Genomic DNA, 197,677 nt, shown 5'->3' with positions numbered 1-197,677 from the left:
ACGATGTGGGAAGGCTCAGACAGCTAGGAGGTTGGCTTAGAAGCAGCCATCCTTTAAAGAAAGCGTAATAGCTCACTAGTCGAGTCGGCCTGCGCGGAAGATATAACGGGGCTAAATCAGGTACCGAAGCTACGGGTTCATCCTCTGGATGAGCGGTAGAGGAGCGTCGTGTAAGCCAATGAAGGTGGATTGAGAAGTCTGCTGGAGGTATCACGAGTGCGAATGCTGACATGAGTAACGATAAGGGGAGTGAAAAACTCCCCCGCCGGAAGACCAAGGTTTTCTGTTCTACGTTAATCGGAGCAGAGTGAGTCGGCCCCTAAGGCGAGGCGGAANTCCTGATTAAGTGGGAAACGATGTGGGAAGGCTCAGACAGCTAGGAGGTTGGCTTAGAAGCAGCCATCCTTTAAAGAAAGCGTAATAGCTCACTAGTCGAGTCGGCCTGCGCGGAAGATATAACGGGGCTAAATCAGGTACCGAAGCTACGGGTTCATCCTTATGGATGAGCGGTAGAGGAGCGTCGTGTAAGCCAATGAAGGTGGATTGAGAAGTCTGCTGGAGGTATCACGAGTGCGAATGCTGACATGAGTAACGATAAGGGGAGTGAAAAACTCCCCCGCCGGAAGACCAAGGTTTTCTGTTCTACGTTAATCGGAGCAGAGTGAGTCGGCCCCTAAGGCGAGGCGGAAACGCGTAGTCGATGGGAAACGGGTTAATATTCCCGTACCGGATGTGGTTGCGATGGGGGGACGAAGAAGGCTAGGTGAGCCAGGCGTTGGTTGTCCTGGTGAAAGCATGTAGGCCGAGGAATCAGGCAAATCCGGTTCCTCTGAGGTCGAGATGCGAGACGAACTGACCACGGTCAGGAAGTCATCGATGCCACGCTTCCAGGAAAAGCCTCTAAGCTTCAGATCACATGCGACCGTACCCCAAACCGACACAGGTGGTCAGGTAGAGAATACCAAGGCGCTTGAGAGAACTCGGGTGAAGGAACTAGGCAAAATGGCACCGTAACTTCGGGAGAAGGTGCACCGGTTCGAGTGAAGGACTTGCTCCGTAAGCTCTTACCGGTCGAAGATACCAGGTGGCTGCAACTGTTTATTAAAAACACAGCACTCTGCAAACGCGCAAGCGGACGTATAGGGTGTGACGCCTGCCCGGTGCCGGAAGGTTAATTGATGGGGTTAGGATTCGTCCGAAGCTCTTGATCGAAGCCCCGGTAAACGGCGGCCGTAACTATAACGGTCCTAAGGTAGCGAAATTCCTTGTCGGGTAAGTTCCGACCTGCACGAATGGCGTAATGATGGCCACGCTGTCTCCACCCGAGACTCAGTGAAATTGAAATCGCAGTGAAGATGCTGTGTACCCGCGGCTAGACGGAAAGACCCCGTGAACCTTTACTATAGCTTTACACTGGATGCTGATGTTGTCTGTGTAGGATAGCTGGGAGGCTTTGAAACCGCGTCGCCAGATGCGGTGGAGCCAACCTTGAAATACCAGCCTGACATCATTGGCGTTCTAACTCAGGTCCGTTATCCGGATCGAGGACAGTGTATGGTGGGTAGTTTGACTGGGGCGGTCTCCTCCTAAAGAGTAACGGAGGAGCACGAAGGTACCCTCAGCACGGTTGGAAATCGTGCATTGAGTGCAAGAGCATAAGGGTGCTTGACTGCGAGACAGACACGTCGAGCAGGTACGAAAGTAGGTTCTAGTGNGACTCAGTGAAATTGAAATCGCAGTGAAGATGCTGTGTACCCGCGGCTAGACGGAAAGACCCCGTGAACCTTTACTATAGCTTTACACTGGATGCTGATGTTGTCTGTGTAGGATAGCTGGGAGGCTTTGAAACCACGTCGCCAGATGCGGTGGAGCCAACCTTGAAATACCAGCCTGACATCATTGGCGTTCTAACTCTGGTCCGTCATCCGGATCGAGGACAGTGTATGGTGGGTAGTTTGACTGGGGCGGTCTCCTCCTAAAGAGTAACGGAGGAGCACGAAGGTACCCTCAGCACGGTTGGAAATCGTGCATTGAGTGCAAGAGCATAAGGGTGCTTGACTGCGAGACAGACACGTCGAGCAGGTACGAAAGTAGGTTCTAGTGATCCGGTGGTTCTGTATGGAAGGGCCATCGCTCAACGGATAAAAGGTACTCCGGGGATAACAGGCTGATACCGCCCAAGAGTTCACATCGACGGCGGTGTTTGGCACCTCGATGTCGGCTCATCACATCCTGGGGCTGAAGTCGGTCCCAAGGGTATGGCTGTTCGCCATTTAAAGTGGTACGCGAGCTGGGTTTAGAACGTCGTGAGACAGTTCGGTCCCTATCTGCCGTGGGCGTCGGAAGTTTGAGAAGAGCTGCTCCTAGTACGAGAGGACCGGAGTGGACGAACCTCTGGTGTTCGGGTTGTCATGCCAATGGCATTGCCCGGTAGCTACGTTCGGACGGGATAACCGCTGAAAGCATCTAAGCGGGAAGCCCCCTTCAAGATGAGACTTCCCTGAGGCCTTGCGCCTCCTGAAGGGCCCTTGAAGACTACAAGGTTGATAGGCTGGGTGTGGAAGCACAGCAATGTGTTGAGCTAACCAGTACTAATTGCCCGTGAGGCTTGACCATATAACACCCAAGGGGTTTGCGCAGGCAAACCGCCGGGATTGCGACAGGATCGACGACATATCGGTCAGCATGATTCATATTGCGAGTCGCGAGGTCACAAGCCTCGAGACTCAGGCACCGCAAGGTGCCACCGTTTCGCCTGACGACCATAGCGAGCGTGAACCACCCGATCCCATGCCGAACTCGGAAGTGAAACCGCTTAGCGCCGATGGTAGTGTGGAGTTTCTCCATGTGAGAGTAGGTCATCGTCAGGCACTTATACTGAACCGCCCCTGCAGCCCAGCTGCAGGGGCGGTTCTCTTTGTGCGCGGAAAAAGTGATGCTCAGGAAAAGTCGTGCTCGGAGAAGTTGCCCAGAAAGTCCTGCATGCGAAATAGCTGTGGACGAAAGAAAAGCTCCGCGTGAGCAACGTGCATATGACACAAGAAGGCCCCTGTCGAAATCTCGACAGGGGCCTTTTGTCTTCGGGGCCTTTTATCTTCAGAGCCAGTGAAGTTTCAGCGCGCCATCACATCAGGGCGAGACTTCGTAGAGCTCGATGGGCGTACCGTCAGGGTCTGCCAGGAAGGTGAAGCGGGCGCCGGTGTATTCATCGACACGTATCGGCTCTGGCGTGGCGCCACGGGCGATCAGCAGCTCGACACAGGTGTCGATGTCCTCGGTTGCCAGCGCCAGGTGACGCAGCCCACAGGCTTCCGGATAGCTTGGGCGCTCAGGCGGTGACGGGAAGGAGAACAGCTCCAGCTGGATACCGCCCGGCAAGCGCAGGTCGAGCTTGTAGCTGTCGCGGGCTTCACGATAGGCCTCGTGGATCACCTGCGCATCCATGACCTCGAGATAGAAGCGCCTGGCGCGTGGGTAATCAGCGGTGATGAGTGCCACGTGATGCACTCGCGTCAAAGGCAGGCGCGCTGTCGAAGTGGCACTTGATGCCATGGTGGGACGTTCCGTTGTCATATGGTTGCTCCTGCTGAGAGTCTTCGGTGGCGAATGCCCGAGTGACATCCTGATGAAAGAAGGCGCCCAGGGGCGCCTTCTTTCATTGAACCCATCACGGGTCATGCTGTGCGCTATCTCAACGACACAGGGTTTCCAGGGCTTCGATCAGGCTGTCCATCTCGGCATCGGTACCGATGCTGATGCGCAGATGGTCGCGTAGCGCATCGGTGTTGAAGTGGCGCACCAGGATGCCCTGCTCGCGAAGGCCGATGAACAGCTTGCCGGCATCATGGGTCGGGTGAGTCGCCAGCACGAAGTTGGTCTGTGACGGCAGGATCTCGAAGCCCAATGCGGCCATGCGATCGCGCGTCTGCTCACGGGTAGTGATGACGCGTGTGCGGCACTCATCGAAATAGGCGGGATCACTGAGCGCGGCGACGCCGACCTGCTCGGCCAGACGATCGATGGGGTAGGAATTGAAGGAGTCCTTCACGCGCTCCAGGCCCTCGATCAGCTCCCGCGAGGCCACGGCATAGCCAAGGCGAATGCCCGCCAGGCTGCGCGACTTCGAGAAAGTGCCCGACACGACCAGATTCGGATACTGATGAATCAGCGGGATGGCGCTTTCCCCCCCGAAGTCCACGTAAGCCTCATCCACCAGCACCACGCTCTGCGGGTTGCGCTCCAGCAGCGCGGCAATCGCCTTGCGGCCATGGCCATGCCCTGTCGGGGCATTGGGGTTGGCGAAGATGATGCCACCGTTGTCATTGCCGAAGGCTTCGAGATCGACTTCCCAGTTGTCGGTCAGCGCGATGCTGCGTGATTCGATGCCATACATGCGGCAGTAGACAGGATAGAAGCTGTAGCTGATGGAGGGCAGCAGCAGCGGCTTGTCCTGACGGAAGAAGGCCTGGAAGGCCAGCGCCAGCACCTCGTCGGAGCCATTGCCGACGAAGACTTCCTCTGCGGCCACATGGAAGGTCTCGGCCAGGGCGGCGCGCAGCGAGCTGGAACTCGGGTCCGGGTAGCGACGCAGGTCAGAGGCATTGAACTCGCGCAGCGTCTGTTCCACGGCCGGGGCCGGCGGGTAGGGGTTTTCATTGGTGTTCAGCTTGATCAGCTGCTCACGCGGTTGTTCGCCGGGGACGTAGGGGGTCAGGTCGTGGACCTGTGGGCTCCAGTACTTGCTCATGATTTCTCGCCGCTGGTGACAGTGCATGACCCGTGTCATGGATAGGTTTCATGTTGCCCGCTGGATCGTCGCGGTACAAGCATCGGCAGGCTATCGCATGAGTCGCGAGGATGCCGCGTGGCGCGACCTGGCGCATTGTTGCCATCCCAGCATTATTCTCATGCACCGCGTGCGCTTGAAGCATCGGCTGGCGCACCGCATGTCACTGGCATGCCCGCCCGGTTCGCCCGAAGCGGCGGCTGGCGAAAGAACAGAGACTCAAGGAGCACCGATGACTGCCAACACCAAGGCCCCGTACGCCGACACCCTGCTTGATCCGGTCACGCTCGGTGACCTGACCCTGCCCAATCGTATCCTGATGGCGCCACTGACCCGAGCGCGCACCCCGGACAGCATTCCCGGTGAGCTTCAGGAGGTCTACTACGGACAGCGTGCCGGCGCCGGCCTGATCATCAGCGAGGCGACCAACATCTCGCCGACCGCGCGTGGTTACGTCTACACGCCGGGTATCTGGACGGATGAGCAGGAAGCCGGCTGGAAGGGCGTCGTCGAGGCAGTGCACGCCAAGGGCGGACGCATGGCGCTTCAGCTGTGGCATGTCGGGCGTGTCTCGCACGAGATGGTGCAGCCGGATGGCCAGCCACCGGTCGCGCCCAGCGCCCTGCGTGGTGAAGGCGCCCAGTGCTTCGTCGAGTTCGAGGATGGCAGCAGTGGTCGCCACCCCACCAGCACGCCGCGTGCGCTGGAGACGGAGGAAATCCCCCAGCTGGTCGAGGACTATCGTCAGGCTGCCGTGCGCGCCAAGCGTGCCGGCTTCGACATGATCGAGGTGCATGCCGCCAACGCCTATCTGCTCAACCAGTTCATGGCGACCGGCACCAACCAGCGCACCGACCAGTACGGTGGTTCGGTCGAGAATCGTGCGCGCCTGACACTGGAAGTCGTCGATGCCGTCGCCGAGGTCTTCGGGCCGGAGCGCACCGGCATTCGTCTGACGCCCTTCATCGAGATCTTCGGTCTCACCGATGACGAGCCGGAAGAGATGGCCTTCTACATGGCAGACCAGCTCTCCAGACGTGGCATTGCCTACGTGCACGTCAACGAGCCGGACTGGGCCGGCGGCGACGTCAAGTTCACCGATGACTTCCGCCGCGCACTGCGGGAGCGCGTCAAGGGCGCGCTGATCTTCTGCGGTCATTACGATGGGGAGCGTGCGGCACGCATCATCGACGAGGGCATTGCGGATGCCGTCGCCATCGGGCGCCCCTACATCGCCAATCCGGACCTGGTCGAACGCCTGCGTCTGGATGCGCCGCTCAACGAGCAGGATCCTGATACCTTCTACGGTGGCGGTGCCGAGGGCTACACCGATTATCCCTTCCTCGACAACGGGCATGATCGCCGTGGCTGAGGCCGACATGATTTAGCGAATGGCGTTCGATAAACGCCATCGGGGGTGGCCTCACGGGGCTGATACCCGCTATTCTTGAGCGTGGAAGCTCGTGAGCGGTCCGTCTGTCGAGGCAGTCGGGCCGCTCGCCGTCGATAGCGCTGACGCTGCTATCGAATCATCGCCTTAAGGAGGATTCAATGCAGATCAGGACTCTGATGGTGGGAGCCGCGCTGATGGTCGGTCTCGCCGGGTGCGCATCAACGGCCCAGACGACGGATGGTGCCGCTGCCAATGACGCCACCGAGACAGCCAGCGAGCAGGTTGCCGTCTACAAGGGCACCCTGCCGTGTCGTCGTTGCACGGGCATTGACCTCGATGTGCGTCTCAAGGGAGCGGAAGATGCTGCCCCGGAAGCGCGTACCTTCAGTCTCGATGCCACCTATCGCGATCATCCGCAGCAGCCCGCGCCGGAGCACTACGAGGGGCAGTGGGATGTGCTGTCAGGTACGGTGACCGACCCGAATGCCACCGTCTATGAGCTGACGCCGAATGGCGAGGGCCAGACCTACTACTTCCTGCGCCTGGACCCCCAGACGCTGGAACTGGTCGACCCGCAGAAGCGCCGCTTCCAGAACGGCGAGACACTGCGTCTCAAGCGCGAGTGATGCCACCGCGTGTCATGCACGCGTGAGGTGACAGCAAGGCGGCGCAAGCCGCCTTGCTTGTGTCTGGCATCCGTGTCGGATGTTCGCATCGAGCGCCCCTGCCTGGTGCCATCGGGCGATGCGGGGCATGGGTGCCATGCCGGGCGACGTGGTCCGAAATCATTACTCCCTGACAGGATGGTCTGATGGCGAAAGCAAAGAGCGCCTTCGTATGTACCGAGTGCGGTAGCGAATTCTCGAAGTGGCAGGGGCAGTGCAGCGGCTGTCGCGAGTGGAATACCCTGCAGGAGATTCGGGTCGGTGCCACGGTATTGCCGGGGGCTGCGCCGGCTGCCGGGGGCATCAGCACTGGCGGGGCGTCACGCGGCGCCACCAGCGCCAGAGGCGGCTATGCCGGCACGCTGAGTGACAACGTGACGGATCTGTCCAACGTCTCGCTGGCCGAAGTGCCGCGCTTCTCCTCGACCTTCGGTGAGTTTGATCGCGTGCTTGGCGGCGGTCTGGTGCCTGGCTCCGCCGTATTGCTCGGCGGGCACCCCGGTGCCGGCAAGTCGACGCTGCTGCTGCAGACCGCCTGCAAGCTGGCACAGCACAAGCGTTCGCTCTACGTCACCGGTGAAGAGTCGCTGTCGCAGGTAGCCATGCGTGCCCATCGACTGCAGCTCCCGACCCAGGGACTCAAGATGCTGGCCGAGACCAGTGTCGAGACGATTCTGGCCACCGCCGAGCGCGAGAAGCCGGAAGTGCTGATCATCGATTCCATCCAGACCATGCATCTGGAGGATCTGTCCTCCGCGCCGGGGGGCGTCTCGCAGGTGCGTGAGTCCGCCGCGGCGTTGACGCGTTTCGCCAAGCGGACCAACACCGTATTGCTGCTGGTCGGGCACGTGACCAAGGATGGCTCGCTGGCCGGCCCCAAGGTACTGGAGCACATGATCGATGCCTCCCTGTTGCTGGAAGGGGACGGTGATTCGCGCTTTCGCACCCTGCGCGGACAGAAGAACCGCTTCGGCGCGGTCAATGAGCTGGGCGTGTTCGCCATGGTCGAGCTTGGCCTGAAGGAGGTGAAGAACCCCAGTGCGATCTTCCTGTCACGCAGCGAGGAGCAATCCTCCGGCAGCCTGGTGATGGTGGTCTGGGAAGGGACTCGGCCGATCCTGATCGAGGTCCAGGCGTTGCTGGATGATTCGCCGCTGGGCAATCCCCGGCGCGTCGCGGTCGGTCTGGATGGCAACCGACTCTCGATGTTGCTGGCCGTGCTCAACAAGCACGGCGGTCTGTTCACCGGCGATCAGGATGTCTTCCTGAACGTGGTGGGTGGGGTCAAGGTGCTCGAGACCAGCGCCGACCTCGCGGTGCTGTGTGCAGTGGTATCCAGTCTGCAGAACCGCCCGCTGCCGCGTGAACTGGTGGTGTTCGGTGAGGTCGGCCTGTCCGGCGAGATCCGTCCGGTGCCCAGTGGGCAGGAGCGCATCGTCGAGGCCGCCAAGCATGGCTTCACGCGCGCCATCGTGCCCAAGGGCAATGCCCCCAAGAATCCGCCCAAGGGCATGACGATCGTCGCGGTCGACAAGTTGTCCCAGGCGCTGGAAGCCCTGTGATGGCTGCCGGCAGCTGCCACGCGCAAGCCTTCCGGTGACATTCCGCCTGAAACGCACAAGGCCAGCCTCGCGGCTGGCCTTGTGCATATGGGATTGCCACTGGGCGTGATGTCAGTCCTGGCTGTCAGCCTGACGGGCGGCGTGAGCGCAGGCCTTTAGGCGTGCGACCAGCTGTTCGACGCCACGCTCGCGCATCAGCGCCTCGTTGCGCGCCGGCACCTCTTCCACATCCCCCGAATAGGCATTGATCGCCGCCTCGACCGAGCTTTCCCGCAGCAGGTGCAGCATCGGGAAGGGCGAGCGGTTGGTGTAGTTCGCGGCGTCGTCTTCCTCGGTATCCTCGAAGACATAGTCCGGATGGAAGCTGGCCAGCTGATAGATGCCCTCATAACCCTGCATCTCGAGCAGTGCCTCAGCGTAATCCAGCAGCTCCAGATAGGCATCGAAGTCGCGGAAGCCATCCTTGAAGATCACCAGGGTGGTTTCGGCATCGCGATTGGCATCGAGGTTGAGGAGTTCATCGCCGAGTGCCTGCAGGCAACGCTCGAGTCCCGCGCCGGGGATGACGGCGTACTGGACGCTGTTGCGCGCCACTTCACGTGCCGCGAACGGGCATAGATTGTCCGCGATGATGTGCGTCTCGACCCACTGGCGGGTGGTCTCGATGGCCTCGGCCTCACTGACCTCAAGTGCAGGCGTATAGCCGGCCGACGGGGTGGAAGAGGTGGTGTCAGCAGGCGTAGCGTCGGTGGTCATGGCGTCAGGGTCCGCAGCGGTGTCAGGAGGGTGCATTGTCACTGCTCATGCCGGCCATGGCCAGTCCAGATTGGCAGCGCGCCACGATTGTCGCCGGTATCGCTACCGACAAAGGGAGCCCCGGGCCGGCGCGTACGGTTCGCTGACACGCTGTTTCATCAGCGTATTCAGGGATAGACTTGCCGGGGCCGGACGTCGCCACGCCCGGCCCCGGCATCGTTTCTTCACGGAGGCGATGACCCCTCCCGCAGCCCACGTACCTTCATGGAGGCACTTCTTGCCCGCTGACAATCCACCGCCACGCCAGCCTGCCGATGATGCCTCTGCCACGTCGAGTGCCACGGCATACCGCCTGTCACGCCTGCTGCCGTTTCTGGGCTGGATGCGCCAGCTGTCGCCGAGAGATGCGCGAGCGGACCTGATCGCCGGGCTGAGCGGTGCGGTGCTGGTACTGCCTCAGGGGGTGGCCTACGCGCTGATCGCGGGGTTGCCTCCGGCACATGGACTCTATGCCGCCATCGTGGTCGCGATCATCGCCGGACTCTTCGGCTGCTCGCGTCATATGGTCAGCGGGCCGGCCGCCGCCATCTCGATGGTGGTCTTCGGTACCGTCTCGACCCTGGCCACCCCCGGCAGTCCGGAATACCTGCCGCTGGTGCTGGCGCTGACCTGCATGGTCGGCATCATCCAGCTCGCACTCGGGCTGCTGCGCATGGGGGCGCTGGTCAATCTGATCTCGCATACCGTGGTGATCGGCTTCACCGCCGGTGCCGGCGTATTGATCGCCACCAGTCAGCTCAAGCATCTGTTCGGTATCGCGCTGGGAGATGCCTCGAGCTTCCTCGGCACCTGGTGGGCATTGCTTGGGCACCTGGAAGACACCTCGTGGGCGACCCTGATCACCGGCCTCAGTACGCTCGCCAGTGCCTTGCTGGTGCGGCGGGTGAATCGCAGACTGCCGTGGATGCTGGTCGCGATGGCCGTCGGTTGCGGGGTTGCGGCATTGCTGGGTGGCAGCGAGGCAGGCATCCCGATGGTGGGGGCCCTCTCCGGCAGCCTGCCGCCGTTTTCTCTGCCGCCACTGGGGTTTGACACCCTGCGCTCGCTGGGCGGTGCGGCCTTTGCGCTGGCGGTTCTCGGCTTGATCGAGGCGGTCTCCATCGCCCGCGCCATCGGGGTACGCTCGCATCAGCGCATCGATGGCAATCAGGAGTTCATCGGCCAGGGGCTGTCGAATCTGGTCGGCAGCTTCTTCTCGTGCTTCGCCGGCTCCGGCTCCTTCACCCGTTCAGGGGCCAACTACGATGCCGGCGCCCGCACGCCGCTGTCGGTGATGATCGCGGCTCTGATCGTGCTGGCGGTGCTGTTGCTGGTGCCGAATGTCACGGCCTGGCTGCCATTGCCCGCCATGGCGGGCCTGATCATGGTGATCGCCGCCAACCTGATCGAATTCAGTCATATCCGTCAGATTCTCACCGTCAGCCGCGAGGAAGCGGTGGTGCTGGTGATCACCTTCCTCGCCACGCTGCTGCTGCCGCTTGAGTTCGCCATCTTCGCCGGCGTGCTGGTGTCGCTGGTGCTGTATCTGAATCGCACCTCGCGTCCACGCCTGGTGGAAATGGCACCGGACCCCGAACACCCGGAGCTGGGCGTGCGCAATGCCGAGCGCTACCAGCTGACCCAATGCCGTGAGGTCGTCATCCTGCGAGTGGATGGCTCGCTGTTCTTCGGCGCGGTGGACCACGTCCAGCGCAAGCTGGCGCGCTATACCGGCAAGCACGTCATCCTGCTCGGCACCGGCTGCAACTTCATCGACATCGCGGGGGCCGAGATGCTCGAGATCGAGCAGCGCCGCCTACAGGATGCCGGCGGCAGCCTAAGCATGTGCGGCTTCCGACGCTACGCGCTGGAAGTGATGGAGCGCGGAGGCTTCCTTGAGCGCATGGGGGATGAGCACTACTTTCATACTGCCGAGGCGGCCATTGCCGCGCTGCGCGAGGCAGTGTCCGAGGCGCATCGGCCACACGACGGTGAGCCGGCCGCATGTGCGTCCTGCCCGCTGTTCGGCCCTGACAGCATCGGCCCGAGCCAGGGCATTCGCCTGACGCCGCCGCTGGCCTGAGCGGGTGGTGCGGCAGCTGACAGGGCGAGAGTTGGCGGCACGCGAGACGGCAAGGCTGGGGGCCATGTCGTGCATGCGATAGAATGCCAGCCATCGATGTGCCGGGTGCGAGTCGCCGGCCATTGCCTCATTTCAGTTTTCCAGTCGAGAGATGCCCATGAGTTTGCCCACCGTGGCGGCCAGCTGCGATCTGATTCGCGATGGCCGCCCGCTGATCGATGTGCGTGCACCGATCGAATTTGCGGCCGGCTCCCTGCCGGGGGCCGTCAACCTTCCGCTGATGGATGACGAGGAACGTCACCGGGTCGGTCTGCAGTACAAGCAGGTCGGCCCGGAGTCGGCGGTGCATCTGGGTCATCAGCTGGTCAGTGGCGGGATCAAGCGCGCCAGGATTCGTGCCTGGGTCGAGCACGTCGAGCGCCATCCCGAGGCGGTTCTCTACTGCTTCCGGGGCGGCATGCGCTCTCAGCTCAGCCAGCAATGGTTGAAGGAGGCAGGCATCGAGCGCCCGCGGATCGCCGGGGGCTGGAAGGCCATGCGTCAGCAGCTTTGCCAGCATATCGATGAGCGCGTCGAGCAGGCCCCGATGCTGCTGATCGGGGGCCTGACCGGCTGCGCCAAGACCGAGCTGATCCATGCGCTCGACAATGGTATCGACCTGGAAGGCTGCGCGCGCCACAAGGGCTCGGCCTTCGGCCGTCACCCCTTCCCGGCACCGAGCCAGATCGACTTCGAGCATCGCATCAGCGCCGAGATGCTGTCACTGGCCGCGGACGCGCCCACCGTCATGGAAGATGAGTCGCGCTTCATCGGCAGCGTCAACATTCCGCTGCAGGCATGGCGCGCGATGGAGGCTGCCCCGCTGGTGAGAGTCGAGATGCCACTGGACTGGCGACTGGTGCAGATTCAGAAGGATTACATCGAAGGGCTGTGGGCCACCTACAGCGGGCACTATGGTGACTTCCTTGGCTGGGCACTGCTGCAGCGTCAGCTGCGTCAGGCGTTGCTGCGTCTACGCAAGCGGTTGGGCAGTGCACGTCTGGCGCGCCTGATCCGCATGCAGGACATCGCCTTCCGTGAACACAAGCGCGGCAATCCCACTGCCCATGAAGGCTGGCTGGCCCCGCTGCTCAGCGAATACTACGACCCCATGTACCGTTTTCAGCTCGAGAAGCACGAGCGTACCTTCCTGCATGTCGGCGACTGGGACAATACGCTCGCCTTCGTGCGTGACTGGAGCGCCACGCATCGCTGGCAGCGCTGAGTCGTCGTAGGGCCCCAGCGCCGCCCGGGAGCGCCTCAGGCGTCGAGCCAGTCCACCAGCAGGCGGTCCAGCAGGGCGGCCTGCCGATCAAAGCGCTTCGGGTCTTCCAGCAGCGTGTCTTCTGACTGCACTCCGCGTCCCTCATTCGGGGCGGGGTGATGCCGGAGACGGTCACGCGTTGCGCCGGCATCCAGATGGGGATGGAAGTTGAGCGCCAGCACTCGGCCAGCATCCCAGCTGAATCCGGCGATCGGGGTATGCTCACCGCTGGCCAGCAGCTCGCAATCCTCCGGCAGGCCACAGATCTCCTCATGCCACAGCAGCGTCTCGAATTCGGCGGGCAGTCCCACGGGACACTCGTCACTGCGCGTGAGCGTGGCCCAGCGACGCTGCGGCACCACGGCCGGAGACACGATGGCGCCGAGTTGCTCGGCGATGAGGCGCGCGCCCAGCCCGATGCCCAGTACGGGGCGGTTGCTGTTGAGCGCGCGGCGAATCAGCTTGCGCTGCAGGCGCAGTGGCTGTGATTGGGCGCTCTCGGCACCTGACAATGGCTGAGGGCCATCCAGGATCACCAGCGCCTGGAAATCGTCGATGCCGGGGAGCGTCTCGCCATCCAGCGGGAAGCTGGTGTTGTAGCTGTGGCCCATGCCGACAAGCCAGTCGCTCAGGCGTACGGAGTCCTGCCAGCCTTGTGATCGTGGCAGGGCATCAGTCGCTGAGTGAGGCGCTGCGTCGGGGATAAGGCCTTGATGTATGAAGTAAAGGTGCATGGCGTCATCATGCGTCAGCCATCTGGCAGCGTAAAGACCCGAGGTCTGCGCTCGTGTGCCCCTGATGCCCGCCATTGCGCAGCGCGCAGGTGGAGGTATCGTGCTGGATGAGCTTGATCACAAACAGGGGGGAGCGTGATGCGTGCTGAACTGCTCGAGCAGATATACACCGTGGTGGCGCAGATTCCGGCAGGGCGAATCACGACCTACGGGCGAATCGCCAGCATGACCGATGGCGCCACCGCACGCATGGTCGGTTCGGCCATGCGCCATCTGCCGGATGGCCATCAATTGCCCTGGCATCGGGTGATCAATGCCTCGCTCAAGGTCACCGACCACGGTGGCGCGGTGCGTCAGCGGGAGAAACTGCGCAGCGAAGGCGTGCTGTTCGATGCTGTCGGCCGCGTGCCCAGAGAATGTCTGTGGCCGTGAATCTCGCCGCGGCAAAGTCTCGTTCGTCAGACCGCCTGAGTGCGCTACCCTAACGCATGTCCCATGCCATCTGTGGCGGGCTGTCGGCTGGCGGGTTTCCCCCTCCCGACATGTGTCCCGCCTCTTTGAAAAGTGAAGTGAGAAGAGAGCCGTCATGACTCAGCCTGTTCCCGGTTTCCGCGCGCGTCTGGAAGCGCTGGCCCCCGTTCGCCGTACCGCCTTCATGGCAACGCTGACCGAGCGACTCCTGCCCAATGCCGGCTTCTACGCCGAGGCCAATGGCACCGCCAGCGCGCTGGAGACCACGCGCGAGTTGCGCAAGCTGCTGGACCTCGTCTGGGAGCAGCTGCGCGTTCGCGATGCCAAGATCGATTTCTCGCTGCAGGCCGAGAAGGTCACGGTCTTCGAGCCCGACGAGCATGACGACAGCTTCGGTGCGCGCCGTGCACTGGAAGCCGTCATGGCGCTGACCGCCTGCATCGATGTGCTGATCAGTGAGGAGCCGGAAGCCGCGCTCAAGGTCAGTCGCCTGTCCGCCGATGGCGTTCGCGCGCTGATCGACCTGCAGGCCGGTGAGGGCATCGAGCAGGAAGCGCTGGAAGCCATGATTCGCGAGCATCCGCTGATGGTCGATGAGCGCGACTTCCAGGACGCCGTGCTGGAGAGTGTCGAGGCTCCGCGTCTTGAGCGTGATGACTGGCGAGCGCTCAAGCGGCTGGGGCGTAATGAGGATGTCAGCAATCTGGGGCTATCCTTGCAGGAATGAGCCCCCGGAAGACCGGGTGAGCAAGCCTGCCCGGCTGACACTGGCAGCCAGGCCATTCCCTTGGAGAGACAGATGGGCAAGACGAGTCAGATGCTTTCCCGCACAGGCGTTGATCCCTTGAATGGCCTGATCCTCGCGCATCTCGAGTCAATGCAGCAGCATCTGGCGCAGGCGACGCTCACCGCGCAGGAGGTCCATGCGCTGCGCGTCGACTGCAAGCAGCTGCGGGGCTGGTGGCAACTGCGACGTGAGTCACTGGGCAAGGCGGCGGTGAGTGAGCATCAGGCGCGTCCGCGCGCCATCGCCAGGGCATTGGCCGGCCCGCGTGAGGCGCGCATGCTGCGCAAGACCCATGCGCGCGCCTATGCCTGGGTGGATGAGCGTAGCCAGCGTCTGCTGGATGCGCTGCGTCCGGGGCTGATCAGTGCCGCATTGAGCGAGTCGGTGGCGGAGCTGGATCACGCACCTCTGAAACGGCTGCTGAGCGACGAGGTGGCCGCCTGGCAGGCCGCTCCGCTGACGGGGGAGGAGCTCACGGCCGGATTGGAATTCAGTCGTCACCGCCTCCACAAGCTGGCGGCTCGGGTGATCAGCGAGCGGGAGATCGAGACGTCCCACCGGCTGCGCAAGTGGATCAAGTACCGCAGGTTCCAGCTGGCACTGGCGCATGCGGCGCTGGGGGAGACGGCAGGGCGTGAACTCGAGTCACCGAGTCGTGGGCGTCGTCGTGAGCCGGAATTGCTCGACAAGGCAGCATCCCGTCTGGGCAATCAGCATGACCTTGCCGAGCTGGCGCTGTGGGTCGGCGAGCGGGTGATGCTGCCCGCCGCCGAGAAGCATCTGGTGGGTGATATTCTGCGACTTGCCGACCAGCGACTCGAGCAGGCGCTCACACCACTGGCGAAGCTGGGCTACGCCTGAGCGCAGTCGTCGCCTGACCTGCGGGTAATGTCTCTGAAGGCACGAACGCCGCCATTCCCTGAGGAGTGGCGGCGTTCGTGTATCTACCTGACGCGAAGGAGATCGCTCAGAGGCGCATCTCGATGCCGCGCTCGGCCATGTAGGCCTTGGCTTGCGGGATGGTGTACTCGGCGAAGTGGAAGATGCTGGCGGCCAGCACCGCATCCGCCCCGCCCTCGAGCACGCCGTCCACCAGATGGTCGAGAGTCCCGACCCCACCGGAGGCGATCACCGGCACGCTGACGGCGTCGGAGATGGCGCGTGTCACGCCGAGATCGAAGCCGGCCTTGGTGCCATCGCGGTCCATGCTGGTCAGCAGTAATTCACCGGCGCCCAGCTCGACCATCTTCTTCGCCCACTCGACAGCGTCGAGCCCGGTTGGCTTGCGCCCGCCGTGGGTGAAGATTTCCCAGCGCGGAGTCTCGCCCTCTTCGCTGACGCGCTTGGCGTCGATGGCGACCACGATGCACTGGCTGCCGAAGCGGTCCGCCGCTTCACGCACGAAGTCCGGATTGAATACGGCAGCGGTGTTGATCGAGACCTTGTCCGCGCCGGCATTCAGCATGGTGCGGATGTCCTCGCAGGTACGGATGCCACCACCGACCGTCAGCGGGATGAACACCTCACCGGCGATGCGCGACACCATGTCGACCGTGGTGCCACGGTTGTCGACGCTGGCGGTGATGTCGAGGAAGGTGATCTCGTCGGCGCCTTGCTCGTTGTAACGCTTGGCGACCTCGACCGGATCACCGGCATCGCGGATGCCGACGAAGTTGACTCCCTTCACGACGCGACCGGCGTCGACGTCCAGACACGGGATGATGCGTTTGGCGAGTGCCATGATCGCTCCCCTCAGGCCGTGCGGCCGGTGATGGCGTCGGACAGCGCCTGTGCTTCGGCGATATCCAGGCTGCCTTCATAGATGGCGCGACCGGTGATGGCGCCGAGGATGCCCTGATCGGCCACTTCGGCCAGGCCACGGATGTCGTCCAGGTTGGTCACGCCGCCGGAGGCGATCACCGGGATGCCGCCTTCGCGGGCCAGCGCCACGGTGGCTTCGATGTTGACGCCCTGCATCATGCCGTCGCGGGCGATGTCGGTGTAGACGATGGAGGACACGCCGTCATTGGCGAAACGCTTGGCAAGCTCGGTCGCCTTGATGGTGGAGACCTCGGCCCAGCCATCGGTGGCCACGAAGCCGTCACGCGCATCGAGACCGACGATGATGCGGCCCGGGAAGGCGCGGCACATCTCGGCGACGAAGGCCGGTTCCTTCACGGCCTTGGTGCCGATGATGACCTGACCGACGCCGGCTTCCAGATAGTGCTCGATGGTCGCGGCATCCCGGATGCCACCGCCGATCTGGATCGGCAGCTCCGGGTAGGCGCGGGCGATGCGTGTCACCGCGTCACCATTGACCGGCTTGCCTTCGAAGGCACCGTTGAGATCGACCAGATGCAGGCGGCGACCACCGGCCTCGACCCAGCGCGCGGCCATGGCCAGCGGGTCATCGCCGTAGTTGGTGGAGTCTTCCATGCGGCCTTGCTTCAGGCGTACGCACTGACCGTCCTTGAGATCGATCGCGGGGATTACCAGCATGTCGGGTGTCCTCTCGGCGTGTCTTGGCACGCCTGAATTGTCGTCGGTATATCGAAGGCGGATGAATCGGTGCCCGACTCGCAAGGCAGGCACCGACGGTCACGCAGGTGAGCCCTCAGGGCTGCCAGCGGACGAAATTCTCGAGCAGCTTGAGGCCGGCGGCCGCACTCTTCTCCGGGTGGAACTGCACCGCGAACAGGCTGCCCTCACCGATGGCGACGTGCGCCTCGGCACCGGCGTAGTGAGTCGCGCCGAAGACCTGTGAGCGCTCGGCAGCCGAGACATAGAAGCTGTGCACGAAGTAGAAGCGCGAGTTGTCCTCGATGCCTTCCCACAGCGCATGGCCCTGGGTGTGGGCGACGTGGTTCCAGCCCATGTGCGGCACCTTGAGACGCTGGCCGTGTTCGTCCAGCTGCTGGTCATCAAAGCGCTTCACATCGCCCTTGAAGTAGGCGAGGCAATCGATGCCACCGTTCTCTTCACTGCGCTCCATCAGCATTTGCTGACCGACACACACGCCCAGCAGCGGCTTGCTGTGGTTGCTCAGCAGTTCGCCGACCAGCCCGCGCAGTTCGGCGCGCTCAAGCTCGCCCATGCAATCGCGGATGGCGCCCTGACCGGGCAGCACCACGCGGGTCGCACCACGGATGGCGCGCGGGTCACTGGTGATCACGACATTCTCGTCAGCCACATGCTCAAGTGCCTTGGCGACGGAGTGCAGGTTGCCCATGCCATAGTCGATGACGGCAATCGTCATGTCTTTCTCCCGCAGGCCGGAGGGGACTCCGGCATTGGATGTTCATGCAGAGGAAGTGCCACCCGGTGCCCGGCAAGCGGCAATGGCTGGCGACACATCCTCTGGCCGCGCGTCACGACGCTTACAGCGAGCCCTTGGTGGAGGCGATGCGGCCTCCCATGCGCTCGTCCTCTTCCACCGCCATGCGCACGGCACGGCCGAAGGCCTTGAAGATGGTCTCCGCCTGGTGGTGGGCATTGAAGCCCTTGAGGTTGTCGATGTGCAGCGTGGCGCCGGCATGGTTGACGAAGCCCTGGAAGAATTCCCAGAACAGCTGCGTATCGAAACGCCCGATGTTGCCGCGCGTGAACTCGCACTGCATGAACAGGCCCGGGCGACCGGAGAAGTCGATCACCACGCGCGACAGGGCTTCGTCCAGCGGCACGTAGGCATGGCCGTAGCGGCGGATGCCGGCCTTGTTGCCGAGCGCCTGCGCGAAGGCCTGGCCGAGAGTGATGCCGATGTCCTCGACGGTGTGGTGGTCGTCGATGTGCAGATCACCGTCGCAGTCGACGTCGATGTCGATCACGCCGTGACGGGCGATCTGGTCCATCATGTGTTCGAGGAAGGGCACGCCGGTGTTGGCGCTCAGCTTGCCTTCGCCGTCCAGATTGATGCGAACCCGAATCTTGGTTTCCGAGGTGTTGCGATGAACCTCGGCGATACGCTCTGCCATGATGTCTCTCCAGCGGTCGGTGACCTCACCGCGGCTTCGGGGCTGATGAGGTCTGGCGCAGTCTGGGGCCTGGGTGTGAGAGGCGTATGTCCAGTCCGGCCGGGAAGTGCGCATCATGTGGTTGTTGTCATGTGATGTCGCAAGTGAAAGCGTGATCCAGTGACGTTGTCGAGGTTGCGGGTCACTGATCGATGGCAGACGCGTCGTCCTTGCCTGCCCAGCCCGTCATTATAGAGAAAGGACAACGGCATCCGCTACAATGGCGGGCATTCATATCGCGGGCGAGGATCTCACCATGCCGGTCACTCTTCAGATGATCGATCACGCACGCTGGCAGGCCGATGAGCAAGTGCGCATCGACCTGTCACGCATCTATCACGAAGCCCCCGGTGAACGCCTGCCACTCGCGCCGGATGAGTTCATTCAGGCCAGCCTGGAGACCGGTCATCGCTTCTGCACCGCCTTCTTCAATGATCGCCATATCGGCGCCCTGCTGTGCGAGGACGATGGAAGGGCATGGCGCATCCGTCATTGCTGCGTGCGCAAGAGTACCCGGCGACGCGGGGTGGGAACGCGCTTGATGGCATTGATGTCGCTGGAAGCGGCGGCGCGCGAGCGCCTGCTGGTCGTGCCGGATCAAGGATTGACGCTGGCTGACGAGCTTCTGCTGTCGCGGCTCGGTTACGTGAAGGATGCCGAGCAGCAAGGCTTCGTGCTGGCCCAGACAGATAGCGAAAGCTGACGGCTGGACCGGCGTGGCAGGAACTGATGACGCCGGGGCCTGTCCACCGCAGGTGAACGTTGACGCTGGCGTCTGGTATCGGGCGCACGTTCGCGCCCTCAGGTGCGACAATCGGGATCATTCACACGTGCCGGGCAATGCCTTCAGGAGCGAAGGCAGCCCGGACATCTCATCGTGTCAAAGGGAGGACGCAGATGAAAGCACTGTTCAGGGCCTTGCTGGCCATCGTCGGAGTACTGGCGCTGGTCGTGGTGGCGGGGGTGATCTATGTCACCACCTTCCTCGACCCGAATGATCTCAAGCCGCGTCTGGTCAAGGCGGTCAAGGACCAGGCGGGGCTGGAGCTGGCCCTGAACGGTCCGCTGGACTGGTCGTTCTACCCGCGTCTGGGCGTCAGTGTCGAGGACGCCCAGACCTGGCTGCCGGAGCAGGCTCACGACCAGACACCCTTCGCCTCCTTCAAGCGTGCCGAGGTCGGGGTGTCCTTCGCGCCCTTGCTGAGCGGTGAGGTGGAGGTCGAGGGCGTGTTCCTCGATGGCCTGAAACTGGACCTCAAGCGAGACGCTGACGGGCGAGGCAACTGGGAGAGTCTGTTGCAGCATGCTGCCGATGCCGCCGAGAGCGGTGCGGCGGACAAGGCCCTGCCTCCCGCCAAGAGTGCCGGTGTCGCCATGGCCGATGAGACGCAGGGAGATGCCGGTGTCAGCGATGGCGCTGAAGGCATGGCCGTCAATCTCGATATCGCCTCGATTCAGGTCACCAATGGGCAGATCACCTACCAGGATGCTGCCAGCGGTCTCGACATGACGCTCAATGAGCTGGCATTGAGCTCCAGCAACGTCAGCCCGACCAAGGCGTTCCCGGTGGAGCTGTCCTTCGTGGCGGAGGGACGTGAGCCTGAGCTGCGCAGCACCATCAATCTGGACGGCAAGGTGGCGCTGGACCTTCAGAACGGTCGCCATGTCCTGACCGGCATCAGCCTGGATACCGCCACCAGCATGCCGTCGTTGAGCGAGCAGTCCCAGCAGCTGGCGCTGGAGATCGATACCCTGACACTGGATACCGAGCAGCAGCGCTATCGCATCGAGGGTGGGGAGCTGGATGCCTCGCTCAACGAACCGTCGCTGGGAGAGAAGGCGCTGCCGGTGAAGGCGACCTTCGGGGCGGAAGCGGATCTTGCCGAAGGCACCGCGACGCTCTCCGATCTGCTGCTGACCTCGGGCAGTGACCTGCGTCTCAGCGGGGCGCTCAAGGCCAGTGACATCACGGGCGAGGCGCTGAGCTACAGCGGGCAGTTCAAGCTGGCCCCGCTGTCGCCCAAGGCGTGGATGACGCGGGTCGGCATGCAGGCACCGCAGACGGCACGCGGCGATGCACTGACCTCGCTGGCATTCTCCAGCCCGCTCAAGGGCGATCTGTCACAGGTACAGCTGACCAACCTGGTGATGGCGCTGGATGACACCACCATCAACGGACGTCTCGGCTCCTCCTTCGATGCCTCGCAGATCACCTTTGATCTGGATGTCGATGCGCTGAATCTGGATGACTACCTCCCGCCGCAGACCAGCGAGAAGACCGCAAGTCTCGGTACGGGGGTGACGGCAGGACTGGTGGCGCCGGCCTACGCGGCTGACGGCGATGCAGAGGTGTTGCCGGTGGAGCTGCTCAGAACTCTCGGGCTCAAGGGCCAGCTGGACATCGCGAACCTCACGGCATCCGGGCTCGAGATGCGCAAGGTGTCCGCCAAGCTGTCCGGCCAGCCGGGACTGCAGCAGCTCGATAGCCTGACGGCCAGTCTGTACGGCGGTAGCCTGGCAGCCAGTGCCCGCATCGACAGTCGCAAGACACCGCTGACCATGAGCTTCGGCGAGAAGTTGACCAATCTAGATATCGCGCCATTCCTCAAGGCGCTGGCGCCTGAGCAGGATGACATCCTGCGTGGCCGTCTGACCCTCAATGGCGACTACACCACCAGCACCAATCAACTCGACAGCATGAAGCGCAACCTGAATGGTTCGGGTGACTTCGAGATCCGCAATGGCGAGATACTCGACGTCAACGTGTCCGAGAAGATGTGCACCACGGTGGCGACGCTGAGTGGCAAGACGTCCTCGCGTGACTGGGCGGCGAATACCCCGCTGGAACGCGCACAGGGCAGCTTCAAGGTCACCAATGGCGTGATCAGCAATCAGGATCTGGCACTGGCGATCCCGGGTATCGCGCTGGATGGCAAGGGGCAGCTCAACCTGCCGACCGAAGCCTTTGACTACAACGTGGCGGCGCGCTTCATCGAAGGAACGGATGACGCTGCCTGTGAGGTCAATCCGCGTCTGGTCAAGTTGCGTTTCCCGGTGCAGTGTCAGGGCAATCTGAGCGGTGAGCCGGGCGAATGGTGCGGCTTTGACCAGAAGGGCTTCCAGACGGCCGCCGCGGAACTGGCCAAGGATGAAGCCAAGCGCAAGGCGGGCGAGAAGGTCAGCGAGAAGCTGGATGAGAAGCTCGATGAAGACACGCGCAAGAAGATCGATGACAAGCTGGGCGAAGGCGCCAGCGACAAGCTGAAGGGCGCGATTCAGGGGCTGTTCAACTGATCACGCGCTCCTAGCACAGCAAGACCGGCACGCCAGTCCCTCGGGGCTGGCGTGCTGCCGTTGGAGCCCAGACCATGGCGCGCCATGGTACGAGTCACGAGTAGAGGAAGTCTTGATGGCGGTACCTGACACTGCGGCCACGCCTGACGTGGCGGCGTCTGATACCCACGCCCCGCCAGGCGTGGCAAGCATTGCGCTGAGCCCGGAGGAATTCCAGGCCCGCGTGTTCGACTGGTTCGATGAGCATGGCCGCAAGCACCTGCCCTGGCAGGAGAACACCACCCCGTATCGTGTGTGGGTCTCGGAGATCATGCTCCAGCAGACCCAGGTCGCGACGGTGCTGCCGTACTACGCCCGCTTCATGGAGCGCTTCCCGGATGTCGCGGCGCTGGCGGCGGCGGAGATCGATGAGGTGCTGCACCTGTGGACGGGGCTTGGCTACTACGCCCGGGCGCGCAATCTGCACAAGGCCGCTCAACAGGTGGTCGCTGAGCATGGCGGCACCTTCCCGGTCGAGAGTGTCGAGGCACTGTCGGCCTTGCCAGGTATCGGGCGCTCGACCGCCGGGGCGATCATCAGCATCAGCACCGGACAACGGGCGCCGATTCTCGATGGCAACGTCAAGCGCGTGCTGGCTCGCCTGCATGCCGTGGAAGGCTGGCCGGGTCGGCCGGCCGTGGAGCGCAAGCTGTGGGCATTGGCGGAGCGCTATACCCCGCAGATGCGGCTGGCGGACTGGACCCAGGCGATGATGGATCTCGGGGCCACCCTGTGCACGCGCGGCAGCAAGCCGGATTGTACGCGCTGTCCCTTCGAGGAAGTCTGTGTGGCGCATGCACGCGGCGAGGAAAAGCGCTTCCCCGAGAGCAAGCCCAAGAAGGCTATTCCGACACGTCAGACGCTGATGCTGCTGGTCAGTGACGAGACGGGCCGGATTCTGCTCGAACGACGCCCACCGACGGGCATCTGGGGCGGCCTGTGGGCGCCGCCGCTGGTCGAGGACCGCGAGGCCGCGCGGGAGTGGGTCGCCCGTGAAGCGCGAGGCGCGCATCTGGAGGCGCCGCTGGACAGTTTCGAGCATGTCTTCAGCCACTTCCGGCTGACCATCACGCCGCAGCCGGTCCAGCTGGGAGCGGCGGAACTGACGCCGTCGGCGGAGGATGGCGTCAACGAACACGGAGCAGACCGTCGTTTCGTCGACCCCGCCGCGCCGGATGCCGTGGGCCTGCCGGCACCGGTCAAGGCGCTGCTGGCACGCTGCACGGATGATCTGTTCGGGCTGTGAGCGAGTCGCTCTCATCGACAGGCCTCGGACGCCTGGGGGAAACCCGCTCAAGCGTGCGAGAATGAGGCAATCGATTGAGCGTCTGGCGAAGGCTCGGCGCTCAACCGCACTGACATCCAGTTCTCTTACGGAGTTACCCATGCGCACCGTACATTGCCGCAAGTATGACCAGGACCTGCCGGGTCTCGACTTTCCGCCGCTGCCGGGCGAGAAGGGCCAGGATATCTGGGCCAACGTCTCGAAGCAGGCATGGGAAGAATGGCAGGCGCTGCAGACACGCCTGATAAACGAGAAGCACCTCAACATGATGGATGCCGACAGCCGTCGCTATCTGATGGAGCAGATGGAGCGTTTCTTCCGCAACGAAGAGACCGATCAGGCCGAAGGTTTCGTCCCGACTGACGCCGCCGCCAAGGGCGAAGCGCAGGGCGGACAGGGCTACGAAGTCTGACGAGACGGCGAGGGCGATGGAAGACGAATAACGACGCCAAATTCTTGATAAGCAAGGGTTGACGTCGGGAAAGGTTTTCTATTTAATACGTCCTCGTTGGCAAGGGCCAGATAGCTCAGTTGGTAGAGCAGGGGATTGAAAATCCCCGTGTCGGCGGTTCGATTCCGTCTCTGGCCACCAAGTGTTGGGGTATAGCCAAGTGGTAAGGCACCGGTTTTTGGTATCGGCATTCCCAGGTTCGAGTCCTGGTACCCCAGCCAGCTGACATGCAGTAACGTAGTAAGAAGACTCATATCATGAGTTCTTTGTGCCGGCTTAGCTCAGTTGGTAGAGCAACTGACTTGTAATCAGTAGGTCGAGGGTTCGACTCCTTTAGCCGGCACCATCTTCAGGCTTCTGTAGATGAACGAAGAACGCAGGATATCGAAGTCGCCCAGGCGGCTTTTTTTGTGTCTTCCGGTCGGCCAGATAGCTCAGTTGGTAGAGCAGGGGATTGAAAATCCCCGTGTCGGCGGTTCGATTCCGTCTCTGGCCACCAAATTGGGGTATAGCCAAGTGGTAAGGCACCGGTTTTTGGTATCGGCATTCCCAGGTTCGAGTCCTGGTACCCCAGCCAATTCTGGCTAGCGGATGAAGTCGCAGGATGAATTCGGCAGCCAACAGAAAAGCCACCCTCCGAGGTGGCTTTTTTGCGTCTGGCGTCTGCTCGCCTTGCGTCTTTCGGCGCTCAATGCGCGGCAGATGAGCCGGGGTGATGGGCCTGCCAGCTGAGGCGTTTGCGATAGATGGTCGATGGGGCGATTTCCAGAATGGCAGCGGCACGCGGAATGCTGCCATCGCATGCCGCTATCACCGTCTCGATGGCATCCCGCTCCACCATCCACAGCGGGCGCTGCCAGAGGCCCTGGTTCTCGGCGCCGGGTGGTGCGTGCTCGAGTCTCTCGTGTGAGCCGCCGTGTGCTGGCAGGTCCAGCATGGCGGCCGTGAGACTCTCGCCCTCGTGGAGGATGATGGCGCGGCGCAGGGTGTTTTCCAGCTCGCGCACGTTGCCCGGCCAATCGTGGGCCAGCAGCGCCTGCTCCGCGCAGGCGCTCAGGCTGGTGAAATGCTTGCCTTCGTGGCTGGCCATGCGACTCAGCAAGCCGTTGGCGATCTCGAGAATGTCACTTCCGCGCTCGCGCAGGGGCGGCACCTTGAGCGGGATGACGTGCAGGCGGTAGAAGAGGTCTTCGCGGAAGCGATGGGTCTCCACCAGCTGACGCGGGTCCTGATGCGTGGCGCAGACGATACGGCAGTTGACCTCGACCGTGCGTGTCGCGCCCACGGGCATCACCTGGCCGGTCTGCAGAAAGCGCAACAGCTTGCTCTGCAGTGGCAAGGGCAGTTCGGCGATCTCATCCAGGAACAGCGTCCCGCCATCCGCTGCCACGGCCAGGCCCTGCTGGGCACTGACGGCACCGGTAAAGGCGCCACGCACATGCCCGAACAGCTGTGATTCCAATAGCTCCGCCGGGATGGCAGCACAGTTGACGGCGATGAATGGGCCTTCGCGTACCGGGCTGTGGCGGTGGATGGCAGTGGCGCATAGCTCCTTGCCGCTGCCGCTTTCGCCGGTGATGAAGATGGGGGCGTCCGAATGGGCGACCTGTATGAGGGTGCGATAGAGGGTCTGCATGGACGATGAGCCTCCGATGAACCCCTCAAAACCGTTAGGCCGGCCTGTCGGTAGAGACTTCACCCGTGCGGGGGAGTCGACAGTCAGATTCAACGCAGTGGTGATCGGCGTAGCCTGATGGTGAGCCTTCAGTGCGGTCATGAGTGATGTTCCCTTGCTGCTGGACCCCTGTCAGCAGCTCGTAGAGCATCGCTGCAGGAGCATAATTGTCGGGCTGCTTCTGGTGACAGCCTCTCGGAAGGACACACGCTTCCCAAGCGTTGAGTCTTCGTCGTGCGGGTTGTTGCGCGTCCTTTTCCAAGCTTACTCAAACGTGAGAGATGATCATGGCGGCTTTTAGTGGGTTTTTTCCGCTGCGCGCGAGGGTCAGATATCTCATCCCGCCCGTTGGCATGATGACCAACTCTCTCCTCACGTTTGACACGTGAGTCTGATGTTCTCAAGTGCCCTGCCTGGGCCGTCTCGCCTTGCCCGGGCGGGGCATCATGGGGCTTCGTCCTCTTCATCATCCGCATTGTTGTGGGTGATGGTGAAATCCGTTGACGACGTCTGCGAGCTGCCATCGGCGGACTGGTCCGCCGTGCTGTCGATGGTGCCGGTAGAGCCGTCACTCAGGGTCTGTTCAATCTGCTGCCAGTTGCCGATCGAGGTACTGCTGCCGGTATTGAGCGTGTATGCGCCGATATTGGTCTCGGACCCTTCCCCCAGGCTGCCGGCCTTCTTGCTCTCGTAGAGGATCAGGGCGGTTTCTGCACTGCGCGCCGGGAAGTCGTAGGGGAAGGGGCCCATCAACGAGTTGGCGCTGGCGCTACCGGCCAGCAGGAATCCCGCGCCCACGACTCCCAGGCTGATACGTGTGAAAGCATTCATGTCTTGCTCCTTTCGATCTGTGAAAGATGCAGTGTCTGATGCGTGAGACGTCTGATGTCAGCAGGTGCTGAAACACACGCGGGTTGCCCCGCGTGTGTTGATCAGGCTGTCGCTGGATTATTGCGGGCCGACATTGATGGAGACGTTGTTGCCCACTGAGGTCGCAGCATTGTTGATGACCGGGCCCTCGAAGCTGCCCACTGGAGGCAAGCCGAGCATGACATTGGTCACTGAAGCCGTGGAGGTCACATCGGCAAGGCTGAACTGGGTGTTGTCGGCAATCAGCGCGGTATCAAGACCAGTTGTGTCCTGGGTGACCGACAGGTTGTTGCCTACCGAGGTCGCGGCATTATCCACACTCAGGTTGAGGATGTTGTCCACAGTGGCCACTGAGTCGATGTTCGCTTTCTGGAAATAGCCCCCTGCCAGGAATTGCTCGTTATGCAGATTGACCATGGCATCGCTCTCGATGGAGGCATTGTTGCCGACTGAGGTCGCCGCATTTTCCAGGCTTTCCAGACGTGTGATATCAGCATTCACGACGGGGTCGGTGGTGGTGGTAGTGATATAGCCAATGGCCCCTGCGCCTGCGCCTGCGATGGCACCGGCACCGGCATTTGCACTAGAGCCAAACCAGCCGCCATAGGAGCTGGCCCCTGCACCTGCGGCTGCTCCTGCAGCTGCGCCCACGCCAATCCCGACTTCGGTGGTGGTTTCACCGGGGCCAGAGCCGTAACTGATGTCACTGACGACGGCTTCCGAGCTGACATCCCCGATCTGCTTCTGGAAGTTCTCCACCATCACCAGGCCGCCCGGATCTTCGATCGTCGGATCGATATGGGCTCCCACCTTGATGTGCGTGTCAACGTGGCCATGCCATTTCCAATGGACATTGTCGAAGGCTTGCGCCTGACTTGCCATCATCACACCACTTACGAGACCGATGGCGACTGCGAGCTTATTATAGGTAGTCATTGTCATGTTCCTCATGAATGTTGACTTATTGTGCTGCGCTGGATGCTGCCGATGTTTCTGTTGCAGGTGCCTCTGTTGCGGGTGCTTCTCTCAACGGTGTTGCGACTGCTTCGGTACTGCCTGATGCCGTATTGGCTGCGGCCACTTGCTGCGTGTTGCCGTATTTCGCTGCAACATGCTGTCCCGGGTGAAGTTCACATTCCTGCCCCGCAGGTACAGGAAGTCCCAGGCCTTCAGTCAGGAGTTGGTAGGCGCCCATCTCCACGACTGATCTCACGCCCAGCTGCAGTGGTTCATTGCGCACTGCGCCGGAATCAAACTCGACCAGCTGATTGCCGAAGAAGCGATAGATGCCGGCTTCGACTTCGTAACCCACCACCTGCTTCTGCAGGCTGGTGACATAGACGGTGCGGAAGGTGCGGATGTCGACCATGCGCAGGTCCAGACCCACATTGATGACGGCGGTCCGCAATCCGGCCCCGATTCCGCTGACGAACAGGCGAGTGCCACCACTGGAAATGTTGTAATTGAGCTCAGTGAGGGCACCGAGAACCACGAAGTGCGAGGGGAGGACGGCCAGCTTGCGTGGTGCATAGGCCATGGCCTTGTTCTCGTAAAGTTGCTGCTCGGCCAGCGGGACGCGAACATCAAGACGCTCTGTCAGGTGAACCTTGCGAGTCTTGTAGAGCGCGCTGATCAACATTTCCGAGACACCCTGAGTGACGGCGGCGCTTTCGGTTACTGTCGAATAGCTGCGTTGCCCTGTCTTGTCAGTGATCTGCCCGACGGCGATGACTGGCAGGTTTGTCGCGCCTGAAATACGGCTCAATGAGGCAAGACATTCACTGTAAGGCGTATTGTTTGAGGTGACTGGCGGCCCGACGACTGGCTCGACATTATCGAATTTCGGCTCGACTGCGGCGCAGCCCCCCAGCACTGTGGCCATGCAAGCGGCCAGACAAATCCGTGGCTTGAACATGCTGGAAGTTCCCCTGGTGTGACGCATTGTCCTGCGCCGTTCTTGTACTCTGATATGTGTCTATCAGTTGTGATGCCGTGACTTTACAGGGGCATTAAGTGTGCCAACTAAATTCACAATAGTTCACAACAACTTACGCTTATTGTCTGGTGATCATTCGCGATGCGATTTGCAAAAGGCGAAGCGTATTGGGGGGAATTGTCAGAAGGCCATGACAAGGGATGAGGCGATATATGAGTCATGATGTCTTTCATGCATGAGGCGCGTGGCCACCGCGTGAATGATGAAATGATCTATCGGGGTGACTGAAGAATCTTGTCATCCGTGAGACACAGGAGGTCTCATGTTTTCGCGAGAACGGTGATGGCGGGGGTAGTGCGCGATTGAATGGTCTTTTAACGAACTCGGGGATCAGGCGTCTGTGATTAATTCATGATTCATGGGGTTGAAGTCTGTGTCATGGCCCATAGGTGGGACAGTGCGGCCAAGCCGCAGGAATAGAACGCCGGATTCCTCTTTCCTCAATGCAAGCCATTGATGCCTTAAGGAGAGCAAGATGACAGCTTCACGCCACATGACCTCGTACAACGCCACCGCTGCGCTTTCGTCCAAGCAGCGCCACCACCACGAGATGGACGGCAGCAACGCCAGCGATGGCGCAGAGTCCTCCAATCAGCGTCTGGGTGTTCGTCAGGTCGATGCCGATCGCGATCAGGCGCCGGAAGCCTATCTGGACAAGTCAGGCAGCGACCGAGGCTCCTCCCACTCGCGCGACGCCTACCCGACGCGTCTGAGCCAGCCACCGCAGCACCTGTGGCAGAAGCGCCGCGAGCCCGTCGTGCACTCGCGCGCCGATGAGGGGCCGCTGGGGGCTGAGCAACTCAAGCGGTTCGAGCGCGATGGCTTCCTGTTCGAGCCGGAATTCCTGGCCCCGGAAGAAGTCGAGACGCTGAAGGCCGAACTGGCTGCGCTGCTGGAGCAGGAAGATCTCCAGGGCCGTGATTTCACCATCACCGAGCCCAAGAGCCGCGAGATCCGCTCCATCTTCGCCGTGCACTTCCTGTCGGAGCGCTTCCGCCAGCTTGCCGAAGACCCGCGCCTGATGGATCGCGCGCGCCAGATTCTGGGTGGCGATGTCTATGTCCACCAGTCGCGCATCAACTACAAGCCGGGCTTCGAGGGCAAGGGCTTCAACTGGCATTCGGACTTCGAGACCTGGCACGCCGAGGATGGCATGCCGGAAATGCGTGCGGTCAGCGCCTCGATCATCCTGAATGACAATCACCACTTCAACGGCCCGCTGATGCTGATCCCCGGCTCGCACGAAGTCTTCGTGCACTGCCTGGGTGAGACGCCGGAAGACAATCACAAGTCTTCGCTGCAGGCACAGGAAGTCGGTGTGCCCTCGCGCGAAGCGCTGCGAGAGCTGGTCGCCCAGCGTGGCATCGAGGCGCCCACCGGTGCCGCGGGTGGTCTGCTGATGTTTGACTGCAACACCTTGCATGGCTCCAACGCCAACATGTCGCCGGACCCGCGCAGCAACGCCTTCTTCGTCTACAACCGCGTCGACAATGCCATGCAGGCGCCGTTCGCGGCCTCTCGTCCGCGCCCTGAATTTCTGGCCCACCGTGCCGATGGTGGCTGGGATGAACTGGAAAAATGAGCCGCGCGTGACAGATCGCCAGCGTGAGCAAGCGAAAGGAAAGACCGAAAGGCTGAGCAAGCCAGTGGACTGAACTGCACAACCCGGGGTTGCGTTCAGGCGGCGAAATCTCGGACGTTGGTGTGGTAGTGGCAAACCGGCGGGGCGGCGTAAGATTGAGACATCTCTCATCGATCATCTCTCATTGATCATCCATCACGCCCCGACAGGAGTTCTGCATGCCGCTTGCTCAGCGTTTTACCCCACGTTTCAGCGATGGTCGTGTCTTTGCCCATGATCTCGGCAAGGTGGTGTGCGTGGGGCGCAATTATGCTGCCCACGCCGCGGAGCTCGGCAATGAAGTGCCCAGCGAGCCGTTGCTGTTCATCAAGCCCGCCACCAGCGTGGTGCCCATGGACAAGCCGCTGCCGCTCTCGAAGCGTCGTGGCCAGTACCATTACGAGGCCGAGCTTGCGCTGCTGATCGGCAAGCCACTGTGCGAGGCGAGTGAAGACGAGGCGCTGGAGGCATTGGCCGGCATGGGGCTGGCGCTGGATCTCACCCTGCGTGAGCGTCAGAGCAAGCTCAAGGCCAAGGGCCAGCCGTGGGAACTGGCCAAGGCCTTTGACGGCAGCTGTCCTCTGTCCTCCTTCGTGGCGCTGGAAGGCCCGCGCTGGCGTGATGGCGAAGGCGCACTGCATGATGTCGATTTCCAGGCACTGCAGTATCGTTTCGCCATCGACGGCGAGCAGCGTCAGCAGGCGGATACCCGTCTGATGCTGTTCCCTGTCGCGCGGCTGCTCAGCGAGATCAGCCACAGCTTCACGCTGCTGCCCGGCGACGTGGTACTGACCGGCACGCCGGAAGGGGTTGGCGAGCTGAATCCGGATCAGGCGCTGGCACTGACGCTGGATGCCCCGGATGGCAGCGGCGAGCTGTTGCGTGTCGAGACACGCACGCGCGGCGTGGCATGACGACTGGGGCTGACTGGGGCTGAGACAGCCCTGAGCGAGTAGCCAGCAGCCCTGAGCGAGTTCACAACAGCCCTGAGCGAGTTGAAAACAGCCCTGAGCGGGTTAAAAAAAAGCCCCTGCCGGGATTCCGGCAGGGGCTTTTGCTGTCTGGGCTGCTGCTTTCCGGGCTCGAACCTCTGAAGCAGAGATCGGCTCAATGACGGAAGGGCTCAGCTCTCCAGGTAGGTATATCCTTCCAGACCTGCCTTCAGGTCCTCGAGCAGGTCTGCCTGTTCCAGCGCGTTCAGATTGGATGACTTGAGCTGACGCGCGAGGCGGGCCGCCAGCTGATCCGGGTCGAAGTTCACGTAGCGCAGCACCTGCGCCACGCTATCGCCCTGGATGGCATGGGAAAGCTGCCATTGGCCCTCGTCGTCGAGGCTGGCATCCACGGAATCGGTATCGCCGAACAGATTGTGCAGATCGCCGAGGATCTCCTGATAGGCGCCGACCATGAAGAAGCCGAGCAGCTTCTCTTCCTCGGCATGCCATTCCGGCAGCGGCAGGGTGGCGTCCAGGCCCTGGTCATCCACATAGGTGTCGATGCGGCCATCACTGTCGCAGGTGATGTCCTGAATCACGCCACGCCGGGTCGGCGCGCGGTCGAGACCGGTCAGCGGCAGGATCGGGAAGATCTGCTCGATGCCCCAGATGTCCGGCAGTGACTGGAACAGCGAGAAATTGACGAACAGCTTGTCGGCCAGCTTCTCGTTGAGCTCATCGAGCACCGCGCGGTGCGAACGCTGGCGCGCATCGAGGCGCCCGGCGAGACTGCGACACACGTTGGTGTAGATGGCCTCGGCCTCGGCACGGATGGCGATGCTCGCCAGCCCCATCACGAAGCGCTCCTGCACCTGATGCTGGGCATGCACCACGGCGTGGTAGATCTCCACCAGCTCACGTGGCTCGAGCGCACCTTCCAGACGCGCGGCTTGTGTCCACAGCGCGGCGATCTGCAGATCATCCTCACGTGGCGTGGGCAGCGGCAGGTCGACACGCTCCTCGCCGATCACGTCCGTCACCAGCACGGCGTGGTGAGCGGTCAGGGCACGACCGGATTCTGAGATGATGTGCGGATGCGGCAGATCATGCGCCTCGCACACCGCGTGGAACGCCCCGACCACATAGTCGGCGTATTCACGCATCGAGTAGTTGAGCGAGCAGGCGCTTTCCGAGCGCGTGCCTTCGTAGTCCACGCCCAGGCCACCGCCGACATCGACGATTTCCACGCCGGCACCGGCTTCATGCAGCCCCTGATAGAAGCGCGCGCACTCGGCCAGGCCGCGCTGGATGTCGCTGATGTCCGCGATCTGCGAGCCGAGGTGGAAGTGGACCAGCTTGAGGCAGTCCAGCGCATCCACTTCGCGCAGACGCTCGACCAGCGCGACGATCTGGCTCGCCGTCAGTCCGAATTTCGACTTCTCGCCGCCGGTGTTCTGCCAGTTGCCCTTGCCGATGGTGGCCAGGCGCGCGCGCAGACCGATGCGCGGCCGCACGCCGAGACGTTCAGCCTCTTCCAGTACCAGTTCCAGCTCGCTGGCCTTCTCGACCACCAGGTGCACGCGATGGCCGAGCTTCTCGCCCATCAGCGCCAGACGCACGTACTCGCGGTCCTTGTAGCCGTTGCAGACGATGACCGACGGGCCATTGTCCGACAGTGCCAGCACGGCGAGCAGTTCCGGCTTGCTGCCCGCTTCCAGGCCGACACGCCCGCGCGAGCGTTCGCTGGTCGCCAGCAGTTCCTCGACCACGCGACGCTGCTGGTTGACCTTGATCGGATAGACGGCGGTGTAGCTGGCGCCATAGCCGCGTGAGCTGATGGCGGCATCGAAGGCGGCGCACAGCTGCTCGACACGGTCATGCAGGATATCGGCGAAGCGGATCAGCAGCGGCAGTCGCAGGCCCTGGGTGCGGGCCTTGTCGATCAGCGAGATCAGCGGCAGCGCAGGCGTACCCGGTTCGCCATGGGGGCGCACCAGCGTCAGGCCATCCTGGCCCACGTCGAAATAGCCGCTGCCCCACTGGTCAATGTTGTAGGTGCGGCGTGCTTCGGCTGCAAAGGAGGTCATCGCGGTCTCCGGAGATGGACGGCGTGAAGGCAAGCCCGGCGGTGCTCAGCGGTGTGGGCAGCGTCGGAGAAGACAATGGCGCCCGCACGGATGCGGGCGCTCAGGGGGCGCATTATGCCTGCTGGGGAGGCGCAGGCAATCGCTTTGCCACTTGCGTGGGCATTCAGGCCGGCTGGGTGGCGTCGGGCAGCGGCAGGGCGCCTTCCTCGATGCGCCGGCCCAGCAGCTGGCGATACTGTGCCGGGTCCTTCGGCGTCAGGCTGTGAGCGGGCGGGTCCACGTAGACCACCAGCAGGCGTGACAGCCAGTAGCGCAGCGCGGTCATGCGCAGCATGCTCGGCCACAGGCGGCGTTCGTCAGCGTTCATCGGGCGCTCGGCCAGATAGGCGCTGAGCAGGGCGTCATAACGCGCCTGATCCAGTCGGCCATCGTCATTGGAGCACCAGTCATTGACCAGAATCGACAGATCGAAGATCAGGTCGCCGGTGCAGCCATTGTAGAAGTCGATGATGCCGCCGAGGCGATCGCCGTCAAACAGGGTGTTGTCGCGGAACAGATCCCCGTGCAGCGCGCCCTGTGGCAGGTCGACGCCACTGAAGACGTCTTCGCAGACATCGATCTCGTCGGCCATCAGCGCCTGGTCTTCCGGGCTCAGATAGGCCAGCACCTTGTGGTGCATCGGCTTGATCCAATGCAGGTCACGGGTGTTGGGGCGCTGGCCGGTGAAGTGCTGCGAGACGGCGTGCATGCGTCCCAGCGCCGCGCCGATCTCGCGGCACTGGGCGACATTGGGCGAGACGGGCCACTTGCCCGGCATGCGCGGGAACAGCAACGCCGGCTTGCCTGCCAGTGTCTTGAGCGCCTGACCTTCGCGGTCATGCAGCGGGCCGGGCACCGGCAGCTGGTGGCCGGCGAGGAAGTCGAGCAGCTCGACGAAGAAGGGCAGTTCCTCATGCTCGCCCTGCTCGAACAGGGTCAGCACCATCTCGCGGCGGTCGGTGGTGACGAAGAAGGTCGAGTTTTCGGTGCCGTGGGCGACATCTTCCAGCGATGTCAGCGTGCCTGCATCGTACTCTGCCAGAAATTCTGCGACCTGAGCCTCGCTCAGGGGGGTAAAGACTGCCATGGGTGACTCTTCTCGCCGAAATGTGTCCGCCCCATCAGTGGCGCGCCGCTGACGCGGCGGCAGTGCGCTGACAGGAGTTGTTGTCGGTAGGCAGGAGGGAGACCGCCATGCCCGGACCGAGCGCAAGGGATGCGTCCGGTCCGGGCATGATGCCCGTCACTGCCGGGTCAGATGCCGCGTGACCCGCAATGCCGAGCTTATCACTTTTTCCGCGCCCAGCCGGGCACCTTGAGCTGACTGGCCTGCGACACGCTGGAACGGGTGAAGTTGCCGTTGCCATCACTGTCGAGCAGGAAGAAGGGCGTGCCCCCCTTGGGGATGATCTCGATGGCGTACAGATGGCCATTGACGCGGTATTCGCGCAGCTGGCGGTCATCCTGCTGACGGCTGGTGACCTGTGGCTTGGGGGCATCACTCTCGGCCACGGCCAGCGGGGCGCCCAGCGCGGTGATGACCAGCAGCAGAGCACTCGCCAGCAGCGTGGGCAGGCGCAGCGTCGGGTGCGGAGCAATCGAAGCAGTCGTGCGCATGGCATTCCTCCTTTAACACGTGAGCCTTCATCGCAGGGAGACTGGCGACAAGGCCCCGTACACAAAAGTCCTGAGCGCAAAGATTCTGTGCGCAAGCGTGCGGAGGGCAAGCGAATCGGCGATGGCCAGAAACCTTGCCTGATGGGCGCAGTCTACGACTCTTGTCAGCCGCGTGCACGATTTCACTGCCCCCGGGAGCTGCCCGAAAGCCGGGGCGTGACTGTGCCTCGCCGCAGCCCTTGCGTATCATGACAGCCATTGATGCCGAGAGAGTTTCGGCCCCGACTCTGCTTGCCCCAAGCTCACCCTTCAGCCTACGGATGCGACTGCTCATGGCCGCCACGCCGATCGTTCTCGTCGATGGATCTTCCTACCTCTATCGTGCCTTTCATGCCCTGCCGCCGCTGACCACCTCCAAGGGCCTGCCCACCGGCGCGGTGAAGGGCGTGATCAACATGCTCAAGAGCCTGATCCGCCAGTATCCGGACAGCCCCATGGCGGTGGTGTTCGACGCCAAGGGCAAGACCTTCCGTGATGACATGTACCCCGAGTACAAGGCCCAGCGTCCGCCGATGCCCGATGACCTGCGCCTGCAGGTCGAGCCGCTGCATGCCTGCGTACGCGCGCTGGGTCTGCCGCTATTGTGCGTGGAAGGTGTCGAGGCCGATGACGTCATCGGCACTCTTGCGCGACTGGCCACCGAGGCCGGGCGTGACGCCGTCATCTCCACCGGCGACAAGGACATGGCCCAGCTGGTAAACGAGCACATCACGCTGGTCAACACCATGAAGAACGAGACGCTGGACGTGGACGGCGTCACCGAGAAGTTCGGCATTCCGCCCAATCTGATCATCGACTTCCTCGCGCTGATGGGCGACAAGGTCGACAACATTCCCGGCGTGCCGGGTGTGGGCGAGAAGACCGCGCTGGGCCTGCTGCAGGGCATGGGCGGCGGTCTCGACACCATCTACGGTGACCTCGATCGCATCAAGACGCTCAGCTTCCGCGGCGCCAAGACGCTGGCCAAGAAGATGGAAGCGCACCGCGAGGATGCCTATCTCTCCTATCGTCTCGCCACCATCAAGCTGGACTGCGAGCTGGAGCATGGCCTGGAGGACCTCGCGATCGCCGCGCCGGATACCGCCGCGCTGGTCGAGCTCTACAAGGAGATGGAGTTCCGCGCCTGGCTGAAGGAGCTGCTGGAAGGCGGTGACATGGCCGCCACCCCGCACGCCGACGAGAAGGACAGCGGTGTCGCCGGCAGTGATCTGTTCGGCGACAGCATCGCGCCGGTCGCGGACAAGGCCTCCGGCAAGGGCAAGACCGCCGCTGCACCGACGCCTGAGCTGGATGGGGCGGGTGACGAGGACGAGATGCCCGAGGCGCTGCCGCCGCGTGAGGAGCGCAACTACCGCGCCATCACCGAGCAGGCCGAGCTGGACGCGTGGCTGGAGCGCGTGCGCAACGCCACCTCGCTGTGCTTCGACCTCGAGACCACCAGCCTCAACTACATGGAAGCCGAGATCGTCGGCATCGGCATGGCGCTGGAGGTCGGCGAGGCCGTCTACATCCCCGTCGCCCACAGCTATCTGGATGCCCCCGCGCAGCTGGACCGCAAGGCCGTGCTGGAGGCGCTGACGCCGATTCTCGCCGATGGTGCCATCACCAAGATCGGCCAGAACCTCAAGTACGACATCGAGGTGCTGGCGCGCTATGACATCGCGGTGGCCGGTCCGCTGGCCGACACCATGCTGATGTCCTACGTGCTCAACTCCACCGCGACCCGTCACGACATGGACTCGCTGGCGCTCAAGTACCTGGGCGAGAGCACCATCAGCTTCACCGACATCGCCGGCAAGGGCGCCAAGCAGCTGACGTTTGACCAGATCGCGCTGGAAGAGGCGATGCCCTACGCCTGTGAGGATGTCGACATCACCCTGCGCCTCGCCGCGCTGCTGATGCCGCGCATCGAGAAACTGGGGCGTCTGGGCGAGGTGCTGCGTGATTACGAATACCCGCTGATTCCGGTGCTGGCGCGCATCGAGCGCAACGGCGTCGCGATCGACCCCGAGCGCCTGCACGCCCAGACGCGTGAGCTGACCGAGCAGATCCACGACATCGAGAAGCAGGCCTTCGAGCTGGCGGGCCGCGAGTTCAACCTCTCCTCGCCCAAGCAGCTGGGTGAGATCCTCTTCGAGGAGCAGAAGCTGCCGGTCAAGAAGAAGACTCCCAAGGGCGCGCCGTCCACCGCCGAAGCCGTGCTTGAGGAGCTGGCGCTGGACTACCCGCTGCCCAAGCTGATCATGCGCCATCGCGGCATGACCAAGCTCAAGAGCACCTACACCGACAAGCTGCCGCAGCTGGTCAACCCGACCACGCGCCGCCTGCACACCAGCTACCATCAGGCCGTCACCGCCACCGGGCGTCTGTCGTCTTCCGATCCGAACCTGCAGAACATCCCGGTGCGCAGCGAGGAGGGCCGTCGCATTCGTCAGGCCTTCATTGCACGCCCCGGCTATCGCATCGTCGCGGCGGATTACTCGCAGATCGAGCTGCGCATCATGGCGCACCTCTCCGGTGACAAGGGGTTGCTCTCGGCCTTCGCCGACAACCGTGATGTGCACGCCGCCACCGCCGCGGAAGTCTTCGGTACCGAGGAATCGCGTGTCAGCAGTGACCAGCGTCGCAGCGCCAAGGCCATCAACTTCGGGCTGATCTACGGCATGTCCGCCTGGGGCCTCTCGCGTCAGCTGGATATCGACCCCGGCCAGGCCAAGACCTACATCGAACGCTACTTCGAGCGCTATCCGGGCGTCGCCACCTACATGGAAGACACTCGCCACCTCGCCGCCGAGCAGGGCTACGTCGAGACCATCTTCGGCCGTCGTCTCTACCTGCCGGAAATCGGCTCGCGCAATCATGCGCGTCGCAGTGCTGCCGAACGCACCGCCATCAACGCCCCGATGCAAGGCAGCGCCGCCGACATCATCAAGCGCGCCATGATCGACGTGGACGCCTGGCTGGCGGGCAATGACGGTGACAAGGCGTACGACGCCATGATGGTCATGCAGGTACACGATGAACTCGTCTTCGAAGTCGCCGAAGCACAGGTCGAAGACTTCATGAAAGACGTTGCGCAGCGCATGCAGAACGCCGCCTCCCTCGATGTCCCTCTGCTCGTCGAAGTCGAGCAAGGCGACAACTGGGAAGAAGCGCATTAATGCGACGGACTTTTTAAGCAATAACAAAAACCCCGCCGAGGCGGGGTTTTTGTTATTAACTTTGACAGTTATCCTTATCAGGGCAAAGATCTAGGAGCTAGCTTTTACACAGGGAAGAAGAAAAATGAGCTTAATAGAACGTTTCCAGCCATTAGTCCGTCGTGCACGTGATGAAAGTTCTCACATTACGACCGAAGAGGCCACCAAGACGGCGTTAATATTACCCATGTTGCAGATCTTGGGGTATGACGTTTTTAATCCTCGCGAGGTCATTCCAGAGTATATTGCCGATATAGGGAAGAAAAAGGGAGAGAAGGTTGATTATGCCATCATGAAAGATGGCGAGATATCCGTGTTAATTGAGTGCAAGCCCTTGGGTATGAATCTTGACCAAGCCCACTTCACCCAGCTTTATCGTTATTTCAGTGTGACGCCTGCGCGCTTTGGTGTACTCACGAATGGTGTGGAGTATCGCTTCTTCTCGGACTTGGATGACAGGAATAAGCTTGACGATCAGCCTTTCTTCCGTTTCGATCTGCTAGATCACAACGACCGTGATTTAGAAGAGTTGAAAAAATTCAGTAAAAGTGATTTTGAAGTTGATAATATTCTTGGCTCTGCAAGCCAGCTTAAGTATATCTCGCTTATACAAGAAGAGTTTGCTTCTCTCATTACCGACGTGCCTGAAGACTTTGTGAAATTTATTGTGTCGCGTGTCTACGAAGGGCGCATGACTCAAAGTGTGGTGAGTGAGTTCAAGCCAACCGTTTATGATGCAATTCAACAGTTTATTCGTGAGCAGGTGGATACTCGACTCAAGAAAGCGCTTAACTCCAGTGACTTGTCAGTTAGCGACGTTATGAGAAGTGATCCTGTTGAAAAAGAGGTAGAGCCAGAAGATGGCATTGAAACCACGCAAGAAGAAATTGACGCCTATAATATTGTAAGAGCTTTGGTTTGCGCCAAGGTTGATATTGAGCGTGTTGTCATGCGTGATACTAAAAGCTATTGCGGTATTTTGCTTGATGATAATAACCGCAAGCCTATTTGTCGCCTGCGCTTTAATGGTAAAAGCATCAAAAGAGTCGAGTTTTTTGATGATGACGCCGATCGAGTAGAGATCAAAGACGTTAAGGACATTTTCTTGTTCAAGGAACGCTTGTTGAACACTATTGATAAATATATCCAGTAAATAGTGTTGGCTGATAAGGAAACCCCGCTCCGGCGGGGTTTCCTTGTTTTTGGGGCGAGTGTCATCTGGCAAGTTCTAGTTCTACATGGAATGGTCCACAGCTAGATCGCGAGTATAAGCAACCACCGCATGTGCTGACCTAGGGAACTCCTACGACCACTGGCTACGTTGATCCTTGGCGGCGGTAGGCCGATGCTGTGGGTGGTGTCCGGTTTTCCGGACGCTGGCCGCGGAATGGCGCGGCACACAACAATCAGATCCGGCGGGTGTGGTGGCAGAGGGATACGGCTACCCACGATGACCGGACACGCCAAGGGAGAGTCGGTGATGGCTCAGCAGATGCCAGTGTCAGGCGCGGTGGGCGGGGAGAAGATGGCTGCCCCGCTGCGCAACGATTCACCTGCCACCTCGATTCATGTCGAGCGGGCGCGTCGCGAGTTGCTGCGAGCCGCGATGGATGCGGTGGAGGAGTGGGTGGTGGTGGTGGATGCCCAGGGCGGTATCCAGTTTCTGAACGCGCCCTATGCCGAGTTTCTCGGGGTGGAGGCCAGCGAGGTGCTGGGGCGCGATGTCAGCGAGGTGATCGAGAACACCCGCATGCATGAGGTGCTGGAAAGCGGACGCGCGGAGCTGGCCCAGCTGCAGTTGATTCGTGGCCACCACATGATTGCCCACCGTTACCCCATCTTCCGCGATGGCGGGCTGATCGGCGCCATCGGCTCGGTGCTCTATCACGACACCTGGGAATGGCGGCAGGTGAATGCTCAGGTCCAGGCGCTGGAAGCGGAGGTGGACTACTACCGTCAGGCGCTGGAAACCCCCAATGGCGCGCGCTGGCAGCTGAGTGACATCATCGGGGATTCGCCCGCCATGCGGGAGCTGGCCAGCAAGGTACGCAAGATCGCCCCCGGCGGCGCCTCGGTATTGATCCGGGGCGAGTCCGGTACCGGCAAGGAGCTGTATGCCCATGCGCTGCACCGCAGCTCGGCGCGCGCCAAGGGGCCCTTCATCAAGCTCAACTGCGCGGCGATTCCCGAAGCGTTGCTGGAGGCGGAGCTGTTCGGCTATGAGGAAGGCGCGTTCACCGGCGCGAGGCGAGGCGGCAAGCCCGGCAAGTTCCAGCTCGCGGATGGCGGCACGCTGTTTCTCGATGAGGTCGGTGACATGCCGCTGGCGATGCAGGCCAAGTTGCTGCGCGTGCTGCAGGACCGCGAGGTCGAGGCGGTCGGCGCGACACGACTGGTCACCGTCGATGTACGAGTCATCGCCGCTACGCACCGCCCGCTGGAGGCGCTGGTCGAGAGCGGGGAATTCCGCGAAGACCTCTTCTATCGCATCAACGTGGTGCCACTGCAGGTGCCGCCGCTGCGCGAGCGCCGTGACGACCTGCCGACCCTGGCCACGCATCTGCTGTCACGTCTGGCGCGTCGTAGTGGCCGTCGTCCGCCGATACTCTCCGAGACCGCGTTGGAGCGCCTGTGTGCCCATCACTGGCCCGGCAACGTGCGCGAGCTGGAAAACGTCCTCGAAGCGGCCTTCTATCTGGGCGGCAGCCATATCCAGCCGACCGATCTGCCGGATGCCATCGGTGCCCGGCATGGCGATGCGCGGCATGGCGATGCCCGCCGGACTGAATTATCCACACCCCCCTCGGATTCAGACGTGCTTGCTGCTTCCGACACGCCACTGGCAACCGGCTCGCTGCGGGAGGCGATGGCGCAGACCGAGCGACGCCTGATTGAGGCCGCCCTGTCTGCCGCCAATGGCAATCGCACCCGCGCCGCCCGTCAGCTCGGCATCGCCAAGTCCTCGCTCTACGAGAAGCTCAACCGTCATGGCCTGTTGGCCGAAACGCCCTGATCGAGAGTGGTTTCACCTTCCCGCCACAGACGAGGGGTCAAAGCGTCCGGAAACTCGGTCAATGACCGGAATTCCGGACGCTTTGCGTGTCTCGCCACCCCACGCCGTGCCTACCCGCATGGGGTCTGCATTCCACTATCGGCATATTCGACTGGAGTCGTAGACCGAATGCATGTCAGCGCGCGACCTTGGTCGCAGCCTTGGCGACCCGCGTGTCCGACTTTCCGGACACTGCCGAGCATGGATGGCGGCATCGAGGACATCGTGCGGCTACTCGTGCGCGATTGGCTCTCGTAGCTCTCTGAAATCATTGGAATTGTTGTGGCGTGGTCAGGCGCTTGCGTTGTCAATGGGTAAGTTGACGTAAGCGTCAGCTTGTTGCGTGCCTTAACGCCAGAAAGCATCGAGCCGTACGACCAGCCAGTACAACAACAAATCAGGGAGCCGTGCCATGTTGCATCACGCCACGCCGCGTCACACGACGCCGACTCGTCGCCTGCGCCTCGGAGCCGCCATCGCGGCGGCCGTCGCCACCACCACCTTGATGGCCGCCGCACCTGCTCAGGCGGAAGGGCCGAAGCAGCTCGACGTCGCCAGTACCTTCTCGACCAAGAACTTCCTGGGCGCCGGGGCCGTGCGTCTGTCCGAGGAACTCAAGAGCGCCACCGGCGGTGAAGTCGGTCTGCGCGTGCACGAGCCGGGCGATCTGGTGCCGGCCTTCGAAGTCTTCAACTCCGTCTCTTCCGGCGCGATCCAGGCCGGTTGGGACTGGATGGGCTACTGGGCCGGCACGGTGCCGATCACCAACCTCTACGGGGCGCTGCCGTTCGGCCCGAGCCCGGAAGCCTTCATGTCATGGATGTGGGCCGGTGAGGGCACCGAGCTGATCCAGGCCGCCTATGACCCCTACGGCGTGAAGGTGCTGCCGTGCTTCATCTCCCCGCAGGAGACGGGCGGCTGGTACAACAAGGAAATCAACTCGCCGGATGACTTCAAGGGCCTGTCGATGCGCATCTCGGGCCTCGGCGCCAAGGTGCTCAACAAGCTGGGCGCCTCCACCCAGCTGGTACCGGGCAGCGAGATCTATCTCGCGCTGGAGCGTGGCCGTGTCGATGCCACCGAGTTCTCGGTGCCGCAGGTCGATCAGGCGATGGGCTTCAATGAAGTCGCCAAGTACTACTACTTCCCGGGTTGGCACCAGAGCGCCAGCTGGTTCTCGCTGTTGATCAACCAGCAGGTGTGGGACAGCTACAGTGATCAGCGCAAGGCGCAGTTCCAGACCGCCTGCCGCGCGACCCTGCAATGGGCGATGGGCGAAGCGCCGCCGGCTCAGGTACGTGCGATCCATGAGCTCGAAGCCAAGGGTGTCGAGGTCAAGCGCTTCCCGGAACAGGTGATGACCGCGCTGCAGAAGGCATGGGGGGAAGTGCTGGAAGAAGAGAAGCAGACCAATCCTGACTTCGCCAAGGCCTATGATTCGCTGATGAAGCATGCCGCACTGATCGACGAATGGTACGAGCTGCAGGCCATGCCGCAGCCGATGGCCATGAAGCAGGCCGGTGACGCTGAGGAGGGTAGCGCCCAATGACCGACCCCCGCCTTGCGCCCTGGCGGGCACAGGGCGGGGCGGTGTGTGACGCCCTGGGCCGACCGCTGGTCGGCCTGGGGCTATGGGTGGGTCGCCTGACCAGCTGGTTGGGTCTGGCGATCATCCTGGCCGTGCTCACCACCGTCACGCTCAACGCCCTGGGCATCAATGAAATCGCCAACTGGGGGTCGCCTGACGTGCTGCTGTTCGGCACCGCGATCACCATCAATTCCGTCACCGAGCTTCAATGGCATCTGTTCGGCCTGCTGACGCTGTTCGGTGGCACCTATGCCTTGCACAGCGACACGCATGTGCGGGTCGATCTGTTCTACCAGCGCCTCTCGCCGCGTGGGCGCGCCGTGGTCGATATCCTCGGCCACCTCATCATGCTGATTCCCTTCTGCCTGCTGATCGCCTGGCTGTCCAAGCACTTCGTCACCATGTCCTACATGTCCGGCGAGAAGTCCAACTACGGCGGGCTGGTGGACCGGTATCTGATCAAGGCGATGCTGCCGACGGGACTGGTGTTTCTCGCCCTCGGCGCACTCGGGCAGATCTTCGAGAATCTGGCCTGCCTGTTCGACCCGGCGCGCACTCCTGAGCGCCTGAAGGACCACGAGATTGCCAGTCTTGCCGGCCTTGCACCTCAGGCAGGCAAGACGCAGGACACCGCTGCACACGAGACGGCCGGCACGACGGCACCCAAGGATCAAGCAGACGGGAGCCATGACGATGCTCGCTGAATACGCCTTGCCCATCACCATGGTGGTGGCACTTCTGATCGGTATCTTCTCCGGCTACCCGGTAGCCTTCCTGCTCGGCGGGCTGGGTATCCTGTTCGCCTTCATCGGTGACATTCCGCTGCCGTTTCTCGGCACCGTCGGCTCGCGCATCTTCGGCGGGGTGATCGAGAACTGGCTGCTGATCGCGATTCCGCTGTTCGTGTTCATGGGACTGATGCTGGAAAGCTCCGGGGTGGCGCGCAATCTGCTGATGACGTTGCAGCGCCTGTTCGGTCGCGTGCATGGCGGTCTTGCCGTCTCGGTGGCGCTGCTGGGCGTGGTGATGGCGGCCAGTACCGGCATCATCGGTGCCTCGGTGGTCATGCTGGGGCTGCTGGCGCTGCCGGTGATGCTGGGGCAGGGCTACAAGGCCGAGATGGCCTGTGGCGTGATCGCGGCCTCCGGCACCCTGGGCATCCTGATTCCGCCCTCGATCATGCTGGTGCTGATGGGCTCCATCCTGCAGATCTCGGTGGGGGCGCTGTTCAAGGCGGCGCTGATTCCGGGGCTGATGCTCGGCGCGCTCTACGTGGCCTACCTGCTGATCACCGCCAAGCTGCGTCCGGACTGGGCACCGCTGCCGGACCAGTCGCTGCTCGGCACCGACAAGACGCCGCTGCCGCTGGCGCTGCTGCGGGATCTGCTCGGCCCGATGGTGCTGATCGTCGCGGTGCTGGGCTCGATCATGACCGGTATCGCCACGCCCACCGAGGCTGCGGCCATCGGCGCGGGCGGCAGTCTGCTGCTGGCGCTGGTGATGGGCGGGCTGTCCTTCGACACCCTGCGCAACACGCTGCGCGATACCTCGCGGACCAGCGCGATGATCCTGTTCGTCGTCATCGGCGCGACCTGCTTCTCGGTGGTCTTCAAGCGCCTGGGCGGCGACTATCTGATCGAGGATGTCATCACCGGCACCGGCCTGGGTCCCTACGGCCTGCTGTTGCTGCTGATGGGACTGATCTTCGTGCTCGGCTTCTTCCTGGAGTGGATCGAGATCAGCTTCGTGGTGCTGCCGCTGGTGGCGCCGGTGGTCGAGGCGCTGGACTTCGGGCTCGGGCTTTCCGGCCAGGGGCTGCTGGTATGGTTCGCGATTCTGGTCGCCATCAATCTGCAGACGAGTTTCCTGACCCCCCCCTTCGGCTACGCATTGTTCTATCTCAAGGGCATCACCGCCGGGCAGGTGTCCATCGGCACCATCTATCGCTCGATTCTGCCCTTCGTCGGCCTGCAGCTGGCGGGGTTGATCCTGTGCATGCTGTTCCCCGCGCTGGTGCTGTGGTTGCCGGGGCTGATGCCCTGAGTGCGGGCAGGGGGCGGGCAGGGTGTGGGCAGAGTGCGGGCGTGACATCGGCACCGTGCCACCGCCACGCCGGGGGAGGGGGCAGCAGCGCGAGGGGCATCACAGGGAGGTGATGTGCCACAGATCCGCCGTGATCGGCAGAGCGATCCATCAGGGAGAATGAGATGCTGCCACGACGCAGGGTATTGATTGCGGGGCAGGGGGAATGGCTGGAAGCCATGGCGCGCACCTTCCTGGAGGATGGTGCCATCATCGCCCTGATGAGCACCGCGCAGACGGATCTCGAGCGCGTGCTGGACGCGCTGGGCGGCGAGCAGTCGGATCGCTTCGGTCAGGTGGTGGGCGAGGGCTGTTTCGAGGTGCTGGTGGCGCGTCTCGGCCGTCTCGACGTGCTGGTCTGCATGCCGCCGCAGGCCGTGGCCGGGCAGTCGCTGGAGGCGTGTCTGGTCGCGCAGGTCGCCGGGCCCGGCGCCTTGCTCAAGGCGGCCTGTGCACGCATGTTGCGCCACGGTGGACGCCTGCTGGCCGTCGCGCCGCCGCTGTCCTCGCCGCTGCCCTCGCAGGAGCATCATGGCACTGCCATGGCGCAGGCGGCGCTGGGTGAGTTGATCCAGCGCCTCGCGCTGCGTGCCCCCGACAGGGTGCGTGCCAATCTGCTGTGTCCCGAGGGCAGCCGACCGGACGCCGTGGCGGAGTGCGCGCGCTTCCTGGCCGGTGGTGCCGGTCGCGCGCTCAACGGTCAGGTCCTGCACCTGACCGACTGATGTCGAATGGGGGCTCCCGGCCCTCGTTCTCTTGTCGTACCCCCGGCGCACGATGGCTGCCGGGCCTGCCTGGCATTCCTTCCCAAGCCTTGCCGATTCGTTTCCGCGGATGCGCCGCGTACGCTGGTCCGACATATGGCCAATTTCATCAAATCTATGTCCAATTTCCTCAAACCACTTCGACGGTAGGGGCTTAAGGTAGAAGAGATTCCAGTCGGACCCGCCCCCGAGAGCAGGCACCTGCCAGGGAAAACAAGCGTGCCGCTCCCCAGCCGTGGAGAACATCGAGTGCCCAGCGCCCCCCTTTCCGTCTGCCTGACAGACTCCGGACGACAACTGCAGCTGAGCCACCCCGAGGGTGATCTGACCCTCGAGGCGCTCTGGCTGCGCGAGCGGAGTCCTGATGACGCGACTCTCGATTCCCTGACCGGTCAGCGCCTGATCGAGGCGGCGGATCTGCCGCTGGAGCTGCGCCTGAGCGAGGCGCAGCTCGACGGCGATACGCTGTCGCTGGCCTTCAGCGACGGCCACGCGGTGAGTGTCTCGTCATCGGTCCTGCTGGCGGAGTGTCGCGCGCCACAGGCCTACCAGGGCATGACGTTCTGGCAGGGGAGTCTCGCCCAGCTGCCCGAGGCTGACTTCGCGGCAGCACTGGACGATGACGCGGCCTTGCTGGACATGCTCGAGCAGTTGCAGCGCTTCGGCTTCGTGCGGGTCAGTGGCGTGCCGGACACGGAGGACGGCATGCAGGGGCTGATCCATCGCATCGGGCCGCTGCGACGCACCAACTGGGGCGGCATCGCCGACGTGAAATCCGTCGCCAACGCCTATGACCTCACGATGACCCAGCGCGGGCTGGAGCCGCATACCGACAACCCCTATCGCGATCCGATTCCCGGCTATATCTGGCTGCACTGCCTGCGCAATGCCGCCCAGGGGGGTGACAGCACGCTGGTGGACGGGTTCAGCGCGGCGGAGCATCTGCGTCGTGAAGACCCCGAGGCCTTTGCCTGCTTAACCGAGGTCAGCCCCGGATTCCGCTATCACGATGCCACCACGCGGCTGGAGAGCGAAGGCCCCTTGATCGAGCTGGATAGTCGGGGGCAGGTGGCCCGTGTGCGCTTCTCCAATCGTACCGAGCGGGTGCCGGCGTTGCCGAGCGCGACCCTGCGCCGTTACTACGCGGCCCGTCAGGCGTTCTACCGCCTGATTGCCGGTGACGACTTCACGCTGCATCTCAAGCTGGCGCCGGGCCAGATGCTGATCATGGACAACTACCGGCTGTTCCATGGTCGCAGTGCCTTCCAGCTGGAAGGCGGCATCCGCCACATGCGTCAGGGCTATGTGGATCGCGACTCCACGGCCAGCCGCCGCCTGCTGCTGGCCGACCAGCTTGCCGATCAGCTCAGCGGTCAGCCGGACAACCGGGAGGAGGCCACCGCATGAGTCAGCAAGATACCGTCCCGATGACCCAGGCGCGCTTTCGCAGCTTCGCGGAAAGCACGCATGCCGAATGGGCGCTGATCGATGCGCACTTCCGGGAGTATCAGTCCGATGCCTGTCGGCGCGTGATTGCCCACCTGGGCCGCCTCCAGGGAGATCACCATGGCTATCCGGTGGATCGCTACGAGCACTGCCTGCAGACGGCGACCCGCGCCTTGCGTGCCGGCGCCGATGAGGAGATGGTGGTCTGCGCGCTGTTGCACGACATCGGCGATGATCTCGCACCGGCCAATCATGCCGAGATCGCCGCCGGTATCCTCGAACCGTTCATCGATCCGCTCAATGTCTGGATGATTCGCCATCACGAGCTGTTCCAGGGCTATCACTACCGGGAATACTTCGGCCAGGACCGCCATGCACGTGATGCCTACGCCCACCACCCTGCCTATGAGCGCACCGTGCGCTTCTGTGACGAGTGGGACCAGACCAGCTTCGATCCCGAATACGACACCCTGCCGCTTGCGCATTTCCTCCCGATGCTTGCGCGCGTGATGGGGCGTGAGCCCTTTGGCGGCCTGCCGAAACTGGTGGCAGCGCCATCGGCTGCAGTCGCGCAAGGCATGCAAGACCCCGCTTGACACTCCCTATAACAAGGCCCGGCGCGACCGGTGCTGACAAGGAACGACAAGATGAAGCGACCCCTGACCTGCCTGACCTCTTCCCCGTTGCGCGGCACCCGCCGCGGACTTCTCACGCTCGGTGCACTGCTGCTCAGTACGGCGCCGCTGGCGGCTTCTGCCCAGGACACGGACGACGCCTTGACGCTCATCGTGCCGCCCTGGCCCGGTGTCAGCGTCAAGAGCGAGATCGTCGCCCAGATTCTCGCCCCCATGGGCTATGACGTGGAGCGGCAGGAAGTCAGCTCCACCGTCGGTTACAACACGCTGACCACCGGCGATAGTGATGCCTTCCTCGCCGGCTGGCTGCCGGCCCAGAAGGACAGCTACGACGCGGCCATGGCGGCCGGCGCTATCACGGATCTCGGCAACAACGTCACCGGTGCCCGGATGGGCTTCGCGGTGCCGGGCTATGTCTATGACGCGGGTATCCACAGCGCGGCGGATCTGGCCGCCCACGCCGATGAATTCGATGAGACCATCTACTCCATCGAAAGCGGCTCCACCATCAGCGACATGCTCAACGGCGCCATCGACGACGATGTCTATGGGCTGGGTGACTGGGATGCGATGGAATCCTCGACGCCGGGGATGCTCAGTGAAGTGCGCGCCGCCGAGCGCGAGCAACGCTGGATCGCCTTCTACGGCTGGACGCCGCACTGGATGGTGCCGGAATTCGACACCCATATCCTGGAAGACCCGGAATCGGTCTTCGGCCCTGACAACGGCGCCAGTGATGTCAAGACCGTCGTGCGGACCGCCTACGCCGAGGCCAATCCCAACCTGACGCGCTTTCTCGATCAGCTGGTCTTCAGTTCCGATGAGCAGAGCGCCTTCATCCTCGACTACAGCCTGAACGAGCGTGACCTCGATGAGGTGGCGCACGACTGGCTCGTCGCCCACCCGGAGCGTCTGGCGGAGTTTCTTGCCGGCGTGACGACCCGCGATGGCGAAGATGCCGTCGCTGCCGTGAACGCCAGCCTGCAAGACTGACGTAGCCTCCCTACCGCGATGACGGCATGGGGCGAGAGCTGACAGATTCCTGCCCCGTGTGGCATTGCTGCGTCGCCTCAAGGCTTGCATTTCGTGCTGATAGTGCCTGCCGCACCCGTCCGTGGTGTGGGGAGTCGTTATGTGGAACGCCTATTGCTATACAACTGTATCAATTGTTGTTCGCGCTACCGCTGATGTCGCGACGGGTCGCGGCAGATCGCGGCAGGGCAAGCACCATCTGGCCATCGGTCGCTTCGGTCAGGCAGTCGCGCAGCGCATCAAAGTAGTGCGTCATGCCGATCCCCGCTGCACGGTGCCCCATCCCAAGCCAGCCACAGCCACCCACTTGTGAGTCGCTCATGACTATCTCGCCCTCGAACGTATCTCCCATGACCCGCTCGATGAAAGCAGACAGCAACGGCATCTCTCAGCCTCAGGAAGTCTGCCTTGAAGGCAGGGCAGGGCCCTCGCGATCCTCATCGAATCGGGTCATCGTCGAAGCCAGCAACATCGTCAAGCACTACGGTGATCTGGCAGTGCTGCATGACGTGTCATTGCGCGTGACGGAAGGCAGTGTCACCACCATCATCGGCGCCAGTGGCTCCGGCAAGAGTACCTTGCTGCGCTGCATGAATCTGTTGGAACGCCCCAACAGGGGGGAGCTGTCGATCGCCGATGAGCATCTACGTTTCGATCGCGACAGCCGTGGTGGCCTCATCGGGCTGGATCGTCGTCAGATCCAGCGCCTGCGCTCCAAGGTCACCATGGTCTTCCAGCAGTTCAATCTGTGGCCGCACCTGACCGTGCTCGGCAACGTCACCGAAGCGCCGATGCGCGTGAAAGGCAAGTCTCGGCGTGAGGCGACTCGCATCGCGGAACATTACCTGGAGCGGGTCGGCATGCTGGAGCGCGCCGACAGCTATCCGGCGTTTCTCTCCGGGGGGCAGCAGCAGCGAGTCGCGATCGCGCGTGCGCTGGCAATGGAACCGCGTGTCCTGCTCTTTGATGAGCCGACATCCGCTCTGGACCCGGAGCGGGTCAGTGAAGTGCTCAGTGTCATCCGCAGTCTCGCCGATGAAGGACGCACCATGCTGATGGTGACCCACGAAATGGCCTTCGCCAGAGAAGTGTCCGACCAGATCGTTTTCCTCGATGAAGGCCGAGTCGGGGTGGCAGGCAGTCCGGCGGAGGTCTTCGAGCAGACCCGCCATGAACGCTGCCGACGCTTCATCGCACCGGCAGCTTGAGGAGGCCTCCACTGAATTGCCCCGGCATGGACTTCCCCACCATGCCGCTGATGGAACCACAACAATTGCCAGGAGATGGCCTGATGACCTTGATGAACGATGCTGGATTCGCTGCCAAGATACCTTCACTGACCGCGCGTGGAACGCGTTCTGCCTCGACTTCCATATCTGCGCTGCGCAAGCTGGCCGGTGCACTGATGATGGGGGGACTGGCACTGGGTGGCCTGACGCTTGGCGCCGCCCAGGTGCACGCCGCCGACACTCTCAAGGTCGGGATCTCCGCCGAACCTTACCCGCCCTTTACCTATACCTCCGCCAGCGGCGAGTGGACCGGCTTCGAGGTCGAGCTGGCCAACGCGATCTGTGACGCCATGCAACGTGAGTGCGAGATTACCCCCACAGGCTGGAGCGGCATCATTCCTTCGCTGAAGGCCGGGCGTATCGACATGATCATGAATTCGATGACCATCACCAATGCTCGCGAGAAGGTTATCGACTTCAGCATTCCCTATTACCATTCATCGGGTGCCTATGTGGCCGCCAGCGACCTGGATATCGATATTCCAGAAGGCCTGGATGGCATGGTTCTCGGTGCCCAGGCGGCGACCACCCACGCCAACTTCGCGCGCCGGGCATTGAGGGACAGCGGTGTCCAGGTGCGCCTCTATGACCAGCAGGAGCAGGCCAACAGTGACCTGTTTTCCGGTCGGGTGGATGTGATTCTGGCAGACGAGATCGCCATGAATGCGCTGATCAAGCGCGAGGAGGCACACGGCTTCGAGATCAAGGCGACCACGCCGCAGCACCCGGCCTATGGCGAGGGGGTCGGCATCGGGATTCGCAAGGAAGAGGGGGCGCTGAAGGCGGCGATCGATGATGCCATCCAGAAGGTCTACGCGGACGGTACCTGCACGGCGCTGTCGAACAAGTACTTCGATACCGACGTCTGCCTGGGCTGATCACGAGCGTGCTGGCCCGATGGCTGGTGTCGTCTGGCCAGCACGCTTCCCGTAGTGCCTTCCTCCTATTCACCTGATACGACAAGGCTTCTGATCATGTCCCAGTTTGCCCAAGAAGGGCTTGCCGATTGGGCCGGCCCTATCCTGTCCGGTGCCGTCACCACCTTGCAGATCGCCTTTGCTGCCTATGCCATCGGGTTGCTGCTGGGGTTGGTCGGCGCAGCGGCAAGACTCAGCCCATGGGCGGTGCTGCGGGCGCTTGCCACCAGCTACTCGACCGCCGTTCGCGCGGTGCCGGAACTGCTGCTGATCATCCTGCTGTATTACGGTGGCTCCCAGGCACTCACTGCGCTCATGAACGCGCTGGGTGTCGCGGGCCAGATCGAGATCAGTGGCTTCGTCACTGCCGTCGGCGTGCTGGCCTTCGTCCAGGGGGCCTACATGACCGAGGTCTTCCGGGGCGCCATTCTGGCCATTCCCAAGGGCCAGCTCGAGGCCGCCGATGCCTATGGCTTTTCTCCGCTGGCACGGTTTCGCCATATCACGCTGCCCGGCATGCTGCCCAATGCACTGCCCGGCATGTCAAACCTGTGGCTGATTCTGATCAAGGACACGGCGTTGATCAGTGTCATTGGCTTCAGTGAGCTGTTCTTCACCGTGCAACAGGCGGCGGCCAGCACGCGCGACTACTTCCTGTTCTACAGCGTGGCAGGACTTCTGTATCTGCTGATGACGCTGACCTCGAGCCTCGCGTTCGGCCGGCTGGAGCGCTACGTGCGCCGTGGCGAGCCCGTCATTTCTGCCCAGGAGGCGTGATATGGACTTCAGCTGGTTGTCGGACCCCTACTATCAGGAATCATTGTGGCGGGGGTTGTTCAATACCCTGTTGTTGCTGGTGGTGTCGGCCGTGCTGGGTTTCACGCTGGCGGTCGGCATGGCATTGGCGCGCATCAAGGGCCCCAGGCCCCTCGCTTGGCTAGCCAATGGCGTGACCATCGTGATGCGAGGCACGCCCCTGCTGGTGCAGTTGTTCTTCTTCTATTACGGCATCGGTCGGCTGCTGGAAGGCATCCCCGGCATTCGCGAGAGCCTGTTCTGGGGCGTTCTGCGTGACCCGTTCTTCTACGCCACCCTGACCTTCACCCTCTCGGTGGGCGCCTATACCGGCGAAGTCCTGCGCGGTGCGCTGCTCAGCGTGCCACCGGGTGAGCGGGAAGCGGGGCGTGCCTTCGGCATGAGGCCCTTCCAGGTCTTCACTCGCCTGTGGTTGCCGCGTGCCATCCAGCTATGCCTGCCGACCCTGACCGGCGAGATGATCCTGCTGCTCAAGTCGGTGCCGCTGGTCTCGACGATCGCGATGATGGACCTGCTGCAGGTCGCCAACATCATTCGTGACGAGAACTTCCTCACCTACGAGCCGCTGCTGTTCATCGGTGCCATCTACCTCGTGCTGACCATCGTGCTGACCCTGTGTCTGCGTCAGGTGGAACTCAACTTCCCCGGTGTGCGCGCCCAGGCACGCAATGGCGGGTGGTTATCACGACTGCGTCCGGCAGGTTCCGTGTAATGATGTGAGACATCGCGTATTACCTGACAGGCTGCCCTGACACTCCACACCAACGACAACAGCCCCACCCTCGAGTGTCGAGAGTGGGGCTGTTGTCATTGGTGCGTCAGTCGACTGTCACCGTTCACGACAGCGCTCAGGCGTCAGGCATCAGGCATCAGACAAGCTCAGTAATAGACGGCCTTCTTTTCTTCACGATCCACCATCACGGACAGCACATCGGGGCGGGCGTAATGCCCCACCGGATCGAAATCCAGCTTGCTGCGGATCAACGTATCGCGCGCAAGTGTGGCATGCAGGATGGTACGCTCATTGAAGACAGGGCCTGCGATGATCTCGCCGAGTGGTCCGAGAATCACGCTGCCGCCGCGCATCAGGACATGTTCCGGCGAGTCACCGAGTACGCAGTTGTAGTCATCTCCGAAGTCGCCACGTGTCAGGTACTGGCAGGCACTCAGGACATAGCAGCGGCCTTCCAGCGCGATGTGCTGCATGGAAGACAGCCAGGTATCGCGGTCATCAGCCGTCGGTGCGCAGTAGATCTCCACTCCCTGCCCATACATCGTCTGGCGCAGTGCCGGCATGTAATTTTCCCAGCAGATCACCGCGCCGACCTTGGCCAGTGAGCTATCCACGGCATCCAATGTCGAGCCGTCTCCGAAGCCCCAGATGAGACGCTCCGAGCCCGTGGGCATGAGCTTGCGACGCTTGCCGACAATTCCTGCCTGCGGATCGATGAACACCACGCTGCAATACAGGGTCGAGCCATCGCGTTCGATGATGCCCATGACGATGAAGACGCCATGTTCGCGGGCTGATTCTTCAATGCTGCGCAGTTCCGGTCCGTCGATTTCCACGGCGCCTTCAAAATAGCGTCGAAAGTCTTCACGTCCTTCCGGGAGCCGCGTGCCTACCGGGGCGCCGAATGTCAGCCCCTTGGGATAGGTACCCAGAAACGCCTCTGGAAATACCACCAGCTCGGCCTCTCCCTGCGCAGCTTCCTCTATGAGACGGCATGCCTTGAGGGCTGTCTTCTCGGCATCGAATGGCACGCTGCTGTCCTGGATCACTGCAACTTTTACGTTGTCTTGCATGAGAGTCACCTATGAATTGGAGATAAAGGACGCCATGAGAATTCAGCGCGAAGGTTGAGTGCTTGAGGGAACAGGCGTGTCGCAGTTGTCGCGCATGTATTCATCGAACATGTCATGGAATTCATGCTGTGATCGTTCACAGACCGGAGCTGACAGACGACTGACGACCATCATCACGACAAGGTTGACGATGAAGCCTGAGATACTGGGGCCGATGACGATATCCAGTTGCAAGATGGCCAGGATCGCCATCACCGCAGTCCCCGAGAGCAGCCCTGCAAAGGCACCGGCTTCCGTGATTCGACGGAAATGCAGCATGCCGAGTGCGGAAGGCACCAGTTGCAGACCGAGACCGAAGCCGAGCGAAGCGATGGGCACCAGATAGCCTGCACCACTGGGCAACATGGCCAGCAGGAAGACTAGTACGGTCAATGACGCCACGACTACACGCGTGATGAGCGTGATGCGCTGACTGCTCAGCGGCTCCTTGGTGAAGCTGTTGACGATGTCTTCCGCCACGATACTGGCCGATGATAGTAGCTGGCTGTTGATGGTCGAGATGGCGGCGGCCAGGATGCCGGCAACCACGAAGGCGCCCAGCAGTGGCAGATGCTCGTTGAAGATCAAGGGAAGAATGGTGTCGCTGCTGCTGGCATCGAGGCCCGGAGCCACTCCGGGGATCACGGCCGCCAGACCCACGAGCAGCGGAATGATCGCCATCATCCAGGAATTCCAGAACGGGGTGGCCATGGCGACCTTGCCGAGTACCTCTGCGGAGGAGGCGGAATAGAACTTCTGCCACATGTGCGGCAATACCCAGGCACCGAAGCCAAGTCCCAGCCAGAGTTCCAACATTTTCAATGGCTTGCCGGAATTGACCAGCAGCTCTGGTTGAATTTCGGCCACGGCTGCGAACATCTGACTGCCGCCGGCAAGATTCATCACATAGATGGCAGTGAAGATGAGAATCGAGGCAAAGAAGATACCCATGAAGGAGTCCGTCCAGGCGGTGCCCTTGAAGCCGGCCCACAGCACGATCACACCGACCATGATGGATGTGACGGTCACACCGACCACATAGGGAATGGCTCCCCCTGACAGGGCATCCAGTGCCTTGGCGCCTCCGATGACCTGGATCAGCATGACAGGCACCAGAGCCGTGATGCCGGTGACGGCCACGGCGATCTTCAGGCGCTTGCTGCGGTAGTAACGCTCGACCATCTGTCCGGGAGTGATGAAGCCGAAGCGCTTGCCAGCCAGCCAGATGCGGGTGCCGAACATCCAGATGAAGATACCGTGGAAGATGGTCCAGACGGCAAAGCCGACGAACCAGATGCCTTCGCGATAGTAGGAACCGAAGGCCCCGAGCAATGTCCAGGTGGAGAAATAGGTTGCGCCCATGGAGAGCACCAGCACCAGAGTGCCCATGCCTCTCCCGCCGATGACGAAATCCTCGGAAGTCGTGGATTGCGTATTGTTGGCACTGCGTTTGGCGAATAGCGAAATCAGGATGAAGACACTGATGAAGGCGACAAGTACAGCAATCGTGACGGTGTTATTCATGTGAATGCTCCTCCACGATGGGCCTTGCTTTCAGTGCATTCATCAAGGGCTTGAAATACAGGGGATATAGCGAAATGACGCAGAGTGTGAGCACCGCATTGCATACCAGCGTCAGTGCCAGCGGCTGGGGAATTCCCCAAATCAATTTCGAGGAGTTGAATATTCCAATATAAGGAAGCCATGTCAGTAATAGACAGAGAGCGACCACCCACCATACGAACTTTCTTATATTTCTTATGCTCATCATGTTTCCTTGCATATGACATGCAGGTCAGGATCGTTATTTATCGTGATGAAATCTTCCGGGAGATGTCCTGTTCAGAGTAAACGCGACTCCCTGTATGGGAAATTAGAATCTTGAGCACGCCGCGTTGACGTAAAGTACACACCTGACAACGTTCTGAACGTCAGAAGTGCGCTTAAATGGTGCTGACCAACCGCCCCTCGATCAGGAGGCTCCCATTCAGATACTCACTTATCGTTATTTCCTGGCTGTCGCGGAAACCGGGTCAGTTCGTCAGGCGGCGCATGAGCTGCATGTCAGTCCGTCGGCCATCAGTCGCCAGATACAGAACCTGGAACATAGCTTTCAGACGGCTCTCTTCGATCGTCGTTCTTCGGGCATGTTCCTGACGGAAGAGGGGCGCATCCTGGAAGCTCACATGCGCAATACCCTGAGAGAGATGGACCTTGCGAAGTCGAAGATTCAGGAAATCCATGGTCTGATGGCGGGGACCGTGCGCTTCGCCACCATAGAGGGGGTGATGAGAACCTGGCTGTCGCCGGCCATCGCCCGTTTCCAGCGACAGCATGAACAGGTCACCTTCTCCGGTACCGTCACGGGAAGTCCGGCGGTCTATGACCAGCTGAGTTCGGACGCGGTGGATATCGGAGTTGCCATGGAAGTGGATCTGCCTGCCGATATTGAGGTCATCGAGCGTTACCCGACGCATTTCATTGCTGTCGCGCGGCCCGACCATCCACTGGCCGGGTGCGATTCGATCACCCTGGAAGCGCTGGTGGGGTGCTCGCTTGCGATGCTGAACGGGAGTTTTCTTACGCGACAACTGGTCAATGCAGCCTCCGTCAGGATCGGCAAGACGTTCAGAGTCATCTTTGAAATGGACAATATCGAGATGCTGAAGCTGCATGTCCTGGCCAATGGAGGCATGACGATATTGCCAAGTTACGCGATCAGTCAGGTGGAGCTGAGTCGCGGCGACCTGGTCGCCATTCCGATGCAGGGTACCGCCTGCCTGGCGTGTTCCACGGTATTGTGCAAACGCCGTGATCGGCGGATGACCCATGCAGCCAGGGCCTTTGTCGAGACGCTTTGTACTGTTCCCATGACGACGCATCCATAACCTCATCGGCGGGGCTGGGTCATCACGTCAGGGGCCCAGTGTTCAGGCCCCGAAACCCGCGATGAAGACGCGCACGCAGCGCCTGACGTGTGGTCGCAGGCTTTCCGGGTCGGCCGGTTCGGGGAAGCTGCCCAGCAGGGCATCGACATGCAGCGGGTTGAGCAGCATGCCGGTCAGCAGGTTGGCGGCGGCCAGCGGTTCCTGCCCGAGGCCGGAGCCTGGCAAGTGGCCCTCCGCCACCTGTCGTGACAGGTAGCCAGCCAGCCGCTGGCGCGTCAGCTTGGGGCCATTGTCGAGGAAGAGCTTGCCGAGCTGCGGGTTGCGGCCGCTCTCGAAGGCGAGGCCACGAAACAGCCGGATCAGCTGTGGCTCGAGGGCCAGTGTCAGCATCGCCATCCCGAAGTGTTCCAGGGCCTCGTCGACGCGACGTGCCTCATTGACCTCGTGATCCATCACCGACCATACCGACTGTGCTTCCTGCTGCATCACGGCGAGGAACAGCCCCTCCTTGTTGCCGAAATTCCGATAAAGCGTCGTCAGTGATCCGCCGGCCTCCCGTGCGATCTCGTTGATGCTGGTCGCGGCGTAGCCATTTTGCAGGAAGTGTTCTCTGGCGACTTCCCGCTGGCGTCTGAGGCGGGCTTCCCCGCGCGGCGAGGTGCGGGATGTGGCGGTGTCCGGAGCACTCTGCGAGGAAGGGGAGTCCGTCATGTCTGTGTCCTCTGGTGAAAGGGGCCGACTGACGCCGTCAGGGTTGCGATATTGCGAACGAGGCACGCTGTCGGTTGACGCTGTCGGGGGTGGCTCAATGAAGTGTAGTATTCATTACACTTAGTGGCGGTGCAAGATGGCAGTCCCGAGCGCAGGCGTTGCGTCATCGAGGCCGGCCACCGTCAGACGGTTTCCCTGCCTGGCACTGACAGGCAGCAACAGAGAGTCGCCGTATGAACAAGGCAGGCAAGGGCGCAGTGGCGCTCCTCGTGGTGGCGGGCGTGATCGTGGGTGGCGTGATGGGAGTCGAGTGGTGGCAGGTCGGGCGCTTCATGCAGGAGACCGACAATGCCTATGTGCGGACCGACAGCGTGCCGGTACGTTCCGAGATCACCGCGCGCGTGACGCGCATGCTGGTGCATGACAACCAGCCGGTGAAGAAAGGGCAGTTGCTGGTTCAGCTGGACGATGGGGATGCCAGGGCCAACCTGGATCAGGCGAGCGCCGCACTCGACAAGGCGCGCACCGGGGAAGTACAGGCCGAGCGTCAGCTGGATCTGCAGAGCGCGAAGATCGATGAGGCCAAGGCGGCCCTGGCCTCGGCCAAGGCCGAGCGCGATCAGGCCGCGCTGCATCTCAAGCGCTCAAGGAGTCTTGAGAGCCGCAGCTATGCCTCGCGGCAGTCCCTTGAAGATGATCAGGTGACCCTGCGCACCGCCGAGGCCAGCGTGGCGCAGCAGCAGGCGTCGCTGGTCTCCGCGCGTCAGCAACTCGAGGTCTACAAGGCACAGCTGGACTCGGCCCGCGCCGAAGTGGTGTCAGCGGCGGCGGATCTCGCCTACGCGCGCCACCAGCTGGAGAAGACCTCGATTCGTGCGCCCCAGAACGGCGTGGTCGGCAATCGCAGTGTCGAGGTCGGCACCATGGCCAGCGCCTCGCTGACCCTGATGCAGCTGGTGCCGGTGGAAAGCGCCTACGTGGTGGCCAACTACAAGGAAACCCAGACAGAGCGCATGCGTGTCGGGCAGCCGGTCCACCTTGAGGTGGATGCCTATCCGGACATCGAGTTCGAGGGGGTGGTGGACAGCCTCGCGCCGGCGACCGGCACCGAGTTCAGCCTGCTGCCGACGGACAATGCCACCGGCAACTTCAACAAGATCGTCCAGCGCGTGCCGGTGCGTATCCGCCTGACCGGCCCGGAAGCGGCATTGCCACGCCTGCGGGCGGGGCTGTCGGTCGTGCCGTCCATCGACACCCGCGAGCTGCCGGAGACCGGCACCTATGCGGCCAGTGTCACCGCGCCTGTCACTGCGGCTGTCACCGCGCCAGTCATGGCACCTGATAGCGTGCAGGTCGCCTCCGATGTCGCGGCCACCGCCGAACACGGAGCGCAGTGAGCATGGCCGAGGCAACCGCAGCCCCGGCAGGGGCTGCCAGTGACATGCCGTCGCGCCGTCAGCAGATCGGCTTCATCGCGGCGGTGTTCGGCATGTTCATGGCGATCCTGGATATCCAGATCGTCGCTAGCTCGCTCAATGAGATCCAGGCGGGCCTGGCGGCCAGTCCCGAGCAGGTCTCCTGGATCCAGACCAGCTATCTGATCGCCGAGATCGTGATGATTCCGCTCTCGGGCATGCTGGCGCGCATCTTCTCGACCCGCGTGGTACTGACCGTCTCGGCGCTGGGGTTCACGCTGGCGAGTCTGGGCTGTGCATTGTCCACCTCGCTTGAGGCGCTGATCGTGCTGCGTGCGGTCCAGGGCTTCATGGGCGGGGCGATGATTCCGCTGACCCAGGCCGTGAGCTTCTCGATCTTCCCGCGACGCAAGATGGGCACCATTCAGGCGGTGATCGGCCTGGTGGCGACCATGGCGCCGTCCATCGGTCCCACCGTCGGTGGCTATCTGACCGAGTATTTCAGCTGGCACTGGCTGTTTCTGGCCAATCTGCTGCCGGGCATCCTCGTGGCCAGTCTGGTGTGGCGCAATCTGGAGATCGACAGCGGTGATCGCGGATTGCTCAAGCGTCTGGACACGCTGGGACTGTCGTTGATGGCGGTGTTTCTCGGCAGCCTCGAATACGTGCTGGAGGAGGGGCCGGGAGATGACTGGTTCGCCAGCACCCCCATCCTGCTGTGGGCCATCGTCTGTGCGCTGAGCTGCGTGGGCTTCTTCTGGCGCGTGCTGAGTGCTGACAACCCCATCGTGGATCTGCGCGTGTTCAAGAATCGCAACTTCGCGCTCGGCGCGCTGGTCGGCTTCTGGCTGGGCGTGGTGCTCTACGGGCTGGTCTATCTGGTGCCGCTGTTCCTCGGCAGCGTGCGTGGCTTCTCGAGCCTGCAGATCGGCGAGGTGATGTTCGTGGCGGGCGTGGCGATGTTCCTGATGGCACCGCTGTCGGGCAAGCTCTCCGATCTCATCGATCTGCGCCTGATGATGTTCATCGGTCTGGTGCTGACCGGTGTCGGCACCGGCATGAATGCCCATCTGACATCGGGCTCGGGCTACAACGAGTTCTTCTGGCCGCAGGTCATCCGTGGCGTGGGCCAGATTCTGGTGCTGCTGTCGGTGTCACGCCTGGCGATGGGACGACTGGCACCCCACGAACTGGGCAACGGCAGTGGCCTGTTCAACGTGATGCGCAACCTGGGCGGTGCGGTGGGTCTGGCGCTGATCGATACCGTGCGCGACTGGCGGGAGGACTACCACTGGAACCAGCTGATCGGCTCCATCGACCAGAGCCGCCAGGTGGTGATCGACCAGCTGGCCAGCTATCAGGTGACCTTCTCGGGCCTGACCGACCCTTGGCAGGCGGGCGTCGCGATGATCGCGCAGCGCATCAGTCTTCAGGCCGAGGTGCTGGCCTTCGACAATATCTTCCTGTGGCTGGGCGCGGTCTATGTGGTGGGCAGTGTCGTGGTGATCGCCTTCCGTCGCCCGGAGAGCGAGGGCAGTGACGAAGGCGGCGCTCACTAGCGTGGCGTCCCGTGGCGTCACCGCCGCCCCGGCCAACCAAAAGACCCGCCTTGATGGCGGGTCTTGTCGTTTCAGCCTTCGGGTGACAGCGTCTCACCAGCCCCAGAACATCAGGTACCAGACCCCCAGCGCGGGCAGGCAGGCCAATGCGACGCTTGTCGTGCCGACCAGTCGCGCGGCGTTGCCGGCGAGCCGTCCACCGTTGCGCTGCTCGCCGTTGCGCTGCTCGCCATTGTGTTGCTCGCCATTGTACTGCTCGCCAGTAATGCGCCAGGCCAGTCGCAGGCCCCACAGGCAGGCCAGTGCCAGCAGCACGGCGCGAAGATCATTGGCCCAGGTGAGGTTGATGCCGTCACCGCGCAGCAGCGTCATGGTGGTGGCGGAGAGGCCGAGGAACACGCCGAGCCCGCCCAGCGGAATCAGGCTCAGCGAGAGATGCCACAGGCGTGACAGCGTCGCCTTGCCCCCCATCAGCCAGTTGCCAAGCAAGAGCGGCAGGCTGGTGAGTGCGCCCAGCAGACCGCCGCCCACCACGATCCACAGCGTGATCAGACTGCCATCGAGCAGATTGAAGACATCGTTGTGCTCGGGGTAGTTGGTCAGGATCCAGGTGGGCAGGGTGGTGGTCAGCGGCCACATCAGATCATGCTCGATCAGCCAGACGGCCAGCTGCTGCTTGAGCGCGACGAACCACGGGCTGGCGCTCCAGCTGAAGGCGCCGATGGCGATGCCGAGCAGGCCGAACACCAGCACCGAGTAGTGGGTGAAACGCACCGGCTGCGGCGGTTCGACCAGCTCCACGCCCGGCGACCGCCATTCCAGCTGCATCGCGTCCTTGTAGCCACTGCAGCGCCCGCAGACATGGCAGTCGCCGGCACTGTCGAGCTGCTTGAGCGGAATCAATGGCGCGCAGTCAGGCGCATGCGTACGCACGGCATTGCCCTGGCGCACGGCGCGGTTGTGGGCGTTCCAGCGCGCCTGGTCGGTACGGAAGTGGGTCGGCGAGAGGCGCGCCAGCAGATTGAAGACGCCATTCACCGGGCATAGCTGACGGCACCAGACGCGTGTGCCCTTGCCGTAGATCAGCCCGACCACGATCGCCGCCACCGTCGAGCCGCCCAGTACCACCAGCGCGCCCAGCGGGTACTGATAGACGCTGGCCAGCTGACCGTAGAGCGTGGTGCCCAGGAAGGCCACGAAGGGCCAGCCTCCCCAGCGCATCCAGCCCGGAATCGGCCGGCCGAGCCCGATGCGGCTGGCGGCCTCCGTCAGGGTGCCCTCGGGGCAGAAGACCCCGCACCACACCCGGCCCATCAGCACCATGCTGATCAGCACGAAGGGCCACCACAGCCCCCAGAACACGAATTCGGCGAACACCGTCAGATTGGTGAGGATGTGCGCTTGATAGTCGGGCAGCGGCAGCAATGCCGGCGCCACCAGCAGGAAGGCATAGATGCCCACCACCAGCCACTGGATAAGCTGGATCAGGCCGCGCCGCTGTTGCATCGCCTGGCCGAAACGCGCGATACGCGTGGCTCGGGAGGCGCCGGCTCCGGCGTCACTGGCGATGATGTCCGCCCGTGCGTCGGGGCGTGCGGAGTGTGTACTGCAATGGGCCATGAACGCTTCCTCTTCTCTCACTGGGCAGTGCGCGGGACGGGCATCAGCTGCGCGCGCGGGCGGTGAGCTGCTTGCGCTGATCCTTGCGCTCCACCTTGCGCTGGCGCTTCATCAGAGTGATGACGATGACCCAGTAGAGGGCATAGCCCAGCACCATGGTGGTGGCGGGCCAGGCGCGATAGCCGGCGAAGGTCGCCAGCAGGCCACCGAGACCGCTGCCATCATCGAGCAGCCAGCTGGAATCCCACAGCGGGTCGAGACCGGCCGGCAGATAGCCCAGGCCGATGAGCTGCTCAAGCCCTGACATCAACAATGACGCGGCCAGCAGCAGCAGCAGGACTTCCGTGACGCGGAAGAACAGCTTCCAGGAGAACAGGCGCGAACCCAGCTGCAGGGCCATGAAGGTCGCCACTGCCAGCGCGAAACCGATGAAGGCCGCGAGAGAGAAGCTGCCGATGCCACCGGACTGCAGGCTGGCGGCGCCCATGCCGTAGAGGAAGACGACGGTTTCCGCACCTTCACGTGCCACGGCGATGGCGACCAGTACCGCGACCCCCCAGTAGCTGCCGGAGGAGACGGCCTCGGCCAGGCCGCTCTCGAGTTCTGCCTTGAGAGTCCGGCCCTTGGTCCGCATCCAGAGCACCATCTGGGTGATCAGCAGGCAGGCGATCAATACCAGCGCCGCCTGGAAGACTTCCTGGGCGGTGCCGGTCAGCCAGGTGTTGGCGCCCATCAGGGCCGCGCCCATCAGTCCGGCCAGCACCAGACCGGCAACGACCCCACCCCACAGGTAGCGCAGCCCGGCGCGCGTGCCCGACTGCACCAGCCAGGCATGCATGATGCCGATGACGAGAATGGCTTCGACGCTTTCGCGCCAGACGATAAACAGAACCTGATCAAACATGGCGGGACTCTCGGGGACAGCGGGCAGGGTGAGGAATCGGCAATGCCGTTCGTGCCCTGACAGGGAAGAGGTGGCAGGCGCGGCAGGGGACGAGGCAAGTGACGGCGGACATGTGCCTGTGCCTCAGTCTTCTGCGACGACCTTGCCGCGGGCATCCGGCAGGTGGAAGTCATCGAAGTAGTCGTAGCTGCCGGCACGCAAGGGGTGGATCACCACGAAGGATTTCACGCCCGGGGCCAGCACCTTCTCCTTGCGCAGCGAATTGCTCTCGAATTCGGCGGGCGTGTTGCCCGCGTTGTGCAGCTGGATGACGAATTTCTCGCCGGACTTGACCTTGAGCACCTCGGGACTGAGCTTGCCGTTGGTGAGCGTCAGGTCATAGGACGGCATGTCGCTGGCCAGCGTCACGCGCGGCAGCAGTGCCGCCAGCAGCAGAGCGAGGGTCGGCAGCAGCGCAGCGACGGACTGCCGGGCAGATCGACGACGAGGAAGGCGCATGATGGGCTCCGGGATAGTGGGGTAGGCACTCGGCAGAGGCACGAGGGAGGGTCATTCGGACGTGGCACTCGCGGGCGCCAGGTGCCAGGGATGGAGGGTTGCCGGCAGAGCGACCAATGGCCGCGAGCGCTTTTCAGCACAGGCGGCCATTGGAGACAGCGGGCGGACATGCCGGCGGATACGAGATGGCGCCGTCATGTCCGCCACGTGCAGAGGCTGGTGCTCAGTAGCCGCCTTTCTTGCCGACACCGGCATACACGAAGTCGTAATCGGTGGTGATGGTGTCCGGCCACTCGGCGACACCGGTTTCCTTGTCGATGTGACGCGGCATGTCCGGGTGCTGGATGTCGAAGGTCAGGTGGTACTTGCCCGGGCCATCCAGCTTGACGTTCTTGCCATAGTGGGTGCCGTCGTTGGCGATCATCGGCACCAGATCGCCTTCGATCGGGGTATCACTGCCCTGCTTGGTCAGGGTGTAGTGAATGCCCAGATAGGGAATCCAGTCGCCCGGCGCGAAGCCGTTGTCGTTTTCCATCAGTGCGTGGATATCGGCTTCCAGATGGATGTCGGCCTGATTGGCCGGCAGCTTGCCGGCCGGGGCCATCACCACTGGCTGCAGATAGACGGCCGCGATTTCCATGCCGCCTTCCTTGACCGGAGTGCCGATCGGGTATTCCAGTGCCGAGGCCTGGCCCGCCACGAACGGTGCCGCCAGGCTCAGGGCGAGCAGGGCAGGCTTGAGCGCGCGGGGCAGAGTAGTGGTGACGAAATGACGCTGTGGCATCGGGGATGGCTCGCAATAATGGGAAGTGGAGCTTCATTATCCTGATAGGCATAAATATAACCATTCTCATTCTTGCGCCGCCTGCGTTGCCTATCTTGCAACGGGGTGTTTTTAAATATGAGATATTACTTAAATAAAAGGACGTTGAGAGAGAGGGCTGCCCGGCGTGACTGGCCCCTGGCCTCCCGTCATGGGGATTCCAGCACCATGTCTGGTCTGCCACGTCACCATGCGGCATGCTGCGCGCCATGATGACGATTTCTTCACGTTACCCCGCCCCATTGGACCCTCCCGCCGTCGATGCCTGGTGCCGGACACTGCATGAGCGCCTGCTCGCGCGGCATCAGCGCGCCTGTCTGTGGATCAGCGGCGGAGAGGGCACGGCCAGCGATCCCTGCGCTGCTGCGCTGGCGATCTGTGATCTGTGGCCAGCGCGTGAGCCTGCTCCGCTGTGGCTGGGCGCCGGGGAGGCGATCACGACGCCGGGCGGGACACACGTGCGCTCGCTGGCGATGGCCAAGGCTGCCACTCAGCTGGGCGGCGAGCAGGCATTGGTCGTCTTCGATGCCGCACATCCACAGAGTGGTCTTGATCCCGATGCCTTCGGGGCCGTGGCCGGCACTCTGATGGCGGGAGGACTGCTGGTGCTGGTGACGCCTGCCGCCTGGGCCGACGCCGAGCCAGCGCCAGCGCCGGATGGCGATTACGCGCGTCTGGCGCACTGGCCGTTCGCGCGTGAGCAGCTTGCGGCGCGCTATCTGGCGCGGCTGGCACGGCGTCTCCAGGCGGATGCCAGCGTACTGCACTGGCCGCAGGGCGAACCGTTACCGACGCTGCCACCCGCCGGGGAGGCAGCGACCCGTGTCGGTGAGGTCACGGACCCTGATTGCCTGACGTCAGATCAGGCCGAGGTGGTGGCCGCGCTGGCGGCGCTCCGCCCGAACCAGCCGGTGGTGATCAGTGCCGATCGTGGCCGCGGCAAGAGTGCCGCGCTGGGCATCGCCGCGGCACGCTGTCTGGCAGCGGGGGAAAGTGTCTGGCTGACGGCGCCACGGCCGGCGGCGGTGGCCGCGGTCTTCGCGCGTCTGGCAGCGCTGCTGCCGCGGGGGTGCCGCGAGGGCAATGCCTTTCGGCTTTGCGTGCCGGCAGCGCACCCCGCGCAAGCCCGGCGGACAGCTGATGGAGCGGAGCTTGCGAGCGAGCTGCGTTTCCTGGCACCGGACGTCATCACCGCCGCCCGCCTCGCCTGCCTGGAGGGGCCGCTGCCGCGCTTGTTCGTCGATGAAGCGGCCGCCATCCCCACCCCGTTGCTCAAGGCGTCTCTGGCGCATTTTCCGCGCATCGCCTTCGCCACCACCGTCCATGGCTATGAAGGTACCGGGCGAGGTTTCCAGCTGCGTTTCCGCCAGCATCTCGAGCGTCAATGCCCCGGCTGGCAGGCGCTTGAGATGACCACGCCTGTCCGCTGGGCGTCCGGTGATCCGCTGGAGGCGCTGATCGATGATCTGTTGTTGCTCTCGGCACCGCCATCAACGCTGGCGCCGGTCATGGAGGATCGCAGCGATGCCGAGCAATGGCTGGCCGGCAGTGAGGTCGTCGTGCTGGATCGGGACGCTTTGGCACGCGATGAAGCGATGCTGGAGTCGCTGTTCGGCCTGCTGGTGCAGGCGCATTACCGCACCACGCCGGCGGACCTGCGGCAGCTGCTGGATACCCCGGGGCTCAGGCTGCTGGCGATTCGCCATCAGGAGACCGCCAGTGGCAAGCCGGCATGGCTGGGCGTCGTGGCGGCCGTCGAGGAGGGCGGGTTTCCTGCACCGCTGGCAGAGGATATCTGGCGAGGTCAGCGGCGGCCGCGCGGGCATCTGCTGGCGCAGTCTCTGGCGGCGCATGCCGGTCATCAGGCGGCCGCCGAGACGCGCTGGTGGCGGATTCTGCGCATCGCGATACATCCCGCACTGTGGCGGCGTGGGCAGGGGGCGCGCTTGCTCAATGCGCTGGAGCAGCAGGCACGGCTGGCGGGTGTCACTCGTCTCGGCACCAGTTTCGGGGCCGAGGCGGGGCTGGTGGCCTTCTGGCTGTCCCAGGGCTTCATGCCACTGCGCATGGGGCTCAAGCGGGATGCGGCCAGTGGCGAGCATGCGGTGATGATGGGCAAGGCGACGGGGGAGTCATGCGATGGCGCAGGCGAGGCCTCGCCGAGAGATACCTTGCTCGAGGCGCTGCATCAGGACTTTCAGCATCTGCTGCCGAGCCTGCTGGCGCATGAGCTGGCCGGGCTGCCTGACGTGCTGGCATCGCGGCTCGCCCTGGGCGGTCAACCGGCTCAGGGCTGTCAACCGGCTCAGGGCTGTCAACCGGCTCAGGGCTGTCAACCGGCTCAAGGCTGGCCGCAACGACTCGACTGGTATCGGCGCGGTGGCGGAGGTCTTGCCCTGGTGCGGCCGTGGCTGCAGGCCGCGCTGAAAGCCCACGGCTCCCCGGATGAGCAGTGCGTCGGCTCATCCGGACTGGATGAGGCCGCGCGTCACGGACTCGCACTGGCCCTGGCCGGCCAGGATGCACCAGCCTTCATCGACTGGGCCCAGCGTCAGGGCATCGTGGGGCGCAAGGCGCGTGATCGCTGGTGTCGTGCGGCGGCAGGGCGTCTCGTCGATGCGCACGGTGCCCTGCCTGGCGGCGATCCTTGATCAGAGGCCGGGGATGCCGATCGGTCCCGGCATGTCGGGAATCGGCGAGCAGCCGCTCAGCATCAGCAGGCCAGCAGTGGCGGAAAGGACGGATAACAGCAGAAGTCGGCGGGGCATGAGGGCTCCGGTTGTCAGGGGCTGGAAGTGCACAGCGTGGCCGTGTCGAGAGATCTCATCCTTGCATATTCGCAGTCACTGATCGACAGGCACCGACAACCACTAGCCATGGCCGTGGACGGTTCCGTATGCTCGGGGATGACAAGAACAGGAAACTTCGCCATGAATGAGCATATCGACACGTTGGAACCCGCCATTGTCTGGCGTCATTTTCGTACCCTGTGCAATATCCCGCGCCCTTCCGGGCATGAAGCGGCACTGGTTGAGCATCTGATTGAGTGGGCGCAGTCGCGCGGCCTCGCGCATGACCGCGATGATTTCGGCAACCTGCGTCTGCGCAAGGCGGCCACCCCCGGCCATGAGAGCGCTCCGGGGATCGTGTTGCAGGGGCATCTCGACATGGTGGCCCAGGCGGCCAGCGACTCCCGCCATGACTTCACCCGTGATGCGCTCGAGACCTATCTCGAGGATGGCTGGCTCAAGGCGCGCGGCACGACGCTGGGCGCCGACAATGGCCTCGGCGTCGCCGCGGCGCTGGCGGTGCTGGAAGACGAGACGCTGGTGCATGGTCCGCTGGAGGCGTTGTTCACCTTCGAGGAAGAAACCTCGATGGGCGGCGCATTGAATCTGGCCGAAGGCTGGCTGGAAGGGCGCTATCTGCTCAATCTGGACTCGGAGGACCGTGGCCAGGTCTATATCGGTTGCGCTGGCGGTGCGGACATCAATGTCGCGCACGAATTCGCCACGTCCTCGCTGAAGGATGCCGAGGCGGAGCTTGAGCTCACCATCGGCGGGCTGGTCGGAGGACATTCCGGGCTCGACATCCATCGTGGGCGCGGCAATGCCAACCGCCTGATGTCACGGGCACTGGTGGCGCTGGCGGAATTCTCGCCGCGTCTGGTCAGCTGGTCTGGCGGTACGCTGCGCAATGCACTGCCACGCGAGGCGACCGTCGGCGTGGTTCTGTTCGATGAGCGTGTCGCGGCAGCCCGCCAGCGTCTGGCGGAATTCGAGGCGCAGATTCGCGATGAGCTACGTGACACGGACCCGGACGTCACCCTCAGCGTGACGCGCGGCAATGCCGAGAGTGCCCTGTCCGTCGAGGATACCCAGCGGCTTGTCGCCGTACTGGATGCCGCGCCCTATGGCGTGGAGCGCATGAGTGCAGCCGTGGAAGGCGTGGTGGAAACCTCCAACAACCTCGGCGTGGTCCAGCTGCGTGAGGGGAGTTTCCATCTCTGCGCCCTGGTGCGCTCGCTGCGTGATGATGCGGTCTCCATGATGGAGCAGCGCATCCGCGGGCTGTTCGGCCTGTTGGGGGCGCACACTCAGGCCGAGAATGCCTACCCGGGTTGGCAGCCGCAGCCTGAGGCGGAGCTTTTGGCGCGATTCTGCCGCCTGCACGAGCGCGTCACCGGCCGCGCGCCGGAGATCAAGGTCATCCATGCCGGACTGGAATGCGGCATCCTGGGGGCCAAGTATCCCCAGCTCGAGATGATTTCCTTCGGCCCCTTGATTCGCGGTGCGCACTCACCCAGCGAGCGCGTCGAGGTCGACTCGGTCGGGGAATTCTGGCAGGTGCTCAAGGGACTGATCACGACGCTTGCCGAGCCGCGCGACGCCTGATCCGGGCCGATTGACTCCCCACGACACCGCCCCCGCAGGTAGCCTGCGGGGGCGGTGTCGTATCTGGGCATCAGGCTCTCGTTGAGCTTCCTGCGGTGGCGCTGGCTGGGCACTTCGAGAGTGCGTCAGCTCAGTGGATATTGATGCGTATCGCCGGGAAGCCGATGCTCACGCCATCGTGACGGCGGCGCAGGTCATGGCGGCGCGAATCGTATTGTCGATACTGATGAGGCGCGTAGCGCTCATGTTGGTAGTAGCGGCGCTGGGGAATGCGGTGACGCGTGTCGTGGCGAGAGTGATGGCGCTCCACCCGCGGCTCGTCGAACATCCTCAGATGGCGGCGCTTGATCGCCTCATGGCGGCTTTGCGGCGTGCTGTGACGCTCGATGGTCTGTCGGCCGTGATGCTGCTGACCCTGTGAGCGATGACGATCATCCGCGGCAACGACACCGGGGATGGCAAGGCTCAGCATGAGTCCCAGGCTCAGCAGGACTGGTGCCATTGTGATGGTGTGCATGGGGTGGTCTCCCGTGTTGTCGGATAGTCACCCTTCTTGATCCCTGTTCACACGATACCGTGTCGCGGACACTTTGACGAACAGCGTTCTCTGATGTGTCGACGTCTCCCTGAGTCCATGTCGTGATCTTCTGGCCTTCATGCTCTATGGCGCTCAAGGTAAGTGCTTGCTCGCAAATGCTTTTCCCTCGATGAGCGTCAGTCTGCGGTGCAGAGCGCAAAAAAAACGCCCCTGCCGCGGGGGCAGGGGCGTTTTCGGGTGCTGTCGTCGGGGACGAGATCAGGCGTGTTGATGCTGATGCTTGCCCTCGGCGAGCTCCTCGAGCAGCTTGGCATTGAAGGCATCGAGGTCATCCGGCTTGCGGCTGGTGACCAGCGCGCTGTCACACACGACGTCGCTGTCCTGCCACTCGGCACCGGCGTTTCGCAGGTCCTGGGCGACGGAGGGGAAGGAGGTCATCTTGCGGCCTTCGACCACCCCGGCGTTGATCAGGATCCACGGCGCGTGACAGATGGCGGCCACCGGCTTGTGGGCCTGGAAGAAGCTGCGCACGAAGTTGAGTGCGGTCTCGTCCTGGCGCAGGGTATCGGGATTGAACAGGCCGCCCGGTAGCACCAGGCCATGATAGTCGTGTTCGCTGGCATCGCTGAGCGAGGTGTCGACCTGGTAGGTCTCGCCCCAGTCGGTTTCGGCCCAGGCACGAATACCGTCTTTCTCCGGCGAGACGATGTGTACCTCGACGCCCGCCTCCTGCAGTGCGGCGCGCGGCACCGCAAGCTCGGACTCCTCGAAGCCATGGGTCGCGAGAATGGCCACGCGCTTACCTTGCAGTTGTTGACGTGTCTGCTGATCGGTCTGCTGTGTCATGCAAATCTCCTTTCCGTGCTTCGGCTCTTGCGAGCGTGTTGGGCAGAGAAGGGAAAAATTCTGCTCTCAGCATGCGTTACTCACTGAGGTGAGCGCCCCACGTTGATGCAGCGAATTCCCGTCCTTTCGTGCCCTGACACTCAAGACATGGATGCGCGATACTGACTTTCAAGGGGGTGACCCCACTGCGTTTTCACCGGCCATGGAGTGCCCGATGCCTCTGCTTTCTGAATCCTCCGCCGTGATGTGGTTGCTGGTCGGCGTGCTGTTGATGCTGTCGTTGATCCTGGGGTTGGGCTGGCGGCGAACCCGCGAGCAGCTTCACGCTCTCGAAGAGAGCAGTGACGAAACCCGGCAGGCGTTGCAGCAGACGCTTGAAGAGGCGCGGGATCTACAGCAACAGGCCGAGCAGCGGGCGGCCCTGGTCGAGCAGCGTGCCGCACTGGATGGGCAGCAGGCGGAGCAGCAGCAACGCCATCTGAGCCAGTCGCTGGAGGAGGCGCGCCAGGCGCGCGATGCGCTGACGGAACAGCTCGCCACGCTGCGCGAATCGCTGCAGGGGCGGCTTGATGAACAGTCGCGTGCGCTGAGTGAACAGCAGACGCTGGCACGCAGCCTGACCCGCCAGCAGGAAGTGCTGGAGGCCCAGCTGCTGGAGCGCGAGGAGCGTCTCGAGACATTGACCGAGCGCTACGCCGAGCTGCGCGAGACGCATGCCTCGCTGGTCACGCGTCAGCGTCAGGAGGCCACTCATCACGCCGAGCAGCTGGCACTGCTCAACGACTCCCGCGAACGCCTGAGTCAGGAATTCGAGCAGCTGGCAGGCAAGGTGTTCGAGGAGCGCCAGCAGCGTTTCACCGCCGCCAGTGGTGCCCAGCTCGAACAGTTGCTCAAGCCGTTTCGCGAGCAGGTCGGGGACTTTCGTCAGCGCCTCGAGCAGCTGCATGGCGAGGAGGTACGCGAACGCACCAGCCTCAAGAGTCAGCTCGATCAGCTGGCGGGACTCAATCGCCAGATCACCGAGGAAGCGGCCAATCTGTCACGTGCGCTCAAGGGCGACAGCAAGATGCAGGGCAACTGGGGCGAGATGATTCTGGAGACCGTGCTCGAGCGCTCCGGCCTGCGAGAGGGGATCGAGTTCAAGCGCGAGGTGTCGTTCAGCGGTGAAGGCGGGCGCCAGCGCCCGGATGCCATCGTCTACCTGCCGGACAACAAGCATCTGATCATCGATGCCAAGGTCTCGTTGAGCGCCTACACCGACTACGTCAATGCCGCGGATGAGACGGCGCGGGCGCGAGCCCTGAGGGCGCATCTGACCTCGGTGCGCGGCCACGTCACGGGACTGGCGCGGCGCAACTATCCCGCCATCGAGGGGCTGGGGTCACCGGATTTCGTGTTCCTTTTCCTGCCGATGGAGCCCGCCTTCGCGCTGGCCTTCGAGCATGACGACAGCCTGTTCCAGGACGCCTTCACCCAGGGCGTGGTGATGGTGACGCCGACCACCTTGCTGGCCAGTCTGCGCACCGTGGCCAGTCTGTGGAGTCTGGAGCGCCAGAACGACAATGCGCGCGTGATCGGTGAGCGTGCCGGGGCGCTGCTCGACAAGTTCCGCGGACTTGCCGAATCCCTCGAGGAGCTTGGCAGCCAGCTGGGCCGTACCCGCGAGGCGCACGATACCGCCATGAAGCGTCTGGCCAGCGGGCGCGGCAACCTGATCAGTCGTGCCGAGGAGCTGCTGGAGCTCGGTGCGCGCATGAAGAAGCCGTTGCCCGAGACCCTGGTGCGTCAATCCCGTGACTCCCTGCATCACCAGGGGCCGGTCTCTGGCCCGACATCGCAGTCCGATGCTGCTATTGAATCTGATCCTGAGACTGAGACTGAGACTGAGACTGAGCCTGAGCCTGCCTCTGGCTCGACGGCGGACAAGGCTCAAGGTGCCACGCTATCGCGCTGGGAACATCTGGAGCGCAAGTGGCAAGGGGACACCCCGTGAACCGGCACATCTCGCTCATTGCCGGCTGACACTCGGTGGCATGCCATCTCTCGTATTCCCTGTTCTTTCTCGACGGCCCTCCAGCAGGGCCGTTTTTCTTGAGATGCAGGGTCAACGCAAGCTCGGACTATCGTGTTCTGACGCGGCGAGGAAGGAAATATCGTGAGTGATGCAAAAAATTCGACATCTTCTGCATCCGTTCTCCGGACCTCCCCGTAAGTTGGTTTGAGCCTGCGGTAATGGGGCGAAAATGACAAATGAACAACTTTCAGCTCATGAATGAGCGTTTTCTCAGGAGATGTGCCCATGTCTACCAAGTCCAACAAGTCCGCCAAGACCGCTTTCGCCCTGGCTTCCGCCCTCGGTACCGCCGTAGCGCTGTCTGCCGCCGTGGTCTCCATTCCGGCGCATGCCGCAGGCATGGAAAAGTGCTATGGCGTGTCGCTGGCCGGTGAGAATGACTGCGCTGCAGGCCCGGGCACCTCCTGTGCCGGCACTTCGACCGTCGATTATCAGGGCAATGCCTGGAAGCTGGTCCCGGAAGGCACCTGCACCTCCATCGAAACGCCCACTGGCACCGGCAGCCTGGAAGAGATCAAGTAAGCATCACGCCTCGGGTCTCCCCCGAACCTGACGTCCGGTGGGCGGGTGTCTCACCCCTCCGCCGGACGCTCGCAGAATCGAGAGGTCGTCATGCACGAGTCATCCCCCACCTCCCGCAGCCCGGATTTCGGTACGGCCTTGCCGTCGTTCGATGACATGGCCACGGGAATCAGCCTCAAGGCGCAGCATGTCAGGGAGCTGATGTCATCACGGCCGGCGCTGGGGTTCCTCGAGATTCATGCCGAGAACTACATGGGCGCAGGCGGAGCCCCCCATGCGCGGCTGGATGCGCTGCAGGAGTATCCGCTGTCGATCCATGGTGTCGGCCTGTCGCTGGCATCGGATCGTCCGCTGGAGGCCGCGCATCTGGCGCGCCTTCGAGCGCTCTGCGAGCGTCACCCGCCTACCAGTGTGTCAGAGCATCTGGCCTGGGCCGGCCATAGCGGCCACTTCTACAACGACCTGCTGCCGGTGCCATTGACCGACGCGATGCTGGCACGGGTCAGCGATAACCTGATGCGGCTGCAGGACTGCCTGGGCCGCCAGGTATTGATCGAGAATCCCGCACACTATCTGCGCTTTGATGCGCAGGCTCTGGGCGCGGAGTTGATTCCCGAGACGAATTTCCTGACCCGACTGGTCGAGCGCAGCGGCTGTGGACTGTTGATCGACGTCAACAATGTCTTCGTCTCGGCGCACAACATCGGTGTCGATCCTGCGGCATGGCTTGAGTCGATCCCGGCCGCGGCCGTCGGCGAGATCCATCTGGCGGGTCATGTCGTCGATGAGCGCGAAGGCCTGCTGATCGACAATCACGGTGCGCCGGTCTGCGAGGCGGTATGGGCCCTGTATGCCGGCTTCATCCAGCGAGTCGGGCCGCGCCCGACCCTGATCGAGTGGGATACCCAGGTGCCGGCGCTGGAGGTGTTGCTGGGGCAGACGGCTCGGGCCGAGCAGATTCTGCAGAGCGCCTTGGTTCAGCAGGGCTCTCGGGTTCCGCAGACCTCTGGCCCTCAGGTGGAGAGTCCGCGATGAGCACGCCAACGGCCCCCATGACTGACCATGATCTTCTCGCCTGGCAGCGGGCCTTCATCACGGCGCTTGAGCAGCCTGACCGTCATCTGCCGGGCATCGAGGCGGCACATCAGGGGCGTCTTGACGTCTATCGCAACAATGTCTGGGCCAGCCTGGTCTCCGCGCTGCAGGACGCCTATCCCGTGACGCGTCAGGTCGTGGGCGAGCGCTTCTTCGCGGCGCTGGCGCATGATCACTCACGCCGTCACCTGCCGGAATCGCCCTTGATGATGGAGTACGGGGCGGGGCTTGCCGAGACCTTGCACACGACTCTGACGACGCTGGTCGAGCATCGACAGGCATCGGCCGCTCAGCTGCCGTTCTACGCGGTGGATCTGGCGCGGTTCGAGGCCGCGCGTCTCACGGCCTATCACGCCGCCGACGCTGAAGTGCTGGCACCGGCCAGGCTGGCGCAGCTGTCACCCGAGGCGGTGATGGCGTTGACCTTCCTGCCTCATCCCGCGGCAGGTCTGCTGCGCCTGGAGCATGCGATCTTCGAAGTCTGGCAACGCCACCAGCATGAGGGAGCCAGCCTTGAAGGCCTGGATGTCGCGCGGCCCGAGAACCTGCTGATCACCCGTCCGGTCCTGGAGGTTCAGGTGACGGTGCTGTCAGAGGCGGCTGCCTGGTTGCTCGACCTGCTGTTGGCGGGTGAATCGCTCGCGGATGCGGCCGCCATGCTGGCGGATGTCCATCCCGAGCAGGACCTGGGGCAGCTGCTGGCCCCTCTGCTGGCAAGTGGCGTGTTTCTCGCGCCGGACTAGTGTCGCCCATGATCTTTCGTCCATGCCAGTCTCCTGCCGACCTACCCGGGCCGAGCTGGCGCATCCCCTTTTTCTCGCGCACTGGCGCATCCTTGAGGAGGCCTCATCATGAGCCTTGAGTCATCTACGACGCCCGCGGTCCGTACCGGTGTGGCGGGGCAAGTCCTGAACGTGTTCGTCTGGCTGGAAAATCTGCGCATGGATGCCGTGCTGATCCTGATGCGCATCGTCATTGGCGCCGTGTTCTTCATGTCAGCGCAGACCAAGGTCGACGGCTTCGCGCTCAAGGAAAGCACCTTCTTCCTGTTCGAGTACGAATACGCGTTGCCGCTGGTCCCGCCGGTACTGGCCGCCTATCTGGCCACGATTGCCGAGCATCTCTTCCCGCTGATGCTGTGGCTGGGCCTGGGCTCCCGCCTTGCCGCGCTGGGTCTGGCCGGCATGACATTGACCATTCAGCTGTTCGTCTACCCGGAAGCCTGGGTAACCCACGGTCTGTGGCTGTCCAGTCTGCTGGTACTGGTGCTGCAGGGCCCGGGGCGTCTATCACTGGATCACCTGATTCGCTCACGTATCGCCTGATCTTGCCTGCTGGCCATAACGCAAGACGGAGACCTCAGGGTCTCCGTCTTGCGTTGTGCGTATCGTGGGTCGTCGTGGGTCAGACAGGCTCTTCGGCGCGCTGATGCTCGATCTCGGCACGTACCATCTCGACACTTGCGGCATCGATGTAGTCATTGGCGTGTGCATGATGCGCCATGTCGAGGCTGTCGGTGCTCAACAGCATGTCGCAGCCCAGTGCGGAGAGCTCCTCGCCCAGCGTGGCCAGCTCTGCCTTGCGCGATTCGGAGTCACCGATCTGGCGAATGTAGATGGCGCAGATGCGGCCCGGGTAACGGCGCACGACATCGGCATAGACCTCCGGATCATGCTGACCGCTGTCTCCGATGAGCAGGAACTGCATCTCGTCATACAGGTCGAGCATCTTCTCGATCAGCGCCTGCTTGTGGTCTTCCGAGCGCTTGGGCAGAGGGCGCTGCAGCGTCAGTCCCCATTCGCGCAGGAACAGGATGGGGCCGACCGGGATGCGGTTGTGCTGGAAGAACACCTCCAGCATCTCATAGATGCTCCAGGGGCCGCGTGAGACGTAGAGCAGCGGGCGACTCTGCTGACCGTCGCTGCCCTCGTGGAGCGCCTGATAGAGCGCGGCGACTCCCGGGAAGGCAGTGCGTCGCTCGGCGGATTCGATGAACAGCCGATAGAGCATCTTGAGCTTGTTGGCGACACCGGTGTACATCACGGTGTCGTCGATATCGCTGATCACGCCCAGCCGGGTGCTGGCCGGTGGCAGGTAGACCTGGGCCTCGCCCTCGACAGCGGCCTGCTTCGGCGGCCGGGCGGTGATCCGTGCCGTCTGCCATTGGCCTTGATCTGCCAAGGGCGACAGCAGAGGCAGGTGGACGCTGAAGTAGCCATCGCGGTCGGTGACGACGGTGGTCTGGTTGCCGCCAAGGCTGACGTCCACCTCCACGCCGCCCTTGCCCCAGCGCAGCAGACGGCGGCCGACATCCATCAGGTCGCGCCCGGCCCCGGGCGCCAGCTGACTGCGCGAGCCGGGCTGCTGGAAGATGCGGCCCATCAGAAAGGCTTCATTGTGTGAGCCATAGCCACGATAGGCATGGATGACGCAACCATCCTTGCCCTGGGCATGGCGCATGGGCTTGGCAGCCACATGCAGCAACTTGCGTAGCAGACGTGTCAGCGGCAGTGACATGCAACCCTCCTGGTATGACGCCTGATCAACCTGCCTGATTGGCAGCCACCCTGCGTGTCGCGTGATGATGCGCTTCCGAGCATGGTCCTGCGCCTCTTGCTCAAGTGCTTCTCGGGCTCAAGTGCTTCTCGGGCTCAAGTTCTTCTCGGGCTCAAGTTCTTCTCGGGCTCAAGTTCTTCTCGGGCTCAAGTCCTTCTCGAGCTCAAGTTCTTCTCGAGTCTGCCCCTCGAATGGTGTCCGACCCACGAAAACGCCGCCTTCCGGACACCGCGCAAGCACGGGACAGAAGGCGGCGTTCACGGCCTGCCGATCACGCTGGCGGCAGTGTCAGACACGCGATGGTGTCTTGGTCAGAATCACTCGCCCAGGTAGGCGGACAGCATCCAGACCGTCTTTTCCTGCTCGCGGATGTAGTCGCCGACCAGCGAGGCAGTCCCTTCATCGTCGGCATCGGAGGCGACGGAGAGGATTTCACGCTGCAGCTCGATCAGGGACTTGTAGCCGGTGAGCAGACCCTTGACGCAAGCGGTGCCATCGCTGACATGGGTGTCTTCCTTGATGGTCGCCACGCGAGCGTAATCGCTGTAGGCGTGCATCGGCTCGTGACCCAGGGTCAGGATGCGCTCGGCGATCTCGTCGACCTTGGTCAGCAGGTCGGTGTAGGTTTCCTCGAACTTCACGTGCAGCTCGAAGAACTGGTTGCCCTTCACGTTCCAGTGATAGCCACGCGCGTTCATGTAGAAGGTCTGGTAGTTGGCCAGCAGCACATTGAGGTGCTCCGCCAGCTGGGTTGCGCTGGAAGTATGCAGGCCAATGGCATTGGTATCGGTGGACATGAAGACTCTCCTTGAGAATGGGCGACGTGAAATGTGGTTGGAATACGTGGTGAGGCAGGGCGCGGGCACTGAGGACAAGCAGGCGATATCCCTTACCTTCGAGTGCCTCAGGTTCATGAAGCCAAGTCCATGGCACCAGGCCCGAGCAACCGGGTCGATGACACCAGTGTAGAGGGTGACGGTGCCGTGCAGTAACGAATTCGCTGCATCGTCGTGATCGTCTGGTGCTATGACGTGTTCCGGTGCGAATGATCGGATGACTGAGCCATCCAGTGCCTCACGATGAATCCGTGATCAAGCGTCTTTCTGGTACATGCGGCTCAGGATGACGCTTTTCAAGGTGGCACGGCAAGGTAGCACGCGGTTCATTGCCGGGGCATGACCGTGAGAAACGCAAAGGCCCCGCACGGGGCGGGGCCTTTGCGACAGCCAGACCAGCAGCTGTCATCACTTCAGCAACGCTCAGGCGTCAGTTGCGCGCCATGTGCAAGAAGTGCATGTGCTTCTCGTACTGATCCAGTACATCACCGATGACCTGCTCCTTGGTGTAGCCCATCAGGTCATAGGTCTGGCCGCCTTCGCGCAGGAAGACCTCGGCCCGGTACTGGCGCTCCACGTCACTGGTGCCCTTGCGCTTGACGTTGCGCAGCGCGAAGGCCGGTGCCGCATACTCGCGGACACGTACGCCATAGATGAAGTCGATCTCGTCGCCATGGCTGACCTGCAGATAGCTGCGGTCATCTTCGTCGTTGACGCGCACATCCAGTCCCTGTGCCTCGAACTCCTTGGCGACATCCGACAGCGCCGGCGTCACGACATCCGACAGATACTGCTCGACATTCTTCTGCTGCGGCGTCTCGACCAGGGTCTGGACGCGCTTCTGCCAGCTGCGTGCACCACCGGCGGTATGCCCCGGCGTGTTGCTGAGATGCTGCATGGAGCGCTGCTTGACGCCTTCAAGACGCAGTGCCTTGAGCAGGCCGTAGCAGACGAACATCAGGATGATGGCGAAGGGCAGAGCAGAGGCCAGCGAGGCGGTCTGCAGTGCGCCGAGACCCCCGGCCATCAGCAGCGCCACGGCCACGAAACCTTCGGACACGGCCCAGAAGATGCGCTGCCAGACCGGAGATTCATCGCCTTCCTTCGAGGTCAGCATGTCGATGACCAACGAGCCGGAGTCGGAGGAGGTGACGAAGAAGGTCACCACCAGCACCGTGGCCAGCAGGGAGGTCACGCTACCGAACGGGAACAGTTCCAGGAACTTGAACAGTGCCACGGAGGCATCCGCGGAGACGGCTTCGGCCAGATTGCCAGCGGCGTCGGTCATCAACAGGTGCAGTGCACTGTCGCCGAAGAAGGTCAGCCACATGAAGGTGAAGCCCATCGGCACGAACAGCACGCCATAGACGAATTCACGGATGGTACGACCACGCGAGACGCGTGCGATGAACATGCCGACGAACGGGGACCACGCGATCCACCAGCCCCAGTAGAACAGGGTCCAGCCACCCAGCCACTCGGACGGGCCGTCTTCCGGGATGTAGGCGAACATGTTGAAGGTCTTGTCGACCACTTCGCTGAGGTAGCCACCGATGTTCTGGATCAGGGTCTGCAGCAGGAAGATGGTCGGGCCAACGCACAGCACGAACAGCATCAATGCCAGCGCAAGACCGAGGTTCAGCTCGGAGAGACGACGGATGCCGCCGTCCAGCCCCATGACCACGGAGATGGTCGCCAGGCCGGTGATGATGGCGATCAGGATGACCTGGGTGGTCAGGCTGTTGTCGATATCGAACAGATAATGCAGACCGGAGCTGACCTGCAGCACCCCCAGACCCAGCGAGGTGGCCACCCCGAACATGGTGCCGAAGACGGCGAAGATGTCGACGGCATGACCGATCGGGCCGTGGATGCGCTTGCCGATCAGCGGGTACAGCGCGGAGCTGATGCGCAGCGGCAGGTTGTGGCGGAAGCTGAAGTAGGCCAGCGCCAGTGCCACGACGGCATAGACGCCCCAGGCGTGGATGCCCCAATGGAAGAAGGTGGTCTTCATGGCCTCGCGAGCGGCTTCCACGGTACCGGCATCGCCCACGGGCGGTGCGGTGAAGTGGAAGACCGGCTCGGCGACACCATAGAACATCAGGCCGATACCCATGCCCGCGGAAAACAGCATCGCGAACCAGGAGCCGTAGCTGAAGTCCGGCTCGGAGTGGTCCGGCCCCAGCTTGATGTCACCGGATTTCGAGAAGGCGAGCCCCAGCGTGAAGACCACGAACAGCCCCATGGCCAGCAGGTAGAACCAGCCGACGGTATCGATGATCCAGGTCTGGACGTGGCCGAAGACCACGTTCGCCGTCTCGGGCATGGATACGGTGAAGATCACGAACGCCAGTATCACCACGGCGGAGCCGAAGAAGACTGGTGGATTGATCTTCGCGACCGTAGGTTGGTCGGCATTTTCTGACATAAATTTCTCTCCCTGATTGCCTGTTCGACGATAATGGTAACTTATTGAACCTGTGGCGTCGTGAGTTGTCCGCGCCATATCGTTTCCATGTGTAACCGATGATGAGGCCATGGAAATGCGATGGGGACGAAAGCGCTCCGGCACGCTGATGCCTTGGCGCATCGCGGGTCAGGCGTCGTGCCAGCCGGTACTGGCCGTCGCCCGGGAACATGCATGAGGTAGGCGTTGGCGTGGTGGCGAGCTAAGATGAGACCGTCTGCATTCAGGCCCCTTTACTGCTTGATACTATAGTTATGCACAAATCCTACAAGGCTTAAGTGTCAGTCTAGTGGCTTTGCGCCATCTCGCGGATGAAAATCGTGATGGATCGCCAAGTCAGATGGCTGACCGGAGACGTTCGCATGTTCTCTCGACTTCCCTTAGCTCCCTCTCGGACCGAGGCAAGCGCTCGAACGCCGCAGGCCGGAGCGGTGTCTCGCACGGGGCTGCTCATCTCGGGCCTGCTGCTGTTGAGCGGCTGTTCCACGCTGACGAGTCAGGACCCGCTATCTGCCCATGACAGCGAAGCGCTGCCTGCGGCCTGCATCTTCCCGCGTCAGGGCGATGCCGATCAGTGGCTGCGCGCCGCCGCCGAGGTCGTGGAGGCCCGTGGCTACAAGGTGCGCGAAAGTGAGCTGTCGCTGGGCCTGGTGACCGGGGAGCGCAAGGTCGACCAACCGGGGCTCGGGGCCATCGAGGGGCCCTTCGGCTCTCGCATCGGGTTCTCGGTGGGCTACGGCGTGGCCGCCGGGCGTGGCATCGGTGTCGGGGTGGGCAATGACGTCTATCGGGACGACCCGATCAGCTTCGAGCGCATCTCGCTGGTGGCACCGGACGAGCGAGTGCGCGTGATCCGTGATGAGCAGGTCATCAATCAGGGCGGGTATGTCATCGATGCTCGACCACAGAATCTCAGCGAGAGCTGTCAACAGATCGAACGTCAGCTGGAAGCCGCGCTGGCGGGCCGTGATCCTCGAGAGGTGCGCTGATGAATCCTTCCCTTCCTCGCTGCCTGCGTCTGGTGGCCTGTCTCGCCCTGCTGTCGCTGGGCGGCTGCATGACACAGCCGACCCATGCGCCGGACTCCCGTACCGCGGTGATCGCGCCCGACAGCGGCACGCTGACCTCCCGGCAGGTCTTCGTCACGCTGATGACCACGCTTGCGGAGCGCGGCTTCATCATCGAGCGGGCAGACCCGGATCTCGAGCGGCTGGATGCCAGCTACGCCGCCAGACCACCGCTGACTCTCGACGCCTGGGTGAGTGAGGTGAACGGCCAGATTCGTCTGAGCGTGACGGGTGACAGCAATGGCGCCGAGATCGCGCCGGGGCGACTCGACAACCTGCTGGTGGACGTGGCCGTGGCGCTGAACGCACGTACCGTGCCGGTGATCGGCACGCCATGATCGCCAGCACCCCATGACATCGCGCCATGCCCCGGGGCGCGGTCGGGCATCTTCCGATCGCTTGCGCCCGGAGGGATTGAGTCTGCACCGACGACGGCGCCTGGCCTGGCTGGCACTGGGCGCCAGCCTGTTGGCCGGCGTACTGGTGCTGTTCGCGCTCTGGCAGTGGGAGTTCGCCCGCAGCGAGCGTGAGGCACGCCAGCATGCGGCCACTCGGCTGCACTTCTATGCCAGCACCCTCAATGCGGAGTTGTCGCGCTTTCAGTGGCTGCCCGCCATGCTGGCGCGACAACCGCGCGTGCGTGCTGCCTTCGATGACACGGCCGATGTCGCCGAGTCCGGCAATCGTCTCGACTGGCACCTGCAGCGTGTGGCCCGGGAATCCGGCGCCGCCGCGATCTTCCTGACGGATGCCTCCGGCGTGACGCTGGCCGCGAGCAACTTCGATGAATCCGACAGCTTCGTGGGCCATCGTTACGCCTACCGGCCCTATTTCCTGGATGCGATGGCGGGCGGGCGCGGGGAATTCTTTGCGGTGGGCAATACCACGGGGCGCCCCGGCTACTTCGTATCCGCGCCCGTGGCGGGGGCGGGCGGCCAGCCGCTGGGCGTGCTGGTGGTCAAGGTCTCGCTGGAGGCGCTGGAGGATACCTGGCGCCAGGCCGGCGAAACGGTACTGCTGGCCGATGCCAATCGTGTCGTGCTGCTGGCCTCACGGCGGAGCTGGAAATACCGCACCCTCGAACCTCTCGCGCCCGCCGCTCTCGACGACATCCGGGCGCAGCAGCAATTCCGCGGGGCGCCGCTCTCCCCGCTGGCGCGCTCGCTGGAAGACGGCAGTCTGGTGCTGGGGGCGGGAGAGGCGTCTTCCCGCTCCTCGACTTCCGTCGGCCAGCGCTATCTGGATGAGTCGCTGTTCAGTGGTCCGCTGGCCTGGCAGCTGCACTTTCTGATGCCGCTGCGGCCTCTCTATATACAGGCGCGCAACACCATGCTGGCCGGGCTGGCGGTACTGCTGGGGCTGGGCATGCTGGCGCTGTGGATGCGCGAGCGTCAGGCGCGCCTGCGGCTCATCCGGCGTGAGGCGGTGGTCATGCGTGAGATCAACGAGCGTCTCGAGGAGCGTGTCGCCGAGCGCTCCCGCGAGCTTGAGGCCACCCGTGACGAGCTGGTGCAGGCGGGCAAGCTGGCGGCGTTGGGCACCATGGCTGCCGGCATTGCCCATGAACTCAATCAGCCGCTGGTCGGCATTCGCACCTATGCCGCCAGTGGCGGGAAGTTGCTGGCGCGTGGCGTGTCTCAGGCGACGACCCGCCCGGAGCTGCTGCCACGTGCCGCCGAAGCGGCGAGCGGCAATTTCACGCGTATCGCGGCACTGGCCGAGCGTCTGGGCGACATGATCCGCCAGTTGCGGGTGTTCGTGCGGCCGGCCAGTCAGCAGCCGCCAGCGCCGCTGGCACTGGTGCCTCGCATCGAGTACGCCCTGGAACTGCTCGATGAGCGGTGCGAGCTTCTGGGGCTCGTGATCGAGCGGCAGGGACTGATGCCAGAGGTGCGGGTGATGGGAGAGCAGGCGCGCCTCGAGCAGCTGCTCACCAATCTGATCCGCAATGCCGTGGATGCGCTGGAGGGTCAGCAGCGCGATGGCACCCTGGACGGGGGCGCCCGTATCCGGCTGAGCTGGCAGGCCTGGCCTGAGGTTGCCTGGCTCGAGGGGCGGCCCGGCGGTTGCCTGCGCATCGAGGACAATGGCCCCGGGATCGACCCGGCATTGCGGGCCACCCTGTTCGACCCCTTCACCACCACCCGCGAAGTGGGTGACGGCATGGGCATGGGGCTCTTTCTGAGCTATGGCATGGCACGTGACCTGGGCGGTGTCCTGCGGCTTTCGGACGATGCCCCGCCGGGTGCGCTGGGCGGTGCCAACTTCGAACTGTGGCTGTGCACGCCCCCTGATGACGCGGGCAGCCCGACACCCACTCGACTGACCCCGGAGGCACCTGACCATGAGTGATGCTGCCTTCGAGACGGGCGATGAGCGCCTGACTCAGGATCATGAGCTGACCCGCGAGGCGCCCATCTGGCTGGTGGACGACGACCCGGCCGTGCGGGAATCGCTGTCTCAGTGGCTGGAACTTGCGGACCTCAACCTGCGCTGCTTCCCGCGGGCCGAGGCCTTGCTGGAAGCGCTGGCCGCCGGCGAGCCGGTCAGTGTGGTGATCAGTGACATTCGCATGCCGGGCATGGATGGGCTGACGCTGCTGTCACGGCTCACGCTCGAGGCGCCGGAGCTGCCGGTGCTGATGATGACAGGGCATGGCGATGTGGCCACTGCGGTCTCGGCCATGCAGGGCGGAGCGCGCGATTTCATCGAGAAACCCTTTGACCCGGAAGCGCTCGAGCTCAAGCTGCGTCAGGCGCTGGCAGGCCGGCGGCTGAGCGATGAGAACCAGCGGCTGCGTCGTCGCCTGAGCGTGCGGGGGCTTGCCGGTCTGCTACGTGGTGAAAGCGCGAAGATACGTCAGTTGCGCGAGCAGATACTGGAGCTCAAGGGGCATCCGGCACGCGTCTGGATCACGGGGGAGTCGGGCAGCGGGCGGACCACCACGGCGCTGGCACTCGCCGAGCATGCGCCGGCGGAGGGAGAGGCCCAGCGCGTCGGCACATCGCCGGCCTCCGCGTTGCTGGCGAAGGTCGAATGTCGTGCTCTGGTCGGTATGGCGTCGAGCGGCGCGGTATTGTCCGAGGCGATTGATGAGGCTCTTCAGGCCGCTCCCGAGATGAATACCCTGTTGCTGCATGGCGTCGACGTCCTGAGCCGTGAGCAGTGGCAGTGGCTGGACGCCTGGCTGAACGCTCAGCCCGAGGGCGGACGTCGCGCGCCGCGGGTGGTCTTCAGCGCCGAGTGCAGTGTCCAGGCCTTGGTGGCCTCCGGCACGCTGGGGCTGACGCGGGGGCATGCGCTGGCGGAGATCGAGCTGGTCACGCCGTCACTGCGTGAGCGGCGCGAGGATATCCCGTTGTTGATGGCGCATTTCAGCCGCCAGGCCGCCGACGTTCATCAGGTTCCTGACCTGCCCTTCGTCCGGGGCGAGCTGACGACCCTCATGGCGGCCGACTGGCCCGGAAATCTTGCCCAGCTGCGTCAGCTGGCCAGCCAGCGAACCGTGCTGGGTGAACAGGGGCAGGAGCCGCCGGCGACCGGGCAGGAAGCGGGAGAGGAGGACCCGGACGGGCTTGCCGCGCAGGTGGCGTTGTTCGAGGCGACGCTGATTCGAGCGGCCCTGACACGTGCCCGAGGCAACATTGCCCAGGTGCTGGAGGAACTGGCCCTGCCGCGCCGGACGCTCAACCTCAAGATGCACAAGTACGGACTGCGGCGTGATGACTTTCGTCATGGTGCGGACGGGGCATCGGAATGAGCGCCTGCTCGGGAATCAAATTGACGGTCTGGCGTCGAAGGGGTGGTTCGTGACCCCGAATGTTATAAGGTAACGACGATGTGCCACGCCTGGCATTCGCTTTTCTTCGTATTCGCCTTTCCGGAGTGTCTGCATGCCCCTTGCTGTTGATCATCGCGATGATGCGCGATCGTTTCCGCGCGCCTGGCGTCGTTGCCTGCGCTTGCTGACGGGGGCGTGGGTCGGCATGTTGGCCATCGCGTCGTTGATGGTCAGTCAACCGGCGCTTGCCCATCCCCATGGCTGGGTGGATCTGCGCGTGACCCTGCGCCTGGATGATCAGGGGCGGGCGGTGGCATTGCGTCAGTACTGGTTGCTGGACCCCTTCTATAGCCTGACGCTGCGGCAGGAGCTGGCCGCCCTGCAGGACGATACCAGCATGGAGCAGCGCCTGGATGCGCTGGGCAGCGAGATCCTCGCCAATCTTTCCCAGTTCGATTATTACACCCATGTTCAGCGTGACGGAGCGCCGGTGGCGCTGGGAGAGGCGACACGCCAGACCACCTGGCTCAAGGGGGAGCGCGTCGCCTTCCAGATGGAACTGCCTCTGGCCGAACCCGTGCCGATGGCCGGCCATACGCTCAGTTATCGTATCTATGATCCCACCTATTACATCGAGATCCTGCATGACCCGGACGCGATCGCCGTCCAGGAAGGGCTGGTGATCAAGGGGCTGTCCTCGCAGCAGGTGCCGATGGACTGTACGGCGAAGATCGCCAAGGCAGACCCGGATCCCCAGAAGGTCGCCGAGGCCTCGATGCTGGATATCAATGCCACCGCGCCGATGGATCTTGGCCAGTATTTCGCCGATGTCGGCAGTGTCCATTGTGAGGCGTCTCGATGAGCGATGAGCACAAGGACACCTCCGGGCTTGGGGATGTCAAAAGCCTCAAGGGCATGCGTGATGGCCTGCTCAAGCCGGCCTCTTCGCGAGGGCGACGCCTGGCCGGGTGGCTGGCCCTCGGATTCGGATTGATCGTGCTGGGCATGGCCCTGTGGCCGAGCCTGGTACAGGCCTGGGGTGAGGCGCTGGGCTGGATCTTCGCTGAACAATCGCGTTTTCAGCGCTCGCTTGGGCGCGCCATGAGCGAGCTTGCCGCGCACCCCGGCACTCCCTGGGCGTTGATCGGGCTGTCCTTCACTTACGGAGTGCTGCATGCGGCGGGCCCCGGCCATGGCAAGGTGGTGATCAGTACGCTGTTGGCCAGCCAGCCCATCGCGCGGCGACGTGCGCTATGGCTCTCGCTGCTGGCGGCCTTGCTGCAGGGCGTGAGTGCGCTGGTGCTGGTGGGGCTGGGGGCGGGACTGCTCGACTGGGCCGGGCGTGAGGTGCTCGGGCAGGTCGAGAAGGTCACTCTGCTCAGCCATGTCGGCGTACTGGCGTTGGGCCTGCTGCTGCTGTGGCGTGCCGCGCGTGCGTTGTGGCGGGCACTCAGGGCGCCCGCCACCATTGGCATGGAAGAGAGCGTGACGACACAGGAAGCGCCAGCGATGCAGGAGCTGGCGTTCGAGCCGTCGCATGGTCGCGACCACTCTCACGGCCACGATCATTCACACGGGCATGACTGCGGTTGCGGCCATGCGCATGGCGTGACGGCGGAGCAGGCCAGCGGCGACTGGCGCACCATGGGCATGGCGGTGCTGGCGATCGGCCTGCGGCCGTGTTCCGGCGCGATTCTGGTATTGCTGGCCGCGCTGGCGCTGAATCTGGTCGGCAGCGGGGTACTGGCGGTGCTGGCGATGTCACTGGGCACCGCGCTGACGGTGGGCAGCGTGGCGATGGCCACGCTGCTGATGAAGGCCAGCGGGCGTCTGGCGGCGGGCACGGCGCGTCTGACCGGCAAGCGCGAAGCGGGCGGAGCGCTTCGCCAGTGGCCGTGGGCCGCGGTGATCGGGCTGCTCGGCGGGATCGTCATCAGCGTGTTCGGGGCCTTGCTGGTCGCCAGCAGTCTCAAGGCGCTGGACTCTCCCACCGGACGCGGTGCCTCGCCGTTCGGGCGCGCGGCGCAGAGCGCGCCGTCCCCGCTGCGTGCCGCTCCCGCCGCGTCTCTGGTGGCTCCGCGCCCCGCCGTCGAGACACCAGAAGCAGGCACATGACAGGTGCCTGGCGATCCAGTGTCCGGCACTCGGCGTCCGAGTGATGTCATGCTGACTGGCTTTCCTTCCCATCACGACAACGGGGCCCGCTGGGCCCCGTTGTCGTTGGCGCCTGAACAGGGCGCTAGAAGGAATAGGTCGGCAGCTCGGCGATCTTCATGCGTAGCGTGTCAATCAGCGTGGTGAGCGCTTCATTGTCATAGGCCTTCGGGCGTCCCACTCCCCAGACCGGCCCGGGCCAGGTGGCATCATCGCTGCTGCGGGCGATCACGTGTACATGCAGCTGTGACACGACATTGCCCAGGGTGCCGATATTGAGCTTTTCGCCGTCACTGAGCTGCATCAACAGCTCGCCGAGCAGGGTGGTCTCGTGCCACAGCTGGTGCTGGGAATGGCTGTCCAGCTCATAGACTTCGCGAATGTCCGCACGGCGTGGCACCAGCATCAACCAGGGATAGCGCGCATCGTTCATGAGGCGCACGCTGCACAATGCCAGATCGGCCACGAAGTGAGTGTCTGCCTCCAGCTGCGGGTGCAGGGTGAAATCATTCATTGTCGTTCCTCGTCGTCGCGGGGCTGGCGCGCCCGAATGGCCTCGGCTGGTCTGCCGGTCCGTCTGCCGGCGGGGCCGTCACGGGTGTCCCCAGGCCGGGTGTCTGAATGTCTCCAGTGTGACCAGATCGGCAGAATCCTGCCACTTTTCGGTTTGCGCCATGCCGGCCGGCCGTTGGCGCAATGCCCCCATCGCCAAATACCGCCCCTGCTCGACACTTGCTAGTCTTCACTCAAGGCTGGGCAGTATGACCTGACCTTCGCTGTCCCGTCCGCTATCGCCACGTCTCGCCTATTCCAACAATAAGGGTTCGCCTGCGTTCCGGCAGGCCCGCCAAGGAGTCATTCCATGCAAAAGCGCCAGTTCCTCAAGACCGGCCTCGGTCTCGCCATCGCTGCCTCTCTGGGCCTCAGTGCCGCAGCCCAGGCGGAAGGCAAGTACATCATGGGTACCGCGACCACCGGCGGTACCTTCTATCCCGTCGGCGTGGCGCTTTCCACGCTGATCAAGGTCAAGCTCGAGCCGACCGCCGGCATCTCGGTGTCCGCGATCTCCTCCGCCGGCTCCGGCGAGAACCTCAAGCTGATGGAAGAGAACCAGGCCCAGTTCGGCATCATCCAGGGCCTCTATGGTGCCTGGGCATGGAATGGCACTCCGCCGGTCAACAAGGCGCACAAGGACCTGCGCAGCATCTCGATGCTGTGGCAGAACGTCGAGCACTTCGTGGCACGCAACGATGAGGTCAAGACCGGCACCATCGAGGACATGACCAACTTCTATGGCAAGAGCTTCTCCATCGGCAAGAAGAACTCCGGCACCGAGGGCTCGGGTCGCTTCATTCTCGAGCAGCTGGGCATCGATGCCGACAAGATGAATCTGGCCTACATGGGCTATGGCCCGAGTGCCGACGCGATGCAGAACGGCAACATCGATGGCATGAACATTCCGGCAGGCGCACCGGCTTCCGCCGTGACGCGTGCCTACGCCAACCTCGGTGACGAGATCACCACGCTGGACTTCACCGAAGAGCAGCTGGCCAAGGTCAATTCCCAGTTCGAGCTGTGGACACCGTATGAAATCGCCGCTGGCACCTATCCGGGCCAGGACAAGGCGATCAACACCATCGCCCAGCCGAACATCCTCGTGGTACGTGATGACGTCTCCGAAGAAGACGTCTACCAGATCACCAAGACCATGTACGAGAACCTGCCGTTCTTGAACAACATCCACCCGGCCACCAAGGCCATGGCACTCGACAAGGCCATCGCGGGTCTGCCGCTGCCGCTGCACCCGGGTGCCGTGCGTTACTTCAAGGAGCAGGGCATCGAGATCCCTGAGCGTCTGATCGCCGACTGACCCACCCCTGAGTCCGCTCCATCGCTGCCCTCATCGCGCGCCCATGGCCGCGGTGAGGGCTGTGCAGTCCAACAAGACAGTGCCGGTCCGGCGTCATGCTGCGCCTTCGTTTCGCAAGGCAGCCTCTGCCAGGCCAAAGCCTGCCCATGCATCACTGATGTCACCGACGTCATTGATGAAGCAAGTCCGCATTTCCTCGCAAGCCCGGGCGCAGGTTGACGCCACACGTCGCCGCCGCGCCATCGCTGTCTGATCCCGTCTTGAGGCACCGCCATGCATGATTCCCGCTCGCCAGAGCCCTCTCGTCCCACTGAAGCCGTGCCGGATGCGCCGGACCTGTCCGGTGTGCGCGATGAATCCGTCGAAGCCGCGCCATGGCGCATGGAACTGCCCTGGCTAGGGCGGGCCGTGTTCGTGATTTCCATCGTCATCTGTCTGGCGCATCTGTACTTCAACACCATCTCGACCCTGTCGGAGCTGTGGGTGAGCGCGTTGCACTTCGGGCTGTTCGGCCTGCTATGCGCGCTGACCATCCCGATGCTGACGCCGTCCAGTGATGGTGCCAAGCGCTGGGTGCTGGGTGTGGATGTCATGCTGGGGCTGGCGGCACTGGGTTGCGGTCTCTATCTGATCGGCTTCGAGGATGCGCTCTATGATCGTGGGGTCGTGTTCTCCACCGCGGACTGGGTGGTCTCCATCGTCGCGGTGGGGCTGATTCTCGAGTTCGCGCGGCGCACCACCGGCTGGTTCATCCCGGTGCTGTGTCTGATCGCGCTGACCTATGTGGCCTGGTGGGGCAAGTATGTCGGTGGCGTGTTCAACTTCCCGGGCCTGACCTGGGAGACGGTGCTGTTCAGAAGCTTCATCGGCGGCGAAGGGATGCTGGGCTCCATCGCGCGCATTTCCTGGTCCTACGTGTTCATGTTCATCCTGTTCGGCGCCTTCCTGGTCAAGTCCGGCGCGGGTGACTTCATCATCGATCTGGCGCGCTGCGCGGCGGGTCGCTTCAAGGGTGGCCCGGGCTTCGTGGCCGTGTTCGCCTCCGGCCTGATGGGCTCGGTCTCCGGCTCCAGTGTCGCCAACACCGTCTCCACCGGCGTGATCACGATCCCGCTGATGCGGCGTGCCGGCTTCCCGGCGCGCTTCGCGGCAGGCGTGGAGGCCGCCGCCTCCACCGGTGGCCAGCTGATGCCGCCGGTGATGGGCGCGGGCGCCTTCATCATGGCGTCCTATACCCAGGTGCCGTACCTGACCATCGTCGGCGTGGCCGCCTTGCCGGCGCTGCTCTACTTCCTGTCTGTCGCCATGTTCGTGCGCATCGAGGCCAAGCGCTCCGACGCCACGGCGCTGGATGACCCGCAGGGCCCGCGCCTCAAGGACGTGCTCAAGGATGGCTGGCACTATCTGGCACCGCTGTTCGTGCTGGTCGGTGCACTGATCTACGGCTTCACGCCGACCTACGCCGCCGGCATCGCGATCCTGTCCGTCATCGCGGCCTCGTGGCTGTCGAAGAACCCGATGAAGCTCGGCGACATCATCGAGGCGATGCTGGCCGGGGTGCGCAACATGACCACCACGGCGATCCTGCTGATCACCGTCGGGCTGATCGTCAATGTCGTCTCCACCACGGGGATCGGCAACACCTTCTCGCTGATGATCACCGACTGGGCGGGTGGCAGCCTGCTGATCACCATCATCCTGGTCGCGCTGGCGTCCTTGATCCTGGGCATGGGGCTGCCGGTGACGGCGTCCTATATCGTGCTGGGCACGCTGTCCGCCCCGGCGCTCTACAACCTGATCGCGCACTCCCAGCTGGTGGATCTGCTGGCGGCGGGCAACCTGCCGGAGCAGGCCAAGGCCATCTTCATGCTGGCGGCACCTGACAAGCTGGACCTGCTGGGCGCGCCGATGAGCATGGACGCCGCACGTGAACTGCTGGCGCTGGTGCCGGATACCTTCCAGAGCCAGCTGTATGAGCAGGCGCTGTCGCCGCACGTGCTGACCATGGCACTGGTGAGTGCCCACATGATCATCTTCTGGCTGTCCCAGGACTCCAACGTCACGCCGCCGGTCTGCCTGACCGCCTTCGCGGCTGCCGCCATCGCCAAGACACCGCCGATGAAGACAGGCCTGATGGCGTGGAAGATCGCCAAGGGGCTCTACATCGTGCCGCTGCTGTTCGCCTGGAGTCCGCTGATCTCCGGTGACATCGGTGAGATGCTGACGGTCTTCGTATTCGCGCTGTTCGGGATCTACGCTATCGTGGCGGGCATGGAAGGCTATCTGGAGCACGAACTGCCCTGGTGGCTGCGTCTGGCGATGTTCCCGCTGGGAGCGCTGATGCTGTGGCCGCATGGTCAGCTGACCTATGATATTGCCGGGCTGGCCATCTTCCTGGGCGTGCTGACCTACAGCGTGCGCCAGAGTGGCCGTCAGGAAGCCCTGGCTTCCTGAGTTCCGGCAGGTTCCGGCAGACGTGCCTGAATCCTGCATGACGTGACGCAATGCATCACCCACGATGCCCGGCATCCCTGCCTTCGCGAGGTTCCTGCGAGGAGGGTGTGTCGGGCATCGCGCGCTCTGAATGACGAGGTGGGTGCAGCGCGTCCCCCTTTTACGGCAAGACAAGGAATGTCGGCATGACAAGTGATGTGGCAGGGCTGGCAGGCGGCCTTGATCTGATCAGCGTGGTGGCGCTGATCGCGCTGGGTGGCGTGGCCGGTTTCATCAATGTGCTCTCGGCGGGTGGTTCGATGCTGACGCTGCCCTTGTTGATGTTTCTCGGCCTGCCCCCCGCACAGGCCAATGCCACCAACCGCGTGGCGATCGCGTTGCAGAGTGCGACTGCCACCAGCACCTTCCTCAAGGCGGGGGCGCACAACATGGGGGTGGCCTGGCGACTGGCCGTGCCTGCCGTGCTGGGCGCGATGCTGGGGGCCTGGCTGGCGACCCGGATCAGTGCTGAGGCCTTCGAGGGTGTACTGATCGTGGTGATGGTGGTGTGCTCGATCATGATGCTGCTGCCGACGCCGCGCATCGACACCCGTGAGCTGACGCCGGAACGCATCACTCCCATCGTGCTGCTGGCGATGTTCGGCATCGGTCTCTATGGTGGCTTCATTCAGGTGGGCGTCGGCGTGCTGTTCATCGTGGTGCTCTACCGGTTGCTCAAGATCGATCTGACCCAGGTCAACGTCTTCAAGGTCTTCATCGTGTTGATGTATACCCTGCCGGCGCTGGCGGTCTTCGTGTTCGATGGTCAGGTGCGCTGGGCCTATGGCCTGGTACTGGCGGTCGGCAACATGAGCGGCGCCTTCCTCGGTGCGCGGGTCAACATGAGTCCTGCCGGTGCGCGTTGGGTCAAGTGGCTGACGGTGGCGGTGATCTTCCTCATCGTGCTCAAGCTGGTGCTGACCTGATGCTGATTTGAGGCATGACACGGAGTAAGCTCGGGTCATTGCCGACATGGCGCCACCTTCGTGGCGCGGTGTCACCCAACTTTCATGACGACGCCGTGCGGGCAGGGCGTCGCTTCTTTCTCATTGTTCAGGAGTCTTCCCACATGCAGGCCATGGTCATCGAGCAATACGGCGCCCCGGATGTGTTCGTCGAGCGCGAGCTGGACACGCCGACCCCGGCACGAGGTCAGGTGCGCATCAAGGTATCCGCCTCCAGCGTCAATCCCATCGAGACCAAGCTGCGCAGTGGCCTGGTCAAGTCGCACCCCGACTTCCCGGCCATCCTCAATGGCGATGTCGCGGGGGTGATCGACGCCGTCGGCGAGGGCGTGACGGATTTCTCGGTCGGCGATGAAGTGCTGGGCTGCGCCGGTGGCGTGAAGGGCTGGCAGGGCGCACTGGCGGATTACATGATCGCTGACACCCGTGTGATCGTGAAACGCCCGAGCCTGGCGGCGTTGACCCTGGAAGAATGCGCGGCCTTGCCGCTGGTGTTCCTGACGGCCTGGACGGCGCTGGTCTCGCGCGGTCAGATCAAGGAAGGCGAGCACGTGCTGATCCACGCCGGTACCGGAGGGGTCGGTCATGTCGCGGTGCAGATCGCCAAGTATCTCGGCGCACATGTCACCACCACCGTGTCCAGCGAGGCCAAGGCCGATCTGGCGCGTCAGCTGGGCGCCGACGAGATCATCAACTATCGCGAGGAAGCGGTCAGTGACTACGTGGCACGCCTGACCTCCGGGCGTGGCTTCGATCTCGTCTTCGACACCGTCGGTGGTGACAATCTGGATCGCTCCATCGAGGCCACGGCGATCTCCGGTCGGCTGTGCTCCATCAACACCCGCTCGACCCACGACCTGACCCAGCTGCACGCCAAGAACCTGTCGCTGCACGTCATCTTCCGCTCGGTGCCGCTGCTGACCGGTATCGGCATGGATGAGCAGCCGGAGCTGCTCAACGCCCTGAGCGAGATGCTGGAGGCCGGGGCGGTTCGCCCGCTGCTGGACGAGCATCAGTTCAGCTTCCGCGATATCGCCAAGGCACATGAATTGATCGAATCCGGCGAGGCACTGGGCAAGATTCTGCTGGTGAATCGCTGAGAATTGGCACTTTCCAGTGTCAAGAAGGTCAGAGTGGCAGAGACGATTGATCAGGAATGCATGACATGCGAGTGACTCGCTTGATGATGGCCGCCTTGCTGGTGGCCAGCGTGGCCCTGACGGGCTGCAACACGGTGGCCGGCTTTGGCAAGGATCTTGAACACCTGGGTGGCAAGATCGACAACGCAGCCAGCTGAGCCTGACGGCCTGATCGACACCTTGCGTGCGATCAGGCACTTGAGAGAGGAATACCCATGCGACGCTTCATGATGATGACCGGTACGGCTCTGCTGTTCGGCCTGATGCTGGGAGGCTGCAACACCGTGGAAGGCTTCGGGGAAGATCTTGAGCATCTGGGGGGCTCCATCGAGGAGTCGGCCAGCTGAGCGAGTGAGGTAGCAGCGGATTCAGGCAATGAACGAAACATGAATTTCTCCCTTGAAACCCCGCAGGGTGGCCCAAGGTAATGGGTATCAGCGCAGCCATGACGCGTTGAATGGCAGGATCCATGATATCCATCACCACAAGGAGCATGACCATGTCCCGTACCATTGCACTGCTGTTCGCCTCTTTCTTCACTGTGGCGGCACTCTCCGGCTGCAACACCGTTGACGGTGCCGGCCAGGATGTCGAACACGCAGGTGAAGCCGTTCAGGACGCTGCCCAGTAAGCAGGTCGCCAGACACGCCGCTTCACTGTCAGCATGAGACGTGAGGCATGAGGCGCGATGCAATAGCGGCCCTGCGCCGATGATGACGCCCGGTGATTTCCGCCGGGCGTCGTCGTGTCCGGCCTTCCGTCGTCGCGTGCATCTGCTCTGCGTGACATTCACTTTCTCTACTCTCCCCCTCGCAAGGACCCCGTCATGGATCATCGGCAGTTGGGCTTTCTGGTCGCGCTGGCCAATGAACGCCATTTCGGACGGGCGGCGCGAGTCTGCCATGTCACCCAGCCGACGCTCTCGGCGCGTCTCAAGCAGCTCGAGGAGGAGCTGGGCACGGCGCTGATTCTCAGAGGGCATCGTTTCGAAGGCTTCACGCCGGAGGGGGAGCGGGTGCTGACGCATGCGCGGCGCATCATCGCCGAGCTGGATGAGCTCAAGGGAGATCTGTCACCCGAGGCCGTGCTGACCGGTCGGCTGACGCTGGGTGTCGTGCCGTCCGCGCTGGCGGCGGTGGGGGAATTCCTGCCGCGTCTGCGTGAGGCCTTTCCCCAGCTCTCCCTGCGCATGCGGGAGCTGTCCACCTCCTCGCTGGCTCAGGGGCTGGAGGATGGTGAGCTGGATCTCGCGGTCGGCTATCCGGCGGCCCCCGCCATGAGCGGCTTCGCCTGCCGACCGCTCTATCAGGAGCATTCGGCGCTGATTGCCAGTCAGGCGCATTTCCTGCTGCCCGAGACACCCGCATGGGAGTGTCTGCGGGAGTATCCGCTGGTGCTGCTGACGCCGGAGATGCAGCAGCGACGCCGGCTCAATCAGCAACTGGCTCAGCTGAACCATCAGCCGTCGCCGTTGCTGGAAGCCAATTCCATCGCGGCGCTGGGCGTGATGCTGGAGGCGGGCCTGGGGGTGAGCGTGCTGGCGGAATACCTTGCCGACTCGCGTCTCGGTACGGGGCTGGTGGCGCGACGCCTGCCCGGGGAGGGCGAGACGGTGGGGCTGCTGTGGCGTAGCGGCCAACAGCATAGCCGTCGGCTGAATGCCGTGCTGGAGCTGTTGCGCTCGCTCCCTCGGTCGGCAGACGTGGACGGATGATGGAGGGGGCAACGCAAGACACCCCGTGAAAACGGGGTGTCTTGATCAGTCTTCAGCCACGCACGAGGTGGGGGTCAGCCCTTGTCGGCGTCCTGCGTCTGCGCCTTGAGCGCGGCCAGACGAGCCGCTTCGCGCTGACGCTGCTTGGCGTCACGACGCGCCTGCATCTGGGCGAGCGCGTCCTTGCCCAGGTGCGCCTCACCCCGTTGCTCGGCGAGACGAATCTGATTCTCGCGCTCGGCAAAGCGTGCCTTCTGGGCATCGCTGAGCTTGTCGTAGCAGCGCGGGCAGCTGACACCCTTCTGGTACTTGTCGCTCTGCTTGTCCGCTTGCGTGATCGGCAGACGGCAGGCGTGACATTGGTCAAACTGACCGGGGCGCAACTTGTGGTCGACGGTGACACGGTCATCGAACACGAAACATTCGCCCTGCCACAGCGTCTCTTCCTGGGGCACCTCTTCCAGATACTTCAGAATGCCGCCCTTGAGGTGATAGACCTCCTCAAACCCCTGCTCCTTCAGATAGGCGGTGGATTTCTCGCAGCGAATGCCTCCGGTGCAGAACATCGCCACCTTGCGGTGCTGCTGCGGGTCCAGCTCACGGGAGACATAGTCCGGGAAATCACGGAAAGCGGCCGTGTTCGGGTTGACGGCACCCTTGAAGGTCCCCACTTCCACTTCATAGTCGTTGCGGGTGTCGATCAGCAGCACGTCAGGGTCGGAGATCAGCGCGTTCCAGTCCTTCGGTTCCACGTAGGTGCCGACGGTATGGCGCGGGTCGATCCCTTCCACGCCCATGGTGACGATCTCGCGCTTGAGCTTGACCTTGGCTCGCAGGAAGGGGGACTGCTCTGCCAGAGACTGCTTGGTGTCCAGTTCCGCCAGGCGCGGGTCTGCCATCAGCCAGGCCAGCAGGGCATCGATGCCGGCGCGAGAGCCGGAGACGGTGCCATTGATGCCTTCGCGTGCCAGCAGCAGGGTGCCGCGGATGCCATGCTCGTCCATCACTGCCAGCAGCGGTTCGCGCAGCGACTCGAAGTCCTCGAGGGTGACGAACTTGTAGAGTGCGCAGACGACATGCTGCGGCGCCAGCGGGCTGGGACGAGCGGTGTCGGCAGCCGGTGCGACGGTCGTGGGGGTATCGGTCATGCAGGAGTCCTCATGCGGGCCGGAACGTAAATCCGGAGCAGGATGATCAGAAGGGAAGGCGTGCGACAGCGCGTGAGTGCCGCGTCGTCCAGGCGAGCCTTCGTGGTTTGGCGGCATATTTTACGTGACTCGCGCACGAATTTCCTGCGCGGGATCAAGGGGTCGCCTCATGCTGGCAATTTCATTGATGGTGTCTATCAAGGTACGGGCGAGTTCAATTGGTGAGCGATCGATGATGACGCTATCGTATCGCCATGACGGCTTGCGTACATTCGCGAATCTGCACAGTGATGTCGCGCACAACGGGGTGTCGGAATGAGTGATTCACTCTATCAAGCAGCGACCGAGGGACTGCGTTATCAGGATGCGCGTGAGCGGCCCTTGCGAGAGCTGGATGGGCCCTCCGAGCTACCCGTGAGTCTGGTGCTCAATGAGATCCCGATGGGCACGCTGCTGGCGAGCCCCGAGGCGCTGGAGCCACTGGCGCTGGGGCACGCCTTCACCGCAGGCTGGATCACGCGGCGTGAGGAGGTCACCGCCATCCATCTCTCGCGGCTGCGCCATGGGCTGGCGGTGCGTCTGGACGTCAGCGAGTCGCTGGCGCGCAAGGCCGAGCACCATCAGCGGCGCGAGAGCAGCGTGTCCAGCTGTGGCGCCTGCGGCGTGCAGGATGAGGCCGAGCTGATGGCTGGCCTGACACGCCTGCCGCCACGGGCAGCGCTCTCACCTGAGGCGTTGATGCGTGGGCTGGAGCGCCTGGAGCGCGCGACACGGCGCGGCATGCACCTGGCGCTGGGGCTGGACGCCGAGGGCGGCCTGATCTCGCAGGGGGCCGATATCGGTCGCCACAATGCGCTGGACCGCGTGATCGGCATGAGTCTCGACAGCGGCGTCTGGCCCGAGGCACTGCTGGTCTCCAGTCGCTGCAGTCTGGAGCTGGTCCAGAAGACCATCCGTGCCCGCATTCCGACGCTTGCCACCCTTGCCGTGCCTTCACGCCTGGCGGTGGAGACCGCGCGGGCCTGTGATCTCAACCTGATCTGTGCCCATCGCGGGCGTCGACTCGAGCTGCTCAGTGGGCAGGCCGACTGACGGCCCCTGGCGCGTACTCACGCCTGTCTGATCCTTTCCCGCCTTCCCCTTTTGCCTGTGGACCCTGACATGACTGATATTGCCGCCCCCGAGACGCCTGAGCACGCATCGGCTCGCCTGCCACGTGAGGATGAGAGGATGACGCGCCATCCCCGCATCGCTGCCTACTCCGGTCCGGCGGGCGGCTGGGGGGCGCTCAAGAGCGTCGGTCAGCATGTCAGCCACTCCAGGGCGCCATGGAAGAGCGTGCGCTCCCTGCTCAAGGCCAATCAGGACAAGGGCTTTGACTGCCCCGGCTGCGCCTGGGGCGATCCGGAGCACGGCTCCTCCTTCGAATTCTGCGAGAACGGCGCCAAGGCAGTGGCCTGGGAAGTGACCGCCAAGCGTGTCACGCCAAGCTTCTTCGCTCAGCACACCGTCACGGAGCTGCTGGGCTGGGACGACTTCATGCTCGAGGATCAGGGCCGCCTGACCGAGCCGATGCGCTATGACGCGGCCAGTGACCGCTATGAACCGATCAGCTGGGAGGCGGCCTTCGCGATCATCGCCGAGCACCTCGATGCGCTGACGTCACCGGATGAGGCGCTGTTCTATACCTCCGGACGCGCCAGCAACGAGGCGGCCTATCTGTATCAGCTGTTCGTGCGTCTGTTCGGCACCAACAACTTCCCCGACTGCTCCAACATGTGTCATGAGGCCAGTGGCGTCGGCATGAAGGCGAGTCTCGGTGTCGGCAAGGGCACGGTACTGCTGGAGGATTTCGAGCACGCGGATGCCATCTTCGTGTTCGGTCAGAACCCCGGCACCAACCATCCCCGCATGCTGGGGGATCTGCGACGTGCCTCTCGACGTGGGGCGCGCATCGTCAGCTTCAATCCGTTGCGTGAACGGGGGCTGGAGCGCTTCGCCGACCCGCAGTCGCCGCTGGAGATGATGACCCTCTCCAGTCAGCCCATCAGCCATCGTTATTACCAGCCGCGGATGGGGGGTGACATGGCGGCGGTGCGTGGTATGGCCAAGGCACTCTTCGCCATGGAGGCGCGCGGCGAATTCACGCGCGCTGCTTCCTTCATCGAGCACCACACGCGGGGAGCGACGGCCTGGCAGGACGTGGTCGAGGCGACGGACTGGGCCACGCTCGAGGATCAGTCCGGGCTGACCCGTACGCAGCTCGAGGAGGCCGCGATGATCTTCGCCGGGGCCGACAATGTCATCTGCACCTGGGCGATGGGCATCACGCAACATCTGCACGCCGTGGACAGCGTCCGGGAGATCGTCAATCTGCTGTTGCTCGGGGGCCATTTCGGGCGTCCCGGTGCCGGTGCCTGCCCCGTTCGCGGACATTCCAATGTCCAGGGTGACCGCACCATGGGCATCGACGAGAAGGCGCCGGCCGCGTTGATCGATGCACTCGAAGCCCGCTATGGCGTGAGCATGCCGCGTGGCCAGGGCTTCAACACCGTGGAGAGTCTGGCGGCGCTGGAACAGGGCAGGGCGAAGACCTTCATCGCGCTGGGCGGCAACTTCACGCGCGCCACGCCGGACAGCGAGCGCACCGAGGCGGCCATGCGCAACCTCAAGCTCAACGTCCAGATCAGCACCAAGCTCAACCGCAGTCATCTGGTGATCGGCAAGACGACGCAAGCGCTGATTCTGCCGTGTCTGGGGCGCAGCGAGATCGACCGCTCCGCACAGGTGGCCTCCCAGCACATTAGCGTCGAGGACTCGATGTCGATGGTGCACTCAAGCGCTGGCATCAAGGCGCCGGCCAGTGACGAGCTGCGCTCGGAACCCGGCATCATCGCGGGTATCGCGCGCGCCACGCTTGCCCGGGTGCTGCCACGGCGCGGCGTGAGTGACCCGGTCAACTGGGAGGCGCTGAGCGAGAACTATGATCTCATCCGCGACGAGATCGCGGCGGTGATTCCCGGCTTTGCCGATTTCAATGCCCGTCTGGCCCACAAGCGCGGTTTCCATCTCGCCAATCCGGTGCGTGAGCTGCGCTTCCCCACCACCAGTGGCCAAGCGCAGTTCTCGGCGGCGGCGCTGCCGGGGTCCGTGCTGCATCAGCAGCTCGCGCGTCGGGAAGGCTGGTTGACCCTGCAGACCATGCGTAGCCATGACCAGTACAACACCACCGTCTATGGCTACAACGACCGCTATCGTGGCGTGTCGGGTCAGCGTCGAGTGGTCTTCATCAATGCGCAGGACCTTGCCCGCCTGGGGCTGGCCGATGGTGACTGGGTCGACATGGTCGGTGAGCCGCGCCCGGATGGCAGTGAGCGGCGTGCGCCTCAGTTCAAGCTGGTGGAATACGATATCCCGGCCGGTTGCATCGGTGCCTATTATCCGGAAACCAATGTGCTGGTCGCATTGGAAAGCCATGGCAGCGATACCGGCACACCTGCCTCCAAGGCGGTCCCCGTGCGGCTGGAGCGCAGTTCACGCATCGCCTGACGGTGCGAGGCGCCAGCAGCAGGATGCAAGCATCACCACATTGCCGCGTGGCGAGGAGACTCGTCGCGCGGCAGTCGTGTGTCTAGAATATTCCCGTACGCCGAGCCCGCTTCGCTCGGCGTACGTCCTTTCCCGTCTTCAGTGCCGGCTCATCCATCGTTCAAGAGAGTGATCCATGCAATATCTGCACACCATGCTGCGTATCCGTGATGTCGACGCTTCACTGCATTTCTTCCGTGACCTGCTCGGCATGGTCGAGATCTCGCGCAAGGATTCCGAGAAGGGCCGCTTCACGCTGATCTTCCTGGCAGCCCCGCAGGATGCCGAACGTGCCCGTGAGATGCAGGCGCCGATGCTGGAGCTGACGCACAACTGGGATCCGGAAGACTATGAAGGCGGGCGCAACTTCGGTCATCTGGCCTATCGTGTCGAGGACATCTACGCCACCTGTCAGCATCTGATGGACAATGGCGTGACCCTCAATCGCCCACCGCGTGACGGCCACATGGCGTTCGTGAAGAGCCCGGATGGCATCTCGCTGGAGTTGCTGCAGGCCGGCGAACCCCTTGCGCCGCAGGAACCGTGGGTCTCGATGGCCAATACCGGCAGCTGGTAACGCTCATGCCGGGGTCGCGATGCCCGACGGCGCGCAGGCGCGGGCAAGCGTCGCACAATGGTGACGCAATGTCGGTGCGGGGCTGGCGGAACCGGTATTTGGGCTTATGCTGTGATCAGAACGATAATGCTCGCCGCATGAGACATGACACGTCATGCGGTGGCTTTCTGGTGTTGTGCAGGGCTACCCCTGCCGTCCAGACAGGTGCAGGCTCCATGACACTCCCCCTGTCGCGCGCTGGCCGTGTCCGTGTCATGAGAGTTTCGCCCACGTGATGACTGCCGAATGGCAAGGACTGCCTGATGTTGAGTGTTGCTCGTGCCTGGTTGCGTCAAGAACCGCGTCTGCTCGCTGTCGAGCATCGCCGTTTCTATCATGCCTATCTGTGGGTCTATCTGATGGTGCTGGGCCTTTATGTGGCCTGGCTGCCTGTCTTCATGGTGCTCAAGGCACCACGCCTGGCGTTCGCCAGCGGCATCATGGTGCTGGTGGGGCTGCTGGGGGTGCTGTTGCATCGTCAGCATCACATGCTGATGGCTCTGGTGCTGGTACTGGGCAGTCTGACGTTGATGACCTGGCTTGCCTCCTACTGCTTCGGCAATGCCGCCGGCTACGAGTATTACTTCTTCATCGTGATGGCCGGTATCCATCTTGCTCCCCTGTCAGGCAAGGTGCGTGTCATCAGCACGCTGTCTCTCTTCGTCGCTGCAGTGCTGTCGCTGATGGTGGCCTCTCAGCATGTTTCCGATGGCTTCATCCCTGTCTGGATCATGCAGTCATTCAACCTGTTTGCCGTCTTCATGCTGATGGTCACCTTCCTGTGGCGCATGCTGGCACTCACCGAACACTTCGAACGCCAGTACCGCCAGGATGCCAGTCGCGATGAGCTGACCGGGCTGTTCAATCGGCGCCAGGCCCTGCGCCAGGCGGAAAAATGGTGGCAGGACGCCGTGCCCTGCTCGGTATTGATGATGGATGTGGATCACTTCAAGAAGATCAATGATCTGCGGGGGCATGCGGCAGGTGATGAGGCCCTGAGACAGATCGGGCGCCTGCTCAATGCCACACTGCGCCAGGGGGATAGAGCAGGGCGTATCGGTGGTGAGGAGTTTCTGGTGCTGTTGCCGCGCAGCGGGCGCGGCGAGGCGATTTCCGTGGCGGGACGGATACGTTCCCTGCTGGCCAGCTCGCCGCCACAGTTTGCGGGAAGCGCCGTGCCGGTCACCGTCTCGATAGGGGTCGCCGTCAGTCATGAGTGTGAATCACTGGATGACCTGCTGCAGCTGGCGGATCGTCGCCTGTACCACGCCAAACATCAGGGGCGCGACCGGGTGGTAGCGGGGGGGGAGCGGCAGCAGGAAAGGGAAGGCGAGTCAAGCAGCCTCTTGGCTGCCCCTGAGACGGCGCGCCAGGGGGGGCAGGGTGAGCCCCCGGCAGAACATGGGCACTTTGCCGACAGGACACTCGTGGGGTGATTCGAGGCTGTCTTGCGCTCTCGAGTCGCTCTTCAGTTCTCGAGCGTGTGCCGGCCAAGGCCTGACAGGCAGCGCTCGATGGCTCTCGCCAGACGGCGCGCCACGGGCGTACACAGCACCCAGGGCAGAATGATCAGTGCAATGCTGAGCGAGCCCAGATAGACATCACTGAACCAATGGGCACCCACCATGATGCGTGGGGCACTCAATATCACCACGAATGCCAGACTCCACAGCGCGATGCGTCGTGGGGCGAAGGCCCACATGTAACCGGCGAAGACCATCAGCATCAAGCCGTGATCCCCCGGGAAGCTGTTCGAGGCCGAGTCCTTGGTCTTGAAGGACACCAGGTCGGAGAGATGCTGTGCATGCTGGAAGACGCGAGTCGGACTGGCATGGCCGTAGCTGATGGCGCGCAGCACGAACAGCGAGATGATACCGGCGGTCAGCAACATGGTGATGCCGAGGCTGGTCCAGCGCCGGTAGCGGTCGGGGCGCGAATCCTCAAGCATCGCCCAGCAGAACAGGACACCCATCAGGCCGAAGGCCGCCGCATCGAAGAACCGCGTGTTGAGAAGCCCCAGCAGGGTATCCCAGTGCGGATTGAGTGGCGAGATGAGGTGATTGAATGCCCAGAATACCCGGCCGTCCAGATCGGGCCAGAAATCCAGTGCCGGTACCCACCAGCTGATCAGCAAGGCGAATCCTGTGGCATTGAGTGCCAGTAGTCGTCTGGTCAGCATCTCCGTCCCTCCTGGTGCAGATGGTGCGAGGTATCATCAAGCATCAGCAAGCGATCCCTATCGCTGCCTTCACGGCGTATGGTAATTTCAAAGGCTCTTCAAGAAACACTGTTTTCGAATGTTCCAGGAGAGAAGCATCGTTGCGTCAGACGCGATCTGGCGGGCTATCGTCTCGCAAGCCAGTCGGCCTGTCGGGACCGGGATGGCGCAGGGCATCAAGGGGCTTGTGGTTTGCGCGACGGGTCTGCATGCTCGCGCCCGATCGTTTCATCAATGCCTGACATCGAGGCAGGCTCATCACGGGGGATCTCTTCATGAGCGTCATCTTGCGCCGTCTATCACTTGCCACTTCGCTGGCGATCGCGACTTCCCTGCTGGCCGGCTGCGCGGTCAGTCACTCAGGCGCGACGGACGCCGGGCAGGGCGGCGGGAGCGGTGCCGGCAGTGCGAGCCCTGCGCTGGTCGGTACCCCCTGGAGCTTCTCGAAGACCGAGGAGACCGGTGAGGCGCCCAATTTCCTGTTGCAGGCCCCGACACCGGAGCAGCTGGCGGATGAAGAGGATGACCGCCTGCGTCTGGTGGGCAGCAATGGCTGCAATCGTCTGATGGGGCCGGTGGTACTGGATGAGTCTCGCCAGACCCTGGAGATCGGCCCGCTGGCCTCGACCATGAAGATGTGCCCCAATCCGGAGCAGTCCAATGCCTTCAATCGCATGCTGGAGGAGGTGGCTCGCTATCAGATCGTCGGCAGTGGCGAGAGCGCTCGCCTGCGGGTGATGGATGACACCGGCTACCTGCTGGCGACCTTCATGCCTGTCGCGTCCAGCGACGACTGAGCGCCAGCGACGACTGAGCGCCTGCGACGACTGAGCGCCTGCGACGACTCCCGTGACATGCCCGGAATGAAGAAAGCCCCCGGCACCTTTCGGTGCCGGGGGCTTTTGCCTGCGATCAAGACGAGTGTGGCTTACAGCGCTTCGATCTTGGCGCGCTGACTTTCCAGCAGTGCAAGCTCCGCCTGGGCATCGGCCAGCTTGGCGCGCTCCTTCTCGACCACATCGGCCGGTGCGCGACCGACGAACTTCTCGTTGCCGAGCTTGTTCTCGAGACCGGTGATGACCTTCTGCTGCTTCTCGTGTTCCTTGTCGATGCGCTTGAGCTCGGCATCCTTGTCGATCAGGCCTGCCATCGGCACCAGCACTTCCAGCTCACCGACGCGCTGGATGGCGGACATCGGCGCTTCATCGCCCGCCGCCAGGAAGGTGATGCTTTCCAGACGGGCCAGCTTGGACAGGAACAGACGATTGGCTTCCAGACGCTCGGCGTCGCCGTCGGCCCCGTTCTGCAGGTAGACCTCCAGCGGCTTGCCCGGGGACAGGTTCAGCTCGTTGCGGATATTGCGCACCGCGATGATGATGCCCTTGAGCCACTCGATGTCACGGATGGCCTGCTCATCGATCCGCTCGGCGTCGGCCTGCGGCCACGCCTGGCTCATGATGCTCTCGCCTTCCACCGGCTTGCCGGCGTGAGGCGCGATGCGCTGCCAGATCTCCTCGGAAATGAACGGCATCATCGGGTGGATCAGGCGCAGGATGGTCTCGAGCGCGCGCACCAGGGTGCGACGCGTGCCGCGCTTGGCTTCCGCGCTGGCGTTCTCGTCCCACAACACCGGCTTGGACAGCTCCAGATACCAGTCGCAGTACTCGTTCCAGATGAACTCATAGAGCGCCTGGGAGGCGTGGTCGAAGCGGAACTCTTCCAGCGCGCGGGTGACCTGCTGCTCGGTCTGCTGCAGGCGCGCGATGATCCAGCGATCGGCCAGTGACAGCTCGACGGCTTCGCCGTTGACGCCGCAATCCTGGTCCTCGGCATTCATCAGCACGTAGCGCGCCGCGTTCCACAGCTTGTTGCAGAAGTTGCGATAGCCGTCGAGACGGCCCATGTCGAACTTCACGTCACGCCCGGTGGAAGCCAGTGACAGCAGGGTGTAGCGCAGCGCATCGGTACCGTGCGGCTCGATGCCCTCCGGGAACTCGTTGCGCGTGGCCTTGGCGATCGCCTTGGCCTTCTTGGGCTGCATCATGTTGCCGGTACGCTTCTCGACCAGCTCATCCAGGCCGATGCCGTCGATCAGGTCGATGGGGTCGAGCACGTTGCCCTTGGACTTGGACATCTTCTGGCCGAGGCTGTCACGCACCAGACCATGCACGTAGACCTTGCGGAACGGCACTTCACCCTTGAACTTCAGGGTGAACATGATCATCCGCGCCACCCAGAAGAAGATGATGTCGAAGCCGGTGACCAGCACGTCGGTGGAGTGGAAGGTCTTGAGTTCTTCGGTGTCCGCCGGCCAGCCGAGGGTGCCGAAGGTCCACAGCGCAGAGCTGAACCAGGTGTCGAGGACGTCTTCGTCCTGACGCAGTTCGATGTCGGCACCCAGCTGGTTCTCGGCGCGGACTTCTTCCTCGTTGCGGCCGACATAGACGTTGCCGTCGTTGTCATACCAGGCCGGAATGCGGTGGCCCCACCACAGCTGACGCGAGATGCACCAATCCTGCAGGTCACGCATCCACGCGAAGTACATGTTCTCGTAGTTCTTGGGCACGAACTCGATGTCGCCGTTCTCGACCGCCTCGATGGCCGGGCGTGCCAGCTCCTCGACGGCCACGAACCACTGGTCCGTCAGCAGCGGCTCGATGACGTCGCCGGAGCGGTCACCGTGGGGCAGGGTGTTGTTGATGGTCTCGACCTGCTCCAGCAGACCCAGCGCGTCCATGTCGGCGACCAGCTTCTCGCGCGCGACGAAGCGATCCAGTCCGGCGTAGGCGGCCGGCAGGCTGGCATCTTCCTGGGGCTGCGGACGTCCCTGCAGGTCGTAGATCTCGGCGCGCTCCAGGATGGTGGCATCCTGGCTCATCACGTTGATCAGCAGATGGCCCTGACGCTTGCCGACTTCGTAGTCATTGAAGTCGTGTGCCGGAGTGATCTTGACGCAACCGGAGCCCTTTTCCATGTCGGCGTGTTCATCGGCGACGATGGGGATGCGACGGCCGACCAGCGGCAGTTCGATGAACTTGCCGACCAGGCTTTCGTAGCGCTCATCCTTGGGATTGACGGCCACGCCGGTGTCACCCAACAGGGTTTCCGGGCGCGTGGTGGCAACCACGACGTAGTCCTTGCCATCGGCGGTCTTGACGCCATCGGCGAGCGGATAGCGGAAGTGCCAGAAGCTGCCTTGCTGATCACGGTTCTCGACTTCGAGATCGGAGATCGCGGTGTGCAGGGTCGGGTCCCAGTTGACCAGACGCTTGCCACGGTAGATGAGGTCTTCCTTGTGCAGGCGCACGAAGACTTCCTGCACGGCCTTGTAGAAGCCATCGTCCATGGTGAAGCGCTCGCGGCTCCAGTCGATGCTGGTGCCCATGCGACGCAGCTGACGCGTGATGTTGCCGCCGGACTCTTCCTTCCACTCCCAGATCTTGTCGGTGAAGGCTTCGCGACCCAGATCATGACGCGTCTTGCCTTCTTCGGCGGCGACCTTGCGCTCCACCAGCATCTGCGTGGCGATGCCGGCGTGGTCGGTGCCTACCTGCCACAGGGTGTTGCGACCCTGCATGCGACGCCAGCGCACCAAGGTGTCCATGATGGAATCCTGGAAGGCATGGCCCATGTGCAGGGAGCCGGTGACGTTGGGCGGCGGGATGACCAGTGAGAAGCTCTCGCCCTGGCCTGACGGCGCAAAGCGATTCTCGGATTCCCAGCGCTCGTACCAGCGCGTCTCGATGGCGTTCGGTTGGTAGGTCTTGTCCATGGGTCTGCAAATGATCCGGTTGGGCGGGACGTCCCGCGCCGGCTCAGTGAGCGGGGCAGCGCAGGCAGAAAATGGGCTCGATTATAGCGCCGCTGATGTCAGGCGTCATTCGGTCTTGGCGTGCAGGCTCTTGTGGCCCTCGCCAAGGGGACGGTTTCACAAAGCAGGCAACATCCACGCAATGATGCCGTATCCTGTCGCAACCTGCTGACGCCGAGGTGCCTCGCCTCGGAGTCTCCCTCCTGATCCTGCTCGCGGAGCCGCAATGTCCAAGCCTCGCCCCACGGATGGTGCACCTCGTCCGACCCGTCGCTGGGTCTGGCATGAACTGCTGCGTCATGCCCTGGTGCCACTGCTGGTGATGGAGGTGGCACTGCTGGGCGGTTATCTGGGCTTGCACTGGCTGGTCGCGCAGCAGCAGGAAGCGACCCGTGAAGACCTGATCCGTACCCAGCTTGAGCAGCTGAGCCGTTATGAGGCGGAGCATGCCGGCATGGTGGTGGAGGATTGGCGCAGGGAAGTGCAGCAGCTGGCACACTCGGCACTCCGTGAGATGGATGCTCCCATCGCGCCGGGCGAGCGTGTCCGAGAGATGGCGCGTCATGTCTTCAGTGAGGATGGCACCCTTTACGTGGCCGAGGATGACGGGGAGGCCGGCTCCTATTATTCGTCGCTGGCCCCCAGTTATCTGCAGGACTACGGCAAGGTGGCACGGCTGTCGCGGCTGGATACGGTCATGCAGGACATGCTCGAGATCCGTCCCGAGCTGCGTCAGGCGTGGTTCTCCAGCTACGACGGCTATTTCCGTATCAAGCCGTGGATCGACACCCACGGCATCTTCACCCCCGGGGTGGATCTCACCAGCTACGGCTTCTATTACCTGGCCGATGATCGCAACAATCCCACGCGTGAGCCGGTCGTGACGCCGGCCTATCAGGACCCCGTCGGGGGAGGCTGGCTGATCTCGACCCTGATGCCGGTGCATCGTGGGGACTTTCTTGAGGGGGTCGTCGGTATCGATGTCACGCTCGATGCGCTGGCGAAGCATCTCGAGAGCACGCGACTTCCCTGGAACGCCTATCTGGTGCTGGTGAGTGGCAACAGCGTACTGGCCATGCCCGAGGCCGGTCAGAAGGATTTCGGGGTGCATGTCACTCCGCGGATCGAGCCGACCCCGTTGACGCATGATCGCTTCCTGGAAACGGCACGTGATCAGAGCAAGTCGCCGGAGATGGTGCGCCTGCTGCATGGTATCGATGATGCTCCCCATGGCATGCGCAAGATACCGCTGCTCGCCGGTGAGCGGCTGGTGGCGTGGTATCCGGTGGCGGGTACGGACTGGCGGCTGCTGGCCGTGGTGGACCCGCAGCAGGTGGAAAGCGGCATCCAGCACTGGAATACGCGTTTCAATCAGTTGGGTTACGTGATGCTGGTCGGCCTGATCGCCTTCTTCCTGGTCCTGCTGGTGGTGATGCGCTGGCGGGCGGAGTCCATGGCCACCACGCTTTCCGAAGCCCTGGAACGCTTGAGTGACATGGCGCTGCGCATCGGTCGCGGACAGCCGGTGGTGCGTCAGCGTTTTGCCTTGCAAGAGCTTGACCAGGCGGGGGAAGCCCTGCGGGAAGCCGCATTGCGGCGTGATCAGATCGAGCTCGAACGCGCCGAGGATGCCCGGCATGTCGAGATGGTGATGGCGGCCTCCGGTGATGCGACCTGGCGGTATGACTTCGAGCGTGATGATCTCCACTTCCACGAGAACTTCTTCCTGATGATGGGACTCCCCATCCAGGCCAGCATGCATCTGGCCGATCTCGATGCCATGACTCACCCGGAGGATCTGGCGGGGATGCTGGAATCCCGCTGGCGCGTGTTGCATGGCGACAGCTGGGCCGAGGCGCGTGACGTGCGTTACCGCCATGCCGACGGCAGCTGGGTGTGGATGCAGGTGCGAGGTCAGGTGACCCGCCGCGATGGTGACGGACGACCGCTGCGTGCCACGGGGGTGGTGCTGGACATCCAGCGTCACAAGCAGACGCTGCAGGTGCTGGAAGCGGCACGTGACAGCGCCACCGAGGCAAGTCAGTCCAAGTCGCGGTTCTTCTCGAGCTTCAGTCACGAGATCCGCACGCCCCTCAATGCCATCCTGGGCTTCACTGACCTGCTGGCGGACGAATCGTCCCTGACGCGCGAACAGCGTCGCTATGTGGATGAAGCGGGCCACGCGGCAAGCCAGCTCTCGGCGCTGATCGAGGACGTGCTGCAGATGTCGAGCCTTGAAGCGGGAGAACTGCCCCTCGATTGCCAGCCTCTGTCGATCGGCCAGCACCTGATTCGCCTCGTCAGTCAGTACCAGCCGCGGCTGGACCAGGCGGAACTGACGCTGTCACTGGCGCTGGAAGAGGCGTCGCTGTGGCTGAATGCCGATCGCCGTCGTCTGGACCAGATTCTCGGCAACCTGATGGGGAATGCCATCAAGTACAACCGCGCGGGCGGCTGGATACGTCTCGCTCTCGGACGCGGTATCGACTCCCACGGCCAAGAGATGGCCTGGGTGGATGTCGAGGATGGTGGCTTCGGGTTTGACCCGAATCAGGCGGCTCAGCTGTTCCAGCCTTTCTCGCGTCTGGGCCGTGAGGATTCGGGAATCGAGGGCACGGGCCTCGGGCTTGCGCTGTCGCGGGAGCTGGCGCGGCGGATGCAGGGGGAGATCACCGCGCAGAGCGTACTGGGCGAGGGGGCCTGTTTCCGGGTATGGCTGCCGTTGGCGGATGTCAGTGCCCATGAACGGGTCGTGAAGGCGGCATGGTCGGCAGATCAGGCGCTGCCAGTGGCGTGTCGCTGGCTGGTGATCAGCACGCGCGCGGAGGACAGACTGCGCCTGGAAGTGATCGGCAGCCATGTCGCCAATCTGGACATCATCACTGCCAGCAGCGCGGCTCAGGCCTTGCGCCTGGTGCGTGATGTCAGCCCCTGCATGGTCATCTTCGGAGACGTCGCCGACATGAGCGTGGCGTCGCTGTTCAGCGAGATCCAGCGTCTGCCGCGTGAGGCGCCGTTGTGGGCTGTGCGTATCGGCGAGCGAACGGGTGCGGAAGCCGATGGCCTGCCGCCGGAATTCTTTGCGGTGGGGGAGAGTCCCCCCGGCATGCTGGACGTCGAGCACTGGATCGAGTGGCTGATCGTGCGTTTTCGCGAGTTTCTCGAGGCTCGGGAGCAAGACGAGGAACGCGAGCGCTGAGTCGGCTGACAGCACCACCGGCACCTGCCGGCGTCAGCTCACGCCCTTGAGCTGATGCGAACGCACCGCATAGCCGCGTGACTTGTAGGTACGCCAGCATTCGCGCTTGGTGACCAGCACATCCTGATGCTGGTTGATGATCTCGGCGACGCGCTCGAAACGCGAGAACCACTCGGGGATCTCGGGGTGCAGGTTGAGCAGTGCCTCGATGCCCGGTGCCGGCGCGTCCTGCCAACCGATGGTCACGGGCGGACGTGGCACGTCATCGGCGTGTTCTGCCTCGCGCGCCGCGAGATCCAGATCGATATCCAGCGCATGGGGTACGAAGCTCTCGGGGCGGAACTGCCACAGGTGCTCATCGAACTGACGCGCCATCGCCTCATCCTCGACATGCACGTGCAGGCGGAACCCCTTGGCATGGATGGTCTCGGCCAGACGGCAGGCGAATTCCAGCCGGGCTTCCAGCGTGGTATCGGGCAGGATGTAGAAGTCGATCTGGGTCATGGGCACCGCTCGTGGCAAGAGTTCGCGAGCGCTCAGGATACCGCACTCGCCACGTGGCTTCGATGCAGGAGGGACTCGGTACGCATCGGAAAGCGCGATATCTTCGCGTCTGCAAACATGAAGGCCCGCCTCTTGCGGGGCGGGCCTTCATGTTGTCGTCTGGCATGGGCCACAGGGCTTACGCCAGGCGGGTCATCCAGCCACGCGTGTCTTCGGCGCGACCGTATTGCAGGTCCAGCAGCTGGCGACGCAGACGCATGGCCACGTCGCCGGCATTGGCGGTCAGATCCAGACGCGCGTCTTCGCTGACCAGCTCGCCCACCGGGGTGATGACGGCGGCGGTACCGCAGGCGAACACCTCGGTGATCTCACCGGAGGCGATACCTTCGCGCCACTCGTCGATGCTGACCGGGCGCTCTTCCGGCGTCAGGCCGAGATCACCCGCCATGGTCAGGATGGAGTCACGGGTGACACCTTCCAGAATGGTGCCGGTCAGACGCGGCGTGACCAGACGACCATCCTTGAAGACGAAGAACAGGTTCATGCCACCCAGTTCCTCGACCCACTTGTTCTCGGCGGCATCCAGGAAGACGACCTGATCGCAGCCATTGGCGGTAGCTTCGCTCTGGGCCGCCAGGGAACCGGCATAGTTGCCGCCACACTTGGCAAAACCGGTGCCACCGGCCGCCGCACGGTTGTAATGCGAGGACAGCCAGATGGAGACGGGCTTGATGCCACCCTTGAAGTAGGCGGCCACCGGCGAGGCGATCACGTAGTAATCGACTTCACGCGACGGACGCACACCGAGGAAGGCTTCGCTGGCGATCATGAACGGGCGCAGGTAGAGGCTGCACTCATCGCTGGCGCTGGCGGGGGTCGGTACCCAGGCGCTGTCCTGGGCGAGCAGGGCCTTGAGCGAGCCGACGAAGTCCTCGTCGGACAGCTCCGGCAGTGCCAGGCGGCGGGCGGAGTTGCGGAAGCGTGCCGCGTTCTTCTCGGGGCGGAAGGTCCACACCGAGCCGTCTTCATGACGATAGGCCTTGATGCCTTCGAAGATTTCCTGGGCGTAGTGCAGTACCGAGGCGGCGGGGTCGAGGCTCAGCGGGCCATAGGGGCGGACTTCATGGCCGTGCCAGCCGCCATCGGCGGTCCAGCGGACGTGTGCCATGTGGTCGCTGAAGTGACGGCCGAAGCCGGGATTGGCCAGGATGGTGTCGCGAATGGCAGCATCCGCCGGTTGCGTGGACGCGCGGACGTCGAAGCCTTTGGTCACGTGGGTGTCTCCGTAGCAGCGAGACCCCCGGCGCGAAACGCCGGGGGTCGAATCATTTTTATAGGACCTCTGGGGTCAGCGGTGCCGAGTGGCGTGCCGACCCGCGTGTCTCAACGCTAGCACGCCATCGAGAGCATGCGAAGCCTCAGAGCGTCTCTTCCTGGGCGGCATTGAGTTCCGCTTCGCGATCCAGCAGATACTGGGTCAGCAGGCCCACCGGGCGGCCGCTGGCACCTTTCTGCTTGCCGGACTGCCAGGCGGTGCCGGCGATGTCCAGGTGCGCCCACGGGAAGGTGTCCGCGAAGCGGGACAGGAAGCAACCTGCGGTGATCATGCCGGCTTCACGGCCACCGATGTTGGCGATGTCGGCGAAGTTGGAATCCAGCTGTGCCTGATACTCGTCCCACAACGGCATGTGCCATGCGCGGTCCCAGGCTTCTTCCCCGGCATCCAGCAGATCCAGCGCCAGGTCATCATCGTTGGAGATCAGGCCGGTGGCGTGATTGCCCAGCGCGATGACGCAGGCGCCGGTCAGGGTGGCGATGTCGACGACGCTGGCCGGCTCGAAGCGCTCGGCGTACGTCAGGGCGTCGCACAGCACCAGGCGGCCTTCGGCGTCGGTGTTGAGGACTTCGACGGTCAGGCCCTTCAGGGTCTTGATGATGTCGCCCGGCTTGGTGGCACGGCCGTCCGGCATGTTCTCGGCGCTGGCCACGATGGCGACCACGTTGAGCTTGGGCTTGAGTGCCAGCACGGTGCGCATGGTGCCGAAGACGCTCGCCGCGCCGCCCATGTCGTACTTCATCTCGTCCATGCCGGCGCCCGGCTTCAGCGAGATGCCACCGGTATCGAAGGTGATGCCCTTGCCGACCAGCACGTGCGGTGCCTCGTTCTCGTCTTCCGCGCCGCGGTATTCCATCACGATCAGACGGCTCGGCTCTTCACTGCCACGGCCGACCGAGAGCAGTGACAGGGCGCCAAGCTTCTCGAGTTCTTCCTCACCCAGCACGGTCACCTTCAGTGCGCCTTCGGAAGTGCTGCCCAGTTGCTCGGCACGCTCGCCCAGATAGGTCGGGGTGCAGATGTTGCCCGGCAGATTGCCCAGGGTGCGGGCTTCGTTGACCCCTTCGCCGATGGCCGCGCCAATACGCATACCCGCTTCCAGTTCTTCCTGCTGACTCTTGTCGGCACTTACCACGCTCAGACGGGTCAGAGAGGCAGGCTCGCCCGGCTGACTCTTCATCTCGGTGAAACGGTAGGCGTTGCGCAGCGCGCTCTCGGCGATCATGCGTGCCTTCCATGCGGCGTCGCGCAGCTCGATATCGAGGCCGACTCCCGCGAAGGCGGCGTCTTCCACCGGCAGCTTGAGCAGTGCCGCCATGGCGGCGTCCAGTCCGCGCTTGTAGCGGCTCTCGTCGAGTTTCTCGGCCTTGCCGAACCCGGCCAGCAGCAGGCGCTGTGCGCCGAGCCCCGGGGCGAAAGGCAGCAGCAGGGTGTTGCCCAGCTCGGCCTTGAAGTCGCCGCGTTCGATCAGCTGGGAAATCAGCTTCTCGCTGGCGTCGTCCAGACGTGCCGCGGCGCCTTCGAGTTCGCCTTCAATGACGGGAACCACCAGGCAGGCGGTCTCTAGCTGGGCCGGATTGACAGTGACAACAGGAAATTCCATGACAACTCCACGCGGGCGAGTAAGGGATACGAAAATGAGGATAGCGTCATACCGAAGCGGGTCGGGCGTGTCGCGATATCCGGGGTCAGGCATCCAGGTCCGGCAGGGGCGGATGTGAAGAGGCTCTGCCGTCCATCGGTGTCTGACCGAGCATGACCTTTGAATGGGGACACTGGCCGCTGATGGCAAGCATCTCCCGGTGCCGTCCATCATGCGGAAGATCATGTGTCTGTCGCAAGGCATGGCCGCGACAAGGCTGCATGCTTTCTGGATAATGCTCGAGCATGCCCTTGCGGGGCTCGGCACGCCCAGTGTCATCGACACTCGATCGCACCGAGCCGAGGCGCAAGCGCAGGCCGGATGCCCAGTGTACGCAAAGGCGGTTCGGCATGCATGAGGGATGGTGCATCTTCATGTGTCCCGTATCGTGTCTTCACCGGCTATCATCGTTCTGGTCAACACGCTCGATTGCGAGTGGGAAACAGGAGTTTCATTTGATCATCTTCCGCTACCTGACACGCGAGATTCTCACCACCATGGCCGCGGTGGCCGGGGTGTTGATGCTTGTCATCATGGGCAGCCGATTCATCCGCTATTTCAGTGACGCGGCAGAGGGGGACTTCCCGGCCTCGATTCTCGGCAGCCTGATGCTCTATCACCTGCCGGGGTTCTTCGAGCTGCTGCTGCCGCTGTCCTTCTTCCTGGCCGTGCTGCTGGCCTTCGGTCAGCTGTACATGAACAGTGAGATCACCGTGCTGGTGGCCTGTGGTGTCGGCCCGGAGCGTCTGCTGCGCGTCACCTTGCTGCCGGCACTGCTGATCACGGCGCTGGTGGCGGCCTGCAGCCTCTACCTGACGCCGGCTGGCGCGCTGAAGAACGAGATGTTGCTGGAGCTTCAGAAGCAGAAGACCGACTTCTCGGTGCTGGGCGCGGGACGTTTTCAGCAAATCGGCGATCGCACCGTCTATGCCGAGAGCATGAGTGACGACAACAGCGAACTGAAGCACGTCTTCATCGCCGAGCGTGGCAATGACGGGGCCACCCGCCGCGATGACAGCGAACCGAGTCAGTCGGTGGTGCGCGCCGAGCGCGCCTTCCAGGACGTCAGCGAGGAGACCGGCAGTCGCTATCTGGTGCTGGCGGATGGCTCACGCTACGCGGTGGAGCCGGGCAAGTCGGCTTCACAGCGACTGGGCTTCGAGCGTTATGCGGTGCGGGTCAGCGAGGGGCAGAGCGAGGCAAGCCTCAAGGATGACATCGAACTCGTCTCCACCCGAGAGTTGTTGGCCACGCAGACGCCCGAAGCCCAGGCCCAGCTGCAATGGCGTATCTCTCTGCCGTTGATGGTGCCGATCCTGATGCTGATCGGTCTGCCACTGGCGCGCGTCAATCCGCGCCAGGGCCGCTTCGCGCGTCTGTTGCCGGCCATCTTCGTGCATATCACCTACCTCAGCTTGCTGATCGCGGCTCAGAATGCCGTCGCGTCCGGCAAGTATCCGGCCGCGATCGGCCTGTGGCCCATTCACGGCGTCTATCTGGCGCTTGGCCTCTGGCTGAGCTGGCGCGACAACCGCGGAGGTGGCCGCTGATGCTGCTTGATCGTCTCGACCGTTACATCGCGCGCAACGTGCTGCTGGCCATGCTGGTGGTACAGGTACTGATCCTCGGGCTTGACCTGATGATCACCTATATCAATGACCTGGGCGATGTCGAGGGGGATTACGGTGCCCTTGAGGTCTTGCTCTACCTGTTGATGAGGCTACCGTCACGTTTCTACGAATTCGTGCCGGTAGGGGTGCTGCTGGGGGCCTTGATCGGCCTGGGCAGCATGGCATCCAGCAATGAACTGACCATCATGCGTGCGGCGGGCCGCTCCTTGACGCGCATCCTGTGGGGCGTGATGAAGCCGCTCGGGTTGGTGATCGCCATCACCATGGCCGTGGGTGAGTACGTGGCGCCTGTCACCGAGATGCAGGCCGATGCCTGGCGCGCCGAGAAGCAGCAGGGGGCGGGTGCCGTCTATGCCGAAGGCGGTGGCTGGCAGCGTGAGGGCAACAACTTCTATCGCTTCGGTTCGATCCGCAGTGATGATGTGGTGCTCAACGTGACCCGCTATCAATTCGATGATGATCAGGAGCTCAAACAGGCCATGTACGCCCGGCGTGCTGTCTGGGAGGACGACCATTGGACGCTGGAGGCGGTGGAAACCACGGTCTTCGAGCGTGAAGGCGGCGAGGTGGCCTCCACGCGTGTCGAGCAGCAGGACTCACGCCAGTGGGATACCCGATTGACGCCGGACCTGCTCAAGCTGGTGATCACCGAACCCAAGCAGCAATCCGCCTCTGATCTGTGGCGCTACGCCAGCTATCTGAAGGGGCAGGGTCTGTCCGCCAACCAGCCATTGCTGTACTTCTGGCAGAAGATCCTGCAACCGCTGACGCTGGCAGCGCTGGTGCTGGTGGCAGCGTCCTTCGTGTTCGGGCCGTTGCGCACCGTGGCAGCCGGGACGCGCGTGTTCTACGGGATCATCGTCGGTCTGCTGTTCAAATACCTGCAGGACCTGTTGGCGCCGGCCTCGGTGGTCTTCGGGTTCGCGCCCATCTGGGCAGTACTGGCCCCCACGATCGCCTGTTACGTGATCGGCCTGCTGCTGATTCGTCGCAGTGGCTAGGGCACGGTGCCCGGTGGCCCGGCGCTGCTTCGCGCAGCAGGGCGTGCGCCCTGCCGGGCTGATGCGGCGTCTGGGCGGATTGGTGTATGACACCTTTCTGGTAGTGGCGCTGTTGATCGTGCTGGGGTTCGTGGGGGTGGCCGCGAATGGCGGAGAGGCCAATCAGTCGCCATTGTTCCGCTCGCTTCTGCTGGTGGCGGTGTTCGCCTTCTTTGCCTACTTCTGGAGTCGAAGTGGCATGACGTTGGGCATGCAGGCCTGGCGGCTGAGGCTGCAGACGCCGGAAGGCTGCGCACCGACACTGCCTCAGTGTCTGCTGCGTTTTCTGGTTGCCGGTCTCTCGCTGGGATGCGGTGGACTGGGGTATCTCTGGCAGCTATGGGACCCTGAACACCGCAGCTGGCACGACATCGCCTCAGGCACGCGCGTGGTGGTGGTGCCGAGGCCCAGCCGAGAGTGACGGCCCGGTAGGCGCCGCCCTTGCGGGTGTCGTGCAAGGGCGGCGTGCAGGAATCGCCGTGAAAGGCATGCCGAATGCCGGAAAACACAACGCCCCGCCAGTCATCGACTGGCGGGGCGTTGTGTCTGTCAGGGGGGCAGGACGTGAATCAGACGCCCAGCAGGCCATCGAGGCGCGTGATGATGCGGTCGACCGTGGCGCGCGACACGACCAGGCTGTCTTCCTGTGCTGCGGTTTCCGGCAGCTCACGTGGCAGGTCGAGTACCGCGTTGCCCATGCCCTCGAAGCGCACGCCATCACGATAGCGCACGAAGGGCAGCTGGCCGATGGGGCGCTGACCGTCGTGGTCGAGGCGGGCCAGGCGTGTGAAGGCACTGACCGTGTCCAGCACCGGTGCGCTGGTCAGCGGCAGGTGGGTCAGGCGCCATGCCAGCCAGTCGTCCACTTCGACGGCTTCGTCACGCAGGGTGGCGAACCAGTGACGTGCCTGATCCAGGCGATAGCGGGCACGGCCCTGCTTGTCCAGCCACAGGACGTCGGCGCTGGCCTGACGCGGACTTTCCAGCTCGCCGGGCAGGTACAGCCAGGCCTCGGTGAGGCGATGCAGCGCACCCGGCAGTGGCTCATCGAGGGTACGCTCGTTGAGCGAGTCCAGTGCAGCATTCAGGTCGCCCTGTTCGGCACTGCTTTCACTGTTGGCGTAACCGACGTTGTAGCGCCAGACACGATCGGAGATTTCCTGGGTGACGACGTGATCGTGCGGCAGTGCGATGTGACTCATCAACTCACGTGCGTTGCAGCTCTCGTCCACCAGGCCCTCGCGACGCGCCTCGCGATAGAGATTGCGCAGCAGCGGATTGAGCGGCAGGCGGTGATGGTCCCCGAAGCAGCTGCCGGCATCGCGAACGGCGTCGAGATTGAGCGGCAGGTGGGAGGCGGCGTGATGTTCGGCGGTAGCGATGGATGCGGACATTGGGTCAGGACTCCTTGCAGTTTGGCAGTAGGCGAAACGAACGGACAGCAGACGGATTCGGGCCGGTCACGGCATCATCATGTCGCCCATCATCGGCATGCCGATGGGCCGAGTCAGGATGGAGGGCGTCGACGGAATCTCTTGCAGTGTCCTGTTCATGTGCTTTTCCTGATTGCCTGGCAGGTCGTGGCAGTCATTTGCCGTCGCCTTGCTGCGTGTGGGTTATCGTCATGAACGGCATCGTTCTGGCGAAGTTGACGCTAGCAGGAGGCGAGTGACCAGCCTGAACCATTGGATGTCGATGGCTCATTATTTTTTGTTGCGACTTGATTCTTGTCTGCATAATAAAACGTTATACATCTTAGCGTCCCTGACCCAAATCGCAACCCCTGCCTTAGGCAGGTGACTCCCTTCTTTATACGGTGGGCGCTTTCATCGATGCAACGGATTTGAGAGCAGTGGATTTGAAAGCAATGGTTTGAGAACAGCGGGTTGAGGAAAGCGGGGAGAACGGCGGGTCGAGAACCGTCACGCGGCTCTGGTCGGACGTTCACATCCCGCAGCAGCAATTCATGGCGCTGACGGTGGAAGACGGGGTAATGCAAGTGGTTGATATGGCATGCAAATGAGAATTTTTTGCAGTCAGGTGTTGCGCATCTTTCTGCGAATCATTTACATTTGTCTCACTTGGAGTGAGCGAGGTGAGCCATGTACGTCTGTCTGTGCAAGGGTGTATCAGACCACAAGATCCGTGAAGTCGTGGAGCAGGGGGCGCGCAGCTTCCGTGAGGTCCGCGAGCAGACCGGGTGTGCGACCCAATGTGGAAAATGTGCCTGCATGGCCAAGACGATCACCCGTGAAGCCGTGGCACGCGAAATGATGCCGGCTGACGACCTCGCCTACGCGGTCTGATGTCAGGGTAGCTTGCCTCTCCAGGCCTGGATTGCCCTGTCGATGCAGCACAGCGCCACGAGTCCATGTCATTCAAACGCCAGAGGCCCGATCACATGATCGGGCCTCTGGCGTTTTCGCATGCCGCTCCTTGCCGGGAGAGCTCATCTTTCCAGCTATCCTCTCTCGCACTTTCCTTTCTCGTACTTTCCTTTCTCGTGCTTTCCTCTCCCGGACTTTCATCGCTTGTACGCTCACCGGTGTCCGTCTGCATATGACAACGCGGATACCAATCTTTCCCATTTGCGCCTAAAAGTCGATAACTTGTTGTCATGTCTCGAAAAATTCATGGTTTTGCGCCATACTTGCCGGACCTGACGAAGCGGGGCGAGTGCCTGAGACGCCTCACCCCCGACGGCCCCTGACACCGGCATGCATGCCGGTCGCCGACGACAACGAGACCGCACCGGACAAGAGAGGAATGGCGACATGAAAGGCGATCCCAAGATCATCGAGCATCTCAACACCATACTGGGCAACGAGCTGGTAGCCATCAATCAGTACTTCCTGCATGCGCGCATGTACAAGGACTGGGGGCTCAAGCGCCTGGCCAAGTGGGAATATGACGAGTCCATCGAAGAGATGCGTCATGCGGACACCCTGATCGAGCGCATCCTGTTCATGGAAGGCCTGCCCAACCTGCAGGACCTCGGCAAGCTGCGTATCGGCGAGAACACCAAGGAAATGCTCGAGTGCGATCTGGCGCTGGAGCACCAGGCTCATGGTGATCTGAAAGAAGCGATCGCCTATGCCGAGCAGGTCCGCGATTACACCTCACGTGATCTGTTCCGCAAGATCCTCGACGACGAGGAAGAGCATATCGATCACCTGGAGACCGAGCTGGGTCTGATCGAGAAGGTCGGTATCGAGCTCTACCTGCAGAAGCAGATTCATCACGAGATCGACTGATTCCAGGCGCGGCTTTCCAGGTCGTGACAGGAACGAAAACGCCCCCGCTGCCATCGGCAGCGGGGGCGTTTTGTCTTCAGTGGCGCAGAACCGGCTTACTTGCCCAGGTCATTGACCAGCAGCGCCTCGACGGCTGCGATGCGCGCATCGAGACTGGCCTGGTCGGCGGCCAGCACCGTGATGTGACCGATCTTGCGGCCGGCTCGCGGTGCCTTGCCGTAGTCATGCAGGCGAGCACCGGGAATGGCCAGCACGGCATCGCGCTCTGGCATGCGCCCGATGATATTGAGCATCGCGCAGGGAGCCAGCAAAGCTGTCTCGCCCATCGGCAGGCCGGCGACGGCGCGCAGATGGTTCTCGAACTGGCTGGTGACCGCGCCCTCGATGCTCCAGTGACCGGAGTTGTGCACGCGCGGGGCGATCTCGTTGGCCAGCAGGCGCTCGCTGCCGTCCGCTTCCTTGACCACGAAGAACTCGAAGGCCATCACGCCCACGTAGTCGAGTTCGTGCATCACCTTGAAGGCAGCCGCTTCGGCCTCGGCCTGCAGGTCATGCGCGGCCAGCGGTGTGGCGCAGTGCAGGATGCCGCTGCGGTGCTCATTGCGGGACAGCGGCCAGGCGCGTGTCTCACCGTCACGACCGCGTACCGCGATCACCGAGACCTCGTGATCGAAGGCGATGAAGCCTTCGAGAATCAGCGGCACGCTGCCGAGTTCGGCGAAGGTGTCGGCCACGTCCGCCATCTCGCGCAGCACCTTCTGCCCCTTGCCGTCGTAGCCCAGCGTACGTGTCTTGAGGACGGCAGGCAGGCCGATGGTGGCCACCGCGCTTTCCAGATCGGCCTGGCTGTCGACCAGCGCCAGCGGCGGCACCTCGATGCCCAGACGCATGAACAGCGACTTCTCGTTCCAGCGATCCCGCGCGGTATCCAGCGCGCCGGCCGGGGGGTAGGTCGGACGCTCTGCCGCCAGGCGCTCGACGGCGTCGGCGGGCACGTTCTCGAACTCGAAGGTGATGGCATCGGAGGCCGCCACCAGCTGTGTCAGAGCGGCGTCATCCTGCCAGTCGGCGCGCAGATGATGGCCATGCACGCGGCCACACGGCGAGTCGGCGGGATCAAGAAAGGTGAAGCGGGCATTGAGGGCGGCGCCAGCCTGAGCCAGCATGCGACCCAGCTGACCACCACCGACGATACCGAAGCGGATCGGCTCGCTCATGATTCACTGGCCTCCATGCGACAGGCTGGGAGCATCGGGACGCGGGTCCGGATTGTCCAGCACGCGGTCGGTCTGCTCGGCGCGGAAGTTGATGAGCGCCGTGCGGATGGCCGGATACTTGTTGGCCAGCTGGCTGGCAGCCAGCAGCGCCGCATTCACGGCACCGGCACGACCGATGGCCAGGGTGCCGGTGGGGATGCCGGCGGGCATCTGCACGATGGAGAGCAGGGAGTCGACGCCAGACAGCATGCTGGACTGCACCGGCACGCCCAGCACCGGCAGCCAGGTCTTGGCGGCACACATGCCCGGCAGGTGGGCGGCGCCACCGGCTCCGGCGATGATGACCTCGAGACCACGCTCCGCGGCGGTGTCGGCATAATCGAACAGCAGGTCAGGCGTGCGATGGGCAGAGACGACCTTGACCTCGTGTTCGATCCCCAGGGCTTCCAGGGTCTCGACCGTATGGCACATGGTCGCCCAATCCGATTTTGATCCCATGATGACACCAACCAGTGCGCTCATGCTTCCTCCGCTCTTGACGTGGTATGAACCAGCTCACAGCCACCGCCAGCGCATGCTGGACGGCCCGCTGTGTGGGCGTGGTCGAGGTGGCTGGGCCGTGATGGCCAGTCCCACCTCAATGCGTATGTCTGGAAAAACAAGCGGCGCAGTATAGCACCGAGCCTGAGAGGCGGCATGCACCTGTCCGGTCGGTCAGCTTATGGGCGCCACCGATCGGCGAGGCTCAGCAGGACCATTGCGTGACCAGCGCGAAACGCGGCACTGGCTCGCCCTGGATCTCGACATTCTCCATGAACATGCTCAGTGGGCGCACCCACAGACCACATTCGCCGTAGAGGGCGCGGTAGACCACCAGCAGCTCTTCCGTCTCGCTATGACGACTGGTGCCGATCACCTCGTATTGCGCGCCCTTGTAGTGGCGGTAGAGCCCCGGCACGGGGCGATTCTCGGGCAGCGGCGGCATGGGAGGCAGCTCTGACATGATGATTTCCTTGATGGGCAAGACAGTTGGCGCGGTCGCCCGGCGCGATCAGGCGTCGGGTGCGGGCTTGAGAGCGTTGGCCGGCGTGGCCTTGGCACCGCGGCGTGCGATGCGCGCCAGGGCGCGCGCACTGGCGGTGAAGCCGAAGCTGCCGGTGACGAAGGTGGCGGCGCCGAAGCCGCCGGCGCAATCCAGGCGCGTGGCGCTGTCGCCGGGTTTGGTGGCGCAGACCTCGCCATCGGCACCGGGGTAGGTCAGCTGCTCATCGGAGTAGACGCACTCGACATCGAAGCGGCGCTTGAGATTGCGACTGAAATGGTAGTCGCGGCGCAGCAGGGAGCGAACGCGCGCCAGCAGCGGGTCCTGCTCGGTACGGGCAAGATCCGCGATCTGGATGCGTGTCGGGTCGAGCTGGCCACCGGCACCGCCCGTCACGGTCAGCCCCAGCTTGCGACGCTTGCACCAGGCGATCAGCGCCGTCTTGGCGGGTACGCTGTCGATGGCATCGATGACGTGATCCAGCTCATCGTGGATCAGCTCGGCCAGGTTGTCCGGGGTGACGAAGGCCGAGATGGCGTGAATCTTCATCTGCGGCGCGATCAGCTGGCAGCGCTCGGCCAGCACCTCGACCTTGGGACGGCCGATCTGGCCATCCAGCGCATGCAGCTGACGATTGACGTTGGAGACACAGACGTCGTCGAGGTCGATCAGCGTCATCTCGCCGATGCCGGAGCGTGCCAGCGCCTCGGCGCTCCAGCTGCCGACCCCGCCGACCCCGACCACCGCGACATGCGCGTGACGGAAGTGGGCGAAGGCGCTGGCGCCGTAGAGGCGACGAATGCCGCCGAAACGGAAGTCGTAATCGTCCGCCGCCGGTGCCTCGGCGTCGGTGGCGAAGAAATCCGCCAGCATGCGTTCGCTGGCAGAGGGCGCGGCGTCCGAGAGAGAGGCCGTGTGGGCCGCTGGCTCATTCAGCGGAATGTCGTCAGGGGTAGTGGTCATGCGCAGCTCATGCTTTCCAGGGACGTTGAATGCAGATGGCGAAGCGTGTTCGCGGGTGCCCGGTCGTCATTCGGGCAAGTCGTCTGTGGGCCGGCCAGCCAGGTCGCTTTCGGGGCGTTCGGCCTGGTGGATGGCATGGCGCTCCGGCAGATGCCCCAGCCAGCCAAAGCGCGCCAGCAGGGCAGCGTAGGCGCCATCCGGTGGGCATGAAAGACGCAACCAGCCACCCTCGGGGTGCGGCAGTTCCAGTCCGACCGCCGCCAGCAGCAGACGCGGACATTCCAGGGTCGAGGCGAAGTAACGATTGTAGTTGCCCTTGCCGTGCCTGGCATCTCCGATGATGGGGTAGCCACGGCGCGACAGGTGCCGACGAATCTGGTGTCGACGGCCGGTCAAGGGACGTGCCTCCACCAGCGAGAAGCGTGACTGGGGGTAGCGGTCGATCGCGACGGGCAGCTCGACCTGCGCCAGTCGGCGGATGTCGGTGATGGCTTCCTGCTCCGGCATCTGGGCCTTGGGCAGGCGACCCTCTTCCTTGCGCAGGCCGTAGTCCAGGCGCTCCTGTTCGGGAGCGACGCCACGCACCACGGCCAGGTAGCGTTTGCTGACCCGCTGTTCCTCGAAGGCGGCGCTCAGCTTGCGGGCGGCTTCCGGTGAGAGGCCGAAGACCATCAGACCGGAGGTCGGGCGATCGAGACGATGCACCGGGAAGACGTGCATGCCGATCTGGTCACGCAGGCGCTGCAGCAGAAATTCCGTCTCATGCTTGTCGATGGGGCTGCGATGCACCAGCAGGCCAGAAGGCTTCTGCACCACCACCAGCACGTCATCCTGAAACAGGATGTCGAGTGGCAAGATGGGCTCGGCCTCGTGAGCCGGGTCAGCATCGAGGGGCGCCGACACGAGTGGTCGAGACGTCACTGACGCGTCGCAGGGCAGGCCATCGGGAGAAGAGGGTAGATCATGGGAAGAAGGGGGCATGGGCATCACGGCAGCAGGAAGACGAAAGCCGATCACCTAGGGGGTGATCGGCGTGTATTGTCCGGCTTTCCTGGCTGGCTGTCATGTCCGGTCTGTTGCAGGAGGGGGCGCCGCCTCAGGCAATACGGTCTGAGGTATGGCGGCTGGCTCGTCCGGTGTCTTCGGGACGTATCAGCATGCCGGCCGGTATCCATTGCACCAGCAGGTTGATGGCGGCGCTCGGCGCTGCCTCGGCGCCGACTTCGGGGACAAGCAACTCTCCCAGTGAGGCGAAGCTCAGGCCGTCATCACCGGCGGAGAGAATGGCGTCGAGCACCAGCGCTTCCAATGGCTCGAGAGAGCGATAGTGCACCTCGGGTGCGCCCTCGGTGGGCTGACGCCAGACGACCCATGGCATGGGGATGTCGCTCTCGACCGGCGCACGTGGCGGCTCGTCATTGTCGATGGATTTCCAGATGGCCGGCGTATCGAAATGAAAGGCGAAGTGATGCAATGACGGATGGGCTGCCAGTCTCAGCGTCGGCCAGTCTTGCGGGGCGAGCCCTTGCAGGGTCTCGACGCTGAGCGGCGCGATCTCCTCGGCATCCAGTGCCAGCCCCAGTGCCCATTCGAAGGCCGCCATCTCGGTGACCAGCGAACGCCGGGGTTCGCGCGCGGCCACGAAGGCCGGAAAGTGCTGGCCTGCCCAGCGGATCGAGTAGTGGCTCGGCGGATGGGCGTTGAGGTACTCGCGACACAGCAGGCCGAAGGCATCATCGCCAATCAAGGTGTGCACGGCCTCGAAATCACCGCCGAAGACATCGAACAGGCGCAGGCGGTAAGCCGTGGCATAGATGCCAAGGCGCTCCTCGGCACTGGCCAGCTCATCACTGATGACAGCCTGTGCCGCGATGCTGCGGGTGTCGGGTGACGGCGCGGCCAGATAGGCGGCGGTGGCGTCCTGAAGCTGGGTCAAGGCGCGGCGATCGAACTGTGATGCTGTCGTCGCTGTGGTCGATGCATGCGTCATGCGTGCAGCCCCCCATTCATTGCCGCCGCGACAGTCCGGGTCGGTTGATCGTCGGCCAGCGGGCGACCACTGCGGCGACGCAGCTCGGCATATTCTTCCATCAGCTCCGACCATGGCGGGAAGTTGTCATCGCGCTCGATCATGGTGGCGACATCGCCGAAGCGCTCGCGTGCGGCGTCATACAATGACCACACGGTATCCGGGACGGGTTGGTCGTGGGTGTCGATGCACAGCTCACCGCCAGACACGTCCTGCCTGATGTGCCCGGCGAGATGGTGCTGCCAGACACGCTCCGCCGGCATGGCATCCAGATAGGCCAGCGGATCGAAGTCATGATTGTGGCTGGAGACAATGACGTTGTTCAGGTCGAGCAGGATCAGGCAGTCGGCGCGGCGGCTGACTTCCGCCAGAAACTCCCACTCACTCATCTCGTCAGGTTGCCAGGTCAGATAGCTGGAGACATTTTCCAGCAATAGCTGACGGCCAAGCGCGTTCTGGACCTGGTCGATGCGCTCGGCAAGGTGCGTGATGGTGGCATCGGTATAGGGAAGGGGCAGAAGATCATGGAATTGATGCGCACCGGTACGCGTCCAGCACAGGTGGTCGGAGACCCACATCGGTTCGATGCGATCATGCAGTGCGCGCAATTCGCGCAGGTAGCGGGTATCTATGGGATTGCTGCCACCGATGGACAGCGAGACGCCATGCAAGGCGATGGGATAATGCTCGCGGACCCGCTCCAGGAAGTGCAGCGGCTTGCCGCCGGCACTGACACCATCGGATTCGATGAAGCCGGGGCCCATGTAATTTTCGCTGATGGCCTCGAACCAGTCGATGTCCGGCAGAGTCGTCAGAATCTCGTGGTAGTACTCAGGACGTAGCCCCAACCCTTGTCCTGCTCCGGAGGTGGCAAGGGCGGGTTGGCGAAACCGGGAAACTGTCGTCATGAGTGACTCCTTTTCCATGGCGTGGCAGGCGGTGCCCACACTGGCACCTCAGGCCTGATACAAGAACGGGAGGACGGTATGCCGTCCTCCCGTTTAGCTCGATGACTCCAGTCGGCGTCGTTAACTGCGTGACGACGCCTTCATCTCGAGAGCTCAGCTCTTGCCGGAGATGACTTCGCCACCCGCACCGACACAGGATTCAGCACTTGCAGTGTAAGACCAGCCCTGGCCCTTGCAGGCATTCTGGCCCTTGCAGGCGCTGGTGGCGGTCGCACATTCGGAGGTTCCCTGACAGGAGTTGACGCCAGAGCACTTCACGGCGTTGTCAGCGGCTTGCACGGACATGGAGGTCAGCGCAGCGGTGGAGAACAGAGCAGCGGCAGCAGCAGCGAAGGTGGCAGCGGTAACGGTCTTCTTCATGGTCATGATGGCATCCTTTAGGGCTAGGCCCGTCATTATAAAGTTATGGTTCAGGCTCATCTGATTTCAGTAACCGCGCCGTAGTCACTTGCTGGCGGGTCATTAGAGATTACGTCGCTTTTAACCAAGTGGATGCAAAAAAAAACAAAAAGAATTCAACGTGACGCAGATTGACTCTGCCATGGGGTTGTAGTGCGGCTATGGCATAATGCGAATTAGCGTTGTTTGAGCGTCGAATGGTCTGTCCTGATTCTTCTACTCTCAACGTCATATCACTGGTGTCATCTCTGCGAGGGCGTCGCTGCCCCGGTCGGTGTCTCTCTTTCTGTTATTGATCTGTCCCTGGAGCCCTGCATGTTGAGCCTACTTCGCCGCCTGTGGCATACCCCGCGATGGCGCTGGAGCATCCTGATCGTGCTGTTGCTCGGTGGGTGCAGTGCCGTCACGCTGCAACAGCTGGATGCCCGTTATGGCAAGGCGTCGCCACGTGATCGTGTCGTGGCGCATGACACCACGGCTGGCCGGCAGTGGGAGGACGAGGTCAAGCCGGTGATCGAGACCCGCTGCGTGGTCTGTCATGGCTGCTATGACGCCCCGTGCCAGCTCAAGATGTCCTCGGCGGCCGGGATCGACCGCGGTATCAATCCCGCTCCTGTCTATGACGGCACCCGCTTGCTGGCGGCCAATCTGACGCGTCTGTTCGAGGATGCCGACAGCACCGCTGAATGGCGTGACATGAACTTCTCGCCGGTGCTCAACGAGCGCAACGACTCGGCGCTCGCCAATCTGGAAGGCAGTGTGCTGTTCCGCTCGCTGAGCCAGAAGCGCAAGCAACCCCTGCCGGTGACGGAGGAAGGCCTGCTGCCGGAAGACCGCTTCGATCTGTCGCTCAATCGCAGTCAGGTGTGCGCGCCCATCGAGCGCTATGATGCCTTCGCGGAAGATCACCCGGACTGGGGCATGCCGTATGCGCTGCCGCAGATCAGTGATGAGGAGCACCGTACGCTGGTCAACTGGTTGGCGCAGGGCTCGCCGATGACCGAGGTGCGCCCGGTGTCTGAGGCCCTGGTGCCACGGATTCAGCAGGTGGAAGCCTTCCTCAATGGTGACAGCCTCAAGCAGCGGCTGATGAGTCGCTACATCTACGAGCATCTCTTTCTGACCCACCTGTATTTCCCGGAAGCGAAGGGGGCCAATGGCCGGCCGATCTTCTTCTCGCTGGTGCGCTCCAGTACGCCGCCCGGCGAGCCCATCCAGCGTATCTCCTCGCGCCGCCCCTATGACGCTCCCTACGCCGCCTATCCCGGAGATGGTCGTGACGTCATGCCGCATGACGAGGCCGGGCGTCCTCGCGTCTATTACCGTCTATGGCAGGAGCGCTCGACGATCCTGGCCAAGAATCATCTGCCCTATTCGCTGAGTGACGCGCGCCTGGAACGCTGGCAGTCGCTGTTCCTCGCGCCGGACTATACGGTGGATGACCTGCCTGGCTATGACCTCAAGACGGCGTCCAATCCCTTCCTGACGTTCGAGGCGATCCCTGCCGAGTCACGTTACCGCTTCATGCTGGATGAATCGCAGAACACCATCATGGGCTTCATCAAGGGGCCGGTCTGTCGTGGCCAGGTGGCCGTGGACGTCATCAATGACCACTTCTGGGTCAGTTTCACCGATCCATCACTGTTCAGCCTGCCGCAGGTCGAGCGCACCCTGGCACGGGAGGGCGAGAATCTCAGCCTGCCTGCCGAGCAGAGCAGCAATGCATTGCCCATCTCCTCGTGGATCAAGTTCGAGCGCAAGCAGCAGGCCTATCTGCAGGCCAAGCAAAAGCTGATGATGCAGGCCTACGAGGACGGCAATCTGCGTCTGGACATGCAGCTGTTGTGGGACGGCAGCGGCTGGCAAGGCGGCGAGGGTGGCGATCACAACCCCAATGCCGCCCTGACGGTCTATCGTCACTTCGACAATGCCGCCGTGATGAAAGGGCTGGTCGGCAATGTGCCCAAGACGGCCTGGGTGATCGATTACCCGATGCTTGAGCGCATCCATTACCTGCTGGTGGCCGGCTTCGATGTCTATGGCAACCTCGGCCACCAGCTGACCACGCGCCTGTACATGGACTTCCTGCGCATGGAAGGCGAGAACAACCTGCTGGCGCTTCTGCCTGCCGGCGAGCGTCAGGCAGTGCATGACGGCTGGTATCAGGATGTGGATTCTGGGCTGGAAAAGCTGCTGTTCAAGAAGCCGCCCCAGTTTGATGCCCCGAGCGATATCGTCTGGACACCGGGAGAGCTTTCCTCACCGGAGAAGGCGCGCATTGGGCTGATGCGCCGCCTGCGCGAGCGCCTGGCGCCGGAACTTGTCCACGAGCGTAGCCTGGAGACGCTGGAGGATGATGCCGTGCGCCGCGAATTGAAGGCCTTGAGCGAGGTGAGTGGTCTGGCGGCCAGCCTGCTGCCGGAAGTCACCATCATTGCGCTGGAACGGGAGGGAAGCGAGCACCCACAGTTGTTCAGCGTGCTGCGCAACTCGGCTCATGCCAACATCACCAGTCTGTTCGACGAGGAAGCCAATCGGCGTCCTGAGCGCGATACGCTGGATGTGCTGCGCGGCGTGGCCGGGGATTATCCGAATGCCTTCTGGCATCTGACACCCGAGTCGCTGCAGGGATTGGCACGGCGGGTCGCCGTGCTCAAGGATGAGGCGGACTATCGACAGCTGATGGCCGATATCGGAGTGCGGCGCACCGACCCACGCTTCTGGCAGTTCTCGGACAGCGTGCTGCGTGCCAATTATGCGGATCGTCCCGTCGAGGCCGGGTTGCTGGATTACAACCGTCTGCAGAATCGCTGAGCGTCTCCGAGCCGCCTGGCGCTGTCTGGAAAACACGAAGGCCCGCCACATGAGGATGTGGCGGGCCTTCGTGGTGAGAGAGATGGCATCACGGGGGTCAGCGACCGCCCTGACACTCTCCTTCTGCCAGCTCGATCAGGCCATCCAGGTGTAGGATATGGACCTCGCGGGCCTGGATATCCACCAGCCCCTGAGCCTGGAAACGCGTCAGGATACGGCTGATGGTTTCCACGGCCAGTCCCAGATAATTGCCGATGTCGGCGCGGGACATGGAAAGACGGAAACTGTATGGCGAATAGCCGCGGCGACGGAAGCGCTGAGAGAGGTTGACCAGGAAGCTGGCCAGGCGCTCATCTGCCGTCTTGCGCGACAGCAGCATCATCATCCGACGATCCTCATGCAGCTCCTTGCTCAGGCTCTTGAACAGCTGGGTGCGCAGTTCCGGCAGTTGGGCGGAAAGCGCATCGAGGCGATCGAAGGGAATCTCGCACACGGTCGTGGTCTCGAGTGCAACGGCGCTGCCGGGGTAGGCATTGCTGTCGATGGCATCCAGTCCAGCCAGCTCGCTGGGCAGGAAGAAACCGGTGAGCTGCTCCGTGCCACTGTTCTCGGTGTTGATCTGTTTCAGGCTGCCCGAGCGCACCGTGAAGACGCAGTCGAAGGGCTCGCCCTGGGTGAAGAGAACCTCGCCCTTTCTGAGCGGCGCGCGGCGCCGAATGATGGAGTCGAACTGGTCGATGGCTTCCATGTTCAGTGCCAGCGGCAGACACAGTGAGCTGAGCGAGCAGGTCTGACAGCGTGCTTCATGCGCACGCAATCGATGGGATGCCGTTGTCTGGGCCGTCATGGTGACTCTCCTGGGGCATTACGCCGAAACTCGTGGGGAGCGGGTTTCGGGTGGGGGTGTCCGGGTGCGACACCTGGTACAGGGCGATTCCATGGTCCTGTACGGAGAGGCAGCATCCTCATGGACTGAGTCGCTGCTGCCTGTCGGTGCTGTCCGTCAATGATACCTGTCAGGCGCACTTCCCAGAACGGGTTCCCGTCCTGTGGGGCGGGATGTGAAGTGCTCCGTGAATCGCGCGCATTATATTAGATAATTCTGATTGTGTCGTGATGTCCTGCATGACTCTAGACGCAGAACCTCCCGAAGGGGCAGGTTGCGACGCCCTGCCTCATCCGACTCGGGAGAGCCAGGTGACATCATCCACTCAAGGACATGACGATCTGCCCCATGCTGACCAGCAGTGTGAGCAGAAACAGCAGACTCCAGACCAGCGGCAGCGGCCTGTCCGGCTGAGGGGTGCCGTCAATGCGGTGTTCGTCGCCTGGCCCATCTCCCTGCAGGTCATCATCGGGTGAGGTGCTGCGCGAGCGAAGCCCGACAAGCAACAGCGTGCAGAAGGCCAGGCTGCCCAGCGTGAGCATGCTGATCCATGCCTGCCAGAACAGTGGCAGATCGACGTTTGCCAGCAGGTTCATGGTGCAGCTCCTGTCGTCAGTGTCAGTGTGGCGAGTGTCTCCCCTGTCGGGTCGGGTATTGTCGCGGATGAGTGCCGAGGGGGATCCGTCTGTTGAAGATAGGCCAGCAGAGCGGTCGCCTCGGCCTTGCCGCGTACCCGGGCGGGCGCCGCGAGGATCTCGTCGTCTCGGTAGGGCACGCCAAGCGCCTGCAGGGCCCGCATTCGCTCGGCGACACCCTCGCCGCTCAGGGCGTGCTCGAACAGCCAGGGGTAGGCCGGCATGCTGGAATCCGCCACCTTGTGGCGCGGCGAGTACAGGTGCAGGCGTTGCCAGGCCTCATCATGTTCCGCCGGGAGGCGGCTCAGGTCAGGGCCATGACGAGCGTTGCCCCACAGGGCCGGTCGCTCCATGAGGTGGCGGGAGGCGGCGTCCCGGCTTGCATGGCGTGCCTGGTCTCCCGGCAGATCCCGCACCATTCGGGTATGGCATTGTTGGCAGCCTTCCCGCAGGTAAAGGCGCTGTCCCTCCAGCGCCAGCGCATCCAGCGGTGTCACTTCTTGCCCTGCCTCCTGAAACCCCAGAGGCAGCAACTGGGCCAGCGCGCCGACACTTGCCGCCATCACGCAGAGCGCGGCCATCAGGCCCGGATGCCGTTCGAGCAGTACGTGTCTCATGCCGGTGTCCTCCCCCGAGCGTGTGAATGCCCGATGTGGTGATGAGCGCGCTGGGTAGAGGGGCGCGTGATGGGTCGGCGGGAGGCGCGCAGGAGATATGCTGCCATCAGCAGCAGGCCGAGTGCCCAGCAACTCAGCCCCGCCAGCGTCATCAGCATCGGCGGGCGAGCCACCGCCAGGACGTCGGCGAGGGAGTGCAGCGGTTGTCCCTCTGCGTCTACGGCATGCCACAGGCTGCCCTGCAGCAGGGTGGTGGTCCAGCTGGCAGCGATGCAGAGCAACGTGCCGGCGATGGCCAGCCAGGCGTGGGTCATGATCAGCGCCGAGGGTGCTTCAGGCAGCCGCAGACGGTAGAGCATGAGCACGCTGACCAGACCGATGACGCCCAGTGTGCCGGCCGGCGAGAGGCTGCCGGCGGCGCTGAAGGTCATGTCGTTGAGCGGGGCGATGGACAGTGCCACATGCTCCATCACGCTGATGGCCAGAAAGAGCAGGGCTGCGCCGAGCAGGCAGGTCTGAGGATGATGGCGCAGGGAGGGCCAGTCCGCCTTGAGGGTCAGCAGGCCGTTGAGAGGAATGGCCAGTCCCGGCGCCAGCAGCAGGAGCCCCATCGCCATTCCCAGCGCCTGGCTCCACTGGGGCAGGGCACTGGCATGCAGCAGCACCGCGCCGCTCCAGGGCAGCAGCAATACCAGCAGCCAGAAGCTGATGATGGCCAGACGGTGAGAGTGAAGGGGCTGGCGGGTCAGTCCCGAGAGTGCCTGATACGCCATGGCAATGAAGCCCAGTGCCAGCATGCCGCCGGGCAGCATTCCCTTCTGCCAGCTCTGCAGCAGCGCGTCCAGACTGCCTGAGAACATGGGTAACGATGTCAGCGGGCCCAGGGGCACCGCCAGTGACAGCAGGGTATGCTGCATCAGTATCATCACCAGACAGCCAATGAAGCACCAGCCAGCCACGGGCAGGCGCGCTGTCGGTCCTGCCTTCCAGTTGACATGGAAGAGCCACGCGACCGCGATCCACACTGCCAGCATCAACAGGTTGAGTGGCCAGGGATATTCGGATTGGCCATGCCCCGACGCGAAGCCCGCGGCAATCGATATGCTGCCAAGCACGAGAATCGTCTGCCAGGCCTGCAGCGTGAACCGCTGGAGACGCCGCTGGCCTGGCCGGGCTTGCGTGTCATGATTGACCAGTGAATACAGGCTGGCAATCAATGCCGAGCCGCCGAGGCCGAAGAGCAGCAGATGCTGTTGCACAATGGCGAGACGGCCATGGCTCAGCCAGGCGATGGGCGGGGCCAGGGTTGGCCACAACTGCACGGCGGTCAGCCATACCGCCAGCAATAGACTGACGGCGCCTGAAAGAATGGCCGTCGTGCCAAATTGGCGAATCACCTCGTGAGAGGCGCCTGCTCCATCAGGTGCTGTGCCCATGTCATGACCTCATCATGCAGTGAACAGCGATGTGCTCTCCTGAAGAGAGCACGACTCACGAGACGATTCAGCATTCATTTCAGCTACCAGGGAGGACACTGAGTGTCTCTTGTCACTTCATCATCGGACGAAGATCGGGATGCGTCCAATGTGGCGGCCGTCCCCACCCCCTACGCCGAGGAAGGTTTCAAGGTCGCTTCCTTTGACGCCATCGCCGATGAGCTGGAAAAGCGTCTGGAGCTGTCAGAGGAGGCGTTGGCGGCGCGCGGTCCCTGGCGAGGCTGGGTGGCCTCGTTCGGTCCGCTGGAGATTCATGGCAGCCCTCGGCAGGTGATTCTGCTGCATGCCCATGGGGCGGGCGCCGGACGCGAGACCGATTTCCATCAGCGGTTCGGCAAGGCCTGTGCACACCAGGGGGCGGCATGGCTGGGATTCGACTTCGCCTACCTCGTCAAGATGCGCTGCGAGGCACGCCGTCGTCCGCCGCCGCGGCTGCCCGGGCTGATCGAGGAAATGACGCGCTGGCATGAGGCGCTGGCCGCCAGTCTTGCCGCCAGGGCGTCTCTGGCGACATGCCTGGTATTGCTTGGTGGCAAGTCCATGGGGAGTCGCGTGGCCTCGCATGTGATGCAGGGGCTGGAGGGGCGAGGCATGCCAGCCCCCTCATCAGGCCCACGTCGAATGTCGCCCCTGGGCTGGTATGCGCTGGGCTATCCCTTTCACCCGACCGGCAAACCGGACACGCTGCGAACCGAGCATCTGGCGGCCATTGATGCCCCGGGCGTGATCTGTCAGGGCACGCGAGATCCCTTTGGTCATCGCGAGGAAGTCGAAGGTTACGGATTGCCATGCACCATCAGCCTGCATTGGCTGGAGGATGGCGAACATGATTTCAAGCCTCGCAAGGCGAGCGGCAAGACGCGTGAGGGACTGATTCGCTCAGCGGTGGCAGCGATCCTTGCACACCCTGCATTGCGCTGATGGGTGTCAATCCATGAGCGACACGAATTTTCTCCCTCGTGGCATCCTGATGTCAGAATGCTGACACAATGCTGATGGTTGCTGGGCTACAGGTGAGTGGCGCTGGGAAAATCCAGTCTTATCAAGACCCTGTCGAGGAGTATTCTGAAACTTCCTGTAAAAAAAGTATTGACTCATGGGGCGGATTCCGTAGAATGCAGCGCCAACGAGACAGGGGTGGTTAGCTCAGTTGGTAGAGCACCAGCCTTACAAGCTGGGGGTCACTGGTTCGAACCCAGTACCACCCACCATTTGAAAAAAGTTATTGCTTATCAAAGCGTTACTTGATTAAATGGCCTGGTTCGTCAGCAGAAGCAAACGTTGCAGTGGACTGGTAGTTCAGTTGGTTAGAATGCCGGCCTGTCACGCCGGAGGTCGCGGGTTCGAGTCCCGTCCAGTCCGCCACTACCGTTTGTCATGCGCCCGATGTTGAGTTGTTTTGAATGGACTGGTAGTTCAGTTGGTTAGAATGCCGGCCTGTCACGCCGGAGGTCGCGGGTTCGAGTCCCGTCCAGTCCGCCATTCAGAATGACGCGATATCACCGCTGCTTGCAGCAAGGATCGTCTGTGTTGGGTGATTAGCTCAGTTGGTTAGAGCACAAGCTTCACATGCTTGGGGTCACTGGTTCGAATCCAGTATCACCCACCAATGTGGACTGGTAGTTCAGTTGGTTAGAATGCCGGCCTGTCACGCCGGAGGTCGCGGGTTCGAGTCCCGTCCAGTCCGCCACTCGATCTACAGAATTCGTGAAACCCGAGCCCTCGTGCTCGGGTTTTCGCGTTTCTGGCCAGCAAGATGCTCGTTGTTGCCTTCCTCGCTGTTGCCTTCCTCGCTGTTGCCTTCCTCGCTGTTGCCTTCCTCGCTGTTGCCTTCCTTTTGGACGTCCCCTCGTCCCCCGTTCGACGTTTCTTCGTGTTTCAGGTCCGTGAGCTACCCGTTCGGCTGGAGGCGCGGTGCTGTCTGCGCCATGCGCCCGGTGGTTTGGCGTGCCAACGCTTGCAGGCGTGCTGGAAGCTTTCCGGACCGGCAAATCCCAGTACCCAGCTGATTTCCTTCAGGCTTAGATGGGTGTCACGCAGATAACGCTCGGCCAGTGCGCGGCGCGTGTCATCCAGCAGCCCCTCGTAGTGCCAGCCTTCGGCGGCGAGTCGTCTGGCCAGGGTACGCGGGTGCAGATTGAGGGCCGCTGCGATCTCGTCGCGTCCGGGTGCGCGCCCCGAAAGCCGCATGGCAATGGCACGTCGTGTGCGTGACAGCGTGTCATGAGGGCCCTGACGGCTCTCCAGTCGCTCCGTGATCTGTTGACGAAGCTGGGCAAAGGCGACCGGTGCTGCCTGCACGGTAGGGGCGTTCAATACTCTGTCTGGAAGCCACAGCCGATTGCGCCCTGTCGCGAAGTGCAACTGGCTCGCAGGCAGGCCCAGGCGTCGGGCATATCGCCAGCGCCAGCGCTTCTCCGTCTGCTCATGCATATCGTCTGGTGAGGGGGTGAGCGGAGAGCTGTCCTCCGGCGAGCGGGGGATCGTGTAATCGATCTCGAGCGATGCATCGCTCAAGGCATCGCCACTCAGCTGGCGAGCCAGATGCCACCAGCCTCCCAGCACGCTGTCGACCACGAAGCGGTTGTAGGCATTGTAGGGAGCGAGGGAGTAGAAGTTCAGCCAGCCGCCGGTGGCCTGGCGCTCGAAATGGCCATGGCCACGACTGTTGTCGCTGTAAAGTGCCTCAGCCTCGCACAGCAGCGTCAGCCCTGCCGCCAGAGTGGGGGCGCAGGCACACGCAAGTCCGGGGAGCAGAAAGTCTCCCGGGCGAATCTGAGCGGCCATCTCCAGGCCGAACAGTTCATCACCGCTGGCAGTGATGGCGGCATGGCCCAGACGCATGTAGCGAGCGATGCCGATCCGGGCATCTCCGTCGTCCGGCAGTGGCCAGCCCGTGTAGGGCTGCATGATGGGCTCGGCGTGCACGTTGCACGCGTCCAGGGCACGTGCGACGAGGTGCGCCAGGCTGACCGAGACTTCTCCTAATTGCATGGGGCTGGCTCGTGTCGAGAGGTCGGGGAGACAAGCGCGAGGCTTGCCGTCGGCCGGATATTGCGCAGGGCATGTCCTGCAAGGGTATCAATGTGTCCTCCAGGCGCATTGAGTGCAAGCGATGATGCACTACACTGAGCGTATCGAGATTCATACGACTGTTTGCCTTGGGTGTGCGTCGCCCTGACGTGTCTACCGCCAACGTGCACGAGTAGCGCAAGGCGACAAGATGACAATGACGACCTGATAAGTTCCGCGTGCTGGTGTCCCGGGGTCCGGTTGACGGCCACGCCAGTGCGACGGCAAGGAGCAAGCGCCATGACTGCCTATCCGAATATCTTCCGTCCGCTGAAGCTGGGACACATCACGCTGAAGAATCGCGTGCTGATGGGGTCGATGCATACCGGGCTCGAGGAAGCTCCCAATGGCTTCACGCGCCTGGCGGCCTTCTATCGTGAGCGTGCCCGTCATGGTGTCGCCCTGATCGTCACGGGAGGGATCGCCCCGAACCCGGAGGGCGCGGTCATGCAGGGCGCGGCCAAGCTGACCACCTCGCAGGAGGCGCAGCGTCATCGTGAAGTGACCGATGCCGTGCATGCCGAGGACGGGCGGATATGCCTGCAGATCCTGCATGCCGGTCGCTATGCCTATTCTCCGGATCAGGTCGCGCCATCTGCCATTCAGGCCCCGATCAACCCCTTCATGCCGCGGGCGCTGAGCACCGAGGAAGTGAAAGGCCAGATCGCGGATTATGTACGCTGTGCCGCCTTGGCATGCGAAGCGGGCTATGACGGTGTCGAGGTGATGGGGTCCGAAGGTTACTTCATCAACCAGTTCATCTGTCGACGGACCAACCAGCGTGAGGATGAATACGGTGGCAGCTTCGAGAATCGCATCCGTCTGGCGGTGGAGATCGTCGCGGGCATCCGCGCGGCGCTGGGTGAGGATTTCCTGATCATCTATCGGCTGTCGATGCTGGATCTTGTCGATGAGGGCAGCACCTGGAGCGAGGTGGTCGCGTTGGGCAAGGCCATCGAGGCGGCCGGTGCCAGCCTCATCAATACCGGGATCGGCTGGCATGAGGCACGAGTGCCCACCATCGTCACCAGTGTGCCGCGTGCCGTCTTCACCGGACTGACCCAGCGCATGAAGGCGGAGCTCAGTCTGCCGCTGATCACCACCAATCGCATCAACATGCCGGACGTGGCCGAGTCGGTACTGGCGGAGGGACATGCCGACATGGTGTCGATGGCGCGTCCGTTCCTCGCTGACCCGGCGTGGGTCAGCAAGGCGCAGGCGGATGATGCCGCGATCATCAACACCTGCATCGCCTGCAACCAGGCGTGTCTTGATCACACCTTCCAGATGAAGCTGACCTCGTGTCTGGTCAACCCGCGAGCCTGCCACGAGACCGAGATGGTGATCGAGCCTGCCCGCCGCGTGCGGCGTGTCGCCGTGGTCGGAGGTGGTCCAGCAGGTCTGTCGGCGGCCGTCACCGCGGCAGAGCGTGGTCATGAGGTGGTGCTGTTCGAGGCGCAGGCGGAAGTCGGCGGGCAGTTCAATTTCGCGCGCCGCATTCCGGGCAAGGAGGAGTTTGACGAGACGCTGCGCTACTTCAACGAGGCGCTGGCACGCAATGGTGTCGAGGTTCGGCTCAATACGCGTGCCACCGCGGAGATGCTGGCAGCGTTCGATGCCGTGATCCTGGCCAGTGGCGTGCGTGCGCGTACGCCCGCGATTCCCGGTATCGAGGAGGGCATCTCGCGTGGCCAGGTGCTCAGTTATGGCGAGGCGATTCGTGCTCCGGAGCGAGTGGGGCGACGTGTGGCGCTGGTCGGTGCGGGAGGCATCGGGTTCGATGTGGCGGAGTTGATGACGCATCGTGAGCCGTCACCCTCGCTGGATGGCGAGCTGTGGTGCGAGGAGTGGGGGGTGGATCTCTCGGTCAGCACCGCCGGCGGTCTCAAGACACCGATGCCCGGCGAGAGCCCTCGTGAGGTATGGCTGCTGCAGCGCAAGACCTCCAAGCCGGGCAAGCATCTGGGCAAGACGACCGGCTGGGTGCACCGGGCCACCCTCAAGCAGCGCGGAGTCAAGATGGTCGCGGGCTGCGATTATCAGTCCATCGATGCCGAGGGGATGACCGTCAGCATTGATGGCAAGGTCCAGCATCTGGCGCTCGACAGTATCGTGCTGTGTGCCGGCCAGGAGTCGGTGCTGGAGCTCAAGGCGCCCCTGGAGGCGGCAGGGATCGAGCTGCACATCATCGGTGGCGCCGATGAAGCCGCTGAGCTGGATGCCAAGCGCGCCATCGCGCAGGGCACCATGGCGGCCGCAGCCCTCTAGCCCGCTCCCGGGAGTCTTGGCTGGCCGGGGCGCCTTTCGTGGCGGAGCGAGTGTCGGCGAGATGGGGATATTCAGCGTTGAGTTGAGCCGAAGCTCTGCCTAGACTGAGAGTGGCCATCACGGCCGTCGTGTCTGCGTGACAATGACGGCCGTGATGGCCTTGTCGTTTCTCCGCCTTCTGCCGTTCTCACGGCGCATCACCACGATGGGACTCGCTCATGTCATCGCACGCAGCCGCTTCTCGCCAATCCACCGACGAGACTCTGCCGCCGGATGGCGCCACGGTCCTGTCCGCGCCTCAAGGCGCGCTCTCCTCTCCTGCTGCTGTCGCGTCTTCAGCGATTGTCGCGGCCTCGCCGATCGCCTCGCTCGAGGCCGACTCCTCATCGGCAGGGGGCGGCCTGGAAGCACTGCTCGAGTTGTTCACCCTGCCACGGGTGGAGCGCCTTGACTGGCGCGTGGCCCGCGAGGCTGGAGTGGTGGTCGAATGCCTGCGGGCCGATACCCTGGATGCCGAGATATCCGGCAACAAGGCATGGAAGCTGCGCCTGCCACTGGCGCGAGCGCTCAGCGAGGGGCGAGGCATCATCAGCTGTGGCGGCGGCTGGTCGAATCACCTGCATGCTCTGGCGGCTGCCGGGGCGCGTCTGGGGGTGGCGACGCATGGCCTGGTGCGTGGGCATCCGGAAGCTCCGCTGACGCCGACGCTGAAGGATGCCATGGCCAACGGCATGCACCTGAACTTCATCTCACGGGCGGAATACAAACAGCGCGACCAGCCCGGGTTCTCTGCCCGCTTCAGTGATGCGCTGTGGGTGCCGGAAGGTGGGGGCAGCGTGGAGGGTGTGGCGGGGCTCGAGCCGTTGGCACAGGCGCTGGTGACACCTTGCAACGGAGAGCCGGCGCCCCAGCTGGTACTGATGGCCTGCGGCAGCGGGACCACGCTGGCGGGTGTTCTGAGTGCGCTGGGGGAGCGTGATGGTCTGCGTGTGATTGGCGTCCCGACCATGAATCACGGAGATCAGCTCTATCACCGTGTGCGTCGTCTGCTGGCCCGGAGCGGCGGCAGTGAGCAGAAGACACCGGAGTGGGGGCTGTGGTTGGGAGCGCAGGCGGGCGGCTTCGCCAAGGCACCCGCCTGGTTGATCGACTTCATCCAACGATTCGAGGCCGAGACCGGGTTGCAGGTCGAGCCGGTGTATACCGGCAAGTTGTTTGCCTCACTGGCCCACCACCTCGCCAACGGGATGATCGCCCCCGGGACTCGTGTACGGGTTCTGCATACGGGCGGTCTGCAGGGGCGCAGAGGGTACCCGGCTCTCGATGCTGCCTGAGGGATTTTCCTGCATGGCCGTCCCGTCGTGATGGTCGCGTCGGATCATGGCTGGCGGCGGCATGCAGCGCTGTTATGATGGGATTTCTACTGTGGTGCCTGCCATCCTGGGTACCGCGTTCGTTTCATCGGGCAAGGTGACCCCTTGCTCTGCTCTGGATACTCCCATGACGACTGACGCCCTCGCCACGACCCGCTCCGCGGCCACTGACATCGATGACACCTGTACATCACGTTTTCTGGCCAGTGACAACACGTCCGGTATCTGCCCCGAGGCGATGGCATACATGATGCGAGCCAATCAGAATGATGATCTCGCCTATGGCAACGACCGCTGGACTCAACAGGTGACGGACAGCTTCCGTCAGCTGTTCGAGACCGAGTGCGAGGTATTCTTCGTCTTCAATGGCACGGCGGCGAATTCCCTGTCGCTGGCGCATCTGTGTCAGTCCTATCACAGCGTCATCTGCCATGAACTGGCCCATATCGAGACTGACGAATGCGGAGGGCCGGAGTTCTTCTCCAATGGCTCCAAGCTGCTCAATGCGCCGGGTCCGAATGGCAAGCTGACGCCTGAAGGCATCGAGCGACTGGTCACCAAGCGCAGTGATATCCATTATCCGCGTCCGCGTGTCATCTCGCTGACCCAGTGCACCGAAGTCGGCACCGTCTATAGTCTGGAAGAGCTTCAGGCGATTCGCGAAGTGGCCGACCGTCATGATCTTCAGATCCACATGGACGGCGCACGCTTTGCCAATGCCTGTGCCTCGCTGGGCGTCTCTCCGGCCGAGCTTACCTGGAAGGCCGGCGTGGACGTGCTGTGCTTCTCCGGTACCAAGAATGGGCTGGCGATGGGGGAGGCGGTGATATTCTTTGATCGCGAGCAGGCCCGTGACTTCGACTATCGCTGCAAGCAGGCCGGTCAGCTTGCCTCCAAGATGCGTTTCATCGCCGCGCCGTGGATGGGGCTGCTCGAGAATGACGTCTGGCTGGACAACGCACGTCATGCCAACACCATGGCGCAGTATCTGGCCGAGCGACTCGAGGCATTGGACGGCATCGAACTGCTGTTCCCCTGTGAGGCCAACAGCGTCTTTGCCAGCTTCCCCGAGCATGTGCTGACGGCACTGCGTGAGCGTGGCTGGACCTTCTACACCTTCATCGGCGCAGGTGGCGCACGCTTCGTATGTTCCTGGAATACCAGTACGGATCTTCTGGATGCTCTGCTTTCTGATATCCAGAGTGCCCTGTAAGAAAGGGAGCTGAGAGTGACACTCTCGTAGCGTGTGCTGAAAAGTGAAAAAAGCCCATCGGCCATCCGATGGGCTTTTTTTTCATGAAGATTTTTCAGGACGTTGCGATGCGTCCATGCCCTTGCGGGGGTGTGACAAGGTCAGTGATCGCTACGGCCAAGGCTTCTGTCAGCAGTCGCCTCGTGGCCGCCCGCGTCGGCAGTTTCGCATGTCATCGATTCGCCTTCGGGTCGCCATCGAGTCGCTGGCGACACCTCGTGGGGCCGGATATGTGCAAGGACTGGCTGGCGAGACTCGCCGCTCTGTCCCTATTCTGAACGTGTGCTGCAGTGCGACGTGGCAGACATGGTGCCTTTCAGGAGGAGGGGCTTCAACGGCCACGAGGCGAGGCAATTCTTGCGCAACGGTGCGCTCGAGGAGGCGTCACTCCTGCCTCGTTCCAGATCGCGCTTGTCATGCAGGGACGAGGTTGTCCATTCGGGTGGCGAAAGTTCGTTGAATGCGGTGGGTCCATGTATTGGACACTCGCTACCTATATCGATCTATGCTGATAAACACGCCGAGGCAGTCACCTGAGCGCCAGCAGCGCGGGGCATCAAGTGACCTGGTACCACTGTCATCGTACAGGAGTGGCCCCGGCGATGGTCCCAGCGACCCCGAGTCGCGACAAGGAGGCTTCCATGAGCATCTTCGATCACGTGCAGAGCCGCTACGAGCGGGTCCAGCAAGAAGAGATGAGTCTCCAGGAGTACCTGGAGTTATGTCGGCAGGATCGTTCTGCCTACGCCAGCGCTGCCGAGAGAATGCTGGCGGCCATCGGTGAACCGGAGGTCATCGATACCGCCAAGGATCCCAGTCTTTCCCGGATTTTTTCCAACAAGCTGATTCGACGCTACCCCAGCTTCGCCGAGTTCTATGGCATGGAGGAGGCCATCGAGCAGATCGTGTCCTACTTCCGTCATGCGGCTCAGGGGCTTGAGGAGCGCAAGCAGATTCTCTATCTGCTGGGGCCAGTCGGCGGCGGCAAGTCATCGCTGGCCGAACGACTCAAGCTGTTGATGGAGCAGATTCCCTTCTATGCCATCAAGGGGTCGCCGGTATACGAGTCGCCGCTGGGGCTGTTCTCGCTGGAAGAGGATGGCGAGGTGCTCGAGAAGGAATATGGCATCCCGCGCCGCTGCATGCGCAGCGCCATGTCGCCCTGGGCGGCCAAGCGTCTCAAGGAATATGGCGGAGATCTCAGTCAGTTCCGTGTCGTCAAGCTCTACCCATCCCGCCTGAACCAGATCGCCATCTCCAAGACGGAGCCGGGCGATGACAACAACCAGGACATTTCCGCGCTGGTCGGCAAGGTCGATATCCGTCAGCTTGAGCTCTATGCCCAGGATGATCCGGATGCCTACAGCTTCTCCGGCGGACTGTGCAAGGCCAACCAGGGGTTGATGGAATTCGTCGAGATGTTCAAGGCGCCGATCAAGGTGCTTCACCCGCTGCTGACCGCGACTCAGGAAGGCAACTACAACCCGACCGAAGGCATGGGGGCGATTCCCTTCGATGGCGTGGTGCTGGCGCACTCCAATGAGAGCGAGTGGCAGGCCTTCCGCAACAATCGCAACAACGAGGCCTTCCTGGACCGCGTGTTCATTGTCAAGGTGCCCTACTGCCTGCGAGCCTCGGAGGAGGTGAAGATCTACGCCAAGCTGCTGGAGCACTCGTCGCTCAATCATGCGCCCTGTGCGCCAGACACCTTGCGCATGCTGTCCCAGTTCATCGTGCTGTCGCGCCTGCAGGAACCTGAGAACTCCAGTATCTATTCCAAGATGCGCATCTACGATGGCGAGAACCTCAAGGATACCGACCCTCGCGCCAAGTCGATCCAGGAGTACCGTGACAGTGCGGGGGTCGATGAGGGCATGGATGGTCTGTCTACGCGCTTTGCCTTCAAGATCCTCTCCAAGGTCTTCAACTTCGATGCCAGCGAGGTGGCTGCCAACCCGGTGCACCTGCTCTATGTGCTGGAGCAGCGCCTCGAGCAGGAGCAGCTGCCCAAGGAGACCCACGAGCGTTACCTGCGCTTCATCAAGGAGTATCTGGCCCCACGTTATGTCGATTTCATCGGCAAGGAGATCCAGACCGCCTATCTCGAGTCCTACTCCGAGTATGGCCAGAACATCTTCGATCGTTACGTGACCTACGCTGATTTCTGGATTCAGGACCAGGAATACCGTGACCCCGAGACTGGCGAGCTGCTCAATCGTCAGTCGCTCAATGAGGAGCTGGAGAAGATCGAGAAGCCAGCGGGCATCTCCAATCCCAAGGACTTCCGTCATGAAGTGGTCAACTTCGTGCTGCGCGCTCGCGCGCAGAACAACGGGATGAATCCGGGCTGGCAGTCCTACGAGAAGCTGCGTGCGGTGATCGAGAAGAAGATGTTCGCCAATACCGAAGAGTTGCTGCCGGTCATCTCCTTCAATGCCAAGGCATCAGCATCGGATCAGCGCAAGCATGAGGATTTCGTGGCGCGCATGGTGGATCGCGGATATACCGAGAAGCAGGTGCGTCTGCTGTCCGAGTGGTATCTGCGAGTGCGCAAGTCGCAGTAAGCCCTGCCGACTGACGACAGGCCTGCCGGCGGGCGTGATTGCCGCCGGCACTTGCCATCCGGTCTTTCGCTGAACGCGAGGCCGGCAAGGAGGGCGAATGAGTTACTTCATTGATCGACGCAGCAATGCGCGCAACAAGAGTGCGGTGAATCGCCAGCGCTTCATCCGGCGCTACCGCAGCCATATCAAACGGGCGGTGGAGGATGCCGTCAATCGGCGCTCCATCACCGACATGGAGCGTGGCGAGGAAGTCTCCATTCCGACTCGCGATATCTCGGAGCCGGTCTTCCAGCATGGCCAAGGCGGCAAGCGGCGTGTCATCAACCCGGGCAACAAGGAGTTCGTGGAAGGTGATCGCATGCGCCGCCCGAGTGGTGGCGGCGGCGGTGGCGGCAGCGGAGAAGGTCAGGCCTCCAACCAGGGCGAGGGCGAGGATGATTTTGCCTTCACCCTGTCGCGCGAGGAGTTTCTCGAATTCGTGTTCGATGGTCTGGAGCTTCCGCATCTGGAGCGCAAGCAGATCGCGGACATGGATGAAGTACGTCCGGTGCGGGCGGGTATCGCTCGCGATGGCACTCCCGCCAGGATCAATATCGTGCGCTCGATGCGTTCCGCCCAGGCGCGGCGTATCGCCATGCGATCCCCCATCAAGCGGGCGCTGAAGGAGGCCACTGACGCGCTGGAGCTTGAGGAGCGCAAGGATCCGGTGCTGCGCAACAAGGTGCGCATTGCCGAGCTCAAGGCGGAAATCGAGCGTCTTGAAGCGCGCCTCAAGGCGGTGCCGTTTCTCGATACCTATGATCTGCGCTACAACCACCTCATCAATCAGCCGATGCCGTCCAACAAGGCAGTGATGTTCTGCGTGATGGATGTCTCGGGGTCGATGACCCAGGCGCACAAGGATATCGGCAAGCGCTTCTTCCTGTTGCTCTATCTGTTTCTGGAGCGCAACTACGAGAAGGTCGAGCTGGTGTTCATTCGCCACCACACCGCCGCCAAGGAAGTGGATGAGGAAGAGTTCTTCTACTCCCGAGAGACCGGCGGCACCATCGTCTCCAGTGCCCTGACGTTGCTGGATGAAGTGATCGAATCCCGCTATCCGGCGGGTGAATGGAATCTCTACGTGGCTCAGGCGTCCGATGGTGACAACTGGGATGACGATTCCACCAATTGTCGCGAGCTGATGATCAAGAAGCTGATGCCGCGTCTGCAATATTACGCCTACGTGGAGATCACCCCGCATGCGCACCAGGCATTGTGGGAAGAATATGAGCGAGTCGAAGCCGAATTTCCGGATCGCTTCGCCATGCAGCAGATTGTCGAGGCGGGCGATATCTACCCGGTATTTCGAGAGCTGTTCAAGCGCCGCATCAGCGCCTGATCGCATCATGTGACGCGCCCGGCCATCTGCCGGGCCGGGAGGCCCCATGAGCCAGAGACGTGATAATCGACTGGAAAATCAGCAACCGGCCAGTGGCTCCGATTGGACCTTCGAGCTTCTGGAGCATTTCGAGCACGAGATAGCGCGTATCGCTGAGCAGTATCGGCTGGATATCTACCCCAATCAGATTGAAGTCATCACTTCCGAACAGATGATGGATGCCTATGCCAGCATCGGCATGCCGGTGGGCTATCACCATTGGTCGTTCGGCAAGCAGTTTCTCTCGGTGGAGCAGGCCTATCGGCGCGGACAGATGGGACTGGCCTATGAGCTGGTGATCAATTCCGATCCCTGCATCGCCTATCTCATGGAAGAGAACACCCTGATGATGCAGATTCTGGTCATGGCGCATGCCTGTTATGGCCACAACAGCTTCTTCAAGGGCAATTACCTGTTTCGTGCCTGGACGGATGCCTCGGCGATCATCGATTACCTCGTCTTCGCCCGGAAGTACGTGTCCGAATGCGAGGAGCGCCATGGTGTCGATGCGGTCGAGCAGCTGCTGGACGCCTGTCATGCGCTCCAGAATTATGGCGTCGATCGCTACAAGCGTCCCTCGCCCATCTCGCCGGAAGAGGAGATCCAGCGTCAGCAGGAGCGTGAGGCCTATCTGCAGGCTCAGGTGAATGCGCTGTGGACCACCATTCCGCAGGCCGAGGAGGAGGATGAGTTGATCGATGAGGTCAACGACCCACTGGGTCTGCATCGTCGTGGTCGCTACCCGCCGGAGCCTCAGGAGAACCTGCTCTACTTCATCGAGAAGAATGCACCGTTGCTGGAGCCCTGGCAGCGGGAGCTGGTGCGTATCGTGCGCAAGCTGGCGCAATACTTCTACCCGCAGCGCCAGACCCAGGTGATGAACGAAGGCTGGGCCTGCTTCTGGCACTACACCATCATGAATCAACTCTATGATGAGCAGCTGATCGGCGAGGGGGTGATTCTCGAGTTCCTGCAGTCGCACACCTCGGTGGTGCAGCAGCCGGGCTTCGATCACCCGCATTACAATGGCATCAACCCCTATGCGCTGGGCTTCGCGATGTTCATGGACATCAAGCGCATCTGCGAGAATCCTGACGACGAGGACCGTGAGTGGTTCCCCGACATCGCCGGCAGTGACTGGTTGGAGACGGTGCATTTCGCGATGCGCAACTTCAAGGACGAGTCCTTCATCCAGCAGTTCCTGTCGCCCAAGGTGATCCGTGATCTCAAGCTGTTCTCGCTGGTGGATGACGACAGTGATGAGCATCTTCTCATCGATGCCATTCACGATAGTCGAGGCTACAAGCGCATTCGAGAGGCGCTGTCGGTGCAATATGCGCTCAGCCATCGCGAGCCGAACATCCAGGTGTGGGCCGCGAATATCCGGGGAGATCGCTCGCTGACGCTGCGCCATGTCCAGGATGATCGTCGCCCGCTGTCACGCAGCGTCTATCCCGTGATGCGCTATCTGCATCAGTTGTGGGGGTTCCCGGTGCATCTCGAATCATTGGAGCAGGATGAGATCGCGCGCCGCTACCAATGGCCGTTGCCGGAGGATGCTTCCGGATCCACTGCGAGCTGACGTCTGGTCCCGGTAACACAGCCATGAAAAAGACCGCCTCGGGATTGGCTCCCGAGGCGGTCTTCTCGTATCAGGTCCGAGGCGCCGCCGGTATCATGCCGGGCGCTTGGTCCAGGACTGGCACCAGCCTTCGGGTGCCACGCTATTGCTGGGGAATAGCTGACAGCCCTTGTTCTCCGGCTTGTAGAACATGCAGTTGGTGCAGTCGGAGCCGGGCTTGAAGGCGGGGTGATCACTGGCTTCGCTGGCATCTTCCACATAGTGGAGCGCCTTTGCCTGCGGGTTGTCGGTATCCAGTGGGGGCAGGTCGGCGGCAAGGGCGCGCGGCGAGAGCACGGCAGCGCCCAGTGGCAGGGCGGCAAGCCCCAGCAGGCTGTTGCGCATGAAGTTACGACGGCTTTGATCAGCCATGGTCAGATTCCTTCTCATCGTTGGAGCACAGCCGGTGGGATGTGCTGCGGTCACGGCTCGCCTGTCAGGAGGCGCTTTCATGTCGATCGTTGCAGTGTCACTCGTGCCACGGGCGTCTTGATGAGCGCTCTGTGTGGCGCGGCTGGTCGCAAGCATCCTGGTACGGGAAGATGCAGGTGGCATGCCAGATACTGATCATGCGGTCAGATTCTGCGGTATCCGCCGTCGGGATGATCCCCCTCGTGGATATCTGCTCGCTGATGGTGCATGAAGCAAGTGCTGCCTGCTTATTGTGGCTTGAGTTGGGGCGGCCGTCAGCCTCGCGAACGGAACTCTGGCATGATGGAATGCTACGGTAGAACGTGAATGAAGTTGCTGCGGCTTGCGGGTCGTGACGGAATGACGAGCGCATGCCTTGCCGAGGCAATGGCAACGACAAGAAGGAAATGGCGGGATGCTGGATGTGATGGATGATATTCGCTCGGCCGGTCGCAAGCTGTGGCGAGGGTTTGGCGTCAGCGTGGCATTCGCGCTGGTGGGAGGTGGGCTGTGGTGGTGGCAGGAGCGTGATTACCAGCAGTTCTACGCCTGGCAGGGAGTGCCTGAGGCACGTGAACTTGACTGGAAGACGCTGGCGCGTGGCTTGCGCAGCGATGCCTACCTGGTGGGGTGGTCGGATCTGCGCGCCAATCCGTTATGGGTGACATGGCGTCTCGAGAATACCCAGGGGTCGCGGCTGGGGGAGCGTCCTGACGAGTTCGAGCGCGACTGGCGCTCGCTATGGCCCGTCACGCCGGACAGCTATCGCAACAGTGGCTACGACCGCGGACACCTGGCGCCCAACTACGCCATCGGCAAGATCTACGGGGTCAAGGCCCAGCATCAGACGTTTCGCATGACCAATATCTCGCCACAGACACCGGCGCTCAATCGCAAGCTGTGGCAGCGACTCGAGGCGGCCATCATGGACAGGATTCTGCCGCGGGAAGAGGCGCTGTGGATCACCGCAGGTCCGGTCTTCACGGGAGAGATCGAGCGTCTGCCGAATCTGATCGAGATTCCGGATGGTTTCTACAAGATCATCGTCTCGCCCGGCACTGCTCGGCAGGCGCCTCGCGCCCTGGCGTTTCTCTTTCCTCAGCAGGTAAGAGGGGATGAGCCATTGGATCGCTTTCTGGTCAGCATCGATAGAATCGAATCTCTCACCGGTTTCGATTTCTTCCATGAGTTGCCGGACGATATCGAGCAGCGCCTGGAAGCCTCGGTACGTCGTGATGGATGGCAGGTCGAGAGTTTCAGCCGCATCCCGTCACGCTATTGAGTGTCTGATGACTCTGATGGCGCAGGGGAGGCAATGGGTCGTGCAGAAGGATGCGTCCGGGGATATTCGTCGCGCAGTCGCAGGAAATCCATCCACAGGCCAGGCAGTGGAAGCGGGTGTGGACAAGTCAGCAGGCGTCGGGGGGGGGATCTGTGTTTCTGGGAGCACGCGAAAGACAACGCAGGGCGCTGCAGGTCTGGATAAAGCAATGAAGCTGATAGCAGGGGGGAGAGTATCGCGATGTGAGCAGCGGGCGCTGCGAGAAAGTACATCGGATGACAACTTGATGGTGCCCAGAAGAGGACTTGAACCTCCACGTCCATACGGACACTAGCACCTGAAGCTAGCGCGTCTACCAATTCCGCCATCTGGGCATCAAGTTGTGTGCTGAAGTCTCAAGAGCAGAGCCTTGCAGCGGAACGATCATGACATCCTTGGTAGTGGATACCATGTTCCCTGTTCGAGTGCGCATCGTGGTGCCCAGAAGAGGACTTGAACCTCCACATCCTTACGGATACTAGCACCTGAAGCTAGCGCGTCTACCAATTCCGCCATCTGGGCGAAGCGCGATACAGGGGTCGTTCATCGTGAGTCTGACGTCCGTGGTGCCCAGGAGAGGACTTGAACCTCCACATCCTTACGGATACTAGCACCTGAAGCTAGCGCGTCTACCAATTCCGCCACCTGGGCAGACATCAGAACTCGTTTTGGTCCAAGGACCCGGATCAGCAGTCCAAGTTGTTGAAACTTGAATGCTTTACCCGTTTTCCGGTATCCATCCTAACGTGTGTCACGTCAACATGAAACCTGAAATTGGTGCCCAGAAGAGGACTTGAACCTCCACGTCCATACGGACACTAGCACCTGAAGCTAGCGCGTCTACCAATTCCGCCATCTGGGCAAGTGGTGCCGAATAATACGGATCTTCTGAGGGAATGCAAGAGGTTTCTGTTTTATTTGTGACTTCTGGGGCTGCATGACGCATTTCGGTCGTCTGCCTTGCTGGCCGGAACTTCGAGATGGTGCAAGCTTTGGAAGACCCGATGGAAAAACAAGCGCTTGGCAAAGCCATGAAAGAAAGCCATGAAATGAGGCCTCCTGCATCACTCTGACGAGCTTCCGGGAGTCGGAAGGTTGGGGAATGGTTGGGTCGGCCCAATGGTAGGGGCTATAATGCGCGCATGAGAGACAACCAGTCATTCCGTGCCGCGCCCGCTGCCCGTCTCGAATTCATCGTCAAGGAATCCTGATTAATGACCCAATGGACGCTCAGCGACGACCCGCACGCGGAACGCGAAGCCCATAAGTACGACAAGCCCATCCCCAGTCGCGAGTATCTTCTCGACAAGCTGGAAGAGTATGGCAAGCCCATTACCCACGAGAACATGAGCCGCATGCTCGGTTTCGAGGACGACGAGCAGCAGGAAGCCGTGCGCCGTCGCCTCAATGCCATGGAGCGTGATGGCCAGGTGCTGCGCAATCGTCGTGGTGCCTATGCACTGATCGACAAGCTGGACCTGATTCGTGGCCGTATCGTCGGCCATCGCGATGGTTTCGGTTTCCTGGCGCGCGAAGATGGCGTCAAGCCGGATCTTGCCGTGCCGCCGCGCCAGATGCGTCGCGTCTTCCATGGTGATCAGGTGCTGGCGCGCGTCAGCGGCCGTGATCGCCGTGGTCGTGATGAAGTCACCATCGTCGAGGTGCTGGCTCACAATACCCAGACGCTCGTCGGCATCTATCGCCAATCCGAGCCGGACTTCGGGGTACTGATTCCGGAGAATTCGCGCATCGCGCAGGAAGTGATCATCCCCAACCGTGTGGCCAATGGTGCCAAGGACGGTCAGGTGGTGTCCGTGCGCATTACCCAGCAGCCCGCGACACGCGTGCAGCCGGTGGGGGAAGTGGTCGAGGTGCTCGGTGAGCGCATGGACCCGGGCATGGAGATCGACATCGCGATTCGCTCGCATGACATCCCCAGCGAATTCCCGCCGGAAGTCGAGGATCAGATCTCGACCATCTCCGCCGAAGTGCTGGAAGAGGACAAGAAGGGGCGTATCGACCTGCGCGAGACGCCACTGGTCACCATCGATGGCGAAGACGCGAAGGACTTCGATGACGCCGTCTGCGCCTGGCAGGACGACAACGGCAACTGGAAGCTGCTGGTCGCCATCGCCGATGTATCGCATTACGTGCGTGGCGGCAGTCCGCTGGATCAGGAAGGCTACGTGCGCGGCAACTCGGTGTATTTCCCGGGTCAGGTCGTGCCGATGCTGCCGGAGCTGCTCTCCAATGGTCTGTGCTCGCTCAACCCGCATGTCGATCGTCTGACGCTGGTCTGTGAGCTGACCATCTCTGCCAGCAATGGCGAGATGCTCGACTACCGCTTCTTCGAAGCCGTGATCCGTTCCCATGCGCGCCTGACCTACGAGAAGGTCGGCACCATGCTGACGGACCCGGAAAGTGAGGAAGGTCAGGCGCTGTGTCAGCAGTACAACGAACTGCTGCCGTCGCTGCACAACCTGCACGCGCTGTACGGTGTGCTGCGCAAGGCGCGCGACAAGCGTGGTGCCATCGACTTCGAGACCACCGAGACGCAGATCCTGTTCAACGATGAGCGCAAGATCGAACAGATCGTGCCGCGTACGCGCAATGACGCGCACAAGCTGATCGAGGAATGCATGCTGGCGGCCAACGTCGCCACGGCGCGCTTCCTGGATCTGCACGATCTGCCGGCCCTCTATCGTGTCCACAAGCAGCCGGCACCGGAGCGCCTGAACAACCTGCGCGCCTTCCTGGGTGAGCTGGGTCTGACGCTGGAAGGCGGCGACGAGCCGGCACCCAAGGACTTCCAGGCACTGCGCGCCTCGATCGCCGAGCGCCCGGATCTCGACATCATCCAGACCGTGATGCTGCGCAGCATGACCCAGGCGGTCTACTCGCCGCAGAACGAAGGTCACTTCGGTCTGGCCTACGATGCCTACGCCCACTTCACCTCGCCGATCCGTCGTTATCCTGATCTGCTGGTGCACCGTGCGATCCGTTCCGTCATCCGTGGTCCGCGCAAGACCGACACCGTGCTGCGCGCCGAAGATGCCGTGACCGAGCGTCCGACCAAATGGTGCCCGTACACCTTCGAGCAGATGCTCGAGCTGGGTGAGCACTGCTCGATGACCGAGCGCCGCGCCGATGAGGCGACGCGTGACGTCAACGACTGGCTCAAGTGCGAGTTCATGAAGGACAAGGTCGGTGAAGTGCTGGAGGGTACCGTCGCGGCGGTCACCCAGTTCGGCCTGTTCGTGCGACTGGATGCCTACTACGTCGAAGGCCTGCTGCACATCTCCTCGCTGCCGTCCGACTACTACCACTACGAGGCCGAGAAGCATCGTCTCAAGGGTGAGCGTGCCGGCGTCAGCTATGGTCTCGGCGATGGCGTCACCGTCCAGGTGGCTCGCGTCGACATGGATGAGCGCAAGATCGACTTCATGCTCAGTGACCCGACGCCGCGTCCCAAGCGCAAGCCGCGCAAGGCACGCAGCAGCGAGCGTGATGCTGACAAGCCCGCAAGCGGCAAGAGCGGTGCTGCCTCCGGCAAGGAATCTGCCCCCAAGGGTCGCCCCGGCAAGCGTGAGCGCGAGCGCCTCAAGTCCCTGACGGAAGAAGTCAGTCAGGAAGGCCAGGGTGGCGGTACGGACGGAGCGTCCGAGACGCCTGCGCAGGATAGTCCTGCCCGCAAGCCGCGCAGCGAGCGTGATGAGCGTTCCGGTCGCGGCGAGCGCAAGCCCTCCACCGGCAAAGAGCGTCCGTCCGCGCCTGAGTCTCCGGCAGCGGCGCGCCCGGCGGTGCCGAGCGGTCCGGAATCTGCTGACAGTCCGTTCGCGGCAGTCGCGCCGATGGGTGCCGCTGGCAAGGATGATCCGTCGCGCAAGCGCGGCTCCCGTTCTCGCGGGCGTCGCGGCAACGGCCGCAGCTGACCGCCGGCAAGATTTACCGCGCAGCATTCATCAGCCCCGGCCATGGTCGGGGCTGATGCGTTGCACGGCCGTGAGTTCGCAGGATTTCATGGCTGTCGCCATGGCGACAGCTCAGTTTCCGTCCAAGTGACAGGGCCCTGTCAGGGCCATCAGGCAGGAAGGCACTATGAGTCAGGACAAGGGGCGCAAGCCCGGCCGCGGCAAGCCCGCTGGCGAGCGCGGTAGCCATTCTCGAAGTGAGCACTCTCGAGGCGAGCACTCAAGGGGTGAGCGTGGTGGCGCTCAGCGCCAGGAACGTGGCGGGGCCCGCAGAGGTGGCGCTCGCACTGGCGCACCGAAGATCCCCGGTGGCCTGGAAGCCGTCTATGGTGTACACGCCGTGGAAGCCTTGCTGGCACGCGGCCGCGCACCGAGCGAGCTGTGGGTGCAGGCAGGCGAGGCCGAGCTGCGTCTGAACGAGATCATCGAGCAGGCGCGTGCCGCTGGTTCACGCGTCACCTTGAAGGCGCGTGAGGAGCTGGATGCGCTGTCCACCGGCGGTGGTGCCCATCAGGGGCTGGTTGCTCTGTGCGCGCCGCTTGCCACCGAGAACGAGACTGGCCTCAAGCTGCGCCTCGATGGCTGGTCCCATGAGGAAGCCCCGCTGTTTCTGGTGCTGGATTCGGTCACGGATCCGCACAACCTCGGGGCCTGTCTGCGCAGCGCCGATGCCGCCGGTGCCCATGGTGTCATCGTGCCCAAGGACAAGTCCGCCTCCCTGAACGCGACCGTGCGCAAGGTCGCCTGTGGGGCAGCGGAAGTGGTGCCGGTCTATCAGGTCACCAACCTGGCCCGCACGCTGGATGCCATGAAGGAAGCCGGTGTCTGGGTGCTGGGTACGGCTGGCGAAGCCGAGGCCATGGCCTTCGAGGCCGATTTCACCGGGCCGGTGGCCATCGTGATGGGCGCTGAGGGCAAGGGCATGCGTCGGCTGACGCGCGAGCACTGCGACAGCCTGATTAAGCTGCCGATGGCGGGCAGTGTCTCGAGTCTGAATGTCTCGGTCGCGGCCGGTATCTGCCTGTTTGAAGCCGTTCGTCAGCGCCGCAACGGCTGACAGCGAGAATGGGGGTGTCAGGGCATGAGGCGTGCCTCGCGACGTGTCGCTTGCCAAGCCCTTGACACCTCTCTACAATACTGCGGTTCTGTGAAGTGCAGTCTGCAGTGAATGCGCGGCATGGGGGCACCTGTCCTCGCCCGCGCGCGTTGTACGTGGCTTTCGAGCCCGAATGACACAACCGTAGTAATCACTCCACTCCTTGCTTCCCGGCCCGAGACGCGCCGTGGAGGCTGTCAAACCGAAAGGAGCCAAGCCATGCGTCACTACGAGATCGTGTTCATGGTCCACCCGGACCAGAGCGAACAGGTTCCGGCCATGATCGAGCGTTACACCTCCATCGTGACCGAAGCCGGCGGTACTGTGCATCGTCTGGAAGATTGGGGTCGCCGTCACCTGGCCTACCCGATCAACAAGATCCACAAGGCCCACTACGTGCTGATGAACGTCGAAACTACCGGTGAAGTGGTCGAGGAACTCGAGACCATCTTCCGTTTCAACGACGCCGTCATCCGTAACCTGGTTGTGCGTGCAAAGGAAGCGGCCATCGAGCCGTCTCCGATGATGAAGCCGGCTGAAGAGAAGCGTCCGCGTCGCGAAGACAAGCGTGACGAAGCCGAAACTCAAGACGCTAACTGATACCGCACCCCCAGGAGGTCATTGCAATGGCACGTTTTTTCCGTCGTCGCAAGTTCTGCCGCTTCACCGCTGAAGGCGTGAAGCAGATCGACTACAAGGACATCGAAGTCCTGAAGTCTTACATCACCGAGACCGGCAAGATCGTCCCGAGCCGCATCACCGGCACCAAGGCGCGTTATCAGCGTCAGCTGGCGACTGCCATCAAGCGTGCGCGCTACCTGGCACTGCTGCCGTACAGCGACAGCCACCAGTAAGGCGACACCATGATGCTGGCATTGGCACGTTGGGCCATGCGCGGACCGTTGCAGTGCATCGCGATTGCACTGCTGACGGGTCTTCTGCCCTGGTTCTTCTGGTTCAGTGCCTCCATCAGTGCGCTGGTCACGCTTCGGCGTGGCCTTGCGCCAGCCGCACCCGTGTTCATCGCCGCTGCCATTCCGGCAGGCTGGTGGTGGACACAAGGCGACCCGGTGCCATTGGCGACCGTGTTGCTGGTCACGTTGATGGCAACCCTGCTGCGTGCTCGCATGCGATGGGGGGAGGCGCTGATTGGCGCCAGCCTGACAGCGGCAATGATGGTGCAGTCCGGGATATTCCTGCCACCAGGCGGGGCTGGTCCACTGCTTGAGAGCATTCGTCAGAATGCCCCTGAGCTTGATGCACGCTTGAGCGACTTTGCCGCTCAAGGTGTGCCGACTGAACAGCTCGCAGGGTTGGTCATCGGCGGTATTACCGGGTTGGTGGTCCTGCTGGCCGCCACGGCCTGTCTGGCCCTGGCGCGCAGTTGGCAGTCCGGGCTCTACAATCCGGGTGGATTTCGTCACGAGTTTCATGCCTTCCGGCTGAGCCCGCGAGAAGTCCTGATACTGGCAGCCTGCGGCATCATCGGGGTCTTCCTCGATGTGCCTGCAGTGCTCCTGCTGATCTGGATACCGTTGTTCGTGGCCGGCATTGCCCTGGTGCATGGCTATATCGGGTTAAAGGGGATGAGCGGGTTATGGTTGGTCGGCGTCTACTTTCTGCTGCTGACGACCTGGCCCACGATTCTGATTTTGCTGCTGCTGGCTCTTGTTGACGTCTTTGCGGATCTTCGCGCACGTCTTGCTGGCAGTCATCGATAAGAGGTTTACGAGATGCAAGTCATTCTGCTCGACAAGATTGGCAAGCTGGGCAACCTGGGTGACCAGGTGTCCGTCAAGGCTGGTTTCGGTCGCAACTATCTGCTGCCGTACGGTCTGGCTGTTCCGGCCACTGCCGAAAACCAGGCGGCTTTCGAAGCTCAGCGCGCTGAGCTGGAAGCACAGGTTGCAGAGCGCAAGGCCGAAGCTGAAGCGCGTGCCGCTCAGCTGAACGAAATCGAACTGTCCCTGGTCGCCAAGGCTGGCGAAGAAGGCAAGCTGTTCGGTTCCATCGGTCCGCGTGATCTGGCCGAAGCCATCGCCCAGTCCGGCATCGACATCGCCAAGAGCGAAGTCCGCATGCCGGAAGGCCCGCTGCGCAACACTGGCGAATACGACATCGTGCTGCAGCTGCACGCTGAAGTGACTGCCACTGTTCGTGTGGTCGTGGTCGGCGAGTAATCGCTGATCCGTGGTGGCTGCCCGGTGATCCGGCGCTGCCACCACAGGTGGTACTCGAACCGCCCTCGCATCCTGGATGCGGGGGCGGTTTTTTTGTGTCTGGCGTTTCTTTGTCGGGCGTGACAGGGAAAATCCTCTGCACGCGGGCAGGGCGATGACAGGCAAAATCCGGTAGAATGCCTGCCCCCGTGAGGTAGAGCATCATGTGCGGTCGCGATGGTTGGCAGGCTCGCGGCGATGCACGAAAATGGAGGTTCCCGCGGGCGTGTCAGTCATCAGCAGGAGTCAGCCAGGCATGAGCGAGATGCAGGATCAGGATCGCGAGACGGCGGCGCTCAAGGTGCCCCCCAATTCGCTGGAGGCCGAGCAATCGGTCCTCGGCGGTTTGATGCTGGACAACAGCGCCTGGGACACGGTGTCCGAGCGACTGGTGGCCGACGACTTCTATCGCTACGAGCATCGTCTGGTCTACAACGCCATGTCCCAGCTGGTGGGCAGCAGCCGGCCGCTGGATGTGGTCACGTTGTCCGAGTTGCTGGAAAGCCGTGACCAGCTGGAGTCGGTCGGCGGGCTTGCGACCCTCGCCGAGCTTGCGCGCAATACGCCCTCGGCCAGCAACATCAAGGCCTATGCCGACATCGTTCGCGAGCGCGCGACGCTGCGCAAGCTGATCCAGGCGGCCAACCAGATCGCCGAGAGCTCCTTCAGCCCTCAGGGGCGAGACGCCGACGAGCTGGTCAACGAGGCCGAGCGTCTGGTGTTCCAGATCAGCGAATCACGCCCCAAGAGCGGCGGCCCCAAGGGCATGAGTCAGCTGCTGACCGGCGCGGTGGACCGCATCGATGAGCTGTTCAATCTCAAGGGCCAGATGACCGGCCTCTCGACCGGCTTCCGGGACCTGGATGACATGACCTCCGGTCTGCAGCCATCGGACCTGGTGATCATCGCGGGGCGCCCCTCGATGGGCAAGACCACCTTCGCCATGAACCTGGTCGAGCATGCCGTGGTCTCCGGCGACAAGCCGGTGGCCGTGTTCTCGATGGAGATGCCGGCCGAATCGCTGATGCTGCGCATGATCTCCTCGCTGGGCCGCATCGATCAGACCAAGGTGCGTACCGGTCAGCTGGATGACGAGGATTGGCCGCGGCTGACCTCGGCGGTCAACCTGCTCAAGGACAAGCAGCTGTTCGTCGATGACACGGCGGCCCTGTCGCCCAACGAGATGCGCTCACGCTGTCGCCGCATGGCGCGCGAACACGGCGGCATCGGCCTGATCATGATCGATTACCTGCAATTGATGCAGGTGCCGGGGCTGTCCGAGAACCGTACTGCCGAGATCTCCGAGATCTCGCGCTCGCTCAAGGGGCTGGCCAAGGAATTCGCTTGCCCGGTGGTGGCGCTCTCGCAGCTGAACCGCTCGCTTGAGCAGCGTCCCAACAAGCGCCCCGTGATGTCGGATCTGCGTGAATCCGGCGCCATCGAGCAGGACGCTGATGTCATCGCCTTCGTCTACCGTGATGAGGTCTACAACAAGGACAATCCCGACAACAAGGGCTTGGCCGAGCTGATCATCGGCAAGCAGCGTAACGGCCCCATCGGCACCGTTCACATGGCCTTCATCGGCAAGTACACCCGTTTCGAGGACCTGGCGCCAGACAGTTATGGCCAGGCCTTCGCTGAATGACGTGATGCGCATGCGCATCAAACATGTACCCGGGCGGCGGCAGCGACGTCGCCCCGCAAGACCCGCACTGACGGGGAGGAGATAGCATGGCAGGTGGATTTGGGCGCGGACGCGCACGCACTCCCAAGCTTCAGGGACGCGGTACGCTGGAGAGCCTTGAGCGCGAAGGGCCTTTCAAGGAATGGCTGGGCATGCCGGATCTCTATCGCTTCACGCTGGTCGTGGAGGGCGAGAGCTACAGCTATCAGACCGAAGACAGTGAAGTGCCGGTCGTCGCGGGCGACATGGTGGTCTTCCGTTACAAGGAAACCAAGGCCGGCAAGTGGATCGACCGCAATTCCCTCGGCAAGGCCATCGACCCCAACTCGCTGTAAGGCGTCCACTTCCGGCGTGGCATGAGCGTATTGGCCAGCCACGACCGGGCAGGCTCGTCGCAAGGCGTCCTTGCACGGCAGCACCGCGGTGATGTGCCCGACCATTCGCTGACACATCACCGTCCCATGTCATTTTCCTGTCATATCAGCATGCTTTGATTCTGGCATGCTGCCATCCCCGCATCCCGCTTTAGCTGAGGCATCCACTCCCGAATCCGGCCAGGCGCTGGAGGCGTTGCTGCGTCTTCGCCAGTTGCGGATGCATTTCCAGCCCATCGTGGCGGCAGATGGCCGTGAGGTCTTCGCCTACGAGGCACTCGCGCGCGCTGCTGCGGGATGCAGCTTGCGCTCACCGATGGCGATGTTCGAGGCGGCTCGCCAGCATCGGCGCCTCGCCGAGCTGGACGGCCTCTGTCGTGAGCTGGCGCTTGAGCAATGGGCCGAGCAGGGCCTGAGTGAACGCCTGTTCCTGAACGTGTCGCCGGAGGTGCTGCTGGACAGTGCGCATTCTCGGGGACTGACACGTCACCTCCTGCATCGCCATGGGCTGCACCCGCATCAGGTCGTCATCGAGTTGACTGAGCAGACCCCGGGGCTTGACCCGGCACTGATGCGTGAGGCCGTCTGCCATTACCAGTCGATGGGCTTCGCCATCGCGCTGGATGACCTCGGTGAAGGGTACGCCAGCCTCAAGCTGTGGTCGGCGGTTCAGCCTGACTTCGTCAAGATCGACCGACACTTCATCAGCGGTATTCATCAGGATTCACTCAAGCGGCGTTTCGTGCGCTCGATCATCGACATCGCCCACGGCAGTGGCAGTCAGGTGATCGCGGAAGGCATCGAGCAGGAAGGCGAGATGGAATGCGTGTCTCAGCTGGGGGCCGAGTATCTGCAAGGCTGGCTGTTTGCGAGCGCCGAGGTGGACCCTGCTGGCCAGCGTGCCGGCCTCGAGCAGCGCCTGCATCGTCTGAGTCGCCGCCGGCATGCCGCGCCTCTGGCACTCGGTGCCGGCAGCCTGCTGCGGCAGGTGGCGCCGGTACTGCAGGATACCTGTCTCGAGGAGGTGGCCGAGCGTCTGCATGCCGAGCCGGAATTGATGGCACTGGCAGTGGTGGACGCGCAGCAGCGGCCGGTCGGCATGATCATCCGCCATCGACTGCTGGGATTGCTGAATCAGCGCTTCGGACCGGAGCTGCATGGACGACGAGCGATCCATGAGGTCATGCAGACCCATTCACTGCGTGTCGAGGAAGATGAGCCGCTCGAGCGTCTGTCGGCCAAGCTGCTCGGGCGCCGGGACATTCATCGTGACGAGGATTTCATCATCATGCGAGGGGGATGCTATCGCGGCCTTGGGCGTCCTCTGGATCTGCCGCGTATCCTCGCGGAACGTCAGCTGGCGGTTCGTGCTCAGTGTCCGTGAGCCTCTCCGGGGCGGCGGCCTTGAACATGACGTCATCCAATGGTCATGGCGGTGCCGTTCAATCGTCATCGTCCCCCCGCAAGCTGGCGTGAAGCCTTGACGCCACCTTCACGATGATGGATACCTCAGACAACAGAGGTCCAGGAGCCGACACCATGTCCAGAATTGCCGCTGCCTTCACACCTGCTGGCCTGTTGGTCAGCAACCTGAATGCGCTGATCGCCGAGTATCCGGCACTGGAGGCGCGCGTGATCAGTCATGCCGCCAGCCGCTTCTATCAGGTCCAGCTGGTACTGGAAGCGGGTGCCGATGAAGACGATGAGCGCAGTGAACTGTTGATGAAGCGTGGCAAGCCGATGCTGTTCCGCTCGCTGGAGGATGTCTACAGCGAGCTCAGGCGCGCCGGTCTGTCACGCGCCTGGCTGGTATCCCAGGTGGCCAACGACGAGATGATCGGCCGACCGCCTCAGTACCATCAACCGTTGAGCTCGCGCATCCCCTTGAGCTTCTGAGTCAGCGTCTCCTCTGGGGGACCCAGCGGCCGATACGCTCACGGTGGCGGGCAAAGACCCGATAGCCGACATCCAGCATCGGACGCAGCCCCGGCAGCAATGACAGCCTCACCAGGCGCCGATAGCCGAGCACCGCATAGAGGGCTCGGCTGGCGTCCATGCCGACATACCACTCCCCGCGCGCATCCTGCACGTGCAGGCGCCCCATCATCGTCTCGAAGCTCAGCCCCAGAGCATCTGGGGAAAAGTCCTTTGCACGAATGTCGACCGTCCTGACCCGTTCCCGCCTCGGGTGTCTCGCCAGCCAGGCGACCTCCCGCTGGCACAGGGGGCACTTGCCATCGTGATAGAGCGTGACCGGTGCACTGGCCTGCCAGATGCGACTCATGAGGATTCCTTGTCGGTCGTGGAACTGGAGGGCGCGGGATGGTAACCCGCGCGATGGGCACCGCTGCCATAGTCAGCGGCGCTGTCGAGTCGGGCGAGAAAGGCCTCGGCCTGTTGCAGCAATGCCTCGCGCTTTTCGTCCTTCATGCGTCGCCAGCTGCCATAGACCAGCGACATGCGCGGGTTGCGTGACAGTGATTCGCGATGGCGTTCGATGAAGTGCCAATAGAGACTGTTGAAGGGGCAGGCATGCGTGCCGGTGACCTTCTTCGGCGAGTACTGGCACCTGTCGCAGTGATTGGACATGCGATCGATGTACTTGCCCGAGGCACAATAGGGCTTGGAGCCCATCAGGCCGCCATCGGCGTGCAGCACCATGCCCAGGGTATTGGGCAGCTCCACCCACTCGCAGGCATCGACGTAGACCGCCAGATACCAGTCGCATAGCGCCTCGGGCTTCACGCCGCACAGCAGGGCGAAATTGCCGGTGACCATCAGGCGGCGGATATGGTGGGCATAGGCATGATCACGCGTACTGAGGATGGCTTGATCCACACAGCGCATGCCGCTGTCGCCGCGCCAGAAGACCTCCGGTAGACCCCGTGTCGCACTCAGGCGATTCTCCTGCTTGTAGCCGGGCATGCGTGTCCAGTAGATCCCACGCACATACTCTCGCCAACCGAGAATCTGCCGGATGAAGCCCTCGGCGGAGTTGACCGGTACCTCGCCACGTCGCCAGGCATCATCGACGGCAGCACAGACTTCGTGGGGACTCAGAAGCCCGATATTGAGCGCCGCGGAAAGTCGGGAGTGGAACAGGAAGGGGTCACTGTCATCGATGGCATCCTGATGGCGGCCGAAGTCTGCCAGGCAGTGCGCGAGGAAGTGAGCGAGATCGTCGAGCGCCTGGGCGCGGGTCACGGCCCAGTTGAAGTTGTCCAGATTGCCGAAATGACGCAGCTCGCCCTCGGCTCCCTCGCCGAAGCGGGTGTCCACCAGCGTCAGCACTTCGCGCGTCAGCGCATCCTGGCGGTGGTCATGCTGCGGTGGTGGCGGTGACTGGAAGTCGGCGGGAATCGGTTCGCGATTGTCATGATCATGATTGAACTTGCCGCCGGCGGGCTCGCTGCCTTCCATCAACAGGTCCGTGTCACGACGCTGTTCACGGTAGAAGTATTCCATGCGCAATTGCTTGCGTCCGTCGGCCCAGGTCGCGAACTGTGCCGGTGTGGTGAAGAAGCGGTGATCTTCCAGCACCACCCAGGGGATCTCGCCTTCCTCGCGGCGTGCGAGGAAGGCCTCCAGCAGTCGCCATTCCCCGGGGCGAGTCACCAGAATGCCGTCACACTGATGGAGCGCGGCCAGCCGCTCGGCTTCCAGGATCAGGGATTGACGATTGTCCGGGTCATCCAGGCGGCTTTCATGCACCTGCCAGCCGCAGTCGCGCAGCTCCTGTGCGTGATGGCGCATCGCGGCCAGCATCATCGCGATCTTGTGCGGATGGTGTGGCACGTAGCGGCCTTCCTCCTCGACCTCGCAGAAGGCGATCAGACTCTCGGCAGGTGCCTGCTTGAGGCTCGCAAGCTCGTGACTGAGCTGGTCACCGAGAATCAGCACCAGCGGGCGCGCGAAGTCGTGACGAGTGGCAAGTTGCAGAGTGGAGGTTTCGGGCACACTGACTCCTGCGGCGGGGCGCAAGCACGGCTTGCGTCAGGTTGTGACAATAATTGTCGTAAAGCTGTACAAATCGTGATGATAGTATAACTTCATCCCTCACGCACAGGGCGAGCTGGTAACATGGCTGCGCTGTCGGTGAGGGTGGCTGGTTGCCGCTTCACCCCTTTTCTTGCCCCTTGTCAGGAGTTCATCGCCCATGAGCACCCCGCGTTTCGGCGTCATGCTGGTCAATCTCGGCACCCCTGAAGCCCCGACACCCAAGGCGGTGCGTCGCTACCTCGCGGAGTTTCTCGGTGATGTACGCGTGATCGACCTGCCGCGTCTGCTCTGGCTGCCGATCCTGCATGGCCTGGTGCTGACGACTCGCCCCAAGAAGGTCGCCGAGGCCTATGCCTCGGTGTGGACGGAAGACGGCTCGCCGCTGATGGCGATCGGCAAGCGTCAGCGTGCCGCGCTGGAGGCGCGTCTGGCCGAATCGCTGGGCGAGGAGATTCCGGTAGAGCTTGCGATGACCTACGGCAAGCCGACCATGGAAGAGGTGGGGCGCAAGCTGGCCAGTCGTGGGGCAGATCGCATCCTGGTGCTGCCGCTCTATCCGCAGTTCTCGCGGACCACGACTGCCGCGGTGTTCGATCGCCTGGCGCGCGCGCTCAAGCCGTGTCCGCACCTGCCGGAACTGCGCTTCGTGCGTGACTACCATGATCATCCTGACTACATCGCCGCGCTGGCCGCCAGTGTCCGTGAACACTGGGAAAAGGCAGGGCATCGCGGCAAGCGTCTGTTGATGAGCTATCACGGCATCCCCAAGCGCTATGCGACGGCGGGCGACCCCTACCCACGCCAGTGCGAGCGCACCAGCCAGCTGCTGGCCGAGGCGTTGGGGCTTGGGGACGATGAGTGGGCGATGACCTACCAGTCCCGCTTCGGCAAGGCCGAGTGGCTCAAGCCGTATACCGATGAGACGCTCAAGGCCTGGGGGGCTGAAGGTCTGGAAAGCGTCGACGTCATCTCGCCGGCCTTCGCGGCCGACTGTCTCGAGACGCTGGAGGAGCTGGAAGAGGAGAATCGCGGCTACTTCACCGAGTCCGGCGGGGGCGAGTTCCGCTACATTCCGGCGCTCAATGACCGTCGTGAGCATATCGATCTGCTAGAGGCACTGTGCCGCCAGCATGCTCAGGGCTGGTGACGAGCAGGGCAGGCATGAGGCCCGCCTGAATGATCTGAGCACCGCAGTCCGAGTGACAGATACGCAGTGAAACGCTGGAAAGACAGCGCCCCCACCAGTCTCCTGGCGGGGGCGCTTTGCGTTGGTCTGCCGTCTCGCCTCGCGAGAGGAGTGGGGCCGACCGGGGCAGGTCAGAGCGTCAGGCGAACACGAGCGCTCAGGGCAGGCGCGATTCCGAGGTCTCGGCATTTGCCTCATCCGGTTCGTCTGATACCTCCAGACGTTCCGGCACGTTGCGGGTACGGATGTCCGCCACCAGCTTCTGATGCAGCGCGGCCTTGGACAGCAGGTGCGCGGTCACCGGGGCGGTGATGAACAGGAAGATGGTGATCAGCATCTCCTGGAAGCTGAAGTGACCGGTAGTGGCGCGGAAATAGATCATCGACGCCATCAGTACGCAGCCGACCCCCAGGGTGGTGGTCTTGCTGGGACCGTGCAGACGCATGTAGAAGTCCTTGAGGTGCGTCAGCCCCAGCGACCCGATGAAGGCGAACAGGCCGCCGGCGATCAGGAAGAAGGCGATCACGCCTTCCAGGACAGGATAGAACCAGGTGGGCATGGAGACTCTCCGCTCAGGTCATTCGATGATGTCGCCGCGCAGCAGATACTTGCAGACTGCCACGGTGCTGACGAAGCCCAGCATGGCGATCAGCAGCGCCGCCTCGAAGTAGGCCTTGCTGTTGAGCTGGATGCTGAACAGCACGATCAGCGCGATGGAGTTCACGTACATGGTGTCCACGGCGAGGATGCGGTCCGGCAGGTCCGGGCCGATGGCCAGCCGGAAGACGTTGAGCATCAGGGACGCCGCGAACAGCGCGATGCTGATCCACAGGGCGATGTCTAGCATTCGTAGATCTCCTTCAGCGGGCGCTCGTAGCGCTGGCGGATCTCGTCGATCAATGCCTGTTCATCCTCGACATCCAGTGCATGGATGATCAGATGGCGACCATCCAGCGTGAGATAGGCAGAGACCGTCCCCGGTGTCAGCGTGATGGTGCTCGACAGCAGGGTGATCGGGAACTTCTGCTCGAGCTCCAGCGGATAGCGCACGAAGGCCGGGCGGAATTTCGCACGCGGATTCAGGATGAGTCGCGAGACCTGCAGGTTGGCGATGATGATGTCCAGGATGACGCGCAGCAGGTAGCCGATCAGTCGCCACGGTTTCTGGAGGTCCGGCTGCGGCTCCCAGAAACGATAGGTCAGTGCCGGGATGGCGATGGCCAGCACCGCGCCGAGCAATATCTGCCCGGGCGAGACGCTGTTCTGCAGCATCAGCCACACGACCAGCAGCAGGGTCGAGAGCATCGGGGTGGGCAGAACGCGAGAACGAGACTTGATCATTGAGCGTCTCCCTTGAGCGGCAGAGCGGTTTCCGGTGCGGCGTCCTTGCCCAGAAGGGCATCGAGATAGGGTGCCGGGTCCGACAGTTGCTGTGCGGTGGCCTTGGTCCACTGCGAGACGGGACCGGCGAAGACGACCAGTGCCAGTGCGGCGGAGATCAGGCCGCAGGTTGCTATCCCGCGCGCGACACCGAGTCGTTCACCGCTGGGTTCACTGTTGCCGGTGCGCCAGAACACGCTGGAACCGGCACGCGAACAGGCCACGATCGAGCACAGCCCGGCCAGCAGCAGGACTGGCCACAGCCATACCTGTTGCTCCAGTGAGGCGGATGACAGGATCAGCGCCTTGCCGATGGCGCCCGAGAAAGGCGGCAGGCCCGCCGCGGCCGCCGTGCCGACCAGGAACAGTCCGCCCAGCAGGCCCGCCTGCAGCAGTGGCCGTGAGCGCACGATACGGGCGCCGGCCTTGCCGCGCTGGCCTGCCATCACATCCACCAGCAGGAAGAGGCCACCGGTGACCAGGGTGGAGTGGATCAGGTAGAACAGCAGGGCGCTGTCCGCCGCGATGCTGTTCATGCCCAGCGCCGTCAGCAGCGTACCGACCGAGATCATCACCAGATAGGCCACCAGGGTGCGCAGGTCACGTGCCGAGAGCACGCCGAGCATCGACACGACCAGCGTGGCGAGCCCTGCCCACCACAGCCAGTCGCGACCGAGGTCTGCCAGGGTGCCGGCGTTGTCGGTGAAGATCAGCGAGTAGACGCGCAGGATGGAATAGATGCCGACCTTGGTCATGATCGCGAACAGCGCCGCCACCGGCGCCGAGGCCGCGGCGTAGGCGCGGGGCAGCCAGAAATACAGCGGCAGCATCGCGGCCTTGAGGCCGAATACCACCAGCAGCAGCAGACCGCCGGCTTCCATCAGGCCGGCACGCCCCGGGTCCAGCGTGGTGACGATGACGGCCATGTCGGCCATGTTCAGCGTACCGGTCACGCCGTAGAGGATGCCCAGCGCGATCAGGAAGAACGCCGACCCCATCAGGTTCAGCACCACGTAATGCAGGGCCGACAGCGTGCGTGCCTTGCTGCCGCCGTGCAGCAGCAGGGCGTAGGAGGCGATCAGCAGGACCTCGAAGAACACGAACAGGTTGAAGAGGTCACCGGTCAGGAAAGCGCCGTTGATCCCCATCAGCTGCAGCAGGAACAGGCCATGGAAGTTGGAGCCTGTCTCATCGATGCCCGCCGTGGCATACAGGCAGGCCAGCAGGCCCAGCACCGAGCTGAGCAGCACCATGGTTGCCGACAGGCGATCCAGCACCAGCACGATCCCGAAGGGAGGCTGCCAGTCGCCCAGCGCGTAGTAGCGAATGGTGTCGTCGTTGGCCTGAACGACCAGCGCGATGGCGATGGCCACCATGATGGCCTGGGTGATCAGGCTGATGCTGCGGCGCAGTACCGGCGATGAGCCGCGACTCAGCAGCAGGCAGGCGCCCACCAGCAGCGGCAGGACGATCGGAAGGACAATCAGGTGTTGCAGCATCACTTGCCATCCTCTTTCGAGTCGTCCAGACGGTTGCCGTTGACGTGGTCACTGCCCAGGTCACCGCGCGCGCGCATGGCGAGGATGACCACGAAGGCCGTCATGGCGAAGCCGATCACGATGGCGGTCAGCACCAGTGCCTGGGGCAGCGGGTCCGCCGTGGGCGAGCCTGAGCCGACCACGGCGGGGGTGCCGTGCATGGCAAGCCCCCCCATGGAGAACAGGAACAGGTTGACCGCGTAGGACAATAGCGTCAGTCCGACCACGACAGGGAAGGTGCGCCCGCGCAGGGTCAGGTAGACACCGCAGGCGGCCAGCAGGCCGGTGGTAGTGGCGTAGAGGGCTTCCATCAGCTCTTCTCCTTGGTCGGGCGGTGCGGTGTCGTCAGCTTGCCGAGGTTGGCGAGAATCATCAGGGTCGCGCCGACCACGGTCAGATAGACCCCGAGGTCGAACAGCAGCGCGGTGGCCAGCTCTATTTCACCGATCACGGGAATCGTGAAGTGGCCGAACGATGATGTCAGGAACGGATAGCCGAAGACCCAGCTGCCCGCGCCCGTCAGGCCGGCGATCAACACCCCGGCCGCCGCGACCGGCTGGTAGGGGAAGCGCAGCCAGCGCTGTGTCCAGTCCACGCCGCGCGCGATGTAGAGCAGGATGATGGCCACGGCGGTCACCAGACCGGCGATGAAACCGCCGCCGGGTTCGTTGTGGCCGCGCAGGAAGATGTAGACCGAGACCAGCAGCGCCAGTGGCAGCAGGGTCTGGGACACGGTGGCCAGAATCATCGGGTGGCGGTCCGGCGACCAGTTGCGGCCATCCAGGTCAGTGGACGGCATGAACAGGCGCAGGCGGTTGAGCAGCTTGAAGATCGCCAGTCCGGCAATCCCGAGTACGGTGATCTCGCCCAGCGTATCGAAGCCACGGAAGTCGACGAGAATCACGTTGACCACGTTGTGGCCCCCACCGCCGGAGACCGCATTGGCCATGAAGAAGTCGGAGATCGATTCGACCGGGCGGGTCAGGATGGCGAAGTTGAGGCTTGCGACCACCACGCCGAAGGCGCTGGCGAGCAGGACGTCACGCATGATGCGTCGCGCGCTGGATTCCTTGGGTGTGCGCTGTGGCAGGAAGAACAGTGCCAGCATCAGCAGGATCATCGTCACCACCTCCACCGCCAGCTGGGTCAGTGCCAGGTCCGGGGCGGCAAAGCGTGCAAACGCCAGCGAGGTCATCAGGCCGACCACTGACAGCATCAGCAGGGAGATCAGGCGCTTGCGGTGAGTGATCGCGGTGCCCAGGCCGGCCAGGCCGGTGATCACGGCACCCGTCAGCAGCATGCCATCGAAGGGCTGCTGCTCAAGCTCTCCGCCCAGGCGCGGCACGGCCAGCAGGCCGATGCCGACGAAGACCAGCGCGGTCAGCAGCAGCCACAGCATATAGCGCTGCAGCGAACCGTTCTCGAAGCTGTCCATGAAGCGCTCGGACAGTTTCACGACTCGCTGGACGTTGGCCTCGAAGACCAGCAGGGCGTTGCGCGCCCGGAACTGGCGCTGGAAGGCGTACAGATGATGGCGCAGGGCGTAGACGGCGACACCGCCGCCCAGCGCGATGACGCTCATCAGCAGCGGCAGGTTGAAGCCGTGCCAGATGGCGAGACTGAAGTCCGGCACCGGCGCTGCCAGTACGCTGGCGGAGGCGCTCACCAGCAGGTCCTTGATCACCAGTGACGGCAGGATGCCCACCAGCAGGCAGATCAGCACCAGCACCTCGATGGGCAGCTTCATGTAGCGCGGCGGCTCATGCGGGGTCTTGGGCAGGTCCTTCGGCTCGCCATTGAAGAAGACGTCGTGGATGAAGCGCAGCGAGTAGGCCACCGACAGGATGCCACCGAGGGTTGCCAGCGCCGGAATCAGCCAGGAAAGACCGCCCAGCAGCTGGGCATCGAGGCTCTCGGCGAAGAACATTTCCTTGGACAGGAAGCCGTTGAGCAGCGGCACGCCGGCCATCGAGGCCGAGGCGACCATCGCCAGCACCGTGGTATGCGGCATGTAACGGTACAGGCCGTTGAGCTTGCGGATGTCACGCGTGCCACATTCGTGGTCGACGATGCCGGCTGCCATGAACAGCGAGGCCTTGAAGGTCGCGTGATTGATGATGTGCAGCAGGCCCGCGACGGCGGCCATCTGGCTGTTGAAGCCGAACAGCAGCGTGATCAGACCCAGATGACTGATGGTCGAGAAGGCCAGCACGCCCTTGAGGTCCTGCTTCATCAAGGCGAACCAGGCGCCATATAGCAGGGTGGCAAGGCCCGTGAGGCTGACGATGTAGAACCAGAGATCAGTCCCCGAGAGCACCGGGTGCATGCGCGCCAGCAGAAAGACCCCGGCCTTGACCATGGTGGCGGAGTGCAGGAAGGCGGACACCGGTGTCGGCGCCGACATCGCGTGGGGCAGCCAGAACTGGAACGGGAACTGCGCGGACTTGGTGAAGGCGCCCAGCAGCACCAGTACCAGTGCGACAGGATACAGCTCGTGGGAGCGGATCTGGTCTGCCGCCGCGAGGACGTCATCGAACTGGTAGCTGCCGACGATATGACCGATGACCAGGATGCCGGCCAGCAGCGCCAGCCCGCCCGCACCGGTGACGGTCAGCGCCATGCGGGCGCCCTTGCGCGCCTCGCTCAGCTGATACCAGTAACCGATCAGCAGGAAGGAGCTGAGACTGGTCAGCTCCCAGAACACCCACATCAACAGCAGGTTGTCCGCCATGACGATGCCGAGCATCGCGGTCATGAACAGCATCAGGAAGCTGTAGAGGCGTGCCAGCGAGTCCTCGCTCGACAGGTAGTAGCGAGAATAGAGGATGATCAGCAGTCCGATGCCGAGAATCAGCAGGACGAACAGAGCTGACAGGCCATCGAAGCGTAGCGCCAGATCCAGCCCCAGTTCGGTGATCCACGGCAGGTGGAACTGGGCTATCTGGCCGGCGAAGACATCGCCGAGATGGAAGACGGCGATACCAAGTGCCAGGGCAGGGGCAACCGCCGTCAGCCAGGCAAGGCGGCCGCGGGGCAGGTCTCTGGCCATCAACGGCACCAGGGCACCGAGCAATGGCAGTAGCACGATCAACAGCAGGGTCATGGAAGACTCGCTCCAGTCGTTGTAGGGCGTTGTCCCTCTGTCGTCAGCGGAGCGGACACGGGCTCAGGGCCAGGCCACCAGCTTCGAGGTCGGGACGCGGATTTCGGCCACTGGGTGCCGATAGGATAGGCGAGCGCATTGCAGGCTGCCGAGGTTGCCACCTCTGGATCACGCTTCCGTGTCAGGTCGACGCCTGCTCGGGAGGTGCGTGCCGCCATCAAGTGGCGGGAATGGGTGGCAGTGGCAGCCGATGGCGGCTCAGAGGTTCAGGCGCCCGGCAGGGACGCAGGTACCTCGGGATGAGACGTCACCGCCGCGGGCGGATCAGTCAGAAAGGGGAGGCGCACGGCACGAGGTGCCAGCATCCAGGTGGGGATGAGGTCCGCAGCGCGCCCCCGGCTGCCCGCGATGGGCAGACGGTGAAGATGCCGGGTTGGTGCGGTCATGTCATGTCTTGCGAGCATGGCCGTATTCCTCCTGAAGCCCCTGGATGACAAGTGTGTTTGCGGGTAGAGACACTTGCGCGATCTTGTTGAAAACATTGGTGGATCGTGACCTAACCTCTCGAATGTATCACGCACTTGCACCCCTCGCCAGCGCACGGGCGGCAGGTCGGATGAGGTCCCTGATCGGACAGCGTGTTGTACAGAGCGGGCTATTTATTGTACAAATATTATACGCCGATAACGCTTTGGAGCTCGCATGCGAGAGGCCATCAGCACGAATTCGGGCGGCCCACCGGAGACGTCACTTGTCTGGCTGCGTCATGACCTGCGTCTGGAAGACAACCCGGTATTCGCGCTGCCCAGTGTCCGTCGCCCCTATCAACTTCTGGTCATGTACGTGCTGGACCAGCGCTGGTTGACGCCTGTCGAGGGTCTGCCTCGCCTGGGACCTGCCCGCCTTCGCCTCCTCTGGCAGAGCCTGATGAACCTGCGTGGCATGTTGCTGCGCCGCGGCAGCGATCTGCTGGTGCGAGTGGGGGATCCCGTCAGCGAGGTGCTGGCCCAGGTCCGCCAGCATGACGTGGACTGCCTGGAAGTCAGTCATTCCCGCACCCCGGATGATGCCGGCAATCTTCAGCGTCTTGCCGCGCAACTTCCTGCCAGTACCCGGCTGCATTGCCACCCACATGAAGGGCTCGTGCTGGAGCCGCTGGACGAGCGGGATGCGACGCAGGAGCCCACGGCCCTGTGGACGCCTCCGCAGGTGATGGAAAGCCCGGCCCATGGTGCGAAGGCGATGTCTCTCGCCGCCCCGGAATTGCCCGCTTCCTCGCGGCTCTCGCCAGCGCTGGCGTCATGCGGGGCGATGTCTCTGCGTCTCGATGATGCCCAGTGGTGGACGCGTCATGCCTCGCGAAATCCCTTGCAGGGGCTGCCGTGTTCCTTGCCGCCATGGCCGGAATCGGCATCACGCGGTTTCCCGCCGCTGGAGGCAGTGTGCGCCACGGCCAGTGCCTGGCAACCGGTGGGGGAGATCGCCACGCTTCAAGGCGGAGAGGAGCCGGCGCGCGAGCAGCTGTCTTCCCTCGTCTGGTCGCGTCCGGAATCAGAGGATGCCGAGGTGCAGGCTGCCTGGCGCCTGTCCGCCTGGTTGGCGCAGGGCTGCATCAGTCCGCGGCGCATCCTGCAGGCACTGGCGGAACATCGACGGGAAATGGGGGAGTCTCTCGCGGCGCATCAGCTGATGGCTGTGCTGCTCCAGCGCGAGTACTGGCAGCGGGTCCTGCAAGCGCAGCCCGAGGAATCGCTGATGGGCTGGTATGGCGAGGCGCTGGAGAAGGAGGCGGCCTGCGATGTGGCATTCCAGCGCTGGCGCGAAGGGCGCACGGGCGACGCACGGGTGGACCGGGCCATGCACAGGCTGACCCGGGAAGGCTGGCTGTCGTGGGATGAGCGCCAGCATCTGGCCCGTGCATGGCTTGCCGCCGGGGGAGACTGGCGACTCGGGGCGCGCTGGTTCGAGCACTGTCTGCTGGATTTCGATGCCGCCGTCCACTGGGGGGAGTGGCGGCATCTGGCGGGTCAGCCGGTGTGAGGTCTCAGCCCAGTCGCGCCAGCAACGCCGTGACCGCCGTCTCGACGCGCAGGATGCGCTCGCCGAGGTGTACGCCCTCGAAGCCGGCCTTCATGAACTGCTCTACCTCATAGTCCACGAATCCACCCTCCGGGCCGATGGCCAGGATCACCGGCTCACTCACCGCGCGTGGGCACTCCTGCGGCATGCCCGGGTGCGCGATGATGCCGCGCGGCTTCACGGCGCTCTCCGGGGCCATCAGGTCCGGCAGTCTGTCCTCCACGAATGGCTTGAACAATGTCTCCTGCGTGACCGTCGGCATGATGGTGTCGCGCGCCTGCTCCAGTCCCAGCACCAGATGCTGGCGAATCTTTTCCTCTTTCAGCTCCGGCGACTGCCAGTAGCTCTTCTCCACGCGCCGTGTATGCAGCAGGGTGATGTGCTTCACGCCCAGCGCCGTGATGTGTTCCAGCGAGCGCGCCAGCATGCGCGGGCGTGGCAGCGCCAGCAGCAGATGGACATCGAGTGGTGCCGGCGGCTGACGCTCCAGACGCAGACTGAATTCGGCCACCTCGGTGTCCAGCCGCTCCAGGCGTCCACGACCGATCAGCCCGCCTTCGATTCCCAGGGTCATCTCGTCACCGACAGCGGCACGATGCACCTCGCGCAGATGGCGCAGTCTGCGCGGGTCCGTCACGCGTGCATGGTCGGAGGCGAGCAGGTCATCAGCGCCGAGCAGGATAAGGTTCATGGCGATACCGTAGACAGACAGGAGGAAAAGAGGCGGCATTCTAGCATGGACGCCAGATGGCTCGGCTCCGGCGAAATGACAGCGAAGGGGGCGATTGCCCGAGGCGTGGCGGGAGTGGATCAGCCGCGTGGAAGCGGCTTTCCTTGCAGTGCCCCCCCTTGAGTGCACAATGAAGAAAAATCGACAGGAGCTTGATCCGTGAGAGTCATCCGCAAATACGCCAATCGGCGTCTCTACGATACCGAGCAGAGCCGTTATGTGACCCTCGAGGACCTGCGCAGCCTGGTGCTGGCGGAAGAGGTCTTCAAGGTCGAGGACGCCAAGAGCGGCGAGGACCTCACGCGTACCATCCTGCTGACCATCATCATCGAGCAGGAGCAGGGCGATGGTGAGGCCGAAGTCTTCTCCAACGAGCTGCTGGAGCAGTTCATCCGCATCTATGCGATGGCCAAGCCATTGCCGCTGGCGGGGTATCTGGAGCAGGGCACGCGGCTGATGATGGAGCAACAGCAGCGCATGCAGGAGCAATGGTCCCAGGCCATGCGCCACTCGCCCATGGAGATGATGCGCGAAGTCGCCGAAGAGAATCTGCGCTTCTGGCAGCAGGCCATGGGGGGCGGCATCAACCGGGGCCGGACGAGCTCACGCTCTGCCGATGATGCCCCGGAGGGCGGGACGAACGACGACGGCGAGGCTCACGACCCCGAGGGCACACGCTGAGTGATGCCTGGTCGGCCGGCATGAAAATCACATGAAATCGCGTTGATGTGAAAAGGGGCGTCCCGAGGGGAGCCCCTTTCTGCCATAATGCGCAGCCTGACATTTCCTCGGTCGCCCGTGTCTTGCGGGCAGCCTTGATCCTCACTGGCTCATGAAGGTTGAAAAGATGAAGGTCCTGATCATCGGCGGCGGTGGCCGCGAACATGCGCTGGCCTGGAAAGCCGCCCAGTCCTCCCGTGTCGAGGAGGTCTTCGTGGCCCCCGGCAATGCGGGCACGGCGCGCGAGTCCAAGCTGACCAATCTGGCGATTGCCGCTGACGATCTCGATGCTCTGGTCGCCTTCGCGCGGGACAACGCCATCGAGCTGACCATCGTCGGCCCGGAAGCGCCGCTGGTGATCGGCGTGGTCGATCGCTTCCGCGAGGCGGGGCTCAAGTGCTTCGGTCCGACGGCCGGCGCTGCCCAGCTGGAAGGCTCCAAGGCCTTCACCAAGGACTTCCTGGCGCGTCATGCCATCCCGACCGGCGATTACGCTACCTTCGCCGAGGTCGATGCGGCGCTTGAGTACCTGGCCGCCCACCCGGCACCGATCGTCATCAAGGCCGATGGCCTGGCGGCGGGCAAGGGAGTGGTGGTCGCGATGACCGACGAGGAAGCTCGCGCCGCCGTGCGTGACATGCTCGAGGACAACGCCTTCGGTGATGCCGGTGCACGCGTGGTGATCGAGGAGTTCCTCGATGGCGAGGAAGCCAGCTTCATCGTGATGGTCGATGGCGAGAACGTGCTGCCGATGGCCACCAGTCAGGACCACAAGCGGGTCGGTGAAGGCGATACCGGCCCCAACACCGGTGGCATGGGGGCCTATTCTCCGGCACCGGTGGTCACCGCCGATGTGCACCAGCGCGTGATGGACGAGATCATCCTGCCCACCGTGCGTGGCATGGCGGCAGAGGGGCATCCCTACACCGGCTTCCTGTACGCCGGCCTGATGATCGATGCGCAGGGCGCGCCGAAGATCATCGAATACAATTGCCGCTTCGGTGATCCGGAGACCCAGCCGATCATGGTACGTCTGAAGTCCGACCTGGTGGCGCTGTGTCTGGCCGCCGAAGACGGGCGCCTCGATACCCAGACCTGCGAGTGGGATTCCCGCGCGGCGGTCGGCGTGGTGCTGGCGGCAGGCGGCTACCCGGCCAGCTACCGCAAGGGCGATGTCATCACCGGGTTCGATGCTGCCGAGGCGACCGGTTGCAAGGTCTTCCACGCCGGCACCGCCGAAAAGGACGGGCAGGTGGTCACCAGTGGCGGTCGCGTGCTGTGCGTCACCGCGCTGGGCGACAGCGTGGCCGCCGCCACCGAGCGTGCCTACGAGGGTGTGGACGCCATCGACTGGCAGGACGTGCTCGTGCGACGTGACATCGCCTGGCGTGCCATCGCCCGTGAGCGTGGCGACGCCTGAGCCTGTCCGGCATCATCGCATTGTCTGCAAGACCCGGCCTCTGGCCGGGTCTTGTCGTTATCGCACCGTGATTCTCGCGTCGGCCATTCTACGACCATCGTGTCGAGAGTCTGGTCATGTCGGTGTCGGCCGTGCGATAACCTTCATCATCACTTGTTCACGCATGAACGGCGGCCCATGGGTCTCCCCGGCCTTGAGCATGGCATCGGGGAAGCATGGCGACTCCGCCGTCATCGTCCATTTCCGTCTCGCCGACGAGGAGTCCTCATGGAGCGTATTCGGCTCGAGTTCCCAGAGCAGCGCCTGGTGCATCGTCATGCGATGACGATTCGTGTCAGCGATATCAATTATGGTCAGCATCTCGGTCACGATAGCGTGGTCAGCCTGGCGCACGAGGCACGTGGCCAAGCCTGGCAGGCACTCGGCTTCCCGGAATGGGATGTCGATGGCCTCATGAGCATCGTCTCCGATCTGGCCGTGCAGTATCAGGGGGAAGGCAAGCTGGGCGATGCGCTGGTGGTGGAGACCGCCATGGACCCCGTGTCCGGCAAGGGACTGGGTGTCCATCATCGTCTGGTGCGGGTCGGTGACGGCAGCGTGCTGGCCACCGTCAGGGTCGGGCTGGTGTTTGCCGGCCCCGACGGACTGGCCGTGCCGAGTGCACGTGTCAGTGACGAGATCGAGCGCACGGTCGCGGCGCTGGCCTGCGAGGTGGCGCGCTGATGTCGCGGGAGTATCCGATCATCGCCGTGACGGGCTCCTCCGGTGCGGGGACGACCACGGTCATGCGGACCTTCGAGCGCATGTTCTCGCGTGAGTCGATCCATGCCGCCTATGTGGATGGTGATGCCTTTCACCGCTATACCCGCGATGAACTGGTACGCATGTTCCAGGAGGCGCCGGAGCGCAAGCGTGAGCTGTCACACTTCGCGGTCGAGGCCAACCAGCTTGATCGACTGGAAGCGCTGTTTCTGGAGTATGGCGAGCAGGGCTCCGGCACGCATCGCCACTACATCCATGCCGAAGACAAGCGCATGATCGAGGCGGGCTACAAGGTCGGGACCTTCACCGAATGGCAGTCGCTGCCGGATTGCACGGACCTGCTGTTCTACGAGGGCCTGCATGGCGGGCTGGTGACGCCCGAGCATGACATCGCGCGTCATGTGGATCTGCTGATCGGCGTGGCACCGACCATGAACCTCGAGTGGATCCAGAAGATCGACCGGGACACCAAGCTGCGCGGGCACTCCCAGGAAGCGGTGGTCGATACCATCCTGAGCCGCATGGATGACTACGTCCGCTATATCCAGCCCCAGTTCTCGCGTACCCATATCAACTTCCAGCGCGTACCGACGGTGGACACCTCCAACCCCTTCGAGCCGCAGGACATTCCCACCGATGCCGAGTCGATGGTCGTCGTGCACTTCCGTGATCCGGGCAGCGTCGATTTCCCCTATCTGCTGGCGATGATCCAGGGCTCCTTCATGTCGCGCCCGCATACGCTGGTGGTGCCGGGTGCCCTGATGGCGCTGGCCATCGAGCTGATCATCACGCCGCTGGTCAGGAGTCTGCTGGCCCAGCGCCGCTTCCGCTGAGACGTGAGGTCGGCGAGAGCAGGACGCGTCACCGACCCTTGAGACGCGGCAGGATGCGTTTCTTCCACAGGCGCAATACCTGATTCAGGCGACCGCTACGCATCAGCAGGCGAGCCTCGCGTGGCCGCAGCGGCAGCCCCAGCGTCCGTTGCTTGAGCTTGAGGGAGTGGCGCAGGTCGAAGCGACGCATCATGCGCATCACACCGGCCGTGCCCGGCAGTCGCGGCAGCCGCACCGCCGAGGTGAAATCGATCAGTACCGGTATGCCATCGCGCAGTATGACGTTGGAGCCGCGGATGTCGTTGTGTGCCATGCGGCGCTGATGCAGCTGCTGCACGACGAGAATCAGCTGCTGGCAGAGTCCTGGATGCGCCGCGGGATCCAGCTGTGCATCGCTCAGCAGAGGGCCGGGAATGTATTCCATGGCCAGTGCCAGCGGGGAGACGCGTGCAATGGCGCGCGGTGCATGCGTCCAGCCGGCCAGGCGGCTCAGCATCTTCAGTTCTCGACGGACCAGCCAGCGCGCGACCAGTGCCGCCGGGGTGCCGGCATAACGACGGTAGTCCTTGCATACCACCGTCTGGCCATCGAGGTGCGTGAGATAGACTTCCGCCTTGAGAAAGCCCTTGGCGCGCTGCAGAAAGTCCTCTGCCGCCGGTTCGCGTGACAGCGTCCCGGCAGTGTCCGCGTCAGGCGTGGCCACTGATGCCTTGGGTGTCACTGTACCCGTGGTGGCCCTGCCGGAGGCGTCCAGCTCGTGAGTCGCCTTGTGCAGGGAGGGGATCAAGGAGGTTTGCAGGCGCATGACGGCAGGCTTCTTGTTAGCGAGGTAACAATGATTATCCTATCATTTAGCGAGTCCGCCCACCGTCGTGAGTGAATCATTCTGTTGCCCATCCAGCGACACTCGTCTCATGCGCAGAAGCCTGTCGGTATGGGGCGTCTCGGTGATCACTGTCTCGGTGATCACTGTCTCGGTGATCATTGTCTTGGTGATCATTGTCTCGGGGCTTGGCCCATTGCGGTGCTGACGCTACGCTTGCACCTTGCGCTGCCGTTGGCGGCGACGTCATTGTCGAGGGAGAAGGTGTCATGGACTGTCTGTTCTGCAAGATCATCAATCGCGAGATTCCCGCCGATATCGTCTATGAGGATGAGGAGGTGCTGGCCTTCAATGACATCAATCCTCAGGCGCCGACCCATGTGCTGATCATTCCCAAGCAGCACATCGCCACGCTCAATGATATCGAGGAAAGCCAGCTGGCCACGGTGGGACGCCTGCAGTACACCGCCGCCAGACTGGCGAAGGAATACGGCTTCGCCGACGATGGCTACCGTGTGGTGATGAACTGCAATGAAGATGGCGGCCAGACGGTCTATCATATTCACATGCACCTGATGGGTGGTCGCCGCTTCACCTGGCCGGCTGGCTGAGCCGGCGTAGAGCAGGCGCCTGTACCGGCGGTTCGCGGGCAGGTAGCGGCTAGCGATATACAAGCGTGCGGCACACGGGCGCATACCGGGCATGACGTGAAAGCGTCATGCCCGGTCTTGTTCTGCAGGCTGCAGGCAGGAGATGTCGGAGCGATGCGAGACTCAGACGTGCCGACGACGACAGCGTCACTCTGCCCCTTACCGTGAGTGGGGGCCTTGCGTAAGATGGTGGCATTGCTCACGCCGTGCAGGAGTTCTTACATGACGCACCCCACCGCCAGTCAGGCACAACGTCACCACAGTCGCGCCGACCAGCTGATCCATCAGTTCGATACCATTCTGCGCACGCTGGTCCCTCATGCGGCTCAGCCGTCACGACCTACCCCGGCAGGCGATATCGTGGACAGTGAGATCAGTGATGCGGAGCGTCAGCATGCTGCCGGTCTGATGCGCATCAATCACACCGGTGAAGTCTGCGCCCAGGCGCTGTACCAGGGCCAGGGGTTCACGGCGCGTCTGCCGGAAACGCGCAGCCAGATGGAGCTTGCCGCTCAGGAGGAGATCGACCATCTCGCCTGGTGCGATGCACGTCTCGTCGAGCTGGATGCCAATACCAGCCTGCTCAATCCACTGTTCTACATGACGAGCTTTGCGCTCGGGGCAGCGGCCGGCGCCATCAACGACAAGGTCAGCCTCGGGTTCGTGGCCGCGACCGAGGAGCTGGTAGGCGAGCATCTGTCGAAGCACCAGCAGACACTGCCCGAGGGCGATCAGCGTTCACGCGCGGTGCTGCGGCAGATGGAGATCGATGAAGCGCATCATGAGCAGTGGGCGCTGGAGGCCGGAGGACATCGCTTCCCGGGGCCGCTGAAGAGCGCCATGCGGCTGATGTCCAAGGTGATGACCGCCAGCGTCTATCGCGTGTGAGGGTCAGGCACCTGAGCTTGCCTGCGTAGCGTCAGGTCGCTGAAACGAAGAAGGCCGCCCCGTGGGGCGGCCTTCTTGCGTCGTGTGACCCTGAATCGGTCATCGGTCATCGGTCATCGGTGTCGGGGCTTATTCCTTGACCTGGTACTCACCATCCAGCGTCGCGGTACTGCTGCCGTCTTCGCGTGTCGCATCCCGCGAATAGTTCTGGCGGCCGTTGGCCTTGTCCTGGGCTTCCTGCATGCGCTGTTGCATCTCGCTCATGCGCTTCTTCATGCGCCGGCGGATGAAGGGCAGCATGATGATGCCCAGTACCATCATGATCAGTGCCGCGAACAGGCTGAAGATCATGACGACACCGCCGATCAGCCAGGCAGCGACCAGCTTGAGGCCGGACAGGCCTTGAGAAGGACGCTGGTTGCCGGCGTTGGCCTGCCATTGGCGAGCCTGGTTCCAGAGAGTGTTGTGCTGTTGGCCTTGCATGTTGATTCTCCGCAATGGTTGCCGGGCCGATGGGCCGGGCAGGGAAGACCCGATGTGTGAAGGTGGATGGTCGGGGGTATCGGGTCTGGAAAGTGGGGTGTCTCATTTGGCTGTCAGCGCCTGAAGCACCTGAGCCAGGGCGGTACTGCAGGCCCCTGCGAGATTCGTCATGCCTTTGGCTGCCTCATGATCTCAGCATCGAGGTTGGCAGCGTTGTCGTCAAGGCGATTGTCGTGTCCGCAGGGGCGCGGTGGAGGCCGTCAGGTCCGAGCGTCATCCGCCCGGCATCGTGCTGGCGAGGGTGGGCAGGCTCAAGGACAGGGTCTGCTGTCGGCCTTGCCCGTCCAGTCCGACGATTCGGATGGCATGCGCCTCCACGTCGACACTGCGTATCCTTTCAATGCCGTCGCTGGCGGCAAAATTCAAGGTCTGACGCAGGCTGTTTCTCCCCATTGCCCCTTCCTCCGTCTGGCGGGTCTGGCGGCGTAGCGCCTCATCGATCAGCTCGCCATCCGCGCGATTGATGGACAGTTCCATCTCCCAGCCGTCTCGCCCCCAGCCGGTGAAACGGACCTGATTCGCCACGATGTCCATGCCACTGAATTGACGCATCCCACTGTGGCTGGCTCGCATCATCAGCTGGGTCAGCAGTTCCGGAGCCAGCCCCGTGGACAGGAGGCGAGAGCTTTCGTGAGAGCTTTCGTGATCGCGCTGCGAGTCCGGTGCCGCTTGCCCTGACGTGGCATCGCCATTGTCATTGCCCATCCCCGCAGCACGCCTGTCAGGGCTGCCAGGACTGCCAGAGCTGTCAGGACTGCCAGAGCTGTCAGGACTGTGCCCGCTCGCCGTGGCGAGCGCGGCCACCTCGCGACGAGTGTCACCCAACCCCGTGCCCAGCGTGGAAGCACTCAGTCGATGCTGGGGAGGGAGATCCTCGATGCCATTGGCATAGGCGGGCACCGAGCCCAGCATCAGGCCGAGAGCGCCCGCTCCCAGTCGCTGGCGAAGGTTCACGATGGAGCGCCCCGCCAGCCGGATGCTGATGGCCCGAGAGCGAGCCTCCTTCACACTGGTAGAGGCAGGAGATGACGGCATGGACGCCTCCTCAAGGCAGTGGAACATGGCCTCACTGTGAGACATGCGACCTTGCATGACACTGAGAGGGGGATTCATCTGAGGTTCATTGCTGCCTGTCAGTCTTTGCGGCATGCGGTCATCCGTGCGCATCCGCTGGCGTCCGCGCTGTTCCAACGCAGGTTTGCTTGCACATTCCATTGCCAGGATGCTTGTCGAGCATCAGCGCCCGTCGCGGCGCACCAGACCCGCCGCAATTCAAGAGGTTTTCCGTCATGCCGACTCCCCGCAAGGCCCAGACAGGCGCCAGCGCATCCCGCGTCAGCCAATGGCGGCAACGCTATGGATGGTTGTGCCTGGGGCTGGGCGGCTTGCTGATCGGTGTCCTGGCCATGCCGCCGCATGCGCTGTGTGACAGTGAGCGCTGGCGTAGCCTGCACGATGAGGTGGCTGCCGGCCGTGTCATTTCACTGTCTGAACTGCTGGACAGTCTCGAGCGTGACTGGCTGGGGCAGGTGGTCGAGGTGGAGCTTGAAGACATCCATGGCGAGCTGATCTACGAGGTCGAGATGCTCGGGCCGCAGGGCCAGATGGCCAAGTTCACCGTACGGGCCGCGGATGGAGAGCTGCGTGAGGTGCGTGGCGTCAATCTGGACGCGATGCGCCGTCATGCTCTCGAGAGCCCGGCAGGCCCGTCGCCATCCCTGAGCGAGCGTCAGCCAACGGGCGGTCTTGAGGGTGCCGAAGACCCCTGAGGACCGTTATGCTTGCAGCAGTGTCCTCGTGTGATGCCGTGACGCGGTATCCGTCACCGGATAGCGACTGCCCAGGAGTGCCCAGAATTCATGAAGATATTGTTGGTGGAAGATGACATGCCGTTGGCCGAAGCGCTGATGGCACGCCTCAGTGAGGCAGATGTGCTGGTCGAGCATGCCGTCAATGGTGCCGATGCCGATTTCCTGGTGCAGACCGAGCGCTATGATGCGGTGGTGCTGGACCTTGGCCTGCCGGATGGTGATGGCACCCGCTGGCTGGCCCAGTGGCGTGAGGCCGGCATCGAAGTCCCGGTGCTGGTGCTGACGGCGCGCGAGCGCTGGTCGGACAAGGCGGCCGGCTTCTCTGCCGGTGCGGATGATTACGTGACCAAGCCCTTCGAGACGGCCGAGGTCATCTTCCGCCTGCGCGCGCTGGTGCGTCGCTCGCGCGGGCATGCCCATCCGGTGCTCAAGCTGGGGGATCTGGCCTGTGATACGCATGGCGGCACCGTCAGCCTGGCGGGGCGCCCCGTGTCACTGACGGCACAGGAGACGCGGTTGCTGATGCACCTGATGCATGCCGTGCCCGGCGTGGTGAGCCGTTCGGAGCTGGTCGAGCATGTCTATGACCGCGACCACGAACCCGACTCGAATGTCATCGATGTCCAGATCAGCCGCCTGCGTCGCAAGCTGGGGGCTGAGCGTATCGAGACGCTGCGCGGCCGCGGTTATCGCCTGCGCGACCCGGATGCCGAATCGGGTGGCGCAGACGGGGCCGGCGCAGCGGGAGCGGACGGCCGCGACGCATGAAGCCATTGTCCGTCGGCCGGCGACTGCTGGGTGGCTCGCTGGTCATCGCCTTGATCGTCATGCCGTTGACCGGTCTGGGGCTGGCGTGGAGCTTTCGGGATGCGGTGACGACGGCCTTTGACCAGCGGCTGCTGTCGCTGTCGAAGGTGTTGATCGCCGCGATCCAGTTCGATCGCGAGAAGGGCCGTCCGGGGCTTACGCGCTCGTTGGGTGATCCGCGTTTCGATCAGGCCTACTCCGGGTGGTATTGGCAGATTTCCGATCGCCACGGCAATGTGCTGACCTCGCGCTCGCTGTGGGATCAACGCCTGCCGATTCGCGATGAGATCAGTGCCGACGGGTTCCTGAGCCGGGATCTCGACGGGCCGCGTCATCAGTCGTTGCGCGCCATCGAGCGTGATATTCGCCTGCCGGGCCGCAGCCAGCCACTGCATGTGATGGTGGCGGCGAGTCGCAGCGAGGTGGACGCCGAGGTCGCGCGTTTCGAGTGGTTGCTGGCGGGAGCGCTTGTCGCGCTGGCGTCGTTGCTGGTGTGTGGTTCCGCCGCGCAGATCAGCTGGGGGTTGGCACCGCTGCGGCGGTTGCGGGCACGCCTCAAGCGGGTCGCGGAGGGTGAGGCAGACAGGCTGGAGGAAACACGCCTGCCGCCTGAACTGACAGAGCTGACGCGCGCGATCAATGCAGTGCTGGAGCGAGATCAACGCCTGATCGAGCGTGGGCGTGCCGCGGCGGGCAATCTGGCGCATGCGCTCAAGACGCCAGTCAGTGTGCTCAAGGCCCAGTCCGAGCGCTTTGATGGCGAGGACCGCGCCCGCATCGATGCCGAATTGCGACGTATCGATGAGGCCGTGCGTCACCATCTGGCGCGGGCGAGTGCCGCGGGCGGTGCGCATCTCAGTGGGCGAGTCAGTCTGCGCGAGGCCGCCGGGCCGGTGTTCGATGGTCTTGGGCGCCTGGCGAGCCGGCGTGGCATCACTCTCAGCCTCGCGCTGGAGGATGATGCCGGTGTGCGCGTCGACCCGCAGGACCTGCAGGAGATGGTCGGCAATCTGCTCGAGAACGCGCTGCAATGGGCGCAGCAGCAGGTACGTGTGAGCAGCGAGTCCCGCGATGGCGGTGTGCTGCTGGTCATCGAGGATGATGGCCCGGGCATGAGCGACGAGCAGAGCGCCGCCGCGCTGGGGCGTGGTGCACGTCTCGATGAGGGGCGCTCCGGTTCAGGACTCGGGCTTGCGATCGTGGACGACCTGATGGCGCTGTATGGCGGCGAGCTGAGGCTGGAGCGCTCCGCTCTGGGCGGCCTGGCGGCGCATGTCTGGCTGCCCAGCTCACCGCTGGTGGGGACCAAGCCCACGGCCTGATGGGAAGAGGGGTGTCCTGCAGCCCTTTGATATTAGCCTATTGAAAGATATCAACTCATAGGTCTTGGCTATCACATCGATCCCGAGAGATGATTGGGCGTCATACCAGCCGCACCGTATTCTGAGGGGGTTCGGCTGGCAGCCGGACGGGCTTCGTTTCTGAGTCTCGTCTGCCGCGCCCTGCGGTGATGACGAACTGGCGCTCCTTCGGGGGCGCTTTTTTTATGCCTGCTATCTCCCTGTTCCGGCAGCGGGATGCGCGCCTGTCAGTGACTCCGGGAGAGGGTTGACGGGTGTGCAAGGCGGAGATTGAACGCAGGGAGGCTAACGGTCGTCTTCAGGATCGCATAGGCTGTCAGACAGGAGTCGTGTGAATTCTCAGGCGTCAGGAGGTGGGCATGAAGGACATGACGATGTGCGCTCAGCGTGGGGATCTGGAAGGGCTCAGGGAAGCGCTTGCCGAGCCCGGGGCGCATGAGCGCCTCAATGATGTCGATTATCGCGGACGCTCGCCGTTGATGGTGGCCGTGCAGGCCAATCAGCCTGAAGCGGTGGCGGCGCTGTTGGCCGCGGGAGCTGACAGCGAGCAGACCGATGCCCTGCATGACACGCCATTGCTGGCTGCCGCGGCGCTGGGATATGGCAATTGCCTGACCTGCCTGCTTGAGCACGGTGCCTCGGCCACGGTGCTCAATCGTTTCTCCTCCACGGCCCTGATGTCCGCCAGCGAGCGCGGCCATGCGGATATCTGTCGCGTGTTGCTGGAGCAGACGGACGTGCCGCCTGATCATCAGAATCGCCTTGGCTGGACGGCGCTGATCGAAGCCGTATTGCTGGGGGACGGCGGGGATGCCTATCAACAGGTGGTCAAGCAGCTGCTGGATCACGGCGCTGACGTCAATCTCGCGGATGCCGAGGGAGTGACACCTCTGGCGCACGCACGCTGGCGCAAGTTCGAGACCTTGAGTGACATGCTGGAAGCGGCTGGTGGTCGGGAGCAGGGCGTGGCGCATGTCGTGTCGGACGAGACGCTTCAGGCAGCCCGCTCGGCGAGTTCCCGCCAGACATGATGGCCAACCTACGCAGGAGGCAGCGCATGGTATTACCCTGGGGGCTGTTGATCATCGGCGTGGCGCTGCTGTTGCTGGGTGCGCTTCGCTGGCAGTACGCACAATCACTCGCACGGGAAAGCGTCCAGGTGATGGGTGAGGTGATCAGTCATGATCGCGCCCTGAACGTGGAAGGGCGCGGCCGCATCCATCTGCCCAAGGGCGGTGAGTTGAGTGAGGACGAGGCCCTGGCGATGGCAGGCTTGCCGCCGGGGGGGCGCTTCAATGTCGAGTCGATCCAGTACGCGCCCATCGTGCGTTACCAGGACAGGCGTGGCGGTTGGCATGAATATGTATCACCGCTGGCGGTACAGACGCCGACACCTGCGGTCGGCGAGACCGTGGCCGTGAACTATCGACGCAGTGCGCCTCATGAGGCCAGTCTGCCTGGCACGCGCGGCTGGTTGATCGGCGTCCCATTGGCGCTGGGGGTCGCGCTGTGTCTGGTGGCGCTGCGTCTGTTGTTGAGAGGGCCGGTAGCATGAATAAGGCCGGTAGCATTAAGAGGGCCGGTGGCATGGAGGGGGACGCATGTTGGCAACCGGCTGTCAGAGGTGAGGGTGAATGAAGGATTCTGAAGGCCAGGGGACAACCCGGCGTTACGGTATCGGCATGCTGGTGCTGTGCTGGGGGCTGATACTTGGCATGCTGGTGTGGTGGTTCCAGGGGCAGCTCGAGGAGCGTACCCGCCCGAATGCCTCGCTGGCCGGTCAGGCATTGTCCCAGGGGGAGCCGCTGACCCTGACGCGCAACCGCTCAGGGCACTTCGTGGCCCCTGGCGAGATCAATGGTGAGCCGGTGACCTTCCTGCTGGATACCGGCGCCACCTATGTCTCGGTGTCCGAATCACTGGCCGAGCGTCTGGCGTTGCCGCGCGGGCGCGATGCCCGCTTCACCACCGCCAATGGGGTGAGCCATGGCGCACTGACCACGCTGGGTGTCGTCAGTCTGGCGGGGCTCAATCAGCGCGAGGTGCGCGGGGCCATCGTGCCGGGCATGCATGATGAGGTGGTGCTGCTGGGAATGAGCTTTCTGGGGGAGTTCGATATCAACATGCGGGGGCAGCAGATGACACTCACGCCGGTTGCGGGGCGTGGCGGCTGACGAGACAGCCGGGCAGGAGAGGCCGGCCAGATAGTCAGACCGACAGGTTCTGATGCTCATGCTGTCTTGCCAACGATGGCCTCGCAACGAAACGCCCCGCTCATGGGAGACCATGAGCGGGGCGTTTCACGTCTGACGCGTCAGCGGAAGATCAGTCCTGCTTGGGCGGCTCGACATGGCCACCGAAGCCGAAGCGCATCGCGGACAGCAGACGGTTGGCGTAGGTGTTTTCCTTGCGCGAGCTGAAGCGCGAGAACAGCGCGTTTGCCAGCACCGGCACGGCAACGCCCTGCTCGACGGCGGCATCTACGGTCCAGCGGCCTTCGCCACTGTCGGAGACGGCACCGCTGTAGTGATCCAGGCGCGCATCGCCGGCGAGCGCCTGAGCGGTCAGGTCGAGCAGCCAGGAGGAGACGACGCTGCCACGACGCCAGACTTCCGCGATGTCGGCCAGGTTGAGGTCGAAGCGCTGGTCTTCCGGAAGGTCCTCGGAGCCCTTGCTCTGCATCAGCTCGAAGCCTTCGGCGTAGGCCTGCATCAGACCGTACTCGATACCGTTGTGCACCATCTTCACGTAGTGGCCGGCACCGACCGGGCCTGCGTGGATATAGCCACGTTCCGCGCGCTCATCCGGGGCATTGCGACCCTTGGTGCGCTCGAGGTTGCCATAGCCGGGGGCGAGGGTGTCGAACAGCGGCTCGAGATGATCGAACACGGCCTTCTCGGCGCCGATCATCATGCAGTAGCCGCGCTCCAGGCCCCACACGCCACCGGAGGTGCCCACGTCCACGTAGTTCAGACCCTTGTCCTTCAGCGTGGCAGCACGACGGATGTCGTCCTTGTAGAAGGTGTTGCCGCCATCGATGATGGTGTCGCCGGCTTCCATCAGCTCGGCCAGTGCGCTGATGGTCTGCTCGGTGATCTCGCCCGCCGGCAACATGACCCACACGGCACGCGGTGCCTTCAGCTGCTGGACCAGCGCCGCGAGATTGTCGACGTGGGTGGCGCCGTCAGCGACCAGTGACTGGGCAATCGCCTCGTCACGGTCATGGGCGACCACTTCGTGGCCATTGCGCATCAGGCGGCGGGCGATGTTGCCGCCCATGCGGCCGAGTCCGATGATACCGAGTTGCATGTTCGTTCCTTTCACGTGAAGCCGGGGAGAGTCGGGACGGCGCGAAGCCTACCCTGTGCGGGCGCTGGACGCAAAAACGGGCCATATCAATGACATGGCCCGTTGGGGTGCTCAGCGGAGACAGGCGTCAGTCGCGTGCCTGTCTCCAGTAGAGGGAGTGATCAGCGATCAATCCCAGCTCAGGGCACCGCCGACCTGATATTCGGTGACGCGCGTCTCGAAGAAGTTCTTCTCCTTGCGCAGGTCGATGATCTCGGACATCCACGGGAACGGGTTCTTGGCGCCCGGGAACTGCTCCTTGAGGCCCAGCTGCGCGAGGCGACGGTTGCAGATGAAGTGGAGGTATTCCTCCATGATGGCCGCGTTCATGCCCAGAACGCCGCGCGGCATGGTGTCACGCGCGTATTCGATCTCGAGCTGGGTGCCTTCCAGAATCATCTGGGTGACTTCGTCCTGGAATTCGGCGGTCCACAGGTGCGGGTTCTCGACCTTGATCTGGTTGATCACGTCGATGCCGAAGTTCAGGTGCATGGACTCGTCACGCAGGATGTACTGGAACTGCTCGGCGACGCCGGTCATCTTGTTGCGACGACCCATGGACAGGATCTGGGAGAAGCCGCAGTAGAAGAAGATGCCTTCTGTGACGGCGTAGAAGCCGATCAGGTTGCGCAGGAACTCCTGGTCCGCTTCCGGTGTGCCGGTGTGGAAGTCGGCACGCGCCAGCGCCTGGGTGTGCTTGAGGCTCCAGGCGGACTTGCGCGCCACGGAGTCCACTTCACGGTACATGTTGAAGACTTCGCCTTCGTCCATGCCCAGGGACTCGATGCAGTACTGGTAGGCGTGGGTGTGGATCGCCTCTTCGAAGGCCTGACGCAGCAGGTACTGGCGGCACTCCGGGTTGGTGATGTTCTTGTAGACGGCCAGCACCAGGTTGTTGGCGACCAGCGAGTCGGCAGTGGAGAAGTAACCCAGCGAGCGCATCACGATCAGACGCTCGTCTTCGGTCAGGCCGTCCTGGCTCTTCCAGAGCGCGATGTCCGCGTTCATGTTCACTTCCTGCGGCATCCAGTGGTTCGCGGAGCCGTCGAGGTACTTCTGCCATGCCCAGTCGTACTTGAAGGGCACCAGCTGGTTGACGTCGGCGCGGGCATTGATCATGCGCTTCTCGTCGACCTGAATGCGCTGGGCACCCATTTCCAGTTCTTCCAGACCCTTGGCCACGTCAAGATCGTCCAGCGCCTGCTGGGCGCGGGCGATGCGTTCCGCTTCGCTGACCGCGTAGCCTTCGCTGTTCTCGCTCGCGACGGCAACTTCAGCCGCAGGGGCAGCCGCCGGGGCTTCGGCCTGCGGCGCCGGTTTGGCAGCGGCCGGCTTCTCGGCAGCGGGGGCTTCGTCTTCGTGGAAATCGTCCCAGTTCAACATGTTGCGTTCCTCGTGTTCGTAGTGGTCACGCGGGCAATCAGCGTGACAAGAAGGCGTTGGCGGTGCGTCCTGCGACGCTGGCGCCATCGAGAGGCGTGATCTGCCGAGAGGGAAGGTCAGGCCCGGGCCGTGTTTCGAGACAATGTCAGGAGGCAGTGATTGTTGTGTCGGCACAAGACCGAGCCAGGCTCGGTCTTGAGAAAGTGCCGCAGCCCGCCTGCCGGGGATGTCATCGCAGGCGGGGAGTCAGGCAGGGCCTGACTCGAGTCTTGCGCAATCGCTTACTGACAGGCCTCACAGCCCAGCTCATCGATGTTGCTGGCGGAGGGGGCACGCTGACCGCTCTTGCCTTGCAGGAAGTCTTCGATGCCACGCGGTTCCGGCTTGGCTTCCGGTGCCGGGGTCGGCGCGGGAGCAGGAGCCGGGGTCGGTGCGTTGCCGACGGCGTTGTGCTTGCTGCGATCGACGGTGGACTTCTCCACGGCGGTCGCACCCAGAGCACGGAGGTAATAGGTGGTCTTGAGGCCACGGAACCATGCCATGCGGTAGGTCACGTCCAGTTTCTTGCCGGACACGCCCTGGATGTACAGGTTCAGGGACTGCGCCTGGTCGATCCACTTCTGGCGACGCGAGGCGGCTTCGACGATCCACTTCGGCTCGACCTCGAAGGCGTTGGCGTACAGCGCCTTGAGGTCTTCCGGAATGCGCTCGATCGGCTGGACGCTGCCGTCGTAGTACTTGAGGTCGTTGATCATGACCTCATCCCACAGGCCGCGCGCCTTGAGGTCGTTGACCATGTAGGCGTTGACCACGGTGAACTCGCCAGACAGGTTCGATTTGACGAACAGGTTCTGGTAAGTCGGCTCGATGGACTGCGAGACGCCACAGATGTTGGAGATCGTCGCGGTCGGTGCGATCGCCATCACGTTGGAGTTGCGCATGCCCTGGGTGCGGACCTTCTCGCGGATGTAGTCCCAGTCCTGAGTCTGGCTTTCGTCCATCTCGATGTAGTCGGCGCCACGCTCGGTCTTGAGCTTCTCGATGGAATCGATCGGCAGGATGCCCTGACTCCACAGAGAGCCGTCGAAGCTCTCGTAACGGCCACGCTCGGCCGCCAGATCACTGGAAGCTTCGATGGCGTGATAGCTGACGAGTTCCATGGATTCGTCGGCGAAGGTCACGGCTTCTTCGGAGGCATAGGCGATGGACTGCGCATAGAGCGCGTCCTGGAAGCCCATGATGCCGAGGCCAACCGGACGGTGACGCATGTTGGAGCGACGCGCCTGCGGAACGGCGTAGTAGTTGATGTCGATGACGTTGTCGAGCATGCGCACGGCGGTACGTACCGACTTCTTGAGCTTGTCGCCATCCAGCTTGCCGTCGATGACGTGCTGCGCCAGGTTGATCGAGCCCAGGTTGCAGACCGCGATCTCATCCTCGGAGGTGTTGAGGGTGATCTCGGTGCACAGATTGGACGAGTGCACGACACCGGCGTGCTGCTGCGGGCTGCGCAGGTTGCACGGGTCCTTGAAGGTGATCCACGGGTGGCCGGTCTCGAACAGCATGGAGAGCATCTTGCGCCACAGATCACGCGCCTTGACGCGCTTGAACAGCTTCAGCTGGCCCTGACGGGTCATCTCCTCGTACTGCTCGTAACGCGCCTGGAAGGCCGCGCCGTACAGGTCGTGGAGGTCCGGGCAGTCGGACGGCGAGAACAGGGTCCACTCGGTGTCATCGAAGACACGCTTCATGAACAGGTCCGGCACCCAGTTGGCGGTGTTCATGTCGTGGGTACGACGACGGTCATCACCGGTGTTCTTGCGCAGGTCGAGGAATTCCTCGACGTCCATGTGCCAGGTTTCCAGGTAGGCACAGACGGCGCCCTTGCGCTTGCCACCCTGGTTGACGGCAACGGCGGTGTCGTTGACGACCTTCAGGAAGGGCACGACGCCCTGGGACTTGCCGTTGGTGCCCTTGATGTAGGACCCCAGTGCGCGCACCGGCGTCCAGTCATTGCCGAGACCGCCGGCCCACTTGGAGAGCATGGCGTTGTCGCGGATGGCACCGTAGATGCCATCGAGGGCATCCGGCACGGTGGTCAGGTAGCAGCTGGACAGCTGGCTGCGACGGGTACCGGCGTTGAACAGGGTCGGCGTGGAGGCCATGTAGTCGAAGCTGGACAGCAGCTCGTAGAACTCGATGGCGCGACCTTCGCGGTCTTCCTCGTTCAGGGACAGACCCATGGCGACACGCATGAACATGACCTGCGGCAGCTCATAGCGCACGTCGTTCTGGTGCAGGAAGTAGCGGTCGTACAGAGTCTGCAGGCCGAGATAGGTGAACTGGTTGTCACGTGTGTGATCGATGGCGGCGCCGAGACGATCCAGATCGAAGGTGGCCAGTTGCTCATCCAGCTGCTCGAAGGCGATGCCGCTCTCGATGTAGGCCTTGAAGGCGACCGGGTAGTGGTCCTTCATCTCGCCGAAGGTGGCCTCGTCAGCGACCTTGAGGAAGCTCAGGGCTTCGCGGCGCAGGTTGTCCTGCAGCAGGCGGGCGGTGACGTAGGTGTAGTTCGGGTCCTTCTCGACCAGCGTGCGCGCGGTCATCATCAGCGCGGTGGACACGCCATCGACCGGCACGCCGTCGTACAGGTTCTTCAGCGAGTCATCGACGATCTTCTGGGCGTCGACGTTGGAGAGCTCGGCGCAGGCATCGAAGACGAGTGTCTCGATACGGCCCAGATCCAGCGGACGCACGCTGCCGTCGAGGTGCGTGACATTGATGGTCGGGTGCGGCTTGGCGATGCCGTCGTTCTGCGCGCTGCGGGCACGGGCGTGCTCGTCACGGTAGAGAACGTAGGCGCGGGCCACCTTGTGCTCGCCGGAGCGCATCAGGGCCAGTTCGACCTGGTCCTGGATGTCTTCGATGTGCAGAGTGCCACCATCAGGCATGCGACGCTGGAAGGCATCGGTGATCTGGCTGGTCAGCTGCTGGACCAGATCGCGGATGCGCGAGCTGGACTCGACCTGATCGCCTTCCACGGCGATGAACGCCTTGGAGAGTGCGACGGAGATCTTGCTGGCATCGAAGGGCGCAACATCGCCAGTGCGCTTGATGACGCGCAGGCGCTGGGGTGCGGTCACGTCGACTGCCGCCTGATCGGTGCTGAAAGTGGAATCCATGACGCCTTCCTGAATCGTCTGAAGGTGAATCGTTGCCCGGCGAGGGCCCGTGGGCAAAGCGTGTGTCACTGCCGGCGAGGCACCCGGTGGGGCGTGCCATCACGTACGGCTGGCTGACATATCGTCTGATCGCTGTCTCGGCTGGCATGACCCGTCAGGCCACTGAAAGGCGGTCAGACAGGAAATTCGGTACCGATGACAGCTTGGTCGCGGCAGATCATGCGTTGCCGCGCCATCTGCTGAATCATCTCTTTCGGGCTTGACTTGAGGCTTGAAAATTGCCTTTCCGGCTTATGGGTGCGGACGTCGCCAAAACCCTACATATGGGGTGTGAGCTGAATTTGGACACAAGATAGTGTTGTTTTTGGGGTCGTGCAAGTGGATAACTTGTGGGTAAGGTGTGGTTGAAAATCCGTGCCTGCCGCCCGGGGATGTCAAGACATTGCGTGTTAATTTCTTTGCCCCTCGTCAGTGCGCATGTGTGCGGGACAGCTGGCGCGTAAATCCCCAAATTGGCGTATCATTCGTGACAAATCACCCTGAAAAGGTTACGACGTGGCACAGGACGGTAACTCCCTGTGAGCCGCTGGCCACGCCGACCCAACGATGCGGATGGAATGCCCTTGGATACCAATGCGCAAGAACATGTACTGATTGTCGAGGATGACGAGCGTCTGGCGACATTGACGCGTGAGTATCTCGAAGCCAACAACTTCCGCGTCAGCGTCGAACACGATGGCGGCCGGGCAGTGGACCTGATCATCAGCCTGCGCCCCGACATCGTGATCCTCGATCTGATGCTGCCGGGCGAGGATGGCCTGTCCATCTGTCGTCGCGTGCGGCCCCAGTTCTCCGGCCCCATTCTGATGCTGACGGCACGTACTGATGACATGGATCAGGTGCTGGGCCTCGAGATGGGCGCCGATGACTACGTGCCCAAGCCGGTGCAGCCTCGCGTGTTGCTGGCGCGCATGCGTGCCTTGCTCAGGCGGGCCGACGGCCCGGAAGAGGCGGCAGGCGAGACGCGTCTCGTCTTCAATGACCTGGAGATCGACAACGCTACCCGTGAAGCCTGGCTGGCGCGTGAGCGTATCGAGCTGACCAGTGCCGAGTTCGATCTGCTGTGGCTGCTGTCTTCCAATGCCGGGCGCGTGCTGACTCGTGAAGAGATCTTCTCGGCGCTGCGTGGCATCAAGTATGACGGCCAGGATCGCTCCATTGACGTGCGCGTCTCGCGCATCCGGCCCAAGATCGGTGATGACCCCAATCACCCTGAGCGGATAAAGACGGTACGCAGCAAGGGTTACCTGTTCGTCAAGGACCTCTGATTCATGCGGCGTGCGCTGTCTGACAGTATCTTCCTGCGCGTCTACGTGGTGCTGCTGCTGGCGTTGCTCCTGACGCTGGGCGTGGCGTTGGGCGGTTATCAGCTGACCAACGCTGTCCGACTCGAGGCCTACCAGACCCGCCTGGGGGCGGCGCCGATGCTGCTGCTGACCCGGCAGGTGGCCGAGGCGCCTCCTGCCGAAAGGTCGAGCCTGCTGGAGCGCTCCTCGCGCCTGCTGGATGCGCGGCTGATGCTGGCGCCTGTCGAGGTATTCGACCTCAACTGGTGGGAGAAGCGCCGTCTGGCTGCCGGCCGGCCTCTGGTGCATGAGCATCAGGATGCCGGCTGGCAGCTACTGATGCAGGTGCCGGGTGAGGAGCAGGTGCTGGAGCTCAGGCTGCTGCATCTGGCTGAGCGACAGTTGCGGGGATTGATGTCGTTGCTGCGGGAAACCTTGTTGCCCATGGCACCGGAGCAGCGTGTCGCTCTGTTGTCGGAGCTGCAGGATGCCTCCGGGCTGGCCTTCGCTCAATTGCCTGACATGCCCAACGGGCTGGATGCGCAACAGGTCGGGCGGATCAACGACCAGCGAGTGGTGCTCAACATGGCAAGCCATGGACAGGCGCTGGCGCTCTATACCCGCCTGGAGGGTCACAACCTGATCAAGGTCGGGCCGCTGCAGGTCTTCGAGACGACCCCGGCGGCATTGATCGTTGCCATGATTCTGGCCGTCATCAGCCTGTTGGGGGGTGTCATCTATCTGGTCGTGCGTTCGCTGGAGGCACGGTTGACTCGACTGGAGAAGGCGGCGACCCGGATTGCCGGCGGCTACCTCGATACGCGGGTCAGGATCGAGACCAATGACTTTCTTGGCCGTCTCGGCATGGCCTTCAATGGCATGGCCGAACGCGTGCAGGGATTGCTGGGAGCCCAGCAGGACATGATTCGCGCCGTCTCCCACGAGCTGCGTACCCCGGTGGCACGTATCCGCTTCGCGCTGCAGATGATCGAGGACATGGTGGATGATGATTTCGTGCTCCGGCAGATCAAGGGCGCCGATGGTGACATCGAGGAGCTCGACAAGCTGATCGACGAGATCCTGACCTATGCACGCCTCAATGACGCCGCCGGGGTTCAGCTGGATCTGGGGGCGGTGGACTGTCGGGAAGTGGCGGAGCAGGTCTGTGAAACCCTGGCGCCACTGCATCCTGAGCTGCTGCTGAGCATTGAAGGCGGTGCCTTTGATGTGGAGGCGGAGGCACGCTATCTGCAGCGTGCGCTGCAGAATCTGGTCTCGAATGCCTGTCGGCATGCAGATTCACGTGTGCTGGTGCGCATCTCCAGAGACCCGCAGGTGGTGCGCATCGATGTCGAGGATGATGGCCCCGGCGTGGGCGAGGAGGACCGCAAGAAGGTCTTCAAGCCATTCGCGCGACTGGATGATTCACGCACGCGATCTTCAGGTGGCTATGGCCTGGGGCTCTCCATCGTGCAGAAGATCATGCACTCTCATGGCGGAAGCGTGGTGGTCGATCGAGGCATCGCCCTGAAAGGGGCACGTTTCAGCCTGCTGCTGCCCTTGTCCAGCAGCAAGCTGGGACGTGAGGCGCCTCCTTCCTTGCCGCCCGTGACCCCCGGGGAGGGGGATGACGGGCAGCGCACCTGAGCGATGCTACTCTATCGTGATACGCAGTGGTGCGAAGCGATGTCATCAGCGAGGAGGGCAAGTGGATGAATCTGCAAGATGCGAGCCGTGACGTCGGGGCTCTGCATGACGCATTGATCGGCTCCTGGGAGCTGCAACGCTTCTGGTATGCCTGGCCGGATGGGCGTGAATGGGAGCCATTGGGGAGGTGTGCAGGTCAGCTGCACTATCTCCCCAATGGCTTCATGAGCGTTCAGCTGGCGGCTCGTGAGCGTGAACCTCTAGGGGTGGCGCCCACTGATGATCAATTGATGGCGGCCTTTCGGCAGGGCTTTGCCTATTGTGGGCGCTGGTGCTGGGATGAGCGGCGTCAGGAGGTCCGTCATCAGGTAGACGTCGCGAGCATCGCGGACTGGAGTGGCGTGACGCTGGCGCGGCGAGTCCAGCTCACCGGAGAGTCACTGCTGCTGGGCACGGACGCGCCCAATCTTCAGCTGCCTGCAGGGGGCTATGCCACCTGGCTTGCCTGGCAGCGTCTTCATGATAGATGACATCATTACCGAAAAGGCTTGACGGGATCATGGCTTAAGGTGCAAGGTAACCCCTGTTGGATAGCAAGACGCACCACTCAGTCGCCTGTGCTGCTCGGTAAAACGCCTTGAGCGCCCCGAAACGCCTCGCTGATTTGATGCATGGTTTTGCTTTGCCCACGCTCTTCGGGTAATGCCCGTTATTTCAAACATGCTAATCAGAGAGGAATTTCTCATGGCAACTGGTACAGTTAAGTGGTTCAACGACGCGAAAGGTTTTGGTTTCATTGCTCCGGCTGACGGCGGTGACGATCTGTTCGTTCACTTCTCCGAAGTCCAGGCAGAAGGCTTCAAGACCCTGCAGGACGGCCAGCAGGTCTCCTTCGACGTGACTCAGGGCCAGAAAGGCCTGCAGGCAGCCAACGTCAAGGCTATCGACTGATCATCACTCGCTGCGGAATTCGTTCCGTGTGAGATGATAGATGTCTAGAAGCGCCCCAGCTCATGCTGGGGCGCTTCTGTTTGTGTGCGTGAAAAAAATGCAGTATCGGTGACCTGGTACGCCCCGCAGAGGCATGCCATGAACAAGAGCCCCGTCCCATTGCACGAGAAGCGCAGTGGGACGGGGCTCTTGTCGTTCAAGTGGTTGTCCGGAGATGCCCTGGGGCATTGGCTCAGGCTGGCTTCACGCCGCTGAGCACCTCAAAGGAGGTCTCGCGGGCAGTGCGCAGGAAATCATCCATCCAGGGAGTGCCCAGCAGATCCTCTCGCACCGCGGCATAGAGCGTCGCCCAGATTCCGTCGCCCAGAGGCAGGCCACGGACGTAATCGCGGGTCAGGTATTCGGCCAATGCCCAGTTGGGCAGTGCCGTCACGCCGCGACCGCTGGCGACAAGCTGCATCATCATGACCGTCATCTCGGCATGGCGGATCTCGCGAGGGCTGATGCTGGCGGGTTCGAGGAACTGGGTGAACACGTCCAGCCGGTCATGCTCGACAGGGTAGATGATCAGCACTTCTTCCTGCAGGTCTTCCGGTTCCACACGGCCCTTGAGAGCCAGTGCATGCTGGCGTGCCACGGCCAGCATGACTTCGTAGCGGAACAGCGGCAGGTACTGGATACCGGTCATCTCCACCGGATTGGCCGTGATGACCAGGTCCAGCTGCTCGCGACCCAGCGCCTGGAGGGGAGAGAAGCTATGGCCCGAAGGAATGTCGACCTCGATCTCCGGCCAGTGATCCCGGAAGCGATCCACCGTCGGCATCAGCCATTGGAAGCAACTGTGGCATTCGATGGCCATATGCAGCCGTCCTTGCTCACTGCCTGCCATGCGCGCGATGTCACGCTCTGCCATGCGAAATTGCGGCAGTACCTGTTCTGCCAGTGACAGCAGGCGTTGCCCTGCACGGGTGAACTCGACCGGGCGCGTCTTGCGAATGAACAGCGGCGTGCCCAGGCGCTCTTCCAGGTCCTTCAGTTGATGTGAGAGGGCGGACTGGGTGAGGTGGATGCGCTCGGCAGCCTCGACCAGCGAGCCGGCATCACGCAGTGCCAGCAGCGTGCGGAGATGGCGTAGTTCGAGCATGATGAGTTTTGCTCATTTGGATGAGTGAACAGTTCATTTTCATTCAATTCTTGGGCGAAGTGCTGCGCAGGTCAATCGCTGCTGCGCGAGGAAGCGTCAATGAGCTCCGTTGGGCATTCCCCCTGAGCCTGATGGATCTCGGCATGGCCATCGCCGAGGGAGGCGTCTCATGCAGGCAGTGCCAGTGTCTTCATGATGACGGCACCTCATGGGAATTGCCGTGAATCGAGGCCCACAAGGCTGGCTGCGCTTGATAGACTTTCTTCATGCGCCAGGATGGCGTTGCTCTCTACGCCTTGAAATCACGCTGTGTCGCCGCCTCCAGCGGAGTGCGGTGCGTTACTTTCTGTCGTCAGGCATGCCCAGGGAGGGCTTTTCATGTTTCCGTTTCATTCGCGCCCGGATCATACGAGGGCCGCTGCCTGTTCGGCGCCAGATGTCTCGCCTTGGCGTGGCGGGCGTCAGGTGGCCACTATCTCGACATGCACTGCGACAGGTATCTCGACAGGCGCCTCGGCCAATATCCTGTGCGTGTCGATGATGGCGCTGCTGAGTGGCTGCTCCATGCTGTCGGATGAATCGCGTGATGCGCCGAGTGCGCAGGTGATGCCGGCACCGCTGAAGATTCCTGAAGTGCGTCCTGCCACGAAACCAGTCAAGCCCAGGGCACCCAGTGCCGAGTCGTTGGGTCAGGCGCCGGCGGTGACATTGCCCGCGACCTTCCTGCCGCCCCGGGGGGCCAGCGAGTATCAGGTCTGGCGCTGTACGCCGGCGCAGGATCTGTTGATGGCCTTCAGTGATGGACAAGACGCGAGGGGCAGGCCTCCCGTCTCTGTGGCGACGGACACCCCTCAGGAGGCGACTGCTGAAGGCTGGCTGCGGCTATGGTCGCGTCAGCATGCCTACGCCCTGGGGCATGTGGTGAGTGCTTCCGGTGCCCGCTATCGGGCCAATGACGCCCCGGTCTCCGAGCGGCAGCGTCAACAGGCGGAGGGGGGAGCCCGTGAACTGGAAGTCTGGTTCAAGGGGCGGGAAGCCACGCTGCACAATGCGCGCGGCAATCTTGAGTGCGTTCAGGATGATCAGCGCACCATCCAGATCCCCGATGACCAGCCGCTGCTGGTGGCACAGGGTCACGAGCCTGAGTGGCGTATCAGTCTGGATCGAGCGCATAACCGGATGACGGTGACGGCATCGCCCGACCTGTTGGGTGCCGTGCAAGGCAAGGCGCGGGTGTCGCAGGACGCTACAGGCACCGATGACAGCAGCTCTGGCGTTGCCGGGAACGAGAGCGGCAAGCAGGAGCAGGAGTCATCGTCGCTCAGTCAGTTGACGTTACCCTATCGGGTCAATGACGACGGCAAGCATGGCAAGGTGCTGTCGGCGCGCTTGCCGCGCGCTTCAGTCGGCAGGGGGTGGCTGAAACTGAGCCTGACGCCGGGTGCCTGCTTCGACACCATGCAAGGTACCCCGTATCCGCTGACCTCCGAGCTGACTCTGACGCGAAAAGGAGGAGAATCTCGAGATCTGAGTGGCTGTGGAGAGGCATACCTCCCCTGACATGACGTTTTTTTCGTCGATTTTTTCGAATGGTTGGTGCGATCTTTATCGCTTTTCGTGCCACGGAGTTCATCTATCATGGCGGGCAGCTCTCCATCACGGGCAACGGGTGCCAAGCCTGGCTCGTGATGGGAAATCGTCCTTTCTGTCTGCGGAGAACCTGCCATGTCTGCCACACCGCTCAATGTTCTGCTGGTCTCATCTTCCCTGTTCGGAGAAAAAGGCAACTCTCGTGAACTGGCTTCCGCGTTCGTGGATGCCTTGCAGGCGTCCGGTCACGAGCATCAGTTGACGCATCATGATCTGGTCGAGCGCGATCTTCCGCACCTGGGTGCCGCCGAGATGCAGGCATGGATGATGCCGGCGGATGAGCGAAGCGCCGAGCAACGCAAGCTCGCCGAGCTGTCTGATGGTTTCCTGGCCGAGCTGAGAGCGGCTGACCTGCTGGTCATCGCGGCACCGCTCTACAATCTGGGCCTGCCGACGCAGATGAAGGCGTGGTTCGACCGGGTGCTGCGTGTCGGCGAGACCTTCCGCTATACCGAGAAAGGGCCCGTGGGTCTGCTGGAAGGCAAGCAGGCACTGGTGCTGGCAGCACGTGGCGGGATGTATGCGGGCAGTGACCTGGACTCCCAGACGCCGCATCTCAAGTCGATGCTCGGGCTGATGGGCATCACGGATCAGCACTTCGTATACGCTGAAGGCCTCAACATGGGCGATGAGCAAAAGGTGGGAGCTCTGTCAGAGGCCAGGACAGGCATCGCCAACTACGTAGATGCTCTCTGACCTGGTGTATCTGCCGTAGCTGAGTCACATTGGTTGAGCATGATGAATGAAAACGCCACCGCCGCTCTGAGAGGAGCGGCGGTGGCGTTTGTGCTATCGGGAAGCAGAGGTCACTGGGGGAGGAGCCAGTGGCTGGAAACGCTCAGCCTTGGTCTTCGAGTACTTCCAGTGCGCCCTTGAGGCGCGCATGCAGCTCTTCCAGCGGTGGCTGAGCGCCGCCTTGCGGCCAGCCGGCCGTCAACACCACGCCATCGGCGGCATAGTCGCTGGCATCCACCGGTACATCGTAGCCGTTCAGCCAGTGACGCACGTCGGCCTCATGAGCGAATCCGACCTTGAGGCGTCTGGGTGTACGCGGCGTGAAGGTGGTGGTGGGCAGTCGCTCGAGGGCGTCGAGCACGGCACGGCTGTATGCACGAGCCAGACCACCGGTGCCCAGCTTGATGCCGCCGAAGTAGCGGATCACCACGCATGCGATCTGCCCCACGCCGCTGCCTTCCAGTACCTGATACATCGGCCTGCCGGCGGTACCACCCGGCTCTCCGTCATCGGAGAAGCCGATGGCATTCTGCTCATTCGGCGCACCCGCGATGAATGCCGTGCAGTGATGACGTGCATTGGGATGGGCGAGATGCGCCTTTACCAGCAGCCGCGTCATGGCGTCTGGTGTCGGAGCGTGGGCCAGCCAGGCGATGAAGCGGCTCTTCTCGATCTCGATGCTGTGCTCGTGATGCGCCTCTGGCGCCAGTGCAGGTATCTGATAGCTCATCGTGCCATCTTAGCAAAGCGTCGCCCTCAATGAGTGACGGTGTTGCCGCGAACGACACCCATCACCATGCCCAGCACTTCGATATCGGCATTCTTGAGGTAGATGGGGGCCATGCTGTCGTTGGCCGGTTGCAGGCGTACACCGCTCTTCTCGATATACAGCTTCTTCAGCGTCACTTCCTGCTGGTTGATCATCACCACGGCGGTCTCACCATTCTCGGCACTTTCACTGCGCTCGATGATGATGATGTCGCCATCATGGATGTTGCAGTTGATCATCGAGTGGCCGCGAACGCGCAGGGCGTAGGTATTGCGTCGCACCATGCGCGTCGGCACGGCGATCGTGCCGCAGTCGGCGATGGCTTCGATGGGCATGCCGGCGGTGATGTTGCCGAGCAACGGGATATCCATCATGTCGCTGGCAGTGATTTCCTGCCAGGCCTCGTCATTGAGCGGCAGATTGTGAAGGCGCTGAAGGTAGTGTGGAGCGTGAAGACGTGACATGAGCTATCCCCTGATGCTGTGCGGTCGGCAGAGGGAGCCGACCTGCGATGCAGCGTGAAAGGTCGTCAGGCTGAGTTCATCTGCGGCCTGATAGGCTCTGCGAACATGATGACAACGCGATGAGAGCCGACCCGTTCGGTCTGCTGCCCGGGCAATGCCAGGCATGCGATGACGATACTGTATGAGCACTGTTTTTGTATACAGTGTCTGCATCATAGCAAGCCAGCGCGAGGTGGCAAGGGGTGAGTGGGTCGTCGATGCCAATCAGGCGATGGGTGTGTCGTATGAATGTGCACCATGCTTTGCTGATGGAGCGCGCGAGAACTTGACTCCCGTGCAAGGCTCGACGCGTGCGGGTCGCGTCATTCGGGCGACCGGTGGCCAGTGCCGGCTTCAGCTCGTAGAATGACGCGATTGGATCCCTCGGGACCAGCCTCTGATGTCGCGCTCCGCGACTGACCAGCCGCGAGATGTCGGGATGTCGATCCAGCCAGTCAGCGATGAAGCCCGTTGCGTGCCGCCCTTGCTGGCGGTGCGGGCGCTTGGGTGTGAGCGCGATGAGCGCTGGCTGTT

171 protein-coding genes, 14 tRNA genes, 2 rRNA genes and 1 pseudogene (1 of these 188 cut by a window edge) are annotated in these 197,677 nt (G+C 63.1%); 116 read left to right on the top strand and 72 right to left on the bottom strand.

From position 1 onward, the window contains the following. Nucleotides 1-2,616 (top strand): 23S ribosomal RNA (locus tag HXS65_RS09645); the annotation flags it as partial. 138 nt (nucleotides 2,617-2,754) lie between these two features. Next, nucleotides 2,755-2,870, top strand: a 5S ribosomal RNA gene (gene rrf, locus HXS65_RS09640). A 259-nt stretch (nucleotides 2,871-3,129) separates the two neighbouring features. On the opposite strand, the gene HXS65_RS09635 is transcribed toward rrf, so the two are convergent. Beyond that, nucleotides 3,130-3,573 (bottom strand): VOC family protein, encoded by a 444-nt coding sequence (locus HXS65_RS09635; protein ID WP_240499622.1) that lies wholly within the window; start codon nucleotides 3,571-3,573, stop codon nucleotides 3,130-3,132. A gap of 118 nt (nucleotides 3,574-3,691) precedes the next feature. Then, nucleotides 3,692-4,747 (bottom strand): histidinol-phosphate transaminase, encoded by a 1,056-nt coding sequence (hisC, locus tag HXS65_RS09630; protein ID WP_176493737.1) that lies wholly within the window; start codon nucleotides 4,745-4,747, stop codon nucleotides 3,692-3,694. A gap of 271 nt (nucleotides 4,748-5,018) precedes the next feature. Between hisC and HXS65_RS09625 the strand changes: the two genes are divergently transcribed. The 3 genes from HXS65_RS09625 (at nucleotide 5,019) to radA (ending at nucleotide 8,406) form a co-directional block, all read left to right on the top strand. Beyond that, a complete protein-coding gene (locus HXS65_RS09625) occupies nucleotides 5,019-6,158 on the top strand; it encodes an alkene reductase (protein WP_176493736.1) in 1,140 nt (379 codons plus the stop codon). Between the two features lie 179 nt (nucleotides 6,159-6,337). Next, nucleotides 6,338-6,805: a copper resistance protein NlpE N-terminal domain-containing protein gene (locus HXS65_RS09620; RefSeq protein ID WP_077378513.1), complete on the top strand. Its 468-nt coding sequence runs from the start codon at nucleotides 6,338-6,340 to the stop codon at nucleotides 6,803-6,805. Between the two features lie 185 nt (nucleotides 6,806-6,990). Further along, entirely contained in the window at nucleotides 6,991-8,406 is a 1,416-nt protein-coding gene (radA, locus tag HXS65_RS09615; RefSeq protein ID WP_077378515.1) for a DNA repair protein RadA, read from the top strand. 111 nt (nucleotides 8,407-8,517) lie between these two features. Here the strand turns inward: radA and HXS65_RS09610 are convergent, their stop codons facing one another. Continuing rightward, nucleotides 8,518-9,162: a DUF1415 domain-containing protein gene (locus HXS65_RS09610; protein ID WP_084209466.1), complete on the bottom strand. Its 645-nt coding sequence runs from the start codon at nucleotides 9,160-9,162 to the stop codon at nucleotides 8,518-8,520. A gap of 277 nt (nucleotides 9,163-9,439) precedes the next feature. Here HXS65_RS09610 and HXS65_RS09605 point away from each other — a divergent pair, with 277 nt between their 5' ends. Together HXS65_RS09605 and mnmH are read left to right on the top strand one after the other, a co-directional pair. After that, nucleotides 9,440-11,284 carry a SulP family inorganic anion transporter gene (locus HXS65_RS09605; RefSeq protein WP_176493735.1) on the top strand — a complete coding sequence of 615 codons (1,845 nt, stop codon included), beginning with the start codon at nucleotides 9,440-9,442 and terminating at the stop codon, nucleotides 11,282-11,284. Between the two features lie 157 nt (nucleotides 11,285-11,441). Continuing rightward, nucleotides 11,442-12,548 (top strand): tRNA 2-selenouridine(34) synthase MnmH, encoded by a 1,107-nt coding sequence (mnmH, locus tag HXS65_RS09600; RefSeq protein WP_176493734.1) that lies wholly within the window; start codon nucleotides 11,442-11,444, stop codon nucleotides 12,546-12,548. 35 nt (nucleotides 12,549-12,583) lie between these two features. On the opposite strand, the gene HXS65_RS09595 is transcribed toward mnmH, so the two are convergent. Beyond that, nucleotides 12,584-13,198, bottom strand: a complete 615-nt coding sequence (locus tag HXS65_RS09595) for a type 1 glutamine amidotransferase (protein ID WP_170877471.1) — start codon at nucleotides 13,196-13,198, stop codon at nucleotides 12,584-12,586. Nucleotides 13,199-13,456: 258 nt separating this feature from the next. Here HXS65_RS09595 and HXS65_RS09590 point away from each other — a divergent pair, with 258 nt between their 5' ends. The 3 genes from HXS65_RS09590 (at nucleotide 13,457) to HXS65_RS09580 (ending at nucleotide 15,440) form a co-directional block, all read left to right on the top strand. Continuing rightward, nucleotides 13,457-13,753, top strand: coding sequence for an MGMT family protein (locus HXS65_RS09590; RefSeq protein WP_077378527.1), 297 nt, complete (start codon nucleotides 13,457-13,459; stop codon nucleotides 13,751-13,753). A 154-nt stretch (nucleotides 13,754-13,907) separates the two neighbouring features. Next, entirely contained in the window at nucleotides 13,908-14,519 is a 612-nt protein-coding gene (locus HXS65_RS09585) for a YjaG family protein (protein WP_176493733.1), read from the top strand. Nucleotides 14,520-14,609: 90 nt separating this feature from the next. Continuing rightward, nucleotides 14,610-15,440 carry a CHAD domain-containing protein gene (locus HXS65_RS09580; RefSeq protein WP_176493732.1) on the top strand — a complete coding sequence of 277 codons (831 nt, stop codon included), beginning with the start codon at nucleotides 14,610-14,612 and terminating at the stop codon, nucleotides 15,438-15,440. Between the two features lie 106 nt (nucleotides 15,441-15,546). On the opposite strand, the gene hisF is transcribed toward HXS65_RS09580, so the two are convergent. The 4 genes from hisF to hisB all read right to left on the bottom strand — a co-directional run bounded on the left by hisF (nucleotide 15,547) and on the right by hisB (nucleotide 18,550). Next, nucleotides 15,547-16,320, bottom strand: a complete 774-nt coding sequence (hisF, locus tag HXS65_RS09575) for an imidazole glycerol phosphate synthase subunit HisF (RefSeq protein WP_077378537.1) — start codon at nucleotides 16,318-16,320, stop codon at nucleotides 15,547-15,549. A gap of 11 nt (nucleotides 16,321-16,331) precedes the next feature. Next, entirely contained in the window at nucleotides 16,332-17,078 is a 747-nt protein-coding gene (gene hisA / locus HXS65_RS09570) for a 1-(5-phosphoribosyl)-5-[(5-phosphoribosylamino)methylideneamino]imidazole-4-carboxamide isomerase (RefSeq protein WP_077378540.1), read from the bottom strand. Between the two features lie 115 nt (nucleotides 17,079-17,193). Continuing rightward, a complete protein-coding gene (gene hisH / locus HXS65_RS09565; protein ID WP_176493731.1) occupies nucleotides 17,194-17,835 on the bottom strand; it encodes an imidazole glycerol phosphate synthase subunit HisH in 642 nt (213 codons plus the stop codon). Between the two features lie 121 nt (nucleotides 17,836-17,956). After that, nucleotides 17,957-18,550, bottom strand: coding sequence for an imidazoleglycerol-phosphate dehydratase HisB (hisB, locus tag HXS65_RS09560; RefSeq protein ID WP_077378545.1), 594 nt, complete (start codon nucleotides 18,548-18,550; stop codon nucleotides 17,957-17,959). Nucleotides 18,551-18,845: 295 nt separating this feature from the next. On the opposite strand from hisB, the gene HXS65_RS09555 reads away from it, so the two are divergent. The 9 genes from HXS65_RS09555 to HXS65_RS09515 all read left to right on the top strand — a co-directional run bounded on the left by HXS65_RS09555 (nucleotide 18,846) and on the right by HXS65_RS09515 (nucleotide 24,235). Continuing rightward, entirely contained in the window at nucleotides 18,846-19,292 is a 447-nt protein-coding gene (locus tag HXS65_RS09555) for an acetyl-CoA sensor PanZ family protein (RefSeq protein WP_077379332.1), read from the top strand. Nucleotides 19,293-19,486: 194 nt separating this feature from the next. Beyond that, on the top strand, nucleotides 19,487-21,883 hold the full coding sequence (locus tag HXS65_RS09550) for an AsmA family protein (protein ID WP_167593063.1): 2,397 nt from the start codon (nucleotides 19,487-19,489) through the stop codon (nucleotides 21,881-21,883). A gap of 115 nt (nucleotides 21,884-21,998) precedes the next feature. Continuing rightward, on the top strand, nucleotides 21,999-23,168 hold the full coding sequence (gene mutY, locus HXS65_RS09545; protein WP_176493730.1) for an A/G-specific adenine glycosylase: 1,170 nt from the start codon (nucleotides 21,999-22,001) through the stop codon (nucleotides 23,166-23,168). 139 nt (nucleotides 23,169-23,307) lie between these two features. Continuing rightward, nucleotides 23,308-23,619 carry an oxidative damage protection protein gene (locus HXS65_RS09540; protein WP_077378554.1) on the top strand — a complete coding sequence of 104 codons (312 nt, stop codon included), beginning with the start codon at nucleotides 23,308-23,310 and terminating at the stop codon, nucleotides 23,617-23,619. 104 nt (nucleotides 23,620-23,723) lie between these two features. Continuing rightward, nucleotides 23,724-23,799 (top strand) — tRNA-Phe (locus HXS65_RS09535). A 5-nt stretch (nucleotides 23,800-23,804) separates the two neighbouring features. Further along, nucleotides 23,805-23,879 (top strand) — tRNA-Gln (locus tag HXS65_RS09530). A 49-nt stretch (nucleotides 23,880-23,928) separates the two neighbouring features. Further along, a tRNA-Thr gene (locus tag HXS65_RS09525) sits at nucleotides 23,929-24,004 on the top strand. Between the two features lie 77 nt (nucleotides 24,005-24,081). Next, nucleotides 24,082-24,157: transfer RNA gene (locus HXS65_RS09520), tRNA-Phe, on the top strand. Between the two features lie 3 nt (nucleotides 24,158-24,160). Next, nucleotides 24,161-24,235, top strand: a tRNA-Gln gene (locus tag HXS65_RS09515). Between the two features lie 111 nt (nucleotides 24,236-24,346). On the opposite strand, the gene HXS65_RS09510 is transcribed toward HXS65_RS09515, so the two are convergent. The 4 genes from HXS65_RS09510 to HXS65_RS09495 form a co-directional block, all read right to left on the bottom strand. Beyond that, complete coding sequence (locus HXS65_RS09510; protein ID WP_077378557.1) at nucleotides 24,347-25,435, bottom strand: sigma-54-dependent Fis family transcriptional regulator; 1,089 nt, start codon at nucleotides 25,433-25,435, stop codon at nucleotides 24,347-24,349. A gap of 342 nt (nucleotides 25,436-25,777) precedes the next feature. After that, nucleotides 25,778-26,164: a hypothetical protein gene (locus HXS65_RS09505; RefSeq protein WP_084209460.1), complete on the bottom strand. Its 387-nt coding sequence runs from the start codon at nucleotides 26,162-26,164 to the stop codon at nucleotides 25,778-25,780. Between the two features lie 117 nt (nucleotides 26,165-26,281). Then, the gene (locus HXS65_RS09500) at nucleotides 26,282-27,145 is read right to left on the bottom strand and encodes a hypothetical protein (protein ID WP_176493729.1); all 864 of its coding nucleotides are present in this window, start codon (nucleotides 27,143-27,145) and stop codon (nucleotides 26,282-26,284) included. Nucleotides 27,146-27,164: 19 nt separating this feature from the next. Continuing rightward, nucleotides 27,165-28,118, bottom strand: a complete 954-nt coding sequence (locus HXS65_RS09495) for a CsgG/HfaB family protein (RefSeq protein ID WP_176493728.1) — start codon at nucleotides 28,116-28,118, stop codon at nucleotides 27,165-27,167. Between the two features lie 556 nt (nucleotides 28,119-28,674). Here HXS65_RS09495 and thpD point away from each other — a divergent pair. Both thpD and HXS65_RS09485 read left to right on the top strand, forming a co-directional pair. Beyond that, complete coding sequence (thpD, locus tag HXS65_RS09490; RefSeq protein WP_308477993.1) at nucleotides 28,675-29,781, top strand: ectoine hydroxylase; 1,107 nt, start codon at nucleotides 28,675-28,677, stop codon at nucleotides 29,779-29,781. A 218-nt stretch (nucleotides 29,782-29,999) separates the two neighbouring features. Next, entirely contained in the window at nucleotides 30,000-30,734 is a 735-nt protein-coding gene (locus HXS65_RS09485) for a fumarylacetoacetate hydrolase family protein (protein ID WP_176493727.1), read from the top strand. Nucleotides 30,735-30,943: 209 nt separating this feature from the next. On the opposite strand, the gene speA is transcribed toward HXS65_RS09485, so the two are convergent. The 3 genes from speA to HXS65_RS09470 all read right to left on the bottom strand — a co-directional run bounded on the left by speA (nucleotide 30,944) and on the right by HXS65_RS09470 (nucleotide 34,498). Further along, the gene (gene speA, locus HXS65_RS09480; protein WP_176493726.1) at nucleotides 30,944-32,842 is read right to left on the bottom strand and encodes a biosynthetic arginine decarboxylase; all 1,899 of its coding nucleotides are present in this window, start codon (nucleotides 32,840-32,842) and stop codon (nucleotides 30,944-30,946) included. A 163-nt stretch (nucleotides 32,843-33,005) separates the two neighbouring features. After that, nucleotides 33,006-33,968, bottom strand: a complete 963-nt coding sequence (locus HXS65_RS09475) for a homoserine kinase (RefSeq protein ID WP_084209458.1) — start codon at nucleotides 33,966-33,968, stop codon at nucleotides 33,006-33,008. A gap of 200 nt (nucleotides 33,969-34,168) precedes the next feature. Beyond that, entirely contained in the window at nucleotides 34,169-34,498 is a 330-nt protein-coding gene (locus HXS65_RS09470) for a DUF2782 domain-containing protein (RefSeq protein ID WP_084209457.1), read from the bottom strand. Nucleotides 34,499-34,830: 332 nt separating this feature from the next. On the opposite strand from HXS65_RS09470, the gene polA reads away from it, so the two are divergent. The 10 genes from polA (at nucleotide 34,831) to HXS65_RS09420 (ending at nucleotide 48,318) form a co-directional block, all read left to right on the top strand. Further along, nucleotides 34,831-37,719 carry a DNA polymerase I gene (gene polA / locus HXS65_RS09465; protein WP_176493725.1) on the top strand — a complete coding sequence of 963 codons (2,889 nt, stop codon included), beginning with the start codon at nucleotides 34,831-34,833 and terminating at the stop codon, nucleotides 37,717-37,719. 124 nt (nucleotides 37,720-37,843) lie between these two features. Continuing rightward, nucleotides 37,844-38,911, top strand: coding sequence for a type I restriction endonuclease (locus tag HXS65_RS09460; RefSeq protein ID WP_077378587.1), 1,068 nt, complete (start codon nucleotides 37,844-37,846; stop codon nucleotides 38,909-38,911). Between the two features lie 297 nt (nucleotides 38,912-39,208). Then, nucleotides 39,209-40,771: a sigma-54-dependent Fis family transcriptional regulator gene (locus HXS65_RS09455; protein WP_255304474.1), complete on the top strand. Its 1,563-nt coding sequence runs from the start codon at nucleotides 39,209-39,211 to the stop codon at nucleotides 40,769-40,771. Nucleotides 40,772-41,222: 451 nt separating this feature from the next. Then, entirely contained in the window at nucleotides 41,223-42,359 is a 1,137-nt protein-coding gene (locus HXS65_RS09450) for a TRAP transporter substrate-binding protein (RefSeq protein WP_255304473.1), read from the top strand. Beyond that, nucleotides 42,356-43,102 carry a TRAP transporter small permease subunit gene (locus HXS65_RS09445; protein ID WP_077378593.1) on the top strand — a complete coding sequence of 249 codons (747 nt, stop codon included), beginning with the start codon at nucleotides 42,356-42,358 and terminating at the stop codon, nucleotides 43,100-43,102. The genes HXS65_RS09450 and HXS65_RS09445 overlap by 4 nt, the downstream gene beginning before the upstream one ends. After that, nucleotides 43,092-44,441, top strand: a complete 1,350-nt coding sequence (locus HXS65_RS09440; RefSeq protein ID WP_077378596.1) for a TRAP transporter large permease subunit — start codon at nucleotides 43,092-43,094, stop codon at nucleotides 44,439-44,441. The genes HXS65_RS09445 and HXS65_RS09440 overlap by 11 nt, the downstream gene beginning before the upstream one ends. Before the next feature lie 164 nt (nucleotides 44,442-44,605). Beyond that, entirely contained in the window at nucleotides 44,606-45,205 is a 600-nt protein-coding gene (locus tag HXS65_RS09435) for a hypothetical protein (RefSeq protein ID WP_077378599.1), read from the top strand. Nucleotides 45,206-45,493: 288 nt separating this feature from the next. After that, complete coding sequence (locus tag HXS65_RS09430) at nucleotides 45,494-46,651, top strand: TauD/TfdA family dioxygenase (protein ID WP_375782208.1); 1,158 nt, start codon at nucleotides 45,494-45,496, stop codon at nucleotides 46,649-46,651. A 20-nt stretch (nucleotides 46,652-46,671) separates the two neighbouring features. Next, on the top strand, nucleotides 46,672-47,286 hold the full coding sequence (locus HXS65_RS09425; RefSeq protein ID WP_176493770.1) for an HD domain-containing protein: 615 nt from the start codon (nucleotides 46,672-46,674) through the stop codon (nucleotides 47,284-47,286). Between the two features lie 51 nt (nucleotides 47,287-47,337). After that, nucleotides 47,338-48,318, top strand: a complete 981-nt coding sequence (locus HXS65_RS09420; protein ID WP_084209453.1) for an ABC transporter substrate-binding protein — start codon at nucleotides 47,338-47,340, stop codon at nucleotides 48,316-48,318. Nucleotides 48,319-48,487: 169 nt separating this feature from the next. Here HXS65_RS09420 and HXS65_RS09415 read toward each other — a convergent pair whose 3' ends face one another. Further along, complete coding sequence (locus tag HXS65_RS09415; protein WP_176493724.1) at nucleotides 48,488-48,679, bottom strand: hypothetical protein; 192 nt, start codon at nucleotides 48,677-48,679, stop codon at nucleotides 48,488-48,490. A 40-nt stretch (nucleotides 48,680-48,719) separates the two neighbouring features. On the opposite strand from HXS65_RS09415, the gene HXS65_RS09410 reads away from it, so the two are divergent. The 4 genes from HXS65_RS09410 (at nucleotide 48,720) to HXS65_RS09395 (ending at nucleotide 52,091) form a co-directional block, all read left to right on the top strand. After that, the gene (locus tag HXS65_RS09410) at nucleotides 48,720-49,565 is read left to right on the top strand and encodes an amino acid ABC transporter ATP-binding protein (protein ID WP_176493723.1); all 846 of its coding nucleotides are present in this window, start codon (nucleotides 48,720-48,722) and stop codon (nucleotides 49,563-49,565) included. Between the two features lie 83 nt (nucleotides 49,566-49,648). Continuing rightward, nucleotides 49,649-50,524 carry a transporter substrate-binding domain-containing protein gene (locus HXS65_RS09405; RefSeq protein WP_255304472.1) on the top strand — a complete coding sequence of 292 codons (876 nt, stop codon included), beginning with the start codon at nucleotides 49,649-49,651 and terminating at the stop codon, nucleotides 50,522-50,524. A 96-nt stretch (nucleotides 50,525-50,620) separates the two neighbouring features. Continuing rightward, on the top strand, nucleotides 50,621-51,340 hold the full coding sequence (locus HXS65_RS09400) for an ABC transporter permease (RefSeq protein ID WP_084209450.1): 720 nt from the start codon (nucleotides 50,621-50,623) through the stop codon (nucleotides 51,338-51,340). Between the two features lies 1 nt (nucleotide 51,341). Next, on the top strand, nucleotides 51,342-52,091 hold the full coding sequence (locus HXS65_RS09395) for an ABC transporter permease (RefSeq protein WP_084209449.1): 750 nt from the start codon (nucleotides 51,342-51,344) through the stop codon (nucleotides 52,089-52,091). Nucleotides 52,092-52,258: 167 nt separating this feature from the next. Here HXS65_RS09395 and HXS65_RS09390 read toward each other — a convergent pair whose 3' ends face one another. Next, nucleotides 52,259-53,185: a carbon-nitrogen hydrolase family protein gene (locus HXS65_RS09390; protein WP_084209448.1), complete on the bottom strand. Its 927-nt coding sequence runs from the start codon at nucleotides 53,183-53,185 to the stop codon at nucleotides 52,259-52,261. Nucleotides 53,186-53,227: 42 nt separating this feature from the next. Further along, nucleotides 53,228-54,748 (bottom strand): sodium:solute symporter, encoded by a 1,521-nt coding sequence (locus HXS65_RS09385; RefSeq protein WP_084209447.1) that lies wholly within the window; start codon nucleotides 54,746-54,748, stop codon nucleotides 53,228-53,230. Between the two features lie 413 nt (nucleotides 54,749-55,161). Here HXS65_RS09385 and HXS65_RS17580 point away from each other — a divergent pair. Both HXS65_RS17580 and HXS65_RS09380 read left to right on the top strand, forming a co-directional pair. Continuing rightward, a pseudogene (locus tag HXS65_RS17580) lies at nucleotides 55,162-55,383 on the top strand (LysR family transcriptional regulator); the annotation flags it as partial. A 27-nt stretch (nucleotides 55,384-55,410) separates the two neighbouring features. Then, nucleotides 55,411-56,112, top strand: coding sequence for a LysR family transcriptional regulator substrate-binding protein (locus HXS65_RS09380; RefSeq protein WP_255304479.1), 702 nt, complete (start codon nucleotides 55,411-55,413; stop codon nucleotides 56,110-56,112). Nucleotides 56,113-56,154: 42 nt separating this feature from the next. Here the strand turns inward: HXS65_RS09380 and HXS65_RS09375 are convergent, their stop codons facing one another. Further along, nucleotides 56,155-56,823: a TetR/AcrR family transcriptional regulator gene (locus HXS65_RS09375; protein ID WP_176493722.1), complete on the bottom strand. Its 669-nt coding sequence runs from the start codon at nucleotides 56,821-56,823 to the stop codon at nucleotides 56,155-56,157. 233 nt (nucleotides 56,824-57,056) lie between these two features. Here HXS65_RS09375 and HXS65_RS09370 point away from each other — a divergent pair, with 233 nt between their 5' ends. Beyond that, nucleotides 57,057-58,220 carry an HlyD family secretion protein gene (locus HXS65_RS09370; protein WP_176493721.1) on the top strand — a complete coding sequence of 388 codons (1,164 nt, stop codon included), beginning with the start codon at nucleotides 57,057-57,059 and terminating at the stop codon, nucleotides 58,218-58,220. A gap of 2 nt (nucleotides 58,221-58,222) precedes the next feature. Continuing rightward, the gene (locus tag HXS65_RS09365) at nucleotides 58,223-59,797 is read left to right on the top strand and encodes a DHA2 family efflux MFS transporter permease subunit (protein ID WP_077378613.1); all 1,575 of its coding nucleotides are present in this window, start codon (nucleotides 58,223-58,225) and stop codon (nucleotides 59,795-59,797) included. 93 nt (nucleotides 59,798-59,890) lie between these two features. Here the strand turns inward: HXS65_RS09365 and HXS65_RS09360 are convergent, their stop codons facing one another. The 4 genes from HXS65_RS09360 to HXS65_RS09345 all read right to left on the bottom strand — a co-directional run bounded on the left by HXS65_RS09360 (nucleotide 59,891) and on the right by HXS65_RS09345 (nucleotide 63,603). Continuing rightward, nucleotides 59,891-61,417, bottom strand: a complete 1,527-nt coding sequence (locus HXS65_RS09360) for a 4Fe-4S binding protein (RefSeq protein WP_176493720.1) — start codon at nucleotides 61,415-61,417, stop codon at nucleotides 59,891-59,893. 43 nt (nucleotides 61,418-61,460) lie between these two features. Then, on the bottom strand, nucleotides 61,461-62,321 hold the full coding sequence (locus HXS65_RS09355) for an FTR1 family protein (RefSeq protein ID WP_077378619.1): 861 nt from the start codon (nucleotides 62,319-62,321) through the stop codon (nucleotides 61,461-61,463). A 123-nt stretch (nucleotides 62,322-62,444) separates the two neighbouring features. Next, nucleotides 62,445-62,819 carry a cupredoxin domain-containing protein gene (locus HXS65_RS09350; RefSeq protein WP_176493719.1) on the bottom strand — a complete coding sequence of 125 codons (375 nt, stop codon included), beginning with the start codon at nucleotides 62,817-62,819 and terminating at the stop codon, nucleotides 62,445-62,447. A gap of 223 nt (nucleotides 62,820-63,042) precedes the next feature. Then, entirely contained in the window at nucleotides 63,043-63,603 is a 561-nt protein-coding gene (locus HXS65_RS09345; protein WP_077378625.1) for an iron transporter, read from the bottom strand. Nucleotides 63,604-63,851: 248 nt separating this feature from the next. On the opposite strand from HXS65_RS09345, the gene HXS65_RS09340 reads away from it, so the two are divergent. Beyond that, the gene (locus tag HXS65_RS09340; RefSeq protein ID WP_176493718.1) at nucleotides 63,852-66,293 is read left to right on the top strand and encodes a GNAT family N-acetyltransferase; all 2,442 of its coding nucleotides are present in this window, start codon (nucleotides 63,852-63,854) and stop codon (nucleotides 66,291-66,293) included. A 279-nt stretch (nucleotides 66,294-66,572) separates the two neighbouring features. Beyond that, entirely contained in the window at nucleotides 66,573-68,036 is a 1,464-nt protein-coding gene (locus tag HXS65_RS09335; protein WP_176493717.1) for an aminoacyl-histidine dipeptidase, read from the top strand. Nucleotides 68,037-68,166: 130 nt separating this feature from the next. On the opposite strand, the gene HXS65_RS09330 is transcribed toward HXS65_RS09335, so the two are convergent. Continuing rightward, a complete protein-coding gene (locus tag HXS65_RS09330; protein WP_136939110.1) occupies nucleotides 68,167-68,553 on the bottom strand; it encodes a hypothetical protein in 387 nt (128 codons plus the stop codon). A gap of 279 nt (nucleotides 68,554-68,832) precedes the next feature. Then, a complete protein-coding gene (locus tag HXS65_RS09325; protein WP_084209441.1) occupies nucleotides 68,833-69,420 on the bottom strand; it encodes a type 1 glutamine amidotransferase domain-containing protein in 588 nt (195 codons plus the stop codon). 214 nt (nucleotides 69,421-69,634) lie between these two features. On the opposite strand from HXS65_RS09325, the gene rmuC reads away from it, so the two are divergent. The 5 genes from rmuC (at nucleotide 69,635) to HXS65_RS09300 (ending at nucleotide 74,436) form a co-directional block, all read left to right on the top strand. Continuing rightward, on the top strand, nucleotides 69,635-71,413 hold the full coding sequence (gene rmuC, locus HXS65_RS09320) for a DNA recombination protein RmuC (RefSeq protein WP_255304471.1): 1,779 nt from the start codon (nucleotides 69,635-69,637) through the stop codon (nucleotides 71,411-71,413). 306 nt (nucleotides 71,414-71,719) lie between these two features. Further along, on the top strand, nucleotides 71,720-72,016 hold the full coding sequence (locus tag HXS65_RS09315) for a DUF2282 domain-containing protein (RefSeq protein WP_084209440.1): 297 nt from the start codon (nucleotides 71,720-71,722) through the stop codon (nucleotides 72,014-72,016). A gap of 90 nt (nucleotides 72,017-72,106) precedes the next feature. After that, nucleotides 72,107-73,051: a DUF692 family multinuclear iron-containing protein gene (locus HXS65_RS09310; RefSeq protein WP_176493716.1), complete on the top strand. Its 945-nt coding sequence runs from the start codon at nucleotides 72,107-72,109 to the stop codon at nucleotides 73,049-73,051. Then, nucleotides 73,048-73,854: a DNA-binding domain-containing protein gene (locus HXS65_RS09305; protein ID WP_176493715.1), complete on the top strand. Its 807-nt coding sequence runs from the start codon at nucleotides 73,048-73,050 to the stop codon at nucleotides 73,852-73,854. The genes HXS65_RS09310 and HXS65_RS09305 overlap by 4 nt, the downstream gene beginning before the upstream one ends. A 108-nt stretch (nucleotides 73,855-73,962) precedes the next feature. Then, nucleotides 73,963-74,436, top strand: coding sequence for a DoxX family protein (locus tag HXS65_RS09300; RefSeq protein WP_077378649.1), 474 nt, complete (start codon nucleotides 73,963-73,965; stop codon nucleotides 74,434-74,436). Nucleotides 74,437-74,515: 79 nt separating this feature from the next. Here the strand turns inward: HXS65_RS09300 and HXS65_RS09295 are convergent, their stop codons facing one another. The 3 genes from HXS65_RS09295 to betT all read right to left on the bottom strand — a co-directional run bounded on the left by HXS65_RS09295 (nucleotide 74,516) and on the right by betT (nucleotide 78,931). Continuing rightward, nucleotides 74,516-75,628 carry an App1 family protein gene (locus HXS65_RS09295; protein ID WP_077378652.1) on the bottom strand — a complete coding sequence of 371 codons (1,113 nt, stop codon included), beginning with the start codon at nucleotides 75,626-75,628 and terminating at the stop codon, nucleotides 74,516-74,518. Between the two features lie 356 nt (nucleotides 75,629-75,984). Continuing rightward, nucleotides 75,985-76,464 (bottom strand): Dps family protein, encoded by a 480-nt coding sequence (locus HXS65_RS09290; RefSeq protein ID WP_065392451.1) that lies wholly within the window; start codon nucleotides 76,462-76,464, stop codon nucleotides 75,985-75,987. A gap of 469 nt (nucleotides 76,465-76,933) precedes the next feature. After that, nucleotides 76,934-78,931 (bottom strand): choline BCCT transporter BetT, encoded by a 1,998-nt coding sequence (gene betT, locus HXS65_RS09285; protein ID WP_077378655.1) that lies wholly within the window; start codon nucleotides 78,929-78,931, stop codon nucleotides 76,934-76,936. 401 nt (nucleotides 78,932-79,332) lie between these two features. On the opposite strand from betT, the gene HXS65_RS09280 reads away from it, so the two are divergent. The 6 genes from HXS65_RS09280 (at nucleotide 79,333) to HXS65_RS09255 (ending at nucleotide 85,933) form a co-directional block, all read left to right on the top strand. Next, nucleotides 79,333-79,959, top strand: coding sequence for a hypothetical protein (locus tag HXS65_RS09280; protein WP_136939105.1), 627 nt, complete (start codon nucleotides 79,333-79,335; stop codon nucleotides 79,957-79,959). After that, the gene (locus HXS65_RS09275; protein WP_084209437.1) at nucleotides 79,959-80,375 is read left to right on the top strand and encodes a hypothetical protein; all 417 of its coding nucleotides are present in this window, start codon (nucleotides 79,959-79,961) and stop codon (nucleotides 80,373-80,375) included. The genes HXS65_RS09280 and HXS65_RS09275 overlap by 1 nt, the downstream gene beginning before the upstream one ends. A gap of 13 nt (nucleotides 80,376-80,388) precedes the next feature. Continuing rightward, nucleotides 80,389-82,389, top strand: a complete 2,001-nt coding sequence (locus tag HXS65_RS09270) for an ATP-binding protein (RefSeq protein WP_176493714.1) — start codon at nucleotides 80,389-80,391, stop codon at nucleotides 82,387-82,389. Next, nucleotides 82,382-83,797 (top strand): sigma-54 dependent transcriptional regulator, encoded by a 1,416-nt coding sequence (locus HXS65_RS09265; RefSeq protein ID WP_176493713.1) that lies wholly within the window; start codon nucleotides 82,382-82,384, stop codon nucleotides 83,795-83,797. Before HXS65_RS09270 ends, HXS65_RS09265 begins: the two co-directional genes overlap by 8 nt. A 133-nt stretch (nucleotides 83,798-83,930) precedes the next feature. Further along, nucleotides 83,931-84,680 carry a DUF1007 family protein gene (locus HXS65_RS09260; protein ID WP_077378670.1) on the top strand — a complete coding sequence of 250 codons (750 nt, stop codon included), beginning with the start codon at nucleotides 83,931-83,933 and terminating at the stop codon, nucleotides 84,678-84,680. After that, nucleotides 84,677-85,933: a nickel/cobalt transporter gene (locus HXS65_RS09255; RefSeq protein ID WP_176493712.1), complete on the top strand. Its 1,257-nt coding sequence runs from the start codon at nucleotides 84,677-84,679 to the stop codon at nucleotides 85,931-85,933. Before HXS65_RS09260 ends, HXS65_RS09255 begins: the two co-directional genes overlap by 4 nt. Nucleotides 85,934-86,057: 124 nt before the next feature. Here the strand turns inward: HXS65_RS09255 and HXS65_RS09250 are convergent, their stop codons facing one another. Then, the gene (locus HXS65_RS09250) at nucleotides 86,058-86,486 is read right to left on the bottom strand and encodes an HIT domain-containing protein (RefSeq protein ID WP_077378676.1); all 429 of its coding nucleotides are present in this window, start codon (nucleotides 86,484-86,486) and stop codon (nucleotides 86,058-86,060) included. A gap of 348 nt (nucleotides 86,487-86,834) precedes the next feature. Between HXS65_RS09250 and HXS65_RS09245 the strand changes: the two genes are divergently transcribed. The 8 genes from HXS65_RS09245 (at nucleotide 86,835) to HXS65_RS09210 (ending at nucleotide 94,153) form a co-directional block, all read left to right on the top strand. Continuing rightward, entirely contained in the window at nucleotides 86,835-87,842 is a 1,008-nt protein-coding gene (locus HXS65_RS09245) for a TAXI family TRAP transporter solute-binding subunit (RefSeq protein WP_176493711.1), read from the top strand. A gap of 381 nt (nucleotides 87,843-88,223) precedes the next feature. Next, complete coding sequence (locus HXS65_RS09240; protein ID WP_218015072.1) at nucleotides 88,224-90,296, top strand: TRAP transporter permease; 2,073 nt, start codon at nucleotides 88,224-88,226, stop codon at nucleotides 90,294-90,296. 185 nt (nucleotides 90,297-90,481) lie between these two features. Beyond that, entirely contained in the window at nucleotides 90,482-91,261 is a 780-nt protein-coding gene (locus tag HXS65_RS09235; protein WP_077378685.1) for a TSUP family transporter, read from the top strand. A gap of 143 nt (nucleotides 91,262-91,404) precedes the next feature. Then, a complete protein-coding gene (locus HXS65_RS09230) occupies nucleotides 91,405-92,400 on the top strand; it encodes a zinc-dependent alcohol dehydrogenase family protein (protein ID WP_084209433.1) in 996 nt (331 codons plus the stop codon). A gap of 65 nt (nucleotides 92,401-92,465) precedes the next feature. Beyond that, entirely contained in the window at nucleotides 92,466-92,597 is a 132-nt protein-coding gene (locus HXS65_RS09225; RefSeq protein WP_077378691.1) for an entericidin A/B family lipoprotein, read from the top strand. A gap of 57 nt (nucleotides 92,598-92,654) precedes the next feature. Continuing rightward, nucleotides 92,655-92,786: an entericidin A/B family lipoprotein gene (locus tag HXS65_RS09220; protein WP_077378694.1), complete on the top strand. Its 132-nt coding sequence runs from the start codon at nucleotides 92,655-92,657 to the stop codon at nucleotides 92,784-92,786. A gap of 152 nt (nucleotides 92,787-92,938) precedes the next feature. Continuing rightward, nucleotides 92,939-93,070 carry an entericidin A/B family lipoprotein gene (locus HXS65_RS09215; RefSeq protein ID WP_077378697.1) on the top strand — a complete coding sequence of 44 codons (132 nt, stop codon included), beginning with the start codon at nucleotides 92,939-92,941 and terminating at the stop codon, nucleotides 93,068-93,070. Between the two features lie 195 nt (nucleotides 93,071-93,265). Next, complete coding sequence (locus tag HXS65_RS09210; protein WP_176493709.1) at nucleotides 93,266-94,153, top strand: LysR family transcriptional regulator; 888 nt, start codon at nucleotides 93,266-93,268, stop codon at nucleotides 94,151-94,153. A 74-nt stretch (nucleotides 94,154-94,227) separates the two neighbouring features. Here HXS65_RS09210 and HXS65_RS09205 read toward each other — a convergent pair whose 3' ends face one another. Further along, entirely contained in the window at nucleotides 94,228-95,301 is a 1,074-nt protein-coding gene (locus HXS65_RS09205; RefSeq protein WP_077378703.1) for a rhodanese-related sulfurtransferase, read from the bottom strand. A 315-nt stretch (nucleotides 95,302-95,616) separates the two neighbouring features. Between HXS65_RS09205 and HXS65_RS09200 the strand changes: the two genes are divergently transcribed. The 4 genes from HXS65_RS09200 (at nucleotide 95,617) to HXS65_RS17635 (ending at nucleotide 100,941) form a co-directional block, all read left to right on the top strand. Beyond that, nucleotides 95,617-96,393, top strand: coding sequence for a formate dehydrogenase accessory sulfurtransferase FdhD (locus tag HXS65_RS09200; protein WP_176493708.1), 777 nt, complete (start codon nucleotides 95,617-95,619; stop codon nucleotides 96,391-96,393). Nucleotides 96,394-96,462: 69 nt separating this feature from the next. Continuing rightward, nucleotides 96,463-98,850: an FdhF/YdeP family oxidoreductase gene (locus tag HXS65_RS09195; protein ID WP_375782207.1), complete on the top strand. Its 2,388-nt coding sequence runs from the start codon at nucleotides 96,463-96,465 to the stop codon at nucleotides 98,848-98,850. 175 nt (nucleotides 98,851-99,025) lie between these two features. Further along, nucleotides 99,026-99,466: a VOC family protein gene (locus HXS65_RS09190; protein ID WP_084209428.1), complete on the top strand. Its 441-nt coding sequence runs from the start codon at nucleotides 99,026-99,028 to the stop codon at nucleotides 99,464-99,466. 302 nt (nucleotides 99,467-99,768) lie between these two features. Then, nucleotides 99,769-100,941, top strand: a complete 1,173-nt coding sequence (locus tag HXS65_RS17635; protein ID WP_176493707.1) for a GGDEF domain-containing protein — start codon at nucleotides 99,769-99,771, stop codon at nucleotides 100,939-100,941. A gap of 32 nt (nucleotides 100,942-100,973) precedes the next feature. Here HXS65_RS17635 and HXS65_RS09180 read toward each other — a convergent pair whose 3' ends face one another. Then, entirely contained in the window at nucleotides 100,974-101,684 is a 711-nt protein-coding gene (locus HXS65_RS09180; RefSeq protein WP_176493706.1) for a phosphatase PAP2 family protein, read from the bottom strand. Between the two features lie 314 nt (nucleotides 101,685-101,998). Between HXS65_RS09180 and HXS65_RS09175 the strand changes: the two genes are divergently transcribed. Continuing rightward, the gene (locus HXS65_RS09175; RefSeq protein ID WP_176493705.1) at nucleotides 101,999-102,520 is read left to right on the top strand and encodes an META domain-containing protein; all 522 of its coding nucleotides are present in this window, start codon (nucleotides 101,999-102,001) and stop codon (nucleotides 102,518-102,520) included. Between the two features lie 131 nt (nucleotides 102,521-102,651). Here HXS65_RS09175 and HXS65_RS09170 read toward each other — a convergent pair whose 3' ends face one another. Beyond that, nucleotides 102,652-105,495 carry a valine--tRNA ligase gene (locus HXS65_RS09170; RefSeq protein WP_176493704.1) on the bottom strand — a complete coding sequence of 948 codons (2,844 nt, stop codon included), beginning with the start codon at nucleotides 105,493-105,495 and terminating at the stop codon, nucleotides 102,652-102,654. A gap of 265 nt (nucleotides 105,496-105,760) precedes the next feature. Between HXS65_RS09170 and HXS65_RS09165 the strand changes: the two genes are divergently transcribed. Continuing rightward, the gene (locus HXS65_RS09165; RefSeq protein ID WP_176493703.1) at nucleotides 105,761-108,733 is read left to right on the top strand and encodes an ATP-binding protein; all 2,973 of its coding nucleotides are present in this window, start codon (nucleotides 105,761-105,763) and stop codon (nucleotides 108,731-108,733) included. 33 nt (nucleotides 108,734-108,766) lie between these two features. On the opposite strand, the gene HXS65_RS09160 is transcribed toward HXS65_RS09165, so the two are convergent. From HXS65_RS09160 to HXS65_RS09150, 3 genes are all read right to left on the bottom strand, one after another. Continuing rightward, nucleotides 108,767-109,237: a DNA polymerase III subunit chi gene (locus tag HXS65_RS09160; RefSeq protein WP_077378736.1), complete on the bottom strand. Its 471-nt coding sequence runs from the start codon at nucleotides 109,235-109,237 to the stop codon at nucleotides 108,767-108,769. 178 nt (nucleotides 109,238-109,415) lie between these two features. Continuing rightward, nucleotides 109,416-110,510 (bottom strand): branched-chain amino acid aminotransferase, encoded by a 1,095-nt coding sequence (locus HXS65_RS09155; protein WP_084209423.1) that lies wholly within the window; start codon nucleotides 110,508-110,510, stop codon nucleotides 109,416-109,418. 145 nt (nucleotides 110,511-110,655) lie between these two features. Next, a complete protein-coding gene (locus tag HXS65_RS09150; RefSeq protein ID WP_176493702.1) occupies nucleotides 110,656-112,176 on the bottom strand; it encodes a leucyl aminopeptidase in 1,521 nt (506 codons plus the stop codon). Nucleotides 112,177-112,670: 494 nt separating this feature from the next. Between HXS65_RS09150 and lptF the strand changes: the two genes are divergently transcribed. The 3 genes from lptF to HXS65_RS09135 are packed head-to-tail and all read left to right on the top strand — an operon-like array spanning nucleotide 112,671 to nucleotide 115,307. Then, nucleotides 112,671-113,765 (top strand): LPS export ABC transporter permease LptF, encoded by a 1,095-nt coding sequence (gene lptF, locus HXS65_RS09145; RefSeq protein WP_169477242.1) that lies wholly within the window; start codon nucleotides 112,671-112,673, stop codon nucleotides 113,763-113,765. Further along, the gene (gene lptG / locus HXS65_RS09140) at nucleotides 113,765-114,847 is read left to right on the top strand and encodes an LPS export ABC transporter permease LptG (protein ID WP_077378750.1); all 1,083 of its coding nucleotides are present in this window, start codon (nucleotides 113,765-113,767) and stop codon (nucleotides 114,845-114,847) included. Before lptF ends, lptG begins: the two co-directional genes overlap by 1 nt. 13 nt (nucleotides 114,848-114,860) lie before the next feature. Beyond that, complete coding sequence (locus HXS65_RS09135) at nucleotides 114,861-115,307, top strand: RDD family protein (RefSeq protein WP_240499617.1); 447 nt, start codon at nucleotides 114,861-114,863, stop codon at nucleotides 115,305-115,307. Between the two features lie 148 nt (nucleotides 115,308-115,455). Here HXS65_RS09135 and HXS65_RS09130 read toward each other — a convergent pair whose 3' ends face one another. Continuing rightward, complete coding sequence (locus tag HXS65_RS09130; RefSeq protein ID WP_077378753.1) at nucleotides 115,456-116,280, bottom strand: hypothetical protein; 825 nt, start codon at nucleotides 116,278-116,280, stop codon at nucleotides 115,456-115,458. Between the two features lie 708 nt (nucleotides 116,281-116,988). Between HXS65_RS09130 and HXS65_RS09125 the strand changes: the two genes are divergently transcribed. Beyond that, nucleotides 116,989-117,192 carry a bacterioferritin-associated ferredoxin gene (locus tag HXS65_RS09125; protein WP_077378756.1) on the top strand — a complete coding sequence of 68 codons (204 nt, stop codon included), beginning with the start codon at nucleotides 116,989-116,991 and terminating at the stop codon, nucleotides 117,190-117,192. A gap of 468 nt (nucleotides 117,193-117,660) precedes the next feature. Next, nucleotides 117,661-118,140, top strand: a complete 480-nt coding sequence (gene bfr / locus HXS65_RS09120; RefSeq protein WP_077378759.1) for a bacterioferritin — start codon at nucleotides 117,661-117,663, stop codon at nucleotides 118,138-118,140. Nucleotides 118,141-118,235: 95 nt separating this feature from the next. On the opposite strand, the gene HXS65_RS09115 is transcribed toward bfr, so the two are convergent. From HXS65_RS09115 to HXS65_RS09080, 8 genes are all read right to left on the bottom strand, one after another. After that, on the bottom strand, nucleotides 118,236-119,357 hold the full coding sequence (locus tag HXS65_RS09115) for a 5-(carboxyamino)imidazole ribonucleotide synthase (protein WP_255304470.1): 1,122 nt from the start codon (nucleotides 119,355-119,357) through the stop codon (nucleotides 118,236-118,238). A gap of 3 nt (nucleotides 119,358-119,360) precedes the next feature. Beyond that, entirely contained in the window at nucleotides 119,361-119,879 is a 519-nt protein-coding gene (purE, locus tag HXS65_RS09110) for a 5-(carboxyamino)imidazole ribonucleotide mutase (protein WP_077378762.1), read from the bottom strand. A gap of 223 nt (nucleotides 119,880-120,102) precedes the next feature. Then, nucleotides 120,103-120,360 (bottom strand): DUF1653 domain-containing protein, encoded by a 258-nt coding sequence (locus HXS65_RS09105; RefSeq protein WP_240499615.1) that lies wholly within the window; start codon nucleotides 120,358-120,360, stop codon nucleotides 120,103-120,105. Nucleotides 120,361-120,408: 48 nt separating this feature from the next. After that, nucleotides 120,409-121,272, bottom strand: coding sequence for a tRNA cyclic N6-threonylcarbamoyladenosine(37) synthase TcdA (gene tcdA / locus HXS65_RS09100; protein WP_077379348.1), 864 nt, complete (start codon nucleotides 121,270-121,272; stop codon nucleotides 120,409-120,411). Between the two features lie 156 nt (nucleotides 121,273-121,428). After that, entirely contained in the window at nucleotides 121,429-122,220 is a 792-nt protein-coding gene (locus HXS65_RS09095) for a pseudouridine synthase (RefSeq protein ID WP_176493765.1), read from the bottom strand. Nucleotides 122,221-122,458: 238 nt separating this feature from the next. Beyond that, a complete protein-coding gene (locus tag HXS65_RS09090) occupies nucleotides 122,459-123,352 on the bottom strand; it encodes a DNA-binding domain-containing protein (RefSeq protein WP_176493701.1) in 894 nt (297 codons plus the stop codon). Then, nucleotides 123,349-124,299, bottom strand: coding sequence for a DUF692 domain-containing protein (locus HXS65_RS09085; protein ID WP_218015070.1), 951 nt, complete (start codon nucleotides 124,297-124,299; stop codon nucleotides 123,349-123,351). Before HXS65_RS09085 ends, HXS65_RS09090 begins: the two co-directional genes overlap by 4 nt. Before the next feature lie 153 nt (nucleotides 124,300-124,452). Further along, entirely contained in the window at nucleotides 124,453-124,725 is a 273-nt protein-coding gene (locus HXS65_RS09080) for a hypothetical protein (RefSeq protein WP_255304469.1), read from the bottom strand. 348 nt (nucleotides 124,726-125,073) lie between these two features. Between HXS65_RS09080 and HXS65_RS09075 the strand changes: the two genes are divergently transcribed. Then, a complete protein-coding gene (locus HXS65_RS09075) occupies nucleotides 125,074-127,572 on the top strand; it encodes a fatty acid cis/trans isomerase (RefSeq protein ID WP_176493700.1) in 2,499 nt (832 codons plus the stop codon). Between the two features lie 97 nt (nucleotides 127,573-127,669). On the opposite strand, the gene fnr is transcribed toward HXS65_RS09075, so the two are convergent. From fnr to HXS65_RS09055, 4 genes are all read right to left on the bottom strand, one after another. Then, nucleotides 127,670-128,419, bottom strand: coding sequence for a fumarate/nitrate reduction transcriptional regulator Fnr (gene fnr, locus HXS65_RS09070; RefSeq protein ID WP_077378772.1), 750 nt, complete (start codon nucleotides 128,417-128,419; stop codon nucleotides 127,670-127,672). Nucleotides 128,420-128,775: 356 nt separating this feature from the next. Further along, nucleotides 128,776-129,054 (bottom strand): hypothetical protein, encoded by a 279-nt coding sequence (locus tag HXS65_RS09065; protein ID WP_084209417.1) that lies wholly within the window; start codon nucleotides 129,052-129,054, stop codon nucleotides 128,776-128,778. After that, a complete protein-coding gene (locus tag HXS65_RS09060) occupies nucleotides 129,051-129,710 on the bottom strand; it encodes a cbb3-type cytochrome c oxidase subunit II (protein WP_176493699.1) in 660 nt (219 codons plus the stop codon). The genes HXS65_RS09065 and HXS65_RS09060 overlap by 4 nt, the downstream gene beginning before the upstream one ends. Next, a complete protein-coding gene (locus HXS65_RS09055) occupies nucleotides 129,707-131,146 on the bottom strand; it encodes a cbb3-type cytochrome c oxidase subunit I (protein WP_176493698.1) in 1,440 nt (479 codons plus the stop codon). Before HXS65_RS09055 ends, HXS65_RS09060 begins: the two co-directional genes overlap by 4 nt. Nucleotides 131,147-131,248: 102 nt before the next feature. Between HXS65_RS09055 and HXS65_RS09050 the strand changes: the two genes are divergently transcribed. The 6 genes from HXS65_RS09050 (at nucleotide 131,249) to HXS65_RS09025 (ending at nucleotide 132,896) form a co-directional block, all read left to right on the top strand. Further along, nucleotides 131,249-132,127 (top strand): alpha/beta family hydrolase, encoded by an 879-nt coding sequence (locus HXS65_RS09050; protein WP_255304468.1) that lies wholly within the window; start codon nucleotides 131,249-131,251, stop codon nucleotides 132,125-132,127. 214 nt (nucleotides 132,128-132,341) lie between these two features. Continuing rightward, a tRNA-Val gene (locus HXS65_RS09045) sits at nucleotides 132,342-132,417 on the top strand. 77 nt (nucleotides 132,418-132,494) lie between these two features. After that, a tRNA-Asp gene (locus HXS65_RS09040) sits at nucleotides 132,495-132,571 on the top strand. Between the two features lie 40 nt (nucleotides 132,572-132,611). Then, a tRNA-Asp gene (locus HXS65_RS09035) sits at nucleotides 132,612-132,688 on the top strand. Between the two features lie 50 nt (nucleotides 132,689-132,738). Next, nucleotides 132,739-132,815 (top strand) — tRNA-Val (locus tag HXS65_RS09030). Nucleotides 132,816-132,819: 4 nt separating this feature from the next. Next, nucleotides 132,820-132,896: transfer RNA gene (locus HXS65_RS09025), tRNA-Asp, on the top strand. A 188-nt stretch (nucleotides 132,897-133,084) separates the two neighbouring features. Here HXS65_RS09025 and HXS65_RS09020 read toward each other — a convergent pair. Beyond that, nucleotides 133,085-134,200 carry an AraC family transcriptional regulator gene (locus HXS65_RS09020; RefSeq protein WP_176493697.1) on the bottom strand — a complete coding sequence of 372 codons (1,116 nt, stop codon included), beginning with the start codon at nucleotides 134,198-134,200 and terminating at the stop codon, nucleotides 133,085-133,087. A gap of 318 nt (nucleotides 134,201-134,518) precedes the next feature. On the opposite strand from HXS65_RS09020, the gene HXS65_RS09015 reads away from it, so the two are divergent. The 6 genes from HXS65_RS09015 to HXS65_RS08990 all read left to right on the top strand — a co-directional run bounded on the left by HXS65_RS09015 (nucleotide 134,519) and on the right by HXS65_RS08990 (nucleotide 144,737). Next, on the top strand, nucleotides 134,519-136,546 hold the full coding sequence (locus tag HXS65_RS09015) for an NADPH-dependent 2,4-dienoyl-CoA reductase (protein ID WP_136939086.1): 2,028 nt from the start codon (nucleotides 134,519-134,521) through the stop codon (nucleotides 136,544-136,546). Nucleotides 136,547-136,764: 218 nt separating this feature from the next. Continuing rightward, entirely contained in the window at nucleotides 136,765-137,880 is a 1,116-nt protein-coding gene (locus tag HXS65_RS09010) for a 1-aminocyclopropane-1-carboxylate deaminase/D-cysteine desulfhydrase (RefSeq protein WP_176493696.1), read from the top strand. A 211-nt stretch (nucleotides 137,881-138,091) separates the two neighbouring features. Then, the gene (locus HXS65_RS09005) at nucleotides 138,092-139,132 is read left to right on the top strand and encodes a low specificity L-threonine aldolase (RefSeq protein WP_176493761.1); all 1,041 of its coding nucleotides are present in this window, start codon (nucleotides 138,092-138,094) and stop codon (nucleotides 139,130-139,132) included. A 680-nt stretch (nucleotides 139,133-139,812) separates the two neighbouring features. Further along, complete coding sequence (locus tag HXS65_RS09000; RefSeq protein WP_077378796.1) at nucleotides 139,813-141,735, top strand: PrkA family serine protein kinase; 1,923 nt, start codon at nucleotides 139,813-139,815, stop codon at nucleotides 141,733-141,735. A 97-nt stretch (nucleotides 141,736-141,832) separates the two neighbouring features. Next, complete coding sequence (locus HXS65_RS08995) at nucleotides 141,833-143,116, top strand: YeaH/YhbH family protein (RefSeq protein WP_084209411.1); 1,284 nt, start codon at nucleotides 141,833-141,835, stop codon at nucleotides 143,114-143,116. A gap of 46 nt (nucleotides 143,117-143,162) precedes the next feature. Then, nucleotides 143,163-144,737, top strand: a complete 1,575-nt coding sequence (locus HXS65_RS08990) for a SpoVR family protein (RefSeq protein ID WP_176493695.1) — start codon at nucleotides 143,163-143,165, stop codon at nucleotides 144,735-144,737. Between the two features lie 93 nt (nucleotides 144,738-144,830). Here the strand turns inward: HXS65_RS08990 and HXS65_RS08985 are convergent, their stop codons facing one another. Next, the gene (locus HXS65_RS08985; RefSeq protein WP_077378804.1) at nucleotides 144,831-145,148 is read right to left on the bottom strand and encodes a high-potential iron-sulfur protein; all 318 of its coding nucleotides are present in this window, start codon (nucleotides 145,146-145,148) and stop codon (nucleotides 144,831-144,833) included. A gap of 454 nt (nucleotides 145,149-145,602) precedes the next feature. Between HXS65_RS08985 and HXS65_RS08980 the strand changes: the two genes are divergently transcribed. Next, entirely contained in the window at nucleotides 145,603-146,469 is an 867-nt protein-coding gene (locus HXS65_RS08980; RefSeq protein ID WP_255304467.1) for a DNA/RNA non-specific endonuclease, read from the top strand. Between the two features lie 287 nt (nucleotides 146,470-146,756). Here HXS65_RS08980 and HXS65_RS08975 read toward each other — a convergent pair. The 4 genes from HXS65_RS08975 to HXS65_RS08960 all read right to left on the bottom strand — a co-directional run bounded on the left by HXS65_RS08975 (nucleotide 146,757) and on the right by HXS65_RS08960 (nucleotide 147,370). Then, nucleotides 146,757-146,843, bottom strand: a tRNA-Leu gene (locus HXS65_RS08975). Between the two features lie 100 nt (nucleotides 146,844-146,943). Then, a tRNA-Leu gene (locus tag HXS65_RS08970) sits at nucleotides 146,944-147,030 on the bottom strand. Between the two features lie 42 nt (nucleotides 147,031-147,072). Further along, nucleotides 147,073-147,159, bottom strand: a tRNA-Leu gene (locus HXS65_RS08965). Between the two features lie 124 nt (nucleotides 147,160-147,283). Further along, nucleotides 147,284-147,370: transfer RNA gene (locus HXS65_RS08960), tRNA-Leu, on the bottom strand. 352 nt (nucleotides 147,371-147,722) lie between these two features. On the opposite strand from HXS65_RS08960, the gene rnr reads away from it, so the two are divergent. The 10 genes from rnr to HXS65_RS08910 all read left to right on the top strand — a co-directional run bounded on the left by rnr (nucleotide 147,723) and on the right by HXS65_RS08910 (nucleotide 157,748). Next, nucleotides 147,723-150,440 (top strand): ribonuclease R, encoded by a 2,718-nt coding sequence (gene rnr, locus HXS65_RS08955; RefSeq protein ID WP_176493694.1) that lies wholly within the window; start codon nucleotides 147,723-147,725, stop codon nucleotides 150,438-150,440. A gap of 340 nt (nucleotides 150,441-150,780) precedes the next feature. Further along, a complete protein-coding gene (rlmB, locus tag HXS65_RS08950) occupies nucleotides 150,781-151,536 on the top strand; it encodes a 23S rRNA (guanosine(2251)-2'-O)-methyltransferase RlmB (RefSeq protein WP_255304477.1) in 756 nt (251 codons plus the stop codon). Nucleotides 151,537-151,794: 258 nt separating this feature from the next. Next, nucleotides 151,795-152,175: a 30S ribosomal protein S6 gene (gene rpsF / locus HXS65_RS08945; protein ID WP_065392636.1), complete on the top strand. Its 381-nt coding sequence runs from the start codon at nucleotides 151,795-151,797 to the stop codon at nucleotides 152,173-152,175. Between the two features lie 26 nt (nucleotides 152,176-152,201). Further along, a complete protein-coding gene (gene rpsR / locus HXS65_RS08940; protein WP_024952281.1) occupies nucleotides 152,202-152,429 on the top strand; it encodes a 30S ribosomal protein S18 in 228 nt (75 codons plus the stop codon). A 12-nt stretch (nucleotides 152,430-152,441) separates the two neighbouring features. Then, entirely contained in the window at nucleotides 152,442-153,296 is an 855-nt protein-coding gene (locus tag HXS65_RS08935; RefSeq protein ID WP_084209830.1) for a hypothetical protein, read from the top strand. A 12-nt stretch (nucleotides 153,297-153,308) separates the two neighbouring features. Then, on the top strand, nucleotides 153,309-153,755 hold the full coding sequence (rplI, locus tag HXS65_RS08930; protein ID WP_065392637.1) for a 50S ribosomal protein L9: 447 nt from the start codon (nucleotides 153,309-153,311) through the stop codon (nucleotides 153,753-153,755). 304 nt (nucleotides 153,756-154,059) lie between these two features. Beyond that, nucleotides 154,060-155,439, top strand: coding sequence for a replicative DNA helicase (gene dnaB / locus HXS65_RS08925; RefSeq protein ID WP_077379359.1), 1,380 nt, complete (start codon nucleotides 154,060-154,062; stop codon nucleotides 155,437-155,439). An 86-nt stretch (nucleotides 155,440-155,525) separates the two neighbouring features. Further along, nucleotides 155,526-155,813 (top strand): hypothetical protein, encoded by a 288-nt coding sequence (locus HXS65_RS08920; RefSeq protein WP_043334752.1) that lies wholly within the window; start codon nucleotides 155,526-155,528, stop codon nucleotides 155,811-155,813. Nucleotides 155,814-155,979: 166 nt separating this feature from the next. After that, nucleotides 155,980-157,236, top strand: a complete 1,257-nt coding sequence (locus HXS65_RS08915; protein ID WP_176493693.1) for an EAL domain-containing protein — start codon at nucleotides 155,980-155,982, stop codon at nucleotides 157,234-157,236. Between the two features lie 155 nt (nucleotides 157,237-157,391). Further along, a complete protein-coding gene (locus HXS65_RS08910) occupies nucleotides 157,392-157,748 on the top strand; it encodes a DUF6482 family protein (protein WP_219815849.1) in 357 nt (118 codons plus the stop codon). Nucleotide 157,749: 1 nt separating this feature from the next. Here the strand turns inward: HXS65_RS08910 and HXS65_RS08905 are convergent, their stop codons facing one another. Both HXS65_RS08905 and HXS65_RS08900 read right to left on the bottom strand, forming a co-directional pair. Continuing rightward, nucleotides 157,750-158,136, bottom strand: coding sequence for a thiol-disulfide oxidoreductase DCC family protein (locus tag HXS65_RS08905; protein WP_077378818.1), 387 nt, complete (start codon nucleotides 158,134-158,136; stop codon nucleotides 157,750-157,752). After that, entirely contained in the window at nucleotides 158,133-159,809 is a 1,677-nt protein-coding gene (locus tag HXS65_RS08900) for a cryptochrome/photolyase family protein (RefSeq protein ID WP_255304466.1), read from the bottom strand. Before HXS65_RS08900 ends, HXS65_RS08905 begins: the two co-directional genes overlap by 4 nt. A gap of 199 nt (nucleotides 159,810-160,008) precedes the next feature. On the opposite strand from HXS65_RS08900, the gene hemH reads away from it, so the two are divergent. Beyond that, the gene (hemH, locus tag HXS65_RS08895; RefSeq protein ID WP_077378824.1) at nucleotides 160,009-160,998 is read left to right on the top strand and encodes a ferrochelatase; all 990 of its coding nucleotides are present in this window, start codon (nucleotides 160,009-160,011) and stop codon (nucleotides 160,996-160,998) included. Between the two features lie 196 nt (nucleotides 160,999-161,194). On the opposite strand, the gene HXS65_RS08890 is transcribed toward hemH, so the two are convergent. From HXS65_RS08890 to HXS65_RS08865, 6 genes are read right to left on the bottom strand one after another with little or no spacing between them, the layout of a single operon-like run. Continuing rightward, complete coding sequence (locus tag HXS65_RS08890) at nucleotides 161,195-161,596, bottom strand: Na+/H+ antiporter subunit G (RefSeq protein WP_176493692.1); 402 nt, start codon at nucleotides 161,594-161,596, stop codon at nucleotides 161,195-161,197. 18 nt (nucleotides 161,597-161,614) lie between these two features. Further along, the gene (locus tag HXS65_RS08885) at nucleotides 161,615-161,884 is read right to left on the bottom strand and encodes a K+/H+ antiporter subunit F (RefSeq protein ID WP_077378830.1); all 270 of its coding nucleotides are present in this window, start codon (nucleotides 161,882-161,884) and stop codon (nucleotides 161,615-161,617) included. Beyond that, the gene (locus HXS65_RS08880; RefSeq protein WP_077378833.1) at nucleotides 161,878-162,378 is read right to left on the bottom strand and encodes a Na+/H+ antiporter subunit E; all 501 of its coding nucleotides are present in this window, start codon (nucleotides 162,376-162,378) and stop codon (nucleotides 161,878-161,880) included. Before HXS65_RS08880 ends, HXS65_RS08885 begins: the two co-directional genes overlap by 7 nt. Further along, a complete protein-coding gene (locus HXS65_RS08875) occupies nucleotides 162,375-163,916 on the bottom strand; it encodes a monovalent cation/H+ antiporter subunit D (protein ID WP_176493691.1) in 1,542 nt (513 codons plus the stop codon). Before HXS65_RS08875 ends, HXS65_RS08880 begins: the two co-directional genes overlap by 4 nt. Further along, nucleotides 163,916-164,266, bottom strand: coding sequence for a Na+/H+ antiporter subunit C (locus tag HXS65_RS08870; RefSeq protein WP_077378839.1), 351 nt, complete (start codon nucleotides 164,264-164,266; stop codon nucleotides 163,916-163,918). Before HXS65_RS08870 ends, HXS65_RS08875 begins: the two co-directional genes overlap by 1 nt. Continuing rightward, nucleotides 164,266-167,058 carry a monovalent cation/H+ antiporter subunit A gene (locus HXS65_RS08865; RefSeq protein ID WP_136939080.1) on the bottom strand — a complete coding sequence of 931 codons (2,793 nt, stop codon included), beginning with the start codon at nucleotides 167,056-167,058 and terminating at the stop codon, nucleotides 164,266-164,268. Before HXS65_RS08865 ends, HXS65_RS08870 begins: the two co-directional genes overlap by 1 nt. A gap of 702 nt (nucleotides 167,059-167,760) precedes the next feature. On the opposite strand from HXS65_RS08865, the gene HXS65_RS08860 reads away from it, so the two are divergent. After that, the gene (locus HXS65_RS08860) at nucleotides 167,761-169,098 is read left to right on the top strand and encodes a deoxyribodipyrimidine photo-lyase (RefSeq protein ID WP_176493690.1); all 1,338 of its coding nucleotides are present in this window, start codon (nucleotides 167,761-167,763) and stop codon (nucleotides 169,096-169,098) included. 4 nt (nucleotides 169,099-169,102) lie between these two features. On the opposite strand, the gene HXS65_RS08855 is transcribed toward HXS65_RS08860, so the two are convergent. Further along, the gene (locus tag HXS65_RS08855) at nucleotides 169,103-169,828 is read right to left on the bottom strand and encodes a 16S rRNA (uracil(1498)-N(3))-methyltransferase (RefSeq protein WP_176493689.1); all 726 of its coding nucleotides are present in this window, start codon (nucleotides 169,826-169,828) and stop codon (nucleotides 169,103-169,105) included. A 198-nt stretch (nucleotides 169,829-170,026) separates the two neighbouring features. On the opposite strand from HXS65_RS08855, the gene phaR reads away from it, so the two are divergent. The 4 genes from phaR to HXS65_RS08835 all read left to right on the top strand — a co-directional run bounded on the left by phaR (nucleotide 170,027) and on the right by HXS65_RS08835 (nucleotide 173,602). Further along, nucleotides 170,027-170,548, top strand: a complete 522-nt coding sequence (gene phaR / locus HXS65_RS08850) for a polyhydroxyalkanoate synthesis repressor PhaR (protein WP_084209401.1) — start codon at nucleotides 170,027-170,029, stop codon at nucleotides 170,546-170,548. A 166-nt stretch (nucleotides 170,549-170,714) separates the two neighbouring features. Next, complete coding sequence (purD, locus tag HXS65_RS08845; RefSeq protein ID WP_077378851.1) at nucleotides 170,715-172,007, top strand: phosphoribosylamine--glycine ligase; 1,293 nt, start codon at nucleotides 170,715-170,717, stop codon at nucleotides 172,005-172,007. A gap of 267 nt (nucleotides 172,008-172,274) precedes the next feature. Beyond that, nucleotides 172,275-172,730: a thioesterase family protein gene (locus HXS65_RS08840; RefSeq protein WP_077378853.1), complete on the top strand. Its 456-nt coding sequence runs from the start codon at nucleotides 172,275-172,277 to the stop codon at nucleotides 172,728-172,730. Then, a complete protein-coding gene (locus HXS65_RS08835) occupies nucleotides 172,730-173,602 on the top strand; it encodes a phosphoribulokinase (RefSeq protein ID WP_077378856.1) in 873 nt (290 codons plus the stop codon). Before HXS65_RS08840 ends, HXS65_RS08835 begins: the two co-directional genes overlap by 1 nt. A 28-nt stretch (nucleotides 173,603-173,630) precedes the next feature. Here HXS65_RS08835 and HXS65_RS08830 read toward each other — a convergent pair whose 3' ends face one another. After that, nucleotides 173,631-174,407 (bottom strand): RIO1 family regulatory kinase/ATPase, encoded by a 777-nt coding sequence (locus HXS65_RS08830; RefSeq protein ID WP_077378859.1) that lies wholly within the window; start codon nucleotides 174,405-174,407, stop codon nucleotides 173,631-173,633. Nucleotides 174,408-174,694: 287 nt separating this feature from the next. Here HXS65_RS08830 and HXS65_RS08825 point away from each other — a divergent pair, with 287 nt between their 5' ends. Further along, nucleotides 174,695-175,036, top strand: coding sequence for a histidine triad nucleotide-binding protein (locus tag HXS65_RS08825; protein ID WP_084209399.1), 342 nt, complete (start codon nucleotides 174,695-174,697; stop codon nucleotides 175,034-175,036). Nucleotides 175,037-175,297: 261 nt separating this feature from the next. Beyond that, nucleotides 175,298-175,963, top strand: coding sequence for a 2-polyprenyl-3-methyl-6-methoxy-1,4-benzoquinone monooxygenase (gene coq7, locus HXS65_RS08820; protein ID WP_176493688.1), 666 nt, complete (start codon nucleotides 175,298-175,300; stop codon nucleotides 175,961-175,963). Between the two features lie 129 nt (nucleotides 175,964-176,092). Here coq7 and HXS65_RS08815 read toward each other — a convergent pair whose 3' ends face one another. Next, a complete protein-coding gene (locus HXS65_RS08815; RefSeq protein ID WP_077378868.1) occupies nucleotides 176,093-176,446 on the bottom strand; it encodes a hypothetical protein in 354 nt (117 codons plus the stop codon). A gap of 273 nt (nucleotides 176,447-176,719) precedes the next feature. Next, nucleotides 176,720-177,541, bottom strand: coding sequence for a hypothetical protein (locus tag HXS65_RS08810; RefSeq protein ID WP_176493687.1), 822 nt, complete (start codon nucleotides 177,539-177,541; stop codon nucleotides 176,720-176,722). A 254-nt stretch (nucleotides 177,542-177,795) separates the two neighbouring features. On the opposite strand from HXS65_RS08810, the gene HXS65_RS08805 reads away from it, so the two are divergent. The 6 genes from HXS65_RS08805 to HXS65_RS08780 all read left to right on the top strand — a co-directional run bounded on the left by HXS65_RS08805 (nucleotide 177,796) and on the right by HXS65_RS08780 (nucleotide 182,659). Further along, nucleotides 177,796-178,275, top strand: coding sequence for a PepSY domain-containing protein (locus HXS65_RS08805; RefSeq protein WP_176493686.1), 480 nt, complete (start codon nucleotides 177,796-177,798; stop codon nucleotides 178,273-178,275). Nucleotides 178,276-178,365: 90 nt separating this feature from the next. After that, a complete protein-coding gene (locus HXS65_RS08800) occupies nucleotides 178,366-179,085 on the top strand; it encodes a response regulator transcription factor (RefSeq protein ID WP_077378872.1) in 720 nt (239 codons plus the stop codon). Continuing rightward, nucleotides 179,082-180,446: a HAMP domain-containing sensor histidine kinase gene (locus HXS65_RS08795; protein WP_176493685.1), complete on the top strand. Its 1,365-nt coding sequence runs from the start codon at nucleotides 179,082-179,084 to the stop codon at nucleotides 180,444-180,446. Before HXS65_RS08800 ends, HXS65_RS08795 begins: the two co-directional genes overlap by 4 nt. Nucleotides 180,447-180,844: 398 nt before the next feature. Further along, complete coding sequence (locus HXS65_RS08790) at nucleotides 180,845-181,516, top strand: ankyrin repeat domain-containing protein (RefSeq protein WP_176493684.1); 672 nt, start codon at nucleotides 180,845-180,847, stop codon at nucleotides 181,514-181,516. Between the two features lie 26 nt (nucleotides 181,517-181,542). Further along, nucleotides 181,543-182,040 (top strand): DUF3592 domain-containing protein, encoded by a 498-nt coding sequence (locus HXS65_RS08785; protein WP_077378881.1) that lies wholly within the window; start codon nucleotides 181,543-181,545, stop codon nucleotides 182,038-182,040. A 79-nt stretch (nucleotides 182,041-182,119) separates the two neighbouring features. Further along, complete coding sequence (locus HXS65_RS08780) at nucleotides 182,120-182,659, top strand: TIGR02281 family clan AA aspartic protease (protein ID WP_176493683.1); 540 nt, start codon at nucleotides 182,120-182,122, stop codon at nucleotides 182,657-182,659. A 151-nt stretch (nucleotides 182,660-182,810) separates the two neighbouring features. Here the strand turns inward: HXS65_RS08780 and gnd are convergent, their stop codons facing one another. The 3 genes from gnd to HXS65_RS08765 all read right to left on the bottom strand — a co-directional run bounded on the left by gnd (nucleotide 182,811) and on the right by HXS65_RS08765 (nucleotide 188,398). Beyond that, on the bottom strand, nucleotides 182,811-183,794 hold the full coding sequence (gnd, locus tag HXS65_RS08775) for a phosphogluconate dehydrogenase (NAD(+)-dependent, decarboxylating) (protein ID WP_077378886.1): 984 nt from the start codon (nucleotides 183,792-183,794) through the stop codon (nucleotides 182,811-182,813). 168 nt (nucleotides 183,795-183,962) lie between these two features. Further along, on the bottom strand, nucleotides 183,963-185,216 hold the full coding sequence (locus tag HXS65_RS08770) for a ribonucleotide-diphosphate reductase subunit beta (protein WP_136939074.1): 1,254 nt from the start codon (nucleotides 185,214-185,216) through the stop codon (nucleotides 183,963-183,965). A gap of 281 nt (nucleotides 185,217-185,497) precedes the next feature. Continuing rightward, nucleotides 185,498-188,398: a ribonucleoside-diphosphate reductase subunit alpha gene (locus HXS65_RS08765; protein ID WP_084209391.1), complete on the bottom strand. Its 2,901-nt coding sequence runs from the start codon at nucleotides 188,396-188,398 to the stop codon at nucleotides 185,498-185,500. A 623-nt stretch (nucleotides 188,399-189,021) separates the two neighbouring features. Between HXS65_RS08765 and HXS65_RS08760 the strand changes: the two genes are divergently transcribed. From HXS65_RS08760 to HXS65_RS08745, 4 genes are all read left to right on the top strand, one after another. Then, nucleotides 189,022-189,726 carry a winged helix-turn-helix domain-containing protein gene (locus HXS65_RS08760; RefSeq protein WP_371861098.1) on the top strand — a complete coding sequence of 235 codons (705 nt, stop codon included), beginning with the start codon at nucleotides 189,022-189,024 and terminating at the stop codon, nucleotides 189,724-189,726. 3 nt (nucleotides 189,727-189,729) lie between these two features. Continuing rightward, complete coding sequence (locus HXS65_RS08755; RefSeq protein ID WP_077378898.1) at nucleotides 189,730-191,391, top strand: HAMP domain-containing histidine kinase; 1,662 nt, start codon at nucleotides 189,730-189,732, stop codon at nucleotides 191,389-191,391. A 65-nt stretch (nucleotides 191,392-191,456) separates the two neighbouring features. After that, nucleotides 191,457-191,921: a lipocalin-like domain-containing protein gene (locus HXS65_RS08750; protein ID WP_176493682.1), complete on the top strand. Its 465-nt coding sequence runs from the start codon at nucleotides 191,457-191,459 to the stop codon at nucleotides 191,919-191,921. A 214-nt stretch (nucleotides 191,922-192,135) separates the two neighbouring features. After that, on the top strand, nucleotides 192,136-192,342 hold the full coding sequence (locus tag HXS65_RS08745; protein WP_077378903.1) for a cold-shock protein: 207 nt from the start codon (nucleotides 192,136-192,138) through the stop codon (nucleotides 192,340-192,342). A 232-nt stretch (nucleotides 192,343-192,574) separates the two neighbouring features. On the opposite strand, the gene HXS65_RS08740 is transcribed toward HXS65_RS08745, so the two are convergent. After that, on the bottom strand, nucleotides 192,575-193,486 hold the full coding sequence (locus HXS65_RS08740) for a LysR family transcriptional regulator (protein ID WP_176493681.1): 912 nt from the start codon (nucleotides 193,484-193,486) through the stop codon (nucleotides 192,575-192,577). A gap of 537 nt (nucleotides 193,487-194,023) precedes the next feature. Here HXS65_RS08740 and HXS65_RS08735 point away from each other — a divergent pair. Both HXS65_RS08735 and HXS65_RS08730 read left to right on the top strand, forming a co-directional pair. Continuing rightward, nucleotides 194,024-195,046, top strand: a complete 1,023-nt coding sequence (locus tag HXS65_RS08735) for an MliC family protein (protein WP_176493680.1) — start codon at nucleotides 194,024-194,026, stop codon at nucleotides 195,044-195,046. A 165-nt stretch (nucleotides 195,047-195,211) separates the two neighbouring features. Continuing rightward, nucleotides 195,212-195,832, top strand: a complete 621-nt coding sequence (locus HXS65_RS08730) for an FMN-dependent NADH-azoreductase (protein WP_176493679.1) — start codon at nucleotides 195,212-195,214, stop codon at nucleotides 195,830-195,832. Nucleotides 195,833-195,974: 142 nt separating this feature from the next. Here HXS65_RS08730 and HXS65_RS08725 read toward each other — a convergent pair whose 3' ends face one another. Together HXS65_RS08725 and HXS65_RS08720 are read right to left on the bottom strand one after the other, a co-directional pair. Beyond that, a complete protein-coding gene (locus HXS65_RS08725; protein ID WP_136939070.1) occupies nucleotides 195,975-196,601 on the bottom strand; it encodes a YigZ family protein in 627 nt (208 codons plus the stop codon). A 26-nt stretch (nucleotides 196,602-196,627) separates the two neighbouring features. Continuing rightward, entirely contained in the window at nucleotides 196,628-197,104 is a 477-nt protein-coding gene (locus HXS65_RS08720; protein ID WP_176493678.1) for a LexA family transcriptional regulator, read from the bottom strand. A 478-nt stretch (nucleotides 197,105-197,582) separates the two neighbouring features. Here HXS65_RS08720 and ccmA point away from each other — a divergent pair, with 478 nt between their 5' ends. Then, nucleotides 197,583-197,677, top strand: partial view of a cytochrome c biogenesis heme-transporting ATPase CcmA gene (gene ccmA, locus HXS65_RS08715; protein WP_176493758.1) — the 5' end (the start) only. Its footprint extends 619 nt past the window's final position; 95 of the gene's 714 nt are visible here — the first part of the coding sequence; its start codon is at nucleotides 197,583-197,585; its stop codon lies off the right edge, out of view.

The sequence above is a fragment of the Cobetia sp. 5-25-4-2 genome (genome assembly GCF_013374075.1).
GTDB classification, from domain to species: domain Bacteria; phylum Pseudomonadota; class Gammaproteobacteria; order Pseudomonadales; family Halomonadaceae; genus Cobetia; species Cobetia marina.
This window is presented reverse-complemented; position numbering and strand designations above follow the sequence as displayed.

Coding starts and splice junctions, on each gene's coding strand:
- HXS65_RS09415 (WP_176493724.1), bottom strand. CDS start 48,679: ATGAGCGACTCACAAGTGGGTGGCTGTGGCTGGCTTGGGATGGGGCAC.
- betT (WP_077378655.1), bottom strand. CDS start 78,931: ATGTCAGAAAATGCCGACCAACCTACGGTCGCGAAGATCAATCCACCA.
- HXS65_RS09460 (WP_077378587.1), top strand. CDS start 37,844: ATGAGCTTAATAGAACGTTTCCAGCCATTAGTCCGTCGTGCACGTGAT.
- HXS65_RS08995 (WP_084209411.1), top strand. CDS start 141,833: ATGAGTTACTTCATTGATCGACGCAGCAATGCGCGCAACAAGAGTGCG.
- HXS65_RS09585 (WP_176493733.1), top strand. CDS start 13,908: ATGACTCAGCCTGTTCCCGGTTTCCGCGCGCGTCTGGAAGCGCTGGCC.
- HXS65_RS09150 (WP_176493702.1), bottom strand. CDS start 112,176: ATGGAATTTCCTGTTGTCACTGTCAATCCGGCCCAGCTAGAGACCGCC.
- hisH (WP_176493731.1), bottom strand. CDS start 17,835: ATGACGATTGCCGTCATCGACTATGGCATGGGCAACCTGCACTCCGTC.
- HXS65_RS08730 (WP_176493679.1), top strand. CDS start 195,212: ATGTCTGCCACACCGCTCAATGTTCTGCTGGTCTCATCTTCCCTGTTC.
- HXS65_RS09360 (WP_176493720.1), bottom strand. CDS start 61,417: ATGGCCCATTGCAGTACACACTCCGCACGCCCCGACGCACGGGCGGAC.
- HXS65_RS09170 (WP_176493704.1), bottom strand. CDS start 105,495: ATGGACAAGACCTACCAACCGAACGCCATCGAGACGCGCTGGTACGAG.
- HXS65_RS09160 (WP_077378736.1), bottom strand. CDS start 109,237: ATGACCCAGATCGACTTCTACATCCTGCCCGATACCACGCTGGAAGCC.
- HXS65_RS09505 (WP_084209460.1), bottom strand. CDS start 26,164: ATGAATGCTTTCACACGTATCAGCCTGGGAGTCGTGGGCGCGGGATTC.
- HXS65_RS09125 (WP_077378756.1), top strand. CDS start 116,989: ATGTACGTCTGTCTGTGCAAGGGTGTATCAGACCACAAGATCCGTGAA.
- HXS65_RS08815 (WP_077378868.1), bottom strand. CDS start 176,446: ATGCAAGGCCAACAGCACAACACTCTCTGGAACCAGGCTCGCCAATGG.
- radA (WP_077378515.1), top strand. CDS start 6,991: ATGGCGAAAGCAAAGAGCGCCTTCGTATGTACCGAGTGCGGTAGCGAA.
- HXS65_RS08805 (WP_176493686.1), top strand. CDS start 177,796: ATGCCGACTCCCCGCAAGGCCCAGACAGGCGCCAGCGCATCCCGCGTC.
- HXS65_RS09055 (WP_176493698.1), bottom strand. CDS start 131,146: ATGGGCACAGCACCTGATGGAGCAGGCGCCTCTCACGAGGTGATTCGC.
- bfr (WP_077378759.1), top strand. CDS start 117,661: ATGAAAGGCGATCCCAAGATCATCGAGCATCTCAACACCATACTGGGC.
- HXS65_RS08890 (WP_176493692.1), bottom strand. CDS start 161,596: ATGCCCACCTGGTTCTATCCTGTCCTGGAAGGCGTGATCGCCTTCTTC.
- HXS65_RS09595 (WP_170877471.1), bottom strand. CDS start 13,198: ATGGGCCACAGCTACAACACCAGCTTCCCGCTGGATGGCGAGACGCTC.
- HXS65_RS09020 (WP_176493697.1), bottom strand. CDS start 134,200: ATGCAATTAGGAGAAGTCTCGGTCAGCCTGGCGCACCTCGTCGCACGT.
- HXS65_RS08795 (WP_176493685.1), top strand. CDS start 179,082: ATGAAGCCATTGTCCGTCGGCCGGCGACTGCTGGGTGGCTCGCTGGTC.
- HXS65_RS09115 (WP_255304470.1), bottom strand. CDS start 119,357: ATGAGCGAGCCGATCCGCTTCGGTATCGTCGGTGGTGGTCAGCTGGGT.
- HXS65_RS09550 (WP_167593063.1), top strand. CDS start 19,487: ATGAAAGCACTGTTCAGGGCCTTGCTGGCCATCGTCGGAGTACTGGCG.
- HXS65_RS09395 (WP_084209449.1), top strand. CDS start 51,342: ATGGACTTCAGCTGGTTGTCGGACCCCTACTATCAGGAATCATTGTGG.
- speA (WP_176493726.1), bottom strand. CDS start 32,842: ATGACCTCCTTTGCAGCCGAAGCACGCCGCACCTACAACATTGACCAG.
- HXS65_RS09215 (WP_077378697.1), top strand. CDS start 92,939: ATGTCCCGTACCATTGCACTGCTGTTCGCCTCTTTCTTCACTGTGGCG.
- HXS65_RS17635 (WP_176493707.1), top strand. CDS start 99,769: ATGTTGAGTGTTGCTCGTGCCTGGTTGCGTCAAGAACCGCGTCTGCTC.
- HXS65_RS09265 (WP_176493713.1), top strand. CDS start 82,382: ATGAGTGATGCTGCCTTCGAGACGGGCGATGAGCGCCTGACTCAGGAT.
- hisA (WP_077378540.1), bottom strand. CDS start 17,078: ATGCTGGTAATCCCCGCGATCGATCTCAAGGACGGTCAGTGCGTACGC.
- HXS65_RS09625 (WP_176493736.1), top strand. CDS start 5,019: ATGACTGCCAACACCAAGGCCCCGTACGCCGACACCCTGCTTGATCCG.
- HXS65_RS09440 (WP_077378596.1), top strand. CDS start 43,092: ATGCTCGCTGAATACGCCTTGCCCATCACCATGGTGGTGGCACTTCTG.
- HXS65_RS09580 (WP_176493732.1), top strand. CDS start 14,610: ATGCTTTCCCGCACAGGCGTTGATCCCTTGAATGGCCTGATCCTCGCG.
- HXS65_RS09555 (WP_077379332.1), top strand. CDS start 18,846: ATGCCGGTCACTCTTCAGATGATCGATCACGCACGCTGGCAGGCCGAT.
- HXS65_RS09410 (WP_176493723.1), top strand. CDS start 48,720: ATGAAAGCAGACAGCAACGGCATCTCTCAGCCTCAGGAAGTCTGCCTT.
- HXS65_RS09610 (WP_084209466.1), bottom strand. CDS start 9,162: ATGACCACCGACGCTACGCCTGCTGACACCACCTCTTCCACCCCGTCG.
- HXS65_RS09445 (WP_077378593.1), top strand. CDS start 42,356: ATGACCGACCCCCGCCTTGCGCCCTGGCGGGCACAGGGCGGGGCGGTG.
- polA (WP_176493725.1), top strand. CDS start 34,831: ATGGCCGCCACGCCGATCGTTCTCGTCGATGGATCTTCCTACCTCTAT.
- HXS65_RS09500 (WP_176493729.1), bottom strand. CDS start 27,145: ATGACAATGACTACCTATAATAAGCTCGCAGTCGCCATCGGTCTCGTA.
- HXS65_RS09355 (WP_077378619.1), bottom strand. CDS start 62,321: ATGTTTGATCAGGTTCTGTTTATCGTCTGGCGCGAAAGCGTCGAAGCC.
- HXS65_RS09470 (WP_084209457.1), bottom strand. CDS start 34,498: ATGCGCACGACTGCTTCGATTGCTCCGCACCCGACGCTGCGCCTGCCC.
- mutY (WP_176493730.1), top strand. CDS start 21,999: ATGGCGGTACCTGACACTGCGGCCACGCCTGACGTGGCGGCGTCTGAT.
- thpD (WP_308477993.1), top strand. CDS start 28,675: ATGACAGCTTCACGCCACATGACCTCGTACAACGCCACCGCTGCGCTT.
- HXS65_RS09280 (WP_136939105.1), top strand. CDS start 79,333: ATGTTCTCTCGACTTCCCTTAGCTCCCTCTCGGACCGAGGCAAGCGCT.
- HXS65_RS08920 (WP_043334752.1), top strand. CDS start 155,526: ATGGCAGGTGGATTTGGGCGCGGACGCGCACGCACTCCCAAGCTTCAG.
- HXS65_RS09400 (WP_084209450.1), top strand. CDS start 50,621: ATGTCCCAGTTTGCCCAAGAAGGGCTTGCCGATTGGGCCGGCCCTATC.
- HXS65_RS09015 (WP_136939086.1), top strand. CDS start 134,519: ATGACTGCCTATCCGAATATCTTCCGTCCGCTGAAGCTGGGACACATC.
- HXS65_RS09485 (WP_176493727.1), top strand. CDS start 30,000: ATGCCGCTTGCTCAGCGTTTTACCCCACGTTTCAGCGATGGTCGTGTC.
- hisB (WP_077378545.1), bottom strand. CDS start 18,550: ATGGCAGAGCGTATCGCCGAGGTTCATCGCAACACCTCGGAAACCAAG.
- HXS65_RS09245 (WP_176493711.1), top strand. CDS start 86,835: ATGCAAAAGCGCCAGTTCCTCAAGACCGGCCTCGGTCTCGCCATCGCT.
- HXS65_RS09315 (WP_084209440.1), top strand. CDS start 71,720: ATGTCTACCAAGTCCAACAAGTCCGCCAAGACCGCTTTCGCCCTGGCT.
- HXS65_RS09390 (WP_084209448.1), bottom strand. CDS start 53,185: ATGCAAGACAACGTAAAAGTTGCAGTGATCCAGGACAGCAGCGTGCCA.
- HXS65_RS08865 (WP_136939080.1), bottom strand. CDS start 167,058: ATGACCCTGCTGTTGATCGTGCTACTGCCATTGCTCGGTGCCCTGGTG.
- HXS65_RS09340 (WP_176493718.1), top strand. CDS start 63,852: ATGATGACGATTTCTTCACGTTACCCCGCCCCATTGGACCCTCCCGCC.
- HXS65_RS09260 (WP_077378670.1), top strand. CDS start 83,931: ATGCCCCTTGCTGTTGATCATCGCGATGATGCGCGATCGTTTCCGCGC.
- HXS65_RS09370 (WP_176493721.1), top strand. CDS start 57,057: ATGAACAAGGCAGGCAAGGGCGCAGTGGCGCTCCTCGTGGTGGCGGGC.
- HXS65_RS08980 (WP_255304467.1), top strand. CDS start 145,603: ATGCTGGATGTGATGGATGATATTCGCTCGGCCGGTCGCAAGCTGTGG.
- HXS65_RS08745 (WP_077378903.1), top strand. CDS start 192,136: ATGGCAACTGGTACAGTTAAGTGGTTCAACGACGCGAAAGGTTTTGGT.
- HXS65_RS08835 (WP_077378856.1), top strand. CDS start 172,730: ATGTCGCGGGAGTATCCGATCATCGCCGTGACGGGCTCCTCCGGTGCG.
- lptG (WP_077378750.1), top strand. CDS start 113,765: ATGCTGCTTGATCGTCTCGACCGTTACATCGCGCGCAACGTGCTGCTG.
- HXS65_RS09180 (WP_176493706.1), bottom strand. CDS start 101,684: ATGCTGACCAGACGACTACTGGCACTCAATGCCACAGGATTCGCCTTG.
- purE (WP_077378762.1), bottom strand. CDS start 119,879: ATGAGCGCACTGGTTGGTGTCATCATGGGATCAAAATCGGATTGGGCG.
- rpsF (WP_065392636.1), top strand. CDS start 151,795: ATGCGTCACTACGAGATCGTGTTCATGGTCCACCCGGACCAGAGCGAA.
- HXS65_RS09435 (WP_077378599.1), top strand. CDS start 44,606: ATGCTGCCACGACGCAGGGTATTGATTGCGGGGCAGGGGGAATGGCTG.
- HXS65_RS09290 (WP_065392451.1), bottom strand. CDS start 76,464: ATGTCCACCGATACCAATGCCATTGGCCTGCATACTTCCAGCGCAACC.
- HXS65_RS08915 (WP_176493693.1), top strand. CDS start 155,980: ATGCTGCCATCCCCGCATCCCGCTTTAGCTGAGGCATCCACTCCCGAA.
- hemH (WP_077378824.1), top strand. CDS start 160,009: ATGAGCACCCCGCGTTTCGGCGTCATGCTGGTCAATCTCGGCACCCCT.
- HXS65_RS08780 (WP_176493683.1), top strand. CDS start 182,120: ATGAAGGATTCTGAAGGCCAGGGGACAACCCGGCGTTACGGTATCGGC.
- HXS65_RS08875 (WP_176493691.1), bottom strand. CDS start 163,916: ATGCTGCAACACCTGATTGTCCTTCCGATCGTCCTGCCGCTGCTGGTG.
- HXS65_RS09175 (WP_176493705.1), top strand. CDS start 101,999: ATGAGCGTCATCTTGCGCCGTCTATCACTTGCCACTTCGCTGGCGATC.
- HXS65_RS09235 (WP_077378685.1), top strand. CDS start 90,482: ATGACAAGTGATGTGGCAGGGCTGGCAGGCGGCCTTGATCTGATCAGC.
- HXS65_RS08790 (WP_176493684.1), top strand. CDS start 180,845: ATGAAGGACATGACGATGTGCGCTCAGCGTGGGGATCTGGAAGGGCTC.
- HXS65_RS09000 (WP_077378796.1), top strand. CDS start 139,813: ATGAGCATCTTCGATCACGTGCAGAGCCGCTACGAGCGGGTCCAGCAA.
- HXS65_RS09080 (WP_255304469.1), bottom strand. CDS start 124,725: ATGACCATGAAGAAGACCGTTACCGCTGCCACCTTCGCTGCTGCTGCC.
- HXS65_RS08765 (WP_084209391.1), bottom strand. CDS start 188,398: ATGGATTCCACTTTCAGCACCGATCAGGCGGCAGTCGACGTGACCGCA.
- HXS65_RS09105 (WP_240499615.1), bottom strand. CDS start 120,360: ATGTCAGAGCTGCCTCCCATGCCGCCGCTGCCCGAGAATCGCCCCGTG.
- HXS65_RS08840 (WP_077378853.1), top strand. CDS start 172,275: ATGGAGCGTATTCGGCTCGAGTTCCCAGAGCAGCGCCTGGTGCATCGT.
- HXS65_RS09130 (WP_077378753.1), bottom strand. CDS start 116,280: ATGTCCGCATCCATCGCTACCGCCGAACATCACGCCGCCTCCCACCTG.
- HXS65_RS08785 (WP_077378881.1), top strand. CDS start 181,543: ATGGTATTACCCTGGGGGCTGTTGATCATCGGCGTGGCGCTGCTGTTG.
- HXS65_RS08720 (WP_176493678.1), bottom strand. CDS start 197,104: ATGTCACGTCTTCACGCTCCACACTACCTTCAGCGCCTTCACAATCTG.
- HXS65_RS09085 (WP_218015070.1), bottom strand. CDS start 124,299: ATGACGACAGTTTCCCGGTTTCGCCAACCCGCCCTTGCCACCTCCGGA.
- HXS65_RS08770 (WP_136939074.1), bottom strand. CDS start 185,216: ATGTTGAACTGGGACGATTTCCACGAAGACGAAGCCCCCGCTGCCGAG.
- HXS65_RS09010 (WP_176493696.1), top strand. CDS start 136,765: ATGTCATCGCACGCAGCCGCTTCTCGCCAATCCACCGACGAGACTCTG.
- tcdA (WP_077379348.1), bottom strand. CDS start 121,272: ATGCTGGCGGATTTCTTCGCCACCGACGCCGAGGCACCGGCGGCGGAC.
- HXS65_RS09345 (WP_077378625.1), bottom strand. CDS start 63,603: ATGCCACAGCGTCATTTCGTCACCACTACTCTGCCCCGCGCGCTCAAG.
- HXS65_RS09420 (WP_084209453.1), top strand. CDS start 47,338: ATGAAGCGACCCCTGACCTGCCTGACCTCTTCCCCGTTGCGCGGCACC.
- fnr (WP_077378772.1), bottom strand. CDS start 128,419: ATGACGGCCCAGACAACGGCATCCCATCGATTGCGTGCGCATGAAGCA.
- HXS65_RS09635 (WP_240499622.1), bottom strand. CDS start 3,573: ATGACAACGGAACGTCCCACCATGGCATCAAGTGCCACTTCGACAGCG.
- HXS65_RS08885 (WP_077378830.1), bottom strand. CDS start 161,884: ATGCTAGACATCGCCCTGTGGATCAGCATCGCGCTGTTCGCGGCGTCC.
- HXS65_RS09350 (WP_176493719.1), bottom strand. CDS start 62,819: ATGCGCCTTCCTCGTCGTCGATCTGCCCGGCAGTCCGTCGCTGCGCTG.
- purD (WP_077378851.1), top strand. CDS start 170,715: ATGAAGGTCCTGATCATCGGCGGCGGTGGCCGCGAACATGCGCTGGCC.
- HXS65_RS09205 (WP_077378703.1), bottom strand. CDS start 95,301: ATGACCGATACCCCCACGACCGTCGCACCGGCTGCCGACACCGCTCGT.
- HXS65_RS09405 (WP_255304472.1), top strand. CDS start 49,649: ATGACCTTGATGAACGATGCTGGATTCGCTGCCAAGATACCTTCACTG.
- gnd (WP_077378886.1), bottom strand. CDS start 183,794: ATGCAACTCGGTATCATCGGACTCGGCCGCATGGGCGGCAACATCGCC.
- HXS65_RS09330 (WP_136939110.1), bottom strand. CDS start 68,553: ATGCACACCATCACAATGGCACCAGTCCTGCTGAGCCTGGGACTCATG.
- HXS65_RS08905 (WP_077378818.1), bottom strand. CDS start 158,136: ATGAGTCGCATCTGGCAGGCCAGTGCACCGGTCACGCTCTATCACGAT.
- HXS65_RS08855 (WP_176493689.1), bottom strand. CDS start 169,828: ATGAACCTTATCCTGCTCGGCGCTGATGACCTGCTCGCCTCCGACCAT.
- HXS65_RS09210 (WP_176493709.1), top strand. CDS start 93,266: ATGGATCATCGGCAGTTGGGCTTTCTGGTCGCGCTGGCCAATGAACGC.
- HXS65_RS09300 (WP_077378649.1), top strand. CDS start 73,963: ATGAGCCTTGAGTCATCTACGACGCCCGCGGTCCGTACCGGTGTGGCG.
- HXS65_RS09190 (WP_084209428.1), top strand. CDS start 99,026: ATGCAATATCTGCACACCATGCTGCGTATCCGTGATGTCGACGCTTCA.
- HXS65_RS09090 (WP_176493701.1), bottom strand. CDS start 123,352: ATGACGCATGCATCGACCACAGCGACGACAGCATCACAGTTCGATCGC.
- HXS65_RS09230 (WP_084209433.1), top strand. CDS start 91,405: ATGCAGGCCATGGTCATCGAGCAATACGGCGCCCCGGATGTGTTCGTC.
- HXS65_RS09295 (WP_077378652.1), bottom strand. CDS start 75,628: ATGTCACTGCCGCTGACACGTCTGCTACGCAAGTTGCTGCATGTGGCT.
- HXS65_RS09200 (WP_176493708.1), top strand. CDS start 95,617: ATGAGTGATTCACTCTATCAAGCAGCGACCGAGGGACTGCGTTATCAG.
- HXS65_RS08830 (WP_077378859.1), bottom strand. CDS start 174,407: ATGCGCCTGCAAACCTCCTTGATCCCCTCCCTGCACAAGGCGACTCAC.
- HXS65_RS09510 (WP_077378557.1), bottom strand. CDS start 25,435: ATGACCGCACTGAAGGCTCACCATCAGGCTACGCCGATCACCACTGCG.
- HXS65_RS09075 (WP_176493700.1), top strand. CDS start 125,074: ATGTTGAGCCTACTTCGCCGCCTGTGGCATACCCCGCGATGGCGCTGG.
- HXS65_RS08935 (WP_084209830.1), top strand. CDS start 152,442: ATGCTGGCATTGGCACGTTGGGCCATGCGCGGACCGTTGCAGTGCATC.
- rmuC (WP_255304471.1), top strand. CDS start 69,635: ATGCCTCTGCTTTCTGAATCCTCCGCCGTGATGTGGTTGCTGGTCGGC.
- HXS65_RS09270 (WP_176493714.1), top strand. CDS start 80,389: ATGACATCGCGCCATGCCCCGGGGCGCGGTCGGGCATCTTCCGATCGC.
- HXS65_RS08910 (WP_219815849.1), top strand. CDS start 157,392: ATGTCCAGAATTGCCGCTGCCTTCACACCTGCTGGCCTGTTGGTCAGC.
- rpsR (WP_024952281.1), top strand. CDS start 152,202: ATGGCACGTTTTTTCCGTCGTCGCAAGTTCTGCCGCTTCACCGCTGAA.
- hisC (WP_176493737.1), bottom strand. CDS start 4,747: ATGAGCAAGTACTGGAGCCCACAGGTCCACGACCTGACCCCCTACGTC.
- HXS65_RS08750 (WP_176493682.1), top strand. CDS start 191,457: ATGAATCTGCAAGATGCGAGCCGTGACGTCGGGGCTCTGCATGACGCA.
- HXS65_RS09385 (WP_084209447.1), bottom strand. CDS start 54,748: ATGAATAACACCGTCACGATTGCTGTACTTGTCGCCTTCATCAGTGTC.
- HXS65_RS09310 (WP_176493716.1), top strand. CDS start 72,107: ATGCACGAGTCATCCCCCACCTCCCGCAGCCCGGATTTCGGTACGGCC.
- HXS65_RS08725 (WP_136939070.1), bottom strand. CDS start 196,601: ATGAGCTATCAGATACCTGCACTGGCGCCAGAGGCGCATCACGAGCAC.
- HXS65_RS09250 (WP_077378676.1), bottom strand. CDS start 86,486: ATGAATGATTTCACCCTGCACCCGCAGCTGGAGGCAGACACTCACTTC.
- HXS65_RS09425 (WP_176493770.1), top strand. CDS start 46,672: ATGACCCAGGCGCGCTTTCGCAGCTTCGCGGAAAGCACGCATGCCGAA.
- HXS65_RS08870 (WP_077378839.1), bottom strand. CDS start 164,266: ATGGAAGCCCTCTACGCCACTACCACCGGCCTGCTGGCCGCCTGCGGT.
- HXS65_RS08740 (WP_176493681.1), bottom strand. CDS start 193,486: ATGCTCGAACTACGCCATCTCCGCACGCTGCTGGCACTGCGTGATGCC.
- rnr (WP_176493694.1), top strand. CDS start 147,723: ATGACCCAATGGACGCTCAGCGACGACCCGCACGCGGAACGCGAAGCC.
- HXS65_RS09620 (WP_077378513.1), top strand. CDS start 6,338: ATGCAGATCAGGACTCTGATGGTGGGAGCCGCGCTGATGGTCGGTCTC.
- HXS65_RS09220 (WP_077378694.1), top strand. CDS start 92,655: ATGCGACGCTTCATGATGATGACCGGTACGGCTCTGCTGTTCGGCCTG.
- HXS65_RS08735 (WP_176493680.1), top strand. CDS start 194,024: ATGATGGCGCTGCTGAGTGGCTGCTCCATGCTGTCGGATGAATCGCGT.
- HXS65_RS09455 (WP_255304474.1), top strand. CDS start 39,209: ATGACCGGACACGCCAAGGGAGAGTCGGTGATGGCTCAGCAGATGCCA.
- HXS65_RS09375 (WP_176493722.1), bottom strand. CDS start 56,823: ATGACGGACTCCCCTTCCTCGCAGAGTGCTCCGGACACCGCCACATCC.
- HXS65_RS09255 (WP_176493712.1), top strand. CDS start 84,677: ATGAGCGATGAGCACAAGGACACCTCCGGGCTTGGGGATGTCAAAAGC.
- HXS65_RS09495 (WP_176493728.1), bottom strand. CDS start 28,118: ATGTTCAAGCCACGGATTTGTCTGGCCGCTTGCATGGCCACAGTGCTG.
- HXS65_RS09225 (WP_077378691.1), top strand. CDS start 92,466: ATGCGAGTGACTCGCTTGATGATGGCCGCCTTGCTGGTGGCCAGCGTG.
- HXS65_RS09275 (WP_084209437.1), top strand. CDS start 79,959: ATGAATCCTTCCCTTCCTCGCTGCCTGCGTCTGGTGGCCTGTCTCGCC.
- HXS65_RS09240 (WP_218015072.1), top strand. CDS start 88,224: ATGGAACTGCCCTGGCTAGGGCGGGCCGTGTTCGTGATTTCCATCGTC.
- HXS65_RS08860 (WP_176493690.1), top strand. CDS start 167,761: ATGCGAGAGGCCATCAGCACGAATTCGGGCGGCCCACCGGAGACGTCA.
- dnaB (WP_077379359.1), top strand. CDS start 154,060: ATGCAGGATCAGGATCGCGAGACGGCGGCGCTCAAGGTGCCCCCCAAT.
- HXS65_RS09060 (WP_176493699.1), bottom strand. CDS start 129,710: ATGAGACACGTACTGCTCGAACGGCATCCGGGCCTGATGGCCGCGCTC.
- HXS65_RS09165 (WP_176493703.1), top strand. CDS start 105,761: ATGTCCAAGCCTCGCCCCACGGATGGTGCACCTCGTCCGACCCGTCGC.
- HXS65_RS08810 (WP_176493687.1), bottom strand. CDS start 177,541: ATGCCGTCATCTCCTGCCTCTACCAGTGTGAAGGAGGCTCGCTCTCGG.
- HXS65_RS09325 (WP_084209441.1), bottom strand. CDS start 69,420: ATGACACAGCAGACCGATCAGCAGACACGTCAACAACTGCAAGGTAAG.
- HXS65_RS09195 (WP_375782207.1), top strand. CDS start 96,463: ATGACTGATATTGCCGCCCCCGAGACGCCTGAGCACGCATCGGCTCGC.
- coq7 (WP_176493688.1), top strand. CDS start 175,298: ATGACGCACCCCACCGCCAGTCAGGCACAACGTCACCACAGTCGCGCC.
- HXS65_RS09540 (WP_077378554.1), top strand. CDS start 23,308: ATGCGCACCGTACATTGCCGCAAGTATGACCAGGACCTGCCGGGTCTC.
- HXS65_RS08755 (WP_077378898.1), top strand. CDS start 189,730: ATGCGGCGTGCGCTGTCTGACAGTATCTTCCTGCGCGTCTACGTGGTG.
- hisF (WP_077378537.1), bottom strand. CDS start 16,320: ATGGCACTCGCCAAACGCATCATCCCGTGTCTGGACGTCGACGCCGGT.
- HXS65_RS09305 (WP_176493715.1), top strand. CDS start 73,048: ATGAGCACGCCAACGGCCCCCATGACTGACCATGATCTTCTCGCCTGG.
- HXS65_RS08880 (WP_077378833.1), bottom strand. CDS start 162,378: ATGATCAAGTCTCGTTCTCGCGTTCTGCCCACCCCGATGCTCTCGACC.
- HXS65_RS09450 (WP_255304473.1), top strand. CDS start 41,223: ATGTTGCATCACGCCACGCCGCGTCACACGACGCCGACTCGTCGCCTG.
- mnmH (WP_176493734.1), top strand. CDS start 11,442: ATGAGTTTGCCCACCGTGGCGGCCAGCTGCGATCTGATTCGCGATGGC.
- HXS65_RS08825 (WP_084209399.1), top strand. CDS start 174,695: ATGGACTGTCTGTTCTGCAAGATCATCAATCGCGAGATTCCCGCCGAT.
- HXS65_RS09335 (WP_176493717.1), top strand. CDS start 66,573: ATGAATGAGCATATCGACACGTTGGAACCCGCCATTGTCTGGCGTCAT.
- HXS65_RS09380 (WP_255304479.1), top strand. CDS start 55,411: ATGCGCAATACCCTGAGAGAGATGGACCTTGCGAAGTCGAAGATTCAG.
- HXS65_RS09065 (WP_084209417.1), bottom strand. CDS start 129,054: ATGAACCTGCTGGCAAACGTCGATCTGCCACTGTTCTGGCAGGCATGG.
- HXS65_RS08990 (WP_176493695.1), top strand. CDS start 143,163: ATGAGCCAGAGACGTGATAATCGACTGGAAAATCAGCAACCGGCCAGT.
- rplI (WP_065392637.1), top strand. CDS start 153,309: ATGCAAGTCATTCTGCTCGACAAGATTGGCAAGCTGGGCAACCTGGGT.
- HXS65_RS09365 (WP_077378613.1), top strand. CDS start 58,223: ATGGCCGAGGCAACCGCAGCCCCGGCAGGGGCTGCCAGTGACATGCCG.
- HXS65_RS08985 (WP_077378804.1), bottom strand. CDS start 145,148: ATGGCTGATCAAAGCCGTCGTAACTTCATGCGCAACAGCCTGCTGGGG.
- HXS65_RS09475 (WP_084209458.1), bottom strand. CDS start 33,968: ATGGCAGTCTTTACCCCCCTGAGCGAGGCTCAGGTCGCAGAATTTCTG.
- HXS65_RS08800 (WP_077378872.1), top strand. CDS start 178,366: ATGAAGATATTGTTGGTGGAAGATGACATGCCGTTGGCCGAAGCGCTG.